Origin of the sequence: Labedella phragmitis (assembly GCF_004078635.1) — a bacterium.
GTDB lineage: Bacteria > Actinomycetota > Actinomycetes > Actinomycetales > Microbacteriaceae > Labedella > Labedella phragmitis.
On record NZ_RZNB01000003.1, the window covers coordinates 229,749 to 451,852 of the forward strand.

Here is a 222,104-nt window from a genome sequence, read left to right on the forward strand (position 1 = left end):
GCACGATCGAAGCGGTCCGCGACCGCCGCGCCGCTCGAGCCGCCACACCTGCTCTAGCCACGGAACCGTCGCGTCCGAACCCGACTCCCGAACCCTGACCGGAAGGCCCCCATGACCAGGGGCCATCGTCGTCGGGCTCCTCGCGCTCGCGATCTGGCAGATCGCGGAGACGTTCCTCGAGCGCGATTCCGACACGAAGAAGAAGTGGGGGCACCGGATCAAGTTCCTCGGCACCGCCGCGGCCTACATCGCGATCGCGATCACGGCCGCGACGTCCGCGTTGGGTCGTCAGTCCCAGTCGTCCGAGTCGTCGCAATCGTTCAGCGCGCAGCTCCTCGCCGCTCCGGCGGGCGTCGCGCTCCTCGTCCTCGTCGGCCTCATCGTCGCGGGCGTCGGCGTCGCCTTCATCGTGCGCGGCATCACGCGCGCGTTCACGAAGCACTTGAGCCTGCCCGGCGGCACCACGAAGAGGGGCATCGTGGCCTTCGGCATCGCTGGGTACATCGCGAAGGGCATCGCCGTGACCGTCACGGGGATCCTCTTCGTCGTCGCTGCGGTCACCCACGACCCCGAGACCGCCGGCGGTCTCGACGGGGGCCTCCGCGCTCTCGCGGGGCTCCCCTACGGAGCGATCATCCTCTGGACGGTCGGACTCGGCCTCGTGCTCTACGGCCTCTTCTGCTTCGCCCGCGCCCGCTACGCGCGGATGTGACATTCGTACGCGCATAACCGTATGTGTCACAGGGATGACGCATGGCGGGTTATGCGCCACTACGGGCTGTCGGCAAGGCTCAGCGAGACCCTGGATTCGTCAATCAGCGCGCAAGAGCTCCAGGAACTTGCGGGCTCCAATTGAGGCATCCTGGCGGAGGGCATCCTCACCTTCATCGTCACCTGCCTGCTGCATCTGCCGAGCGAAATGGCCAGCAGCCAAACCGTCCGGCTGGGACAGCAGGCTCATGGCAGCCTCGACTGCTATGCGCGGCTCGGGCCGATATTCCGCCGACGGCGTGTTCAGCACAGCTCGTGCTGCGGCGGGGACGCCGCCCGGGTTGTAGAGCGCGACGAACATTAGGTCATACGAGTCCTTTGGCTTCCTTCGAGCAAGCATTGCTGCCGCCTTCGCAGCGATGTAGCCTCCAAGCCCTGTAAATCGGATCGTCACCTCCTGCGGAGCTTCCGGAATTTCTCGGCGCACGGAAAGCGGCACTGGAAGAGTTCGATCAATTGTTTGCTGGAGGGCGGCGGCTGGCCCGTCGAGGTTTTGAGCCGCAGCCTCGTGTGCTCCAGGAAGAGCGAGTGGCTGTCCGACGTTGTCCAACACATCGCAAAGCAGGTCGAGGCGCACGAGAGTGTCCCCCAAGACCGCATTCCACTGCCACCCCGAGACGCCCGGTCGCGGAACGAATCCGCCTCGTGCAAGCGCATCATCTAACCAAGCGAAATCGAGCTCGTCTCGGTCGTGAATGAAGCCCAGCTCAAAGAGGATATCGACATCCGTTGTTCCGAGATGCGGGGCTGGCGCGTTGGGGGCGAGGAAGTCCGGATTGAGGCCGCCTATGACGACAAAATCGCTCCAGTGATCAGCGGCCAAGATTACGAATCGTATAAGTGCCTCTTCAGCTCGTTGACGAGCGTCGCGGTTACGCTCCTCAGAACTCAAGAACGGTCTCTCGAATAACGTCAGCGGCTTCAGCTGCGCGAGAACCTGCTCGAAGGAGGTCCCCGTATACCCGGATTGGCGGTGCGACTTTCACGCCTTCATAGTCCCGTGATAGCGCCATGATATGCGACGCTGCCGGTGCGAGTCGGATACGACCACCATGATCAGTCTCGGTCACGTCGGGGCTTTCAAGGAGCGCTTGCCGTGCATCGTCCAATTTATCGCGGTGGACGTAGAGGAGAAGGTCGGGTGTCTGCGTCAGATATGGTGCCAACCGATCTGCGCCAGCGAGCCCCGACACTACCCATTCGGTTTTCTGGGTCTGCCGCACGAGCTCAAGTGACCGCTCCGCAGCGCGCCAAGGCACGTGGAATTGAGCACCTACAGACGGATCTGTCACACGAGCGTATACACCGGCCCAGTCACTAAGCATGCGGCTTGCGTCAAGAAAACCTCGGGCCGCCGTCGGCCCCCTTTGCGCTCCCATTTTCGTGGTGTATTGCTCCTCGTCGAGGAGAGCCAATACCTTAGATGTCTGAGCGTATGAGTAACCCGTTAGGTCAGCCAGGCGGGAAGGACGAGCAACGGGCGTATGTTCTCCGGCATTTTGCTGTTGTCGCAGCGCGAGAACTGCCTCGACGACATCGGTGACGACGGGCGTCCAATTCATTGCGTGTCCGCGAATTCGTTTCGTTTTAGGCAGTCGTGCAACATAGAGCCCCGCGCCGTCGCGGATCACTCCTGCTCCCTCGCTATCCGCCCAGGAGATCAGCTGATCATCGAGTAACGCGCGGGCGCCCCCAGTCACCCTTCGGGCCGTGACAACCGGAATCCCTTCGCGGACGTTAGCGGGGTTTGAAGCAAGCCATCGGCGTACATCGGAAGGAAATCCTTCGCCTATGTACTCAGGCGAGAGTTGCCACCGTTGGGATCCCTGCTCAATCCACAAGCGACCAGCTTCATCGACGAGAGAGAAATCGTCAGGCAACATGTTTTTCACGATGGCTTGCTCGCGTTTTCTTCCGTTTCGCACAGTTTTTATTGTAGTCGGTAAAAACAGAGTTTTAAGGACATAACTAACTATTTACCCGTGGCGATAATAACCATCTGACAATGAGGAAAAGTGGCAAACTCGATAGAGCAGCCACTACTTCGGGACGCGCTCGGCTCCGGCGATGCGCTGGGCGATGTAGATGGGGACGAGCGAGACCACGACGAGCACGACGGCGATCACATTGACGACGGGCGCCTGATTCGGGCGGAACAGATTCTGGAAGATCCAGATGGGCAGCGTCGTCGTCCCGACCCCGGCCGTGAACGTCGTGACGATGATCTCGTCGAAGCTCAACGCGAAGGCCAGCAGTCCTCCGGCGAAGAGGGCGGACCGCAATTGCGGGAACGTCACGAGACGGAACGTCGTCCACAGCCCGGCGCCGAGGTCGGCCGACGCCTCCTCGAGGTTCGTCCCGGTCCTCCTCAATCGCGCCTGCACGTTGTTGAAGACCGTCACGATGCAGAAGGTCGCGTGCGCGACGACGATCGTGAAGAAACCGAGCTGGAGCCCGAGGATCGTGCGGAACGCGTTGTTCAGCGCGATGCCCGTGACGATGCCCGGCAGCGCGATGGGCAGGATCACGAGAAGGCTCACGGACTGACGACCGAAGAAGCTGTGGCGCTGGAGCGCTATCGCCACGAGCGTCCCGAGCACGAGTGAGATGACCGTCGCGAGCGACGCCACCTGCACGCTCGTCCACAGCGCCGACAGGGCGCCGCGGTTCTGGAACGCCGTGCCCCACCACTCGAGGGTGAACCCGGGCGGCGGCCAGACGAGGCTCTGACTCGTGGAGAAGGAATTCACCAGGACAACGAAGAGCGGCACGTACACGACGATCAGCACCGCGATGGTGAGGGCGCCGAGAGTAATGCGGGCCGGTCGGCTGAGTCTCATGATGCGCTCACAGGTTCTCGAGGGCGCCCGTGCGACGCACGAGACCGAGGTAGACGATCATGATCGCGATCGGGATGAGCGCGATCGCGGCGGCGAGCGGCAGATTGTTCGCGGCGCCGACGTTCGTGTAGACGAGGTTGCCGAGCATCTGGCTCGCTCCTCCGACGATGTTGACGGTGATGTAGTCACCGAGGGACAGGGAGAAACTGAAGATGGACCCCGCGATGATCGCCGGCCAGAGGAGCGGCAGGACGACCGATCGGAGCGTCCGCCACGTCTTCGCGCCGAGATCCCCCGACGCCTCGAGCAGACTGTCCGGCACCCGCTCGAGCCCTGCATAGATGGGCATGATGACGTACGGCAGCCAGAGGTACGCGAGCGTGATGACGGTGGCGTGGAGGCCGTAGCCCGGCGTGTTGCCGCCGAACGGGGTCACCATCCAGTCGATCAGGCCCCCCTCGCTCAGCACCGATCGCCACGCGTAGGCCTTCACGAGGTAGCTCGCCCACAGCGGCATGAGTACGAGGATGACGAGCACCCTCTGCATGCGCGGTGAGGCGACCTTCGCCATGTAGAACGCGATCGGGAGGGCGATCACGATGTCGATGATCGTCACGAGGATCGCGACACCCACCGTTCGCAGCGTCACCGCCTGATAGACGGCGCCCGTCAGGACGGTGACGATGTTGTCGAGGTTCCACTCGATGCTCACCGTCCCCGTGAAGCTGTCCACCGTCCAGAACGCCGTCACGAGGAGCGCGGCGAGCGCCGCGATGTAGACGAGGCCCAACCAGAACAGAGGCGCCGTGAGGAGGAGCCCGAGCCTCACGCGCGGGGCGCGACTGAGGAGGACGGACAGCCGGCGGGCCGGGGTCTCCCGTGGAACGGGGACCCCGGCGCGCTGGTGGGGTGGCGCTGCAGCGTCACTCGTCATGTGGCATCAGCCCTTGATCTCCTGCCACGCCGTCGTCCACGCCGCGTAGTCCGTGCACTCCACGTCCGTCCGGCCGTCGAGGCACTCGGCGATGGGCGTCGACCAGTACCAGATCTGCGAGGCGTACTCCTCGTCACCGGCGTGGTACAGCTCGCACTGCCCCTCGGAACGGAACTCACAGGCCGCGTCGTTCGACGGGGCCTCACCGAAGTACTCGGTCGCCTGGGCGTTGGCCTCGGGGCTCGCGATGTAGTCGAGCCACGCGTACGCGCAGTTCGGGCTCGCGGCATCCGACCCGACCATCCAGTTGTCGCTCCAGCCGGTCACGCCCTCCTCCGGAAGGGTGACGTCGACGGGCGTGCCCTCGGGGATCGAGTTCTTGATGACCTGCCAGGTCGTGCCGGCGACGATGTTCCCGGTCTCGAACGACTGGATCGACTTGAGGTAGTCGCTCCAGTACTCTCCGACGTTCGCGCGCTGGCCCTTGAGGAGCTCGACGGCGGCCGCGAGCTGGTCCTCGTCGAGGGCGTACGGGTTCTCGATACCGAGGTCCGGCTCGTGCGCCATGAGGTACATCGCCGCGTCCGCGATGTAGATGGGGCTGTCGTAGGCCGTGATCTTGCCGGCGTTCGCCGCAGCGTCGTCGAACACGACGCTCCACGACGTCGGCGCCTCGGGGAAGACCTCCGTGTTGTACATGAGGAGGTTCGCGCCGTAGCCGTGGGGAACGCCGTAGACCTCGCCGTCGGCGCTGTTCCACGACTGCTCCTTCAGGAAGTCGTAGATCCCGTCGTAGTTCGGGATGAGGTCGGTGTTGAGCGGGGCGACGTCGCCTCCCGCAATCAGGCGGAGGGTCGCATCGCCGGACGCTGCGATGACGTCGTACCCGCCCGACTTCATGAGGCTGAGCGCCTCGTCGGAGGTGCCGTACGTCTGGCTCGTGACCTCGCAGCCCGTGTCCTCCTCGAACGCCGACACCCAATCGACCTCGGGGTCGTTGCTGCCGTCCTCCACGTAGCCCGGCCACGCGAGGATCGAGACGGAGCCCTCGAGCTCGCCGACCTCCTCGGCGACCTCACCGCCGCCCGACGGCGCGGACGTGGTCCCGCACCCCGCGAGGAGTGCGACGGAGGCGATGGCGATGCCGGTCATGGCAGCGGGTCGCCCGATCATTGTGCGTTTCATTTGCGGTTCACCCTTTCCTGGTTGGTGCGGTCGCGGCACCGACGGGCGCAGCGAGGTCGATGACGTCCGATGCCGACCACTCGGCGGTCACGCGGTCGCCTCGCCGGTCGCGGGCGGCGAAGCGGGCGGCGTTCTGCTCGAGGACGACGAGTCGGTACCCCGCGTCGAGGTCGACGAGGACACGTGTGCTCGTTCCGAGGTAGATCTCCTCGGCCACCGTCCCGACCGAGCGCACGACCTCGGCGGTGGCCGCCGCGACGCCCTCATCGGCGCGCAGCCGGATCTTCTCGGGACGGAGAGAGAACGCCCCGGTCCGTCCGAGGACCGCCGCGGCGTCCTCCCCGTCGAACAGGTTGGAGGTGCCCACGAAGTCGGCGACGAATGGAGAGGTCGGTCGCTCGTAGATCTCGGCCGGCGTCCCGAGCTGCGCGATGCGCCCGTCGTTGAAGACGGCGATGCGGTCGGACAGCGTGAGCGCCTCCTCCTGGTCGTGGGTCACGAAGATGAAGGTGATGCCGAGCTCGCGCTGCAGTTCCTTGAGTTCGACCTGCATCTGTTCTCGGAGCTTGAGGTCGAGTGCACCGAGCGGCTCGTCGAGCAGGAGGGCTTTCGGTTGGACGACGGTCGCTCGCGCGAGCGCGACGCGCTGCCGCTGGCCTCCGGAGAGCTGCGCAGGCTTCCGCGATCCGAACGAGCCGAGCCGGACGGAGTCGAGAGCGGCCTGGGCGCGATCGAGGCGTTCGGCCCGACCGACTCCGCGGACGCGCAGTCCGTATGCGATGTTCTCGAGCACGGTCATGTGCGGGAAGAGCGCGTAGTCCTGGAAGACCGTGTTGACGGGCCGGTCGAACGCGGCCCTCGCCGTGACGTCCTCGCCGAAGAGTTCGATGGTGCCGTCGGTCGGCGTCTCGAATCCGGCGATCAGTCGCAGCACCGTGGTCTTGCCCGACCCGGAGGGGCCGAGCATCGAGAAGAACTCCCCTGCGGCGATGTCGAGGTCGAGCGCGTCGACCGCTCGGGTCTCGCCGAACGTCTTCGTCAGTCCGGTGAGGCGGATGGCGGGTGCTGCCGTCACGGGCGTCCCTTCGTCGGGTCGGTCGCTCCCGGGCGACCCGAGAGTTCGTCATGACACTAATCCTATGGAACCAGATGTCAAAGGGATCACGCGGATGTTACGGTCGTGTCACGACACCCACGAGGAGGACGACGTGCCGCGATCGATCGGACCCGTGAGCGCGACGCGAGCCGCGGTCTTCGCCCCGCTCGTGGACGCGGGTCGAGCGGAACTCGTCGAACGCCGCTTGACCGACGCGATCGTGCTCGGGTTGCTGGGTGAGGGCGAACGCCTCCCGAGCGAGACCGAGATGGCACGCCAGTTCGGCGTGGCGACCGTGACGGCGCGCGAGGCTCTCGTCGCCTTGCGCGAGAAAGGCCTCGTCGAGACGCGGCGTGGCCGGGACGGCGGGAGCTTCGTCACAGAGAAGCGCACGCACCCGACGTCCGTCGACGCTCGCGTCCGCGAGCTGTCCAGAGCCGAGCTGCGCGACATGGGCGCCTACTACTCCGCGATCGCCTCCTCGAGCGCCGAGTTCGCCGCGGACAGGGCGACGGGGGACGACGTCGAGCACCTCCGCTCGGTCGTGCTCGCGATCGACCTCGAGAGCGAGACCGCGGCACGGCGGGGCGAACGCACCTTCCGCCTCGAGGTCGCGGCGCTGTCGCAGTCCGCGCGCCTCGTGCGCGAGGAGTTGCGGGTGCAGGGCGAGTTCGCTCCGCTTCTCTGGCTCTGCCTGCGTGATGAGGAGTATCGTGCGCGGAGCAGGGACGCTCACCTCGCCGTCGTCAACGCGATAGCGGAGGTGGACGGCGGACGCGCGAGAACCATCACGAGGGAGCACGTCGAGGAGGCCATCGAATGGCTCCTCGAGAGGAAGACGATACTCGAAGCGACGGGATGAGATGCGAACCACAACCGATGCCGTACAGGAATGCGTGTCAGCCGTCGACGCGATCTTCACCGCGGTGTTCGCCCGCATCGACGAGTGGCGGTCATACGTCGAGCAGCTTGCCGAGCTGACCGACGGACCCATCGCAAGCACCGCGGTGGACGCCCTCGTCGAGTCCGTCGTCGTCCCGGTCCTCGAGCGCTCCGGCGCCCTCGAGATCGGCGGCGGATTCGTGGCGGCGCCCCACGTCCTCGCGGACGCCGACTGGCACCTCGCCTGGTGGCTCGGCGGATCGGTCGGGAGCGCCGGCGGCGCCGACCCCCGCGTCCGACGGCTCCGCGCCGCCGAGGACCCGGGCGACGACGCCTTCCGCGACTACACGACCCTCGAGTGGTGGCGCGTCCCCGCGACGACCCGCGCTCCCCACATCACGGGACCGTACGTCGACTACCTCTGCACGGACGACTACACCCTCACGCTCACCGCGCCCGTCGTGCACGACGCGGCCATGATCGGCGTCGTCGGCGCGGACCTCTACGTCGCGGACGTCGAGCGCTCGCTGCTCCCGTACCTCCGGTCGGTGGCGGAGACGACGACGCTCGTCAACGGCTGGGGCCGCGTGGTCGTGTCGACCGACCCGCACCTCGCCACGGGAACGATCCTCCGCGTCGAGGGCGGCCGATTCTCCGTCACGGGTCCCGCATCGCTGCCGGACGGGCGCCGGGTCATCCCGTGCGGGTCGACGAACCTCGCGTTCGTCGTCGGCTGAGGGCTGGGGTGCCGCGGACGCGATGTCGGACGCGTCGGCTGGGCTCGCAATTCGCAGGATGCCTCGCGGCCTCCAGCACCTCGCCAACGCCCCGCTCGCGCGGGGTGTTGTGATTTTAAGGCGTCCAGACGTACTCGGCCACGATGGAGAACAGGACGAGCACGACGAGCTGGAAGCCGACGATGACGAACTGGAGCTTCTGCGTCGTTGAAGCAGGAGCGCGCGCGAGCCCGTGCCGATCGTGTATCGACCCCGGATCCCGTCGCTCGCGCCGCCGACGATGATCATCGAGCCCTCGAGCTCCTTCGACGTGTCGAGGAGACCGGCCGCGAGGGAGTCGGCGTGCACGATGTGCGTCTTCGCGTCGACGTCCTCGGGCACACGGTTCCGCGCCTTCGCGAGCCGCTGCCCCGCGAGCTCGTGCACGTCGCGGTCAGAGGACGGCCACGCGGGGACGAGGGTCGCCCGGTGCTCGCTCGCGAGCACCGGCACGATGTCGAGGTGGGCGCCGCGAGTTCGAGCGAGACGAGCACCGAGCGCGAGAGCGCCCTTTCCCGCCGGAGTGTCGGTGTAACCCGACGATGAACCGCATGATTCCTGCTCTCGTAGGAGAGCTCAGGAACGGGTGAGGCGGGGCTCAGGCGAGCGTCGCCGCGATCTCGTCGGCGGTCACCCGACCGATGCGGATCGCACCGTCGACGTGCTGGTACCCCTCGGCGGCGAGGTCGCTGCACGACCAGAAGATCGGCCCGACGGGCGTGCGCTGGTCCGCTCCGTACCGGGAGAGTCCGCCGAGGTCGAAGCTCGCGGCGTAGGCGCCGCGCGTCCACTCCTCGGACGCCCAGTCGCTCTCGTAGTAGACGACGGGTTCGAGCGCTTGCGGTCCGTAATACGCGGCGAGCGACTCGAGAATGCGGCGCTTGCGCTCCTCGGCGGGCAGGGCGAACATCGCGTCGGCCTTCTCGTCGGAGACGAAGCCGACGAGGGTTCCGCGCGGGTCGCCGTGGTTCGTGTTGTCGTAGGCCTCGTGCACGAGCTGGTACGGACTGAACGCCGTGCCCGAGAGACCGGCCTCACGCCAGAACGGCGTCTCGTACACGGCGTGCACCTTGATGACGAGCCCGAGCGACAGGTGCTGGTGCATCTGCTGCTGACGCCGCGGCAGCGGCGGCTCGAAGGAGATGCGCGAGTACAGGTTCGGCGGGACGGCGACGACGGCGCGACGCGCGGTGACCGTGATGCCGTCGGCGTGCGCCGTGACCCCCTCGTCGCTCCAGGCGAGCCGTCGCACGGGTGCGCCCAGGTGGACGGCGTCCCCGAGGGCCTCGGCGAGCCGGATGGGGACCTGCTGGAGCCCGCCCGCGACGCGCTTGTCGAGGATGTAGTCGGCGTCGACGAGGTGCGAGAAGCTCCCGGCCGAGGCCGCCATGAGGATCGCCTGCAGCGCGGAGAAGGAGTGCGACGGCTTCGTGAGCATCGCCTCCGCGATGAAGAGCGCGATGTTGTCGCGCGCCTCGACGTCGTCCGTCTGCTGCGTCAGCCACTCGCTCCAGGAGATCCTGTCGAGTTCGACCGCCTTCTCGTGCGCCCACGGCTCGGTCGCGCCGATCTCGGCGGTGAGACCGTCGAGCAGCTCGATGAGACGCTCCATCTCGCGCTGGGTCGCGGCCTCGACGGGGAAGAGCTCCCCCGTGAACCGCGTGAGCGCCCCGGCGGCGTCGACGTAGACGCTGTCGCCCTCGCGGTACCGCGAGTACGTCTCGAGGCCGAGCTCCTCGACCGTCTCGATGAGGGCCGACTGGTCCGGCGACACCCACTGCCCGCCGAGCTCGAGGAGCGCTCCCTCGATGGTCTCCGTCCAGAGCCGACCGCCCACCCGCTCGCGGGCCTCGAGGACCGCGACCGAGTGGCCGGTCTTCCGCAACCGCGTCGCGGCGGTGAGGCCGGACGCACCAGCCCCGATGATGACGACGTCGACGTCGAGCGTCGTGTCGGTCGCGGTGTTCTGGTTGTCCACCAGGTGGCTCCTTGCGTGGTTCGGGCGGGGACTCGGAGGGCGAGGCGTCAGGAGACGGGCGTGAGCGTGTACTTCGTCGAGAGGTACTCGTGGATGCCCTCGAAGCCGCCCTCCCGACCGATCCCCGACTGCTTGACGCCGCCGAACGGGGCCGCGGCGTTCGAGATGACACCGACGTTCAGTCCCATCATGCCGGTCTCGAGCCGGTCGATCATGCGGTGCCCGCGACCGATGTTCTCGGTGAAGACATAGCTGACGAGACCGTACTCGGTGTCGTTCGCGAGGCGGACGGCGTCGTCCTCGGTCTCGAAGGTCGCGATCGCGAGCACGGGACCGAAGATCTCCTCGCGGAGGATCTGCGCGTCACGCGTCACGCCCGTGACGACCGTCGGCTCGAAGAACGTCCCGTCTCCCTCGATCGCGTTGCCGCCGGTCGTGACGGTCGCGCCCTTCGACACGGCGTCGTCGACGAGTTCCTGCGCCTTGCCGACCGCCTTCTCGTCGATGAGCGGACCGATCGTCACGCCCTCCTCGGTGCCGCGACCGATCGAGAAGCCGTTGACCCGCTCGGTGATGCGACGCGCGAACTCCTCCGCGACCGACGAGTGCACGATGAAGCGGTTGGCCGCCGTGCACGCCTGTCCGATGTTGCGGAACTTGGCGGCGATCGCGCCGTCGACCGCCTTGTCGAGATCCGCGTCGTCGAAGACGACGAACGGCGCGTTGCCGCCGAGCTCCATCGACGTGCGCAGCACGCCCTCCGCCGCTTGGGCGATGAGCTTCTTGCCGACACCCGTCGAGCCCGTGAAGCTGAGCTTCCGGAGTCGAGGGTCGGCGATGATGGGCTCCGACACGGCTCCGGAACTCGTCGTCTGGACGACGTTGACGACGCCCTTCGGGAGGCCGGCCTCCTCGAGGATCGCGACGAAGGCGATCGTCGTGAGCGGGGTGAGGGCAGCGGGCTTGACGACGACGGTGCATCCCGCGGCGAGCGCCGGGGCGATCTTGCGGGTCGCCATCGCGAGGGGGAAGTTCCACGGCGTGATGAAGTAGCACGGACCGACGGGCATCTGGCTCACGATCATCTGTCCGGTGCCCTCGGGGTTGAGCCCGTAGCGACCCGTGATGCGCACGGCTTCCTCGCTGAACCAGCGGAGGAACTCGCCGCCGTAGGTGATCTCACCGACGGACTCCGCGAGCGGCTTGCCCATCTCGAGCGTCATGAGGAGGGCGATGTCCTGCTTCCGCTCCTGCAGCAGATCGAAAGCCCTCCGCAGGATGTCGGAGCGCGTGCGGGGAGGCGTCGCCGCCCACTCGCCCTGAGCGGCGACGGCCGCGTCGAGCGCCGCGACACCGTCGGCCGCGCTCGCGTCCGCGATCGTCGCGATGATCTTCCCCGTCGACGGGTCGGTGACGTCGAACGTCTTGCCGCCCTCGGCGTCACGCCATTCGCCGCCGATGTAGAGACCGGTGGGGATGCTCGCGAGGAGTTCCTGCTCTGTCGTCATTGCTGTTCCTTCCGGGATGTTCCGTGGAGTCCGCGCGCCGGTCGTCCGACCGGACGCCGCGCGGTGGGTGTCGGCGGACACGGGGACGAGCGTCACCGCGTCCGCTGGGTGGCGGGTTCAGGAGGCGGCGAGCGCCTGGAGGACGACGTCGATGCCTTCGTCGAGCAGCGCGTCCGGGATGGTGAGCGGGGGGAGGAAGCGGATGATGTTGCCGTAGGTCCCGCAGGTCAGCACGATCACACCCTCGGCGTGGGCGGCCTTCGCGATGCGACCGGTGAGGGCGGCGTCCGGCTCGTTCGTCTCGGGGTCGACGAACTCGACCGCGATCATCGCGCCGCGCCCACGGACGTCGCCGATGCGGGCGTCGGAGGCAGCGGCATCGCGGAACCGCGAGACGATCGTCTCGCCGATGGCGCGTGCGCGCGAGACGAGGTCGTCCGCCTCGTAGGTCTCGATCGCCGCGAGCGCCGCGACGCACGCGAGCGGGTTGCCGCCGTACGTGCCGCCGAGTCCGCCGGCGTGCGGCGCGTCCATGATCTCGGCCCGGCCGGTGACCGCGGAGAGCGGGAGACCGCCGGCGATCCCCTTCGCCGTCACGACGAGGTCCGGAACGATGCCCTCGTGCTCGGAGGCGAACATGTCGCCCGTGCGGGCGAAGCCCGTCTGCACCTCGTCCGCGATGAAGACGACACCGTTCTCGCTCGCCCACTCGACGAGCGCCGGCAGGAAGCCCTCGGCGGGGACGACGAAGCCACCCTCGCCCTGGATGGGCTCGATGATGATCGCGGCGAGGTTGTCGGCGCCGATCTGCTTCTCGATGAGCGAGATCGCGCGCTTCGCCGCCTCCGGTCCCGAGAGTCCGTCGCGGAACGGGTAGGACATCGGGGCCCGGTAGATCTCCGAGGCGAAGGGCCCGAAGCCGCTCTTGTACGGCATCGACTTGGCTGTGAGGGCCATCGTGAGGTTGGTGCGGCCGTGGTAGGCGTGATCGAACGCGACGACGGCCTGCTTCTTCGTGTACGAGCGCGCGATCTTGACGGCGTTCTCGACCGCTTCGGCGCCCGAGTTGAAGAGCGCGCTGCGCTTGTCGTGGTCACCGGGGGTGAGCCGGTTGAGCGCCTCGGCGACGGCGACGTAGGAGTCGTACGGCGTGACCATGAAGCACGTGTGCGTGAAGTCGGCGACTTGCTGCTGGACAGCCGCGACGACGCGCGGTGCGCTGTTGCCGACTCCCGTGACGGCGATGCCGGACCCGAGGTCGATGAGCGAGTTGCCGTCGACGTCGACGACGACGCCCCCGCCGGCGCGGGCCGCGAATACCGGCATCGTGGTGCCAACTGCGGAGGACACGGCCGCGAGCTTGCGGGCCATGAGTTCCCTCGAGACGGGACCGGGGATCTCGGTGACGAGTCGTCGCTCCTGCACGAGTCCGTCCCGATCGAGGGTCGGAGCAGTGGTCGTGGCGGTGTCGATGGACATGGTCCGTGCCTCCCAGAGCGTCGAAGCGGCCGGCCTGTGCGCCGATGCCGCTCCGCCCATGCTAGAAGCCACGGCATCCCGCGTCGATGGACACTCTGTCTCCTCCCCTCATCACACGTCGACACTGTGGAGTCCGCGTTCTAGACTCCTGAGCATGCATCCCACCGCGCGCGCGCTCGTCGGTGAGTCGTCGTTGCGACTGACGGTGTTGGAGGGCGGAGGGGACGGAGCACTCGACGCCGAGGTGTCGTGGGCGCACAGTTCGGATCTCCTCGACCCGACGCCGTTCCTCGACGCCGGGCAGGTCCTCCTCACGACGGGGACTCAGTTCGCGGCGGACGGCGCCGACCACGACGCCTACGTCGAGCGGCTCACCGCTCGCGGCGTCGCCGCCCTCGGATTCGGGACCGAGGTCGTGACGGCGGGCACCCCGGATGCTCTCGTGCGCGCGTGCGCCTCCCACGGCCTCCCCCTCTTCGAGGTGCCGTACCAGGTGCCGTTCATCGCGATCGCCCGGTTCGTCGCCGACCGCGTCGCCGCCGCCGAGCACGCGCGGGACGCGTGGGCGCTCGGGGCCATGCGCTCCATCTCCTTCGCAGCCCTGCGACCGGAGGGCCTCGGCGCGACGCTCGTGGAACTCGCCCGTCAACTCGACCGGTCCGTGCTGTTGTTCGACGAGACCGGCGCCGCGACACACGACGAGAACGGGGAGGGCGCAGCGCTTCCGACCGGACTCCGGGACGACATCCGCGCCGAGGCCGCACGGCTCCTCGATCGCGGCCAACGCTCCAGTTCCACGATGCACCTCGATGGCACGACGGTCACCCTCCAGACGATCGGACGGCGCTCCGAACTCCGCGGGGTGCTCGCCGTCACGGGCGAGCGCGACCTCGACGCCTCCGACCAGACGGTCGTGACGAGCGTCGTCGCCCTCGTCGGCGTCGCCCTCGAGCAGGGGCGCATCCTCTCCCGCGCCCGCTCCTCCGTCCGGAGCGCGGCCGTCCGTGCCCTGCTCGACGGCCGAGCCGACCTCGCCAGCGCGGTTCTCCGGGAACTGGGTGAGAGCGTGCCCGAGGGAGATGTGGTGCTCGCGCGTGTCCGGCCCGACGACGGCGGCACCTCGGAGTCCCGAACCGTCGACACCACGGTCCTCGACGCACTGCTCGACGACGCACGGGTGCTCATCGGCACGCCCGACGCCGTCCACGCCGCTGCCGATGCTCTCGCCGCTCACGGCGCGCGCATCGGAGTATCGACACCCTCCTCCGCCTCCGACCTCCCTCGCTCCTACCGCGAGGCGGGCGCCGCGCTCGACGCCACGACCCCGCAGTCGCGCGTCGTACACGCCGGCGAGCTCGGCTCGCGCGGCGTCGACTGGTTGCTCGAGCGACCGGGATCGCGCGAGATCGCGACCGCGGTCTTGAGGCCGATCACCCACGACGAGGTTCTGCTCGCGAGCCTCGAGGCGTGGCTCGAGGCGAACGGGCAGACAGACCCGGCCGCTCGTCGCCTCCGTGTGCACCGTCACACCCTCCGGGCCCGGATCTCGACGATCGAGCAGCTCATCGGACGCGACCTCTCGTCGTTCGCCGCTCGCACGGAGGCATGGATCGCGCTCCGCGCCGTCGCCGCGGAGTGACCTCCCTCCGCCTCACGTCGACCACCGCTCGGCGGACGCGACGACTCCGCCGAGCCTCTAGCGTGAGGACATGACCGAGTTCACACCGCCCTCGCCGTCACCCGGATCCGCGATGCCGACACCCGCTCCCGCGCCCTCACCGGACTCCGTTCCCTCGGCCGCGCCCGCCTCCGCGCCCGCCTCCCCGACCGCGACCTACGACCACGCCTTGCGCGTCGCGCCGGCGTGGTGGCGTGGCGTGCTCGCGATCGTGCTGCTCGCCGTGGTCTTCCTCGTCCTCTCACTCGCGTTGAGCGTCGCCGCGATCGCCGTCGACCTCCTCACGGGCGCGTACTCGCTCGACGACCTCTCGGCGATGGAGATCACGCTCACCCCGTGGTCGATGCTCGCCAACAACCTCGCCCTGGCGGCGATGTGGCCCGTCGCGGTGCTCCTGCAGTGGTGGCTCTTCGGCGTGCGGCCGCGGTGGATGTCCTCCGTCGAGGGGCGCTTCCGCTGGAACTGGGTCGGTCGGCTCGCGCTCATCATCGTCCCGATCTGGGCGGTCTACGTCGGGATCTCGTTCGCCCTGTCGCCGCTCGACGCCGTCGTCATCGACGGCACCGTCATCGCGATGCTCGCCGTCGTGATCCTCACGACGCCGCTGCAGTCCGCCGGCGAGGAGTTCGGCACACGCGGCCTCATCCAGCGCTCGGCCGGTTCCTGGTTCGCCAATCCGACGGCCGCCTTCGTCGCGGGCACGCTCGTGTCCGGGGCGATCTTCGCCACCGCGCACCTCGCCGCCGACCCGTGGCTCATCGCGTACTACTTCGTCTTCGGCGCGTCGCTCTCGGTGACGGCTCGCGGCACGGGCGGACTCGAGGCCCCTATCCTCATCCACGTCACGAACAACGTCCTGCTCCTCGTACCGACGGCGCTCATGTCCCAGACGGACCAGATCTTCCAGCGCGATGTCGGAACCGGTGGGCCCTTCATGCTGGCCCCGATGGCGGTCTGCATCCTCGCCGCGGTCATCAGCATCTGGTGGGCCCGACGGAACCACATCGTCACGACGGGGCCGCTCCCACCATCGCGGGTCAGCGCTGTGCGTCCCGCGCCGACGGCTCCATGGCCGTCGGTCTGACAGACGGGACCCGCCCGAGTCAGTGCTCGAGGGCGCTCCCCACCCGTTGACGGATCTTCGACTTCGCCCGCTCGCGCACGGGCTTCCGCGACAGCATGACGTCGCGGAGCGCACCCTCGATCCGCTCTCGAGCATGAGCGGAGACCACTGCGGCTGCAGGGTCGAGCGCGCGGAGATGAGGGTCAGTACGGGAGCCGTAATCGACAGCCCGGCTGCGACGGCAGCGTGGCCGACGAGGGGTGGAGGACTCCTCTACTCTGACGGCCGGGATTCGACGCGATCGAGCGAGACGTCCACCATCTCCTCACGCGACACGACCTTCACTCGCTCGCGACCGCGGGCCGCTCCGAGTGCGAGCTCGTGCTGGTCCAACCGGTGCCAGCCGTCGAGCGTCGTGAACTCGACTCCGCGCTCGGCGAGCAGCGCCGGCACGCTCTCCTCGTCGGGGTGCGCCGGGCTCCACCAGTCGCTCTGATCGCCGACGAGGTGCGAGATGGTCTCCATCGCGTCCGATTTGGTGTGGCCGATGAGGCCGACGGGTCCTCGCTTGATCCAGCCCGTGGCGTAGACGCCGGGCACGATCTCGTTGCTCTCGGCGTGGAGGACGCGGCCCTCGTGGTTCGGGATCACGCCGTGCTCCTCGTCGAACGGGACGCCCTCGAGAGGCGAGCCGAAGTAGCCGACCGCGCGATAGAACGCCTGGACGGGCACCTCGCGGATCTCGCCGGTACCGACGACTCCGCCCTCGCCGTCGGGGCGCGTGCGCTCGTACCGGAATGCGGAAACGCGCCCGGTGCCGTCGTCGACGAGGCCGAGGGGCTTCGCGTAGAAGTGCAGGTGCAGTCGTCGGCTCGCCGAGCCGGTCTCGCGCTGGCGCCACTGCTGCAGCACGCGGTCGATGACCATGACCTGCTTGTTGGACGCGACGGCGAGCTTCGAGGCCTCGTCGTAGTCGAAGTCCTCGTCGTAGACGATCATGTCGACGTCGCGCAGCTCGCCGAGCTCGCGGAGCTCGAGGGGCGTGAACTTCACCTGTGCGGGGCCGCGGCGACCGAAGACGTGCACGTCCGTGACGGGCGAGGACTTGAGGCCCTCGTAGACGTTGTCGGGGATCTCCGTCGTGAGCAGGTCGTCGGCGTGCTTCGCGAGGATGCGCGAGATGTCGAGCGCGACGTTGCCGTTGCCGAGGACGGCGACCTCGCGGGCGTCGAGCGGCCAGGTGCGCGGGACGTCCGGATGGCCGTCGAACCAGTTGACGAAGTCGGCGGCGCCGTAGGAGCCCTCGAGATCGATGCCCTCGATGTCGAGCGGGGCGTCGCGGACGGCTCCGGTCGAGAAGATCACGGCGTGGTAGTGCTTCTTCAGGTCGTCGAGGGTGATGTCGGTGCCGAACTCGACATTGCCGAAGATGCGGATGTCGCCGCGGTCGAGCACGTCGCGGAGCGCGTTGATGATGCCCTTGATGCGCGGGTGGTCGGGCGCGACGCCGTAGCGGACGAGGCCGTACGGCGCGGGGAGGCGCTCGAACAGGTCGATCGACACGTCGAACGCCCGCTCGTGCTTGAGCAGGATGTCCGCTGCATAGATGCCGGCGGGACCGGCTCCGACGATCGCGAGTCTCAACTTCACGGGGCGTTCTCCTTGCTGACGGACGGCGCCGGGCGCGTCCGAGGTGCGATGATGCCGCGAGCGGCGATGGTCAGCTGCTGCGTTCGACGATCGAGTCGGCGAACCGCGTGAGCGCGTTCTTGATGGGGCCCTTGGGGAGTACGTCGAGGGCCTCGACCGCTTCGCGGGCCCAGCGGTGGGCCTCGGCGAGGGTGTCGGCCGTGGCGGGGTGGGCGCGCAGTTCCGCGATCGCGAGATCGAAGTCCGCGGTGTCGTCATCGTTCTTCGCGCCGCGCTCGATGCGCTCGAGGAGCACGGCACTCGCCGCGTCGTCCGCGGCGCGCTCGCGCAGGATGAGGAGAGGGAGCGTCACGACGCCGGCCTTGATGTCGGTGCCGGGGACCTTCCCGGTCTGCTCGGGCGCGGTGGAGAGGTCGATGACGTCGTCGACGAGCTGGAAGGCGACGCCGACCTTCTCGCCGTACTCGACGACGGCGGCCTCGTACTCGGCGGGCGCGTTCGAGAAGATGACGCCGGCTTGCGCGGCTGCGGCGATGAGCGAGCCCGTCTTGTCGGCGAGGACCTGGATGTAGTGCGCGCGGGGGTCGTCGCCCTCCTTCGGGCCGACCGTCTCGTGCAGCTGACCGAGGACGAGGCGCTCGAACGTCTCGGCCTGGAGGCGGATCGCCCCTTCGCCGAGGCTCGCCATGAGGTTCGAGGCGCGGGCGAAGAGCAGGTCGCCCGTGAGGATCGCGATGGAGTTCCCCCACACCGTATGCGCGCTCGGAACCCCGCGGCGGCGGTCGGCGTGGTCCATGACGTCGTCGTGGTAGAGCGAGGCGAGGTGGGTGATCTCGATGGCCTTCGCCGCGGTCACGACGTCGTCCGTCGCGCCCTCGCCCAGTTGAGCTGTGAGGAGCAGGAGCATGGGGCGCACGCGCTTGCCGCCCGCTTCGAGCAGGTAACGGCTGGTGGCATCGGCGAGGTCGTCGGTGAAGCTCAGTTCGGCGGCAAGGCTCGCTTCGACGGCGTCCAAACCCTCCTCGATCGCGGAGAGCAAACGCTTCGTCTCGGGGGTGGCGAACATCCGTTCGGCGAGCCCCAACTGCTTGGACAGGCTCGACCCTCGCGTGGGGGCGCTTGGATTCACACCCTCAGCCTATCCGAGCGCCCATGCCGCTCGAACGGGGTAGCGGCGGACTGGCAGTAAGTCAGCGGACGAGCAGCACTTCGGCGAGACCGTCGAGGTGTTCGTCGAGCTTGCGGATGCCTCCCCAGCGGAAGCCGTGCCGCTCGTAGAACCGGCGAGCGCGCGGGTTCTCCTCGGCGACCCAGAGCTGCGCCGGGGCGTCACCGAGCACCGCGTCGAGAAGCGCGTCCCCGATGCCGCGCCCGTGCACCTCCGCGAGCGTGTAGATCATGGCGAGTTCGAGGGGCCGCTGCTGCACGCCGTCACGGCTCGGTCCCGCGGTCGCGAAACCGACGATGCGGCCGTCGAGCGCCGCGACCCGCGTCGTCCACCGGAGCGAGCCCGCTTCGGCCCGCTCGACGATCTCTCCCCACCACGTGCGCCGACGCTCGAGCGCCGCGTCGTCGTACATCTCCTCCGGCACGAGCCCCGCGTAGGTCTCACGCCAGCTCGTGACGTGCACGAGCGCGACGCCCTCGGCGTCGCCGGCACGCAGCGGTCGGATCACGGCATCGGGCACTGCTTCACGCTCCATGCCACCAGGCTAGGACAGCGGGATCGATCGCCTCCCCCCGATCGCGGCGCGCGACGCCTCAGAGCGGCTTCTCCTCGAGGCCCCACGGGGAGTCGTAGCCGAACGGGGCGGGACCGGCGAGGAGGTCGAGGAACGGCTTCGCCGGGAACGCTTCCGGCCCGAGCACTCCCGTGCCCGTCCAGACGCCCGTCGCGAGGAGCTCGAGCGCGATGACGGGGTTGATGGCCGTCTGCCACACGACCGCTTGCGAGCCGTACTCCGCCATCGTCTGCTCGTTGTCGGCCACGTGATAGAGGTAGGTCGAGCGCGGCTGCCCGTCCGTTCCGGTGCCGCGCACCCACACGCCAGCGCAGGTCTTGCCCGACATCGTGTCGCCGAGGGTCGCGGGGTCGGGCAGCGCGGCCGCCACGACGTCGCGCGGTGAGACGGCGACGCCCTTCACCATCACGGGCTCCGTCTTGTCGAGGCCGAGCTTGTGCAGCGTCTTCAGCACGTCGATGAACTCGTCGCCGAGGCCGTACTTGAACGTGACACGCTTGGCCTTCGTCCAGCGCGGCATGAGGAGGACCTCTTCGTGCTCGACGTTGACGCACTCGACGGCACCGATGCCCTCGGGGAAGTCGAAGACCTCCGGCTCGCTGAACGGCGCGGTCGTGTACCAGCCGCGCTCCTCCTCGAACACGACGGGCGGGTTGAGGCACTCCTCGATCGTCGTCCAGATCGAGAACGACGGCGCGAAGTCGTAGCCCGCGACGACGAGGTTCGCGCCGTCGCGCACCCCGAGCTCGTCGATCTCGCTGAAGAGCTCGTCCTCGGCGTACCGGGCGAAGACGTCGGAGAGCCCCGGCTCCACACCGATGCCCACGAGCGCGAGCCGGCCCTCCGCCTCCCACTCGTCGGCCTTCGCGAACTGCTCGTCGCCGAGCTTCACACCCGTCTCGACGTAGGGGTTCTCGGGGTGGGGCTTCGACAGGCTCATGGCCATGTCGAGGTAGGTCGCGCCCGCGGCGAAGGCTCCGTCGAAGATCGGCATGACGAACCGTGGGTCGACGGCGTTGAGCACATGCGTGATGCGGTGCTCGCGGATGAGCGCCACGACGGAGTCGGCGCTCGACCCGTCGACCTGCGCCGCGACGAGGCGGTCGTCGCCGACCTCGGCGACGAGGCGCTCCGGTCGGGCCGGGTCGTAGTCCGCCACGACGAGCGTCTCGAAGAAGGAGCGACGGACGGCGATGCGGACGGCCGCTGAGCCGACGCCGCCGGCGCCGACGATGAGGATCCTGACGGTCATGCTGAGTGCTCCTCGAGAATGGGTGGCGCGGTGAGCGGATGCGTCGGGCGGAACGGATCGAGCGTCAACGCGTCGATGTGGTGGCGGAGCGGGAGGGTCCGTCAATGGGTCGCGCTGCTCGTCATGCGATGCCGCCGACCACGGAGTAGGCGGCCTCAACGCCGCCGGTCTCGTCCCGCACACGGACGACGACGATCGACCCGTACGGCTCCCGCCACCTGCTGTGGAGGTACGCGTGTACCTCGGGCCCCCGCGGGACGGCGACATCGACGACGGTCCGGTGATCGTGCTCGTCGCCCTCCGGATTCACCGGCACCTGCTCGCCGTCGACCGTGACCACGAGGTCGGCGAGCGGGGACGTGCTCTCGACCTCGATGCGGGCCCGCACGACGACGGTGCCGTCCGCGCCCGGCTCGACCGCGGCGTCGAGCACTACGACGGGCGCCGCAGCCGGCCTCGCCGCCGGAGGGACGACCGCTGCACGCGGGAACACGTCGAGGGCGCGCTCCGGCGTCCGCGGCGGTGCCACACGCGCGTCCGCCGCCGCTTCGAAGGCGCCGGCGAGCGCCAGCAGACGCGCATCGTCGTAGGCGCGACCGGCGAACGTGAGCCCGACGGGCATCCCGATGTCGTCGAGGAGCCCCATCGTCACGGTGACGGTCGGGATGCCGAGGTGCCGGGGGATCGAATTGCCGTTCGAGAACGCGACGCCGTTCCGCCAGGCGATCTCACTCGAGGCCGGATCGACGTCCGCATCGGCCGGCGCGACGTCGGCGTTCGCGGGGAACACGATCGCGTCGAGACCCTGCTCGTCCATCCACTGCTCGAGATCGATGCGCCGCGTCTCCTCGAGGCCGCGCACCGCCTCGGCCATGCCGGGGAGATCGTCGAGGCCGATGTCGCGCTGCTTCGCGACCTCCACGAGTCGCTCCAGCTCCTCTGCGAGGTTCTCCGGGTTGGGGATCTCGCCGGGATTCTCGGGGAAGAGCAGCGCCCCGTCGACGTCGCGGAACCGGTTCAGGGCGGGATCGCCGTTGGACCGCAGATACTCGTCCCACGCGTAGATCGAGCCGAGCTCCCACTCCATGGCGCTGAACCCCGCGGGGACGAGCCCGCGTGTCTCGATCGTCCGGGCACCAGGTCGGTCGCCCTCGTAGTTCGTCACGGGCGGGAAGTCCGTCTCGACGACCGTCGCACCGAGCGACTCGAGGAGCGTGCGCGCGCTCCTCCAACGATCCATGATCGACTCGCGCGTCACGATCGGCTCGGCGATCTCCTCGTCGGCGTTGATGTACATGCGCGGCACACCGATACGCGCCCCCGCGAGCGCGCCGTCGTCGGCGAGCGCAGCGTAGGAGGCGGGCCGCACGTCGGCGAGCGGCGGCAACGCGACCCAGGGCTGCGTCCTCCAGAAGTCCCCACGCGGCTCGGGGTCGTCGGCGACGAGGACGTCGAGGAGCTCGAGCAGGTCCGGGACGCTCCGCGTGTGCGGGACGACGACGTCCATCGTCGGATACAACGGCCAGTTGCCACGCACGGAGATGACGCCGCGCGACGGCGTGTACGCGACGAGGCCGTTGTTCGATGCGGGCGACCGGCCGGAGGACCAGGTCTCCTCACCGAGCCCGATGATCGCGAGGCTCGCGGCCGTCCCGGCGCCGGAGCCGTTCGACGATCCGGATCCGAAGGCGGCAGGGAGGAAGTCCGCGTTGTACGGGCTCTCCGCTCGGCCGTAGAGACCTCGCTGCATCCCGCCGTCGGCCATGGGCGGCATGTTCGTGAGCCCGATGAGCACGGCCCCCGCGGCACGCATCCGCTCGATCGCGAACGCGTCGCGCGAGGCGATGAGGTCGGCGAAGGCTGGCGACCCGCTCGCGACCGTCAGACCCTCGACGGCGTAGCTGTCCTTCGCGGTGTAGGGAATGCCGTCGAGCGGACCGAGCGTCCGTCCGGTCCGCCGTCTCTCGTCCGAGGCCCTCGCCTCTTCGACCATCTGCGGGTTCAGCACGGGCACGGCGTTCAGGTGGATGCCGTGGCGGTCGTACCGCGCGATGCGCTCGAGGCACGCGGCCACGAGTTCGACACTCGTCACGACGCCGTCGTCGAGCGCGCGACGGGTGGCCGCGACGGTCGCCTCGGCGACGCTGTACCGCTCGGGACCGGACGCCCGGTCGACGTTTGTGGCCGCTTGATCGCGAGGGGTCATGAGCACCGTCGTCCTGTCGTGTCGGGGAGTGTCGAGGGATACTCTCCCGCATGCATCCCGATCGGTGCGATCACCCGATGCGGCGAGCCGCCCGGTGACCCGGAGCGGCTCGCGCCGTCAGACCGTCTCGAGCGGCTTGCGACCCCGGTGGAGCGCGACGATGCCGCCCGTGAGGTTGCGCCAGGCGACGTCGCGCCAACCGGCCTCGCGCAACCACGCCGCGAGCTTGGGCTGCGCCGGCCAGTCCTTGATGGACTCGTCGAGGTAGTCGTACGCGTCGGAGTTCGAGCTGACCACCTTGACGACCGTCGGCATGACGCGATCGAGGTAGAAGTCGTAGAGCCCGCGGAAGGCGCGGTTCGGAGGAGTCGAGAACTCGCAGATGACGATGCGCCCGCCCGGCTTGGTGACGCGCAGCATCTCGGCGATCGCCTTCTGCGGTCCCTCGACGTTGCGAAGACCGAAGGAGATCGTGACAGCGTCGAATTCGGCGTCGCCGAACGGCAGAGCCGTCGCGTCGGCCTCGACGAACTCCACGTTCGCGAGGTGGCCGTACTTGCGGCGCCCGACCTCGAGCATTCCCGGCGAGAAGTCGGCGGCGACGATGCTCGCGCCCGACGCTGCGAATGCGGCGCTCGACGTACCCGTACCGGCGGCGAGGTCGAGGACGCGCTCGCCCGGCCGCGGGTCGACGGCGCGCGTCGTGGCGATGCGCCAGAGCTTGTCGTTGCCGACGGAGAGCACCGTGTTGGTGCGGTCGTAGTGCGTCGACACCTCGTCGAACATCGCCGAGACCTGACCGGGTTGCTTCGAGAGATCGGCTTTGCTGTTCACCCCGCCAGTCTAGGACCGTGCACCCCTCCGGAGCCTGGGCGCGGACCGGGTGGACGCGCCGTCGCCCGCGGCGGAGACTGGAGGCATGAGGCGGTACGGGAGGCGTCGCGCGGGAACCGTGGTCGCGTCGTGCGCCGCGAGCGCAGCGCTCCTCGTCGGATGCAGCGCCGGACCCCTGGTGGCGCCGAACCCGAACATGCCGGCCGACACGTCGATGCCCTCGCCGTCGGCGACCGACGCCGGCACGGTGACTCCGCTCGACGACGGCTCCTACCGCGCGGCCGTCTACGTCGCCGACGGTCCGGTCACGGGCGACGTCCTCGCGGCCGGCACGCTCGTGGATCTCGGTGGCGGGTGCCTCGGCCTCGAAGCGGAGGACGGGCGACGGAGCCTCGTCGCCTTCCCCGCCGGGACGACCCTCGAGGACGGCGTGGTGTCGCCGATCGGGATGGCGTCGTTCGGACTCGGGCAGCCGCTCCGCTACACCGGGAGCGCAGGCTCCGTCGACCGCCCGCGCTCCGCCCTCGCGCTTCCGGAGGGCTGCCCGGCCGATGTTGCGGACGTCTGGTACTTCGTCGTCCCCGCGAGCGCGGGCGTCGACGGTCCGGGCGACGACTGACCGCTCGCACGATGCGCTGCTCGTCCCCGGCCCCGGACCGGCGCCGCCCACCGGGCTTAGGCTGGAATCCGTGATCAGCACCGGCACCACTCCAGCCCTCGTCGCCTCGACGAAGCGGGCGGACGTCGTCGGCCCCTTGCTCGCCCACGCCGACGCACAGCGTCCGCTCGTCTGGTCGCGGCGGGGCGACGGGCTCGTCGGGATCGGCGAGGTGCTGCGGCTCGAGTTCTCGGGCCCCGAGCGCATGAGGGACGCCGCGGCGGCCTGGCGCGAGGTCGCGTCGGCCGCGACCGTGACGGACGGCGTCCAGGTCTCGGGATCGGGACTCGTCGCCTTCGGGACCTTCGCGTTCTCGGCCGAGTCCGAGGCTCGGAGCGTGCTCATCGTGCCGCGCACGATTGTGGGGCGCCACGGGTCGACGACTTTCGTGACACGCATCCGTCGGGCGGACGAGCCGGATGACGACGCGCGCCTCACGGCCTCCCGCCGCTTCGGCGACGAGTTCCGCATCTCGCTCTCGGCCGGCGAGGAGACCGCCGACGGGTACATCGACCACGTGGGGCAGGCGATCGATCGGATCGCGAGCGGAGCGCTGTCGAAGGTCGTACTCGCGCGCGAGCTGAGCGGTCACGTCCCGGCCGGCGCCGACCTCCGCCGCGTCATCACCGACCTCGCCCTCGGCTACCCCGACTGCTGGACCTTCGCCGTCGACGGACTGATCGGGTCGAGCCCGGAGACGCTCGTCCGTGTCGAGGCCGGCACGGTGGGCGCACGGGTGCTCGCCGGTACGGCGTCACGGGGGGTCAACGCCGAGGCCGACCAGAAGGCGGCCCTCGCTCTCGTGACATCGACGAAGGACCAGGACGAGCACCAGTTCGCGGTGCGGAGCGCCGTCGAGTCCCTCCGACCACACACCCGCCATCTCGCGACGAGCGAGGTGCCCTTCGCCCTCAAGCTGCCGAACCTCTGGCACCTCGCGACCGATCTCGAGGGCGCGATCGACGGCGGTGCCTCCTCCATCGACCTCATCGACGCGATGCACCCGACCGCGGCCGTCGCAGGCTCGCCACGGGAGGAAGCCGTCGCGCTCATCGCCGAGCTGGAACCGTTCGACCGGGGCCGCTACTCGGGACCGGTCGGCTGGGTCGACGCCTCCGGCGACGGCGAGTGGGCGATCGCGCTCCGCTGCGCCCAGGTCGACGAGGACGGCGATGTCACGGCCTATGCGGGCTGCGGCATCGTCGTCGACTCGGATCCGGCGGCGGAGCTCGCCGAGACACGCATGAAGTTCCGCCCCATCGTCGACGCCTTCGGCTGACCCGCTCCCCCTCCTCCTGGGTTGTCACAGATCCGCTGTCCAACGGCCCGAAGACAGCGGATTCGCGTCGACCCGACGGGACGACTCCGGGCCGTCAGCTCCCCGCGAGGCGCTCCTTCTCGTGCTCGACGTCGAAGTCGGCCGCGGGCCACTGCGGATCGATCGACTCGAGCGCCTCGATGAGGAGCTGCTGGACGGCGAGTCGAGCGAACCACTTCTTGTCCGCCGGCACGACGTTCCACGGCACCTCCTCGGTCGAGGTGCGCTCGAGCGCCACCTGGTACGCGGTCTGGTAGTCGTCCCACAGCAACCGCTCGTCGACGTCGCCCGGGTTGTACTTCCAGTGCTTGTCCGGACGCTCGAGCCGTTCGCCGAGTCGCTTCTTCTGCTCGTCCCGACCGACGTGCAGCATGATCTTCACGACGCGGATCCCGCGCTCGACGAGTCCCCGCTCGAAGTCGACGATCGCGCCGTAGCGGCGCTCGAGTTCCTCGTCGGAGGCGAGGGAGCGGACCAGGCCGATGAGGACGTCCTCGTAGTGGGAGCGGTCGAACACGCCGATCAGCCCGGGCGCCGGGACCCGACGCTCGACGCGCCAGAGGAAGTCGTGCGCGAGCTCCTCCTCCGTCGGCTTCTTGAAGGCCGTGATCACGACGCCCTGCGGGTCCACGGCACCGACGACGTGTCGCATGATCCCGCCCTTGCCCGCCGTGTCCATGCCCTGGACGATGAGGAGGACGGCGTCGCGCGCTCCTCCCGTGCTCGCGGCGAAGAGCCGCTCCTGCAGTTCGGCGAGGCGCCCGACGTGGGACTCGAGCTCCGCCGTTCCGTGCTTCTTCGGGCTGCGCCGCCCCTCGGTCGCGAAACCGGGAGTGGAACCGGGATCCGCGTCGGCGAGGCGGAAGCCCGGGCCGACGCGCAGTGTCGAAGCGTCCATGACGCCATCCTCCCGACTCCGTCGCCTCGGCGACACCCCTCCCTCGGCCGCTGCGGGAACCTCAGCGCTCGAGCGGAACCTCGACGAGCGTCGGCCCGGCCGTCGGTGCCGTGAGCGCCTGATCGAGGTCGGCGCGAGTGGCAGCCCGCGTGTAGCTCCATCCGAAGCCCTGCGCGAGCGCCGCGAAGTCGACGGGACGCGGCGTGTAGAGCACGCGATCGATGTCGTCCTCGCGAGCGGAGGAGGCGACCTCGAGGCCGTCGAAGATCGTGCCGCCGCCGTCGTTGCCGACGACGAGCTGCAGTCGCGGGACGCTCTCGCCGACAGCGAGCAGCAGGCTGCCGATGTCGTGCAGGGCCGTCAGATCACCGACGAGGACGCGCGTGACGCCCGCTCCCCCTCCGCGCTGGCTCGCCGTCGCGATCCCGAGGGCCGTCGAGACGGTGCCGTCGATGCCGGCGAGACCGCGATTGGCGTGTACACGGACCTTCTTGCCACCGACCACCGCGTCGGCCTCGCGGATGAGTCGCGACGCTCCGAGGACGAGCCGGTCGTGCGGCCAGGTCGCTCGCCACACGGCCTCGACGAGCAAGCGGCGGTCGACCGGCTGCCGGACGGCGGAGAACTCGGCCTTGACGTAGGCGAGCCGCTCGGCGCGGTCGTGGGAGTGCGCCGCTTCCAGGTCGGGAGCCACGTCGCGGGACTCGGCCTCGGCGATCGCACGCGACGCCGTCACCCAGCCCCCGAGCCACTGCCGGTCGACGGGGCCTTCGACGACGGAGACGGACGACACGACGCGGACGGGTCGCCTGCCCGGGTTGTAGACCTCGCCGCCCGTCGGCGCGACGATCGTGACGTCGAGGCCGTCCCGTGTCAGGAGCGCGGGGATCTCCCGGCTGAGCGTCGGATGTCCGAACACGACGACGCGTTCGATGCGGCCGCCGAGCTCGGGCTCCGCGAGGAGCCGACGGTAGGCGACGACGAGGTTGCGACCGTAACGGGCGTCGCTCGACACCTCGGCGATGAGCGGCCAACCGCCCGCGTGGGCGAGCGCCTCGGCCGCGGGGCCGGCGGCGTGCCCCGCGACGACGACGGTGCGCTTGTCGCGATCGAGGAGGACGGACGGCCGGTACACCGCTGTCGGAGCAGCGGACGGCGGTGTCACGAGCCCCTCGTCGTCGGTGAGCGCGTCGACGAGCTGGTGCGGCACATGCACGAAGCCCGAGGAGAGCGGCTCGCGGAAGGCCAGGTTGAGGTGCACGGGTCCGGCTCCGGCCTCGCCGCGACCGGCGGAAAAGGAGACGGCGTTGTCCGCGAGCTCGTCGGCCGCCCGTGCCTCGCTCCGGAGACCCGAGGGGGCGGCGACGTCGACCGCGAAGCGGACGGCTCCCGCGAAGATCCCGGGCTGCACGGTCGTCTGATTCGACCGGACGCCCCGCAGCTCCTCCGGACGGTCCGCCGTGAGCAGGATGAGGGGAACGAGCGAGTGGTGCGCCTCGAGGACGGCCGGGTGGAGGTTCGCGACGGCTGTCCCCGACGTCACGACGACCGCGACGGGACGGCGCGACTCCACGGCGAGCCCGAGCGCGAAGAAACCGGCCGCCCGCTCGTCGATCCGCACGTGGAGAGCGAGAGCGCCGGCACGCTCGAAGGCCGCCGCGGCGAGCGCGAGCGCTTGAGACCGCGAACCCGGGGACACCACGACGTCGCGCACACCGCGCCGCACGAGCCCCTCCAGGAGGGCGGCGGCGAAGGCGGTAGAGGGGGCGGGCGACTGGTCCTCGGCGGAGAGGGACTGACCGTCAGACATGCAGTGGACTCTATCGGTCCCGCGAATCGCCGTCCTGGCGGTCGGCACCGTGATCGGCCTGGTCGTCCGGGAGGGTATCGGGGTGGCCGGGGGCAGGACCATCGGGGTCGGTCGACTCGGAATCGAGTGCCGCGAGTTCCTCCTCGAGGCGGCGGATCCTGTCGTCCTGCTCCGCGTCGCGGCCGAGACGGCCGAGGAACGCGGGGTCGTCGTCGGGCGCGCGTGGGCCGGCGGCAACGGCGGTGTTCTTGCGTCCACGGCCGATGAGGAACCACAACACGATCCCGATGACGGGGAGGACGATGATGACGACGATCCAGACCGGCTTCGGCAATCCACGGACGCGGTCGCTCGCCATCATGGCGCAATCCACGACCGCATAGATCGTGACCACCACGACGATGACGGCGAGTCCGAGGAGCAGACGGGGCATGCCGTCATGATATCCGCCGAAACTGGACGTCGTCCGTGGTGCCCGCGCTCGCCCGGGCACGTCCGACGGGCTCCCGACCGTCTCCCGACACCCGGCACGTACACTTGACGGGTGAATCGCGTGCCTCCCGTCCTCGTCTACACGGTCCTCCGGCTGCTCGCGTTCCTCGTCCCCCTCGGTGTCCTGCTCGTGCTGCGTATCGAGCCGTGGATCGCGGCCGTGCTCGCGGCCCTCATCGGCATGGCCCTCTCGTTCATCCTCCTGCGCTCACCGCGTGAGCAGATCGCGAAGGACATCTACGCGCGGCGGCACGGCGACCACCGGCCCGACCACACCGACGAGGACGCTGAGGACTCCACACCCGCCTGACCTCCGGCGTCGCACGGACGGCGCGGCGACGAACGACGACGGCCCCGCGGTTCGCACCGCGGGGCCGTCGTCTCGAGGTCGATCGGATCAGAACGCGAGCGCCCAGAACCACGCGAGGCCGTAGAGCAACTGCGTGATCCCCACGAGGCGGAGCGCCACGATCAGTTCGCGCGGCTGCTGCGCCGTCGCGACGATCACGCACGCCGGGAGCGCGGCGAGGAGGGCGAAGAGCGAGAACCACAGCTCCGGGAAGAGGAACGCCACCCACGCCGCGAGCACGAACGGCACGATGAGGAAGACGATGAACAGCACCCGCGAGGCCGTCGATCCGATGATGACGCTGAGCGTGCGCTTGCCGACGAGCCGGTCCTGATCGCGGTCGCGCAAGTTGTTGACGAGGATCGCCGAACACGCGATGAGGCCGGCGCCCGTCGCCCCGAACCATGCTTCCTGGCTGAGCATCCCCACCTGCACGAACATCGTGCCGAGGGTCGCGACGAGGCCGAAGAAGAGGAAGACGAAGACCTCACCGAGGGCGAAATACCCGTACGGCCGCTTCCCGCCCGTGTAGAACCAGGCCGCCGCGATGCTCGCGGCACCGACGATGAGGAGCCACCAGTACTGCGTGATCACGGTGAGCGTGATCCCCGCGACGGCGGCGATGCCGAAGAAGACGAACGCGACGGCGAGCACGGTGCGCGCCTTCGCCCGCCCCGAACCCACGAGCCGCGACGGGCCGACGCGCACGGCGTCGGTGCCGCGGATCCCGTCGGAGTAGTCGTTCGCGAAGTTCACGGCGATCTGCAGCGACACGGCGATCACGAGGCACAGGAGCGCCCTGGCCCAGTGGTACTCGCCGGGACCCGCCGCGAAGATCGCGGCGCCCGTGCCGATGAGCACGGGGGCGACCGCCATCGGAAGGGTGCGCACGCGCGCGCCCTCGACCCAGTCGCCGAAGCGGGCGGGACGCACGTTCTCGAGGCGTCGGGCAGCCGGGTTGCCGCTCTTGCCCTTCGCCTTGGGGCGGTTGCCGCCCCCTCCGCGGGCACCGGCCTCCGCGATGACCTTCGCGGCGCCCGACTTCGCGTCGATCGACTTCTGCTTGGCCGCCCGCTCCTGCTGGGTGCGACTCGGGGTCGCGGCGCCCTTCTTGGAGGACGACTTCTGCGCCGCCCCCCGCGCGGCGCCGGCGGACGCCGCGGTCTCCTCCGTCCCGCTCGCGCCGGATCGCTCCGTCGACGACTTCTTCCCGCCGAGGGCCCCAGCGGGGTCGAGCCTCTGTTCTTTCGCAGCCACGTGCCGACCTTTCGTTCGTGGAGATTCTAGAGCGTGGACGCGTCGGTGCCGTGATCGGCGAGTCCCGGGCCCGATCGCGCGACGAGCCGGGCGATCGCTCGTCGGTCCGGTTTCCCCGTCGCGAGCATCGGGATCTCGTCGAGCCGGACGATGCGCGCGGGACGCGCGGCGACCCCGAGCGACTCCTCGGCGGCGCGGCGGATGCCGGGGAGCATCCCGTCCGGCGCCCGTGAGTCGGCGACGACGACGGGGACGCTCCCCCACCGCGCGTCCTCGGCTCCCACCACGACGGCTTCCCCGAACCCTGCTCGCTCCCTGACGAGCGCCTCGATGCGATCCAGGGAGACGTTGACGCCGCCGGAGACGATGACGTTGTCGATGCGACCGAAGACGTCGACGACGCCGTGCTCGTCGATGCTCCCGGCGTCGCCGGTGCGGTACCACCGGACTCCGTCGTCCTCTCGAAAGGCCGCCGCGGTGCGCTCTGGTTCACCGAGATAGCCGAGAGCGAGGGTCGCGCCGCCGATCTCGATCTCGCCATCGGCGAGACGTACGAGCACGCCGTCGAGCGGACGACCGTCGTAGACGCACCCGCCCGCCGTCTCGCTCGAGCCGTAACTGCGCACGAGACGAACGCCCTCGGTCTCGGCCCGGTCGCGCAACGCCACGGGAACGGCCTGTCCGCCGACGATGACGGCGTCGAATGCGGCGAGCGCTCCTCGCCCCGCGTCGTCGTCGAGCAGACGGGACACTTGAGCCGGAACGAGCGCCGTGTAGGTGCGAGACGCCCCGACGGCCGCTCGCGCGGCCCCGTCCACGAATGCGTCGACGCTGAAGACGCCACCTGGAAGGATTTCGGGCGTCGTCCCGGCGATCACCGAGCGCACGAGCACCTGGATGCCCGCCACGTAGTGCGCCGGCATCGCGAGCACCCACCGGCCGGGGCCGCCCACGGCGTGCTCGGTCGCCGTCGCACTCGCGACGAGGGCCGCGGCGGAGAGCGCGACGCGTTTCGGGTAGCCGCTCGAACCGGAGGTCGCGATGACGACGGCGACGTCGTCGTCGATTTCCTCGGCGGACCCGACCTCGGTCGGCGCCGCTGACAGCACGCGGTCGCCGACCGGGGTGGGCTGGACGGCGGGTTCGTTCCCCTCGATCGCGCGCGCGACCGCCTCCATGAGCCGCACGGGGTCATCGGCTCCGACGCGCCGCAGCTCTCTGCTCACGCGCGGTCCATCGTCAGTAGTGCCAGGGGAACGCCGACCAGTCGGGTTCGCGCTTCTCCAAAAAGGAGTCGCGACCCTCGACGGCCTCGTCGGTGCCGTAGGCGAGTCGCGTCGCCTCACCCGCGAAGACCTGCTGGCCGACGAGCCCGTCGTCGACGGCGTTGAACGCGAACTTGAGCATGCGGATCGCCGTCGGCGACTTGCCCAGGATGGTGCGGGCCCACGCGATCGCGGTCTGCTCGAGTTCGGCGTGCGGCACGGCCGCATTGATCGCTCCCGTCGCGAGCGCGCGCTCGGCAGAGTACTCCTCGGCGAGGAAGAAGACCTCCCTCGCGAACTTCTGTCCCACCTGCCGAGCGAAATACGCGCTGCCGTAACCCGCGTCGAACGACCCGACGTCGGCGTCCGTCTGCTTGAAGCGGCCGTGCTCGACGCTCGCGATCGTGAGGTCGCACACGACGTGCAGCGAGTGACCTCCCCCTGCGGCCCACCCGGGTACGACCGCGATGACGACTTTCGGCATGAACCGGATGAGTCGCTGCACCTCGAGGATGTGCAGGCGCCCGGAGCGCGCGGGCTCGACGGACTCGGCGGTGTCGCCCTCCGCGTACCGGTAGCCGTCACGGCCGCGGATGCGCTGGTCGCCGCCGGAGCAGAACGCCCAGCCGCCGTCCTTCGGACTCGGTCCGTTGCCCGTGAGGAGCACGACGCCGATCCGCGGGTTCTGGCGGGCGTCGTCGAGCACTCGCGCGAGCTCGTCGACCGTGCGGGGCCGGAACGCGTTCCGCACCTCGGGACGGTCGAACGCGACGCGAGCGATCCGCCCGTCGGTCGACTGGTGGTAGGTGATGTCCCCGAGGTCGTCGAAGCCCGGGGCCTCGGTCCACACGGATTCGTCGAACAGCTCGGAGACGCTCATCGCTCCAGCTTAAGCCCGCGACTCGGCGCGACCGCGGCGCGGATCTCGTCGCTCGCCATGCTCCGATTGTGGCAGGTCGAGGGTGCGATCGGGCGGTCGATGCCAGACTGAGCCCATGGATCCGCTCGCCGCACCGGTGCCGAGCGTCGAGGACCTCGTCGCGTCGGCCCACGTCGTCTCTCTGCCGCTCACGACGCGATTCCGCGGGATCACGGTTCGCGAGGCCGTCGTCTTCGACGGCCCGATGCGTGCGACGGAGTTCTCGCCGTTCGTCGAATACGGCGACGTCGAGGCCTCGACCTGGTTGCGCGCCGCGATCGAATTCGGGTGGACCGAACAGCCGCCGATCCGCCGCGACTCCATCCGCGTCAACGCGACGGTCCCGTCCGTCCCCGCTCATGAGGTCGCGGGCATACTCGCGCGGTTCCCGGGCTGCCGCACCGCGAAGGTCAAGGTCGCCGAACCCTCACAGACCCGGGAGGACGATGTCGCCCGCGTGCGCGCCGTCCGAGAGGCCCTCGGCCCGGAAGGGCGTATCCGCGTGGACGCGAACGGGGGCTGGAACGTCGACGAAGCAGAACACGCCGTCCACGACCTCGCCCCGTTCGACCTCGAGTACGTCGAGCAGCCGTGCGCGAACGTCGAGGAACTCGTCGAGCTGCGCACGCGCATCCGCTGGATGGGTGTTCCCATCGCGGCGGACGAGAGCGTCCGGAAGGCGGAGGACCCGCTGGCCGTCGCGCGCGCGGAAGCGGCGGACGTCCTCGTCGTGAAGGCGCAGCCCCTCGGCGGCATCCGTCGCGCCCTCCGCATCCTGGAGCGGACCGGCCTCCCCGTCGTGGTGTCGAGCGCACTCGACACCTCGGTCGGACTCGCAATGGGTGCGAGACTCGCGGCCGCGGTCCCCGAGCTCGAGTTCGATTGCGGGCTCGGCACGGCGGCGTTGCTGGCTGCGGACGTGACCGAGGACCCGCTTCTGCCGGTCGACGGAGCCGTCCCCGTGCGCGACGTCGACCTGTCGCCCGAGCTCCTGGCTCGCTACGCGGCGGATCGCGACCGCACCGCATGGTGGCTCGAGCGCATCGAGCGCTGCCACCGTCTCCTCACCGACTGAGCGGCGACGCCGTTCGCGCCGACACTCGGCGCGTCACAGCCCCGAGTAGGCGTGCAGTCCCTTGAAGAAGACGTTCACGATGCCGAAGTTGAACATGACGGCGGCGAAGCCGATGATGGACAGCCACGCCGACCGGGTGCCGCGCCATCCGCGCGTCGCCCGCGCGTGGATGTAGCCCGCGTAGATGACCCAGATGATGAAGGTCCAGACCTCCTTGGTGTCCCAGCCCCAGTAGCGGCCCCACGCCGACTCGGCCCAGATGGCGCCGGCGATGAGCGTGAAGGTCCAGAAGATGAAGCCGATGATGCTCACGCGGTAGGCGAGGTTCTCGAGGCGGTCAGCGCTCGGCAGTGTCGCGAGGAAACGCATCTTGAGGGCCGAGAGTTCGAGCTGCAGTCGCTCCTGGCGCGCCTGGACGAGCTGCACGACCGAGAGCGCGAAGCCGAGGGCGAGGAACGCGGTTCCGAGGCTCGCGACGAAGACGTGCACGACGAGCCACGCCGACTGGAGTGCCGGGATGAGCGGCGCGACCTCGACGTAGAAGTTCCACGACAGCCCGAGGAGGATGACCACGAGTCCGGTCACGAAGGTGCCGAGGAAGCGCAGGTCCTCGCGCGTGAGCACGACGAGGAAGACGCCGATGATGAGCAATGTGCCGGTCATCGCGAACTCGTACATGTTCGCCCACGGGACACGACCGGCCGCGATGCCGCGCGTCACGTCGGCGGCGAGGTGGACCACGAAGCCGAGAATCGTGAGGGCTACGCCGACGCGCAGTGACGGTGACCGCGAAGCGGTGACGCGCGCCTCTCCCCCGGTGCCTGTCGGACGATCGACCGTGAGGGTGCGAACCGACGACGCTTCGGACCCGGCCGTCGAGGAGCTGCGGGCGACCGCGCTCGGCACGACCGCGTCGGCGGCCTGCCGCACTTCGGTGCTGCGCCGCGCGAGGTCGAAGGTGAAGGCGATGAAGGCCAAGGCGTAGAGCGCAAGCGCCGTCCACAGGGCCATCACCGAGAAGTCGTTGAGATCCACCCCTCCAGACTACCTCGCGAAGCTGAGGCCGAGAGGGGCCGCGATCCGCACCGGGACGCGGAAGGCGGCGGTCAGGGGCGCTCGACTCCGAGGGCCGTTCCGTGCCGGTAGGCGAGGGCCTCGACGGCCTCGGCGAGTCCCGGATCCTCGCCGCGCGCGAGGCCCGCGTACTCCACGCGGACACCGCTCGTCGGCTCGTCGTCGCCGTCGGCCCCCTCGCCGTCGCGAGCGCCGGGAGGACCGTCGGCGGGATGCACCGCGATCCACACGCGCCGACGGGGTACGAAGAGCGAGGTGAGCAGACCGAGCGTCACGAGCACGGCGAAGAGCAGCACCCACACCTGGCTCGGATCGCTGTGGATGTCGAGGGACGCGAAGCGCGGGACCGAGTTCGAGAAGTCGCCCGTCGCGGCGTCCGGGTCGGCGTTCCCGAACTCGATCGAGCCGAGACCGTTCGGCAGCTCCGCCGACTGTCCCGGCAGCAACTGGATGGCCTCGACGTCCGAGTCCCGACCGGCGACCTGGGTCATGTCGTCCGTGTTGAGCGTGTATACCGAACGCGGGACGCCGCCGTCGATGCCGAGGTCGCCCGTGTAGACGTTGAGCGACAGCATCGGGAGGACGAGGTCGGGGAAGGTCGAGGTGAAGGCGCCGTCCTCGAGCGGCTGCGCCGTCGGGTAGAAGAAGCCGAGCAACCCGACTTGCTTCTCGAGTCCGTCGGGGACCTTCACGACGCCGACGGACGTGAGGTTTGCGTCCTGCGGAAGGAACGGAACCGAATCTGTGAAGACGACGGTGCCCTCCGGGTCGCGCACCGTGATGGTCGGCGCGTAGCCGTTGCCGAGCAGGAAGACGTCCGTGCCGGCGAAGCGCAGCGGCTGGTTCACCTTCATGCTGTGGTCCTCGGTGTCGCCGTCCGGTGTGGTCGTCGTGAGATGCGCCGTGAAGTCGATCGGCTGCCCGAAGGCGTCGGCGTTCTGCGTCTCGTACGTCACGTCGAACCGGTCGAGCGTGAGGGCGTACGGCGACAGGCTGTCCTGGTCGAAGAACCGGCCGGGGTTGATCGTGTCGTAGTCGATGACCGAATTGACGAACGACTGGCCCTCGACGACGACGCGCTGACCGGAGTAGCCGAACCCGCCGCCGATCCCCACGGCCACGAGGACGCCGACGAGCGAGGCGTGGAACACGAGGTTTCCGGTCTCCCTCAAGTAGCCGCGCTCCGCCGACACCGACCGGACCCCGCGCTGGTCGTACTCCTCGACGCGATAGCCCGACTTCTTCAGGAGTGTGCGCGCCTCCGCGATCGCGGTGTCCGGGTCGACTCCCGCGTAGGTCTCCTCGATGTGGTCCGCGAGACGCGACAACCGCGCAGGGGTCCGCGGCGGACGGGAGCGCATCGCGTCGAAGTGGTGCTTCGTGCGCGGGATGATGCAGCCGATGAGCGACACGAACAACAGGATGTAGACGGCCGAGAACCACGCCGAGCTGTAGACGTCGAAGAGCTGCAGCTTGTCGAGCACGGGCGCGAGGTCGGGGTTGTCGACGAAGTACTGCGTGACGCCGTTCGGGTCGCTCGAGCGCTGCGGCACGAGCGAGCCGGGGATGGCCGCGATCGCGAGCAGAAGGAGGAGGAGGATCGCCGTGCGCATGCTCGTGAGCTGGCGCCAGAAGAACCGCAGCGAGCCGACGACGCCGAGCTTCGGCGAGACGGGACCGTCAGGGCGCGCGGCGCTCTCGGGCGCCTCGCCGTCGAGCTCGGGTCGCGCGTTCGGATCGTCGATGCGGTCGGAGGGCCCGCGGAGGTCGGCGGATCGGGCGGGACGCTGCGGTTTCGCGCCGCGATCGGAATCAGAGGACGAGGTCAAAGCCGTACATCACCCCCTGGAGCTGGTACATGATGAGCGACCACACGCCGGTGACCATGAGCAGGCCCACGACGATGAGCAGCACGCCGCCGACGATGTTGACGGCGCGGATGTGGCGGCGCAGGAAGCTGACGGAGCGGGTGGCCCAGCCGAGACCGAGGGCGATGAGGATGAACGGGATGCCGAGACCGAGGCAATAGCCGAAGGCGAGGAGCGCGCCCTGCCAGGCCGTTCCGCCGGTGAAGCCGAGCGACAGGACGGCGGAGAGGGTCGGACCGATGCACGGCGTCCAACCGATGGCGAAGACGGCTCCGAGGAGCGGTGCGCCGCCGAGGCCCGTCGCCGGCAGCCAGGCCAGCTTCGCGGTGCGCTGGAAGGCGCCGAAGCGGCCGATGAACACGAGGCCCATGAGGATGACGATGACGCCGAGGACGCGCGTGATGACGCCCTCCCACTGCACGAACCAGGCGCCGATCGCACCGAAGGCCGCTCCGTACAGCACGAAGACGATCGCGAAGCCGAGCACGAAGAGCGACGCTCCGAGCACGAGGCGTCGGCGATCCTGACGCCCCTCCCCCTGGAAGCCGCCGACGTAGCCGAGGTAGCCCGGCACGAGCGGCAGGACGCACGGCGACGCGAACGACACGAGCCCCGCGAGCATCGCGAGCGGCACGGCGACGAGCAGCGAGCCGCTCGTGATGACCTCCCCCGGGTTCACTCCTCGGACTCGGCGATCGTGTCGCGGATGAGGGTGTCGAGGATCGACGCGTCGCGCACCTGGCCGACGATGCGGGCGGCGATGCGGCCCTCGGCGTCGAGCACGAGTGTCGTCGGCACGGCGTTCGGCGGCACGGAACCCGAGAACGCGAGCTTCACGGCTCCGTCGTTCGTATCGATGATCGAGGGGTACTCGATGCCGTAGGTCTCGTCGAACGCGATCGCCGTGTCCGCCTGGTCGCGGACGTTCACGCCGAGGAAGCTCGCGCCCTGACCCTCGTACTGCGCGCTCAATTCGACGAGGTCGGGAGCCTCGGCACGGCACGGTGCACACGCCGCGTACCAGAAGTTCACGACGAGCACCTCGCCGACGTAGTCGTCCGAGGTGACGGTCTCCCCGTTCTGGTCGACGCCGGAGAACTCGACGGGGTCGTCGCGCTCGGCCGGCGGGACCTCCGTCCAGCTGCCGTCTCCCGCGATATAGCCCTTTCCGCTGCCCTCGCGATACTGCTCAGCGAGCGGATCGTTCGTGCACCCGGTGAGCGCGAGGAGCGCGATCGCGGCTGCGGCGGCGAGTCGCGCACCCCGGCGTCGTCGAAGAGCGTTCATGGTCACACCGCCCCCACATCGGTGGCCGCTGTCGCGAGGCCCGCGGCCGGGTCGCGATAGAGGACCTCGACGAAGCCGTCCCCGCGCCGCTCGAGTGTCGTGATGCTCGAGAGCGCGCAGCGCCGCTTGCGCGGGTCGTGCGGCAGCGGGATGCCCGCGACCGTCGAGTGCACCATCCAGATCGGCAGCTGATGGCTCACGATGACGACGTCGCCCTCCGGCGTGCTGTCCCACGCGTCGCGGACGGCGGCGAGCATCCGTGCGGAGATCGACACGTACGGCTCTCCCCACGTGGGGATGCGCGGGTTCCGCAACGCGAACCAGTTGCGCGGGTCACGCACGGCACGCGCCATGACGCGTCCCTCGAAGTGGTTCGCGGGCTCGATCAACCGCTCGTCGAGTTCGACCTCGAGCCCGAACCGCTTCGCGACGGGAGCCGCAGACTCCTGCGTGCGCTGGAGCGGCGAGGCGATGATGCGCGAGACCGGCGCGTGCTCGTCCTGCAGCGCGAGGGCCGCGGCTGCCGCCATGCGTTCTCCGAGGGTCGAGAGCCGGAATCCGGGAAGGCGTCCGTAGAGCACGCGCGAGGGATTGTGGACCTCGCCGTGCCGGACGAGATGGATCCGGGAGGCAGACACCCCTCCAGTCTACGTTCGCGCCGCCTGAGCGTTCGCCCGCGTCCCGCACGCCCCGAGTAGGCTTGACCCCCGTGAGCGAACGCACCCTAGTCAAGAATCTGGCCGCCCTCGAGGACGGCCCCGTCAGTGTGTCCGGATGGGTCGAGACCGTCCGGGATCAGAAGAAGGTGCAGTTCGTCGTCCTCCGCGATGAATCGGGCGCCGTCCAGCTCGTGAACCCCGCCGTCCGCGAGCTCGTCGACGACGACGATCCGGAGAGCGCCACGAAGCTCGCGACGACGGAGGCGATCTCCGCCCTCGCGCACGGCTCGTTCCTCACCGTCACCGGCGCGCTGAAGCACGACGAGCGGGTGAAGCTTGGCGGCCTCGAGGTCAGGATCGGCGCGCTCGAGGTCGTGAGCGAGTCCCTCCCCGAGACCCCGATCGCCGCAGACTCGAGCCTCGACAAGCGTCTCGACTGGCGCTTCCTCGACCTCCGCAACCCGAAGCAGAATCTCATCTTCCGGGTACAGACGACGATCGAGCACGCCTTCCGCCAGTACTGGATCGACAACGACTTCATCGAGATCCACACGCCGAAGCTCATGGCCTCCGCGAGCGAGTCGCGCGCCGAGCTCTTCGAGGTCGGCTACTTCGAGACGACGGCGTACCTCGCCCAGAGCCCGCAGTTCTTCAAGCAGATGGCGCAGCCGGCCGGCTTCGGCAAGGTGTTCGAGATCGGCCCGGCCTTCCGCGCCGACCCCTCGTTCACGAGCCGCCACGCCACCGAGTTCACGAGCGTCGACGCGGAGATCAGTTGGATCGAGTCCCACGAGGACGTCATGGCGCTCCACGAGGAACTCCTCGTCGCGGCGTTCACGGCCGTCAAGGAGAAGCACGGCGAGGCCCTCAAGGAGCACTTCGACCTCGACGTCGTCGTGCCGTCCCGCCCGTTCCCCCGCATCCCGCTCGCCGAGGCGAAGCGCATCGTCGGCGAGCGCGGCTACGAGATTCCGCGCGCGGACGACGACATGGACCCCGAGGGCGAGCGTCGCATCGCGGCGTACGTGAAGGAGGAGTTCGGGCACGACTTCGTGTTCCTCACGGACTACGCCTCGAGCATCCGGCCGTTCTACCACATGCGCCACGAGGGCGACTCGTCGCTCACGAACAGCTACGACCTCATCTTCAACGGCGTCGAGATCTCGACGGGTGCGCAGCGTGAGCACCGTGTCGACGTGCTCATCGAGCAGGCGCGCGAGAAGGGTCTCGAACCGGAGGAGCTCGAGTTCTACCTCGACTTCTTCCGCTACGGCGTTCCGCCCCACGGCGGCTTCGGTATGGGTCTCGCCCGCGTCCTCATGCTGCTGCTCGGCGAGCAGTCGATCCGCGAGACGACGTACCTCTTCCGCGGCCCGACGCGCCTCCTCCCCTAACCCCGCAACATTAATTTGGCGATGGTGCGCGTAACTACACGCACCATCGCCACATTGATGCCCGGTCAGAGGGTGTAGTCGATGGAGGCGCGGTCCGCGACGACGCTGCCGACGTAGGCGGCGGCCTCCTGATGGGCCGGGTGCTTCTGGTACCCGTCCAGCGCGTCGAGATCGTCGAACTCCGACACGAGCACGACGTCCCAGTTCCGGTCGGGATAGGCCTCGTTCGTCGCGACGGAGAGCGACCGGATCTCCTCGACCACGCCGACGAGTGCCGTGAGCCGCTCCGCGATCCCCGCGGCGTGCTCCGCACGCGTCTGCGGATCGGTCGCGGCGAGCTTCCACGTGACGATGTGTCGGATGGTCATCGGTCCTCCAGGATCGCGTTCGTGAGGCGACCGGCGTCCACGCGCCAGTAGCAGTGCTGCCGACCGTCGATCAGCACGACCGGGATCATCTCCCAGTAGCGCTCCCGCAGGGGCTCGTCGTCGGCGATCGAGAGCTCCTCGACCGTGATCTCCGGGCCGTCCGACCGCGAGGCGACCTCCGCCACGACCGATTCGACAACCGATCGGGCGTCGTCGCACAAGTGGCAGTCCGGTTTCCCGATGAGAGTGATGGCGACGGTCACCCGCTCAGCCTACCGACGCCCGGCAGCGGCACGGCCACGTCGCCCGTCAGTCGTCGGGCGTCACCCAGATCGCCCGCGCGGCAAGGACACCGAGCTCGGTCTCGAGGGGCCGCCCCGTCTCCCCGCTCTCACGACCGAGCACGAGCACGCCCGCGACCTCGACCCGGTCGCGGACAGACACGCGCGTGTCGAGGACGATGCCGTGGGTGCCGAGGTAGCGCAGGAGCGCCGGGTCCTCGTCCGAGATGCGCGCGATCGTGCCTCCCGTCCCGACGGCGAGGTCGGCGAGGTTCACGGCGTCCGAGGTGGAGACCCGACCGTCGCGCCGCGGGATGAGGTCGCCGTGCGGATCACGTTCGGGGAACCCGAGCTCCTGATCGATGCGGTCGATGAACGTCTCCGATGCGGCGTGTTCGAGGTGTTCGGCCTCGTCGTGCACCTCGTCCCAGCCGTACCCGAGCCGCTCGACGAGGTACGACTCGAGCAACCGGTGCCGGCGGACCATCTGCACGGCGGCGGCGCGTCCGTCGGACGTGAGGGTCACCGCGCCGTAGCGCTCGTGCTCGACGAGGCCGTCCGCGACGAGCTTCTTGAGATTGCCGGAAACCGTCGACGTCGCGACCCCGAGCCGTGCGGCGATGTCGCCAGCGGCGGCGTGCTCGTCGCTCCACTCCTCGGCCTTCCAGATGGCGCTCACGTAGTCCTGCGCCATACGCGTCAACCGGTCGAGATCCACGGGAGCGAGTCTAGGGGGCGACGGTGTCGGGGCGCGGGGACCTGTGACGCCGCCACCGGCGCCGCACGGCCGCCACGAGGACACCGTGCCGCGGACTCACGAGGAACACGGCGGCGAAGGCGACGCCCTGCGCGAGCACCACCATCCCGCCGGGAGCGGTGTCGAGGAAGTAGCTCGAATAGATGCCGACGACGGCCGACGCCGCGGCGATCGACGGCGCGACGACGAGCATGCGCGGGAACCGGTCGGTGAGGAGGTACGCCGTGGCTCCCGGGATGATGAGCATCGCCACGACGAGGATCACTCCGACGGTCTGAAGCGCGACGACGGCGGTGAGCGCGAGCACGCCGAGGAGCAGGGCCCCGAGCAGCCGCGGTGAGAGGCCGATCGCGTGGGCGTGAGTCGGATCGAACGCGAACAGCGTCAGGTCCCGCCGCGTGACGAGGAGCACGGCGGCCGCGACAGCGCCGAGCACGAGGATCTGGACGAGGTCCCCCGTCCCGATCCCGAGCACATTCCCGAAGATGATGTGGCCGAGGTCGGTCTGACTGGGTGTCACCGAGATGAGCACGAGCCCGAGCGCGAAGAGCGTCGTGAAGACGATGCCGATCGCGGCGTCCTCCTTCACGCGACTCGTGTCGCGCACGACGCCGATGAGGGCGACGGCGAGGAACCCGAATACGAGGGCACCGATCGCGAAGGGCGCGCCGACGATGTAGGCGAGCACGACTCCCGGGAGCACGGCATGCGACACGGCATCCCCCATGAGCGACCAGCCGATGAGCACGAGCCAACAGCTCAGCAGAGCGCACACGACCGCCGCGACGACGGTCGCGACGAGAGCGCGCACCATGAAGTCGAACTGCAGGGGTTCGAGCAGGAGCCCGAGAAGTCCGTCGAATCCGGTCATGTCAGTCCTCCTCCGCGAGCACATCCAGTCCGAACGCCCGAGCGAGCTGCTCCGGGCGCAGCACGTCTCGCGGGTCGCCGTGGGCGAGCACCCGACGGAGCAGGAGCACCGCCTCGTCGCACAGGGCCGGAAGCGCTCGGAGGTCGTGCGTCGACACCACGACAGTCCGCCCGTCGTCCGCGAGTTCGCGGAGCAGACGACTGATCGTCGCCTCTGAGCGCTTGTCGACGCCCGCGAACGGCTCGTCGAGGAGTAGGACGTCCGCTCCCTGCGCGATGCCGCGGGCCACGAAGGCGCGCTTGCGCTGGCCACCGGAGAGCTGTCCGATCTGCCGCTGCGCGAACTCCGTCAACTCGACGCGGTCGAGTGCTTCCGCGACGGCGGCGCGATCGGCCGCGCTCGGGCGACGCAGGAAGCCCATCCGTCCGTACCGCCCCATCATCACGACGTCGGCGACGCTCACGGGGAACTGCGCGTCGATCTCCTCGCTCTGCGGGACGTACCCGACGACGCCGCGCTTCCGGGCGATGCCGGGCGTGAGCCCCGTGACCGCGACGCTCCCCGAGTCGGGAGTCACGAGTCCCATGACCGATTTGAACAGCGTCGACTTCCCGGACCCGTTCATCCCGACGAGCCCGCACACCCGACCGGGCAGGATCGTGACGCTCGCCTCGTCGAGACCGAGGACGTCCCCGTACCGCACGGTGACGCCACGCAGTTCGAGCGCCGGCACCACGCCTGCCCCGGTCACCGGTCGGCTCCCGAACCGGTGAGGCCCGAGACGATCGTGCGGACGTCGTGACGGAGGAGGTCGAGATAGGTCGGCACGGGACCGCCGGGCAAGGACAGCGAGTCGACGTAGAGCACTCCCCCGAAGCGGGCTCCCGTTGCCCCGACCACCTGCCGCATGGCGGAGTCGGAGACCGTCGACTCGCAGAAGACGGCGGCGACGTCGTTCCTCTCCACGAAATCGATCGCTCCGGCGATCTGTCCGGGCGTCGCCTGCTGCTCGGCGTTGACGGGCCAGAGGTACGCCTCCTCGAGCCCACCGTCACGGGCGAGGTAGGAGAACGCGCCCTCGCAGGTGACGAGCGCCCGCTGTGTCGCTGGCAGGGTCGCGAGACCCGCCACGAGTTCGTCGTGCACGTCGGCGATCTCGTCGGAATACGCGTCGCCGTTGGCACGGAAGTCCGCCGCGTTCGCGGGGTCGAGATCGCTGAAAGCGTCGACCATGCTCGCGACGTAGCGCTGCGCCTCGACGGGCGACATCCAGGCGTGCGGGTTCGGGCGACCGGCGTATGCGTCCGAGGCGATCGGAATGGGGTCGACGTCGTCGCTCACGACGGCGTGGGGCACGTCGAGTTCCCCGACGAACCGCTCGAACCAGGCTTCGAGTCCGAGGCCGTTGTCGAGCACGAGGTCGGCGTTCGCCGTGACGCGCACATCCCCGGGAGTCGGCTCGTAGCCGTGGATCTCCGCCCCCACCTTGGTGATCGACTCGATCCGGAGATGGTCGCCCGCGACGTTGCGGGCCATGTCCGCGAGGACCGTGAACGTCGTTGCGACGACCGGACGGTCGTCTGGCGGCGCGGCGGCCTCGCACCCGCTGAGAGCGACCGAGGCTGCGAGCACCGTGGCGAGCGCACCGAGTGACGGCGGTCGGCGGAATCGGCGGCGGGCCGACCGGCGGCGTCTCGGAGTCGCTCGGTCAGAGGCGTCCGGAGCTGTCGCCGTCGACAAGGGCACTGGCATGCGATCAGCCTAATGTTCGACCCGTACGATGACAATGTTCGGGTATCCGAACATTGCTCCGGGTCACCGACCTCCGGTCATCGACCACCGGTGTCTCGCGCCCGCCGCTCGGGAACGCCAAAAAGCGCCAGGCCGATCGGCCTGGCGCTCGTCCGACGCGCGACTCTACTTCTTGTTGCGGCGCTGGTGGCGGGTCTTACGAAGGAGCTTGCGGTGCTTCTTCTTCGCCATACGCTTGCGGCGCTTCTTGATAACAGAACCCACGGATACCTCACTGAAGAATCGGAAAGGGTCACGACGAGCGCGACCTGAGAAAAAATGCCTCGGGACAGTCTAGCCGATCGGCGAGCCTCCGGGCGCACGGGCAGGATACGAGCCCGTCGAGGCCGGAAGATTCACGACGCGTCGGGGTTTGTTGGGTTGTCCCCCAAACATCCGACTACCCCCGTCGAGAGGGACGCGTCAGGATCAGGGGACCAAGGGATCGGGGGATCACCGTGGACGAGACGACTCACGACTGGTGGGTCCTGGGCGCGGATCACGGCCGCGCCCTGCTCCATATGCAGAGCGCGTGGGTCGGGCGGTCCGGACCGAGCGACTTCCGCCTGCCCGACGGCCGCGACGAGGACGAACTCGTCGCGAGCGGCGAGTTCGCGTCGTGCTCCTTCTCGCTCTGGTTCGAGCCCGTGCCCGGCGGAGTCCTCGTCGGCGACATGATCGCCGCGAACGGAGCGGGCTACAAGATCGTCTCGGACCGAATCATCGAGGCATTCGACGAGCTCGACGTCGTGGGATTCCTCTCCACCCCGGCAGACCTGCGCACGCACGACGGCTCGCGGCTCGCCGGCTTCCACTTGCTCCACGCCCTCCCCGAGTCTCCCGGCCACAAAGTCCGACCGTTCTTCGGTGATCTCGCCCACGTGTGGCTCTTCGAAGTGAGCTCTCGCGTGCGCTGGGAGCTCGCGCGTCGCGGCATCGACGACATGCGGATCCGCCCGGCCCGCGTGCTCACAGACGACGCGCACTGGCTCGTGAGCGACCTCTCGGCGCTCGATCCGCCGTGAGTCGCGCTCGGAGCAGCCACACGCTCGGGCGACCGATCGGTCGCGTCAGGCGGAGTGCTCGCCCGCGTCGGCGACGGGCCTGTTGAGCACTGCGAGCACGGCGGACTCGGGCACCCGGAATGACCGACCGAATCGGATGGCGGGGAGGTCGCCCGAGTGCACGTGCCGGTAGACGGTCATCTTCGACACCCGCATCATGTCGGCCACCTCGGCGACCGTGAGGAAACGGGCATCGGACAGTCCGTTGCTCACGGGAACCTCCCCATCGTGTCGAGTGTGCGGCAGTATCGGCCGCGCCCGCGTGAGGCTCCTGTGACCGATGTGATTGACGATCACTTTAGTGACCGCGACTCCGAAAAGCCATGCTCCCGAAGACGGGTCAGAAGGCCGCTCAGGGGCGGAGCTTCTTGCCGACGGCATGCACAGCGCTCGTGACGCGGTGGGTGGTGTCGGCGACGGCGTGGCCGATGGCGTCCGCGACCTGCTTCGCCTGATCCGGGAGGCTCGCGACCATCTGCCTCGCTTGCTCGGCCGGGTCGAAATCAGCGCTCAGGAACGGGATGAGCCAGTCCTCGACGCTCTCGAGCGGCGTGTAGTCGAGGCTGTAGTAACGGTGCTGACCCTCCTCACGGACGGAGACGAGGCCGGCCTCCCTCAACACCTTGAGGTGCTTCGAGACCGTCGGCTGACTGAGCCCGAGGTGCGCGACGATCTCGGACACGCTCGTGCCCGGCTGCTCGTCCTCGGTGTCGGGCACGTGGCCGTCGAGCAGCACCTGGAGGATGTCGCGTCGCGTGGGATCCGCGATCACGGTGAAGATGTCGGCCATGGCCTCAAGGCTAGTGAGTCCGGGGACGGAGTACCATGACATTCGATTCGCTCGGTTCGACACCGAAATCACAGGCACCGGGGGTCTCCATGGCACTCAAGGGCGACCTCCATCGCTCTCCGATCGCGCACCGCTACTTCTGGGAACGGGTCCGCGACGCCGTCAACGACTTCACGGGCAGTTCGCCGTCGCGATTCGCGATCCTCGTGTTCACGTTCCTCATCCTCGTGTTCACGCTCCTCTTCAGCCTCCCGATCGCGACGAACAGCGGCGAGCGCGCCGAACTGGCCGACGCGTTCTTCACGGCTGTGTCCGTCATCTGCGTCACAGGACTCGCGACGGTCGACATGGCGTCGCACTGGTCGCTCGTCGGCCACATCTTCGTCTACATCGGCGTCCAGATCGGCGCTGTCGGGGTTCTGACCCTTGCGTCTATCCTCGGACTCGTCATCTCGCGCCGCCTCGGACTCCGCGCGAAGCTCATCGCAGCGAGCGACTCGAACCCGCTGCGTGCGCACCACGGGCCCGTCTCCGAGAGTCAGGCCGTCCGCCTCGGCGAGGTCGGCAACCTCCTCGTGACCGTCGCACTCAGCCTCGTCGTCATCGAGGCCGGCGTCGCGGCCCTCTTGTTCCCCCGCATGCTGATCGACGGGATCCCCCTCTGGGACGCGATCTGGAACAGCTTCTACTACTCGGCGATGGCTTTCACGAACACGGGCTTCACCCCGAACGCCGAGGGCCTCGCCCGGTTCGAGAACGACTACTGGTTCCTGTCGATCCTCATGATCGGCGTCTTCCTCGGGGCCGTCGGCTTCCCTGTGATCTACGCGCTCCAGAAGCAGCTGCTCAAGCCGCGGCTCTGGTCGCTGCACGTCAAGCTCACGGTCGTGACGACGGTGCTGCTCCTCTTCATGGGCGCGCTCGCGTTCATCATCCTCGAGTACAACAACCCGAAGACCTTCGGCACCTTGAACGCGTCGGACACGATCTTCCAATCGCTGTTCCTGTCGATGATGACGAGGTCCGGCGGATTCGCGACGATCGACATCCCCGACCTCAACGGATCGAGCCTTCTCGTCGCCGACATGCTCATGTTCATCGGCGGCGGCTCGGCGTCCACCGGCGGTGGCATCAAAGTGACGACGCTCGCCGTCCTGTTCCTCTCGGCCGTCGCCGAGGCGAAGGGCAACCCCGACATGGAGGCGTTCGGACGCCGGATCCCCGGCGACGTCTCGCGCGTCGCCGTGAGCGTCGTCCTGTGGGGGGCGACGATCGTCGCCGTCTCGACCGTGACGCTCCTGCACATCACGAAGGCCTCACTCGACTACGTGCTCTTCGACGTCATCTCGGCATTCGGCACGGTGGGCCTCTCCACGGGCCTCACGGGTGATCTCCCGGAATCCGGCAAGTACGTGCTCGGACTCACGATGCTCCTCGGTCGCGTTGGTACAGTGACACTCGCAGCGGCGGTGGCGGCAAGTCAGACGTCGAAGCTCTTCAGACGTCCAGAGGAAAGGCCGATCGTTGGTTGATCGCATCAAGCACGACGCGCCCGTTCTCGTGATCGGGCTGGGTCGGTTCGGCGCGGCGTGCGCCGGGGAACTCGATCGGCTCGACCGCGAAGTGCTCGCGATCGACGAGGACATGGGCCTCGTCCAGAAGTGGTCCGAGCGGATCACGCACACGGTCCAGGCCGACGCCCGCAATCTGGAGGCCCTCAAGCAGATCGGTGCTGCGGACTTCTCGATCGCCGTCGTCGCCGTCGGCTCGTCGATCGAGGCGAGCGTGCTCATCACCGCGAACCTCGTCGACCTCAAGGTGCCGCAGATCTGGGCCAAGGCTGTCTCGCAGTCGCACGGCAAGATCCTCACCCGCGTCGGCGCCAATCACGTCATCTACCCCGAGGCGGAGGCTGGCGAGCGCGTCGCGCACCTCGTGAGCGGCCGGATGCTCGACTTCATCCAGTTCGACGACGATTTCGTCCTCGTGAAGATGTACCCGCCGAAGCCCATCCGCGGCCTCAACCTCACCGAGAGCGGCGTGCGCACGAAGCACCGCATCACCGTCGTGGGTGTCAAGAGCCCCGGAAAGCCGTTCACCTACGCGACCGCGGACACGGTCGTCTCGAACCACGACCTCATCATCGTGTCGGGCACGTCCGCCGACATCGAGCGCTTCGCGGCCCTCGGCTCCTGACCCCCGGGCGCGTTGATTTGGCGATGGTGCGCGTAACGACGTGCACCATCGCCAAATTGATGGTCAGGGGGTGGGGGCCGCGAGCTCGCGAGCGCGCGCGAGGGCGGCGTCCGTCGCCTCGGTGAAGACGCGCTCGAGGCCGGCTGCTCGGAGGACCGCGATCGCGCGCTCCGTCGTGCCCTTGGGGCTCGTGACTTGGATGCGCAGCTCCTCGGCGGTCTTCTCCGATGACACGAGCAGTTCGGCCGCTCCGAGGAAGGTCTGCGACACCAGCAGGTCGGCCTCCTCGGGCGTGAATCCCTTGCCGATGGCCGTGCGAGTGAACTCCTCGACGAGGTAGAACACGTAGGCGGGGCCGGAGCCCGAGATCGTGCTGAGGGCGTCGAGTTTCCCCTCCGGAACCTCGAGCACCTCTCCGACGGTCTCGAACACCGAGCGCACGACCGCGAGGTCGTCGTCGCTCGAACGCGTCCCCGCGGACAGGCCGGTGAGGCCGCGACCCACGATCGACGGCGTGTTCGGCATCGAGCGGATGACGGCGACCCCCTCCTGCAGGATCGATTCGAAGGTCGCGACGGTCACGCCGGCGGCGACGCTCACGACGATCGTGCCCGGCTCGAGGACGTCGGCGATCTCGCGGAGCAGGTCGGGGACCATGGCGGGCTTGACCGCCACGAGCACGACGGCGGCGCCCTCGACGGCCTCGCGGTTCGCGTCCGGTCGCTCCTCGAGGGCGAGGGACGTGACCCCGCGGAGGCGACCGAGCGGCTCAGCCTTCTCGCGCGTCCGGTTCGTCACGGTGATGCCGCCGTCGACCTCGACGTGCGGTTGCACGAGGCCCGAGAGGATCGCACCGCCCATCGAACCGGTGCCGAGGATCGCAATGCGGGGAAGAGTCGTCGGGGTGCTCACGAGCCCATCCTAGGAGGCCGTCGAGGCGCTATCGTGGCTCGGTGGCGGCTCATGCCGGCGAACGCACGAGGAGACGACAGGAACGATGGCGATCACGATCGGGCACGGCACTCGTGTGCTCTTCACCGACGACAGCGTCACCGACACCGGCCGCCGCGAGGTCCTCGACACGGCCATCTGTGATGACGACTCGCGGCACGCCTTCGTCTCGACAGGAGCGGCCTCGTGACCACGCTCAACCGTCTCGCCGTCGACGGAGGCCAGACGGGCACGCGGTTGAGGCTCACCGATGGCACCGGGACCGTGCTCGTCGAGCAGGAGCTGCCCGGCATCCTCACCGACCGGCCGATCCTCCCGCAGGTCGCGGCCTACTCGACGGAGCTCGCCGCGGTCTCCGGACACCGGATCGACGAACTCGCCCTCGGCCTCTCCGGACTCACTCCCGCCGCGTCGCGGCCCGAGGTTCTCCTCGCCGCCGTGGCTCCGCTCGGCGTGCGCCGAGTAGCGCTCGCCCACGACTCGGTGAGCGGGTACCTCGCCGCCAACGGCCTCACGACGGGAGCGATGCTCGCGGTCGGCACGGGGGTCGTGATCCTGGCGGCGTCGGAGACCTCCGTGGCCAAGGTCGACGGCTGGGGCTACCTCGTCGGCGATGTCGGCAGCGGTTTCTGGATCGGCCGGGCCGGCCTCGAAGCGGCGATGCGCGCATTCGACGGTCGCGGCGAGCCGACGGTGCTCGAGGCGGCGGCCCGGGATCGCTTCGGAGCTCTCGACGAGCTGTACATGGTGATCCAGGGCGACGAACGCCGCGTGTCCGTCGTCGCGTCCTTCTGCCGCACGGTCATCGAGGCCGCGACGGCGGGCGACGGCGTGTCGCTCCGCATCGTCTCGGCGGCCGCCCGAGAGCTCGCGCACTCCGCCGCGACGGCACTCCGACGGACGGGTTGGGAGCCGGGCTCCGCGACGCGTGTCGGGGCCGTCGGAGCCCCCGTCACCCGCTCGGAACTCATGCGGAGCGAACTCGCGGCGGGGCTCACGATCGAAGCCCCCGGCGCGCTCCTCGAGCCGCCCCTCGGCGAGCCGATCGACGGCGTCGGAGCCCTTCTCGACGTGCCGCCGACCCACGCGCTGCACGGATCGATCCTCATCGCGTCGGCCTGACGTTCGCCGTCCCCGCGGGATCGTCTCTCGCGGGCGGGCATGGGCCCCGGACCGGTCGGAGATCCGACGGCGTCAGCCCCAGTCGCCGCGGTCCGGCGACGCGCGACGGCTGGATCGCGCCGCCGTCCTCAGAGCTCGGTCGGCTGCTCTCCTCGGAAGAACCGGGTGAGCAGTCTCGAGCAGCGTTCCTCGTCCACGCCTCCGACGACCTCGACGCGGTGGTTGAGTCGTCGGTCGCGCACGAGGTCGAAGACGGATCCCGCAGCCCCGGCCTTGTCGTCCCAGGCTCCGAAAGCGAGCCTGTCGAGCCGAGCGGCGACGATCGCACCCGCGCACATGACGCAGGGCTCGAGCGTCACGACGAGCGTCGCTCCCGGCAACCGCCAGTCCCCCGTCGCGGCAGCGGCGTCGCGGATCGCGATGACCTCGGCGTGGGCGGTGGGGTCGTGGTCGCCCTCTTTGCGGTTCCGACCCCGACCAATCACGCGCCCATCGCGGTCAAGGACGACGGCACCGACGGGCACGTCTCCGGCCTCGAGGGCCGTTTCAGCCTCAGCGTGCGCGTACTCCATCGCCTCGAGGATCATGCGGTCGACGATCACGATGATCCGCATCCTCTCCCGACAGGTGCAACCGGTAGGTTAGAGCCTATGCGAGTGCACGTTGCCGACCACCCCCTCATCACCCACAAGCTCACCGTCTTGCGGGACGAGCGGACGCCGTCGCCCGTGTTCCGAGCGCTGACCGAAGAGCTCGTCACGCTGCTCGCCTACGAGGCGACGCGCAACGTGCGGACGGAGTCCGTCACGATCCAGACTCCCGTGACGGAGACGCTCGGCCTCGAGATCAGCCGCCCCCGGCCACTCGTCGTCCCGATCCTCCGCGCGGGCCTCGGCATGCTCGACGGGATGGTCAAGCTTCTCCCGACCGCCGAGGTCGGCTTCCTCGGCATGGTGCGGAACGAAGAGACGCTCGAGCCGACGACGTACGCGGAACGACTGCCGGACGATCTGTCCGACCGTCAGTGCTTCGTCCTCGATCCCATGCTCGCGACGGGCGGATCGCTCGGTGCCGCCATCGAGTTCCTCTTCGATCGCGGTGCCGTCGACGTCACGGCGATCTGCCTGCTCGCGGCGCCCGAGGGCGTCGCCGCCCTCGAGAAGGCCACGGAAGGCCGCGACGTCACGATCGTGCTCGGGTCGCTCGACGAGCGCCTCAACGAGAACGGTTACATCGTGCCCGGTCTCGGTGACGCGGGCGACCGCCTCTACGGCCTGGTCTGACCCTTCCTCGCTCGTAGGACGCGACGAACGTCCTGCGAACCGGACCAGGACGTCTCCCAACAGCTCGCAGGATCCGCGATGATGAACAACTGCGGCGAAGAACCTGCATTATGACCGCGACTTTCGTCACCTTGTGCAATGAATTGACACACTTCTCCGCGCGTGTGTTTAATCAACCTCATGACTGACAACGCGTACGTCCCGGGCTCCGTCGAGCTTCATCGGACTGCCGGCATGATGATGGCCGGCCGCGTCGCCTCCTGTTGTCGAATGTGCCGCTGATCCTGCGCCGTTCGCCCCGATCCCACCCCACCGTCGCAGCCACAGCCGGTCACGGGATCTCCGCGGGTCCTTCGGACCTCGCGGCCGACTGACGCTCCGCCGGTCGGCGCTCCCGAACCCCACCCGGGTTCCTTCTCGAACAGGACGACGCGGTCGTCGCTCGTTCCGACCTCCGGGTCGCACCGTCTTCATCATCATCAAGGACTCCTCCCATGTCTCTCGCCCACATCGACAGCCACCCGTCCTTCGAGCAGCAGCTCGAGCGCCAGCAGACCCCGTCCGATGCCCCGGGCCGCCGTCTCAGCGCCGTCCCGTCCGGCGCCGAAGCCCGCGGCTTCGTGCTCTACGTCGGCGTCGACGAGGCCAAGGCCGCCGCCGCCGGAACCGATCTCGGGGCGCTCGTCCAGGCGCTCAAGGCCCTCGCGGCCGACCTCGTCCCGGCGTCCGAGACCTACGCGGCCGTCGCCCTCGCACCCGAAGGGGTCGGAGGTCGCGACGTCGACGTCGTCCGCCTCGCCCTCCAGGAGCCGGCCGCCCTCGCCCGGCACCGACACGTCGACGAGGCCGAGGACGCCGACCTCGACCGCGCACACGACGGTGTCGTCATCGACATCTCCCGCAAGCGCGTCGTTCTCGACAACGAGGTCGCGTCGCTCACGTACAAGGAGTTCGAGCTCCTCCAGTTCCTCGTCCTGCGCGAGGGACGCACGGTCGGGCGGACAGAACTCATCGAGTCGCTGTGGAAGGCCGGAGACGAGGACGGTGTGCCGAACGAGCGCACGATCGACGTCCACGTACGCCGTCTCCGCTCGAAGCTCGGACGGTACGAGGACATCGTTCGCACGGTTCGTGGCGTTGGCTACCGGTTCGACCGCCACGCCGACGTCTCGATCCGGCACGCGTCCACGCCGTCGCCCGACCTCTTCTGAGACGAGCCGCGCCGCTCCCCCACCCGAACACGTCCGATGTGCACGAGTTTTCGTGCACATCGGACGTGTTGAGACACCCGCGGGGGGTCAGTTGTGGACGGAGACCTCTGTGCCGACCTGCGCGAAGCGGTAGACGGCCTCGGCCGCGCCGATCGTGAGGTTGACGCACCCGTGGCTCATCATCGCGCCGGCCCCGAAGTTGCTGTGCCAGTACGTTCCGTGCAGACCCTGGTCGCCGTTGAAGTACGTGACCCAGGGCACATCCTTCGTGCAGTAGTCGTAACCGGGAACGCAGCCCATATCCTGCTTCGTCAGCTGGGCGTACACGCGGTAGTTGCCGTTGTCGGTCGGGCTTCCCGGCTTACCGATCGCCATCGAGTACGTAGCCATGAGCTTCTCGTTCTCGTACAGGCGGGTGACGCCGTCGCTCTTGTCCACGTCGATGCGGCGGTACAGCTCGTGCGTCTGCGCCTCCTGGACCTCGACGGCCAGCTCGTAGACGCCGTTGCCCGCTCCGAGCTGCTCGGCGAAGCTCGCGGCGACACCGTCGGTGGTGGGAAGGGCCCAGCCGTCCTGACCCTTCTGGATCGTTCGGAGATGCTTGCCGGCGGAATCGGTGACGACCTTCTCGTCGACGACGGTCCGATTGACCTTCTCGGGCACCGTCGCGACGACCGCGGCGATCGCGGCCTCGTCGGCCGAGACGTGGAAGGTGTCGCCGTCCGTCGTGATCGTGAGCCACGACGCGACCACGGCGGGTTCGACCGCGACGGCCTTCTCGCCGTTGATGTAGAAGCCGGCCTGACCGATCAGGGTGTTGAGCGAGTCGGCCTCCGCCTGTGCCTCGTCCGTCGTGATGACGGCCTCGACCTCGCTCGGCTGCGGCGTGACCGTGATGGCGCCACCGCCGTCGGCGAGCGCTGCCGAGATGCTCGACGCGAGAGCGTCGAGGTCGACGCCCGTGCCGGCCTGTGCCTCGGCAACCGAGTAGGCGGATGCCGCGGTGTCGAAGGCCACTCGGGCGTCGACCGGGTCTGAGAAGAGCGTCGGGGCGGCGCCTCGCAGAGCGGTCGTCGCCGCTTCCTCGTCGATGTCGACGTCGAGATCGAGTGAGCCGGCATTCCAGCTCCCGACGTTCCAGAGCGGGTGGTCGGCGTGGGCGCGCTCGGCGATCGCTTTCGCGTCGACGGAGAGGCCGAGATCGGCCCCCGTGAGCGCCACGTCACCGTTCTCACCCTCGATCGTGATGGTCGTGGACGCGAGCGAGGTCATGATCGACTGCGCGGCGGCATCGCTCGTCCGCCATCCGATCTCGGCACCCGCTGCGCTGACACCGGGAGCCACGAGGAGGAGGGAGCACGCGGTCGCGGCGACGGCGAGTAGACCGCCGGGTACACCGAACCACAGGCCGAGGTGACGCTTCTTGCGGACCGGCTCAGCCGGTGCCCACTCGTACTGAACCACGACTCTCCAGACCCCTTCGCGCCGGACCCCCCGGCAGAACACGTCGTTCCATGGTAAGCGCCGATCCGCGGGATCGGCATACCCGAGTCTCACGAATCGGCTACGATTCGTGCCCGCTTCGGGGGGACACCCGATCGCTCGAGGAGCCCGGGTTCAGCCGGCGGTCTCCGCGGCGGCGCCGTTCCGGTGCTCCTCGTCCCCGTGGCGCGCGAGCGTCCAGACTCCGAAGCCCGCCATCGCACCGGCGAACAGGAAGATCGCGATCGCGTACAGAGGCGCGCTCGCCGCCTCGCCCAGCACGATGATGCCGAGGCCCACGGCGACGATCGGATCGATCACGGTGAGCCCCGCGACGACGAGCGACGCCTTGCCGGTCACGTACGCCTTCTGCACGAAGAAGACGCCGAGCGCGAGCGTCGCGACGAGGGCCACGACGCAGACGACCGTGAGCCACTCGAAATTGCCCGTGATGACCCGGTTGATGACGACCTTCGCGAGAGTGACGACGAAGCCGTAGAGAACGCCGGCCGCCACGATGTAGAAGGGCGCGCGGAGCGAGCCGTGAGCGCGGGCGTACAGCACCACCGCGATCGCGTAGATCACCGCGAGCAGCGAGAGGATGATGAGCAGCTGGACCTCGCCGATGGGCTCCTCGTGGGCGAAGATCGCGGCCGCCGTCACGAAGATCGCGATACCGCCGACGCACATCGCGATCGAGCGGATCTCGACGCCGTCGAGGCGTCGTTTCACCTGCCTCGCACCCAGCAGAGCGGTGATGACGAGCGCGATGGCGCCGAGCGGCTGCACGACGATGAGCGGCGCGAAGCCGAGTGCGACGAGCTGAAGGACGACGGCGGAGCCGAGCAGCACGGTGCCGACGAGCCAGGACGGTCGCCTGAGGAGGAGCGGCAGCTGGCGGATTCCGAAGCCCCCGGCGCTCGCGGCCTTTCCCACGCCGCGCGACTGATAATGCGTCCCGAGGGCGAGGAGCACAGCGGCGATGAGGGCGATCGGGATCCCGATCGCCTGATAGGGCGTCACCGAGATGTTGAGATCATCCTCGAGCATGCGGTGGTCCTCCGGTCGGGGGCGTACGGCGGGCGCGACGTCGGCGTCAGGAGGCGACGACCGGGGCCGGCGCCTTCTTGGCGTCCTGACCCGGGAAGACCACCTTCTGGATGATGATAATGACCGAAGCTGCGATCGGGATGGCGACGAGCGCACCGAGCACCCCGCCGAGCGCACCGCCCGCGACGGCCGCGATCACGACGACGGCGCCCGGGACGGACACGGCGCGGTTCATGATGCGCGGGCTCAGGATGTACGCCTCCACCTGCATGTAGATCAGGTAGTAGATGCCGGCCCACAGCGCCGTCTGCGGGGAGTTGAAGAAGCAGAGCGCGGTGATGATGATCGACGCGGAGAGCGTTCCGACGAGCGGGATGAGCGAGCCGATGAAGGCGAGCAGCGCGAGCAGCGCGGGCAGCGGTGCCTGGATGATCGTGAGGAAGACGAAGCTCAAGACGCCGTTCACGAGCGCGAGGCTCACCTGACCCATGACATACCGCCCGACGGCTCCCGTGACCTGGTCGGTCACATCCGCGAAGGCCTGACGCCGGTAGGCGGGGACGAAGCGGTAGAGCGCGCGCTTCATGCTGCGGAGCGACCCGAGGAAGTAGAGCGTCAGGATCGTGACGATCGTGACGGCCGTGATGCCGGTCGCGACGCCGGCGCCGACCGCGACGATGCCGCCACCGATCGAGAGCAGATTCGCGGGATCCTGGATGAAGGAGAGCGCGCCGTTGACCGCGTCCTGGAATCCGTCGCCGAACATGTTCTCGAGGTTGTTGTACCACTCGCTCGCGAGGATGTCGTCGACATACCCGGGGATGTCCTCCACGAGGTTGGACGTCTGCTTCACGAGAATCGGGACGATCGCGAACAGGATGCCGGCGACGGCCACGAGGGCCCCGAGGACGACGATCGCGATCGCCGCCGGTCGCGGCAGCTTCTTCTCGATGAGCGAGACGAGCGGGTCGAGCCCGAGGGCGAGGAAGAGCGCGAGGCCGACGTAGACGAGCACCGTGGAGAGCTGCGTGACGATACTGCCGACGAGAAGGGCCACGAGGACGCCGAGACCGCCGAGGAGCCCCATGCGGAACGCGTTGATCCGGATGGGGGGCAGGGGACCGTACCCCTCGGCCTCGATCGTCTTCACTTCGAAGTGGTCGGCGCTCGTCGATCGACGGAACGGGTTCTGCAATGTGCGTGTCCTCTCGAGCCGCGGGTCGGGCGACGCCCGCGCTGCGCGTCCGGTCCACCGCCGCCGCTCCCCGCGCTCTCATGATCGCGCACGGCGCGCCCATCCTGGGGGATCTTGCGACGCGGCGCGGCTCGCAGACGGCAGCTGATGAATGTACTACTCGGTGGGAGACGGGGGCCGAAAGCCATCACATCCGCCTCGCGGTGGCCGACGACCGGCTCGGTCCGCTCCGCGACCTCGACGTGAACCTCACGCCCGACGAGAGCTTCGCGATCGACGCCCATCCCTTCCGGGATCACGACGGGCGGTGGTACCTGTTCTTCGCTCGCGACGTGCTCGACGATTTCCGACACGATTCGAGATCGCACTAGCCGTCGTTACCGTTCCGTTATATATTTGGAGAACGGAAGCCGTTTTGCTGTGGCGGCCTTCGTGAATGTGATTGCAGGACACTCTTGGTGCAAAGGGAGAGGGTCGGTCGTATGCCTCTACGACCGGCCCTCTACTGCGTTACACGCCTCCTCCGCGCCGATGCCGACCGAGTCTCACGTAGGTTGGAACGATGACCACGCCGAGCGACGGGCCGGACCAGCAGAACGGCGCCTCCCTCCTCCGCGACGCCGGGGGCGCCATCGCGTTCGGACTCGGGCTGCTCCTGCTCGCCGCCGGTCTCATCCTCGGCGTGCTGGGCCTCACCGGCGCACCGACCGTCGTCGGAAGCGGCATCGCCCCGGCGCTCCTCGGGCTCCTGCTCGTGCTCGGCGGACTCGCGACGGCGATGGCCGGCCTCCTCGCCCTGTATCGGCGACTCACGCGCGGCGGCCCGACCGGCCGGTGAGGCTGCGTCGCGCCGCCCGCCCCGGGCATACCGACATCACGTGTCCACGGCCGCGTCCCACCGATCGCGAGGAGGGCTCGGGTAACCGTAGGCTGGGGCGAGGGAAAGGAACGCACTCATGGCTTCGACGTCCGCGGCGGTGACCGCTTGGGAGTCCCTCTTCCGTGCGCAGGTCGGCGTCATGCGCGCGTTGGCCGCCGAGTTCCCGACGGCCGTCCTCTCGCTCAACGAGTACGACGTGCTGTTCAACCTCTCGATCCAGCCCGATCGCAGCGCCCGGCTCCGCGACATCAACGACCTCGTGCTCATCAGCCAGCCGAGCGTGTCACGACTCGTCGACAAGCTCACGAAGCGTGGACTCGTCGGCAAGTGCCCGGATGCGAACGACGGCCGCGGTACGATCGTCCGCCTCACGGACGAGGGGTACGCGCTCTACCGACAGGTGGCTCTCGAACACGTCAAGGTCATCTCGCGCGTCATGACCGCCGAACTGGGCGATGACGACCTGTCAACCCTCACGGCCCTCACGGACCGCATCAGTTCCGGATTGCGCCACCGCACCTAGGCTGTCCGGATGGCAGCCTCCGAGACCGCGACGGCATCCGCGAACCTCTCCGTCGTGTGGTTCCGCGACGACCTCCGCGTGGCCGACAACGGCGCTCTCACGGCCGCCATCGCGCACGGCGGTACCGTGATCGCGCTCTACGTGCTCGACGACGTGAGCGACGAGGCGCGCGCCCTCGGGGGAGCCGCCCGGTGGTGGCTGCACGGCAGCCTCGAGGTGCTGTCGGCGCGGCTCCGCGAGCTCGGCGTACCACTCGTGCTCCGGGAAGGACCGGCGGAGGCCGTCGTCATGGGGCTCGTCGAGGAGCTCGACGCCGAAGCGGTCTTCTGGAACCGCCGCTACGGCGCCGAACGCCACATCGACGAGTCGATCACGTCGCGCCTCCGCGACGCGGAGATCGAGGCCACGAGCTTCCCGGGCTTCCTGCTCAACGAACCGTGGGATGTCCAGACGGGCGCCGGAACTCCGTACGCCGTCTACTCGCCGTTCTGGAGGGCGAGCCTCGACCGGATCGCCCACCACCCCGTGCCCGAGCCGCTCCCCGTCCCTCCCGCCGCGGGTGCTCCCGCACCGAACGTCCCGGGCGACGATCTCGCCTCGTGGCGCCTGCGGCCCACCTCGCCGGACTGGGCGACGGAGATCGCCGAGCGCTGGACTCCCGGCGAGGACGCCGCCCACGACCGACTCGGCGAGTTCGCCGACGCGGAGCTCGTCGACTACGTACGGTCGCGGGATCACCTCGATGTCGACGAGACGTCGCGGCTCTCCCCGCGGTTGCGCTGGGGAGAGCTCACGCCGCGACAGGTCTGGCACTCCGTCGCCCACCAGCAGTCCGAGGCCGCACGCACCTTCCGCTCGGAGCTCGGCTGGCGGGAGTTCGCGTGGCACTCGCTCTACGCACGCCCAGACCTCCACGAGCGCAATTGGCGCGTCGACTTCGACCTGTTCCCGTGGCCGCCGCTCGATCAGGAGGCACTGAGGGCCTGGCAACGCGGCCTCACGGGCTTCCCCCTCGTCGACGCCGGCATGCGCGAGCTCTGGCGGACGGGCACGATGCACAACCGCGTCCGCATGGTCGTCGCGTCCTTCCTGACGAAGAACCTGCTCATCGACTGGCGCATCGGCGAGCGCTGGTTCTGGGACACCCTCGTCGACGCCGATGCGGCGAACAACCCCTTCAACTGGCAGTGGGTCGCGGGCAGCGGCGCCGACGCCGCGCCGTTCTTCCGCGTCTTCAACCCGGAGCGGCAGCGCGACACGTTCGACGCGAAGGGCGCGTACGTCTCCCGCTGACTCCCGGATCTCGGACAACCCGGATACCCGGAGCCGATCGTGGATCTCGCCGCCTCGCGACGTGCGGCGCTCGACGCGTGGGAGTCGATCCGGAGGTGAGTGCGCCGTGCCGCGCCGGCGCAACCCCCCGGCTCGGGAGTGGACCTCCCCCTACTGTGGGGGACGATCGGGACGCCGTCCGCGCCCGCTCCCTCACCGAAAGGACGCCATCATGAGTATCGGACTGGGAATCTTCTTGTTCGTCGTCGGCGCCATCCTCACCTTCGCCCTCAACGTCACGCTCGACTGGATCGACCTCGATCTCGTCGGTTACCTGCTCATGGGCGCCGGCGCCGTCGTCACGATCATCGGGATCGCGCTGCTCGCGCGTCGTCGCCAGACGGTGACGACGGAGCGCAGCGGCGTCGACCCCGTCGCGAACGAGCGCGTCACGCGTCGTTCGACGGAGTCGGACCCGCTCGCCTGAGCCGGGCATCCCGCACCACCGTGACGACGCTCGACCGAGGTCTCCCTGAGTAGCGGTCGCGGCCTCGACACGAGCGCCATCACCGACGCGGTCCTCTCCCCCTTCACGGGGAGCGGGCCGCGTCGTCGTGCGCTCAAGCGGCGCGCGAAGAAGATCAACGACAATCCCGCCGTGTGGATCGCAGCGCGTGTCGGACTCGCCGCGAACGGGCTCATGCACATCATCATCGGCGGGGTCGCCGTGGGCGTCGCGCTGGGGGCCGGCGGGGACGCCGCTCAGTCCGGTGTGCTCACGGCCATCGCCGTCACTCCCGGCGGGTTCCTCGTGCTCTGGACCACGGCGGTCGGTCTGTGGGGCCTCGCGCTCTGGCAGTTGACGGACGTGGCCTGGGTCGGAACGCGCGACTCGGCGAAGATCGCCTACCGTCGGACGAAGGCACTCGGGAAGGCCGTGGGATTCGCGAGCGTCGGCGTGCTCGCGGCCTTCGTCGCGATGGGCGGGCGCTCCGACGGGGACTCCACCGCCCGCAGCTTCAGCTCGTGGGCGCTGTCGTCGCCCCTCGGCGGCGCCGTCCTGATCCTGACCGCCGGGCTCGTCGGCGCGCTCGGCGTCGGCTTCGCCGTCCGCGGAGTCATGCGCACGTTCCGCGAGGACCTGACGATCCCGCCCGGGACGCTCGGCCCCGTCGTGACGGGGGTCGGCATCATCGGCCACATCGCGAAGGGGATCTCCTTCCTCCTCGTCGCCGGCCTCCTCGTGTCCGCCGCCGTCGTCGCCGATCCGGAGCGGGCCGGCGGGCTCGACGGGGCGCTCTCGGCCGTTCGAGACCGCCCGTACGGACCCGCACTGCTCCTCGCGATCGCGATCGGCCTCATCGCGTTCGGCGTCTACCTCGGAGCGCGCGCCCGCTACTTGCGGCGCTGACGATGTCGCCGTCGTGCGGTGACGGGCTCAGGCGGGGAGCAGCACCACCGGAACCGGTGAGTGACGGACGATCTTCGTGGCGCTCGAGCCCATGAACACGCGAGCGACCGGTCCCCCGGGCTTCGAGCCGACGACGAGGACATCTCCCGGCGCCCAATCCACCTCGTCGACGGCGGCGCGCCAGTCGGCACCCACGGCGATCGTCGTCTCGACGCCTGCGCCGATGAGCCCGCGCCTCCGCAACGAATCGACGGTCGACTGGACGCCCGCCGTCCATGCGGCGAAGACCTCCTCCTCGGCGTCGAGACCGACCTCCGGGGGAAACATCGCCGGTCGACGGAGACCGAAGGTGACGACACGGACCCGAGCATCCAACGGCGCCGCGAGTTCGGCGAGGCGCTCGATCGCGGAGACCTCCGCCTCGTCGCCCGCCCATGCGAACGTGAGCCGGTCGATTCCGTCCTTCGGAGCGCGGTAGGCACGCGGCGCGACGGCGACGGGCACGGGCGACGAGTGGACGAGCCGATCGGCCGTCGAACCGAGCACGACCTGCCCGAGGCTGCCGTCGGCGGCCGATCCGAGCACGATCACGGTCGCGTCCTCGTCCCGGGCAGCCTCGACGAGAGCGGCGGGCACCGATCGTCCCTCGACCCGACGGAACGCGACGTCACGGGTCGGTGCGAGTTCCGTCAGTCGTGCCCGTGCCGCTGCGAGGTCCTCGTCCGCGGTGCGCCTCGACCAGTCGATGAACTCGGCGTCCACACGCGAGATGGAGGGGGTCCCCCAGGAGCGCCGCGCGGCCGTGACGACCGTGAGGGGGACGCCGAGGGCGTCGGCGAGCGCGACCCCGAGCTCGAGCGCGTCGCGCGCGCCCCGACCGTCGGCGTATCCGACCAGGACGGTCACGACCGAGCCCCTCCGCCGGGCCCCGCCGTCGGGCCGACCTCGACCGGGGTGTCGTTGAGCTTGCTGTGGCGCCGTCCCCACAAGAGGTAGAACGCGAGGACGACGAGCAGCCAGCCGAGGAACCACAGGTACGTGCTCCAGTGCAGCCCCGACAGGATGTAGAGGCAGGCAAGGATCGAGAGGATCGGAACGACGGGGTAGCCGGGCACCTTGAATCCGCGCGGCAGGTCCGGCCGCGTCCGACGGAGCACGATGACGCCGAGCGACACGACGATGAACGCCACGAGGGTGCCGATCGAGACGAGGTCCCACAGGCTGTCGAGCGGCACGAATCCGGCGAGCAGGCCGACGGCGATCGCCACGACGATCGTCGTGTTGACGGGCGTCCGGAGCGTCGGGTGCACGCGTGCGAACACCGACGGCAGGAGGCCGTCTCGGCCGATGGCGAAGAGGATGCGCGTCTGGCCGTACATCGTCACGAGCGTGACGGAGAAGATCGAGATGACGGCGCCGATCGCGAGGATGGTCCCGGGCCATGCCGCACCCACGACGTTCTCGAGGATCTTCGCGAGGCCGGCCTCAGCTTGGTCCTCGTCCGAGAACGCCTGCCACGGCTGCGTGCCGAGAGCCGACACCGCGACGAGCAGGTAGATGACGACGACGGTGATGAGAGCGGCGATGAGCGCCCGCGGCAGTGTCTTCTGCGGGTCCTTCACCTCGTCGCCCGCCGTCGAGACCGCGTCGAGCCCGATGAAGGTGAAGAAGATCGTGCCGGCGGCCGCCGTGATGCCCGTGACACCGTTCGGTGCGAAGTCGGCGAAGTTGTCCGCGTTGAAGGCTGTGAACGCGACGGCACTGAAGCCGAGCAGGACCGCGAGCTTGATGATGACCATGACCGCATTGGCGACAGCAGACTCGCTCGTCCCGCGGATGAGCAGGATCGCGCACATCACCACGAGCACGACGGCCGGGAGGTTGATGATCCCGCCCTCGAACGGTCCTCCCTCGAGAGCGTCGGGAATGCCGAAGCCGAACAGGTTCGAGATGAGCAGGTCGACGTAGTCGCTCCAGCCGACGGCGACGGCGGCCGTCGACACTCCGTACTCGAGGAGCAGACACGCCGCGACGCCCATCGCGACGATCTCGCCGAGTGTCGCGTACGCGTAGGAGTACGTCGACCCCGAGACGGGCACGGCCGACGCCATCTCGGCATAGCAGAGGGCGGAGAGACCCGCGGCGAGTCCGGCGAGGAGGAAGGCGACGATGACGGCCGGTCCTGCGTCGGGGACGGCCTCGTGCATCACGAAGAAGACGCCCGTCCCGACGGTCGCGCCGACGCCGAACATCGTGAGCTGGAACGCGCTGAGGTTGCGGGCGAGGCCCCCGGGCGAGGAGACGGGAGCCGAGATGGGCTTGCGACGGAACAGCTGCTGACTCGTACTCACGCGATCCCCGTTCGTCGGCGCGATCGACCGGTCGGCGTCGCGAAGCTGCACGATGTTGACCGATCGTAGAAGCGCCGGGCGCGCGACACAAGCCGCCGGGCGACGCTCCCGGGTCGTGTCAGCGGGGGTCGAGCCGACCGACGAGCGACTCGATCGCCGACACGTCGGGCACGAACCAGACGTGCGCCCCACGATTCGACTCCACCACGAAGGCGGAGAGAGCCGCGCTCCCGGCGATGGTCTCCGAGATGTCGCCGACGATCGCGATCGCGATGCGGTAGGTGACGAACTTCTGCAGGAACTCCCCCGCGAAACCGGTACTCAAGTCGAAGAACAGGGGATCGAATCGACCGACGGGGACCGCGACGACCGTCGCGTGCTCCGAGAACGCCGCTTCGAGGAGCGTGGTCGCGTCGTCCGGTGTGGACAGCGCGCCGCCCAACTCGTCCACCAGGAGCACCGTGTTCTCGCCGTACGTGATCGATTCCATGCCCCGACGCTACACGCCTGATAAGCCCGCGCACCGGGCGGACCGAGCGTCGCGACGACCGCGACGGGCGTCACCGCTGCCGGAGGACCTCGGCGAGCGCGCGCTCGTCGGCAGCGCGCGAGAAGGGGATCTCACGCCCTCCCGCTTCGAGTTCGAGTCGCTCGATCGCTTGGTCGATGGTCGCATCATCGAGGAGATCGGCGAGCGCCACCGTGAGGAAGCCGGGCTGATCGCCCTCCCGGCGGCGCCGTCGCGCCCGCGGGAACGGACGGACGACGTGCGTGAGTCTGGCGTCGATCACGCGCGCTCGCGTGCGCCCCACGTCCGTGACGGCGAGACCGACGGTGACGTCGCGCCCGTGCCGCGTCATGCGGTCGGCGACGCACACGGCCGTGACGACGGACCATTCGAGGAGCGGCAGGTGAGCGAGGTGCACGCCCGCAGACGACAGCCCGATGACGATGCCGCCCTCCGGGGCGGACGAGGCGAGCAGCCGACGCCGGCGTGCGCGCGCGGCCTGGGCGATGGCGCCGGCGGACGCGGCCGCGGCGAGTGCCGCGAGGGACAACGAGAAGCCGAGGGGCGAGCTGCCCGCATCGGTGAGGACGACGACGGCCAGGACGGCGAGCACGAGTGCACCCGCGAGAGCGATGCCCCCGACCCAGAGGCCGAAGCGCGCCCGGCGGTGCACGCGCGCCGCGAGCGCGGCGGAGATCTCGGCCTCCAGCCGATCATCTCCTGCGCGACGTCCGAACACGTCCGACACCACCAGCACCTCCCGTGTCACCCGCGCCACCGTAACCCGTCCGTGAATCCCCCGGATGGGTACGACGACTGCTTGTGGAAACGGAGGGCGCCGACCGACTTGTGCGACGCCGGAATCGGAGGAGTTCAGGCTTCGTCGAGCACGAGACGGTAGCCCCTGCCGGGCTCCGTCAGCAGATGCTGCGGCTCCGACGGGTTCGCCTCGAGCTTCTTCCGCAACTGCCCGACGTACAGGCGCAGGTAGCCGCTGTCACCCGTGTGGTGCGAACCCCAGACCTCGGTGAGCAGGTGCTCGCGCGAGACGAGGCGACCGGCGTTGCGCGCGAGCAGTTCGAGGATCTTCCACTCCGTCGGAGTCAGCCGGATGTGCTCGCTCCCGCCGCCCGTCGGCGCCGCTCGACCGACGGAGCGGGAGGCGAGATCGACCGTGACACCTCCGAACGCGATCACGGGATCGCTCGCGGCGGCGGGGCCGACCCGGCGGCCGAGAGCGCGCACACGCGCGAGCAGTTCGTCGATGACGAACGGCTTGGTGACGTAGTCGTCGGCTCCCGCGTCGAGCGCGTCCACCTTGTCGGACGCATCGGTGCGGCCCGAGACCACGAGGATCGGCATCGTGGACCAGCCCCTGACGGCCTCGATGACCTCGACGCCCGAGAGACCCGGCATGCCGAGGTCGAGCAGCAGGAGGTCGGGGTGCTGCTCGATGACGGCGTTGACCGCCGCCGTGCCGTCTGGAGCGGTCACGACGTCGTACCCGCGCGCTCCGAGGGTCACGCGCAATGCTCGGACGAGTTGCGGATCGTCGTCCGCGATGAGGATCCTCACGAGTCCATCCTCCCGCTGTCGACGGTCGCGAGCGAGACGACCATCGTGAGTCCGCCACCCGGCGTGTCCTCGGCCTCGAGAGCGCCGCCCTTCCCCTCGGCGAGCACGCGGGGCAGCGCGAGTCCCAGATAGACCCCGCGCCACACCGTCCACGCGGATCAGGAGCTCGGGGGGACGGGAGGGCCGATGACGAGGAGCGCGACGAAGACGAGCGTCACGACCACGAGCGCCGACAGGGCAGCGATGACGGGGCGCCGAAGCACCCATGCCTGTACGCGCTCGAGGGGGTTTCCGGGCACCTCGCCGCCCGCCGCGAGCCGCCAGCTCCCGTCGAGCCGGCCGCGCCGATCCATCACGACGTCGAAGGGGATCGTGGCGAACGGCACGACAGCGCTCGCGAGCCCCAGCAGACCCGTTCCGACGGACCACCGCTTGTCGACCCAGACGAACACCGTCACCGCGACGAAGCACAGGAAGACGAACCCGTGGACGCCCCCCGCTGGCGGGACGAGGGCCTCGGTCGTCCGCGTCACGTACTTGAGGAACATCGCCGTGAGCAGGAACGCCCACGTGACGGCTTCGGCGATCGCGACGGCGCGGAACAGGAGTCGGGGGGTCATCGGTTCAACGCTAACGCGTGGAGGTCACGGCTCGCTGGGGAGGACGCCCGCGGCCAGGATGACGGTGATCGCGGAGCGCGACAGACGACGGGGGTTCATGGTGATGCCTTCGGGTATGAGCGCCTCGGGTCGGCGCGCGATTCACGCTGGACCCACGGTCGATCGCGCGATATCACCCGCCCAAAGGACGTACCGTTGGCAGTGCAGGACGACGCTGTCCGAGATCAGGAGATGCGATGACCCACGTGAACGACGCGACGAATGGCGCCGCGAGCACCGACGGCTGGCGACGGGCCGGAGGACAGCGCTCCACGGCCGGCGACGACAAGTCGAACTGGGCGGGCAACTACACCTACACCGGACAGATCGTGGTTCCCGGGTCCCTCGACGAGGTGCGCGCGATCGTGACGTCGGGCCGACGGGTCCGAGCACTCGGCACCCGGCACTCGTTCAACGCCCTTCCCGACAGCGAGGTCCTCGTGCACCTCGGCGGCCTGCCGTCCGACCCCGTCGTCGACGACGAACGACGCACCGTCACGGTGGGGGCGGCGACGCGCTACGGCGACCTGGCCCGGTACCTCCACGGCGAGGGGCTTGCGCTCCACAACCTCGGCTCCCTTCCACACATCTCGGTGGGCGGTGCGACGGCGACGGGCACCCACGGCTCGGGTGACGCCAACGGAACGCTCTCGAGCGCCGTCTCGGCGCTCCAACTCGTCGTCGCGAACGGCGACGTCGTCGAGGTGGACCGCTCCACCGAGGGCTTCGACGGGATGGTGGTCGGGCTCGGGGCCTTCGGCATCGTCACGCGCGTGACCCTCGACGTGCGACCGACCTTCGACATCCGTCAGGACGCGTTCACCGGGGTCGCCTGGGACCGCCTCATCGAGGACTTCGACGCCGTCATGGGCTCCGCCTACAGCGTGAGCGTGTTGACGCGGTGGGCGTCCGACACGATCGACCACATGTGGCTCAAGACCCTCGTCACGGAGTCGACGCCGGACCTCATCGACGCGACCCACCTCGGAGCCGTCGCCGCTCCGACCTCGGAGACCGTCGACGAGCAGCCGTCCAACCTCACGAGCTTCGGCGTCGCCGGCCCCTGGTCGGAGATGCTCCCCCACTTCCGGCTCGACTCGACGCCGAGCGCCGGCGAGGAGATCCAGACCGAATACCTCGTGCCGCGCGACCGCATCCGGGAGGCGCTCCGCGCCCTCCGCGGGATCGGCGACCGCATCGACGCCGCTCTCCTCATCACGGAGCTCCGCACCGTCGCGGCCGACGATCTGTGGCTGAGCGGCGCGTCGGGCCGCGACGCGGTCGGGGTGCACTTCACGTTCGTGCCCGACGCCGACCGGGTCAACGCCGTCGTGCCCGCGATCGAGGAGATCCTGCTCCCGCTCGGCGGTCGGCCGCATTGGGGCAAGCACTTCCTCGCGACGGCGGCCGATCTCGCTCCGCTCTATCCGCGGCGCGACGAGTGGGCGGCGCTCGTGGAGCGCTACGACCCCTCGGGCGTTTTCCGCAACCGCTTCATCGAGGAGCGCGTCCTCGGCGACTGACGAGGCGTCACCCCTCGTCGCCAGCGCCGAACGTCTGCTCGTCGTCGGCCGCAGCGTCCGTCGCGTCGGCGGAGGGCTCCTCCATACGTCCGTCGCGCGGAATGACGAGGCCCTCCTCCGGGGAGGCGCCGTGGCTGCCGCCGGCGATCTGGTCGACCGTCAGCAGACCGTCGGGGTCGCGCGGGTCGCGCTCTCCCGTGAGGCGCTCGCCCACGATGGCGGCGTCGTTCGCGGTCTGCTGGGCACTCTCGTCGCGCTGAGGATCCGACATGGTTCTCCGTTCCCGATCGTCGTGACGGGCGAGACATCGCACCGCCGCGACGCCAGACTTTATGGTTCTCGCGGGGATTGTCAATGCCCTGTGCCTGCTTCTTCCGACGGATAGCGTGGGAACCGGTTCGGATGCAGGACAGGTTCACGAAGCAGCGGCACCCTCGGAGAAGGGGTGATCCGTAGGCTCGGGGCCTCGCGTTCGGCGTGGGGGTGGAGTGTGTCGGGTCATTCCACCCCCACTCTTTTTCTTGTCGCCCCTCCGGGGAGACGCGCCTTCGGCGCGCCCGCGAGCGGCAGGTGGACCGGAACGCCCGACATCGCGACAGCACTGGAGGAACGATGAGCGACAGCACGACGACCGACAGCGGTGCGAGCAGTACGAGCACCGCCGACCCCACCCGCACCGCGATCGTCACGGGATCGGACTCCGGGATCGGCCGCGCGACCGCCGTGGCCCTCGCGCGCGACGGCTTCGACGTCGGAATCACGTGGCACTCGGACGAGGGCGGAGCGAACGAGACCGCCGAGCTCGTCCGGCAGCACGGCGTCCGAGCCGTCGTGGCTCAACTCGACACGACGGACCTCGAGAACTGCGGAGACGTCGTCGACGGCCTCGCCGATGAGCTCGGTGGACTGCACGTCTTCGTCAACAACGCCGGCATGGGTGAGCACACGAAGTTCCTGGACCAGACGATCGAGGACTGGCGCAAGGTCATCGCCGCCGACCTCGACGGGGCCTTCGTCTGCATCCAGCGCGCCGCCAAGCGCATGGTCGCCGCCGGCAACGGCGGACGCATCATCGGCGTCACGAGCGTGCACGAGACCCAGCCTCGCGTCGGGTCGTCGGCCTACGACGCCGCGAAGCACGGCCTCGGCGGGCTCCTCAAGACCGTCGCGCTCGAGCTCGGCCACCTCGGCATCACCGCGAACGCGGTCGCCCCCGGAGAGATCAACACCCCGATGAACTCGACGGAGGACGTCGACGCTCGTGAGATGGAGCGCCCCGGCGTCCCGCTCGGTCGACCGGGCAACCCCGAGGAGATCGCCGACGTCATCGCGTTCCTCGCCTCGCCCCGCTCGTCCTACGTCACGGGCGCCTCGTGGGCCGTCGACGGCGGCATGCTCAACATGGGCCCTCAGGCCGGCTCCCACCTCGAGAGCAACGACTGGCGCGAGAACTGACCACCAGCAGCGGAGCGCGACGCACCCAACGGAGCCGGCTCGACCGGACATCGCAGGACCGAAAGGATCACTCATGAAGGCACTCACCTGGCAGGCCAAGCGGAACGTGAGCGTCGAGGACGTACCGGACCCCCGCATCGAGAAGCCGACCGACGTGGTCATCCGCGTGACCTCTGCGGCCATCTGCGGATCGGACCTCCACCTCTACGAGCTGTTCGGACCGTTCATCGGCAAGGGCGACGTGCTCGGCCACGAGACGATGGGCGTCGTCGAGGAGGTCGGCCCGGAGGTCACGCGCGTCAAGGTGGGCGACCGCGTCGTCATCCCGTTCACGATCGCGTGCGGCGAGTGCTACATGTGCAAGCGCGGCCTGCAGTCGCAGTGCGAGACGACCCAGGTGCACGAGTACGGCACGGGGGCGTCGCTCTACGGCTACACGAAGATGTACGGCGAGATCCCCGGCGGCCAGGCCGAGTACCTGCGCGTGCACCGGGCCGACGCGAACTGCATCGTCGTCGGGACGGAACTGCCGGACGACCGATACCTGTTCTTGAGCGACATCCTGCCGACGGCCTGGCAGGCCGTGCAGTACGCGAACGTCCCGGACGGCGGCAGCCTCGGCGTCTACGGGCTCGGGCCCGTCGGGCAGTTCTCCGCGCGGATCGGCGCCTACCTCGGCTACGAGGTCTATGCGATCGACCCCGTTGCCGAGCGCCGCGCCCTCGCCGAGAAGTACGGTATCCGGACGTTCGATTCCACGAAGACGGTGATCGAGGAGATCCGCGACGCCACCGACGGTCGCGGACCCGACGCCGTCGTCGACGCCGTCGGTATGGAAGCCCACGGGTCGCCCGTCGCGGCCGCCGCCCACGCCGCCATCGGACTCCTCCCCGACGCCGTCGCGCGACCCGCCATGGAAAAGGCCGGCATCGACCGCCTCGCCGCTCTCCACGGGGCACTCGAGCTCGTGCGCCGAGGCGGCACGGTGTCGATCAGCGGCGTCTACGGCGGCGAGGCCGACCCGATGCCGATGAAGTCGATGTTCGACAAGCAGGTCGCGATGCGGATGGGGCAGTGCAACGTCGCGCGCTGGACGCCGACGCTCCTGCCGCTCGCCGAGCGCGACGACGACCCGCTCGGCACCGCCGATCTCGTGACCCACCGCGTCCCCCTCGCGGAGGCCCCCCACATGTACGAGGTCTTCCAGAAGAAGGAGGACGGCTGCATCAAGGTCGTTCTCGACCCCGCGGCGTGAGGGGCGTCGGGCTTCCCGCCTGACCAGGATCCCGATCAGGAGCCGTCGTCGCCTTCCTCCAGCATCGCTGCGAGGAGGGAGACGGCGGCTTCCGTCGTCTCGGAGACGACCTCGGCGGGGTCGCCGTCGAAGTGGAACTCCCGGACCTCGATACGATCACGGAGGGCGACGGCGATGAAGGCCGTGCCTTCCGGCTGGCCCTCCTCCTGCCCCGGGCCGCCGACACCGGTCGCCCCGATCGCCGCGTCGGCTCCGAGCAGCGAAGCGACTCCGCGGGCGAGCTGTTCGGCGCAGGACGCGGTGACCACTGGCCCCCGCTCCACACCGAGCACGCCGAACTTCACCTCGGCGTCATACGCGACGACACCGCCGGAGAACCACTCCGATGCACCGGACCCGGCTCCGAGGCGCGACGCGATCGCACCGCTCGTGAGCGACTCCGCCACCGCGACCCTGATGCCTGCCGCGGGAGCCCGCTCCGCGATCCTGTCGACGGCGTCGCGCGTCGCGCCCGAACCGGTGTCGTCCGTTGAAGAGGTCATCGTGCTGGTCCTGCTCTGCTGTCGTGCTTCGATCCTCGTGACACCGTGACACCGTGACACCGTGACACCGTGGCACGAGCGATCAGCGTCCGCTTACTGCTCCGGCGGCTCGGGGCAGTCGTCGAGGTCGAGTCCGCGGACGGAGAACGACGCCGTCATGAGGCGCTCGAGCCAGACCTGGTTGAGCGTCGGGGGCTTGCTGCCGTTGAAACGGAAGTGCAAGTGGCTGTGCTCGTTGAGCCAGATGGAACTGCGGCCGGAGCCGAGGGCGAGCGAGTACGACCACGACAGCAGGAAGCTCTCCTGACGACGGAGCTTCTGACTGATGACGAACTTGACGTGCGCGAGTTGACGATCTTCGAACTCGAAGGTCTCGGTACCGTAGATGAGGGAGGCCATGCGATGACTATGACACTCGTTGCGACGATTCCCGAAATTCACGTCGCTAGACAGACTAAGTGACAGTCAATCCGCCGTTTCGGAGCGACAATCGAGAGGCGGGCCCACATCGGCCCCGACCTCGCGTCACTCGGCCGCAGTCGGCTCCGCGACCGCATCGACGTCGAGACCTCTCGACGCGTACGACGACTCCATCATCATGGAGAGCCACTGCTGGTTGAGCACGGGCGGTTTCGCCTCGGCGAAGCGGAAGTGCAGATCGCTGGACGCGTTCACCCACACCGAGCTGCGACCCCGCCCGTCGCGATGAGTCCAGGACAGCAGGAAGCTCTCGCTCCGCCGGAGCTTCTGGGTGATGACGATCTTGACGTGCGCAAGCAGTCTCTCGTCGAATTCGAACGTTTCGCTCCCGTAGATCAGAACGGCCATGACGGACATCGTAGAGGAAGCGCGGCACGCTCGCCTCCCGCGATTCTCTCCGGATCCGTGGAGCGAGAGAAGCACACTTCTCCTCATCCCGGCAAGGACTTTCCCGCCGGAGACGCTTCTCGTTACCGTCAGGCCGTCGTCGTTCACCGGAGCGAACACGCGTTCGTCGCGCACGGCGGCAGAAGGAAAGGGAAGTCATGAGGAAATTCACTCGCTCGCTCGTGGCGGTCGGAGCCGTCGCCACGGTCGCCGCCATGAGCGCCTGCAGCTCGGGCAGCGGCGGAACGGGAGGCGGGGACGCCTCGTTCGGAACCGAGGCCACCGGCACGCTCAACGCGTGGGGGTTCGAGAACGCCGACGACGTGGGCACGTCGCGGCTCGACTACGCGGCCGAGCAGCTCGGCGACGTCGAGGTCAAAATCGATCAGACGTCGTTCGACGCTCAGAAGTTCACGACGCGCGTCGCGGGCGGCAACGTGCCCGACGTCGTGCAGATGGACCGCCGCTTCGTCGCGACGTACGCCTCGCAAGGGCTCATCATGCCCCTCGACGAGTGTTTCTCCGCACACGACGTCGACCCCGCGTCGACCTACTACGAGTCGGTGCTCGACGACGTCACCTACGACGACGGCGTCTGGGGAGTGCCGCAGTTCTACCAGCCGCCGGCCATCATCCTGAACAACCGCGTCCTCGAAGCCGCGGGTGTCACACCGGAGGAGATCGACACATCGAAGCCCGACGTCCTCCTCGGCGCGATCGAGAAGATGTACCAGGAGAGCGGCGGCAACCCGACGCTCATCGGCTTCGACCCCGTCGCCGGCGGGCAGGCCGGTCTCTGGATCCTCGGCGCGGGCGGAACCCTCGTGGAGGACGGCAGGCCGACGCTCGACGACGAGTCGAACATCGCGGGTCTCGAGCTGCTCAAGAGCATCACCGACGCGCAGGGCGGCTACGCGAAGGTCAAGAGCTTCACGGACTCGTTCGACACGTTCGGTGAGAACAACCAGTTCGTCGCCGACCAGGTCGGCGCGCAGGTCAACGCCCAGTGGTACGTGAACGTCCTGAGCCCGTATGTCGACTCCCTCGACATCTCGGCCGTGCCGTTCCGCGGGGGCGACGGCGAACCCTTCGCCGTCGCCGGCGGGCAGGCCTTCGTCATCCCGGCGAACGCGAAGAACCCCGACGCCGCGTGCTCGTGGGCTCTCGAGCTCACGAGCCTCGATGCATGGAAGGCGGCGGGCGAAGCCCGTGCGGCGACCCTCGAGGAGACGCCCGGTGCGATCAACGCCGGACTCTTCACGGGGTCGCCCGAGGCCGACACCTTCGTGCGTGAGCAGTACGTGGGCGAGAGCGGCAACGCCGGTTTCGACCAGACCATCTCGACCTACTACGACGCCGTGGAGAACGGCGAGACGTTCGGCGCATCGCCCGCCGGTCAGCAGATCGAAGCGGAGTTGAACAACGCGGTCCAGTCGGTGCTCCTCGGAGACAAGACCCCGGAGGACGCTCTCGCCGACGCCCAGAAGGCCGCGATGCGGGCCTACGACCAGGCCGTCGGCTGACCAGCGGCTTCCGCTCACGACGAGCCCGGCGCGGTGCGCCGGGCTCGTCCGTTGCCGGGTGCGGCCCTCGATCGTTGCGCCATTCGAAGCGCAGGACCCTTCGACGAGTTCAGGACCGAAGCGGGGGCGGACCGGGACAACGGCACCACACTTGCTGAGCTCGGACGCCGGCGGAGACGCGGGAAGGGCCCGGGAGCGATGCTCCCAGGCCCTTCCGTTCGTGGTCGTCTGCTTACTTGAAGGCGTCCTTGACGTTCTCGCCGGCCTGCTTCAGGTCGGCCTTCGACTGGTCCCCACGACCCTCGGCGACCTTCTCGTCGTCGTTCGTCGCGTGGCCGAAAGCCTCCTTGGCCTTGCCGGCAAGCTTCTCGGTGGTGTTCTCCACCTTGTCGTCAGCACCCATGTGATCTCCCTTCGATGGTTCGACCGCCGGTGGGATTCCCGACGTGGCAGCGACGGTACGCCGAAGGGGGCGGGCGGGCGTCCCCTTGCGCAATCGCAGATGAGCGCTTAGAGCCCGCAGCAACCGCACCGCGAGAGAAGCGCTTCTCGAAGAATCATCCCCTTGACAATCGGGAGGAGCAGTCGGCGAAGCACGCTTCTCCTCGGAAAGCAATGTGTTGAACGAGTCGCTTCTCGGGCCCTAACGTCCGATCGGGACCTCGGCGCTGCCGGGGTCGCTTCGAGGAGGGTGCACCATCACGATGACGCAGACGCGATCACAGCACACCCCGGTCTCCGAGATCCGGGTGCGCACGTACAACAAGAGGGAAGCGATCGCCGGCTACCTGTTCATCAGCCCGTGGATCATCGGCTTCCTCGTGTTCACCGCCGGAGCGATGGGCTACAGCCTCGCCATCTCCATGAGCGACTACAACCTCGCGACGGGAGAGATCGCCCCCACCGGCTTCGACAACTACGCCGGCCTCTTCGAGGACCCGAAGGTCGCCCTCTCGCTCGGCAACACCCTCTTCTACGCGATCCTCGCCGTGCCGTTCGAGATCGCCTTCGCGCTCCTGCTCGCTTTCGTGCTCAACCGGGTCGGCCGCGGCGCGGGCTTCTTCCGCACGGTCTTCTACCTGCCGCGGATGACGCCGACCGTCGCGACGGCGGCGATGTTCCTCCTGCTGCTCAACGGCAACACCGGCGCGATCAACCAGTTCCTCCGCATCTTCGGAATCGAGGGCCCGCAGTGGCTCATCGATCCCGACTGGGTGAAGCCGTCCATCGTGCTCATGACGCTGTGGGGCGTCGCCGGTACCATGGTCATCTTCCTCGCCGCTCTCAAGAACGTGCCCGTCGAGCTGTACGAGGTGTCCGCGCTCGACGGGGCCGGCCCGGTCCGCCAGTTCTTCTCGATCACGGTTCCGATGATCTCGGGCGCGATCTTCTTCAACGTCATCGTCCTGACGATCGCGGCGCTGCAGGTGTTCGACCAGGCGTACCTGCTCTTCTGGCGCGACCAGACGAACGCGTCGCCGGAATCGTCGCTCTTCTACGGCGTCTACCTCTTCCAGCAGGCGTTCCGTCAGTTCAACTTCGGCTTCGCGGCCGCGATGGCGTGGCTGCTGTTCGTCATCATCCTGCTCATCACGCTCGTGCAGGTGAAGGTCAGCAACCGATTCGTGTACTACGAGGGGGACAACCGATGAGCGCATCGACCGGAACGACGACCGGGCGCGGACCGGGCGAAATCGACGGTGCTCGCCCGGACGGCGGCGGCGTCTCGCTCGACAGCGGACCCCTCGCGACCCTCCCGCCCGAGTTCGACGCTGAACTCTCGGAGCGACAGGCCGGACCGGCCAGCGCCGAGCGCCGGTTCGCGGGCGACCGCCGGTACCGGACGCGTCGGCGGGTCCTCAAGGGCGTGCTCTGGGTCCTCCTCGCGGGCTTCAGCGCCCTGTTCCTCTACCCGTTCGTGTGGCTCGTCTCGGCGAGCCTCAAGCCGCGCGGGGAGGTCTTCGACAACCGACTCATCCCCAACACGATCCTTCCCGGCAACTACGCCGAGGTCTGGAACCAGCTGCCGCTGTTCTCCTGGATCTTCAACAGCCTCGTCATCGCCCTGCTCGCCGCGGCGTTCGTCGCGATCTCGAGTTCGCTCGTCGCCTTCGGCTTCGCCTACTTCCGCTTCCCGGGGCGCGGGCTGCTCTTCGGCCTCGTCCTCGCGACCATGATGCTGCCGGGAGCCGTGACGATGGTGCCGCAATACCTCATCTGGAAGAACCTCGGGCTCCTCGGCACGTCGCTCCCGCTGTTCGCGGCCAACCTCTTCGGCTCGGCGTTCTACATCTTCCTGCAGCGGCAGTTCTTCCTCGGCCTGCCGAAGGAGCTGTTCGAGGCGGCGCGCCTCGACGGCGCGAGCTACTTCGGGCTGTTCCGGAGGATCGCCCTGCCGCTGTCGATCCCGTCGTTCGTCATCATCTTCCTCTTCGAGTTCCAGGCCAGCTGGAACAACCTGCAGGGCGCGCTCATCTACCTCAACGCGGGAAGCGTCGAGGGCTTCACCGTGCCGCTCGGCATCTCGTACGCGATGACGACGTTCAGTCCCACGAACGGCGGTCACGGCGACTATCAATACGTGATGGTCGCGAGCGTCATCGTCACGATCCCCATGCTGATCCTGTTCGCATTCGGTCAGCGCTACTTCATCGAGGGCGTCGCGACCCAGGCCCGCAAGGGCTGAGCCCCTTCTCTGTGCCGCCGACACTGTCAAGCGCTTGAGGGCGGCGGCACTCCAGAGGAGGCTGCCGACATGAATCAGGACGAGGGGCGCGGCCGGGACGACGGACAGAGCAGGGACGCGGGAGATCGAGAGGTCGTCGGGAGTCGACGGTTCCGCGGCGGCGGCCTCCGCCTGTTCGCCCGTCGAGGCCAACGGGACAGGACCCCCATCGCCGACGGCTCCGTCGCCCTGTTGGCCGAGGGCTACCTCTTCGGGCGGCACCGCTTCCAACGCGCCGGGACGGACGTCTTCGACACCCGGCTCATGCTCCGGCCCGCGACCGTCGTCTACGGCGCCGACGCCGCGCAGATGTTCTACGACGGCGAGCGCTTCGGGCGAGAACGCGCCATGCCCACGTCCGTCATGCACCTCCTCCAGGACGAGGGCAGCGTCCAGTCGCTCACGGGGGCGTCACATCGCCGGCGGAAGTCCCTCTTCGTCGAGCTCCTCATGGACGACGGGGCGATCGAGGATCTGCAGAGCGTCTACCGCAACGAGTGGTCGCGAGCCGTCCGGAGTTGGACGGGCGAGGTCGTGCTCCACGACGAACTCACGATGATCCTCACGCGCACGGCCCTGCGCTGGGTCGGCATCGCTCCGTCGACCGTCGACGTCGAGCGGCTCCGAGCCGACCTGATCGCGATGATCGACAACGCCGGCTCGTTCGGCCCGGCCAACTGGCTTGCGAGGGGCCACCGCCGTCGTGCGGAGCGCTGGGCGCGCGATGTGCTCGCGCTCGAGAGGCGCGAAGCGGCGCGCTTGCGTCGGACGGGGCGGAAGAACTCGCCGGCGGACGCGCGCCAGTCACCGGTCCGGCGTCTGGCGACCGCGACCGGCGACGACGGCGAGCTGCTCCCGGTCGAGGTCGCGGCCGTCGAGCTCCTCAACGTGCTGCGACCGACCGTCGCGGTCGCGCGCTTCATCGTGTTCGGCGCGCACGCGATGAATCGTTGGCCGGGTTGGCGGCGACGCCTCCGCTCGGGGGCCTCACCCGACCGGGACGCGCTCCTCCTCACCCACGAGGTGCGCCGGTGCTATCCCTTCTTCCCCGTCGTCGGCGGTCGCGCATTGCGGGACTTCGAGTGGCGGGACCGCTCCTTCGCGGAGGGTGACTGGGTGCTGCTCGATCTCTACGCGACGAATCACGACGAACGCATCTGGGGCGACTCGACGGTCTTCCGCCCTGACCGCTTCCGCGATTGGGACGGCGACCCGTTCACGCTCGTCCCGCAAGGCGCCGGCGACGTGTCGACGGGACACCGCTGCCCCGGAGAACGTGCGACGGTCGCCCTCATGCAGACGGCCGTGCTCGAACTCGCGCGGCTCGACTACTACCTGCCGGAACAGGACCTGAGCATCGCTCTCAACCACTTCCCCGCTCTGCCGAAGAGCGGCTTCCGGATCGGGCTCCTGCCACCGGCTCGCGCACGGAGCGGATCGCTCCGCCCGACCCGCGCGGGCTCGAGGGGACCGTCGAGACGAGGCGCTCCGGCGCAGCGACCCGGCCACGGCGCGCCGGGAGTATAGGGCCTGCCTTCCGAGCGGGAAACGGCGCACCGGCCGTTTGTCGTTCTCCCCTCCGGCACGGGAGCATGGAACCCGACACCGGATCATCGACGAGAGGACCGACCATGTCCACACGCTCCACCGACGATCGCCAGAGCCTCCGAGACACGTCGCTCGGCTCCCTCATCGGGCGGCTGCCCGAGCTCATCTCGCGACTCATCCGCGGCGAGATCCAACTCGCGAAGCAGGAGATGACGACCAAGCTGAAGTCGGCGGGAGTCGGTGTCGGCCTCCTCATCGGTGCCGCGATCCTCGGCATCATCTTCCTGCAGATCATCCTCGCTGCGGCCATCATGGCCTTGTCACTCGTGCTCCCGGCGTGGGCGTCGGCGCTCATCGTCGGCGGTGTCGTGCTGATCATCGTGATCGTGCTCGCCCTCATCGGCCTCAAGGCCCTCAAGACGGGCGTTCCGCCCGTCCCGACCGAGGCCGTCGAGAACGTCAAGGCAGACGTGCGCGCGTTCAAGGGCGAGGGCGAGTATGACAGCGCCAAACGCTGACGACTCTCCCGACGCCCATGACGGTGCCGAGTCCCTGGCGGACGCGACCGACGCCGTCGAGCAGGCGCGTGAGGAATTCGCCGCGACGCTCGACGCCATCGAGGAGAAGTTCGATCTGACCCACCGCTGGCGGGAGATCTCCGCCCGGGTCCGGACACGCGTGACCGAGCAACCGGCTCCCGTCGTCGCGATCGTGATCGCCTGCACGGCGGTCGCCGCCCTCACCGTCTTCCTCACCGTCCGGTCCCGGGGCCGCTGACGCATCGGCGTGGCCGCACGACCGTCGTCCTACCGGCGTACGCCACCGGCTAGTCGGCTCCCCTCCGGCTGTCAAGGTGCTGACCCCCCAACGGGGTGACCCCTAGCGTTGAAGAGCGGGCGATCGAGGAGGATCCCCCGCGAGAGGTCCTCCGCCGACGCGACGGACCGGACGAACCGGCACCGGCCGCACACCGGCGCCGACGGCGACGCACGCACGCACGACGGCGCGTCTGAAGGGGAACAGCACCATGACACTGGACATCCATTCCACGCGGACCGCCGCCGGGCGAGCACGCGCGGCCGCCGCACGCACGACACCGGAGTCGACGACACGATCGGTCAGCACGCACAGCACGCTCATCCGCGCGGGGGTCGTCGAGACGGTCGCGCACGAGGAACTCGTCCTCGACCGCGTCTCGCCGAGCCTCCTCCGCGTCATGCGCGACGACCGGGTTCTGGGGTTCGTCGAGCACGTCGGCCGCGTCTACGTCGCCCTCTCCGGCGAGCACTACGACCGCGCCGTCGAGGTCGCCCAGTCGCTCGACGTCACGCGAGCCGCCCGCTCGCTCGTCTGACCCGGCACACGCCACCGTCGGCCCGCACGGAGCCCGACGCACGCTCCACTACCCATACGACGACACGAGGAGGACACCGATGAGCGCTCTCATCATCACCACCAACTACGGAGTCGAGCAGGACGAGCTCACGAAGCCGCTCGCGGCTCTCCGTGATGCCGGTATCGATGTGACCGTCGCGGCCGTCTCGACCGACCCCATCCAGACCCTCGTCGGCGACAAGGACCCCGGCGAGTCCGTCTCCCCCGACACGACCATCGCCGCGGTCGACGCCGGCTCCTTCGATCTGCTCGTCGTCCCGGGCGGCACGATCAACGCCGACAACCTCCGCCAGGAGTCCACCGCCGTGGACCTCGCTCGCGCATTCGCGAGCGGCGGAAAGACCATCGCATCGATCTGCCACGGCCCGTGGCTCCTCGTCGAGGCCGGTCTCGCCGAGGGCAAGAACCTGACCTCGTGGGCGAGCCTCCAGACCGACCTGCGGAACGCCGGTGCGACGTGGACCGACCAGGAGCTCGTCACCGACTCCGAGGGCGGCTGGACGCTCATCACGTCGCGTTCGCCCGAGGACCTGCCCGCGTTCACGGGTGCGATCGCCTCGACGGACTGAGCTCGGCCGGGGCGACGACGCGGGCCCGCGACGTCGCCTCCGAACGATGGGAGAGTGAGCGGGATGAAGATCACACGCATGTCCGTCGTCTTCGACACGGACGATCTCGAGGCGGAGAGCTCGTTCTGGGCCGAGATCACCGGCGGCACGGTCGAGCGTGACGACGACTGGCACTCGCTGTCGGTCGACGGCGAGCAGCGTCTCGCGTTCCAACTGGCGCCCGACCACGTCCCGCCGCGCTGGCCGGACGGCGAGCCGCAGCAGATCCACCTCGACCTCGTCGTCGACGACATCCGCTCCGCTCACGACGAGGTCATGGCCGCCGGGGCGCGGCTTCTCAAGCGAGCGGACGATCTCGACGCCGCCGAGGGATTCCAGGTGTACGCGGACCCGTCCGGGCACCCGTTCTGTCTGTGCTGGGAGTGAGAGGGCGCGGCACCGTAGCCCCCGAACCTGGAGATCGACAGGGGCACCGTCGACCGGCCGGTCGTGGTTAGCCTGACATCATGCCCGCCCGTATCCGCTCCATCGAAACCCGGGTGCCGGACACCGTGATCTCCCAGGAATCGGTGCGCGACATCTTCCGAAGCCAGCCCGGCACCTCCCGCCTCGCACAACGACTCATCGGAGCCGCGTTCGACGCGTCCGCGATCGACACGCGCCACACCGTCATCGCCGAACTCGCCGATCCCGGCGCCGCGACAGGGCGATGCGACGATGACGACGGGCCGCCGACCTTCTACTCCCGCGAATCCGGCCTCATCCTCAACCCGGGGACGGGAGTCCGCAATGACGTCTACACGCGCGAGGCGCCTCCCCTGCTCATCGGCGCGGCGCGAGACGCGCTCGACTCCTCCGGGTTCGACCCGTCCGATGTGACCCACGTCGTGACCGTGTCCTGCACGGGTTTCTTCGCTCCAGGCCCGGACTACCGGCTCGTCCGCGCGCTCGGACTCGGCGTCGACACCCAGCGCTACCACCTCGGATTCATGGGCTGCTACGGCGCCTTCCCCGCGCTCCGGTCCGCGGCGCAGTTCTGCGCCGCGGATCCCGACGCCGTGGTCCTCGTCGTGTGCGTCGAGCTCTGCACCCTCCACATCCGATCGTCGGACGACCCCGATGCCATCGTCGCCTCCTCGGTGTTCGCCGACGGGGCGGCCGCCGCGATCATCACGGCCCGCGAGGACGGCGGCGCCGGTCCCTCCCTCGAACTCGACCACTTCTCCACGACGATCACGAGCGACGGAGAGGCCGACATGGCCTGGACGATCTCGGACCACGGTTTCGAGATGGTCCTGAGCAGCTACGTCCCGCAGATCATCGGGCGCTCGATCGAGGCCGCCCTCGCCCCGGTGCTCGGCACCGTCGACGGCGCGGTCGCCGACCCGTCCGGGTCGATCGAGCGGTGGGCCATCCACCCCGGCGGCCGGAGCATCCTCGACCGCGTGCAATCGACACTCCGCCTCGACGACAGCCAACTGGCACCGTCACGAGAGGTGCTCCGATCGGTGGGCAACATGTCGAGCGGGACCGTCCTGTTCATCCTGCGCTCGATCCTCCACGACGAGGGCTCCGCCGCCGACCGCACGGGTGACGCCGAGCGCGTCTGCGCGATGGCGTTCGGGCCTGGCCTCACCGTCGAGTCCGCCATGATGACGCGTCGGAGCTGATGATGGATCCGGCGTCGCGTTCGGCCGGGGCTCGAGGTGGTCCCCGAGACCGGCCGAGCCTGCGCGAGCGCGCCGCCGACCTGACCGAGCTCATGGACGATCCGCAGTGCGACCCCGTCGCCCTCGACCGCACCTACGCCCGGTTCGGACTCGTCAATCGACTCGTCTCGGGCTGGCGCGGCGTCTACCGCACCAGGATCCGCCCGCTCGCCCGGCACGTCCGCTCCTCCACGGGTTCGCCCCTGTCGATCCTCGACATCGGCTTCGGGGGCGGCGACCTCCCCCTCGCGCTCGCGCACTGGGCGCGGAAGGACGGCATCGACCTCACGATCACCGGGATCGATCCCGACGAGCGCGCGTTCGCGTTCGCATCGCGTCGGCGAGTGCCTCCGGGAGTCGCCTTCCGCCGCGAGGGCAGTGCCGACCTCGTGTCGCGCGGCGAGAGGTACGACCTCGTGATCTCGAACCACGTGCTCCACCACCTCGATTCCTCGGCGCTCGACAACGTCCTCCATGACTCGGCGGTACTCGCGCGCCATCTCGTCATCCACAACGACATCGAGCGCGGCCGAATCGCCTACGCCGGGTACCAGGTCGGCATCACCCCGATCGCACCCGGATCCTTCCTCCGCACCGATGGACTGCGCTCCATCCGCCGCAGCTACACGGCACCGGAGCTCGCGCGCGTCGTCCCGACCGGCTGGCGGGTCGAGCAGCACGCGCCGTTCCGCGTCCTCGCCGTGTTCGACGCGCACCCGACGGAGGCGACGCCCTCCTCGCCCGGGAGGACGCCGGCGTGATCGACGTGCTCGTGATCGGTGCCGGAGCGGCGGGCCTGTTCGCCGCCGCCGCATTCGCCCGCGCGGGTCTCGAGGTCGAGGTCTGGGAGAAGCGCAGCGATCGAGCGATGCTCTCGCGCGCGATCGGCGTGCACGCCCCCGCGCTCGCTGCCCTCGACGACGTCGGTGCGGCGGAACCGCTGCTCGCCGAAGCCGTCATGGTCCGCCGCGGGCACGCGCGCATCGCGCCCGTGATCGGCACCGGAGTGCGGCCGCGACACGTCGGCACGGTGTCGTTCGACGGGGTCTCGCGGCGCTTCCCCTTCGTTGCGACGCTCCCGCAGCACCGCACCGAGGCGATCCTCGAGGACACGGCGCGCGGAGCCGGCGCGCCCGCCGTCCGCTACGGCGTCGAGGTCGTCGGTGTCGCACCCGACCCGCGCGGGGTGACGGTCCGCGGCGAGCACTCGGATCGCGCCGGCTCGTCACGGGAGCAGCAGCGGAGCCGGGAGACGACGCAGACCCGTGCGCGATTCGTCGTGGTCGCCGACGGACCCGACAGCCCCGCGCGTCGTCGCCTGGGCATCCGGACGAGCGGGCGCGCGTACCGTGATCGCTACCTCATGGGCGACGTGGCCGACCCCACTCGGGACGGCGACGACGCCGTCGTCACCCTCACCCCCGACGGCGTCGTCGAATCCTTCCCGCTCCCCGGCGACGTCCGTCGCTTCGTGGCGCACACGCCCGTGCTCCTCCCGGATGCCGGGCCGGACGTCCTCGCGCGCCTCGTCGCGACGCGAACGGGCGTCGTCCTCGATCCGGCGACGGCCACGATGGTGAGCGCCTTCGGAGTGCGCCGGTCCATCGCCGAGCGCTTCGCGGTCGGGAGCCGGGTCGCCGTCGTGGGCGACGCGGCGCACGAGATCAGCCCCATCGGCGGCCAGGGCATGAATCTCGGCTGGCTCGACGTCGCGGCCCTCGTGCCCGTCGTCGTCGACCTCCTGCGTGGTGACGGTGACGGTGACGGTCTCGCCAGGTGGAGCCGCGAGCGGCGCACGGCGGCCGTCTCGGCGGCACGGCAGGCGGAGTTCAACATGGCCCTGAGCGCACCCGGTTCCGCAGCGGGCGTCAGGGCGCGCGGGCTCGTGCTCGCGCGCGCCGTCGCGGGGACGAAGGGGGCGCGGCTCGCTCGCGTCTACGCGATGGGCGGCGACTGAGCACCCTCTCGTTGGATTCCGGCTATTCTCCGGCGTTCCGTGCGGTCGACGCCCGCACGAAAGCAAGCACCGCGGCGCCCGCGCTCGCGGCCCCCGCCACGAGGAAGGCCAGCGGGTAGCCGCCGGCGACGACGAGGAGTCCCGCCACGACGGCTCCCACGGCCTGCCCGAGGATGAGGACGACGAAGAGCAGGGCCGTGCCCGTCGGAGCGCGAGCTGCATCGATCTGCGCCGTCCAGCCGATGAGTGCCCCGCTCCCCGCCGTGTAGGCCCAACCGAACGCGACGCACGCGACGAGCACGAGCGCTGATCGCGCCGAGCCGGCGCCGATCGCCGCAGATGCGATCGCGATGAGCGCGGCGGTCATGGCCCACATCCGCGACGGGGGGACGCCGTTCGTCCAGCGCGAGGAGACGATGACGACGGCCCCGCCGGCGCCGAGGGCGATCCACGCGACGACGGAGACGGTCTCGCCGGCCCCCGATTCGATGAGGACCGTACGCGTGTAGGTCCAGACGGCCGCCGATCCGAATCCCATGAGGAGGGCAGCGACGATGACCCGGGCGTGGGCCCGATACCAGGACCGCGGCGGCAGCCCGCCGTGCTCCGACGGCCGGGTCGTGGTCGGGCCGGCCGCGGATCCGCGATCCGCGAGGACCACGACGACGCCGACCACGAGGGTGACGGCGGTCGAGACCCACCACGCGGCTCGCCAGTGCGGCAGCAGCACGAGCGCGAGGATCCCGGCGACGGCGAGCCCCGGCCCCGTTCCCGCGTTGACCACGGCTTGGAACCGCGGCAGGGAGCGGCCCGAGAGATTCCGGCCGAGGAGAGCGACGAGCGCTGGAGACGCGATCCCCGCGCCGGCCGAGCTCACGACGGCGGCGACCCCGAAGAGGGTCGCCGTCGGGGCGATCGCCATTCCCGCCGCTCCGAGCCCGGCCGAGCCGGTCGCGACGAGGACGAGCATCCGGGGGTACTTCGCCGCGGCGAGGAATCCGACGAGCGCACCGACGCAGTAGACGACCGATGCCCCTCCGGAGATGGCGCCCGCGACGTCGAGGCCGAGCGGGAGGTCCCCGCGCACGTCCGGGAGGAGGAGACCGTACGCGAGCCGGATCAGACCGTAGGTCGCGGCGATGAGACCGGTCCCCGCTGCGACGAGGACCATCGGGGCGGCCTCGCCAAACAAAAACGCTCGTTTCACTTTGGTAGTCTAGGGTGCTGTCATGGCGATCCGCGAGAGCACCGAGCAGCGACTCCTCGATGCGGCAGACGACCTCTTCTTCACGCGCGGCATCGCCGCGACCCCGATCGACGCCGTGATCGAGCGCGCGGGCGTCTCCGCGGCGACGCTCTATCGGGGCTTCCCCAGCAAGGAAGCCCTCGTCGCCGCCGCTCTCGAGCGTCGCCACCTCGAATGGATCGAGACGTGGGATGCGGCGATCGCACGCGCGGCCGACGACGAGGAGCGCGCGCTCGCGGTCTTCGACGCCCTCGACGACTTCCGGGACCGCCCGATCGGGTCCCGCTGGTGCGCCTTCCTCGGCACGGCGGCCGAGTACGGTGATGCTCCGCCCGAGGTCGCCGAGGCCGTCCGTCGCGACTCCGACGCATTGCGGTCCCGGCTCCGCAACCTCGCCGCTCCACTCGTGGCCCCGCGATCCCGGGATGATCGCCGGCGACCGGACGACGGTACCGATCACCGAGCGTCACGCCTCGGTGACGAACTGCTCCTCCTCGTCACGGGCGACCTCGCGATGCGACTCCGGGAGCCGGGCCACCGCACGGACACGGCCCGCGGCATCGCCCGCGTCCTCATCGCCTCCGCGCGCTGAGGGGCGGGACCCGAGGATCAGCCGACGAGGCGGACGCCGCCGAGGGTGAGCTGGATCGCGATGAGCAGACCCGCCGCCATCACGAGGCGGAAGAGCACGCGGTGCGCCGGCCTCCGCAGGGCGAGCACGAGACCGACGACGGCGATCCCGATCGTCGCCGCGAAGCCGACGAGTTCCACCACTCCGGGAGGCCTCGTCGCCGCGAAGCCGCCGACCGTGGGTCCGACGAGCACGATGACGGCTCCGGTCGCGAGCGCCGCGAACGCGACGGCGCCGGCGGCACGGCGCCCGAGGCGGTGCGGCAACCCGCGGACACCGGTACGTCGATCGTCCGCGAGATCCGGGAGCGCGTTCGTGAAGTGGATGGAGATGCCGAGGATCGCGCCCGTCGCACTGGCCCAGAGCGCGGCCGCCGCCGGGTCGGGAGCGGACAGCGTCGCGAGGGACGGCACCGTTCCGAAACTCACGATGAACGGCACGACCGAGAGTGCCGTCCGCTTCAGCCACGCGTTGTAGAGCCAGCCGCCCGCGATCACGATCGTGTGGGCCACGAGCATGCCGAGACCGAGGACGGCGGAGAGGGCGAGGGCGATCACGAGGGCCACCGCGGCCGCGATCGCGACGGCGCGGCGACCGATGTCGCCGCGCGCGATGGGCTTGTCGGTGCGTCCGACCTCGGCATCACGGGCCGCGTCGATCGCATCGTTGGAGAACCCGATCGACAACTGACCCGCGAGCACCGCGAGGCCCAGCACCACGAGCCGCCACGGCTCGAGCCCGATGGCGAGACCGAGCACGAGGCACAGGACCGTCACGGCGGCCGTCGGCCCGGGGTGGGAGGACAGCAGCAGGAGACGTGCGGCCCGGAGGGGACGGACCGCGCCGCGGGTCGCCGATGGGGACCCCCTCCCGCCTGCCGGGGTGTCCGATTCGAGGGTCACGGTGCGAGCGCGGGCATGGACGTGATGCCGAACTCGTGACGGAGGGCGCTCCTCGCCGCGTACCACCCGGCGAGTCCGTGCACTCCGGGGCCCGGCGGCGTCGACGACGACGCGAGGTAGACGCCGCGTGCCGGAGTGCGCCACGGGTCGAACGAGAGCACCGGTCGGGCGACGAGCTGACGCATGCTGGCTTCACCGGCGGCGATGTCGCCGAGGACGTAGTTCGGGTTGTCGTCCTCCATGTCCTGCGCCGTCTTGCTCGACGACGCGAGCACCAGGTCGCGGAACCCCGGGGCGAACCGCTCGATCTGACGCGTGATGATCTCCGTCTGATCGATCGACGAGTCGCGCGGCACGTGCGTGTACGTCCACAGCACGTGAGCGCCGGCTGGCGCCCTCCCCTCGTCGAGAATCGAGGGCTGGGCCGCGAGCACGTAGGGCGTCGGGCTGTGCCGCCCTGCGGCGACCTCCGCCTCCGCCGCAGCGATCTCTGCGCGCGTTCCGCCGATGTGCAGAGTGCCCGCGCGCCGGAGCTCCGGGCTCGTCCAGGGCACGGGACCCGAGAGGGCGAAGTCGACCTTCGCCGCGGCGTTGCCGTACCGGAACCGCGCGAGTCGACGGGCGTAGCCGTCGGGGAAGCGCTCGCCGGCGATCCGGAGGAGCGCGCGCGGACTCGTGTCGAAGAGCATCACCCGCGGGTCGCCGAGCTCGGCGATGTCGGCGACCTCGACGTCCGTGACGAGCTCACCGCCGTGTGCGCGGAGATCGTCCGCGAGGGCGTCGATGATCGCCTGGCTACCTCCGACCGGTACCGGCCAGCCGCGCGCGTGCGCGTAGGCTCCGAGCGACAACGCCGCTGCCGCCGTCGAGAGACTCGGCATCGTCCGGATGGAGTGCGCGGCGACCCCGCTCAGCATCGCCGGGGCGACGTCCTCACGGAACCGCGCGTTCCACGTCGGGAGCCCCTGCTCGAGCGCCCGCAGTCCGAAGCGCGTGACCGTGATCGGGTGACGCGGCACCTGCAGGATCGGCGACCCGGTGAACTGGGCGACCTCGTCGGCGTGCGCCGCGAGCGGCCCCATGAGTCGCTTCCAGGCGTCGCCGTCACGACCGAGGGCCTCGGCCGTCCGGTCGATGTCGCGATAGGCGATCCCCGCTCGGCCGCCGTCGAGGGGGTGGGCGTAGGAGATCTCGGGCAGCCGCAGGTCGATGCGGTCCTGCAGACGGAAACGACGGAAGAACCCCGACGCGAGCGCCATCGGGTGCACCGCGGAACACACGTCGTGGTGGAACCCGGGGAGCGTCAACTCGGAAGTGCGCGCGCCTCCGCCGAGGGTCGCATTGCGCTCGAGCACTCGGACCGAGAGTCCGGCGCGCGCGAGCGTGACCGCCGCGGCGAGCCCGTTGGGGCCCGAACCGACGACGACGGCCTCGACGTCGCTCATGCCTTCTCCGGGACGTCGCCGTTCTCAGCCTTGCCCTCGGCGATGAACGCGAGGCGGAGCAGCGTCTCGCGATTGCGGAAGAAGAGCGGGATGTCGAGGAGGGGGGCCGGCACGAGTGAACCGGGCCCCTTGACGGCCTTCTCCGTGATCCGCACGACGCACCCGCGGTGGTGGGGTTTCACGTCGATCGTCACGCGGGCCTCACCGACGGGCCAGCCCGCCGGTTGCACGACGATGCGCCGCGGCGGGTCGTACTCGAGCACCGTCGTCTCGTCGTTGATGAGGAAGGGCCAGACGCCGAACGAGTGGTGCAACTTGTGACCGGTGCGTGGCCACCCGTCGTCGACGTCACGCATGCGCGACGCCCCGACGACCCAGACCGGGAACAACCATCCGTCGTTGAGGACTCCGAAGACGTCTTCCGGTGAGCAGGCCATGACGCGTGTGTTCGTCGACATGGCTCCACGCTAGCGGCGGGCGGCGGCGGGGACCACGGGGTGGACAGCGGCTCGTCCATCCGCGCATGCAACCGCGATCGAACCGACTGAACGGTCCACGCTCAGTGTGCGGGTGACCGCCGCACGATCACGAGCGCGGCGATCGCGGTGCCGACGCCCGCGACGAGAGCGGTGTTCGCGGTCCAGCTCACGCCGAGCAGATGACCGAGCTGCAGATCACCGATGCCGACCGCTCCGAGCTGCGGAATCACATCCCGAACCATCGCGACCCCGAGGACGCCGGACGCGACGAGGACGACGGTGAAGGCCGCGGCACTCACGCAGAACAGGATGCGGACGAGCAGCCTGCCGGCGAGCAGGGGGCGCACGAGCATCGCGGCTCCTCGGGTTGGGAACACCCTGCGCTCGGGGACGTTCCCCGGCAATCGGGCGCTGCCCGTCCATCGTCCCCCGTTCGAGGGCCGCGCGCAATAACTGAGCCCGCCTCGATTTCAACGCCCCGGCCGCGTCGATCGAGTCGTCGTAAGGTGGGCTCGCGCGACGCCTCGGTCGCGCGTTCGACGACGAGGCGGCGACATGACGGACCGACGGACCATCGTGATCACGGGAGCGAGCGACGGCATCGGAGCGGCCGCGGCCCGTCGATTGTCGCGCGATGGCCACGCCGTCGTCATCGTGGGGCGGTCGCCCGAGAAGACGAACACCGTGGCGGACGAGATCGGCGCCGATCGCTTCGTGTGCGACTTCTCCGACCTCGCGCAGGTGCGGGAGCTCGCCTCTGCACTCGCCGACGGCTACCCGCGCATCGACGTCCTCGCCAACAACGCCGGTGGCGTCTTCGGGGACCGCACCCGCACGGTCGACGGGTTCGAGAAGACCTTCCAGGTGAACCACCTCGCGCCGTTCCTCCTCACGAACCTCCTCATCGACACGCTGCTCGCGAGCCGAGCCACCGTGGTCGCGACATCGAGCGCGGCCGCCCGTGTGTTCAGCAAGCTCGACATCGACGATCTCGACACGAAGCGCGGCTTCTCGGCCAATCGCGCCTACGGCAACGCGAAGCTCGAGAACATCCTCTTCACGCGCGAGCTCGAGCGCCGGTACGGCGGGCAGGGGCTTGCGGCGGTCGCCTTCCACCCCGGGACCATCGCGACGGGATTCGCCGCCGAGACCACGAGCCTCATGCGACTGATCTACCGCACGCCGCTGCGGCATCTCCTCCTCCAGGGCCCCGAGACGGGAGCCGAGCAGCTCGTGTGGCTCTCGACGAGCACACCGCGCACGGACTGGGAACCGGGCGAGTACTACGAGAAGCGGTCGATCACGAAGACGAGCATGCAGGCGTACGACGGCATGCTCGCTGAGCGCTTGTGGGAGGAGAGCGCGCGTCGCGTCGGCCTGCCGACGTGACACTGCCGCGCGATCAGCGGCGGCGGGGCGATGACGTCTCGCTGCGAGCCGCGGTGTCTGCTCCGCTCGGGGGATCGTGGGGGTCGACGGCGTCCACCGCGTCGCGCATGCCGTCGAGGAAGCGCACGACCGTCTCGAGTTCGTCGGGACGCAGCGATTCCGCCGCAGCGAGCATCCGCGCGTGCATTCGTCCGAGGGTCTGGCGCACCTCGTCGTCCGTCGCCACGGTCGGCACGAGCAGGAGCGCACGGCGATCGCTCGGGTGCGGCTGGCGCTCGACGTGGCCGGAGCGCACGAGCCGATCGATGAGCACCGTCGTGGAGGCCGAGGAGATCTGCAGGTAGGCGGAGAGGTCGCGCGGTCCGATCGGGACGCCCTCCTTCGCCCGGCGCAGGAGGAATTGGAGCGCGAGGAGATCGGTCTCGCCCATCTTCATCGACTCACGCGTGCGGCGGCGCATGGCGGTCTCGGACTGCCGATAGCGCCGGAGCGCGTTGAGTACATCGACGGCGCCGGTCACGCCGCGTTCTTGTCCGTACCAGTAGCCGGAGGACGGGTCGCTCGGCTCAGTCATCCCCACAGTGTAGACGGAAGGCTAGACGGCCTGTTCTATCACCCGAGGGGTTGCGGAGCCGTCGAGGCCGCAGGAGCACCGACCAGCAGCCCGCCGTTCACGCGGACGTCGGTCCCTCCTGATTCACTGTCGTGCATGACCACTCCCCCGGCCGCGTCCGCCTCGATGCCCACCCCCACCGGGTACGACGAGGACTTCCTCGGTGTCCCCCTCGCCCTGCCGTCACCCCGGTCGAGCGCCGACGTGCGCGTGCTCGCCTACACGCACTTCACCGTCACGCTCGATCCGGGTCGCCGCCTCGCGGCCGTCACGGGCGTGAACATCGACGGTGCCCGCATCATCGACGTGGGCCGCGGCGACGACTGGCACCTCGACGACCGCGTCCCGGTCGAAGAGCAGACGGGACCGGAGGTCTACGCCCGCAACGACCTCGACAGAGGCCACCTCGTTCGCCGCCGCGATCCCGTGTGGGGTGATCCGGCCGAGGCCGCTGCCGCCAACCTCGACACCTTCTGCTACACGAACGCGGCGCCGCAAGCGGCCGACTTCAACCAGGGGAAGGAACTGTGGGTGGGGCTCGAAGACCATGTGCTCGCCTACGCGCAGGCGAACGGCCTGCTGCTCTCGGTCTTCACTGGACCTGTTCTCGGACCGGACGACCCGCTCTACCGCGGCACGCGCATCCCGCTGCGCTTCTGGAAGATCGCGGCCTGGACCACCGGCCCGGCGGGCGATGCCGGGCACGGAACCGCCGCGGCGCCGGCGCTCCGCGCCGCAGCCTTCCTCCTCGACCAGTCGCCGCAATTGTCGGACGTCGACCTCGGGGCGCTCGCGTCCCCTCCGCCACTCGGTCCGTTCCGGACGTTCCAGGTCCCGGTCCGCGATGTGGCCGAGATCGCCGACCTCGAGGTCGGGGCGCTCTCCGACGCCGACGTCCTCGAGCCCGTTCCCGCAGCCGTCCCGCCACGGGAACTTCCGGTCTGGAGGGAGCTGGTCTCCTGGAACGAGATCACGCTCGCCCGGCGAGAGGACCGGAATGTCCCTCCGACGACCGGGTGAGCCGCAGCCATCGGGCCAGGGCGTCGAGTTCCCGCTCCACTCCGTCGGCGACCTCGCGCGTGAATCCCTCGTCCTCGTGCACGGCGTGGACGACGAGACGACCGGCGGCGCGATCGGCCGTCGCGTCGACCTTCCCGACGAGGCGATCACCGTGGAGGATCGGCAGGGCGTAGTACCCCCATCGCCGCTTCGCCGCCGGCTTGTACATCTCGAGGGCGTAGTCGAAGCCGAACAGCGCGGCCATACGCTTCCGATCGCGGATGAGCGCGTCGAACGGCGAGAGGAGCGCCGTGCGACCCCCGAAGGACCGCCCGAGCGCCGCAGGGTCGACGCGCCATTCGCCGGGTGCGCCGTCGATGACGGCGGGCTCACCGGCGTCCCCCACCCTGACCGACTCGATCGGCAGTTCCGGCGTCGCGTTCCGGACGATCCCGAGAGCGCGCAACCTCCGGTCCGCCCGCACCGCGAGCGCTTCCTCGACCGGCAGCGCAGGGATGTCCGAGTGGTAGCGCCGCCCTGCGAGATCCCACAACCGATCACGCCCCGGACGGCCGGCCACCGCGACCTCGCCGCGCGCTGCGAGGCACTCGAGCATCATCATGACGTTGCGGTTCGCGTTCCATCCGCTCGACGTCCAGGGCACGATGCTCGTGTCGGCGATCTCCGAGGCCATGAGCGGGCCGTCGAGCTCGAGTCGGGACACGATGTCCTCGCGGAACTCACGGTTGTCCTGGAGCCACTGTCGCGTCGACTCGTGCTGTGCAGGCTCGGCCATCGCGGCGCGGAAGAGGGCGAGGTCCTCCATGGGCCTCACCAGGAGGGACAGCTCGAACAGGGTGTCTCCTCGTTCCAACTCGTCGAGAAGGTCGCCTTCCTGGTACACGTCGCTGCCCAGCCGACTCCAGAGCACGAGGTCGGCGGTGGGAGCGATCGGCGCGGTCGGCTCGATCTGCACGAACGTGAGATGCCGGACGACCTCGAGGAGGTCGTCCGGACGCTCGCCCGACAGGAGCTGCGCCCGCACGGCGATCCGGCGCGCCTCTGTGATCGTCAACCGGTGAGGAGTCACGCCGCCACCCTAGACCAGCGTCGGCGCGACCGGTGCGTCGGATCCGCGTCAGGAGCGCAGCGCGCGAACCGCGGCGGCGAGGGCGAGGGCGCCGCCCGACACGAGCAGTAAGCGCCGGCGGCGGTGCTTGGCCCATCCACCCGTCTCGCTGTTCGTCGCGCCCCCGGCCTCGAACACGTTGCCGTACCTCTGCGGGGAGTCCGTCCGGCGCATGCCGAGGATGCGCATCGCGGGCCGCACGGTGCGCTTGTAGGTCTCCGGGGCGAGGCCGTTGAACGCGATCAGCGAACCCTGCGCACTTCCCACGACCTTGGCGCGCGGCCCGTGCGGACGGGAGGCGCGCACGATCGCCTTGGCGACACGCTTGGGCGTCACGAGCGGCGGCAGCGGATGCATCTCCACACCGGGTGAATCCGCCGAATGCTGGTAGATCGGGGTATCGATCGTCGCGGGCAGCACGACGCTGACGCGGATCTTCGTCCCCTTCAATTCCTCCTGGAGCACTTGTGCGAGCGCGAACGTCGCGTGCTTGCTCGCCGTGTAGGGGGCGACGTACGGAGCGGTCACCTTGCCGAAGAGCGAACTCGTGATGACGAGGCTCCCCCGACCCTGCGCGCGGAAGAACGGCAGCGCTGCGCGCGCTGAGTAGACGACGCCGAAGAGGTTCGTCTCGATCACCTGCCGGAAGACGTCGGGAGGAGTGTCCTCGAAAGCGCCGTAGCTGAACACCGAGGCGTTCGCGACCCAGACGTCGATGCGTCCGAAGTGTGCGTTCGCGGCGAAGGCGAGCGCGTCGACCTGCCGTTCGTCCGACACGTCGGTCACGACGACGAGCGCCTCCCCGCCGCGGGCGCGGCACTCGGCCGAGACCTCCTCGAGGCTCTCCGCAGAGCGCGCCGCGAGCACGAGTCGGGCGCCCTCACGTGCGAAGCGATGGGCCGTCACGCGGCCGATGCCGCTCGAGGCCCCCGTGATGACGACGACCTGACCGGAGCGCTTCCCCATGTCAGCGCCTCCGTGCACCGAAGATGCGGGCCTGCTCGTCCTCGTCGGCCACGCGGATTCCGAAGTGGTAGGCGAGCTCGCCTCCGAGCGCTCCCGATCCCCCGACGATCGCCATGGCCACGAGGCTCACGATGAACGCCGGAACGGAGATCTCGTCGAGGCCCGTGAACCATCGGACCACGAGACTCACGGCGAAGAGGAGCATCGCGAACAGGTTCGCGACCATGTGCACGGTCGCGACGCCGCGGGCTCGTGTCCCGGCCGGGATCTGGCTGTAGTCGAGGAAGCCGAGGAGCGCGGCGGCCGCGGCCCCGACGAGGCCGATGGCCACGAGCACGGCCGCCCCGAGAGTGAAGGCGCTCGAGTCGTCGACGAAGAACGCGATGATGTCGAAGACGACGCTCGCCGTCCACGCGCCGATCGGCAGAGTGATCACGACGGCGTGCAGCGGGTGGCCGTAGGGACCGGCGAGCGCGATACGAGGCCGCTTCGCCCGCGCCCGGCCCACATACTCCGCCGGTGACTCCGGCGTGTCGATCGTGGCGTCGACTGTTCCGACGGCGCTCGGGACGGCGCGTCCCGTGATCGTCTTCGGGGTCTTCGGGGAGGACTTCTCGTCAGTCGTTCCGGCCATGGGCCTTCTTCTCCTGCTTCTCGTCGTGGTTCGCGGAGGAGTCGTCCTCCGGCGGGGTCTTTCCATGGGAGGTGCGCAGCTTGAGGCCGTCGAGGACGTCCTTCGCGTGCTGGTCCGCCTTCTTGTCACTGAGCTTCGTGTCGCGCGGCGGGAGCTGGATGGTCTCCTCGGCGGCGATGCCCGCCTGCAGCTCGCGACCACGCTCGAGTTCGGCGTCGAACTCCGCGCCGAAGAGCAGCGCGATGTTCGTGATCCACAACCACAGCAGGAAGACGATCACGGCACCGAGGGAGCCGTAGGTCGCGTTGTAGTTGCCGAAGTTGCCGACGTAGAACCCGAAGGCGACGGTCGCGACGGCCCACACGACGAGCGCCAGGACGGAACCGAGGCTCATCCACCGGAATCTCGGCTGCTTGACGTTGGGCGACCAGTAGTAGAGCACCGCGATGACGACGATCGCGATGACGATCAGCACCGGCCACTTCGCGATGTTCCAGACGGCGAGCGCGGCGGGACCGAGCCCGATGACATCGCCGATCGCCTCGGCGACGGGGCCGCTCAGGACGAGGATCAGCGCCCCGACGACGAGCAGGATCACGGTGAAGACCGTCACACCGAGCATGGTCGGGCGGAGCTTCCAGATGGGGCGCCCCTCGTCGACCTGGTAGACGCGGTTCATCGCGCGTCCGAATGCACCGACGTACCCGGAGGCCGACCAGAGCGCGCCGAGCAGACCGGTGACGAAAGCGAGGCCGGCGCCCGGGGCGGAGGTCAGCTGCTCGACCGGGCCGCGGAGGGCCGCGACGGCGTCCTCGCTCGCGAGGTTCGAGACCATCGCGAGGACCGTGTCCGTCGTCTGCTCCGCTGCGCCGAAGAGCCCGAGGATCGAGACGATCGCCAACAGCCCGGGGAAGAGCGCGAGGACGGCGTAGTACGTGAGGGCCGCCGCGAGGTCCGTGCACTGATCGGCGTTGAACTCGCGGAAAGTCTTCTTCAGCACGTACATGAGCGTCGGCTTGTGGATGTCCGTCGGGTCGTCCGGCTTGCGCGGATCGTCCGGATCCGGTGCCGTGCGCTCCTTCGTTGCTGCGGTGTCCTCCGCCATGGCCTCTGCCCCTCTCGCGAGTGTTGTCTGTCCCGGACGCGTCGGCGTGCGTGCCGGACGCGTCAGTGCCGGACGCGTCAGTGCCGGAACGCGTCAGCGTGCGTGCGACCGCACGGCTCCGACGATGCCGATCACGGCCACGACCGCGATCGCCGCTCCTGCGGCGATCGCGGCCGGAAACGCGCGGTCTGCTCCCGTGGCGTCTTCGCGCCAGCGGCGGAAGCGCGCCGCGATGTTCATCCGTTCCTCGATCGCGCCGATCGTCTCGCGGAATTCGAGACGAGCGCGCTCCAGATCCAGATTGAGTTGTGGGATCGACGCGCCGGCCGGTGTTGCCGCAGCGTCTCCCGCGCCGGTCATCGGTCCGTTGCTGCCGAGCCCGGCGTCACGTCACCGCTGTCACTCGACGAGCCGCCACCGACGCTGCTCGTACCACCGGTCGACGAGGAGTCGCTCGACGAGTCATCGCCCGACGAGTCGTCGGAGCCCTTGTTCTTCTTGACCTTGCTCGCGACGGTCGACGCCGCGTCCTGGAGCTTGTGTCCCACGACGGGGGCCTGGGACGAGACGAATTCGCCGGCGGTCTCGAGGCCCTTCTGGACCTTCGGGTCCTCCCACGTCTCGGTGGCCTTCGCCTTGATCTTCTCGTACGCCCCACGGCCCGCCTTGGAACCGAGCACGAATCCTGTGGCGGCACCGGCCAGGAAAATCAACTTCGCCTTCATGCGTTGCTCCTTCTCTCGAGTGTCGTTGTGTTGCCATCGTGGTCGCTCGTGCCGAAGCGTGCATGCCCTTGACGGATCGCGGCCGATCGGTCATTCGCGAGGGCGCGGATGAGCGCGGCGACGTCATCGGGCACGACGAGCTGCACGTGGTGGGCGCCGGAAAGGGTCGCGACGCGAGCGTCGGGGAAGGCTCCCGCGAGGCGGCGAACCCACTCCTCCCCCGCGATCGGGTCGCCAGCTCCGCGCACCACGATCGTCGGGGCGATCACCCCGGCGGCGCGGTCGATCGTCGAGTACCCGAGCATCGCGGGCAGTGTCTTCAGGTACCAGCGCAGCCCGCAGCGGAGATAGTCGCGGAGCACGATGAGGTTCGCGAGCGGTCGTTCACGAGTGCTGTCGATCGCGAGGGCGACGGCCTGATCGATCGCGCGCGAGTGCCGGTCGTCGACGACGGGGCCGATGAGGACGAGGCCGGCGACGAGGTCGGGGCGGGAACGGGCGAGCTCGACGCCCACTTGCGTGCCCATGGACTGGCCGACCACGATGAGGGAGCGCAGATGGAGCCGATCGGCGATCTCCGCCGCCACGGCGGCGTCATCCTCGATGGAGAGCCCGTGGCGGGGCCGCGGCGTGCCGCCGTAGCCCGGTAGCGTGACGCACACGGCCCGGTGGGTCGCGGCGAGCGCCGTGGCGACGGGCTCGAGGCTCGCCGACGTCATACCGATGCCGTGGAGGAGCAGGACGGCAGGCTCGGTCGATGCGAGGAGCCCGGCAGGCGCACCCGTGTCGATGATGTCGGCGACGAGGCCGCTCGAGAGCTCGAGCCTCTCCCTGGCGGAGCGACCCCACCCGCGACGACGTCCTCGTGCGGCGGCGTGCGGCGAGCTGCTACGCGTCGGCATCCGCCTTCCCGTCCCCGTGCGTCGCGCCCGCGGGAGCGGCTTCGCTGGTCGGCCGCGCGCCGCCTCGCCCGGACGCCCTCCGGGCGAGTGCCGTGATCGCGAAGAGGACGGCGCCGATCGCGAGGAGCAGGAGGCCCCGCAACCACACCTCGCCGCTCTGCTGCGTGAGGAGGAAGACGCACGAGAGGGCGCCCAGCACGGGGATGACCGTCCAGGCGCGGTAGTGCTCGTGCTCGACCTTCTCCCGACGGAGCACGAGGGTCGCGACGTTGGTGCTGAGGAACACGAAGAGAAGCAGGAGGACGACGGTCTCGGCGAGCGTCGCGACGTCACCCGTGAAGGCGAGCGCCATGGCGGCGGCCGTCGTCACGACGATCGCGACCCAGGGCGTCCGCCGTTTCGGAAGCACACGGCCGAGCACCGACGGAAGCAGCCGCTGCTGCGCCATCCCGTACGCGAGCCGGCTCGACATGATGAGAGTGAGGAGCGCGCCGTTCGCGACGGCGATGAGCGCGATGAGGCTGAAGAGCCACGCCGGCACACCGACGCCCGAGGCGGCCACGACGTCGAGGAGGGGCCCGGAGGAGTCGGCCAGCTCGTCGGCGGGCAGGGCGATCGACGCCGCCGTGCCGACGAGGACGTACATGACGCCCGCGACGATGAGCGCGCCGAAGAGCGCGCGCGGGTAGACGCGCGACGGGTCTCGCACCTCCTCGATGACGTTCGCCGACGTCTCGAAGCCGACGAAGGAGTAGTAGGCGAGGATCGCCGCACCGAAGACGGCGAAGACGGGATCGACGCCCTCCGCGAAGGTCACCGCTCGTGACAGGTCGCCGCCGCCTCCTCCGAGGAGGATCGCGGCCGTCACGACGACGAGCACGAGTCCGGAGGTCTCGATGAGCGTCATGACGAGGTTCGTGCGCATCGACTCCTTGATCCCCCGGGCGTTGAGGAGGGCGACGGCGACCAGGAACACGACGGCGCCGAGCACGGGAGGCACGTCGATGAACGTGCCGAGGTAGTCGCCGCTGAAGGCGAGGGACAGCCCGGCGGCGCTCACGATCCCCGCGGCCAGCATGCTGAAGCCCACGAGGAACGAGACGAACGACGAGCGGAACGCGCGTTGCGCGAAGACGGCGGATCCGCCGGCCTTCGGATACTTCGTGACGAGCTCAGCGTAGGACGCCGCCGTCAGGAGCGAGAGGAGCAGCGCGACGATCATCGGCGCCCACGTCACCCCGCCCACCTCGGCCGCGATCGTGCCGACGAGCGCGTAGACGCCCGCGCCCAGCACGTCACCGAGGATGAAGAGGAAGAGGAGCTTCCCGGTGATGTCGCGTTTGAGAGCACCGCCCTCCGGGCCAGCGCGGTGGGTGTCTGCAGTGTCGTCGGTCGTACTCACTCGCGAGAGCGTAGGCGAACGTGCAGTCACCGCGCGTGGCATTGCGTTTGGCCACACGGATCGCTATCGCGGCCCCCTCGAGACGTGTAGTCCTCGGAGGACGCCGGCTACTCGGTGGTCCGCAGCCGTCGCGGCCGCAGTGGCGGCACGTCCAAAACGGGAACGGCTCGGAGCATGAAGGTGTCGAAATCGGGCACAGTGAATGCCGCATAGCCGTGCTCGGGCGTGTACAACAGGCCCATCTCGATCAGTTCCGCTCGAGTGGGTCCGATCTGGGTCGAATCGCGTCCCATGAGGCGGGCGACCTCCGACGCCTTCTGAGCCTCGGGCCCGAGCTCTGCCATCGCCCTCATGTAGGCGGTCTGCAGTGGCGTCGCTCGATCGAGACGTACTCGGAAGAACGAGCTGTCCAGTTTCACGTCATACGCTTCCCGCGCGCTGACGACGTCTTCGCGGTGAATGCGATGGGCCGTTGCGACCGTCCACACCTGATATCCGAGCTCCTGGATGAAGTAGGGATACCCCTTCGTGATTTCGATGGCGAGGTCGACGGCATCGTCGTCGAAGACCGCACCCTCGGCCAGGGCGGGTTCGGTGAGCGCTTGGCGCGCTTCGTCGCCGTCGAGCGAATCGATGCGGGGAAACGTGAAGAGCCGTTCGGCATAGGACTTCGCGTCACCGGCCAGTTCGGCGATCTGCGGCAAGCCCGCTCCGACGAAGGTGACCGGCAGCTTCCTCTGAACGGTCTTGTGGATCGCCTGGATCAGGGCCTCCAGTTGACTGGCACGGAGGAACTGGACCTCATCGATCAGGAGAACGAGCCCTCTTTCCTGTTCCCGAGCTGCCTCTCCGATGGCCACGAGGACGTCGGTGAGATCCATTCCCAGGTCACCGTGATCGGCATATCCTTCAGCGGGTGGGATATCCCACGACATCGACCACGTTCCCTGACGGTCGACGGATACGGCGAACGCGCTCAACACCTCAGCCGCCCGTCGGCCGCGGTCGCTCCATCGATCGCGTGGCGAGAGGCGCAACAACGCTGCTTTCAATTGGGAAAACATCGTCTGGCGAAAATGCCGGTCGTCGTGCTTGTTCGCCTCGAATTCGACGATCTCCCAGTTGGCCCGCGAGGCGATATCGACGAATTCATTGAGGAGTACCGTCTTGCCCACGCCTCGCAGACCCGTCACGATCATCGATTGTTCGGACCTTCCCCGGCTCAGGCGCCGCAGCAGGGTATCGAACGCCGACGTCTGATCTTGTCGCCCGACGAGCACCTCAGGAGAGGCGCCCGCGTTGGGTGTGTACGGGTTGTCGATGCTCTCCATAGGTCGAGAGTTTAGAGCATTTAGAACGCTTTTTGAGAAATTAATAAAGTCCCCTAAAACCCCAAAAAGGGGCGGTCGTCCGCCCCCAGACGGCCTCGATGGCCCATGATGTGAGAACGTCAGGGCCTGCTGAGCGGCTCGAGCCCGGACGTCGTTGTCCGGGAGGGAGCATCTCGTTTGCGTAGAGGACACAACCTGCTCGCCGTCGGCGACTACAACCAGGCCGTCGTCCTCGACGTCATCCGGCGAGCGCCGCTCGGGCTGAGCCGCGTCGAGATCGCCTCCGACACGGGGTTGTCGGCGCAGACCGTGTCGAACGTGACGCGGCGACTGCTCGACACAGGGCTCGTGCGCGAGGGCGGCAAACTCATCGTTGGACCGGGCAAGCCGCGGACGCTCCTCCAACTCGTGACCACGAGCCGGTACGCCGTCGGCGTGCACCTCGACCCGACGGTCGTGACGTACGCGCTCCTCGACCTCGCCGGCGACGTCGTCGCCGATCACCGCACCCTCACGCCGTCGGCCGCCGACCCCGATACCGTCATCGCCGTCATGGCCGAGGAGGTGCGGGCTCTGCTCGCCCGCGAGGGCGTGGCGCCGGAGCGCGTCCTCGGCGTCGGCATCGCAGCCCCGGGGCCGCTCGATTCGGCGCAGGGCATCCTGCTCGACCCGCCGCTCCTCGAGGGCTGGCAGCACGTGCCGCTGCGGGAGGCGCTCGCGAGGGCGACGGGATTCCCCGTCGTGCTCGAGAAGGACGTGACCGCCGCCGCCGTCGCGGAACTCTGGGTGGATTCGGACGAGGACCGCGACAACTTCGCCTTCTTCTACTACGGCACGGGCATCGGCATCGGGCTCGTCGTGGACCACGACGTGCTCCGCGGCGCGAGCGACAACGCCGGGGACATGGGACACCTCATGGTGCAGGCGGACGGACCCGTCTGCGGGTGCGGGCGGCGCGGCTGCGTCGGCGATCTCGTCGTTCCCTACCGCCTCGTGCAGCGCGCAGTCACCGCGGGAGTCCTCGGGCCGACGGCCTCGGTCGACACCCCGCTCGACGGGCCCGCCGAGCACATCGACTTCGACGAGACCGACCGGCGCTTCACGGAGTTCGCCGCCGCCGCGGGCCGCGGTGACGCCGGGGCCGTCGCGATCTGCGAGGAGGCCGCGACCCACATCGCCCGCGCCCTCGTCTCGGTCGTGAACCTCCTCGACATCGACCACGTCGTGTGCGGCGGACCCTTCTGGCGACGCATCGCTCCCGTCCTGCGCGAACGGATCGAGGCGCTCGTGGCGGGAGACCCCGCACTCATCCCGCGTCATCCCGTCGCCGTCGAGAGTTCGACGATCGGCGAGGACGTCGCGGCCGTCGGGGCGGGCTGCCTCGTCCTCGATCAGACTCTCTCGCCGCGGCCGTCGGCGCTCCTCATCGCGGGCTGACCCAGAACGGTCCCTGAGGTGTCCATCGACGGGCTGGGGGTCGGACGGTTGCGTTCCCGTCACGGTTCAGCATTTTGTCTTGACATGGGTTACTCCAAACGATTTACATATACGGAGGCCGCGGGTTGTGGCGATGACGCCAGACAGCCGGGAACGGTCGTGGAGCAAAGGAGCACCATGAAACAGCGCTATCTCGGAGTCGTCGCCGTCGCAGCGGCCTCCGCACTCGCCCTCTCCGGATGTGCCGGTGGCGACTCGGGCGGGGACTCGAACACCCTCAAGGTCGCCTACCAGAAGTTCGGGCAGTTCACGCAGATGGACGCCCACATGAAGAAGGTCAAAGAGGAGTTCGAGAAGGCCAACGACGGCATGACCGTCGAGCTCGTCCCGATCGAGGCGCAAGAGGCCGACTACTTCGCGAAGCTCGCCCTCATGAACCGCTCCCCCTCCACCGCGCCCGACGTCATGTACGAGGACACGTTCATGGTGAAGACCGACGTCGAGGCCGGGTACCTCGCGCCTCTCGACGATTACATCGCCGAGTGGGAGGACTGGGACCAGTTCCCCGAGAACGCCCGCCAGGCCGGCGCGGGAGACGACGGCAAGATCTACGGCATCCCCATGGGGACCGATACGCGCGCCATCTGGTACAACCAGGACGTCCTGAGCGCCGCGGGCGTCGAGGTCCCGTGGGCACCCGAGACGTGGGACGACATCCTCGCGACGGCGGAGGCCGTCAAGGCGTACGACCCCGAGATCATCCCCTTCAACATCTACTCCGGAAAGGGCCAGTCGGAGGGCGCCTCGATGCAGGGCTTCCAGATGCTCCTCTCGGGCACCGACGACGAGCTCTTCGACTCCGAGGAGCAGAAGTGGATCCTCGGCTCGCAGGGCTTCGAGGACTCGCTCGGTTTCATCGAGGACATCTACCAGGGCGGACTCGGACCGACACCGCAGCAGGCACTCGACAAGAACATCGGCACGACCATCAACAGCGAGTGGATCCCGGGCGGGACCCTCGCGATGAGCCTCGACGGCTCCTGGGCGAGCGGCACCTGGATCGAGACCGGGTCGGCACCGTGGCCCGAATGGTCCGAGGTCATGCAGGTCGCCGCGATGCCGACGCAGGAGGGCCAGGAACCCGGACGCACGAGCATGTCGGGCGGCTGGACGCTCGCCATGGGCGCCGGATCGGAGAACAAGGACGCCGCGTGGGACTTCATCAGCACCGCCCTCAACCAGGAGAACTCGCTGAGCTACGACGTCGCCGCGAGCCAGGTCGCCGTGCGCACCGACGTGGCCGAGGACCCCGAGTACACCGACGCGAACCCGACCTTCGGGTTCTTCTCCGAGCTCGTCGCCGACACGCACTTCCGCCCGGCGAACTCGGACTACTCGAAGATCTCCGCCGAGATCACCGTCGCGATGGAGTCGGTCATGACGGGACAGCAGACGCCGGAGGAGGCCGCTGCCACGTACGACAGGGCGGTCATCGGCATCGTCGGCGAGGAGAACACCATGGCGGCGTCGAGCTGATGACGACCACCGCTCCGACGGCCCTGGGCGCGCCGAGCGCACCCAGGGCCGGGCGGCCGGTGCAGCGGAAGCGGCGCCCCGGGCGCACGATCCTGCGGAGCGCCCCCCTCCTGCCCGCGATCGTCCTACTCGGCGTCTTCCTGCTCGGCCCCGTGATCTCGTCGCTCTATGGATCGCTCACCGACTCGTCCTTGAGCGGTGCGTCGGCCTCCAACGCCGAGTTCGTGGGTCTCGAGAACTACACGAGCCTCTTCGCCGACCCCGACTTCCCGAAGTCCGTGCTGCTCACCCTCGTCTTCCTCGTCGCCTCCGCGCTCATCGGGCAGAACGTGCTGGGTCTCGGACTCGCCGTGCTCATGCAGTCGTCGCACAAACCCGTGCGCGTCATCGTCTCGACGATCGTCGTCACGGCGTGGGTGCTCCCCGAGATCGTCGCGTCGTTCGCGGCGTACGCGTTCTTCAACGACGGCGGAACGCTCAACACGATGCTCACGGGGCTCGGCATCCCCGGCGTCAACTGGCTCTACGTGTTCCCGATGCTGTGCGTGATCCTCGCGAACATCTGGCGCGGGACGGCCTTCTCGATGCTCGTGTACACGGCGGCGCTCAACGACGTGCCGCCCGAGATCACCGAGGCGGCCGAGGTCGACGGCGCTCGCGGCTGGCAGCGCTTCACGCTCGTCACCGTTCCGATGATCCGGCGCAGCATCTCGACGAACCTCATGCTCACGACGCTTCAGACGCTCTCGGTCTTCGCCCTCATCTTCGTCATGACGGGCGGCGGTCCCGGCACGGACAGCACGACGCTGCCGCTCCTCGCCTACCAGGAGGCGTTCCGCTTCGGCGAGCTCGGCTTCGGCACCGCGATCGCGACGATCCTGCTGCTCGTCGGCGCCGTCTTCGGCGTCCTCTACATCCGCGCTCTCAAGCCGGAGGTGGACTGACCATGGCGAGCAACACGACCGTGGACGGCGCTCTCGCCGCGGCGCCGACGACGACGCGCTCGATCACGACGGCCGACGCGAAGCGGGAGTTCAGCATCGCCGCTCCCCGCGGCCGGGCGATGCGGTGGTTCTCGAGCATCGTGCTCGTGGTCATCGGGATCGTCTTCCTGCTCCCTCTCGTCTGGCTCGTCCTCGCCTCGCTCGACGCGAGCGCGAGCCTGTCCGTGAAGTGGCCGGAGGCCCCGTCCTTCGACAACTTCCTGACGGTGCTGACTCCGGAGACCTCGCTCATCCCGCTCACGAACAGCTTCATCCTCTCCGCGGGCTGCGCCGTCGTGACGGTGTTCGCGGCGATCCTCGCGGCGTACCCGCTCTCGCGGTACTCCATGCGGATCAACAAGCCGTTCCTGTACGGGGTGCTGTTCGGGACGTGCCTGCCCATCACCGCCATGATGGTGCCGGTCTACGCGCTCTTCGTGGCGTTCAACCTCATCGACAACATGACCGGCACGATCCTGTTCCTCGCGGCGACATCGCTTCCGATGGCGATCTGGATGATGAAGAACTTCATGGACTCCGTACCGATCTCCCTCGAGGAGGCGGCGTGGACCGACGGCGCCTCGGCGATGCGCACGCTCCGCGCGATCGTCGTTCCGCTCATGCGGCCCGGCATCGCGGTTGTGTTCATCTTCGTCTTCATCCAGACGTGGGGGAACTTCTTCATCCCGTTCGTCCTTCTGCTGAGCCCCGAGAAGCTGCCCGCCGCGGTGAGCATCTTCTCGTTCTTCGGACAGTACGGATCGGTCGCGTACGGGCAGCTCGCCGCGTTCTCGCTCCTCTACTCGGTGCCGGTACTCGCTCTGTACGTCCTCGTGACACGACTCGGCGGCGGCTCGTTCGCTCTCGCCGGCGCCGTGAAGGGCTGACGCTCGGCTCGATCTCCTCCGACGAACCATGACCCCGGCATCGCCGGATCCCGCACCACCCAACCGCACCACCGCAACCGCACCGCCCGCACGCCCGCCCGCCTCGGCGCGCCGACCACAGGTCGACGTCCCCCACAGAAGGAAACCTCTTCATGCCAGATCCCGTCAGCTTCGTCGACCTCCGCATCCGCCGCTTCGTGTCGGAGCGCGTGACCCCGGCCCTCTACCGTGAGCGGGAGCCGCTCACCGTCACCGCGTGGGACGTGCCGGGAGAACCCGTGCCGTTCGCGGAAGCGGTCGGTCAGGAGTTCCGACCCGTCACGGTCGGCGAGGAGTGGAGCCGGCCGTGGGGCACGACGTGGTTCCACCTCACGGGCACGGTCCCGGCCGACTGGAGCACGGACGGCACCGCGGTCGAACTCGTGCTCGACCTCGGCTTCGTGAAGGGGCACCCGGGCTTCCAGGCCGAGGGACTCGTGTGGGACGCCGACGGGAACATCGTCAAGGCCGTCGAGCCGATGAATAACGCCGTGCCACTCCGCGTCGGCCCGGGCGACTCGATCGACGTCTACGTCGAGGCCGCGTCGAACCCCGACGTGCAGGGCGAGTCGGTGTACGCGCCGACCCCCCTCGGCGACCTCGCGACGTCGGGTGACGAGCCGCTCTACCGAACGCGCATCATGGACGTCGCCTTGCGCGACGTCACGGTGTGGGAGCTCGCCCAGGACATCTGGACGCTCGACGGCCTGTGGCGCGAGCTCGGCGAGGAGCTGCCCCGGCGAGCGGAGATCCTCCGCGGACTCGAGCGTGCGATCGACGCCGTCGACCCGGACGACGTCGCGGGCACCGCGCAGGCCGGGCGCGACGCCCTCGCGCCCCTCCTCGCCTCCCCCGCGTACGCGTCGGCCCATCGGCTCGTCGCCGTCGGGCACGCCCACATCGACTCGGCGTGGCTCTGGCCCGTCCGCGAGACGATCCGGAAGTGCGCGCGCACCTTCTCGAACGTCCTCGCGCTCATGGACGAGAACGACGAGTTCCTGTTCGCGTGTTCCTCCGCCCAGCAGTTCGCGTGGATGAAGGAGTTCTACCCCGACCTCTTCGCGCGCATCACGGAACGCGTGCTCGAGGGCCGCTTCGTCCCCGTCGGTGGCATGTGGGTCGAGTCGGACACGAACCTGCCGGGAGGCGAGGCCATGGCGCGCCAGTTCGTCGCGGGCAAGGGCTTCTTCCTGCGTGAGTTCGGCATCGACACCCCCGAGGTGTGGCTGCCCGACTCCTTCGGCTACTCCGCCGCCATGCCGCAGATCGTGCGGGCGTCCGGCTCCCGGTACTTCCTCACGCAGAAGCCGTCGTGGAACGAGACCAACGTCATGCCGCACCACACGTTCGCGTGGGAGGGCATCGACGGCAGCCGCGTGTTCACGCACTTCCCGCCCGTCGACACGTACAACGCGGTCCTCTCGGCCGAGGACCTGCACCGTGCTCAGCGGCAGTACAAGGAGAAGGGCGACGCGAACACGTCGCTCGTGCCCTTCGGCTACGGCGACGGCGGCGGCGGACCGACGCGCGAGATGGTCGCGGCGGCCGAGCGCACGAAGAACCTCGAGGGCTCCCCCACTGTGGAGATGGCGAGCCCGCTGTCGTTCTTCGAGCGTGCAGAGGCCGAGCTCCCGAAGCCGCCCGTGTGGTCGGGCGAGCTCTACCTCGAGTTCCACCGCGGCACCTACACGTCGCAGGCCCGCACGAAGCGCGGCAACCGTCGGAGCGAGCACCTCTTGCGCGAGGCCGAGCTCTGGGCGACAGCCGCCTCGATCCGCGCGGGGCTCGAGTACCCGTGGGCCGAACTCGACGAGGCGTGGCACACGGTGCTCCTGAACCAGTTCCACGACATCCTTCCCGGCTCCTCGATCGCGTGGGTCTACCAGGTGGCCGAGGAGCACTACGAGCGCGTCGCCGGAGTGCTCGAGGGCATCATCGAGCGGTCGCTCGCGGCTCTCGCGGGCACCGGCGAGAACGTCCTGCTCGCGAACGCCGGTCCCTACGGCGTCGACGGCGTCCCCGCCCTCGGCGGCCGTGCGGCGTCGGAGGCGACCGACGCCGACGGCGTGCGCGTCGAGCACTCGGGCGATTCGATCACCCTCGACAACGGTCTCCTCCGCGTCGTCATCGACGGCGACGGGCTCGTCTCCTCGCTGTTCGACGTCGTCGCCGAGCGCGAGCTCGTGGCCCCCGGTGAGCGTGCCGGCCAGCTCTGGATCTACCGCGACACCCCCGCTCAGTGGGACGCGTGGGACATCGATGTGCACTACCAGCGGCACGGCGCCGCGATCACGGGAGTCGACTCGATGGAGATCGTCTCGGACGACCCCCGACGCGCGGTCGTCCGCGTGACACGCTCGCGCGGCGAGAGCACCTTCGTGCAGGAGTTCGCGCTCGCGGCGGATCGTCCGACGCTCGACCTGACCACGGACGTCGACTGGCACGAGCGGCAGAAGCTCCTGAAGCTCGCGTTCCCCCTCGACGTGCACGCCGAACGCGCCTCGAGCGAGATCCAGTTCGGTCACATCAACCGCCCGACTCATGCGAACACGTCGTGGGACGCCGCGCGGTTCGAGACGAGCGCACACCGCTGGGTGCACGTGGGAGAGCCGGGCTACGGTGTCGCGGTCGCGAACGACTCGACGTACGGCCACGACATCACGCGGACGACGCGCGAGGTCGATCGCGGCGGGGACGGCGGCACGACGACGCTCGTGCGCGAGTCGCTCCTCCGAGCGCCGACGTTCCCGGACCCGCACGCCGACCAGGGCCGGCACGTGCTCCGCACGTCCATCCGCGTCGGCGCCGACGTCCTCGACGCCGCGGCGGAGGGCTACCGCTTGAACGTGCCGCCGCGCGAGGTCACGGGCGCCGAGGAGATCGCGCCCGTGCTCACGGTGGACGACCCCGCCGTCGTCGTGGAGGCCGTGAAGCTCGCGGAGGACCGCAGCGGCGACGTCGTCGTGCGCCTGTACGAGGCACGCGGCTCGAAGGCGCGCGCTCGCGTGACGGCGGGCTTCGCGTTCGAGTCCGTCACGGAGACGGACCTGCTCGAGCGCGACGTCGAGCCGTCGGCGCTCGTCGCCTCGGACGACGCGCTCGCCCTCTCCCTCCGCCCCTTCCAGCTCGTCACGCTCCGCTTCCACGGCGTCACCCCCTCCTGAGTGCATTGATTTGGGGATGGTGCACGTAGTTGCGCGCACCATCCCCGAATCACTGGGGGAAGGGTTCGAGCGGGTGGCGCGTTAGGGGCGGCGTGGAGTTCTTACTGTGGCTGTTCGACGCGCACCTGCGCATCGGTGATCAGACGATCCTGTGGCGCGAGGTCCTCGGCAACGTCTTCGGACTGCTGAGCGCGCTCGGCGGGATGCGCCGCAAGGTCTGGGCGTGGCCTGTCGGCATCGTCGGCAACGTCCTCCTCCTCACCGTGTTCCTCGGCGCCGTCTTCAACACGCCGAATCCCGTCAATCTGCTCGGCCAGGCCGGCCGGCAGATCATGTTCATCGCCGTGTCCGTCTACGGCTGGTACCGCTGGCGCACCGCGAGCCGCGACGGCGGCACCGCCGTCGAACCGCGATGGGCGGGTTGGCGGAACCGCGTGTTCCTGCTCGTCGCACTCGTGGGCGGAACGGCGATCCTCACGCCGGTGTTCCGCGCGCTCGGTTCGTACGAGCCCGTCTGGGCGGACGCCTGGATCTTCGTCGGCTCGCTGCTCGCGACCTACGGGATGGCGAAGGGCTGGGTCGAGTTCTGGCTCATCTGGGTCGCCGTCGACCTCGTCGGCGTCCCCCTGCTGTTCGGCGCCGGCTACTACGCGTCCGGCTTCATGTACGTGTTCTACGGCGCCTTCACGCTCTTCGGCTTCGTCGTCTGGGCCCGATCGCGCCGCCGGAAGCCGAGCGTCGAGACGCTCTTCCCGGACCCGACACTCCAGAACTGACCGCACCCTCCGATCCGAGTCGCGGAGTCGCTCAGTTCTCGGGTGCCGGTTGCAACGTCGACAGCCAGAACTCGGTGCGTGCGACGTGCGAGGCGGCCGCAGCCGTCGCTGCCGCGGGGTCGCGCCGAGCGATCGCCTCGACGATCGCGCGGTGACCCTCGTCGCTCGTGCGTTTGACGGGCGCCGACGGGTCGGAGTCGAAGATCTTGTAGTGCCGGCCCCGCGACCGGAAGACCGCGATGAGGGAGGTCACGGTCGGGTTCCCGGCAGCCTCGGAGATCGCCTCGTGGAACTCGTCGTCGAGTTCGGCGACGTCCGAGACGTCGCCGCTCGCCTCCATCCGGTCGCACAGCGCGGTGAGGCGTTCGACGAGACCCTCCGGCGCGCGCGCCGCGGCCTGGGCCGCCGCATTCCCCTCCAGCACGCGACGGATCTCGAAGAGCTGCAGGAGCCCGTCGAGCGGGAGCAGGTCCACCGTGAGGGAGAAACCGCGCACGACGTCGGCCGGATCGAGGCGCGAGACGTAGGTGCCGGAGCCGTGCCTCACCTCGATGACCCCGAGTGTGTCGAGCACGCGCACGGCCTCACGGAGCGAACTCCGCGACACGTCGAGACGACTGCAGAGGTCCGCTTCCGGAGGGAATCGTTGCCCCGGTCCGAGCTCGCCGGAGGAGATCATCTGGCGGAGCCCGTCGAGGGCCGTCTTCATCACCGTCATGGGCGACCTTTCGTGTGACTCACATCGTAAAGGCAGTCGAGTCCACACGACTCATCTGATGACTCGCCGCCCGCTCCAACGACCCGGGACGTGAGCATTCGAGAAATCCATTGTTTACAACACCGGCCGTCCTCACTACCGTATCCGTAAGCTCAATCGGGCCCAAGACATCTGATGACTTTCCGGGAAGGCTCATCCATGCCCCTCGCGCTCGACCACCCACCTGCCCCCGCCGCCGTCCTGTCCCATGACGGTCGACCGGCCCGCGACTCGTGGAGCCTGACGCGCGACGTGATCCACCTGAACCACGGCTCCTACGGCGCCGTGCCGACGGCGACGATCGAGCACCACCTCTCGCTCCTGACGCTCATGAACTCCGGACCGGGCGCATGGTTCTCCACGGCTCCGATCCGCGTCGGCGAGGCGCGCGAACGCATCGCCGCCTTCCTCGCCACCCCCGCCGAGCTGACTGCCGTCGTGCCGAACGCAAGCGCGGGAGTGACCGTCGTCCTCCAATCCCTCGCGCTCGAGCCCGGCGCCGAGATCGTGCTCACCGATCACATCTACGGCGCCGTGCGCATGGCGGCCGAGCGTGCCGTCCGTCGCGTCGGCGGAACGATCGCAACCGTACCGATCGACCTCGACGCGAGCGACGACGACGTCGTGGGCGCGATCGCCGACGCCACCACCGACCGCACGGCGCTCGTCATCGTCGACCAGATCGCTTCGGCGACGGCCCGTGTCTTCCCCGTCGCCGCGATCGCCGCGCGGCTCGACCGCCTCGGCGTCCCCCTCCTCGTCGACGCCGCTCACGCCCCCGCCCTCTACGAGCGCCCGGCCGACGGTATCGACGCCGACTACTGGGTCGGCAACCTGCACAAGTGGGCGTGCGCCCCGTCGGGGACGGCCGCACTCGTCGTCTCGCCCCGCGTCGCCGATACGGACGCGCTCTTCCCCCTCATCGATTCGTGGGGAGCGCCCGACCCGTTCCCGCGGCGCTTCGACACGCAAGGCACGGTCGACCTGACCGCGATCCTCGCGGCGCCGCACGCACTGCGGACGATCGAGGACCTCTTCGGCTGGGACACGATGCGCGCGTACGTCTCCGCGCTGTCGTCGCACGCCGAGGCCGCCGTCGTCTCGGCCCTGGAGGAGGCGACCGGCCTCGCCGCCCACGTCGAGGTGCCCGTGCACGCTCCAGCGCTCCGGCTCGTCGAACTCCCGCCGGGTCTCGTGCGCACTCCCGACGACGCCCACGTGCTGCACCGCGCTCTCGCCCGCCTCGGCTTCCAGACGGCGACGACGTCATGGCGCGGCCGCGGCTTCCTCCGGTTGTCCGCCCACCTCTACAACACGGCGGACGATTACGCGCGCTTCGTCGAGTCGGGCGTCCCCGCACTCGCCGCTCTGCACGCCGCGCGTTCCGCCGATCCCGACGCCGCGTTCGTCGGCGTCGCCGCCCGCGTCGTCCCCGACGCGTCGCCCCTCACGGCCTGACCCCGCACCTCTCTCCCGCGCAGCACCCCTGATCGCACCACTCCCACCGCACTCTCGACAGCACGGAGGAAACACATGAAACACCGCACCCCGGCGTTCGTGGCCATGATCGCGGCCGGCGCCCTCGCCCTCACCGGGTGTTCGGGCTCGAGCGGCGACGACGGCTCCGACGTCTCGCTGCAGATGGTCGAAACACTCACCAACCCCGCCCGGCAGAAGATCCTCAAGGAACTCATCGCGGGCTTCGAGGAGGAGAACCCGGGCGTCACCGTCGAACTCGTGTCCCCTCCCAACGAGCAGGCCCTCTCGACGCTCCAGCAGATGCTGCAGGCGGGGAACGGCGTCGACGTGCTCGAGGTCCAGGACTCGACGGTCGGTCCCTTCACCGCGAACGACTGGCTCTACGACATGAACTCCGACCTCGCCGATTGGGACGGCTGGGACGCCCTCACCGAGAATGCCAAGTCGTTCGCGAACGAGGAAGGGCCGACCTACCTCGTCCCCTACGGCTTCTACGGGTTGAGCCTCTTCTACCGGACCGACCTCATCGAGGAGGCAGGATTCGATGAACCTCCGCACAGCTGGGAGGACATGATCGAGATGGCGGAAGCCATCAACGACCCGTCCGCCAACCAGTACGGCTACGCATTCCGCGGCGGCACCAACGGCGCTTCGAACGCAGCGGCCATCATCACCGCGTACGCCGCCGACGAGATCGACCCGGAGAACGCCTTCCTCCTGCCCGACGGTTCCACCGTCTTCGCGACGCCCGAGGCGGAAGAGGCGATGACCGACTACCTCGACCTCTTCACCAACGGCTCGCCGCCCTCGTCCATCGCGTGGGGCTACCCCGAGATGGTCCAGGGCTTCGCGTCCGGATCGACCGCGTTCCTGCTCCAGGACCCCGAGGTCATCGCGACGATCCGAGACGACTCGACGCTCGAGGAGGACCAGTGGAGCACGACCCCGCTCCTCGTCGGTCCCTCCGGCAAGGCCGCCCAGCCGCTCGCCTCGGCGGGTTGGGGTGTCGCGGAGAGCAGCGAGCACAAGGAGGAGGCCGTCGCGCTCGTCGAGTACCTCTCGTCGGGAGACGCGCCCCTCACCTTCGCGAAGGGTAACTCGCTCGTTCCGATCGTGACGGCCGCGCAGGACGACCCCTACTTCGCCGAGGGTCCCTGGGCCACGTACGTCTCGATGAACACCGACCCGGACACCTACATGAACGTCGTGCAGCCGCGCGCGGTCGAGTGGTGGACCGAGTGGGAGAAGAAGGCCGACCGCGAGCTGCAGTCGATGCTGCTCGGCGAGTCCACCCCGGAGGACGTCCTCGCCGGGTGGGACGAGTACTGGTCGGAGAAGTACGCGTCGGAGAAGTGACGCCGTGACGACCACCCTTCCGGAGCGGCAGGCCACACCGCCCGCCGCTCCGGCGGGCGGGCCCTCGCGGCCCCCCGCCTCCCGCCGCCGCGCGTTCACCCGGCGTCGCGCCCTCACGATCGCGGCGTTCCTCGCGCCCGCCTTCGTCGTCGTCGCCGTCTTCACCTACTACCCGATGCTCTCGGGCAGCCTCGGCGCTTTCCGCACGTGGACGATCTACAACGTCGCCGAGCAGCCGTGGACGGGACTCGACAACTTCCGGGGCGTCCTCACCGACCCCCTCTTCTACGGCACGGTCGGGAACACCATCGTGTGGGTGATCGGGTCGATCGTTCCCCAGTTCGTCATCGGTTTCGCGCTCGCTCTCTGGATGCGCAGGAAGTTCCGCTTCCGCGGCATCTACCAGGCGCTCGTGTTCTTCCCGTGGGCCGTGTCGGGCTTCCTCATCGGCGTCCTGTTCCGCTGGATGTTCAACAGCGAGTTCGGCGTCATCAACGACCTCCTCATGCGGAGCGGCATCGTCGACTCGCCGCTCCCCTGGCTCGCGACCCCGGCGCTCGCGATGCCCGCGGTCATCATCGCGAACGTCTGGTACGGCGTGACGTTCTTCGCGATCATGATCCTCGCCGCCCTGCAATCGGTGCCCGACGAGCTCTACGAGGCCTCGGCGCTCGACGGCGCCGGGAAGCTGCGTTCCTTCTGGCATGTCACCGTTCCGTACATCCGCACGACCCTCGCCCTCACGGTGCTGCTGCGGACCATCTGGATCTTCAACTTCCCCGACCTCATTTTCGGGATGACCGGTGGCGGCCCGGGAGGCCGCACCCACATCGTCACGAGCTACATGATCTCGATCACCCAGCAGGGCGAATACGGGCGCGCGAGCGCGCTCGGGCTCATCGTCATGCTCGTGCTCGCGATCTTCGCCGTGTTCTACCTGCTCGCGACGCGAGAGAAGAAGGAGGCGTACCGATGATCACGACGCAATCGCGCGTGGGCAAGACGGTCCGGATCGTCGCCCTCGGCATCTGGCTCATCATCACGCTGTTCCCCCTCTACTGGATCGTCGTCACGGCCGTGAAGCCGCGTCGCGACATCTACGCGTTCCCGGTCGAGTACTGGCCGCAGACGTTCTCGCTCGAGAACTTCGTCAACCTCTTCGCGGTGTCGAACTTCGGCACGTACCTGACGAACAGCATCATCGTCTCGGTCGTCGCCGCGACGCTCGTGACGCTCATCTCGCTGTTGTCCGGGTACGTCATCGCGCGCTTCGAGTTCCACGCGAAGAGCGCCGTGCTCATGGCGTTCCTCGTCACCCAGATGATCCCGGGCTTCATCGCGCTCGGTCCGCTCTACCAGCTCATGGTCGACCTCGGTCTCGTGAACGACCGCACCGGACTCGTGCTCGTCTACATCGCGATGTGCATCCCCTTCTCGACGATCATGCTGCGGGGGTTCTTCGAGAACGTCCCCGACGCGCTCGAGGAGGCCGCGATGATCGACGGCTGCAGCCGTCTGGGCGCGCTCTTCCGCGTGCTCGTGCCGATCATGACCCCCGGGATCGTGGCCGCGTTCATCTTCAACTTCGTGAGCTGCTGGAACGAACTGTTCCTGTCCGTGACGCTCATGACGTCCGACGCCAACAAGACGGTGCCCACGGCGCTCAACGGCTTCATCACGAGTTACAACATCGACTGGGGATCGATGTCGGCTGCCGCGGTCCTCACGATCATCCCGACCATGGTGCTGTTCGCCTTCGCGAGCAAGTACATCGTGCAGGGCCTGACCTCGGGAGCGGTCAAGGGCTGACGCCGACCGGATTCCGCCTCGGGGACGATGCCGTCGGTACGCGCGACCGAGGCGGGACGATCGTCTCCGCTCGTAGCGTCGGAGGGTGAGCAAAAGACGCAGGCCGTGGGAAGCCGATAAGACCGGGGGACGGCGCCGGGCGCGGCGGGCGACGGCCGTGGTGGCAGGACTCGCCGTCCTCGCCGGAGCGGGAGTGAGCGCCGCCGCCGCGACGGGCTGGACGCCGTTCGGTCGGGGATCCGGGTCCGTCACGGCCGCCCCGTTGGAACTCTTCGGGATGCCGGCGGAGGACTGCCGCATCGATGCGGCTCTCGACGGCTGGGCGTCCGGGACGCTGCACCTCGACGCCCGTGACGTCGAGGACGGCGAGCAGCTCATCGGCATCCGGAGCGACGACGCCGCGGCCACGGGCAGCACGATGAAGCTCCTCACGGCGGCTGCCGCCGTGACGACGCTCGGTCCCGGCGCGACGATCGAGACGCACGTCGTCGAGGGCGAGAGCGCCGACACCGTCGTGCTCGTGGGAGGCGGGGACCCGACGCTCAGTCGGCTTCCGAGCGGGCAGGAATCCGTCTACCCTGGCGCGCCCCACCTCGACGACCTCGCGCGGCAGGTGCTCGACGCACGGTCTCGCGATCCACGACTCGCGGACACGCCGATCCGGCACCTCGAGGTCGACGCGAGTCTCTTCTCGGGGCCGGCGTGGGAGCCGGGCTGGCCGGAGTCTGCGCGCACATCGGGATCGGTGTCGAATATCACGGCCGTCATGGTCGACGGCGATCGGGACGATCCCACCGTGGCGTACTCACCGCGGAGCGGTTCGGCGGTTCAGAGGGCGGCGACGGCGTTCGCCGCGGAGCTCGGGGCCGAGGTCGTCGTCGGCGACCTCGTCGCAGCCCCGCCGGACGCCGAGGAGTTGGGCGCCGTGCGCTCGGCCCCCGTGCGTGATCTGGTCCGGCACCTGCTGACGAACTCGGACAACACCCTCGCGGAGGCGCTCGCGAGACTCGTCGCGATCGAGCGGGGAGTCGGGAGCGACTTCGCCGCCGTGCAGACCGGGACGACGGGGGCGCTCGCCGAGCTCGGTCTCGACGTCGAGGGGCTGCGGCTCGCGGACGGCTCGGGGCTGAGCCGTGACGACGCCGTCCCCGCGGCGTTCCTCACGCGGCTCCTCGTCGAAGTGGCCCGCCACACCGATGGTCTCGCCGTCGTCGACGACGGGCTCGCCGTCGCCGGGCGATCCGGCACCCTCGCGGAGGACGGCCGCTTCTCGGCGCAGAACGCGGATGCCGCCGGCCGGATCCGGGCGAAGTCGGGAACCCTGAGCGACATGTCGGGACTCGCGGGCCTCACGAACGCCGCGGACGGCACGACCGTCGCCTTCACGATCTGGGCAGAGGACACTCCCCCGGGAGCCGCGGCGACCGACGCGCGCGCCGCCGTCGACGCGCTCGCCGCTGAGGTCTCCCGCTGCGGCGCCGCCCTCTGACCCGGCCGCCGCTCTTCGATCCTCGGGCCCTCGAAGGAACGCGACCCGTCACTCCGCGCCCGGCCTCCCCACCGTCCCTGAGCCCGTCGACGGGGACCACGACCCGAGGCTCCGGCACCCCGTTTCGACAGCTCGGTGACCAGCGGGGGGCGGGCGGCGCAGCCGACGCTCAGTCGACGAGGCGGTGGTCGTGCGCGAACACGACGATCTGCACGCGGTCGCGGAGCGCGAGCTTCGCGAGGATGCTGCTGACCTGCGTCTTCACCGTCGACTCGCTCACGAACTCGCGTTCGGCGATCTCCGCGTTCGACAACCCGCGGGCGACGAGACGGAACACCGCTTGCTCCCGCGCGCTGAGCTCCCGGAAGGCTGGAGGAGGCGGAGCGGGCGGCGCCGCGAGGACATCGCTCGCGAACAGCTCACCGAGCTCGTCGGCCGCGAGAACCGTGCTCCCGGCGTGCACCGCGCGGATCGCCGCGGCCAGGAACGCGGGCGTCGCATCCTTGAGGACGAAGCCGCTCGCCCCGTGCCTGATCGCCGTCGCCGCCGCGCGATCGAGCGCGAACGTCGTGAGCACGATGACGCGCGGAAGCGCCGAGCGGGAGCCGTCGAAGAGGGCGCGCACCGTCTCCACGCCGTCCATGACCGGCATGCGGATGTCCAACAGGACCACGTCCGGCCGCACCTCGTCGATGAGCGCGATGGCCTCGCGGCCGTCGCCGGCCTCGCCGACGACCTCCATGTCCGCCTGAGCGTCGAGCGCCACACGGACGCCGCCCCGGAAGAGCTCCTGGTCGTCGACGAGAACGATGCGGATCACGGGATCACCGTCCCCACCGGTCGGAGCGGAACGCGCGCCCGCGCCGTGAAGACGCCGTCGACCGCTTCCGCCTCGACGCCGCCGCCGACGGCGGACACACGGAGCCGCATGCCCGCGATCCCCGATCCGGCGCCGCTCGAGGAGCGATCGCCGGGGCCGGCCGTCGCGGCGTTCTCGACTTCCACGACGACGTCGTTCGAGCGCCACACCTCCCGCAGCACGATGGATGCGCCGGGGTCGCCGTGCCGCAAGGCGTTCGTGAGCATCTCCTGCGCCACACGGCGCACGACGACGGAGTGGCTCGCGTCGAGCGGGCGCTGCTCCCCTCGGATCGACCGTTCGACGATCACCCCGGCGGCGCGGATCTGGTCCACGAGGGTGTCGAGGTCCGGCGGCTCATCCTCGGCTCCGTCCGGACCCGTCCCGCTCAACACTTCCCGGACCTCGTGAAGCGACCGGCGTGCGGTGTCGGCGATCGTCGCCGACACCGCACGAACGCGACCGACGTCGTCGAGGAACTGGACCGAATCCGCCTGCGCGATGATGACGGCGAGCGAATGACCGACGATGTCGTGCACGTCGCGCGCCATGTCGGCGCGCACCTTCTCGGCCTCCGCGGCGCTCAACGCCCGCTCGGTGCGGTCCTCGGCGATGACGCGCCGCTCCGACTCCCGCCGCTGGCCGCGGAACGAACGCACGGCGAAGCCCGCGAGCCATGCGGCTGCGAGCACGACGGTCGGGGCGACGAGGGCGAGAGCGCTCCACCCGGGCCCGCTGAAGGCGACGATCGCGTAGCGCGTCCCGGCCATGAGGTAGTTGGTGGCGATGACCCCGCCGACCACGACGGACGCGACCGACGCGGCGAGCTCCACCCGCGTGCCGAGTCGCGCCGCCGAGTAGAGCACGAGGATGATCGCGATGGCGGCGAAGCCCGGCCGCTCGTTGACGAACATCTGCGAGCCCGCCATGAACCATGCGGAGACGAGGGCGACCGAGGGGCTCACGCTGCGCGACGCGATCGCGACGGCGGCGAGGAGCGCGACGATCGGGCTCGCCCTGTCCACCTCGACGGGCGGCTCGACGGCGAGGATCACGACGAGTGTCGCGACGACGATGTCGACGCGGAAGCGCCAGCTCCGCAGCCGTTCCCACAGCAGAGCCGTGTCCATGTCGTCCTCCTCAGCGCGCGGTGAGCTCAGCCCTCCGGGCGTTCGCACCCCAGCCTAGGAGGATGCATGGCTCCACGGCCTCCTCCGCGAGTACCGTTCCTCTCCCTCCTTCGGGCGAACGTCGCGGCGAGGCGGCTCAGCGGTCGCGCAGGAGGCGCGCACGCCAACGACGCACGGACGACGCATCCCGTCCCGCGACGCGCAGGGTGTGGAAGGCGCGCCTGTAGCGTTTCCACATCGAGCGGACGTCGCCGAACGGGCGGGCCGAGATCGGGATCGCGAGGTCGCGGTCGAGTCGGATGGTGTGCGAGCGGCCGAGGAAGACGCTCAGGTCCATATCGTCGTGCACCTCGGGGTCGTCGCGGTGTACCGAGCACCGGACGGTGCGCCAGGCGTCGCTGCGCATCGCGAAGTTCGAGCCGAAGACGGGCCAATTGGCGAGGGCGGCGCCGACGAGGACGAAGTAGGCGTCCATGTAGAAGGTGCGGGCGAGGACGCGCGAGGCCCCACCGAGTTCGGGGAAGACGCCGGGGCCGGTCACGGCGCCGAGGTGGGGATCGGCCGCGAAATGTCCGGTGATGCGTTCGATCCAGTCGCGCGGCGGCACCGAGTCCGCGTCGAGTCGCGCGATCACGTCGCCGAGCGCGGAGTCGTACCCGGCGCTCGCGGCGGCGGGGATTCCCGGGTTCGGCTCGGCGACGACGCTCGCGCCGCCCGCGACCGCGACGAGGGCGCTGCCGTCGGAACTGCCGTTGTCGACGACGATGACCTCGAACGGCGGGACGGTCTGCTCGGCGAGAGCGGCCAGGCAGGCGCGCACGTGATCGGCGTCGTCCTTCACGGGGATGACGACCGACACGAGCGGCTGGTGCCGCTCGTGTCGGTCGTCATCGGCGCTCACGGGGCCCCGCCGCTGTGATCAGGAGGGGACCGGGAGCCGTGGTGCTCGTGCTCGAGGTCACGGGGTGGGGCTGCCGCCGTTCACGTTCAGGGTCTCGCCCACGACGTAGCTCGATTCCGGCGACGCGAGGAACACGAAGGCTGGGGCGAGTTCGGCCGGCTGGCCCGCGCGGCCGAGCGGGACGCTCTTGCCGAAGTCGGGGAGGTCCTCCTTCGGCTGCCCGTCGGACACCTGCAGGGGCGTCCAGATGGGGCCGGGCGCGACGGCGTTGACGCGGATGCCCTTGGGGGCGAGCTGCTGTCCGAGGCCCTTCGTGAAGTTGTTGATCGCGGCCTTCGTCGAGGCGTAGTCGACGAGCGTCGGCGACGGGTTGTACGCCTGGATCGAGGTCGTGTTGATGATCGTCGAACCGGCGGGCAGGTGCTTGAGCGCCGCGCGTGTCACCCGGAACATCGCGAGGATGTTGGTCTCGTAGGTGTCCTCGAGCTGGATGTCGTCGATGTCCTCGAGAGACTCCTGCTCGATCTGCTTGCCCGCGTTGTTGACGAGGATGTCGAGCCCGCCGAACTCCTCGACGGCGCGCGTCACCATCGCCTCGCAGTACTCGGGGTCCTTGAGATCGCCCGGGAAGGCGACGGCCTTGCGGCCCGCCTCCTCGATGAGACCGACGATGCGCTGCGCGTCCTCCTCCTCCTCGGGCAAGTAGGAGAGGAGGACGTCGGCGCCCTCACGGGCGAAGGCGATCGCGGTCGCGGCGCCGATGCCCGAGTCGCCGCCCGTCACGATCGCCTTGCGCCCCTCGAGGCGACCGGTCCCGCGGTACGTCAGTTCACCGAGGTCGGCCTTGGTCTCGAGCGCGGCGTCGAGGCCGGGCTCCGGCTGATCCTCGCCCGAGGAGGGGCTGATCGACGGGTAGCGCGTCGTGGGGTCGTCGAAGGTGTACTGGTCTGTCGTCATGGTCGTCCTCCGTCATCGCGTGCGGTGGTGTGTCCTCCAGCGGGCGGCGCACGCGCCGCCCGGGTGTCCTCAACGCTACGGATTCCCGAGAACGGCACGCTCCCCATTGTCGTGCGCCCTCCGCTCGTGTTATCCGCGCGTCCGGCTGTGCCGATACACACGCGCGACTGGCGCTGCCAACAGGCATGCGACGTCACCACGGTCCCTGTCCGCTCTCGCGGCCGGACCGGAAGCATCGCGTCAGGGGGGTCGGTATCGGCTCGACGGGCGAGTCCTGCTCGGCGGGATCGGCGGGCTAGGCGGGTTCGCCGGCCTCGCCGTCGTCGTCGCCCGGCTGGGCGCCATCGTCCGGATCGAGCATCTGGAGTTGGCCGTCGATGTCCTCGCCGAGGTCGCTGCCGGGCTCCTCCGGAGGCGCCGACGCGGGGTCGGGTCGGACGTCGTCCGCTGCGTCGCCGGGAACGCTGCCGGTGGTGTCGGTCATGAAGTCCTCCTCGGTCGAGATGACTGGTGACACGAGCGTAGGGCGCGCCTCCGACACACGGCGAGACCTACCGCCATCGGCCAGACGCTGCTAACGCAGACCCACCCGGACGACGACGGGACCAAGAGTCCTGTGTCCCGCCTCCTGGAGAGACGAGACTGCCACGGATCGGCGTCGAGGCGCGCTCGGCGGACACCACGTCGATCACACGGAGTCTTCGAACGGGCTCCGTCAGGCCCATGGTGCACCTCGCCTGACGTCCACGACCGAGAGGTACGAGGCGGCTAGACCGAGCGGGTCTCCCCCGCGCGATCACGGTAGGCCGCGTCGACATCGCCCGAGAGCGCCGTCTCCACGCGTCGACCGAGATCGAGAACGGCTTCCCTGTCCGCGGCGAGGAGGTCCGACGACATGCCGTCAACGATCAAACGGGACTGACGTCGGATCTCCTCCCGCTGGGTCTCGTCGCGAGCCGTCGCGGCGGCATCGCGGAGGAGACGGAGGAGCGCCGACAACACGATCGGTTCGCTCCGCCCGAAGCGACGCACCGGTCCGCACACGAGGTCGAGGTAGTAGCGCACATCACGATCGGGGGCGACGAGCCGCACCGTCCCCTCCGTGTCCTCGTACCGGCGCGGGCCGAGGCGTCGCCCCTGCAGCCGCCGGACGAGGTCCGCGCAGTAGCCGATGGCGTGCGCGGCCGTGACGGGGTCGTTGATGCCCGGCGAGATCGCCTTGACCGCGATGTCGGTCAATTGCCGGAACCCGAGGGCGACGTCCTGCTCGATCGTGCGCTCGAAGCCGAACTCCATCGCCGCGTCCGCCGCTCGCTCGAGCGCCTCGAGGTCCACCGACGTCGCCTCCCCCACCGGCCACGCCGAGAGGACGGGTGACCCCTCTGTGACGTGGTCACCCGGACGCACCCCCATACGGATCAGCACATCCTCACGGCGGGCGGCATCGACGAGGGCCTCCCAGTGGACGGTTCGGATGAAGCCGCTGCGCAGCGACCCGACGATGGAACCGCCTGCGGGGCCGGGGACGCCGGGACCGACGTCGCGCGAGCGATCCTCGAAGCGAGGGTATGACGCACCCAGCGTCGCGACGGCCTCGGCGTGCACGGCGAGCATCATCGTGTCCACGCGCAGCACGCGCACGATGTGTCCGAGGAAGAGCATCAGGGCGACCGTCGATGCCAACGCGAGGACCTGGACGAATACGAGCAGCAGAACGGGCAGGGGATCGTCGGCGTTCACCTCTCGAAGGCCGACCAGGGCCGCGACGAACGAGGACACGAGGACCGCGAGGACCGATTGGGTGACGCGGTCCCTCGCAAACTCGCGGAGCAGTCTCGGGGAGAACTGCTGCGACGCGAGCTGCAGGGCCACGACCGTGAGCGAGAAGGTGAGCGTCGCCGCGGCCATCGTGGCGGTCGCGACCGTCTGGAGGAAACCGACGGCGGACGAGGCGTCACCCGGCCAAAAGAGCTCCACCCAGACCGAGGGACCCGCCGGTCGCGCGATCGACAGAAGGAGTGCGAGCACGAGCGTCACGAAGGCGGCCGCAGCGGGCAAGACCCACAACGACGCTCGAACACCTTCGAGCGCGCGTGACACTCGCGACGACGACGGGGCGGGCCCACGAGACGGTCGGAACAGGGTCATTCGGCGTCACTCCTCGGCTGACAGCGGCTCCCGATCGGGAGCGCGGGTCACGACGTTAGGCGACAGGAGGACGCGGAGCCAGCCCTCGACAGGTCGGAGCCAGCCGGGCGCGAGTTCCGTGCGCGTCCGTGACCGCGTCATCGTCAGCCGAAGAGACGCTCCGTCGCGATACGGGCGCCCTCGCCGAGCGACGCGAGCTTCGCGACGGCGATCTGCGGGTGGATCCGCCCACCGAGACCGCAATCGGTCGAGGCCACGACGTTCTCGGCACCCACGACGGACGCGAACGCCTCGATGCGGTCGGCGACGAGTTCCGGGTGCTCGACGACGTTCGTCGCGTGACTCACGACGCCCGGCAGGATCTTCTTGCCGCCGGGCAGCTCGAGGTTCTTCCAGACCTTCCATTCGTGCGCGTGACGCACGTTCGCGGCCTCGAACGAGTACTGACCGGCGTTGATCGCGAGCATGAGATCCGCGATGTGGCGGAACTCGATGTCCGTCGTGTGCGGTCCGTGCCACGATCCCCAACAGAGATGGAAGCGGATGCGGTCCTCCGGCAGGTCGCGCAGCGCGTAGTTGAGGGCCTCGACGCGGATGCGCGTGAACTCGCGGTAGTCCTCGACGCTCGGCTCCGGGTTGATCTGGTCCCAGTTCTCGGCGATCGACGGGTCGTCGATCTGAAGGGTGAGGCCCGAGTCGATGATCGCCGTGTACTCCTCGCGCAGCACGTCGGCCCACGCCCAGATGTGCTCCTCGTCCGTCGCGTAGTAGTCGTTCGCGATGCGTGCGCCGCTGCCCGGGGACAGGGAGGTGATGAAGCCCTGCTCGGCGCCGGTCTCGGCGAGCGCCGCCTTCAGGTTGGCGATGTCGGAGGCGATGGCGTCCTGGCCGCGATACGCGAGCGGACCGGTCGTGCTCGGGAAGGCCGTAGCGGTGCTGCCCGTCGAGATCCCCGAGCTCGGGTCCTGGTAGGCCTCGGCGAAGATCGTCCAGTCACGGCGGTCGGGGAAGCTCGTGAGGCGCACGTCGCCCGGCGCAGAGCGGACGGGCTGCTGCGAGAAGATGTCGGACCCCGTGACCGAGAGCCCGCTCACACGCTGGAACGAGTACGACCACCAGGCGCCGTAGTCGACGGCGCTCGTCATCGCCTTGCCGAACTCGCCGTCGCCCACGATCGTGATGCCGAGGTCGAGTTGCCGGCGCACGAGGTCGGCGACGGCCTCTGTCAGAAGTGACTCGAACTCGGGCGTGCGCTCGAGGGTGAAGCCGTCGTCGGCGAGACGACGGGCGTCGTTCGCGGCGATGAGCTCGGGGGTGCGCGGCAGGCTGCCGGCGTGGGTCGTGTCGATTCTGCGGGTGGTCATCACGGGTCTCCGTCGATCGGGCGCCGTGTCCGGCGCGTCGGTGGGGAGCCTCGTCGATCCGCGGCTCCACCGGGGACCGCAGGCGGTGCTCCGGTGTCCGGCGACGGACGGCGGAGCGGCGAGGCTTCGCGTGATGCGCTGCGATGCCTCCATCCTGCCGCGTGGGGAGGGCGACGGGAACCCCGCAGAGTCACCCGCCGTCACACGGCGGGTAAAATGGAAGGCGTCTTCCGCAGCGTCGCGGCGTCCTCACCCCACCGCCGACGGAAGGTCGTCATGCCCACCCTCACCGCTCCCGACACCGCGCTCGCGCGCCGCGTGGACCACACGCTCCTCAAGCCCGAGACGACGACAGCGGACATCGAGGCCCACATCGCGGAGGCCGTCGAACTCGGTGCCTTCTCCGTGTGCGTCTCGCCGTCGTTCCTGCCCCTCTCGATCCCGGCCGACGCCGACCTCGCGGTCGCGGTCGTCGTCGGCTTCCCCTCCGGGAAGCACACGACGGCCGTCAAGACCGCCGAGGCGCTCGAGGCCGTCGGTCGCGGCGCCGACGAGATCGACATGGTCATCGACATCGGAGCGGCGAAGGCGGGTCGCTTCGACCTCGTCGAGGCGGACATCGCGTCCGTGCGCCGGGCGATCCCCGCGCCGGGCGTCCTCAAGGTCATCATCGAGTCGGCCGCGCTCGCGGACGACGAGATCGTCGGCGCGTGCCGCGCGGCCGTCGCCGCGGGAGCCGACTTCGTGAAGACGTCGACGGGATTCCACCCAGCGGGTGGCGCGACGGTGCACGCCGTGCGCCTCATGAAGCAGACCGTCGGCGACGCCGCCGAGGTCAAGGCGAGCGGCGGCATCCGCACGCTCGCCGACGCCCTCGCCATGATCGACGCCGGAGCGACCCGGCTCGGCCTCTCGGGCACACGAGCGATCCTCGCCGAGGCGGCCGGCGCCTCCCCCGCGCCCTCCACCCCCGACTCCTACTGACCCCCTCCCCAGCCCGACCGGGACGGTCGATCCACGTCGGTGCCGTCCGCGGCGATTCGCCCTGGCGGTCGCCCGGCGGACGAGCGTCGGACCACGAGAGGTGACCCGGACGGCTGAGGTGAACGGCACTCTGTCGTTCCCGACGGCGATCGACTCGAGATCGACCCGGGCGATCGGTGAGCTCATCACGAACGCACAGAAGGTCCTGGAGACGCAGGGGCCGACTGCGCAACCGCCTCGCTCAGGACGGTCTCGCGTCTACGCTGAGCCGATGACGACCTCCCAGGACGTGACCGCGCGAGACGGCAGGACGGTGCGCGTGCATGACACTGCCGACGACCTCGCGGGACCGGCCCGGCTCACGGTCCTCTGGCATCACGGCTCCCCGCAGACGGGCTCGATCCTCGCACCACTGCTCGCGTCCGCGCTCCCACGCGGCATCCGCCTCCTCTCCTACGGCCGCCCCGACTACGGCGGATCGACCGCGCGTCCCGGGCGCACTGTCGGGTCAGCGGCGGATGACGTCCGCGACATCACCGACGCCCTCGGGGTCGACGAGCTCGCCATGATGGGAGCGTCCGGGGGCGGTCCACACGCCCTCGCCTGCGCCGCCCTCCTCCCCGATCGTGTCCGCGCCGCCGTCACGATCGCGGGGATCGCCCCATTCGATGCTGCGGGCCTCGACTGGTACGCGGGCATGGCCGACGCCGCAGCGGTGCGCGCCGCGGCGTCCGGGGGCCGTGAGGCCCGAGCGCGGTTCGAGGAGACCGCAGAGTTCGAGCCGGCGAGCTTCAACGACGGGGACTACGCCGCGCTCGCGGGCCCGTGGGCAGCGCTCGGGGCCGACGTCGGGATCGCGTCCGCCGACGGCGCCGCTGGGACTCGACGGCCTCGTCGACGACGACGTCGCTTTCACCAGGCCGTGGGGCTTCGGCGTCGCCGCAGTGCACGTCCCGACGCTCGTCGTGCACGGCGGTGACGACCGCGTGGTCCCGCCCGCGCAAGGAGAGTGGTTCCTCCGGGCCCTCCCCCTCGGCGAGTCGTGGCTCCGCCCGCGGGACGGCCACATCGGTGTGCTCGACTCCATCCCGCTCGCCCTCGACTGGCTGCTCCGCCACGGGTCGGTCCCGCACGCGGACTCCTCGTCCCGGGGAGGCTCCCCCTCGCTCTGACGGGAACCAGCCGTCGCCCTCAGCGTCGTACCCTGGTCCCGTGGCCGACGCTCCCCCCTTCCTCGACGTCCCGGGTCTCGACCCGCTCAGCGAGCGTGTGTATCTCGACCTGCTCCGTGACGGGCGATCGAATGCGGCACACGTCTCCGCAACGTTCGGCGTCGGCGTCCCCGCCGCGTCCGTGATCCTCGAGAGCCTCCGGGAGATGGGTCTCGCCTCACGACTCGACGGCGAGGAACGCGACTACACCGCGGTCGATCCGGGTTACTCCCTGCGTGTCATCGCGGACCGGATGGGCGATCAGGTCCAACGGATCCGGCAGACCCTCCCCCGCCTCGTCGACCTCTTCGAGCGCGTGCCTGTGACCGAGGGAGATCTCACTCAGACTCAGGTCCTCGGGGACGCGGACGCCGTCGCCGCCTGGTACACACGCCTGCAGCACGAGGCACGGCGTGAGTTCCTCGCGTTCGATCGTCCGCCGTACGTATCGGCGTCGCTCGATCCCGTCGAGTCGACGGCGCTCGACCGCGGCGTGGAGTGGCGGGCGATCTACACGATCGAGAGCTTCGACACCGGCACGACGTGGGACGAGGTCGCGGGCCTCGCCGAACACGGCGAGCAGGCCCGCATCGCGCCGGACCTCCCCGTGAAGCTCGCGATCGTCGATAGGCGGTCAGCTCTCGTCTCACTCACGCTCGACTCAGGTCGCGTGACCGCGCTCGTCACATCGTCTGCTCCCCTCGTCGACGCCCTCCGTCAGCTCTTCGAGTTCCATTGGGCGCGGTCCCTCCCCCTCGGCGACGCACGCGCCGACGCTGAACGCGGTGAGGGCCCGCCCCGGGGCCCCGTTGCGGGAGCCGGACGGACCCGGGATGCGACGGCCGAGGAGAGGACGCTGCTCGCTCTCATGGCCGTCGGCATGAAGGACGACGCGATCGCCCGCCAGCTCGGGATCTCGCCTCGGACCCTGCGCCGCCGAACCCAGGACCTCATGGTCGCTCTCGAGGCCGACACGCGTTTCCAGGCGGGTATCGAGGCCGCACGTCGCGGGTGGTTGTGACTCCCTCCGGGCACCGACTGTAAGGCGGGAATGTCCGCCGTGTAACGATCGCGTTTCCGCGAGTGGCCGCGTGCGGCCAGCGGCCTCTTCCGGCCAACTGCGTACGCCGCCCGCTCTCCAGAATGGGACGACCGGCGACCGGACGACCCGTGAGGGGCTCGGCTCGGCCGCGTTCCTGCATCCGACCGAAGGCCTCCGTGACCACTTCAGCCACAACCCCCGTTCCCCGGCGAGCGAGGACGTTCCGCCTCCTCGCCGCAGTGTCCGCCGCCATCGCCGTCACCGCGGCGGGGATGATGACGACGACATCGGCGATCGCCGCCGGCTCTCCGGCCACGATCGGCACGGCCCCCGCCGCAACGCCTCTCTCACCGGAACCCACCGACCTCCCGGACGGCCGCTACATCGTGACGCTGCGCGACGAGGCCGTCGCGACGTACGGCGGCGGTCTCGCGAAGCTGCCGGGGACGGCGCCGACGCGGGGAGGGGACCTCGACATCGACTCCCGACGCGTCGTGGACTACTCCGCATACCTGGAGCGCACGCATGAGAGCGTGGCCGACTCCGTCGATGCGATCATCACGACCTCGTACACGATCACCACCAACGGCTTCTCGAGCGCACTCACCGGTGCGCAGGCCGCTGCTCTCACGGCCGACCCGCGCGTGGCCTCCGTCGTCCCCGACGAGCTGCTTCACCTGACGGCGACGTCGTCGACCGACTTCCTCGGGCTCGGCGGCGACGGCGGCGTCTGGGAGGAGACCGGCGGAGTCGCGTCCGCGGGCGAGGGCATCGTCATCGGCGTGATCGACAGCGGCATCGCACCCGAGAACCCTTCCTTCGACGGTGACGCGCTCGGGAGCGCACCAGGCGCGGCCCCCTATCTCGACGGCGACGCGATCGTCTTCGAGAAGTCGGACGGCGGGGTGTTCCGGGGCGCGTGCGAAAGCGGCGACGGCTTCGACGCGAACGACTGCAACACGAAGCTCGTGACGGCCCGCTACTTCGTCGACAACTACGGCGGCGACTACATCGGACATGACCGCGGCGAGTACCTCTCGCCGCGAGACGGCAGCGGACACGGCTCGCACACGTCGAGCACCGCCGCCGGAGACGCCGACGTCACGGCGACGGTCGCTGGGCGGGAGCTCGGTGCGTTCTCGGGAGTCGTCCCGGGTGCGAAGATCGCGATGTACAAGGCGTGCTGGACGGGCCCGACCGTCGGAGACGACGGCTGCGCCACGGGCGATCTGCTCGAGGCCATCGATGCCGCGGTCGCCGACGGCGTCGACGTGATCAACTACTCGATCGGCGGCGGTGCCGCCCAATCGACGCTCTCGATCACGGACCAGGCGTTCCTCCGGGCCGCCTCCGTCGGAGTCTTCGTCGCCGCGTCCGCCGGCAACGACGGACCCGGCGCTTCCACCGCCGACAACGCTGCTCCGTGGATCACGACCGCCGCCGCGTCGACAATCCCCTCCTACGAGGCGACCGTGCGCCTCGGCGACGGCACCGCCCACCTCGGCGGTTCGATCACCGTGCCGACGGACGCTCCGGTGACCGGTCCCGTCGTCGAGGCCGCAGCCGTCGCCATGCCCGGTGCCGAGGACGCGGCCCTCTGTGCTCCCGACACGTTGGATCCGTCGAAGACGGCCGGCACGATCGTGCTGTGCGATCGCGGCATCTACGACCGCGTCGCGAAGTCGGCCGAGGTCGAGCGCGCCGGCGGTATCGGCGTCGTACTCGTCAACCCGCAGGCCGACTCGCTCGACCTCGACACCCACTCGGTCCCCACCGTCCACGTCGACGCGGGCTCGGCCGCTGCCCTGCATGCCTACGCCCGGAACTCGGGCGCAACGGCGACGCTCGAGGACGGCAACACCGCCGGACTGCCGTCTCCCGCGACCCCGCAGGTCGCCGGGTTCTCCTCCCGTGGGCCGATCCTCGCGGACGGGGGTGACGTCCTGAAGCCCGACGTCACCGCTCCGGGCGTCGCGATCCTCGCGGCTTACGCCAACGCCGACGACGCGGACCCCGCATTCGCACTCCTCTCCGGCACGTCGATGGCCTCTCCGCACGTCGCGGGCCTCGCGGCGCTCTACCTCGGCGAGCACCCGGCGGCGTCACCGGCCGAGATCAAGTCCGCCCTCATGACCACGGCGTACGACACCGTCGGCTCCGACGGCGCTACCACGAGCGACCCCTTCGCGCAGGGTGCCGGCCACGTCGACCCGACGCGGTACGTCGACCCGGGCATGCTCTACCTCAACGACACGGACGACTGGTACGGCTACGCGCAAGCGGTGAGCGGCGTGGACCTCGGCTTCGAGACGATCGAGCCCTCCTCCCTCAACCTCCCGTCGATCAGCGTCGGCGACCTCGCCGGCACGGAGACGGTCACGAGAACGGTCACCTCGACGGGGGCCGCAACGTATACGGCGTCGCCCGTCGAGGTCCCGGGCATCACCGTCTCCGTCTCGCCCACAACGCTCACCTTCGACGAAGCAGGCCAGGAACTCCAGTACACCGTGACCTTCACACGCACCGACGCGCCGCTCGACGCCTTCGCGACGGGGAACCTGCGTTGGACGAACGGTGACGAAACCGTCACGACTCCCCTCGCGGTCCGCCCGGTCTCGATCGGTGTGCCCGCCGAGGCGTCCGGCGAAGGAGTCGACGGCTCCGTCGAAATCCCGGTCTCCGTCGGCACGACCGCGAGTCTCGACATCACCGAGACCGGTCTCGTGAAGGGTGATGTGCTCTACGGCGCGGGTCGCGCCGGAGTGAACGGCGCACCGTCGACGCGGGACCGGCACGTGATCCAGGTCCCGGAGGGCACGACCTTCGCGCGCTTCGCACTCGACGCTTCCGATGACACGGCCGACCTCGACCTGCACCTGTTCATGTACGACGAGTATGAGCAGATCATCCCGCTGCAGCAAGGCACGACGCCGAACGCCGATGAGACCCTCGACGTCCCGGGCCTCTCGGCCGGGCGTTACCTCCTCGAGGTGGACTTCTACGCCGGTGACGGCGACCTCGATTACTCCCTCACGAGCTATCTCCTCGGCAAGGGGACGACGGAGGGAGCACTCACTGCCACTCCCGAGAAACTCGAGATGACGCTGGGCGAGCCGGCATCCGTCACGGCCACGTGGGCCGGACTCGAACCGGGTTCGCACTACTTCGGTCGCATCGGCTTCGGCAACACGGGGCACAGTACGAACCTGACCGTGACGACACCGGGGTCCCCGGTTGCCCCGACGGACGAGCTCGCGTTGATGCTGGACCGACCATGGGCCCGCGCCGGCACCGACGTCGCGGCGCACGCGAGCGGCCTCATCCCAGGCGGAGTGTTCACGCTCGCGCTCGACGGTACGACCGTCGTGACGGGCTTCGGAAGCGCGGGGGGAACCGCGGATCGCGCTATCCTCCTACCCGCCGACCTCGCCGAGGGGGAGCACGTCGTCACGGTGACGACCGCCGATGGTTCCGTCGACGCGGCGCTCAACGTGTCGGAGCTCCTCGTCTTCACGATGATCGAGAACACGCAGTACGCCGCAGACGGCGCAGCGACGACGGGATTCGAGGTCCTCGTCGCGGGCTCCGGCGACGTGCACGTGACCCTCACCGGCTCGGCGGGCGTCCTGCTCGACGAGGACATCGCGGTCGCGTCCGACCCGATGTTCTACGTGGATTCCGTGCGTTCGAGCCGTGTCGCCGTGAGCCCGGGCGTGTACACGGCCGAGGCGTGGGCGACCGCGAGCGACGGCTCACTCACCCAGCGGACGACCTACGTCTTCACGGTCGAGCTCAGCAAGCCGAGCGACATCACCATCGCGGCGAATCCCGACGACGCCGATTTCGCCGACCTGACGTTCACCAACCGCTCCGGCGACGTTCTCGAGACGCGGCTCCGCTACAAGCTCTGCTCGGGACCCGTCGTGTTCACGACGATGTGGATCGACGAGACGGTCTATACGGAGACGTTCGACATGACCGGAGCGACGTCCGTCGAACTCCTGGCCGCCGATGACAGCGTGCTCGCGTTCTACGAGAACGAAGGACCGGCGCGGTGCGCTGCCGACCCGGCGATCTCGCAGGACTTCTGGGTGACGTTCGCGGACGGGCGGGACACGACCGAGGCGGCCGATGAAGAAGGGCTGGCCGCAGACGAACCGATCGAGATGACGTTCAGCAATCGCTACCCGGCCTGGAGCGGCGGCTTCGATTTCACGGCCGGCACCGGGAACTCGTTCTACGACGGCCGCATCTACGAGGAGCAGGTGAGTCATGACGTCGTCACCGAGGCGGGACCCGTCGTCGAGGTTCCGCTCGCCGTCTCCGAGGGTGATGACTACTGGGTCCGCGCCAAGTACGAGGTACTCTCCCCCGACATCCACATCTCCGCCCACCGCGTGATCTACGCGATGCCGGTCACCCTCGCGATGCTCGCCCCCGTCGCCGACGGCGAACCGGGTGACGGTGGCCCGGGTGACGGTGGCCCGGGTGACGGTGGCCCGGGTGACGGAGAACCCGGCGACGGCGAGACCGGGCCCGGAGAACCCGGCGACGGCGAGTCCGGCGGCGACGCCGGTGTCGGCGAAACCGACCCCGACGACGGCCTCGCCACCACAGGCGGTGAGCTCCTGGGCGGCCTTTTCGCCGCGACCCTCCTCCTCGGCATCGGCTTCGCGGCGATGACGACCGGACGCCGCAGCCGGGACGACCTCCGCGACTGACCGCGGAGAACCGCGACCTTCGGGGGGGGGGGTCGCGGCGGAAGACGCGAGCGGGGCGAGCCATCGGGTGGCGCGCTCCGCTCCGTCGTGCACCGGGCGCGAGAGCCTCGTCGCGAGCGCACAGCTCGATCTCGTCATCGCACCCCCCTGAACCAGCGGCGTGAGATGACGAGCGGTCGGCGGTCGGTCAGTGACCGGCGCGCTCGGCCTTATTGACCTTCTGGGCCTTCTTCTCGGCCGCACGGGCGGCGTCGTCGCGCACAGCTGCATGAGTCGCGCGCTCCGCGACGAGCCACTCCGGCATCTCCTCGAGGAGACTCTTGATCTCGGCGGTCGTCAGCACGTCGTCGACGCCCGCGCGAGCGAGACCCGAGTTCGAGACGCCGAGCTTGCGCGCCACCTCCGAGCGCGGGTGGGGGCCCGTGCGGCGCAGCTCGGACAGCCACTCGGGCGGATCGGACTGCAGCGCGAGGAAGTCGTCGCGCGTCAGCTCGCCTTCCTGGAACTCCGCTGGGGTGGCGGGGAGATAGATCCCGAGCTTCTTCGCCGCCGTCTCCGGCTTCATCGACTGGGTCTTCTTCTGCGCACTCACGTGCCCAGGCTATCGCCTCGGTCAGCGAGTGACGTCGTGGAGGTGGTGCACCGGATCGTGGATGAAGTACCGGCCGAGCGATTCGACCGTGAAACGGGAGCCGTCGCTCCGGAACGCCGTGCGCTCGAGCGCGGTCTCCGGCACGGACTCGAGCGTCCGGGCGAGCGCCTCGGCCGCGTCCCGCAATTCGCGGGCCACGACGACGGGGTCCTGCTCGGCGTAGCGGTCCTCGACGGCGGTCGCGTCCTGGTCCCAGTTCGCGAAGGTCGGGTCGTCCTCGGTCAGCGTAAGCCGGAACCGCTCATCGAAGATCCGGAAGACGTCCCGCACGTGCGCGGCGTATTCGAGCGGCGACCACGTGTCCTCGTCGGGACGCTCGCGCACGCCGGCCCGTTCGAGCACGGCGGGCCAGGCGTCCGCGTTCTCTCGCACCAGGGCCGGAATCTCGGTGAACGCCACGGCGCGGGTGTCGAGGCCGCAATCGGTACACGACTCCTCGAGCACCCAGGTCCAGTTCTTCGTATCGGGGATGATCGGCATAGGCCGACGCTAGCGCCGAGAGACCGCCCGTGCCCGTCGAGATCCGGTCACCCTGCCACGCGATCCCGCCAACGATTCATGACTCGGCGACGTGCAACCCGATGACACCGATCAGCATTCGATGACGTTGACGGCGAGGCCCCCGCGCGAGGTCTCCTTGTACTTCACCTTCATGTCTGCGCCCGTCTCCCGCATGGTCTTGATGGCCTTGTCGAGAGAGACCGTGTGCACGCCGTCGCCCCGCAGAGCCATGCGCGCCGCGTTGACCGCCGTATTGCTCGCGATGGCGTTCCGTTCGATGCAGGGGATCTGCACGAGGCCGCCCACCGGGTCGCACGTGAGGCCCAGGTTGTGCTCGATGCCGATCTCCGCGGCGTTCTCGACCTGACCGGGCGTCCCGCCGAGCACCTCGCACAGTCCACCGGCCGCCATGGAGCACGCCGACCCCACCTCCCCCTGGCACCCGACCTCCGCTCCCGAGATCGACGCGTTCTCCTTGAAGAGGATGCCGACGGCCGCGGCGGCGAGGAGGAACCGCACGACGCCGTCGTGGTCCGCTCCCGGCACGAAGCGCTCGTAGTAGTGGAGCACCGCCGGCACGATTCCCGCCGCCCCGTTCGTCGGCGCCGTGACGATTCGACCGCCCGACGCGTTCTCCTCGTTGACGGCGAGGGCGAAGAGGTTGACCCACTCCATCGGGTTGCTCTCGCCCGCTCCGTGCTCCGCCTCGAGCTCGGCGAACAGGCGCGGAGCCCGACGTGGCACGCGCAGCCCTCCCGGCAGCGTCGTCTCCGTGGTGGTGCACCCCGAGCGGACGCACTCCTGCATCGTCGCCCAGATCGAGAGCAGGCCGGAACGGATCTCCTCCTCGCTCCGCCATACGCGCTCGTTGGCGAGCATGACGTCGCTGATGGAGAGCCCGGACGCTCCGCAGTGCGCGAGCAGCTGCGCACCCGTCGTGAAGGGGAAGGGCACGGCGCTCTCCCGCACCACGACGCGGTCGGCGCCGACGGCCTCTTCATCCACGACGAAGCCGCCGCCGACCGAGTAGTAGACGCGTTCGCGCAGGAGGCGACCGTCGCCGTCCCACGCGGCGAACGTCATGCCGTTGGGGTGGGCCGGCAGTGAGCGACGCCGGTGCATCACGAGGTCATCCGCCGAGAACGCGATGCGGTGACGTCCCAGCAGGGCGATCGAGGCGTCGGCGCGCACGCGGGCAGCCCGGTCATCGGCCGTGCGCGTGTCGACGGTCTCGGGCTCGTCGCCCTCGAGCCCGAGGATGACGGCCTTCTCGGACCCGTGGCCGTGACCCGTCGCGCCGAGCGAACCGAACAGCTCGACGCACACCCGCCCGACCGCGGGGAGGAGCCCGTCGTGGTCCAGTCCGTCGACGAAACGTCGCGCCGCCCGCATCGGACCCACCGTGTGGGACGAGGACGGACCGATCCCGACGCTGAACAGATCGAAGACACTCAACACCATCGTCGTCGCCTCGGCCGGTCCGTTATTGGCAGACGGCCACGTCGGCGGATTCCGCCTGCATCTGCTCCGGGGACCACGGCAGCGTCGTCTCCGGAGCCTTGCCGTCGCCGGTGGCGGGCGCGGCGACGGCATAGGAGGCGAGCTCGAGAGCGAGGGCCCGGACGAGCTTCGACCGCGCGGACGAGGAGTTCAGCATGACCACGACGGTGAGCCCGCTCTCGGGGTCGCTGAACGCGGCGGTGGAGAACCCGGGGATACTGCCCACCTGACCGCGGAGCGGCCCGATCTGGAACGCGCCGAAACCGTACGCCTGCCACGTCGGCACCTCGGCACCGAGCGGGATCGTCGTCCACAGCTTCTCCGTCGACTTCTCGGAGAACATCGCGCCCGTCGCGTAGGCCTGCGTGAACCGCTTGAGATCGTCGGCCGTCGTGACCGCCCCGCCGGCCGTTCCGAGCATCGACGGCGACAGCTCCGAGAGGTCCTTCGGTGAGGCGCAGTCGTCGTTCAGCACTTGGTACCCGTGCGGGGCCGGGTCCGGCAACGTCGTGGTCCGGGCACCGGGCAACGAGGACTGCGACATCCCGATCGGGTCGAACACGTAGCGATCGAAGAGTTCGGCGAGCGATTCGCCGCCGATGCGCTCGAGCGCCATCCCGAGGAGGACGTAGGCCGTGTCATCCTCGGCATAAGCAGCCCCCGGCTCGGCGCCGCCGGATCGCGCGATACCGTCGGAGACGAGTTCCGACGCGACCCACGGCCGCGTCGGGTTCGTGACGAACTCGTCCTGGAAGGACGACCGGAAGTTGGCAAGTCCCGCGGTGCTCCGGCAGAGCTGGCCGAGAGTGACTCCCTCGATTCCCACGACGTTGACGAAGTCGCCCGCTGAGTCGTCGAGGGCGACCTTGCCCTCGTCGACGAGGCCGAAGAGGACGGCGCAGGTCATCGCCTTCGTGGTCGCCGCCGCGCGGAAGTGCATGTCGGGCGTCATCGGCCGGTCGCCGCCGAACTCGCTCGTGCCGTAACCCTCGAGGTGGAAGCCCGCCCAGGGCGCCCAGACCCCGACGATCGCGCCGGACGCGGCCGAGAGCGACATGCCACGCTCGACGGCGTCGTCGATCCGCGTGCGGATGTCATCGGGGAGGGGAGCGTCGGCTTGGGCGGGCAGGTCGATCGATGCGGATCCGTTGCTCGAACAACCGGCGAGGACGAGAAGGGTCGCAGCAGCCGTCACCGCGACGAGGCGGCGGCCGATGCCCGAACGGAAGCGCACGTGAACCTTCCCCCTCTTTCTTCCTCCCGATCCTATCGCCGCGATCGCTCCTCGACCCGGGTCGTGACCGCACTGTTAGAGAGGCGCTATCATCGCCGCCCCGGATCACTCGGCGACGGGCCGTACCCGTCGGAGCACCGCCCCCGGGCCGCCGGATGGTACAACACGGTCGCCGTTGTTTCCTAGGGGGCGAGCAACCTGAGCGTCTGCTGCGAAGGTGGGACCAAACCAGCGCGCCCGCTCCTCCGAATGCTCAGAAGACACGGCGGAGTCGGCCGTGCACCAAGGAGGAAGAAAAAATGCGCAATTCCGTGAATCGCCTCGTCGCCACCATCTTCGGCGCCGTCTACCTGCTCGTCGGTCTTCTCGGCTTCGCCGTGACCGGTGGAGTGGACTTCATCGCGAACGAGGGCGGCCTGCTGCTCGGGATCTTCGAGGTGAACCCGCTCCACAACATCGCCCACCTCTTGATCGGTGCCGCGCTGCTCATCGCAGGGCTCTCGAGCATCTCGGCCGCCCGCACCGTCAACACGGTCGTCGGATTCGTCTACCTGCTCCTCGGCATCGTCGGATTCTTCATCGTCGACTCGGCGCTGAACATCCTCGCGCTCAACACGGCCGACCACTTCCTGCACCTCGCGAGCGCCATCGTTCTGCTCGGTGCCGGCCTGGGCGCCGACAAGCGCTCGCGCACCGCGACGGTCTGAGGCGACCGTCCCGGTCGGCGTCGAGCCGATCACCCGCACCACCACACCGGTCGGCTCAGCGCCGGCCGCACTGAGAGAGGAGAGCCCGTGTCGAGGAACATCAGCACGATGGTCGCCGTGTCCGGTCTGGGGACCGGACTCGTGCACCTGGCCGTCGGCGCGGGCTCTCCCCCTCCCTTCTTCATCGTCTTCGTGCTCGCCGGGATCGTCGGGATGGTGTGGGCGATGCTCACGCTCGTCCGTGGACGCGTCCTCGCCCCCCGCACGTTCGCGATCGTCACTCTCCTGCCCGTCGCGTTCTGGGCCGCGAGTATCGCGCTCGGGGTCGGCGGCCTGCTTCCGCTCGGACCGCTCGCGGCCGCATCGGCGCTCGGCGTGATCTCCGCGGGTGTCGTGCTCTTCTCGCTCCGCCGCCCTGCGGAGCCGGAGCGCTCGACGACGGCGGCCGGTACCACGTCGGGCGAGGAACACCCCTGGCGTTTCATCGGATCGCTCGCGGCATCGGCCGCCATCGTCGCGGCCCTCGTCACTCCCGCGCTCTCCGGCACCTGGGCCGGCCAGTTCGCCGTTCCCCACGGCAGCCACGACATCCCCGGCCCGGCCATCGAGGACGAGCACGGCGGTCACTGACCGCTGACGCGCTCCCGTCGCCGCACCGGGGCTACGGCGTTCGCCTGCCTCTGTCCGGGCTCAGCCCGCTGCCGGCGGGTGGCGGACATCCGCCATGAACCGCTGCACGTCCGGATCGACGATGATGTCGGACGGTCGCAGGGCTCGTGTCAGGTACAAGCCGTCGAGCGACGTCAACCGCGACAGCGCGACGTAGGTCTGACCCGGGCTGAAAGCGCGTTGACCGAGGTCGACGACGGCTCGGTCGTAGGTCTTCCCCTGGCTCTTGTGGATCGTCACGGCCCACGCGAGGCGGAGGGGGAACTGGGTGAACTCGGCGACGATGTCGCGTTTCAACTGCTTCGTCGTGGCCGAATAGCTGTAGCGATACCGCTCCCACGTGGCGGGTTCGACGTCGAACTCCTCGCCGTCGACCTCGACGCGGACGTTCCCCTGGATCCGCGTGACCGTCCCGATCGTGCCGTTCACCCAACGCATGCCGCGCTCGCCCGCCGTGTCGTTGCGGAGGAACATCACCTGCGCGCCGACCTTGAGGGCGAGCGCCTCCTCCGCGGGGAAGTTGCGACCGCCGAAGTCGCCGCTCACCTCGGCGTTCGCCGTGAGTGCTCGACCCGGGAGCCGTTCGAGCGCGACGCGGTTGATGCGCGTGACGGCGTCGTTGCGCGACGCGAGGGTGATGACGCCGTCCTCCGGCGGGGTGCGCGCTCCCGTCGTGTTGAGGACGCCGGCGATCTCCGCGGTCACCTGGCCGTGGCGCACGGCGTTCAGCATGAAGCGGAAGTCCTCGTCCTGCTGCCGGTGCACCTGACGGAGCTCGACGATCCGGAGGTCGGCGTCGCGCCACACCTTCGCATCGAAGAACCACATCGAGCGGTAGGTGTCGGCGAAGTACGCCCGCTCGTCGCCGTCACCCGGAACGGGGGCGAGCTGGTACGGATCGCCGAACATCACGACCTGGACGCCGCCGAACGACTCGTGCGGCCGCTGCCGCGCCTGGCGCAGGCTGCGGTCCATCGCGTCCATGAGGTCGGCGTTCACCATGGACACCTCGTCGATGACGAGCGTCTCGATCGCGTTCAGGAGCTTGCGGAGCTGGTCGTTCTGGTCGATCGGGTGATCCGCGATGACCCCGATGGGGAGCCGGAAGAGGGAGTGGATCGTCTGGCCGCCGACGTTGAGCGCCGCGACGCCCGTGGGCGCTGCGATGACGATCGACTTCGACGTGTTCCAGGAGAGGTGGTTGAGGAGTGTCGACTTCCCGGTGCCCGCGCGCCCGGTGACGAAGACGTGCTCCATCGTCGTCTCGATGAGGTCGAAGACCTCCTGCTGCTCGGCCGAGAGGGGTACAGCCTGCACGTGCGCCCCTCCTGTCCGCGAGCCGCGCTCCGCAGCCCTTCCCATCTTAATCGACGGCCCTCGTCCCGTTCCCCTGGGCGCGCGAGCCGTGCGGGACGGTCGTCAGCGACTCGGCGTGGCGTCGCGGTCGGCGAGCTTGGCGAGCCTCGCGTTGTACTCCTTGAGCTCCGCGTCGTCGTCGCGATCCGCCGCCCGATCGACGCGCTTCTGCTCCTTCGTGTCGTTGCGCCCCCACTGGATCGCCACGACGATCGCGAGGATGACGGTCGGGATCTCGCCGATGCTCCACGCGATGCCGCCTCCGACGATCTGATCCTCCATGGGCGTCGCGCCCCACGTGCGGCCCATCGCGCCGAACCAGTCGGCGAGGAAGAGCCCGTGCGACGACATGATCGTGAGGCCGAAGAACGCGTGCGACGCCATCGTGGCGAGCAGGAGGAACAGCCGGAGCGGGTAGGACAACCGGTGCGGGATCGGATCGATGCCGATGAGTGACTGCACGAACAGGTAGCCCGTCGCGAGGAAGTGCGCGATCATCCACTGGTGCCCGATGTGGTCGGTCATCGCCCAGCGGAAGACGGGTGTGAAGTAGAAGACCCACAGCGACCCCGCGAAGAGCACGGCGGCCACGATGGGGTGGGAGAGGACCGTCGCATAGCGCGAGTGCACCGCGAGCAGGATCCACTCCCGAGCACCGCGGGAGTCGTCCTGCCGCTTCCGGATGGCGCGCATCGCGAGCGTCACGGGGGCGCCCGGCACGAGCAGGATCGGTACCGCCATGGCGAGCAGCATGTGACCGAGCATGTGGATGCTGAAGAGGTACTGCTGGTAGACGTTGACGACGCCGCTCGTCACCCAGAACAGCAGGACGATGCCCGCCATCCACGACAGCGTGCGGAGCACGGGCCACGAGTCCCCGCGGCTACGCAGCCGGACCACGCCCGCGAGGTAGAAGAAGACCGCGAAGGCACAGAACAGCCCCCACAGGATGTCGATGTTCCACGACGTGATGTAGCCCATGGGCGTGAGCTCCGGTGGGAGCGGCTCGTCCGTGAGCACTTGCGCCGGTGTCTGCACCGTCGGGGCGGTCTCCGCCTCCGCGACGGGCGTCGCCGTGCGTGCGAGAGCCGACGCGACGCCGGATGCCACTCCCATGAAGCCCAGTTCGGCGACCGCGATCCACCAGAACCGTGCGCGCTCCCGCCCGGAATCCACCATGCGGCGCAAGAGGATCGACCGGTAGGAGGCACCGAACAGTCCGAGGACGACGAGCGCCGCGACCTTGACGACGACGAGAAGCCCGTACGGCGTCGCGAGGCGGTCGAGGCTGCCGACCCGCAGCTCCGCACTCGCGTAGCCGGACACCGCGACGACGACGAAGCACACGAGCGCGAGCGTCGAGTAGCGGGCGAGGACCTCGGGGAGGCGACCGGCCGCGAGAGTCGGCCGGATGAGGACGAGGGCGAGGAGACCGCCGAGCCACACCGCGGCGAAGAGCAGGTGGAGGCCGAGCGCCGTGATGGCTGCGTCATGACCGGCGCTTCCCGCCGCATGACCCTGTTGAGCCATGGGCAGGAGGCTCACGGCTGCGAGGACGCCGACGAAGAAGAGCGCCGTGAGATTGCGGACGGCGAAGCACAGCACCGTGACGGTCGCGGCGAGCAGCGTCGTCGTGAGCCAGGCCTGACCGGCCTCGACCTCGGTGAGGAAGAAGCCGAGCCTCACGCCGAAGTCGTCGTCGATCGCGAAGGGCGTGTTCGTCACGACGAGGAACGTGAAGAACCCGGTGAGTCCGGAGGCGACGGTGAGGACGGCCGCGCTCGCCGAGGCGACGTCGAGCGTCTTCGCGAATTCGTCCCGACCCGGGCCGAGAGCGAAGAGCGCGAGCACGATCGCCCCGAGGACGCCGGCAGCGCCGAGGTTGACGAACATCTTCGCGAGAGGAAGTCCCCATCGCGCCACGGGACCCGGGTCACCGATCGAGATGGGGGCGGCTCCCCCGCCGAAGGCGAGGGCCGCGACGAGCGCGAGGATCCCGACGAGCACGAGCACGGCAGGCCCGAGGATGCGCGTCGTTCGATTCACTCCTCAAGCGTACGCGCTGCCGCCTGACGGTCCGCCCGACACGGGCCGCCGCCACCCATCGCCGTCTCCCGGACGCCTCGATGGGGCGGCCGGCGCGACGCGCCGACCGCCCCATCGAGGCGTCTGTGGAGCCGAGACTACTTGACGGCGGCCTTGAGCTTGGAGCCCGCCGAGACCTTGACCGAGTGGCCGGCCGCGATCTGGATCGTCTCACCCGTCTGCGGGTTGCGACCCGTGCGAGCGGCACGCGACGTGCGCTCGACGGCGAGCCAGCCGGGGATGCTGACCTTCACGTCGTTGCTGACCGAGTCAGCGAGAACCGAGAACAGAGCGTCGAGGACGCCGCTCACCGCAGCCTGGCTCTGGCCCGACTCCGAAGCGATCTTTGCAACGAGCTCGGTCTTGTTAAGCGACTTATCAGCCATGAAGTGTCCTCCTAAGGACCTTGTTACGAAGTACAGTCGTTTTCTCCTGTAGCGGCCACCGACCGTTTCAGCGCGGCGACCGGTCTCTCGACCGCCTCGAATGTAACAGAAATCCCCGTGATTACGCGGAACTACGCGCTCTACGACGAGATAGCCCTCGGCGTGTCGGCTCTCGGCGCGCCCATCCGGAGCCGCCGGAGCGGTCCCCGACCCGATCGTCGAGGGGTATCGGCGCACCGAGCGACGCGACCGCCCGTCAGGGCGGTCGCATCCGGCGGACTCGGTCAGTCGCCGCTCGAGACGGCGCCGACGAGGTACTGTCCGCCGGAGTCGAGCACGCGCACCTGGACGGAGAACTCCCGGTCACCGGTCGTGAATGCGCATGCGAACTCGGCGCCGGCAGCGGCGCTCGGTTCCTCGGGGCACGAGACGTCACCGACGTCGGGCAGACCGAACTCGTCCTCGAGAACGCCCTGGACGCCGTCCTCGACGGATGCTCCGGTGAAGACGGGTCGCACGAACTGACCCGTCGCGGCGAGCGTGATGAGGGCACCGACGGCCGCCCCGGCGAGAAGACCGATCGTGGCGGCTCCCCACGAGAATCGGCGCTTCCTCGACGTGTCAGCGGGCGATCCGGGAGACGTGGCGGAACCCGGCTGTTGGCTGTAGTGCCCGAATCCCGGCGTCGCGGAGTGCTGCTGCCCGGGTCCTGCGGCGTACTGGACCGGGTATCCCTGGCCCGGCGCACCCGCCTGCCCGGGCTGAGAGGCCGAGTCCTGCAGGGCACCCGGGGTCGACGGCACCGGCTGACCGCCGGGGGCGCCGAAGCGCTCGGTCGGAGCGGTGGAAGCGGGATACCGCGCGGTCGGCACGTCGGTCGGGGGCGCCGAGCGGTTCGGTTGATGCGCCGACGGCGGGGCGTAGGGACCGGGCTGCTGGTACGGCGCCGCTCCCGTCGGGTGCTGCGTCGGAGCACCGTTCTGCTGACGGGGAGCCGTCGGGGCCGGCGCGTTCGCACCGCCCGACGGCTGCTGATTCCACCACGGCTGCTGTCCCGGAGCCTGACCACCCGATTGCTGCGAGTGCGGCTGCTGCTGGCTCGGCTGCTGCGGGTGCGGCTGCTGAGAGGGCGGCTGCTGAGGGGTCGGCTGCTGCGCGTTCGGTTGCTCGGCACCCCGGTAGTGCGATCCGGCGGTGGGCTGCTGCCACATCGGCTGCTGCCCCGGCGCCTGCACCGGCGGCTGAGGCTGCTGCGGGTGTCCCGGCGACGCCGCCGGTGCTCCCTGAGCGTCATCACGTTCGGTCACCGGCTGAACGGGCACGTGCCCGGGCAGTCCCGGCTGCTGACCTTCCGCGCCCGTCGGCGTGCGGTCGTCACTCATCTCTCAACCTCTGGATCTCTTCGTAGAAGGTGTCGACGTCGGCCTCGGCGATCGTCGTGACGTCGAAGGGGGATGGCGCCTCTGGGATCTCGTCGGGGTCGACGGCTCCCGTGGACGTGAACCCGACGAGAAGGCGGCCGGCATCGCCGCCGAGCGCGGCGGAGAGCTCGAGCGCGGAGAATCCGCCCTCCGCATCGCTCTCGATCGTGATGGTCGCCGTGGCTCCCTCGTCGACGTCGTCGGGATCGACGAGGCCGGCCGGAAGCGCGAGGACCTCCGATTGGGCGACGATGTTCGCGAGCGACGTCGTGACGCTCGCACGAGACGTGCCGTCGTCCTCTGTCGTGAGGTCGTAGATCGCCGCGGTCTCGCCGTCTCCGGCCTCGAGCGCGGCGGTCGCGCCGCAGAACACCCGTTGGGCGGGGAGGGCGCACGGGTCGTCGCTCGCGCCGATGACGGTCGGGACCTCCGTCCACAGCGTGGGGCTCAACTCCGAGAACAGCGAGCCGAGCAGGAGGAAGTCGGTGTCGGAGCCGCCCTCGTGGTAGACGTCGATCGTGTCGCCCTCACGACTCGAGCTCTCGCGCACGACCACGGTCGCCGGGTCTCCCACCAGCACGATGTCGCGTGTCAGGTCGAACTCGTCCGAACCGCCGACCGTGGAGACGTACTCGAGTCCCGCGACGTCCGATCCGGCGGTGAACTGATCCGATGCTGCCGTGAAGCGCTCGTCGAAGACCGACTCGAGGAAGGTCTGCCGCGCAGCGGTGTCGGCGTGCGCCTCACCGTCGACCTCACGCGTGGCGCACCCGCTCGCGCCCAGGACGACGGCACTGAGGGCGATGCACCCGACGATCGCGCGCCGACGGGAGCGGCTCACGCGCCCCCTCCGGCCTGGTTGTACAGGGCGAGCGCGACCTCGCCGAGAGCGGCGCTCAGCATCTGGCCGCCGCCACCGCGGGAGTTCGAGCCGATGAGGTACCCGGCTCCCGTCGTGGAATCGAACTTCGTGAGCCACGCGCCGCCGGAGCAACCACCCGTCATGTCGCAGTTCAGGACGTAGTCGTTGGTGTACCGGTCCGCGACGTTGCTCGCCGAGCAGTAGCGCTGAGACAGCCCGTCGAAGGGCGGCGCCGCGGGGTAGCCGATCGAGAGCACGCCGTCGAGTTCACCGCCGAACGAGATGCCCTGGCCGCCCGTGACGTCCTGGATCTGCTGCCCGTCCTCGCCCGGATCCATGCTGAGGAACGCGAAATCGTAGTACCAGCCGTTCCCTGCTGTGCGGCCGGTCGCGTCGGCCTCGGCCTGTTCGATGAACTGGGTGGGCGCGAAGATCTTGTTGGCGTACCAGATGCCGTACGGCGTCTCCTCCATCTGGTTGCGATCGGCCGGCACGAACTGCAGCTTCTGCGCATAGCGCTTGCCGAACGCGTCGTAGACGCAGTGTGCGGCGGTCGCGACCATGTTCTTTCCGGCGGACGTGACGACCGTCGCGGAGCACACGTACGCCGTCCGGTCGTCGAAGGCGCCGTAGAGTCGGCCGTGGACCTGCCCGGAGAGCCCCGGCGCTGCGAAGGGGTTGCCGGCCGAGGAGTCCTGGAGGCTCTCGGGATCGACAGCCTCAACGGGACCCGTCGTGGGATCGACGAACACGCCCGTCGGGTTGTCCGTGAGCGCTTCCTCGCCCTCGGGCGGAGGCTCGTACTCCGGAGCGCTCGCGTTCGAGGCGTTGTCGTCCCAGAACTCGTTGGTGGCACCCGGGTCGCTGTCGATGTCGACGGATTCCCCGGCCGCGAGGATGTCGACGTTGATGCCCGGAGGCCGGTCGGCGGGCACCGCTTCTCCGTCGACGGTCACCGTGCACGCGGTGAGGCCGGCCGCCGTGAGCAGCATGGCCGCGAGCACCGCGAACCCCCTGAATCTCCGAGTGCTGGGCATGCTGCGATGCTAACAGCCGGGTGCGACACCCCCCAGGGGGAGAAGTCCCCCGTGCCGGGATGCCACGGGGTCGGCATCGGCCGGCACCCCGCCGGAACGACGACGGCCGGCCCCCGAGGGGACCGGCCGTCGTGTCACGCCCGATGGGGCGGGTGGTGCGATGCTTACCAGCTCGACTTGGTGATACCGGGCAGCTCGCCTCGGTGCGCCATGTCGCGGAAACGCACACGCGAGATGCCGAACTTCGAGAGGTGTCCACGGGGACGACCGTCGATCGCGTCGCGGTTGCGGAGGCGGATCGGCGACGCGTCGCGCGGCAGCTTCTGCAGGCCGAGACGAGCGGCCTCGCGGGCCTCGTCGGTGGCGTTGGGGTCGACGAGCGTCTTCTTGAGCTCGAGGCGCTTCGCGGCGTAGCGCTCCACGATGACCTTACGCTGGTCGTTCTTGGCGATCTTGCTCTTCTTGGCCATGGTTTAGCGCTCCTCTCGGAAATCGACGTGCTTGCGGATGACGGGGTCGTACTTCTTGAGCACGAGACGGTCGGGGTCGTTGCGACGGTTCTTCTTCGTCACGTAGGTGTACCCCGTGCCGGCCGTCGAACGGAGCTTGATGATGGGACGGACGTCCTGCTGCTTGGCCATGGTTAGATCTTCTCCCCACGTGCGAGCAGGTCCTTCACGACGGACTCGATGCCACGGGCGTCGATGACCTTGATGCCCTTGGCGGACAACGTGAGGGTGACGTTACGGCGAAGGGACGGCACGTAGTAGGTCTTCTTCTGAACGTTCGGGTCGAAACGACGCTTGGTGCGCCGGTGCGAGTGCGAAATGTTGTGTCCGAAGCCGGGAACGGCTCCGGTCACCTGGCACACTGCTGCCATTGGTAATCTCCTGTCGATACCGCGGAACGAGTGTTCCGCCCAAGATCTCTTGTCGGCGTGACTCAACCCCCTGATCGTGCTGGTGGGATGATGCTGAAGAGGGTTGTCACACGTGCATGGGCGAAAGGAGTCCGCCCAGCCAAAGAGCCATCCTACACGAGGGACCGGCTCGCGGCGAACCCCGCTACGACTCCGGCTTCGCCGCGATCGCCGCCCCCGAAAGCGTGGCACTCCAAGAGGGACACGCGGGACCGGCTCGAGGTGGGCCAGGATCGTGTGGTGCCCGATACAGCCCCCGTGACCGTCGTGCCCGCCCCCACCTCGCCGTACGCGCCGATCGCCTACCCGCCCGCCGCCGCGAGGCCCGCGGCCGCCGACGGCTCCGTGTCGGCACGCGCTCTCGGCATCGGCTCGCTCGTGCTCGGTGTGCTCGCGGTCGTCGGCGCGGCGGTCCCCATCGTCAACCTCGCGAGCGCCGGACTCGCGGTCGCGGGAACGGGCCTCGGCATCGCCGCGCTGTTCCTCCTCTCGCGGGGGCGCGGCGTGGCGCTCGCCGGGACGATCACGAGCGTCGTCGCGCTCGTCGTCTCGGTCGCGCTCGCGCTCGTGTACTCGGGTTTGATCGCGGCCGCGACATCGGCCGCGCTCTTCAGCGGCGGCTACGTCGACGAGTCCGTGAAGGAGACGATCGCACCGATCGACGACGCCGCCGGGGCCGGAACCTTCGATGCGCCCGTCGCGCTCGGCGAGACCGTCGTGGTGACGCGTGACGGCGAGGCGCGGTGGGAGATCACCCTCACGAGTGCGACCTACGACGCTCTCGGTGAGGTGGAGGAGGCCAACGCGGGCGTCGACGTCGAGGGCGACCTCGACGGCGGGCTCGAGCAGTACGCCTACCTCTCCGCCGAGATCACCTACCTCGGCGAGGGGTCCACGCCCCTCTCCAGCGAGCTGTACGTCGCCTTCGCGCCCACGGCCCACGTCTTCTATTACACCGGCGAGGTGCCGGCGCGCGCTCCGGGGACGGACCTCGCCCTCACGGACGACATCGCGTCGGGCGAGACGGTGAGCGGGAACTTCCTCGTCGCCCTGCCGCCCGCTGCGGAGGCGACCGGCCGGTGGACCGTGAGCGGGGAATGGACGGACTCCGTCTACATCGCCGCAGAGTGAGGGCGACGCGGATCTCCCCCGCCGGGGAATGCGCGGGGCGCCGCAGAGCGTTGCCCCCCTTCGTGCCCATCTCCATCGGAATGCTCTCGTGACCTCGACCGACGAGGAGGTCGGCTTCCGATCGGCTCGAGGCCCCGTCCTCATCGCCCTCATGCTCGCGACGGGACTCATCGCGATCGAGTCGACGATCATCGCCACGGCGGTGCCGTCGATCGTGTCCGACCTCGGCGGCTTCGCGCAGTTCCCGTGGCTCTTCTCGGTCTATCTGCTCGCGCAGGCCGTCTCCGTACCGGTGTACGCGAAACTCGCCGACACCGTCGGGCGCACGCCGATCATCCTCACGGGCATCGGCCTCTTCCTCCTCGGCTCGATCCTCTGCGGGTTCGCCTGGGACATGACGTCCCTCATCGTCTTCCGCGCCGTCCAGGGCCTCGGCGCCGGTGCCGTCCTGCCCGTCTCCGTCACGATCGCGGGGGACATCTACACCGTGCGGGAGCGCGCGAAGGCACAGGGATACCTCGCGAGCGTCTGGGCGATCTCGTCGGTCGCCGGTCCGACGCTCGGCGGCCTGTTCTCGCAATACCTCGACTGGCGCTGGATCTTCTTCGTCAACATCCCGCTGTGCCTCGTGGCCGCGTACATGCTGCGTCGGCACCACAAGGAGACGATCGAGCGGACCCATCACCGCGTCGACGTGGCCGGGGCGAGCGTCCTCACCGTCGGGCTGACACTCGTGATCCTCGCGGTCCTCGAGGGCGGGAACGCCTGGGACTGGTTTTCCTGGCAGAGCCTCACGGCCTTCGGAGCCGGTGCCGTGCTGCTCGTGATCTTCGGGTTCATCGAGCAGCGCGCCGCCGAACCGATCCTCCCGCTCTCGATCTTCCGCCGTCGCCTCATCACGACGACGTCGCTCATCTCGCTCGGCGTCGGCGCGATCCTCGTGGGACTCACGTCGTTCGTCCCGACCTTCCTCGAGGTCTCGGCGGGCGCGACACCCCTCATCGGCGGCCTCGCCGTCGCGGCGCTCACGATCGGCTGGCCCATCACGGCGTCGCAGTCCGGGCGGATCTACCTGCGCGTGGGATTCCGGCCGACGGCCCTCATCGGGCTCGTGACGTCGGTCGTCGGCGCCGCGCTCCTCTGGTCGACGGCCGGTTCACCCGACGCGATCCTCGTCGCCGTGTCGTGCTTCGTCGTGGGCCTCGGGCTCGGTCTCGTCGCGACCCCGACGCTCATCGCCGCGCAATCGTCCGTCGAGTGGGAGGAGCGCGGCGTCGTGACGGGAGCGAACATGTTCATGCGCTCCATCGGGAGCGCCGTCGGCGTCGCCGTCTTCGGAGCGATCGCGAACTCGGTGATCGCTCGGTCGGGTGGCCCGGAGTCCGCGGCGGCCGTGCAGTCCGGCTCGAGCGCGGTGTTCCTCGCTGTCATCGTCGCCGCAACGCTCACGATCGCAGCGGGCATCGTGATGCCCGCTGTTCGGGCGCCCTCCGCCTAGACGCCGCTCACATCCCGGCGGACTCGGACACAGCCGGAGCCGCGGGCGTACCGCCGACCGTGCAGGAGAAGATGCCGTCGTACTGGTTGCCGTCCGGGTCCGTCACCGTGCCGATGAGATCGACGAGCCACTCGGAACCGCTCTGCCGCACGACCTCCGGGCTGTACGGATTCCACGTCGCCGAGTCCGGGTCGAGGCCGTCCGCCGCCGTCTTGTCGCGGTGGAAGTCGATGCAGGCCGCATAGGCACGCTCGGGCGTCCACGCGACGGCCGGAGTGGTCGGGGTCGGCGTCGCGGACGGCGACGTCGAGGGTGGGGCGGACTCCGACGGGTCGGCGCTCGACGGCGTCGGCGTTCGCGTCGTCCCGCCCGCGGTCGCCGACCGTGTCGGTTCAGGCGACCCGCCCGTGCACCCGGCGAGCGCGAGCCCCGCGACGAGCACGATCGACACCATCAACGGACGCTTCGACATCTGACCCCTGCACTTCCCCCGGCGGGACTGCCACCGCCGTCTCGCCAGGCTAACCGCGAGCCCGCTCAGTCCGTCGGCGGACGCGCGCACCACGGAAGGTCGAAGCCGGGAATCGTCGCCTCGACCTCGGCGGACTCCCGATCGATCACGAGCGTGGAGACGCCGCGCGGCATCGGCAGGATCGGGTACAGGTCGGAGCCGAGCTCCGCGCGATCGCGCGCCTCGACGACGGCGATGTACTGTCCGTTCGGCGACGCGCAGACCTGCAGGATCGACGTGCCCCCGTCGTCGACGCCGTAGAGCTGTCGCGAGGTGCCGTTCCCGACGACCTCGACCGATTGGCTCAGGGAGTTCGTGGCGGGGTCGTACTGCGAGTAGATGCGTGCGTAGCCCGTCGCCGAGAGGGAGGCGAGCTCGCCGGGGTTGCCCGTGAGGTCCGGGGGCACCGGGAAGGGGCTCTCCTCGCCCGTCAGCAGGTCGACCTCGACGATCGCATCCGTCCGTTCGATGATCGCGGTCTGCTCGTCGACGACGAAGCCGTGGATGAAGAGGGCGTCGCCGAGCAGTACCGGATCACCGGGGGTGAGCGCGTCGGCGACGACGAGCTCGTCGGCGAAGGTGCGCACGAGGACCGACGTGGTCGACGGGACGAAGGACCACTGCGTGACGTTCGTCTCCTCGGAACCCGTGGCCTCCACGCGTTTCGGCGGCTCGTCCGTCTTGATCTGGAGCACGAAGAGGCCGCTCTCGATGCTCGTCTCGGTCCCCGCGTCCTGGGAGTAGAGGAAGCCGACGAGGAACTGGCGGGCCGACGACTGCAACTGCTCGACGCGACCGTCGCCCGGGAGCGGGATCTCCGTCGGCTCCCCACCGGACAGGGGGACGGAGAGCAGTCGGGAGTGGTCCTCGTCGGTGATCGTCGCGACCACGAGCTCCTCCCCCACGACCTCGAACTGCTGGATGCGCGGCGCGGAGAAGACGGACTCGCCCTCGTCGCCCGAGATGTCCGTGCGGCGGATGTGGTCGTCCCCCGTGTCGTCGCGCTCGAGGATGTAGAGGGGCGGCTCTCCCGTCGTGAACGTGTAGGCGAAGTCGGAGACGGGAGCCGATCCGGGCGACCGCACACCGGCGATCGCCACCTCATAGGTGGTGTCGTACGCGAGCACCGCGTCGAAGCGGATGAGGATCGCCGTGCCCTCCGTCTGCACCGTGACCGGCACGTCGGGCGTGATCGCCACGTCGTCCGGGGAGACCTCGCGAACCGGTCGGTCCGCGTAGAGGATGAGGCGCGCGCCCGAGTCCGCGACGGTCGACGACACGTCGATGTCGGCTCTCGCGAGCTGGGGTCCCTGCAGCAGACCGACGGCCCCGGCCCCGACGGCGATCACGAGGAGCGCGCCGAGGGTCGCAGCGAGCGTGCGCCGGAACGCGGACCGCCGCCGAGCCGCCGAGCGTTGGGCACGTCCGCCAGCGGGCGGCCCCGCCGCGCGCTCAGTACTCATACGGGACGTCCGGCTCGGCCATGGGATCGACGGAGGCGGGAGCCACCGAGACGGGGCTCCCCGCCGACGCATCGGGAGCGACCGCGAAGGCGCCGTCGACCGCGACCCACGACCCGACCTCGAAGCGCTCGTCCCACCCGGGTGAGTAGACCGTGACGCCGACGGGCTGCGCGTCGATCGCGCAATGGCTCACGACGAAGCGCGTGAGGACGAAGGAGTCCTCGGACTCCTCACTCGGGGTGACGAACCCGATCGCCTCGAACGGCGTCGCGATGAGGCTCTCGGGGTGGGTGCTCTGTCGCAGGAGTGCGGCCCACTCCCGCAATCCGTAGGTGGAGTAGTCGGCGTCCGCGGTGAGCACGACGGTCTGATCGACCGGATCCGTGAGCAGGGTGCTCGCGTTCACGTCGCGGATCTCGGCGACCGCCGCGCTGATCGCGCGGGGCGGCAGGACGAGGAACGCGAGGGCGAAGGCCGCGCAGAACACCGCGGTCACGGCACCGAGAACGCCCGACAGCGCCCGCCGACGGGGGCGCGGGTCGCCCGACAGCGCGGACGTCGTGCCGTCGGCCTCGTGCAGCAGCGCCTCGAGATGCGGGTGGTCGTGGTCGTGCGCGTTGTCGTGGTCGCCTGTCGTCCGCGGTCGTGCGAGTACGGCGAGGCTCAGAACGATCGCGATGCCCGACATCGCGACGATGAAGGGCGTGTTCCCCGGGTTCACGTAGATCGCGAGCTGACCGGTGACGGCGAGCCAGACCGCGCAGACGCTCATCACGAGGATGAGCCCGGCGCCGAGCCACCGGGATCCCCGCTCCGTCGTGGCGTCCGTCCGGTCGTGGATGTGGTCAGCCGACAAGGTTCACCACCAGACCGAGTGCTCCCGTGAACAGGATCGCGACGAGCGTGATCTGAGCGAGGGTCTTCGTCGTGAAGGTCGTCCGCATGAGGGCGAGGAGCTTCACGTCGACGACGGGACCGAGCACGAGGAACGCGACGATCGCACCGGGGAGGAACGTCGAGCCGAAGCTCAGGACGAAGAAGGCGTCGACGTTCGAGCAGATCGAGATGACGAGCGCGAGCAGCATGAGCGCTGCCACCGACAGGACGGGGTTCGTGCCGAGCGCCACGAGGGCGGCCCGGGGGACGAGCACTTGGACGGCACCCGCGATCGAGCAGCCGATGATGAGGGCCGGCATGACCGCGCGCGCCTCGGTCTGGAACTGCTCGACGCTCTGGCCGAGGCGGGTCCCGTGCGAGTGCTCCTCGCGGCGGCACGCCTCCTCGAAGGCCGGAGTGAGGAGGGAGCCGGGGCGCGGGTGCCGGCTGTAGATCCAGCCGATGAGGTTGGCGAGCACGAATCCGCCGAGGATGCGCCACACGAGGATGCCGCTGTCCCAGCCGAAGGCCGCATGCGTCGTGACGATGACGATCGGGTTGAGGATCGGCGCCGCGATGAGGAAGGTGATCGACTCGGGCACGGTGAACCCGCGCATGATGAGGCCGCGCGCGAGCGGCACGTTGCCGCACTCGCACACGGGCAGGAACATGCCGAGGAGCGAGATGCACGCACGCCGGAGGAACGGCTGACTCGGGAGGAAGCGCTCGATCACGCCGGCCGGCAACCACACCTGCACGAGGATCGAGAGGAGCACGCCGAGGACGACGAAGGGCAGCGACTCGATGAGCACGCTCAGCGTGAGCGTGAAGAAGTCGCTGAAGGCCTGGGGGACGTCGAGCCGCTCGGGGCTCAGGAGCCGGATCGCGACGAGGACGACGAGGACGATTCCCGCGCCGATCGCGGGAGCGCGCCAGGAACCGGCCGGATTCCGCGGCGAAGCGGCGACGTGCCCCGACGGCGGCGCCGTCGCGGTCGATCTCGTGGGTTCGGCTGGCACCAGTCCAGGGTAACCGCCGTGACAACGATGCTCCCCGTGAGCGGAGATCGATCGCTCGGTCGCCGCACGCCGTGACGTTCGTCCGCTGCGAGGTCGGCACCCGACGATGTGTCGAACGGCCGGAGTACCGACTAGACAAATTGACATTTGTCAGGACAAATGGACGGAACTAACGTGGTCACCGACGCGACCAGTGTCCACGACCGCCCCTGTGAGAGAGATCATGACGACCGACACCCCCACCGACCTCCCCGTCGTCCCGCACTGGATCGACGGAGCCGAGTCCCCCTCCACGAGCGGTCGCACCGCTCCCGTCTTCGACCCCGCCATCGGCGTCGCGACGAAGCGCGTCGCCCTCGCCGACCAGGCGGAGATCGAGAAGGCCATCGCGTCGGCGAACGCCGCCTTCCCCGCGTGGCGCGACATGTCGCTCGCGAAGCGCCAGAACATCCTCTTCGCCTTCCGTGAGCTCCTCAACGAGCGCAAGGGCGAGCTCGCCGAGATCATCACGAGCGAGCACGGCAAGGTCGTCTCCGACGCGCTCGGCGAGATCGCTCGCGGCCAGGAGGTCGTCGAGTTCGCGACGGGACTCGCCCACCACCTCAAGGGCGAGTACTCGGAGCAGGTCTCGACGGGCATCGACGTCTACTCGACGAAGCAGCCACTCGGCGTCGTCGGCATCATCAGCCCCTTCAACTTCCCCGCGATGGTCCCGGCCTGGTTCTTCCCGATCGCGATCGCGGCCGGCAACACGGTCGTGCTGAAGCCGAGCGAGAAGGACCCGTCCGCCGCCATCTGGATGGCGAAGCTGTGGAAGGAGGCCGGGCTGCCCGACGGCGTCTTCACGGTCCTCAACGGCGACAAGGAAGCCGTCGACGGCCTGCTCACGCACCCCGACGTCCGCGCGATCTCCTTCGTCGGTTCGACACCGATCGCCAAGTACGTGTACGAGACGGGAACGGCGCACGGCAAGCGCGTGCAGGCGCTCGGCGGGGCGAAGAACCACATGCTCGTCCTCCCCGACGCCGACCTCGATCTCGTGGCGGACAGCGCCATCAATGCGGGCTTCGGCTCGGCGGGCGAGCGGTGCATGGCGATCTCGGTCGTGGTCGCCGTCGAACCGGTCGCCGACGATCTCATCGCGAAGATCGGCGAGCGCATGGCGACGCTCACGGTCGGCGACGGTCGCCGCTCGTGCGACATGGGCCCGCTCGTGACCGAGGTGCACCGCGACAAGGTCGCCTCCTACATCGGGATCGCGGAGGAGGACGGCGCGACGGTCGTCGTCGACGGCCGCGGCATCGAGGTCGACGGCGACCCGAACGGATTCTGGCTCGGACCGACGCTGCTCGACAACGTCCCGACCACCTCGCGTGCCTACACCGAGGAGATCTTCGGACCGGTGCTCTCCGTCGTGCGCGTCCAGTCGTACGAGGAGGGCGTCGCGCTCATCAACGGCGGCGCGTTCGGCAACGGCACGGCGATCTTCACGAACGACGGCGGAGCGGCCCGCCGCTTCCAGAACGAGGTCCAGGTCGGCATGATCGGCATCAACGTACCGATCCCCGTGCCCGTCGCGACGTTCTCGTTCGGCGGCTGGAAGGACTCGCTGTTCGGCGACACGAAGGCGCACGGCGCGGAGGGCGTCAAGTTCTTCACGCAGCAGAAGGCGATCACCTCCCGCTGGCTCGACCCGAGCCACGGCGGCATCAACCTGGGCTTCCCCCAGAACTGACCCCATTGATTTGGCGATGGTGCGCGTCGTTACGCGCACCATCGCCGAATCAATGTTCCGGGGGGAGGAGGTGGAGCGAGGTCCAGAGTTCGGAGCGTGACGGGAACGCACCGAGATCGACGCCGAGCAGCGACTCGAGGGACGCGATGCGGTTGCGCAGCGTCTGACGGTGGATTCCGAGCTCCTTCGCCGACGGGTCCCATGCGCCGTTGTGGCCGAGCCACACGGTCGCCGTCCGCACTGCGGCTTCCCGTTCCGCCTCCGGCAGGGCCAGCAACGGCGCGAGGAAGCGGCGCGCGAGCGTCTCCGCTCCGCTCGCCTGCAGCAGCCCGAGCATGCCCTCCTCCGCGAGTCCCTCGAACCGCACGACGAGCCGGTCGGCACTCGCGCGGGCGGCGGCCTGACGGGCCTCGGCGAGCCCGCGTGGCAAGTCGTCCCACTCGATCGGCGCGGACAGACCGACCGGCGCACCGTGGCGGGCGAGGACGCGCTCGAACGCGGACCCGCTCGACTCGGCGGCAGCGCTCACGACGGCGACGACCTCGTCGTCCCGCTGCGCCACGAAGACGCGACCGGCGTCCTCGCCCGCGAGGAGGTCCAGCTCGTCGAGCAGCGACCGCCCCTCATCGATTCCCGTGAGCACCGCGACCCGCACGGGCGCTTCGGGCAACCGACCCCCTAATCGTTGCGCCGTGCGGCTCGCGACGTCGATGACGCCGGACAGCAGCAGTTCGAGGAGCCCCGAACGCAACTGCCGCCGCGCGGTCTCGACGGTTCGGCTCTGCTCGAGGGCGATGCTCGCGAGCGCGATCACGCTCGCGACGAGATCCGTCTCGGCGGCGTCGAGCGGCGCGGCGGTCCCGACGACGAGCGCGCCTCGGATGCGTCCGCGTTGCCCCACCGTCTGTACCGTGACCGCCTCAGCGCCGACGATGACGCGAGCGCTCGACCGGTTCCCGCGCGCGAGCGCCGCGTGAACGGCCTCCTCGACGACGGGAGCCGCCTCGGCCGGCATGGGAATGCGCGTCCGGACGTCGATGCGGTTCCCGAGCGGGTCGAAGAGGGCGACCCAGCATCCGAGCCGCCGCTCGAGCTCCTCGAGGATCGCTCCGAGGGCGTCGGGGCGGAGGGCCGCGCGTGCGATCGCGCGCTGCGCCGCGAGTGACCACTCGAGCCGTTCGCGCTGGTCGGCCGCGAGCACATCGGACACCGACCGGATGATGCTCATGAAGGGCGTCCGGTCGGCGACCTCGAGGAGCGGCAGAGCCCCGCGGGCGCACGCGTCGATGAGGACTCCGGGGATCTCGTCGTGCACGATGCCCGTCGCGAACCCAAGGGCGCGCGTGCCGCTCCCGACGAGTCGCGTCACGTACGCGTCGACGTCGTCGCGCCGGGAGTCCGCACCGAAGTGGGTCCCGTCGGTCAGCAGGAAACCGCCGGGTTCGAGCCACGGCGTCGGATCCACGAGGTCGGAGTTGTGCGCCCACAGCAGCGGCTCGTCGAGGACGGAGGACGCGTCGTCCGCGCCGGCGACGAGACGCAACCGGAACGCGGGCGTCGCGAGGAGGGCTCGGAGCGTCGTCGGCATGGCACCTCCGATGCTCGCTTTGTCGATTCTGAACCGATGGTATCGACAAATCCGCCACGCGTCCCGCGTGCCGACACGCTTACATGGAGATACCCATCGCACCGAAGGACAGGTTCACCATGACCACCACCGCCTCGCCGACCGCAGCGACGAACGCCTCCGTCTCGGCGAGCGACCGCTCCTCCGTCTTCCACTCCTGGTCGGCGCAGGGCTCGCTCGCTCCCCTGCCCATCGCCGGTGGTCTCGGATCGACCGTCTGGGACGTCGACGGGCGCGAGTACCTCGACTTCTCGAGTCAACTCGTCAACGTCAACATCGGCCACCAGCACCCCCGGGTGGTCGCCGCGATCCAGGAGCAGGCCGCCCGCCTCACGACGGTCGCGCCCGCTCACGCGAACGAGACGCGGGCGGAGGCCGCTCGCCTCGTCCTCGACCGTGCTCCCGAGGGATTCTCGAAGGTCTTCTTCACGAACGGCGGCGCCGACGCCAACGAGAACGCCATCCGCATGGCGCGCCTCGTCACGGGCCGCGACAAGGTCGTCTCCCACTACCGCTCGTACCACGGCAACACCGGAGCGGCGATCGTCGCGACGGGCGACTGGCGGCGCATGCCGAACGAATTCGCCCGCGGCCACGTGCACGTCTTCGGCCCCTACCTGTACCGCTCCGAGTTCTGGGCGGACTCCCCAGAGCAGGAATCGGAACGCGCGCTCCGCCACCTCGAGCGCGTCATCCAGTCCGAGGGGCCCGACACGATCGCCGCGATCCTCCTCGAGACCATCCCCGGCACCGCCGGCATCCTCGTCCCACCGCCCGGGTACCTGTCCGGGGCGCGTGCGCTCGCAGACCGCTACGGCATCCTGCTCATCCTCGACGAGGTCATGGCGGGCTTCGCCCGGACGGGCGAGTGGTTCGCGTTCGACGCCTTCGACGTGCGTCCCGACCTCATCACGTTCGCGAAGGGGGTGAACTCCGGCTACGTGCCCGTCGGCGGCGTCGTGATCTCCGACCCGATCGCCCACCACTTCGACGAGCGTGTCTTCCCGGGCGGACTGACCTACTCGGGCCACCCCCTCGCGGCCGCGAGCGTCGTCGCGACGATCAACGCCATGGCGGAGGAGGGCGTCGTCGAGAACGCGAAGCGCATCGGGGCGGACGTGCTGGGACCGGCGCTCCGCGAGCTGTCCCGCCACGAGGTCGTCGGAGAGGTCCGCGGCACCGGTGTCTTCTGGGCCGTCGAGCTCGTCGCCGACCGTGACGCGCGCACTCCGCTCGAGGCCGCCCGGATGGGGTCGCTCAAATCCGACCTGCTCGCGCGAGGTCTGCTTCCCTTCACCGCCGAGAACCGGCTGCACGTCGTGCCGCCGGCCGTCGTCACGGACGAGGAGGCCCGGCGGGGGGTCGCGATCATCGACGAGGCGCTCGCGGCGCTCTGATCCGAGCCGACGCAGACGACGGAAACGGCCCGGGCTCCGGCGAGTCCGCCGCGGAACCGCCGGAGCCCGGCGCAGGGTGGCGCACGAGGCGCGTTCGCCCCCCGGAGCGACTGTCACGACGTGGCACGCATCGTGTCGACCCGACCCGGGGGATCCGAGGCGTAGGATCGTCGGCGTGAATCCCTTCCCGTCCCCCACGATGCCCGTCGGGTGTTCGGAGGTCGTCGGCGTCTCGTTCGCCGACATCAGGTAACGCTGTCTCCCGGTGAACGCGAGCGCTCCGCGCCGCGCCCGGGTCGCTCCGCCCACCCGTCGGGTGCGTGTCGGCGCGGCCCGCCCTCCCCGATCCACCGGTCTCGCCGCCCGTCGGGCGCGAGTCCAGACAGCAAAGGCACTCTCATGCTCCCCCTCACGGAGAAAGACATCCGCTCCTCGTTCGTCAACGCCTCGCAGCGCGAACGTAAGGAGCTCATCCTCCCGCCCCAGCTCGACGAGCTCGACTGGGACCGTCGCGACTTCCTCGGTTGGCGCGACCCGAAGGTCCCGGCCCTCGGTTACGTCGTCGCCCACGTCGACGACACGCCCGTCGGCGTGATCCTCCGCCAGAGCGGCGACCGGCCCGGTGCTCGAGCGCAGTGCTCGTGGTGCGAGGACGTGACGCTCCCCAACGAGGTCGTCCTCTTCAGCGCTCGACGCTCGGGTGCCGCCGGCCGGAACGGCGACACCGTCGCGACCCTCGCGTGCGCTCACTTCGAGTGCTCGAGGAACGTGCGCGTCCTGCCGCCGTCCGCGTATCTCGGTTTCGATCGCGAGGCGGCGCGATCGCACCGCATCGACGTGCTCCGCGAACGGGTGCGGAGCTTCGTCACCGATATCGCGAGGGACGCGACCGACCGCTGATCTCGGCGGCCGGTCGGCCTCTAGGCCCTCGCGCCCCTCGCTCGCGGCGGGCGCGAGGGCCGAGCCCCTTTCGGGCGCGCGCGGAAGCGCAGTCAGCGCAGCGCGGCGGCCTTCGCCGTGCACTCCGCGCACAGACCGAAGATGTCGACGACGTGCTGGGCCTCGGTGAAGCCGTTCTTCGATGCGACGGAGACGGCCCACCGCTCGACCTCGTTCGCCTCGATCTCGACAGTCAATCCGCACGAACGGCAGATGAGGTGGTGGTGGTGGCCCGACGTCTCGCATGCACGGTAGAGGCTCTCGCCCTCGGGCGATTGGAGGGAATCGGCGGCGCCGTCCACGGCGAGGTCCGCGAGCGCGCGGTACACGGTCGCAAGGCCGATCGGGGAACCCCCGCCCTTCAGGTGGGAGTGCAGCGCCTGCGCACTGATGAAGCCGTTGGTCTCATCGAGCGCCTCACGCACCGCTTCGCGCTGCCACGTGTTCCGCTTCGCCATGCCCATCACTCCTCGGCCGTCTGCCCGTCCCTCCCAGGATAGTCGCGCGGCGCGCCGTCGGTCCCGGCTCCCGGCGGAGAGCGCCGCGCGAACGCCGGGGCGCGCTCGGGACGGACGCCCACACCGACGATGGCGGCCGGGACGACCGCGAGGGCAGGCGCGATCCGGAGCAGGGCGAGCAGCGGCGCCGGCGCCCGCAGCGCCGACCCGGTGCGCAGCATCCGTCCGAGCGGGACGTGCATCGCCCGCTGCAGGGCCTGCGTGAGGACCGTGGGCAGCCTCCGTCGCCTCTCGACCGCGGCCACGCGACGATCGCTGAGCGTGCGCGAGAGGAGGGGTCCGGCGAGCAGACGGGCCGTCGCGACACCGTCCTGCACCGCCAGGTTGATGCCCACCCCGCCCATCGGCGACATCGCGTGGGCCGCATCGCCGATGCAGAGGAAACCGCTCGTGTACCAGCGGCGCACCCGGCTCAACCGCACGTCGAGCATCTTCACGTCATCGAACGAGACCGCTCCGACCGCGTCGGCGAGTTCGGGGACGGCGAGCGCGAGATCGGCACGGAGCGCCTCGATGCCCCGCGCGCGCAACGACGCATCGGCTCCCTTGGGGATGAGGTGCGCGACCTGGGCGTAGCCGTTCCGAGGGATCACGATGAACGGCCGGCCGCCAGCGCTGCGGGGCAGGAGGGCGGCCCCGATCCCGCGGGCCGTGGGGATCCGGAACCACCACACGTCGATGTTCATGGGGAACTCGCGAACGGCGAGCCCGGCCGCCGCACGGGCGACGGACCAGCGCCCGTCCGCTGCGATCGTGACATCGGCTCGCAACTCGTGCTCCCCCACCGGCGTCGAATACCGCACACCCGTGACGCGGGTCCCGTCACGTCCGCCGCGGAGCAGGCCCGTCACCTCCGCGTTCATCTCGAGCCGGAATGCAGGCTCCCGCGCCCCGGCCTCCGCGAGGAGAGACAGCAGATCCCACTGCGGCGCCATCGCGACGTATGGGTGCGCCAGCGGCAGTCGAGTGAAATCCGCCACGGTCACCTGCTCACCGCTCGCCGTCGGCAGCCGGACGCGTTCGATGCGGCTGTGCGCGACGGCGTCGAAGGCGGGGAACAGCCCGAGTTCGTCGAGCAGGCGCAGAGTGGAGGGGTGCACCGTGTCGCCGCGGAAGTCGCGCAGGAAGTCGCCGTGCTTCTCGAGCACCGTGACCTCGACTCCGGCCCGGGCGAGCAGCAACGCCGTCACGATCCCGGCGGGACCCCCGCCGACCACGACGCATGTCGTCCGTTCGTGTCGATCGTGCTGTTCGCCGGCCATCATCGCATCCGCCCGAGAGGCCGTTCGGCCGGCCCCGTCGGAACAAGAATGGCGCAGCTTCAGGACGCCGACAAGAGTCGGTCCCGGGTTCCGATGAGCCGCCGGGGCGCCCGGACGGGCCCCCGTTGCCACGCGCTGCGCACGGCGTCCTCGGCGTCGGTGCGCCGCGAGAACGAACCGAGCCGACCTCCGATGCCGTCGAACGCGAGGTACGCGTCTCCGATGCGCTCGACGATTCCCGCGTGCGATTCCCCCTCGTGCGTCGACCCGATCGCAACCCAGAGCCGTGCATCGGGGTGGGCCCAGACGAGCGACGGAACTGCAGACATCGAGAGGTCCTTCCGGGATTGCGCTGGACGAATTCGTCAGCTTTACTTAGATAACCATATAGCTAGGACGTCTAGCTAATCACAGCTCAAGGAGAATGATGCAGAACCCGAGTGCATCGACTACAGTGCGACGCTTCCCGCGCGGCCCGATGATCTGGTCGGGCGTCGATCGCGTCATCGCGTGCGACCGCGACGGCGACGTCGTCGGGACGTTCGATTCGATCAGCGACGCCCGGCGCGCGCTCGCCGGCGCCGCCCGTCGCCGCCTCCCCCTCTTCGCGCCGCGGCCCCGCTACGCCCGCAGCGCCACGTGACGGCACGCCCATGACGTCGGACGACCACCAGCGCAGGGAGACCGCGGCCGCCGGTCGCGGTGAGGACGCCTCCTCGGGTTACTGGTATCCGCAGCACGCCGGCGCGACGAGCGTGGACGTCCTCAATCTGCTCCGCCGCTACCGCGAAGCGGAGTCCGAGATGCGGTCGCGGACGCGCTCGTCGATGAGCATGAACGAGACCGACCTGATCGCCCTCCGCTACCTGCTCAAGGCGCAGATGGAGGGTCGCGTGGTCCTGCAGCGCGATCTCGTCCGCATCCTCGGCGTCACCTCCGCCTCCGTCACGGCACTCGTCGACCGATTGACCAAGAGCGGACACGTCACACGCGAACCGCATCCCAATGATCGCCGCGCCGTCATCGTCGTCCCCACGGTGGACAGCGACAACGAGGTGCGGGAGACCCTCGGGGGGATGCACCAGCGGATGATCGCCCTCGTCGACGACCTCGACGAGAACGAGCTCGCCGCCGTCGCGAAGTTCTTGAGCGGCATGGTCACGGCCGTGAAGGCGTCGCAATCCCTCGACGAGGAGTTCCGTGAGGTCGTTCGCGAGCACCAGGCGGGCGGTCGTGACGGCGCCGTCGACGGCACGGACGCCTGAGCGCCCGGGCGACGACAGGGCTCAGATCGCGACGCGGACGCCGCGGCGGGACGCCCGACCGATGAGACGGCACGCCACATAGATCGCGAACGAGATCGTCGTGATGTACGGGCTGATCGGGAGCGAGCCCGCGATGGCGAGGAGGATCCCCGCCACGGCGGAGAACAGGCCGAAGACGCTCGCGAGGACCGGCACGAGCACGGGAGACGCCGAGACACGCAGGGCCGCAGCCGCGGGCGTGACGAGCAGAGCCATCACGAGGAGGGCCCCGATGATCTGCACCGAGACCGCGACGATGAGTCCGAGCAGGACCATGAAGGCGAGCGCCACGAACCGGCTCGGTACACCGCGCGCCGCCGCAACGTCGGGGTCGAGGGAGTCGAACGTCAGGGGGCGCCAGAGCAGCAGGAGCGCCACGAGGACGACGACCGAGATACCGACGAGCCACGCCAGTTGCGGTGAATCGACCGCGATGATCTGGCCCGTCAGCAGGCTGAACTTGTTCGCGCTGCGCCCGGGATAGAGCGCAAGGAAGAGGATCCCCAGGCCGAGGCCCGCGGGCATGAGGACGCCGATGATGGAGTTCCGGTCACGCGCCCGCGCGCCGAGCAGCCCGATGAGCACCGCCGCGATGAGCGACCCGACGAGCGAGCCCGCGACGACGTTGACGCCGAGCAGGAGCGCGGCCGCGGCACCCGCGAACGAGAGCTCGCTGATGCCGTGCACGGCGAAGGCCATGTCGCGCTGCATGACGAAGACGCCGACGAGGCCGCCGACGAGGCCGAGGACGGCTCCCGCGATGATGGAGTTCTGGACGAGGCCGAGCAGCTGGACGTAGGTGTCGAGATCGATCACGCGTGGATCCCCGGGTGTTCGTCCGGATGGTGGTGGTCGTGCGCGTGTGTCTCGGCCTCGGGCACTCCCACGACGACGACGCGTCCGTGCGAGCGGAACACGTCGACGGGGGATCCGTAGAGCCCGCTCAGGACGTCGCCGTGAAGCACCTCGTCCGGCGTCCCCTCGCGGAAACGCCCGCCCGCGAGGTAGAGGATGCGATCGACCTTGTCGAGGATCGGGTTGATGTCGTGGGTCACGAACAGCACGGCCGTGTCATGCTCGCGCCGACGCCGATCGATGAGCTCCGACACACCGCGCTGGTGCGCGAGGTCGAGGCTCAGGAGGGGCTCATCGCACAAGAGAAGCACGGGGTCGTCGGCGAGCGCCTGACCGACGCGCAGCCGCTGCTGCTCGCCGCCGGAAAGACTCCCGACCGGGCGATCCGCGTATGACGTGGCCCCCACCGAGGCGAGGAGTTCGTCGACGCGCTCACGTTCTCCGCGACGCGGAAGCGGAAGGCCGAAGCGGTGACCGTTGACGCCGAGCGCCACGAGATCGCGCGCGCGGAGCGGTGTTCCGGGCGGTACGAGCTTCTGCTGGGGGATGTACCCGCTCCGGCGATCACCGCGGCGGACCGGAGCGCCTTCCAGGAGGACGCGGCCTGAATCGAGCGGCTGCTGACCGAGGACGGTCTTGAGGAGACTCGTCTTGCCCGACCCGTTGGGACCGAGGACTGCGACGAACTCCCCCGGCTTCACCGCGAGGTCGAGTCCGCTCCACAGCGTCCGTTCGCCGAATCCGAGCGAGGCCCGCTCGAGCCGAAGGACGTCGGTCCCGTCCCGTCGCTCGTCGTCCACTCGTCCATCCAACACCCTCACGGGGTGCTCGTGTGCACGGGGTCCCGCCGGGGCGGTCATCCGATGGCGTCGGTGACGGCCTCGAGGTTCGCGGTCATCCAGCCGACGTAGTCGTCGCCCTCGGGAAGCGTCTCGGTGAAGTCGACGACAGGAACGGACGCACCCTCGGCCGCCTCGAGCACACGCTCCGTCTCGGGACCGGTGGTCTGGGCGTTGTAGGCGAGGAGGGCGACCTCGCCGGACTCGAAGAGATCGAGCGTCTCGGCGAGAACCGCGGGCGACACATCCGTGCCCTCTTCGATCGCCTCGCTGAAGGCGTCGGGGGTCACGTTGACGAAACCGGCCGACTCGAGGAGGTAGAGCGGGACGGGCTCCGTGATGGCGACGCCGTCGCCGTCGTGCTCGGCGGCGACGGCGTCGGCCGCAGCTGTCACGGTGCCGAGATCCTCGGCGAAGGCCTCGTAATTCGCCTCGAACGTCTCCGCGTTGCCGGGGTCGATCTCGCCGAGCTCGTGCGCGATCTCGTGGGCGAGCGCGTCCATCGCGTCGATGCTGTACCAGACGTGTTCGTTGAAGCCCTCGATGTGGTCGTGCTCGGCGTGCTCCTCACCCTCGGCGTGCTCGTCCTCGGCATGCCCCTCGCCCTCCGCGTGCTCGTCGTCGGCGTGGGCGGTGCTCTCCTCGCCGGGGATGAGGCCGGACAGCTCCGAGGCGTTGAGGACGACCAGATCCTCGGCGCCGGCCGCGTCGACGAGCGTGTCGACGAACGGGTCGTACCCGCCGCCGTTCTCGATCACGAGAGCGGCGTTCGAGACGGCCAGCTGATCCTGCGCGGTCGCCTCGTACGAGTGCGGGTCCTTCGCGCCGGAGTCGATGATGCTCGTCACCTCGACGACGTCGCCGCCGATCGTCGCGGCGATGTCGCCGTACACGTTCGTGGACGCGACGATCGACACGCCCGTGGCGCCGCCCTCATCTCCTCCAGTCGACGGACCGCTCGCAGCACAGCCCGAAAGGACGAGCGCGGTGGCGGGAACGGTGAGGAGGAGAGCGGAGAGACGTCGGGTCATGCCGACGAGTCTACCTGCTATTGACATTCATTATCAAAATACCTCGAGGACCGGCGGGGGCATTCAACTCGCATCGGTCCTCGTGGGCGCCACGTAGGTCAAGGATTCAGTCGCGTACCGCCGCGGCGAGCTTCGCCGGGATCTCCCCTGCCGTCATCCGTGCGCCGTAGGCGGGCTGGTCGCGCTCGAAACGCCAGCTGTCGGCGAGCGGCCCGGCGTCCACGGTGTCGAAGCCGAATTCATCGAGCAGGTGCGACACGAGGTCCTTCGCCTCGGCGTCGTCTCCCGCGATCGGCAGAGCCCTGCGGTCAGGCGAGCCCGCGGGCAGTCCGGCGGTCGTGAGGTCCTTGGCCATGATGTTGTTGACGGCTTTCACGACGCGCGAACCGGGCAGGTGCGCCTGCAGCATCTCCGAGACCGTCGTGGACGCCTCATCGAGCTCGGTGATGTGCCCGTCCCGCTCGAAGTAGTAGTTGTTCGTGTCGATGACGACCTTGCCGTCGAGCGGCTCGACCGGCACGGCCCTGTATGCCTTGAGGGGCACCGTCACGACGACGAGGTCGCCCGCCGCGCCCGCTTCGGCCGGCGTCGCGGCTCGCGCCTGCGGCCCCAGCTCCTCGACGAGGGCCGCGAGCGTCTCGGGACCGCGCGAGTTGCTCATGACGACCGAGTACCCGTGGGCGACCGCTAGTCGAGCGAGCTGTCCGCCGATGTTCCCGGAACCGATGAAGCCGATGGTGGAGAGTCCTGTGTTCGTCATACCGCCAGTGAACGCGATCGTGCGGGAACGCATTCCCTGCCGCACCGTGTTCCGTCGCCACCCGACCCCGGGCAGGAACAAGACTGATCGCATCATCCTCCGAGGCGAAAGCGGCACCATGACATCGACCCTCACGACGCCGCGCGGCGACCGCGTCGCCGACGACTTGTACGGCGAGAGGCCCGAAATCCTCGACATCGAGCGGGAGCTCGAGGCGATCACCGCGCTCATCGACCTCGTCGGGGGCTCGGCCGTCCTCCGCGGCCACTCCTCCGGCGGGTCCATCGCTCTCGCCGCGGTGGCGCGCGGGCTGTCCGTCGCAGGCCTCGCCCTGTGGGAGACGCCCATCGCGGGAGACCCCGTGGCCGCGCGGGCGTTCGAGTTCGTGCACCGAGATCACCGTCCCCGTGCAAGCGATGCACGGGGACGGAGACCTTCGACGAGATAATCGCCGCTTCCGCCGACATCGTGGAGCCGGTACCCGCCGCGGTGAAGAAGATCGTGCCCGGAGCCCGTCATTCGTGGGGGCCCGCTCCCATGGCGGAGGAGCTCGCACGGTTCACATCGCGTCCTTCGCCGCCTTGCGCGAACCCAACCCCGCGAACGACGAAACGGGCGGCCCTGGTGGGGGCCGCCCGTTTCGTCGTCGGTCGAGGTCAGCTCGTGAGACCGTCGACGTAGTCCTGGTTGTCCTCGATCCACTGCTGCACGATGGGGCCGTAGTCGTCACCGTCGTAGTCGACGAACATGGCCTGCTCGAGCGAGTAGAGCGTCTCGAGATCCATCTCGAAGCCACCCATCCAGTCGGCGACCTCGGGGAACTCGTCGGCGAAGTCGGCCTTGCCGTAGCTGTGGAGCGATTCCGTGCCGCCGAGGGCACCCTCGGGGTCCTCGAGCTCCTTCACCGGGTAGGCGGTGTTCGCCCAGTGCGGGTCCCACAGCGTCGCGACGATGTTCTCGCCCGACTCGGTCGCGGTCTGCAGCTCGGTGAGCATCGCGGCGGTCGAGGAGGTCACGAAGCTCATGTCCTCGAGGCCGTAACCCGGGATGACCTCGTTCTCCATGGCCATCGTCAGGCCCGCACCCGGCTCGATGCCGACGATCGTGTTGCCGAAGAGGTCGGCGTTCTCCGCGAGCTCGGCGAGCGAGTCGATCGGCGCGTCCTCGTTCACCACGACGGTGAGCTTCGACTCGTCGTTCCACGCGCCGAGATCCGTGATGTCGTCGCCGAACTCCTCCAAGTAGGAGGCGTGCGTTCCGGGCAACCACACGTCCGTCGTCATGTCGTAGTCGCCGCTCGAGAGGCCGGCGAAGACCGGTGCGACATCGGCGTACTCGAGCTCGACGTTGTAGCCCTGCTCCTCGAGCACGGCCTTCCAGAGCTCGCTCGTCGCGACGGCTTCGTCCCAGCCGTTGAAGACGGCGATGGTGATGTCCTTCGATTCCTCGGCCGAGCCTCCGCCCGCCGAGTCGGTTCCGCCGGCGCAGCCGGCGAGTCCGAGAAGTCCTGCGGTGGCGACCGCCGCGATGGCGATCCTGCTGTTCTTCTTCATTGTTTCCTTTCGTCCCCGCGGGTTCCGGGGGTTGGGGGTTCGGGGGCGGTCTCAGCCGCCGACGGTCGGCGCCCGGCGGGGGCCGCCCGAGACGACCCCGTCCGCTTCGGTCCGCGCGTCGTCAGGGGCGGCTGGCTTCTCGTCGACCGAGGTCCTCTTCGCCGAACGCCGCGCTCCACGGGCACCAAACGATGCCGTGACACGGTCGAGGAAGATCGCGAGGATCACCACGGAGAGCCCGGCTTCGAAACCGAGGCCGATGTCGATGCGGTTGAGGCTCGCGACGACGTCGCCGCCGAGTCCGCCCGCTCCGACCATGCCCGCGATGACGACCATCGACAGAGCGAGCATGATGACCTGGTTGATGCCGGCCATGATCGTGGGCAGAGCGAGCGGAAGCTGGATCTGGCGCAGGATGCGACCTGGCGATGCACCGAAGGCCTGGCCTGCCTCGACAACCTCGCTGTCCACGCCACGGATGCCCAGCTCTGTCAACCGGACACCGGGCGCCATCGCGAAGATGATCGTCGCCACGATCCCGGGCACCACTCCCACGCGGAAGAGGATGAGCGCCGGGATCAGGTAGACGAACGCCGGCATGGTCTGCATGAAGTCGAGGATCGGCTTGATGATCGTCGACGCCGTCTGGGAACGCGCCGCGAGGATGCCGAGCGGGACGCTGAGGATCACCGCGATGAGACTCGCCACGAGGACGAGGGCGAGAGAGTCCATCGCATTCGCCCACTGGCCGACGAGCTGGATCACGAGGAGCCCGAGCACGGATCCGACGGCGAGCCGCCACCCCTTCACGAAGAAGGCGAGGACCGCCGCCACGATGATGATCGCCCAGAACGGCGGAGCCGAGAGGACGGAGTCGACGCCGTCGTACAGGCCGAGGAAGATCGTGCGGAGCACGTCGAAGAGGGGCTGGAAGATCTCGGTGAGGACGTCGACGGCGTCCTCGGCCCAGTCTCCGATCGGCAGACGGAGGTCGTTCATGCTTGGCTCCCCTCGATGGTCGCTTCCGCCTCGTCGGCGAACGAGGCCGTCTGGCGGAGCGTCTCCGTCATGACGGCGACGGGGACCGTCGGCGCCGGACCGACCACGGAGAGCTCCGAGGTGATCGCGCTGCTCGTCACGTTGCCGAGGGCGGCGAGGAGCGTCACGCGCGGGATCGCTCCAATGAGACGACCCGCGTCGTCGACGACCGCGACCGGAAGAGGGCTCTCGGCGGACGGCTCGAACAGATCCACGAGATGCTGCTCCCCCGTGACCGTGGCTGCATCCTGCCGGACGATCGGCATGAGGTCCTTCTCGCCGCGTTTCACGAGCTTGAGCGCGTCCGTGTCGTGAACGACGCCGAGCAGCTTCCGGCCGTTGCCGACGACGAACACCGCGGAGGTCTGGAGATCGCGCATCGTGCGCAGTGCCGCCCGGGGGCCGGCCGTGGCCGACAGGACGGAGCGAGCCGGTTCCATGACACCGGCCGCGGTCAGGACACGGGCGCGATCGACGTCCTGCACGAACTGGGCGACGTAGTCGTTCGCCGGGTCCGTGAGGATGTCGTCAGGTGTACCGAGCTGCACGATGCGACCGTCACGCATCACGGCGATGCGATCTCCGAGGAACATCGCCTCGTTCAGGTCGTGGGTGATGAAGACGATCGTCTTCCCGAGCTCGCGCTGGAGCTCCACGAGCTGCTCCTGCATCTCGCGCCGGATGAGGGGGTCGAGCGCGGAGAACGCCTCGTCCATGAGGAGGATGTCGGTGTCGGCCACGAGAGCGCGCGCCAGACCGACGCGCTGCTGCATGCCTCCGGACAATTGCCCGGGGAGCTTGTCCTCCCAGCCGGACAGGCCGACGCGCTCGATCACGCGCTGGGCTCGCTCGTGCCGCTCGGCGGCGGGGATGCCCTGGACCTCGAGGCCGTATGCCGCGTTGTCGATCACGGTGCGGTGCGGAAGAAGCGCGAAGTGCTGGAAGACCATCGAGACTTTGGTGCGGCGCACGTCGCGCAGCACCGCCTCCGACACCCCGGTGATCTCGGTTCCGAGCACATTGACCGAGCCGGACGTGGGTTCGAGGAGGCCGTTCAGCATGCGGATGAGCGTCGATTTCCCGGAGCCCGACAGTCCCATGACGACGAAGATCTCACCGACCTTCACGTCGAAGCTCGCGTCGATGACGGCCGCCGTTCCGAAGCCGGTGACCGATGAGCGTTCGGCGCCGTTCGCGAGCCGTTTGACCGCTTCCCTCGGGCGACGCCCGAACACCTTGTAGATCCTGTCCGCCCTGATGGCGACGTCGTTCGTCACTGATTCTCCGAAACGCGCACGGCGACTCGCCCCGCGGTTCTCCTGGTCTCGCCCGGGCCGAGGCACGTATGCGTTCGCCACTCCCATCGAGCCGTGACGGCGCGCAAACTCCTCAAACGGATGTTCCGGCGCTCCGATCACGGCGAATCGGGACGATCGCTGGTTCGGTCATGGGACCGAACCGACGCCCTCGCCATACGATCGCGGGATCCCGTCGATAGGGCGTCCCGTGCTCTCGCGGACTCAGCTTCCGACCCTCACGGGCCTCGCCAACGCTAACGCGGCTTCGCGACGAGCGCGAACCGGAGGCCGGTCATGATCCCTCGAATGAGGCCTCCACGGCGACTCAGGGGGCCTGACGGATTCTCCGGAATGACCGCCTCACCAGGCCATTGATCGATCGTTGCGGATTCGTTACGAGAATTCCTCACCGGGTATGGGTTTGCGGGTCCCCGACCGCCCCCAGCCACACGCGCGGAAACGATCGAGGAGCACCCGTCACTCGAGGAGGAGCGCCGGTTCCTCGATGATCGAGGCGACGTCGGCGAGGAAGCGGCTCGCCACGTCACCGTCGACGACGCGGTGGTCGAACGATGCGCCGAGCGTCGTCACGAAGCGCGGACGGACCTCGCCGTCGACGACCCACGGCTTCTGCTTGATGGTCCCGAGCGCGACGATCCCGACCTCGCCAGGGTTGAGGATCGGCGTTCCCGTGTCCATCCCGAAGACACCGATGTTGGTGATCGTGATGGTGCCGTGCTGCATGTCCGACGGGGGCGTCTTGCCGTCGCGCGCCTCGAGGGTCTTCTGCTCGAGCGCCTTCGCGAGTTCCAGGAGGCTCATCGCTTGCGCGTCCTTGACGTTCGGAACGAGCAGTCCGCGCGGCGTGGCGGCCGCGAAGCCGAGGTTGACGAAGTGGTGGACGATGATCTCTTCGTCCGTCCAGGTGGCGTTGACCATCGGGTTGCGCCGGACCGCCCAGATCATGGCCTTCGCCATGACGAGCAACGGCGAGACCTTCACGCCCGCGAAGTCGGGCGAGGCCTTGAGGCGCCGCGTGAACTCCATCGTGCGTGTCGCGTCGACGTCGACGAAGAGCGACACGTGCGGTGCGCTGAACGCACTCGACACCATCGCGTTCGCGATCGCCTTGCGGACGCCACGAACCGGGATGCGTTCCTCGCGACTGTCGCCCCACTCGGGCGTCTCGATGTTGCGGAAGACGCTCGCCTGGCTGGCCTTGCGTACGACGTCGTCACGCGTGATCTCGCCTGCGAGGCCGGTGCCCTCGACCTCGGCGAGGTCGACGCCGAGGTCGCGCGCGAGCTTGCGGATCGGCGGTTTGGCGATGACGGGTCCAGCGGCCGCGGCGGGCACGGAGGCCGGCGGGGTCGGTCGCCGAGCGGCGATCCCCTTCTTACGGCGCGACGTGGCGTGTCCGCCGGTCCCGTAACCGACGAGGACCGAGCCCTCGCCGTCTTCGGCGGGAGAGACCGAGGAGGCGGCGTCCGTCGCGGCCTGCTCGACGTCGTTCGACGGAGCGGCCGGGACCGTCTCGGGAGCGACGGCTCCTGTAGTGGCCGCGGACGCCGACGCGGCGGACTCCGGCGTGCTCGCTCCGGAGGCCGTCTCGACCGTGAGGATCGGCGAGCCGACCTCGACGGTCTGGCCCTCCTCCGCGAGCACCGAGCCGATGACGCCCTCGAACGGCGACGGCAGCTCGACGAGCGATTTCGCGGTCTCGATCTCGACGATCACCTGGTTGACCTCGACGCGGTCGCCCGGAGAGACGTGCCACGACACGATCTCGGCCTCCGTGAGGCCCTCGCCGACGTCCGGGAGGGTGATGTTCTGCTCGCTCATGCTGTTGCTCCTGAGGTCGGGACTAGTAGGCGAGGGCGCGATCGACGGCCTCGAGGATGCGGTCGGCGTCGGGCAGGAAGACGCCCTCGAGCTTCGCGGGCGGGAAGGGCACGTCGAAACCGGAGACGCGCAGGACGGGCGCCTCGAGCGAGTAGAAGGCGCGCTCGGCGACCGTCGCGGCGATCTCGGACCCCACCGAGACGTTGCCGGGCGCCTCCTGCGCGACGATCAGTCGGCCGGTCTTCCGCACGCTCTCGAGGATCGGCGCGTAGTCGATGGGCGCGATCGAGCGGAGGTCGACGACCTCGAGGCTGATGCCCTCTGATGCGGCGAGTTCCGCCGCCTGGAGCAGCACGCTCACCATGGCGCCGTGCGCGAGCACGGTGACGTCGCTGCCCGTTCGGACGACGCGGCTCGAGTGCAGCGGCACCGCCGGCGCGGCGAGGTCCACGGCGCCCTTCTGCCAGTAGCGACTCTTGGGCTCGAAGAACATGACGGGATCGTTCGCCGCGATCGCCTCCTGGATCATCCAGTAGGCGTCGTGCGGAGTGGACGGGCTCACCGAGCGGAGGCCGGCGGTGTGGGCGAAGTACGCCTCGGGGCTCTCCTGGTGGTGCTCGACCGCGCCGATGTGCCCGCCGTACGGAACGCGGATCACGATGGGGAACGCCTGGGCGCCCTCGTGCCGGTTCGTGAGCTTCGCGAGCTGCGTCGTGATCTGGTCGAATCCGGGGAAGATGAAGCCGTCGAACTGGATCTCGCACACGGGACGGTACCCGCGCATCGCGAGCCCGATCGCCGTTCCGACGATGCCGGACTCGGCGAGCGGCGTGTCGAGCACGCGGTGCTCGCCGTACGTGTTCTTGAGTCCTTCGGTGACGCGGAAGACGCCACCGAGCGTGCCGATGTCCTCACCCATGAGCAGAACGCGCTCGTCCGCGGCCATGGCGGCGGCGAGCCCGGCGTTGAGCGCCTTCGCCATCGGCATGGTCTGGAGTTCGCTCGTCGTCGGTGTCGTGACGGTGCCGACCTCGGTCATCGTGCGTCGCCCCCTTCGAGGCTCTCCTCGTAGCGTCCGAGCCACTCGAACTGCTCGGCAGTGAGCGGGTGCTCATCGGTGTAGACGTTCTCGAACATGAGCTCGGCCGGCGGCGATTCGAGGGCGAGCGTGCGTCTCCGCGTATCGGCCGCGAAGTCCTTCGCCTCAGCGGCGACGCCGTCGAAGAACGCGTCGGCCGCGCCGCGACCACGCAAGTACGCCTGGAAGCGCGCGATCGGATCGCGAGCGACCCACGAGGCCAGTTCGTCGTCCGTGCGGTACTTCGTGGGGTCGTCGCTCGTGGTGTGCGCGCCGATCCGGTAAGTGAGCGCCTCGACGAGTCGCGGGCCGCCGCCTGCGCGGGCCTCGTCGAGGTTCTTCGCCGTGACGGCGTAGCTCGCGAGGACGTCGTTGCCGTCGATCTGAACGCTCGGGATGCCGAAGCCCTCGCCGCGTCGGTAAAGGGGGGTACGCGACTGTCGCGACACGGGCACGGAGATCGCCCAGTGGTTGTTCTGCAGGAAGAAGACCTGCGGCGTCTGGTAGCTGGCCGCGAAGACGAACGCCTCGCTCACGTCGCCCTGGCTCGTCGCGCCGTCACCGAAGTACACGACGACGGCCTGGTCGTTCTCCGGGTCGCCCGTGCCGAACGCTCCGTCGAACTGGATCCCCATGGCGTAACCGGTCGCGTGGAGCGCTTGCGAGCCGATGACGAGGGTGTAGAGGTGGAAGTTGCCGTTCCTCGGGTCCTTCGGGTCCCAGCCTCCGTGCGTCAACCCGCGCAGCATGCGGATGACGTTCATGAGGTCGATACCGCGGACCATGCCGACGGCGTGCTCGCGATAGGACGGGAAGATGTGGTCCTGGGGGCGCATCGCGCAGGCGGAGCCGACCTGAGCGGCCTCCTGGCCGTGGCTCGGGACCCAGAGCGCGAGTTGACCCTGCCTCTGCAGGTTGCCGGCCTCGACGTCGAACGCGCGGACCATGGCCATGTCACGGAACATGCGCTGCAACGCCGCGTCGTCGAGTCGCTCGACGAACGGTGCGTACTCCTCGGCGCCGACGTTCGGGGCGAACGTCCCGTCGGGTGCGAGGAACTGCACGGGGGAATCCGCCACCATGCGGGTCACGTCAGTCAACTCGATCCTCCGTACGTCTTGCGGGGTGGTCGGTGGGAAGGACCTCGACGATCTGCCTCGCCGCGGCGACGATACGCCCGACGGCGTCCTCCTCGCCAACGGACACGCGAACCCCGTCGCCGGGGAACACGCGCGCGACGACGCCGTTCTCGACGAGGATCTCGCCGGCCCTGGTCGCTTCGTCGCCCGCCGGGATCCAGAGGAAGTTGCCGTGGGCCTCGGGCACGGCGATGCCCACGGCGCGGACGTCGTGCGCGAGGGCGTCGCGGAGGCTCGCGAGGGAACGGACACGCTCGAGCAGCTCCTGCTCGAGACCGAGCGACGCGATGGCCGCACGTTGCGCCGGCTCGGTGACGGAGAGCGGGATGGCGGCCGCCCTGGCGGCGTCGAGCACGACCGCCGGACCGACGGCCCAGCCGATGCGCAGCCCGGCGAGTCCGTAGGCCTTCGAGAAGGTCCGCAGCACCACGAGGTTCGGGCGGGACCCGACGAGCGCGAGCCCGTCGACAGCGCCGGGGGCCGTCACGAATTCCGCGTAGGCCTCGTCGAGCAGGACGAGCACGTCGGACGGGATCCGGTCGAGGAAGGCGTCGAAGTCGTCGGCCGGGACGACCGTTCCCGTGGGGTTGTTGGGTGAGCAGACGATCACGACGCGGGTCCGGTCCGTGACGGCGGCCGCGATGGCGTCGAGATCGTGGGAGTGGTCCGGCCGATTCGGCACCTGTACGCTCGTCGCGCCGGCGACCGTGACGAGACCGGGGTAGGCCTCGAACGACCGCCACGCGTAGACGACCTCGTCGCCGACCCCCGCCGCCGCGGTGATCAGCTGGCTGAGGAGGGCGACGGATCCTGCTCCCACGTGGACCTCGTCGACGCTCACGCCGAGCCGGGCAGCGAGTACTTCTCGCAACTCGAGCGCCGAGGCGTCGGGGTACCGGTTCACGGCCGCGGCCGCGACGACCGCTTCGAGGACGCCCGGAAGAGGTGGGAAGGGGTTCTCGTTGCTCGACAGCTTGAACGCGTCGGCGCCGGCGGGCTTCCCCTGCCGGTAGGGGGGAGTCGCCAGGATCTCCGGACGGAGCTTGACCATCGGCTGCTCGGGGGATGTCACCTTTCGAGTGTAGACGCGCGGCCCATAACCGGTCCGGAATACCCGCCGCGTCGCTTCCCCGGCACCACGAGGACGCGGGCGCGTGCACCACCCGGACGCGGAACGCGAGTGGCGCGCGCTCCCGGCCCCGTGGGATAGTGGCCGCATGGGCGGACTACTCCTTCGCATCGTGATCAACGCCGTCGCGATCTGGCTCACCACACTCATCGTGGCGGGGGTCTCCGTCACCCCGTGGACCGGCGGCGACTGGGTCGCCACGGTGGTCACCTATCTCATCGTCGCGGTGGTGTTCGCGCTCGTGAACAGCATCGTCGGCACGGTCATCCGCATCGTGGCCTTTCCGCTCTACATCCTCACCCTCGGCCTCATCTCGTTCATCGTGAACGGCCTCCTGCTCATGCTCGTAGCCGCGATCACGTCGCTCTTCGGTTTCGGCCTCCAGGTGGACGGCTTCTGGTGGGGAGTGCTCGGAGCCCTCGTCTTCGCCATCATCAACGGGATCTTCAACCTCATCCTGCGGCCGCAGCTGCGTTCACGGGACTGACGGAGGATCACGGAGGGCCGCGCCCACGCGTCGTCCGTTCCGACCGCGTGGCACGGTGACCGCGAGGGCTCATCGCAGTTCACGGTCGGCTCGGTAGTCGGTCGCCGCCCCCGACGCGCCGGTGGCCACCGAACGCATGAACGATTCACGGAATTCGACGAGCCGCTGGTCGCCGGACCTGTCTATGAGGTCGGCCGTGCGGGCGTACTCCTCGATCGAGTGCGCGCTCAGGAGAGAGTCGCCCTCCTGCTCTCGCGACAGCGTGTCGCGCGAGACGACGGTGCGTGAGTCGTCGGCGGGAGCCTGACCCGCGAGCGCGGGCACGAGATCATCGGAATGCTCGACGACGACCGTGGGCACGCCGTCCGCGGCGGGAATCTGCGCGGACGGCGCCCCGAAGGTCACGAGCGAGTCGACGGCGTAGTCGCCGCTCTCCGCCAGAGCGGCCGCGACGAGCCCGCCTTGCGAGTGCCCCGCCAGGGTGACGGGCTCGTCGGCTCCCACGCCGGCGTCCGTCATCGCCTGTTCGACCGCACGGTAGGCGGCGCCGTCCTCCCCTGCCATGGTGCCGATCGCGGATTCGAGATCGAACGGCTCCTCCGATTCACCGACACCGAACTCGACGGTACTGCCGACGTAGACCGCCCACGCGCGGTCTCCCTCGGGACCCTCGTACTTCTCGATGCGGATCTGCGGTTGGCCGGGAGCGTTCGCCGGGATCCGGGCGGCGATGTCGGCGACCGTGCTCGGCGCCGTGATGGGCCGGGTGCCTCCGACCGGGGCGACGGAGACCGGGGTGTCGACGACTCGCGTCGTCGCCGCGACGAGCGGAGAGGAGACCACTCCGACGAGACCGGTGTCGACCGCTCGACGAGGAAGGCGGAGCGCGCCGGCGACGACGTCGTCGGATGCCGAGACCGCCGCACGGACGAGGCCCACTGCGGCGGGGTTGGCGACGTAACGCGAATTCGCCCCGATCCATGAGCCGAGGTCGGCACCGAGCGTCACCACCGCTCTCCTCGAGACGGGGTGGGCCCACACGACACCGGCGGCGACGAGGGCGGGGATGACGACGGGCAGTGCCGAGCTGGCGAGAGGCGCGATGAGCGCCGGCAGCGCGCGCGTCGCGAGGAAGCCCACCGCCCGACCGGCGAGACCACCCACCCAATCGACGAGCGAGTTCGCCACCCGGTCCGCTGTGCCGTAGGCGGTGGCCGCGACCGCGGCGGCGGCTCCCACCCTGGCGGCCTGATCGGACGCTCGCTCGAGCGCCGCCCCCGCCGCCAGGAGGTCGCTGCGCGCGAAGTCGTACGCCGCCGCCTGGGGCACGGCCTCGACGACGGCCATGGCCTCGCGCACGTCGAACCGCCAGGCCGACACGGTGGCCGCGAGCATGTCGAGGTACATGGCGCGTTCGCGGATCTGGTCGGTGTCGACGCTCGAGCGGGCTCCGGAGGAGACCTCGATGCCGGTCAACGCGCGGCCCCCACCGGCTGCTCGACGGGCACGACGGCGGCGAGCGCGAGGAGTGCGCGGTCGATCGCGTCGATCGCTCGGGCGAAAGCCCGCCGGGCCGACGTGAGTTCCTCGGAGATCTCGGTGAGACGGGCGCGGAAGAGGTCGGCGGCGATCGAGTCCCAGTCGTCCGGATCGGCCCGGGCCGTCACCTCGCGTGCCGATGCACTGGCGAGAGCGTGCAACCGGGCGACGGCCCAGCGCTCCGCCCTCAACGACTCGCGAACCCTTTCGAGCCCTTCTCGGGTGAACTCGGACATGTTCCTCCTTCTCGCCGGACCGCCCGGCCGCTCCACTCTCCGCGGAACGGCGCGGATGACGCGCGCCCGTTCGTTGCACCGGGGACGAGAGAGCGGGGCTTCACCCTTTGGACGACGAGTAGAGGCGTCCTCAACGCGGCTCACTCTGTGCACGGCGCGCGGCGTGGTCCACAATGAGCGGATGGACTTCGACGGCCCGACGACGAAGACGGTGCAACCCTTCCGGATCTGCTTCGTGTGCGCAGGGAACATCTGCCGATCACCCATGGCGGAGATCGTGTTCGCGAGCCTCGCCGAGCGTGCCGGACTCTCCGCACACGTGAGCGTCGCCTCAGCCGGGACCGGCGACTGGCACGTCGGCGAGCAGGCCGACCGCCGCACCATCGCGGCCCTCCGCCGGCGCGGCTACGACGGCACAGCTCATCGAGCCCGGCAGTTCGAGGCGGAGTGGTTCGGCGGCTTGGACCTCGTCGTGGCCCTCGACCGCAGCCATGAACGCATCCTGCGATCGTGGGTGACGGCCGAGGAGGACCGCGGCAAGATCGGGCTCCTGCTCGGGTTCGACTCCGCGCAGGAGCGCATCGGGGACGTCCCGGACCCCTACTACTCCGACGATCGGACCTTCGACGAGGTTCTTGGGATGATAGAGCGAGCGTGCGTCGCACTCTTCCGCCAACTCCAACCCGCCGTCCGTCAGGGAGCAACACAATGACCGCACTTCCCCCTCAGCCACTCAGCCCCCTCGACGGTCGGTACCGCGCCGCCGTCACGGAACTCGGCGAGCACCTCAGCGAAGCGGGGTTGAACCGGGCGCGAGTGCACGTCGAGGTCGAGTGGCTCATCTTCCTGACCGACCGGTCGATGTTCGGGTCAGCTCCGCTCGACGGTGCACAGCGCGATGCGCTCCGCGCGCTCGTCCGCGACTTCGGGCAAGCGGAGATCGACGAACTCGCCGCCCTCGAAGCGACGACACGCCATGACGTGAAGGCCGTGGAGTACCTCGTCCGCTCGCGGTTGTCGGCGCTCGGACTCGACAGCATCGCCGAGCTCACCCACTTCGCCTGCACGAGCGAGGACATCAACAACCTCTCCTACGCCCTCACGGTCTCCGCCGCCGTCCGCGACGTGTGGCTTCCGAAATACCGCGGAGTCATCGAGAAGATCTCGGCGCGCGCCGTCGAGTTCCGCGACGACGCGATGCTGTCGCGGACCCACGGCCAGCCGGCCACGCCGACGACGATGGGCCGCGAGCTCGCCGTCACCGCCCACCGCCTCACCCGCATCGCCGCTCAGGTCGAGTCGACGGAGTACCTCGGCAAGTTCTCGGGCGCGACCGGCACGTTCTCGGCCCACGTCGTCGCCGATCCCTCCGCAGACTGGCCCGCCCTCTCGAAGGAGTTCGTCGAGGGTCTCGGGCTCACGTGGAACCCGCTCACGACGCAGATCGAGTCGCACGACTGGCAGGCGGAGCTCTACGCGCGGGTCTCGCACGCGAACCGCGTGCTGCACAACCTCGCGACGGACATCTGGACCTATATCTCCATGGGGTACTTCCGCCAGATCCCGCAGGCCGGCGCCACGGGGTCCTCGACGATGCCGCACAAGATCAACCCGATCCGCTTCGAGAACGCCGAAGCGAACCTCGAGCTCTCGTCGGCCCTGCTCGACTCGCTCGCGGCGACGCTCGTGACCTCGCGACTGCAGCGTGACCTGACCGACTCGACGACCCAGCGGAACATCGGTGTCGCCCTCGGACACTCGCTCCTGGCCCTCGACAACCTGACCCGCGGCCTCGGCGAGATCGACCTCGATCGCGCGGCTCTCGCCGCCGACCTCGACGTCAACTGGGAGGTGCTCGGCGAGGCCATCCAGACGGTCATCCGCGCCGAGGTCGTCGCGGGTCGATCCTCGATTTCCGACCCCTACGCGATGCTCAAGGAGCTCACGCGCGGCAAGCGCATCGGGCACGACGACCTCGCGGCCTTCGTTGAGCGGCTCGACATCGGCGACGAGGCGAAGGCCCGGCTGATGGCGCTCACCCCCGCGACGTACATCGGCGTCGCGTCCGATCTCGTCGACTACCTGCCGTAACGGCTCTCTCGCACGCCGAGATCACGGAAGGCCGCCGGGACCCCGACCATTCGAGGTTCCGGCGGCCTTCCGTCGTTCGTGTCATCGATGAGAGCGGTCGGCGGCGCTCCGACCAGCACCGACTCAGTGCGGAGAAGAGGGCCCGTCCTGCTCCGCGATGTCGCGCTTCTCCTCGTCCGTCGGCGCGATCGACAGAGCGAACATCGCGAGGAGCACGAGGGCGACGATGAACGCGATCCCGAAACCGATGAGGGCGATGACGATGTCACGCGTCGACATGAGGGCGATGACCCCCGTGAACAGACCCATCCCGGCCGCGAGGGCGAGGAGTTCGAGGGGCTTCAGCACGTCGCGCATGCTGGGACGGCTGGAGCGGCTCACGGCGTGACCTTTCCGGTCGGACGGGAACCGCCTTCGGCGGCTCCGCGGTGGCGCTCGCCGCGCAGCGTGAACGCGCCGATCGCGAGGTAGGCGGCGACGATGGCCGTGTAGGCGCCGAAGAGTCCAACCGCCATGATCGAGGTCGTCATGGTGCCGGAGACGCCCTGAGCACCCGAGTAGTTCGTCGTGAAGTCCGGCGGGACCGCGAGGAACACGATCGCGAGGAGGACGGTGAGTCCTCCGACCGTGCTCCAGTCGCGCGCGAGCGGAGTGCGGGAGCGACCGAGGACCCCGGCGACGAGCTCGAGCAGCCCGGACAGCAGCGCCCACGCGACGACGAGGTACACGTACGCGGGGGGCGTCGGAGCGAGGATGGCGAAGCCGAGGGCGGCGATGGCGGCGAGCCCGGAGACGGCGGCCTGCCCGAGGAAGAGTCGGCGTGACGCCGCGTCGTCACCGAGGCGGGCCGCTCCGAAGACGCCGCCGAGCACACCTGCGCCGAGGACGAAGACGCCGAAGACGAGGAGCCCGAGCATGCTGGAGTGGTCGAGCGAGAATGTCGTCACGAGAGCCACGACGGCCGCCACGACCGCGCGCACGAGCGGGACCGGCCAGTAGGCCTGGGCGATTCGACTCGGAGAACCGAGGGGCGCGCCGTGATCGACGTCGGCGGGGTGAGCCACGGTCAAGGCCTCTTTCGGTGGGTTCTGCGGAGCCCCTCCAGTCTACGCGGTCGCCCAGAGAGGCGAGACCGGCGCCCGCCGCCGCTCCGGCTCAGACCCCGTAGAGCTCGCCGACCGGCACCGGGACGGCGAGGACGTTGCCGGGTTGCGCGAGCGGGCACGCCCAGGCCGGGTCATACGCGCACGACGGGTTGTAGGCGAAATTGAGGTCGATCACAAGGGTCTGCCGCTCGGCGTCCAGCCCGAGATCGGCTCCCTTGATCGTGTCGAGGAGGTAACGACCGCCGCCGTAGGTCCCGCCGGGTTTCCCGGCGAGCGCGTCGCGCACCGGCACGAAGAGCCCGCCGCCGTACGTCATGAGCCGCCACACGTCGAGGGAGCCGACGTCGGGGATCTCGACACGTCCGAGGCGCTCGAACGGGACGACCCCGTCCGTTCCCGTCGGGAACTCGAAGCCGGCGGGCTCGGCCGGAACGATGGGCAGATCGAAACGCCAGGTCGGATCGTACGGAGCGATCGGGAGGCCGTTGAAGCGCTCCCGCTCGTCGCCCTGCAGCGGACTCGCGGGGTGGCCGCCCATGAGCTCATCGCGTCCGCGGCGCCACAACTCGTGCGCGCTCGCCGGGTCGTCCTCGTTCCGAATGGTGTCATAGAGGGCGAACACTCGACGTCGCCAGTCGGCGACCTCGAGGGCGGTACGAGCACGCGAATCGGTCATAGGGCTCAGGCTACGCCGCCCTCCGGCTCGTCGGTCCCGGCCGATTAGACTCGTCCCGGATCGACGAGCCGAACGTGAGGAGCACCACCGCGATGAGTCGGCGTGAACGGAGCATCCTGACCTGGCTGCCCGGTTTCGATCGGCAGGAACGGCGGGTCGAAGCGCTCACCGACATGCTGCCGATCGTCGACGACCGGCTCGCCGTCCAGATCCTCGACCTGGCCGTGCGAATCGGCGAGACGATGCTCGTGGCGGGAGCGAATGCGAGTGCCGTCACGACGACGATCGTGCGCGCCGCGGGCGCGTACGGCCTCCATCCCGTGCACGTCGACGTGACCTACAACTCGATCACCGTCGCGCATCACCGCACCGGCGCCGCGCAACCGATCACCCTGCTGCGCGTCGTTCGGGGCTCAGCCCCCGACCATGCGCGGCTCCAGCGCCTCCAGGCGCTGCTCGTCGAGGTGGGTGAGGGGCTCGACCTGGCGACGGCACGAACGCGGTACCACGAGATCCGCCGCGCGCCGTTCCGCTATCCGCCCGCCGTCGTCATCGCTTCGCAAGCGCTGCTCGCCGTCGGTGTCGCGGTCATGTTCGGCGGCAACGGGCTCGTCATCGTCCTCGCGTTCATCGCGGCTGGCCTCGCAGCGCTCACCCAATACGCCCTCGCTCGAGCCCAGGTGCCCTTCTTCTTCAGTCAGGTGGCCGGTGCGTTCGTGCTGACGGTGGTCGCGGCCGTCGCGCCGCTGCTGCGCGAAACAGGCTGGGACATCGCCGCCGATCTGCGGCCGTCGGTCATCGTCGCGTCCGGCGTGGTCCTCATGCTCGCGGGGCTCACGGTCGTCGGCGCGGCGCAGGACGCCATCGACGGCTTCGCCCTCACGGCGACGGGCCGGATCCTCGAGCTCATGACCCACACCCTCGGTGTCGTCCTGGGCATCCTCGCCGGTCTCGAGACCGCGAGCGCGATGGGACTGGCGATGGTCCCGCCGACGGCGGCCCTCCCCCTCGGTCCTGTCCCGCTCCAGTTCGCCGGTGCTGCCCTCATCGCGATCGCCGTCGCGGTGTTCAACGGCGCCGGCGGGAGGATCATCGGGATCAGCGCGGCGCTCAGTCTCGTCGCGTGGCTCGTCTACCTCACCGCGTCGCAACTCGGATTGGAGGGAGCCGCCGCGAGCGGACTCGGCGCCTTCGCCGGCAGCTTCGTCGGCACCCTCGTCGCCTACCGACTCCACGTCCCGAGCGTCGCCATCACGACGGCGGCGATACTCCCCCTCGTGCCGGGAGCAGCCGTGTTCCGCGGCCTGCTCAGCATCGTGGAGTCCGGCGACAGCGCGGCCATCCTCCTCGCCGGTTTCACGACCCTCGCGGGTGCCGCGATCGTCGGCGTGAGCCTCGCCGTCGGTGCGTCGCTCGGCATCTACCTCGGCCAACCCGTCGGAGCCTCCCTGGGCGGGGTCGCCCGCACCAGGGCGCGGCTGCGGCGCTGAGCCCGCCTCGGGAGCGAGCCGGAGTCTGGCATCGACGCCGGATCCCGAGAACCGAACCACTCCCAAGCGGGTCGCTCCTGGTGCCGCGGAGCTCGGCTCGCGTCTCCATCTGCGGTCGCGGGTCGGCTCCCGGCTCTCGGCTCTCGGCTCTCGACTCTCGACTCTCGACTCTCGACTCTCGGCTCTCGACTCTCGACTCTCGACTCTCGACTCTCGACGTGGCGAGAGTAATCACGAACGAGCTCGGGCCACCGCCATCGGCGCCTAGATCGGTGCCATGTCCGTGAAGCGCGAGAAGTGGCCCTGGAACGCGACCGTGACCGTGTCGGTGGGGCCGTTACGGTGCTTGGCGACGATGAGGTCGGCCTCCCCCGCCCGAGGGTTCTCCTTCTCGTACGCGCTCTCGCGGTGCAGCAGGATGACCATGTCGGCGTCCTGCTCGATCGACCCGGACTCGCGGAGGTCGGAGATCGCGGGCTTCTTGTCCGCGCGCTGCTCCGGTCCACGGTTCAGCTGCGAGAGGGCGATGACGGGGACCTGGAGCTCCTTCGCGAGCAGCTTGAGAGCACGCGAGAACTCCGAGACCTCCTGCTGACGGCTCTCGACGCGCTTGCCCGACGTCATGAGCTGGAGGTAGTCGATGACGACGAGGCGGAGACCCACCTTCTGCTTGAGCCGGCGGCACTTCGCGCGGATCTCGACGAGAGTCATGTTGGGGCTGTCGTCGATGTAGAGCGGCGCGTCGTTGATCCGGCCGCGGACGGACGCGATCGTGGTCCAGTCGCGCTGGTCGAGCGTGCCCTTGCGCATGCTCTGGAGCGGCACGGACGCCTCGGCGGACATGAGACGCATCGCGATCTCCGACCGCCCCATCTCGAGCGAGAAGAAGATCGCGGGCATGTTGTGCTTGATGGCGGCCGCTCGCGCGAGGTCGAGAGCGAGTGTCGACTTACCGAGCGCCGGTCGCGCGGCGATGATGATCATCTGCCCGGGGTGCAGGCCGTTCGTGAGCTGATCGAGTCCCGAGAAGCCGGTGGGGACACCCGTGAACTGGCCGTCACGGCCCTTCGCGGCCTCGATGTCCTCGATCGCGGCGTCGACCGCGATGTTGAGCGGGACGTAGTCCTCGGTGTTGTCGTTCGCTGCGACCGAATAAATCTCGGCCTGGGCGTTGTTGACGAGGTCGAGGACCTCGCCCTCCCCCGCATAGCCCATCTGCACGATGCGCGTGCCGGCCTCGACGAGGCGACGGAGCAGCGCGCGCTCGGCGACGATCGAGGCGTAGAAGCCGGCATTCGCGGCCGTCGGGACGAGCGAGGTGAGCGTGTGCAGGTAGTCCGCGCCGCCGGCCCGCTGCAGGTCTCCGGTCTTGATGAGCTCGTCGGTGACGGCGATGACGTCGGTCGGCTCGCCGTGGGAGTAGAGCGACAGGAGCGCATCGAAGATGATCTCGTGCTTCGGGACGTAGAAGTCGCCGCCGCGTACGGTCTCGACGACATCGGCGACGGCGTCCTTCGAGAGCATCATGCCGCCGAGCGCCGATTGCTCCGCGAGCATGTCGTGCGGAGGGGTCCGCTCGTGCTGGCGGGTCTCCTCACCGGGGAACTGGTCGGAGAGCCCCAGATGAGCGATCGACATTCGTACTCCCTCATTTCGTGGCGGACCCGCATGGTCGGGACGACGTGCTTCGTGACGACCCACGACGACCGACTCGGACTCGACCGAGGCGTCGTCCATGACGGCGCAGCATCGGGCGTCGGCCCGCGTCATGGTCCCAGTGAATCGGGTACCTCCGACATCCGGGGGAAGCGAGTACGGCGGTTCCGTTCGGCGTTGCCCCACCCTACGAATGAGGCTCCCTCGGCGACAAATGGGGCCTGTGGATAACCCTGTGGGAAAAGTGCGCGAAACGCCGCGAAGCTTGTGAACAAAACCTGTGGACAACTGTCGAGTTCATGGTGGAGTTCTCAGCTTTTCTACGCACTGACCGGGCAATTAGAGTTTCCACCGGCTGTGGGTAAAATCAGCCTCAAGTACTGCTTGAGAGTTTCGATTTGACAAGCAGCCTGTGTACAAGTGCGGATCCCGAGCCCCGGTGAAATGCCTGATCGGCGTCGACGAGAGCGAGTGACGCTCACCTTTTACTCGGGCTCGATCCTGCTCGGTCGCACGGTGTTCCGCCTCGTGACGGGCTGCCGGGAACGCACAAAGGCGGCGACCGGACCAGAGCCCGATCGCCGCCTTGAGACGACGTGAAGCGGCGCTGTGAACGCCGCTCGACGACTTACTTGCTCGCGACCACCTGAAGGGTGATCGTCGCCGAGATGTCCTCACGGAGGCGCACAGTGGCCTCGTGGGTTCCGACCGACTTGATGGGGGTCGGGATCTCGATCTTGCGACGGTCGATCTCGCCGAGCCCGGCGGCCTTCACGGCCTCCGCGACATCGACGGTCTTGACCGAGCCGAAGAGGCGCCCCTCGGCACCGGCCTTGACGGCCAGCTTGACGGTGTTCGACTCGAGGCTCGCCTTGAGCGACTGTGCCTCTTCGAGCGTGGCGAGCTCACGAGCGGCACGAGCCGCCTTGATCTGCTCGACCTGCTTCGCTCCACCACGGCTCCACGCCACGGCGAAGCCCTGCGGGATGAGGTAGTTACGGGCGTACCCGTTCTTCACCTCGACGACATCGCCGGGCGTGCCGAGGCCGGTGACCTCGTGCGTCAGAATCAGTTTCGACATGGGGGTGCTCCTTAGCGGCCAGATCCGGCGTAGGGAAGCAGTGCCATCTCGCGCGCGTTCTTGACGGCACGTGCGATGAGGCGCTGCTCCTGAACGGAGACACCGGTGATACGGCGAGCGCGGATCTTCCCGCGCTCGGAGATGAACTTGCGGAGCGTGGCGACGTCTTTGTAGTCGATGACGCCGACACGGATCGCCTTCGCGGGGGCTGCGTTCTTCGCGCCCTTCCCGCGGGCGGGCTTGCGGCTCGGGCCGCCAGACTTTCCAGCCATGTGGGTTTCCTTTACGTATGAAGAGGGTTCTCACCGCTCGAGACGCACAGCGTCGCTGCGGTCAGGAGGATCAGAAGGGAGTGTCGTCCGAGTAGGAGCCGGGCGTGTTCCAGCCGTCCGCCGCCCCGGAGGTCGACGTGGCGGGAGCGCTCGCGGCCCACGGCTCGTCGGTCACGGCGGGAGCCCCGCCACGACCGCCACCGCCGGACGACTGCGCGCGGCTCACCTGTGCGGTGGCGTAGCGCAGCGACGGACCGATCTCGTCGATCTCGAGTTCGATCGACGTGCGCTTCTCGCCTTCCTTCGTCTCGTAGGAACGCTGCTTGAGGCGACCGGTCGCGATGACGCGGCTGCCCTTCGTGAGCGATCCGGCGACGTGCTCGGCGAATTCGCGCCACACGCTCGCCCGGAGGAAGAGCGCCTCACCGTCCTTCCATTCGCCGGAGGCCCGGTCGAAGGAACGAGGGGTGGAAGCGATCGTGAAGTTGGCAACCGCGAGCCCGTTCTGCGTGTACCGCAGCTCGGGGTCGGCCGTGAGGTTGCCCACGACGGTGATGATCGTCTCGCCGGCCATCGGACTAGGCGTCCTTCGCGGCAGCCTTGGCGGGGGCCTTGCTGGCGCGAGCGGCCTTGGCCTCTGCGCGCTTCGCCTCGGCGGCGACGAGAGCGAAGCCCTCTTCCGCACGCAGCACCTTGGTGCGCATGACGGCTTCCGAGAGCTTCAGCTGGCGGTCGAGCTCGTCGGTCGCTGCGGAGTTCGCCGTGAAGTTGACGACGGCGTAGATGCCCTCGGTCTTCTTGTTGATCTCGTAGGCGAGGCGACGACGGCCCCAGATGTCGATGTTGTCGATCGTTCCACCATCGTTGCGGATGACATTGAGGAACTTGTCGAGACTCGGAGCGACGGTGCGCTCGTCGATCTCGGGGTCGAGGATGACCATGAGTTCGTACTGATGCGTCACTAACCCACCTCCTTCGGACTTGAACGGCTGCAGACGGTCTGCAACAGGAGGGTAATCAGCATCGTTGCGACGCGGGAAACGGATCGGATCCACGCGGGCAACCTGCCCATCGTACCGGACATCGGGCGGAACCGCCATGTCGAGGGCGGGAGGTGCGGGGCGTGACGCCCGGGCCGTCGCGGCCCGTGAGGCGGAAAGTCCGACGGCCGTCGGCGCGGCAGGGCTGATGGAGTCGATCATGGCTGTCCCTTCGTGATCGCCGGATGGAGGCGAGAGGTCCATGATCGGTGCGCCGACGGGGCGGCACAGCCCCGGATCGGTACGCGTGCGACCCCGCGCCGGTCCGATCCTGTGGACGACGGGTGGACGGCGCAGCGACATGCCCGACGGGAGAGGAACCGTCAGCCGGTGATCGCGGTGTTCGCGGCGTCCTCGGCCTGTCTCAACCCGGTTTCGACCGGGAGGACACCGAGGAAGACGTCGCGGAGGATCGGGTCGTACTGCTCGAACGCCTTCGCGAAGTCGGGTCCCGTCGGGGCCGGGATCGTGTCCTCGCCGACCTCGAAGAACGGGTCGATGTCGACGCCCTGCTCGTCCCAGTAGTCGAAGAAGGTGCTCTGCGCGTCGGTCACACCGGGGACCACCGCACCCGAGCGGCCGAGGGGCTCGGCGCCGTCCTCGGAACCGAGCCACTCGAGGACCTCGGCGATCGCGTCCTGCTTCTCGGATGCCGCGTTCCCCGCCACGACCACACCGTTCGTCACCGAGACGCGCCCGGCCGGGCCGGCCGGCATCGGGACGACGCCCCACTCGAAGTCGGCGCCCTCCTCGATGTTCTTGAGGTTGTAGACGCCCGACTGGAACATCGCCATCCGACCCTCGATGAACGCGTCGCGGCTGAAGTCGCCGTTCTCGTTGGTCTCCTCGGGCTTCGGAGCGACATTGTCGTTCCGGATCTTCGAGACCACATAGGTGATCGCTTCGGCCGACTCCGTGTCGTCGAAGGTGAACTGGTCGCCATCCTGGAAGGTTCCGCCGTTCGACCCGATGTAGGGCAGGAGGACGGCCTGGAGGTCGTAGGCGAGATTGGTGCCGAATTGGCTGACCGCGTTCGGGTCGAACCCCTCGCTCCCCGCCGCTCGACCGGACGAGTCGCGCGTGAGGGTCCGCGCCGCTTGCGTGAAGGTGTCCTGCTCCGGATCGGGTGACCACGTGAGGTCCTCGATGTCCGTCGGTGTGAGTCCCGCCGCCTCGAGCAGGGTTGCGTTGTAGTAGACGGCCACTCCGCCGTCGTACAGCTGCGGGACGCCCCAGAGCGTCTCGTCGCGCGTGAACTGGTCGACGACGCTCCGCTCCCACGCGTCCTTCGCGGTCTCGCCCAGGACCGAGTCGATGTCGACGAGGCTGCCGGAGTCCGCGTACGCGCCGTAGTAGGAGTTGTTGACCCAGAAGAGGTCGTCCATCGTCTGTTCCGCGACGTCGGTGCGGAGGCTCGTCCAGTAGTCGCTCCACTCGACGACGTTCACCTGGACGTCGATGTCCGGGTGCTCCTCCTCGAACGCGTCGAACGAGTCCTCGTACGCGTCGGCGACCGTTTGATCCCACAGCCGGAAGGTCACGGTCGTCGGGTCGGCGGAGTCCGACTGCGGTTCCGGCGCGCACCCCGCGAGCGCGAGGGAAGCGACGGCGGAGAGGGCGACGAGGCGGGCGATGCGGTGCTTCATGGGTGTGTCCTTCGGCTTCTCGGTCCGATGTCGCCGCGGGCTCCGCGACGGGATCGGGCGGCACCGGCCCCTGAATCGACCGGTTCCGACGGGCGGAGTGCCACGGCTGTCGTGGTCTCGGGTTCCGCCTCACACGGCCGTCCGCTCTCCGCTGCGGTGGGACGGCCACAGGAAAGGATACGCCCGCGAGCCGATTCGGCCCAGTGAGAGCCCCTCACCTCCGACGGGGTTGCGACCGCCGCGCCACGTCGGGCAGTGGCGCTCATCAGGTCAGAAGCGGTCGACGGCGCTCCTCACACGTTCCCGGAACGCTCCGCCCACCATGCGGTGAGGCGTCGCTCCGCTTCCTCCGATCCGAGGGGCCCCTCGTCGAGCCGCAGCTCGAGCAGGAAGCGGTACGCCTCTCCGACGACGCGACCGGGCGGCACCCCGAGGACCTCCTGGATGCGGTTGCCGTCGAGCTCCGGCCGCACGGCGTCGATCTCCTCCTGCTCTCGGAGCACCGCGATCCGCTCCTCGAGGTCGTCGTAGGCGAAGCCCAGCCGATCGGCCTTCCGGCGATTGCGCGTCGTGACGTCGGCGCGCGTCAGCATGTGCAGGCGTTCGAGCAGGGGTCCCGCGTCGCGGACGTACCGACGGACGGCCGAGTCACTCCACGCCGCCTCCGTGTACCCGAAGAATCGCAAGTGCAGTTCGACGAGGCGAGCGACGTCGCGGATGGTGTCGCTGTCGTAGCGGAGCGCCGTGAGCCGCTTCTTCGCGAGCTTCGCCCCCACGACGTCGTGGTGGTAGAAGGTCACTCCCCCGGCCTCCGTCCGCTTCGTCGCGGGCTTGCCGATGTCGTGGAGGAGCGCCGCGAGGCGCAGGACGACATCGGGGGCCTCCCCGGGGTGGCGCTGCTTCTCGTATCCGATCGCCTGATCGAGCACCGTGAGGGAGTGCTCGTAGACGTCCTTGTGATGGTGATGCTCGTCGATCTCGAGCCGCAACGCCGGGATCTCGGGCAGGAAGCGCTCCGCGAGCCCCGTGTCGACGAGGAGGCGCAGTCCCTCGCGAGGAGCGTCGGTGGAGAGCAGCTTCGTGAGCTCCGCCTGAATGCGTTCGGCGCTCACGATGTCGAGGGTGGAGGCGCGGTCCCGCATGGCTTCGCGCACGTCCGGGTGCACGGAGAAGTCGAGTTGTCCGGCGAACCGCGCTGCCCTGAGCATGCGGAGGGGGTCGTCGCCGAAGCTGACCTCCGGCTCGATCGGCGTGCGAAGGACGCGGGCGACGAGGTCCTCGACGCCGCCGGAGGGATCCACGAGGGCGACGTCGGGCACGCGCAGCGCCATGGCGTTGACGGTGAAGTCGCGGCGCACCAGATCGCCCTCGAGCGAGTCGCCGAAGGCGACGACGGGCTTGCGCGTCGTGCCGTCGTACTCGTCGGCCCGGTAGGTCGTGATCTCCACGGTGTCGTCGCCGACGCGGGCACCGATCGTGCCGAACTCGCGGCCGATGTCCCACTGAGCGGCGGAGATCGGTGTGACGATCCGCAGGATCTCGTCGGGGCGGGCGTCCGTCGTGAAGTCGAGGTCGTTCGTGCCCCGATCGAGCATGGCGTCGCGGACGGGACCACCCACGAGAGCGAGTTCATGACCGGCGGCGCGGAAGGCCTCGGCCACCGCCACGACCGTCGGGAGTTCGGCGAGGGTCTGCAGGCGCACGAGGGCCTCGGCCATTTTCACCATGCGGACCATCGTATCGGTGGCCGCCGTCGCGCCGATGCGAGCCGTTCGCCGCTGTCGCTGGCCGACTGTCGCCTACTGCTCGCGACCGTCCTCACCGTTCGCGGACCTGGCGTAGCGGTCGGCGAAGTCGGCGACGTCGTCGTTGTACTCGGTGTTCGGGTTGTAGGAGCGGACGGCCGCGACCCAGTCGGTCGCGGTCGAGAGGTCGCGTTCGTGAGCGCACAGGTAGCGCCCCGCGGTGAGCACGGCGTCGTCGATCTGCTGCGCGTCCGCGACACCGTCGGCGTTGCCGTCCGCTCCGACGAGCGCCCACGTCGACGGGATGAACTGCATCGGACCGACGGCGCGGTCCCAGCGGGTGTCGCCGTCGAGAGCGCCGCCGTCCGTGTCGTCGACCGCGAGCACACCGTCGCCGTCGAGGGCGATGCCCACGATGGCCGGCGACGAGCGCCCGTCGTCGTCGAGCACGGAGTCGAAGATGGTCGCGTGCACTGTTTCGACACGCCCCACCGCCGCGAGCGTCGTCCATTCGAGGTGACAGCCCGGCTGCTCGTCGGCGAGCCGCAGGGCGGCCCCGGCGTACGCGGAGAGCGGACGGATCGGGATGCCGGTCCTCCCCGCGATCACGGCGACCCAGTCGGGATCGGCGAGCGACGAGATCGAGCGGTCGGCCGGCATGGGCACGGCGTCGATGCGACTCGACTCGACGATCGGGTCGGTCATACCGGGGACGGCGTCCGCCCTCGGTGGAGTGGAACCCGCACCGAGCGCGAGGGCGACGAGCGATCCGACGACACCGATGGCGAGCACCGCGGCGACGACGGTGGTGACGATGAGTCCGCCGGATCCCGACCGACGCCGTCCCGACCGACGCCGTCCCGATCGACGACGGCGCGGCCCGCGCCGGACGTTCGGACGAGGAGCGCTCACGTCGCCACTCCGAGACGGCGGTCGGCGGGGGAAGACGAGAACGCGGTCATGACGTCCCGAGTGTAGACGGCGCCCCTGGCCACGTTCTCACCGCCCTCCGCGCCCGGAGGAGCCCGACGACGTGGTCAGCGCGAGCCGGTCGTGTCGCTCGCGTTGACGGTGCGGTCGCCGTCGTCGCTCGGAGCCGGCGCCAACCGGAAGAGGCTCAGGATGCCGCTCGAGAGGAACAGGGCGACGAGGAGCACGAGGGCCACGAGGAACATGACCGCGCGACGGCGGCGGTACGACGGGAGGCGCGTGGGGCCGTCATCGTCGTCATCGTCGTCATCGTCGTCATCGTCGAGGAGTTCGGGGCGCGGCGCGTCCGTCGATCGCGGCTCCTGCCGTCGGACGGCGGGCGCCGCTGGCGCCGTCGGAGCCGTCGGCGCGGCCAACTGGCGTTGAAGGTCGCTCGGGATCTCGAAGTCGAGGTGATCGATGTCGTCGGAACGATCGGAGGCCATGCCCGCCATGGTACGTGACCCGAAGACCCGTGGTGCGCCGGATCGGGCTGCGAGGCGGCGCCCGATCAGGTGGCGCCGAGCAGCACCGACACGTCGATCACGAGCACGGGCAGCCGCACGACGAGCACGACGATCGAGGCGAGGAAACCGAAGGCCGACAACCCGGCCCCGCCCAGCGTCGCGTCGGCCTGCAGCCGTTTCCTCGACCGGAGCCCGAGCACGAGCCCGGCGACGGCGAGGCCGATCGCGACGTAGATGGCCCACAGCCATGGAGCGAAGAAGCACGCGACCGCGAGGCCGCCCGCGACCGCCGAGAGGATCGCGACGACGTCCGTCCGCGTGTGGACGACGTCGGGTGCGGGGATGAACCGCTTGTCGGCTGCCATGGCGTCCAGCCTACGACGGGCCGCGCGTCCCCCATCGACCGCGCCGCGCCTCGCCTCGCCCCTGCCTCACGTGAGCACGCGGGCGGGCGGAGGTCAGTCGGCGTAGGTCCGCATGACGATCGGTGGATCCTCGGTCGTCACATCGAACGGCGCTGTCGTGGACAAGGAGATCATGAGCGTCGCGGAGACCACCGCGAGGGCGAAGGCGAGGATGCCGGTCAACGCCGTCAGGGCGTACGGGAGGCCGTCGGCCACCGCCTCGGTTTCGCTCGACGCGACCGGGTGCGAGCGGATGAGCGTCATGGGGTCGCCCTTCTGTCGAGGGAGCGCGACATCGGACTCTCGATGCCGTACGGCCATCATCGCGCGACATAGCTAGACGATCTAGCTATGTACAGGCATGCTCGGTCGTGCTAGACGCGTTCGCCGTCACCGCGTGACGGCGAACGCGAGCGTCGAGGCCACGACCGTGAGCGGCGCGACGATGAGGCCGAGGCCGGCGAAGCGCCACCAGGAGATCTCGACCCCGAGCGCGGCCAGACGTCCGTGCCAGAGGAGCGTCGCGAGCGATGCCCACGGCGTGACGAGCGGGCCGGCGTTGACCCCGATGAGCACGGCGACGAGGCGCTCCCGGCTCCCGGCCGCGGGCTCGGCGGCGAGGTAGGCGGGCAGGTTGTCGAGCACGTTCGCACCTGCAGCCGAGACGGAGGCCAGTCGGAGCAGGTCCGCCGGAGCGTTCCCCGTGCCCGCCAGTGCGGCCACGATCGACGTCAGCCCGGCGTTCTGCGCCGCATCGACGGTGAGGAAGAGGCCAGCGGCGAAGAGCACGAGCTGCCAGGGCAGGAGCGAGAATCGCAACGAGGTGCGTCTCCGCACGGCGAAGACGGCCGCGAGCGCGACCGCGGCGGCGAGCGCCGGGATCCACACCTCGAGTCCGGAGACGAGCGCGGGGACGAGCACGACGAGGACGACGACGGACGAGCGGAACAGCACGACGTCGCCGACCGGTACCGTGATCGTCGGCTCGTAAGGCCGCGCAAGCTCACGGCGGTACACGACCGCCAGGACGATGACGGGGACGAGCACCGCGACGAGCGCGGGCACGATCGTGAGCGACAGGAATCCGACGGCGCCGATCCCGTCGAGCTCGTGCTCCGCGAGCAGGTTCGTGAGGTTCGAGACCGGCAGGAACAGCGAGCCCGTGTTCGCGAGCCACACGGTCGTGAGCGCGAACGGCAGGGGGCTCACCCCGATGTGACGGGCGAGGATCACGACCACCGGAGTGAGGAGCACCGCGGCGGTGTCGAGGGAGAGGAAGGCCGTGCTCGCGACGGCGAAGACGATGACGAGGGCCCACAACGCGACGGTCCGGCCGCGGCCGATGCGCGCGAGACGTTCAGCGACGACGCGGAAGACCTCGGCCTCCGCTGCGAGCTCGGCGACGACCGTGATCGAGACGACGAAGAGCAGGACCGGCCAGATGCGCTCCGCGAGAACCAGGAGGTCGTCGACGTGAGTTCCGGTCGCAACGGCGAGGACGGCGCCGATCACGAGCAGCGCAGCACCGACGAGCCCCGTGCGCATCCCACCTCCGCCGCCGTTCGTCGACGCCCGATGCTCGACCCGGAACACCGTACCGCGACCGGGGGCAATCTCCCGGGACAGCACCCGCCGGCTCGACCACGGCGAGACCGCCGATCAGGCCGGCGCGACAGCCACCGCGACGGCGACGAACGCGAGGACGACGGCCGCTCCCGTCATCGCGACGAGCCATGACACCGGTCGGAGGCGGACGGCATCGGCCAGGTGACGGTGGTCACGCTGCGCGAGCTCGTGGACGAGCGTGGCGAGGCGCTGATCCACGAGGCGACGGGTACCGGCTGGGGTCTCGGTCTGATGCGTCTCCGTCGTTTCGTCGGGTGTGGTCAAGAGGCTGGCGTTGGGCATGGAACTCCTCGGATTCGATCGGGCGGGTGCATTCGCCCATCGGAGAGAGTCACGCAGCGCCGGATCATGACGCGGGTTCGCGGACGCAACCCCGCCCGTGCCGGAACCCGTGGGCGCAGACTGGAGGCATGGCCCATCGACCGCGCGCGAGCACTCCTGATCACGCCGACAAGACCTGTGCGTCGTGCGGTCGCCGTATCGAGTGGAGGGCGCGCTGGGCCGGCGATCGGGACGACGTGCGGTACTGCTCGGTTGCCTGCCGCCGTCATGGGGTGACGGCGACAGACCGACGCCTCGAGGCGACGATCCTCGAACTCCTCGACAAGCGCGCAGCAACCGCGACGATCTGCCCGTCGGACGCCGCGCGCGCCGTGGGCGACGACGACTGGCGGGACCTCATGGAACCGGCACGATGCGCCGCGCGCCGGCTCGTCGCGGACGGCGTCGTCGACATCACTCAGGGCGGGAACGTCGTGGACCCGTCGACCGCGAAAGGGCCCATCCGCATCCGGCGGCACCTCCCCTGACGAACGGACGCGCCGAGCGGCGGGCGACGGCGGCCGCTCGTGGCGGACAACCGGCGTCTCTCGCGATCAGAACGCGTAGCGGATGCGGCACCACGGGGCGAAGCGCTCGACGAGCTGCCGGAAGTCGCTGAGGTACTGCTGCTTGTCGTCGAAGCGGTACCGGACGTTGGCCTGCCCGTTCTGCGACACCTTCGCCTCTTGCAGATCCGGTCGCCAGAGCACCTGCTCGGCCTTCGGGTTCCACCCGGTATTGACCTCGTGGAGCGTCCGATTGTGGGTGAGGAAGATGATCTCGCACGCGAGCTGCGCCTTGGCCGCCGGCGAGATCGATGCGTCGAGTTGCTGCAGGAGCTCCGCCCACTTCTGTTGCCAGCCGTCTTCGATGATGACGGGGCTGAAGTTCACGTGGACCTCGTAGCCCGCCTCGACGAAGTCGTCGATGGCGGCGAGGCGCTCCGGCACGGGTGAGGTGCGGATGTCGACGAGCTTCGCGGTCTCGGCCGGCATGAGCGAGAACCGCACGCGCGTTTTGCCCTGTGGATTCCAGTCGAGCATCTCGCGGTTGACGTACTTCGTGGCGAAGGACGCCTTGGCGTTCGGGAGGGCGCTGAACAGGTCGACGAGGTCACGCACGTTGTCGCTGATCATCGCATCGACGCTGCAATCACTGTTCTCACCCAGGTCGTAGACCCAGAGGTCCGGGTCGCACTGGTTCGGTTCGAGCTTCATGCCCTGCTTGCCCGCGTGCTTCGCGATGGCGGCCGAGATCTGCTCGATGTTCGTGAAGGTCGTGACGGGATTGCTGAAGCCCTTCCGCCGCGGCACGTAGCAGTAGACGCACGCCATGGCGCAGCCGTTCGCGTGCGATGGTGCGATGAAGTCGGCGGAGCGGCCGTTCGGCCGAACCGTGAGCGTCTTCTTCGTGCCGAGCACGAGCGCTTCCGTCTTGATACGCACCCAGCGGCGCACGTTGCGCTCGTCGCCGTGCAGTTCGGGGATCTGCCAGTGGCTCGGCACCTCGACGACCTCGGCTTCGGGCCAGCGCGCGAGGATCTGCCGGCCGCGCGCCGACTCCGCGGCGGCCGGTTCCGCGTAGATGCGCGTGATCTCGAGCAGCGGCCGCGCCGCGCGCGGGGCACCCTCGGCGGGCGGGGAGGACGGAACGGTCACGATATCCATGTGCCTTCAGTCTCCCCGCGACCACCGACATTCGGAGCAGGGCCGATCACCCGGTGGCGCGCTGTTCTCCCGGGTTGTCACGAATCCGCGGTGTTCGAGTGGAAACACCGCGGATATGTGACAACCCGAAGGGGGAGGGGCCTACTCGTCGACGACGATCGTCGTGACGACCGGGTTGCGGCGGTGACGACGCGAGAGCCACCGCCCGATCGTGCGCGTCATGAGGGCCTCGAGCTCATCGGCCGAGGTCTTCGAGCGAGGTCCGGCGCCCGCGAGAGCCTCGGTGATCGCCTTGTTGGCGTTCTCCTCCCAGCCCTCCTCCTCGACGAAGCCGCGAGCGAAGAACTCGAGCGGCTCGAGGAGCGCGTTCGTGGTCGAGTCGACGATGGCGAGGATCGTGATCGTGCCCTCCTCGGCGAGAACGCGGCGATCGTTCATCGCGGTCTCGGTCGCGAGACCCATCGTCTGCCCGTCGACGAAGACGTACGGAGCGGGGATGCGACCGCTGATGCTCGACCGGCCGTCGACGAGGTCGACGGACACACCGTTCTCGATGACGAAGACCTGGTCATCGGCGACGCCCGTCTTGCGCGCGAGAGCGGCGTTCGCCGTGAGGTGGCGCCACTCGCCGTGGTACGGCAGCACGGCAGACGGCTTGACGATGTTGTAGCAGTAGGTGAGCTCGCCGGCGCTCGCGTGCCCGGAGACGTGCACCTTCGCGTTGCCCTTGTGCACGACCTGCGCCCCCCAGCGCGTGAACGCGTTGATGATGCGGTAGATCGCGTTCTCGTTGCCGGGGATGAGGGAGCTCGCGAGGAGGATCGTGTCGCCCTCCCCGATCTCGATGATGTGCTCGCGATTGGCCATGCGCGACAGCGCCGCCATGGGCTCGCCCTGCGACCCGGTGCAGATGAGGACGGTGTTCTCGTCCGGCATCTTCTCGATCGCCTTCATGTCGACGAGCATGCCCTTGGGGATGCGCAGGAAGCCGAGCTCCGCCGCGATGCCCATGTTGCGCACCATGGAGCGCCCGACGAAGGCGATCTTGCGGCCGTGGCGCTCCGCCGCGTCGATGACCTGCTGGATGCGGTGCACGTGGCTCGCGAAGCTCGACACGACGATGCGACGGGGAGCGGTGCGGAACACCTGGTCGATCGCCGGGGCGAGGTCCTCCTCGGAGGTCGTGAAGCCGGGGACGTCGGCGTTCGTCGAGTCGGTGAGGAACAGGTCGACGCCCTCGTCGGCGAGGCGCGCGAACCCGCCGAGGTCCGTGATGCGGCGGTCGAGCGGGAACTGATCCATCTTGAAGTCACCCGTGCAGAGGACCGTGCCGGCGCTCGTGCGGAGGGCGACGGCGAGACCGTCGGGGATGGAGTGGTTGACGGCGAAGTACTCGGTGCCGAACGGACCGAACTGGACCTCGTCGCCCTCCTTGACCTGGACGGTCTTCGGGGTGATCTTGTGCTCCTCGAGCTTCGCCGTGACGAGGGCGAGGGTGAGGCGCGACCCGACGATGGGGATCGTCGGTCGCTCCTTGAGGAGGTAGGGGACGCCACCGATGTGGTCTTCGTGACCGTGCGTCAGCACGACGGCGACGACGTCCTTGAGGCGCGAACGGATCGCGGCGAAGTCGGGGAGGATGACGTCGATGCCGGGCTGGTTCTCTTCGGGGAACAGCACGCCGCAGTCGACGATGAGCAGCTTGCCCTTGTGCTCGAACACGGTCATGTTGCGACCGACCTCGCCGACGCCGCCGAGGGGCGTCACGCGCAATCCGCCGTCGACGAGACGGCGGGGCGTGGGGAGGTCGAGTTCGTGTCGAGGGGTCTTCTTGAGAGTCACGTATGTGTGCTTTCGGAACGGGCGCCGCACAGTGCGACGCAGAGGGGTGGCACCACCTGGGGTGCCGGAGTCGATGGGCCCGATGCGCTCCCGAGGTGCTCGGGTTGCGATCCGGCGGTGCTGACGCACGCGCCGCGAGGGCGGGGATCCGCGGCTGATCGCCTCGAGAGGAGGCCTGCCGCTGTCGGAGCGAACCTCCCGTGGAGAGATCCGCAGACCCTCTACCTTCCCACACGAAACCGGACGCCGCTCGGGAGACCGGCGCTCGCGTCGCTCGCCGTGTCAGACGGCGAGTGTTCCGGAACGTCGGGGAAGCACCCCCGCGATGGCCCTGGCGATGGACAGGAGCCGCGAATCCTGCCGCAGTCCGACGGTCGACTGGATCCCGATCGGGAGCCCGGACCGCGAGAAGCGGACGGCTCCCGCGGTGCGGATCCGGGCGACGTGGAGATCGTCGTGATCGGCGACATCGTGGGCGTGACGACGCGATCCGTGCGCTCACCAGTCGTGCGATCGGACGATCGGACTCAGCGGCGCGTGCCTTCGTCATCTGCTTCAACAACTTCACGATCCAGGTATTCGTCGCGCCCATCGGCGTGCAGACACTCCCCGTCACCATCTACGCACAGACCCGCGTCGGGATCTCGCCCGACATGAACGCCGTGGCGAGCATCATCATCGTCGCGATGATCGCACTCGTCGCGCTGCTACACATCATCACCGGGAGCGGGATCAACGTGGTGGCCGGCGCACAGAAGGAATCCAACGATGGCTGATCTCAGCCTCTCGAACATCCACACGTCCTTCGGTCGGACGGAGGTCATCACCGGGCTGGACCTGGAGGTGAACGCCGGGGTGGTCTTCCAGAAGAAGACCCTGTTCCCGCGCCTGTCAGCGGCCGACAACATCGCCTAGGGTCTCGTGACCCGAATGAGGCGATATGAGGCCCTAGGCTGAATCTCGCACCACTAAATCGGTCGGCAGCGTGATCTTTGCAGGAATTCCCCCCGCGATGACTTCGAGCAGCAGTCGCACCATCTCCTGACTGATGCGGTCGAACGGCTGCCGCATCGTCGTGAGCGTCGGCGTTGTTTCCGCCGCCACGGCTGCGTCGTCGAAGCCTCCGACAGCGATCTGTCCCGGGACGGCGATGCCGCGCTCGGCGAGTTCAGCGAGGGCTCCAGCCGCCATCAGATCGTTGGCGGCGAAGACGGCGTCGATCCCCGGCTCGCGTTCGAGCAGGGCCGCCATCGCGGCGCGACCGCTGCGACGGCTGTAGTCGCCGTGCTCCACGAGGTCCGGGTCGAATGCCTCGCCGAGTTCCTCGCGGAAGCCCGTGAGCCGCTGGATCCCGCCGGAGGTGTCGCGCGGACCAGCGATCGTTGCGATGCGAGCGCGTCCGAGCGATCGCAGGTGCGCGGTCATCTCGCGCGCCCCCGTCGCGTCGTCGGCGGCGACCCACCCGAGCTTCCGCTCGAAGCCGAGCGGGATGCCGCATGCGATGATCGGCACTCCGGCGCGGTGAATCTCCTCGATGAGTCCCGGCTCCCCCGCGTGGCTCGACACGAGCAGGACGCCGTCGACGTGTCCTTGCGTGATGAAGTCGCGCGCGCGGCGCCGTTCGACGTCCGACCCCGCGAGGATGAAAACGAGCGACACGTCCCGCTCCGCGAGGGCCGCGGAGGTCCCGCGCATGAGGCGGGCGAAGTTTGGGTCCTCGAAGAGGCGCTCGAATGACTCGGTCAGGAGGAACGCGACTGAGTTCGTGCGCTGCGTCGCGAGGCTGCGGGCGTGGGGGTTGATGCGGTACCCGGTCTTCCGGATCGCCGCGGCCACCGCAGCCTCCGCCTCGGGGCTCACCCAGTGGCCGCCGTTGAGGTAGCGCGACACGGTGCCCCGGGAGACACCGGCCTCGGCGGCGACGTCGCTGACCGTGGGCCGCCGCGGCCGGTCCCCTGAGCTCATGGTCAGAGCCTATTGGAGGGGAGGCGCCTGGATCGGTGACGGCGCGGCCACGCGAGCACTGACCCCGACGTCCGTCACGCCTTCACGGCCCCCGCCGCGAGGTCCACCCGCCAGAACCGTTGCAGCAGGAGGAACAGGAGAACGAGTGGCAGCACCGAGACGAGCGCCCCCGCGATCACGAGCGTGTACATGGATGGGGCCGAGGCACCCTGGTTGAGCAATCCGCTCAGCCCCACGGTCACCGGGAAAAGTGTGTCGTTGCCGAGCATGATGTACGGCAGCATGAAGTTGTTCCACACGGCGACGAATTGGAACAGCAGGATCGTGACGAGTCCCGGCAGCATCATCGGGAGGGCGATGCGGTTGAAGATCGTGAACTCCTTCGCCCCCTCAGTGCGCGCCGCCTCGACCACGTCGGTCGGGACGGCTGCGGCCGCGTAGATGCGGGCGAGGTAGATGGCATATGGCGAGATGATCTGCGGGAGCAGGACGGCCAAGTAGCTGTTGGTGAGCCCGAGCTGCGCGAGCAGGAGGTACTGCGGAATCGCGAGAATGACGCCCGGGACGAGTACGCCCGTGAGCAGGATCGAGAACACCGCGGCCTTTCCGGGGAAGGTGAACTTCGCGAGCACGTATCCCGCCAGAGCGGAGACCCACGTCGACGCGATCGCCCCGACGCCCGCATAGATCGCCGAGTTGAGCATCCATCGCCAGAAGATGCCGTCACGGTACGCGCTCAACTGCGCGAGGTTGTCAAACAGGTGCGTACTCGGCAGCAGCGTGAATGAGGAGAACAGCTCCCCGGCGCTCTTCGTCGATGCGGCGACGACCCAGACGACCGGGATGAGGCAGTAGAGCGCGCCGATGATGAGGATGCCCGTGGCGATGGGCGAGGGCCGAAGCGTCGTCGCGGACGAGCCGGCAGATGAACGCCGCGGCGCGGTCACGCGGGTGCGCGTGGATGCGGTAGTGGTCATGATCAGTCCTCCTGACCGAACGCGCGCTTCTGGACGATGCGCAGGAACACGAAGGACATCGTGAGTGTCACGATGGCGATGATGACGCTCGTCGCGGCGGCTGCGCCGAGGTCGTCGCGGGTGAACGCGTCGCGGTACACCTTCATGAGCGGACTCCATGTCGTGGAGAGGGCGTTCGTGAGCGGGCGGAGCGTCGTCGGCTCCGCGAACACCTGGAGCGTCGCGATGAGGGAGAAGAGACCCGTCATGACGAGCGCTGGGAACACGATCGGCACCTTGATCCGGAGCGCGATCTGGATCTCGGAGCAGCCGTCGAGCCGCGCGGCCTCGTAGATGTCGCTCGGCACGGCCTTCAGCGAGGTGTAGATGACGACCATGTTGAAGCCGACGCCGCCCCAGAGACCGATGTTGGCGAGACCGAACACGATGAGGTCCGACGAGAGGATCGTCGGCGCGTCCAGTCCGAGGGCGTCCGTCACGAAGTAGAAGGGGCTCACCGCAGGGAGGTAGAGGAATCCCCAGAGGAGCGAGGCGATGACGCCCGGGACCGCGTACGGAAGGAAGATGACGAGGCGCGAGAACCGCGTGGCCCGCGACCGCTTGGAGTCGAGCAGCAGCGCGAACAGGAGGGCGAGGCCGAGCATCGTGGGTACGAGGATGAGCCCGTAGAGGAGGACGCGCCCGACGCTCGCGAGGAACTCGGCGTCGAGGGCGGCGACGTAGTTCGAGAAGCCCGCGAAGACGGTCTTCCGGGCGCCGGACCCGAGGCCGAGGCCCTGCACCTGGACGCGCTGGAAACTGAGGACGACCGTGTAGACGATCGGCGCCGCCATGAAGGCGAGGAAGAGCAGGATCGCGGGGGCGAGCATCGCGTACGGGGTGAGGACGCGCGTGCGGAACCGGTGCCCGGCGGGACGCCGCCGAGCCGAGCCGAGTTCTGCCCGCTCGAGCGAGGCGTCCGGCGTCCGGGGGACGCCCGTCCGGGAACTCGCGCTCCCGGACGGGCGGGCGGTGGCGGTCATTCGACCGTGAACCCGGTGTTCTCGAGGTCGTCGACGGTGATCTGCTGCATCGCCGCGACGGCGTCGAGGAAGGCGCTCGTCGTCTTCGCCTCGGCGGCCTTGGAGAATTCGTCGTTGTAGGCGCTGAAGGTGACGTTGACGTTCGGGCCGTAGGTGAACGGCGCGATCGAGTCGGCGGCCTCGGCAGCCACGTCGTAGAAGTCCTCCTGGCTCGAGAAGAACTCCGGCGAGGTCGTGAGGGCCTCGGCGGCGGCATCGGTCGCCGCCGGGTAGATGCCCATGACGTCGGCCATGGCGGCGACGGCCTCGGGATCGGTGTTGAGCCAGGTGGCGAACTCCGCGGCGGCGGCCTGGTGCTCGGTCTGCGTCGTCACGGCCGTCGACGATCCGCCCCATGCACCCGTCGCGGGGGCGTCGGCGTCCCACTGGGGCATCGGCGCCGCGCGCCAGAGGCCGGCGGTGTCGGCGGCGTTGCCCGACAGGACGCCCGGCGCCCAGACGGCGCTCAGCCAGCCCACCTGAGATCCGTCGTTGAGTCCCGCGTTCCACTCGGGCGTGTACATCGGCTTGTTGTCGATCACGCCCTGCTCCACGAGACCGCCCCAGTACTCGGCGACCTGCTGAGTGGGCGACTCGTCGATGTCGACACCCCAGGCGTCACCGTCGATCGACCACCACGAGGCGCCGGCCTGCTGGGCGAGGCCCGCGAACCACCCGGCGTCGTTCGCCGAGAAGGTGCCGAGGTAGCGCGACGGGTCCGACGCGTGAACGGCTGCGGCTACCTCCGCGTACTCGTCCCACGTGGTCGGGACCTCGAGACCGAGCTCTTCGAAGACGTCCTCGCGGTAGTAGAACATCATCGGACCGGAGTCCTGCGGCACGGCGTAGACGGCGTCGCTCCCGAGCGTGACGCTCGACCACAGACCATCGGCGAACTCGTCGGCGACATCGGAATCGAGGTCGCCCGAGATGTCGGCGAGAGCGTCGGACGACACGAGCGTTGGGATCTTCTGGTACTCGGCCTGGATGAGGTCCGGGGCTCCGCTCCCGGCCTTGAGCGCTGTCAGGAGCTTCGTGATGACGGGGTCGCCGCCGTCCTGCTTCTGGACCGTGACCTGGATGTCGGGGTTCTGTTCGTTCCAGATTTCGACGACCTTGTCGACGTTGGGCGCCCATGCCCAGAAGTCGAGTTCGACGGGTCCGTCGCTCCCGCCGCCGCCGGCCGAGCAGCCTGTGAGGGCCAGGGCTGCGACCGCGACGGTCGCCGCGATTCCGCGCTTGATGCTGTGCATTCGTCCTCCTTGTCGAAAGCAGTGCGTGACGCCAATGTCCCGTCGTGACGCGCTGGTGCTGTGAGCGGTTCAAGTAATCCACATCGTTCTTTGGCTGTCAACAAGTGGCTTTCAGCCCTTGGCCTGCGCACCGGGCTGTGTTAGAACTGGGACCGAGCACAGCCTAGGAGAACGATGACGACTCACGCCCCCACCCGACCGACCGACACGACGGCCGAGGCGTCGACCGACGACGGCCCCGCAGCGGAGATCGCCCCGATTCGTTCCGGGTGGATCCCCGGAACGAACCGGATCGCTTTCGGTGGTGACTACAACCCGGAGCAGTGGGACCGGTCCGTCTGGCTCGAGGACATCGCCCTCATGAAGGACGCCGGCGTCTCGCTCGTGAGCATCGGGATCTTCTCGTGGGCACTCCTCGAGCCGCGCGAGGGCGAGTACGACTTCTCGTTCCTCGACGAGGTCATGGACCTCCTGCACGAGGCGGGCGTCGCCGTCGACCTCGGCACGCCGACCGCCGCTCCCCCAGCCTGGTTCTGGAAGGCGCACCCCGAGGCACGCCCCGTGACCCGCGACGGGCTCACGCTCTGGCACGGCTCCCGCGGCATGGCGAGCCCGAGTTCGAGCGCCTATCGCGCTGCCGTCACCCGGATCGCCGACGCCCTCGCTGCCCGCTACGCCGATCACCCAGCCCTCGTGCTCTGGCACGTCCACAACGAGTACGGCGCTCCCGTGAGCGAGTGCTACTCCGACGCGTCCTCCGCTGCCTTCCGTCGCTGGTTGCGGTCCCGCTACGGCACCCTCGACGCGCTCAACACCGCGTGGGGCACCGCCTTCTGGGGGCAGCGCTACGGCGAGTGGGACGAGATCGACGCCCCCCGGACGTCGGCGAGCGTCGTGAATCCGGCGCACCGCCTCGACTTCGCCCGGTACACCTCGAACGCCCTGCTCGAGTGCTTCGTCGCCGAGCGAGACGCGATCAAACGGCACACGCCGCACCTTCCCGTCACGACGAACTTCATGTCGAGCAACTGCCCGTCGATCGACTACTGGAAGTGGAGCCGCGAGGTCGACATCGTGGCCAACGACTACTACCTCGTGGCGGAACGCGCCGACAACCACGTCCTCCTCGCCCTCGACGCCGATCTGACGCGATCCTTCGCCGGTGGCCGCCCGTGGATCCTCATGGAGCACTCGACGGGCGCCGTCAACTGGCAGCCCCGCAACATCGCCAAGCGCCCGGGCGAACTCGCGCGCAACTCGCTCGTGAGTGTCGCCCGCGGCGCCGACGCGGTGCTCTTCTTCCAGTTCAGGGCGTCGCGATCGGGTGCGGAGAAGTTCCACTCCGCAATGCTCCCGCACGGCGGGAGGACGACCCGGATCTGGCGCGAAGTCGAGGCTCTCGGTACGACGCTCGGGGGACTCGCCGACATCATGGGTGGGACGGTGCCCGCTCGCGTCGCGATCCTCTGGGACGTCGAGTCCTTCTGGGCGCAGGATCTCGAGTGGCGTCCATCGGTCGACCTCGATCACCGCGAGCGTGTCGTCGCTTTCTACACGGAACTGTGGCGCCGCGACGTCCCCGTCGACTTCGCCCACCCGCACGCCGACCTCTCGGACTATGACGTCGTGCTCGCGCCGGCGTCCTATCTCCTCGACGATGTGTCCGCCGCGAACCTCCGCGGAGTCGTCGAGGGGGGCGGCCGACTCGTCGCATCGTACTTCTCGGGGATCGTCGATGAGTACGACGCCGTACCCGACGGCCCGTACCCCGGCGGCCTGCGCGAGGTCCTCGGACTGCGCATCGACGAGTTCCTCCCCCTGCACGCCGAGGAGCGGCCGGCGCTCGACGACGGCTCCGTCGGATCCGTGTGGGCCGACGACGTCGTGCTCGAGGGTGCCGAAGCGATCGCGACGTTCCGAGACGGGCCCGCCGCCGGCCGCGCCGGCGTCACGCGCAACACCTACGGCGCCGGCTCGGCCTGGTACGTCTCGACGGCGCTCGACGCCGACGCCCTCGGCGCTGTCCTCGAGCGGGTGCTGGCCGAGGCCGGCGTCCCCTCGAGGCCCGCGCACGACGTGGCCGGAGTCGAACGCGTCGAACGTCGAACCGACGACGAGGTCTTCGTGTTCCTCGCCAACCACGGCGACGCCGACGTCGCGGTCGACGACGTCACGGGCGTCGACGCGGTCACCGGTGAGGCAGTCTCGGGCGTCGTCGTCCCGGGGGCCGGCGTCCGCGTCGTGCGCTCCCCGATCGCGTCGTAACGCTGCGCACCCCTCACCACCCGGCAGCACCCGGCAGCACCCCGCAGCACCCCGCACCACCGTTCACCACCCCGCACCACCGCTCATCGTCAAGGAGGACGAGGACATGACCGCACCCATCCATCGCACGCCGCCGCAGCCGAAGACGGCGGGCGTGAGAAACATGGCGCTCGCCCTCGCGGCGGCATCGCTCATCGCGATCACCCCAATGACCATCACTCCGGCCTCTGCAGCGGACGGCGGGCTCGTGAACGCCGACTTCGAGGACGGTCTCGACGGCTGGTCCGTCTCCGGGGCCGAGGGGGGCGCGAAGACCGAGAGCGGCGGAACGTCGGGAACACGCCTTACCCACTGGCTCGAGGCCGACGGGGCCGTGGCGACGACGCAGACCGTCACCGGTCTCTCGGACGGCTGGTGGACGTTCGCGGTCGACGCGGTCTCGGGCGGAGGTCTCGCCGCGAGCGCCCTCACGACGACCGGCTGCGGACTGGACGGCGAGACGACGGTCCCGTCTACGGAGGCGGATGGCGCGTGGCTGCGACTCGAGGTCTCCGCCTACGTCTCCGGCGGGTCGTGCACGGTCGGGCTGCGGACGACGGGATCGGCCGGATCCTGGGCGAGCATCGACGGCGCGTCGTTCACGGCGGGCCGCAGCGAGCGCGTCGTGCGCGGCGCCGACCTCTCCGGCGTGGCGAAGAACGAGGATCTCGGGGGGAGCTACGCGGACGCCATCGGAGCGCCCGTCGATCCGATCGACGCCCTCGCGGAGTCGGGGGCGAACGTCGGCCGGTTGAAGGTGTGGGTGGATCCCGCCGACGGATACAACGACGTGGACGACGTCGTGGCATCGGCCCGGCGCATCGTGGACGCCGGGATGGAATTGCTCGTCGACTTCCACTACTCCGACCGGTGGACCGACCCGGGAGCGCAGGGGATGCCCGCCGCGTGGTTGGGTCTCGACGCCGCCGCCGTCACCGAGCGCGTCACGGCGCACACGACCGAAGTGCTACTCGCTCTCGAAGCGGACGGCATGACGGCGGACTACGTCCAGGTAGGCAACGAGATCAACCCGGGCATGCTGTGGCCGCTCGGCCAGACGTGGGACGTCGATCCGACGGACGACGTGTCGGGCGCCCAATGGGATGCGCTCGCCGGTTTCCTGACCGCCGGCGCGGAGGCCGTGAAGGCTGTCGACACCGACACGCGCGTGATCCTCCACCTCACGAACATCAACAACGGCATCGGCGGGCTCACGTGGTGGTTCGACGAGGTCGTGGCGCGCGCCGTGCCGTTCGACCTCATCGGCCTGTCGTACTACGGCTACTGGCACGGGTCGCTCGCCGACCTGCAGAATGCCGTCTCGACGCTATCGGACCGCTACGACCGCGACGTGCTCGTCGTCGAGACCGCCTACCCGTGGACGCTCGAGGATCACCCGGAGCTCGCGTGGGAGGACGTCATCGATCTCCCCTCCGAGCTCGTAGCGGGGTACCCGGCCACAGCCGAGGGCCAGTCCGCCGCCTTCCGCGCCGTCCAGGACGTCGTCGCCTCCGCTCCCGGAGGACGAGGCCTCGGCGCCGTGTACTGGGAGCCGGCGTGGACAGCCGTCGAGGGCGCCGGGTGGGACCCCGAGGACCCCGCGTCGGGCAACGCGTGGGAGAACCAGGCGGTGTTCGACCACGAGGGACGCTTGCTACCCGCGGCCGCGCAATTCGGCGAGACCACCTATACCCTGTCCGCCGACCCGACCGTGGCACTCGCCGGCGACGCGGGCGTGGCCGGCTGGTTCCGCGGCGACGTCTCCGTCTCCGCCACGGTCGACCTCACGGGGCTCACTGTCGACGCGCCCCTCGACCTCCGGATCGACGACGCCGACTGGACACGGACGACCGAGGCGCTCATCGAGGCCGAGGGCGAACACAGCGTCGAGGCACGCGTCGCTCCCCCGGCACTCGTGGCGGTGAGCGGGACGGTCGCCGTCGCGGACGCGCCGCTCGCGCTGGCACCGTCGCTCCTCGAGGCGGCGCCGGACGCGGACGCCCGGCTCGCGATCGCCGAAGTCGACACGGCCACAACCTTCGGGATCGACCGCACCGCCCCCGTGATCGCGGCGACCCTCGACGCGGGAACGGTGACGATCGACGCCGGCGATGCGCTCTCCGGTCTCCTGTCCCTCGACGTGGCGGTGGGCGGGGCCGCCGCCGAGCCGTACACGGGTCCGGTCGACGTCCGGGGACTCGCGGCGGCGGGCGGCGGCGAGGTCGGCGCGACCGCGACCGACCGTGCGGGCAACACGACGCGCGCCGTCGTAATCGTGCCTACCGCCGACGCGGCGTCCGGCCCCACCCCTCCTGCACGGCCGAACGGCCCCGGCGCCGGGGCCGACGCTCCGGCACCGGGCGACCTCGCCGCCACCGGGGTGGGCGGGACGTCGGGTCTCGCCGCCACCGCGGCGGCGCTCGTCGCCCTCGGTCTCGCCCTCGCGGTCCTGGCCGGCCGCTCTCGTCAGCACGGGCGCCGACACCCCTGACGCACGTCGATCGATCACCCCGCGGCGTCCGTGGTGCGGATCCCCGGGCCGGATCACGGCGCGTCGTCGGTGTCAGGCCGCGGCGCCCGTGATGTTGAGAAGCAACATGACGCCGAAGCGGTCCGTGCACTCGGTTCCGCACGACGCGAGCTTCTCCCAGGGGCCGCACTGCTGGCGAGGCGTCGACCGCGCGGCCGGGCAGCATCACTCGGAGGCCGGTGACCCCTCGACGGGTTCGCGCTGGACGTCGAGATCGAGCCCCCGAGTGGAGTGAGTCGCAGTGACCATCGATTCGAGCCACGCGTGGTTGAGGGCGGCGGTCCGCGATCCGGAGAAGCGGAAGCTCACGATGGCGGCCGGACTGATCCACACGGAGACCCGGCCGTACGCCTCCTCGTAGGACGGCGAGGTCCAGGAGAGGAGGAAGCTCTCGCGACGCCGCATCTTTTGAGCGAGGACGACCTGCACGTGCGCGAGGAACCGGTCCTCGAAGTCGTAGGTCTGTCCGTCGACGTTCATGGAACCCATGCGATCCATGATGCACCCGCGACTCGGAGCGGGATGGGGCGGTTGCACGATCGCTCGTCATCCAGGAGTGCGAGGATCGACCAGTCCGACCCGGCCGCCGGGGCACGACCGCCGACTGCGGACACCACAGCACCCCCAGTTCGGGACGATCGCTCGCGGGCGGAGGACGCCGCTGGACAGGGGGACGGCGGAATACCGCCTGCCTGCACGGAGCGACGAGCGGCACCAGAGCGCCGGGCACACTGCCAGGAACCACTCGCGCTCTTGCGGAGGACCACCCCCGGGTGTAGTCAGAGGTCAACGGGGAACACACAGGCGCTCGGGTGCGTCCATTCTGGTGCCTCCTCTTCTCAGTCAGGTGCCACCATGGCCCGCTCCATCCGTCCCCCCGCTCTCCGCCGCTCGACGGCCACTCTCGGTCTCGGTCTCGGCGTCGGTCTCGTGACCGTCCTCGCGCTGTCCTTCGGCTCCGCAGCCAGCGCCGATGTCGTCATCGACGGCCCCGTCGATCTCGGCTCCGCCGGTACGTACGGTGTACTCGCCGACGAGACGGTGACGAACACCGGACCGACTGTCGTCAACGGCGACGTCGGTCTCAGCCCGGGCACCTCGGTGACGGGCTTCACGGAAGGCCCGGGCACCATCGTCGGTGGCGAGCTCCACATCAACGATGAGCCGGCGGCTCTGGCGCAAGGGGACGCGAACACGGCGTACAACGTCGCGGCGTCGCTCACTCCGCTGGAGAGCGGAGTCACTCAGCTCAACGGTCGGTCGCTGTCACCGGGCGTCTATTCCGGTGGCGCGATCGATCTCGCGGACACGGGCGCGCTCGCCTTCGCGGGCTCGGCCGAATCCGTGTGGGTCATCCAGGCGGCGAGCTCGCTGACGATCGGTTCCGCGACGATCATGACCTTCTCCGGCGGTGCGAGCGCGTGCAACGTGTTCTGGCAGGTCGGCAGCTCCGCGACGATCGGTGGCGCCGCTCAGTTCGCCGGCACGATCCTGGCCCAGCAGTCCATCTCGGCGACGACGAGTGCGACCATCACGGGTCGCCTCCTCGCGCTGGAGGGCGCTGTGACGCTCGACACCAACGTGATCACCGTGCCGGAGGCGTGCCCCACCGTCGGTACGCCGGTCGTGGTGGAGCCGACCCCCACTCCCACGCCTCCCACGCCGGGACCCTCGGAGACCCCGGGCCCGTCGGAGACACCGGCGCCGACGGACGGCCCTTCTCCGTCGGAGAGCCCCGCTCCGACCGACAATCCGGTACCGACCCCTTCCAGCCCGACCGACTCCGATGACGGCACCGACGGTTCCGGCGGCTCCGGCGGCTCCGGCGGGTCCGGCGACGGCGACTCGGGGGCATCCGGTTCCGGTGAGACCGGCGGATCAGGGGAGCCTCTCGCCGTGACCGGTTCCGAGACTTCGGCACCCGCTGTCCTCGGCGCTCTCACCCTGCTCGCGGGGGTCGCGCTCACGGTGGCCGCCGGCCGGCAGCGCCGGGCGACCCGCTCCACCCGCTGATCGACCACTGAACGCCCCGTCGCTCCGGTCGCACACCGGAGCGACGGGGCGTTCAGCGTGCCCCGGCGCCCTGCCGCAAGCCGGCGACGTCCTGCAACGGGGAAGCCCCGAAGCGGCGCCGGTACTCGCGACTGAACTGCGACGCGCTCTCGTACCCGACGGCATGGGCAGCACCCGCGACGTCGCGCGGATCGGCGAGGAGCCGGACGCGGGCCTCCTGCAAACGGAGCTGCTTCTGGAACTGGATCGGGCTCATCGCTGTGACCGCCTGGAAGCTCCGGTGGAACGCCGACGGACTCATCATCGCGACCTCCGCGAGCTCCTCGATGCTGAGGGGTTCGGCGTAGCGGTCGCGGATCCACTGGACGGCATGGCCGACGCGGTTCACGGTGCTCTCGGCGAGACCGAGTTGCCGCACGGCCGTGCCGAGCGGACCGCGCACGAGGAGCCAGAGGATCTCCCGCTCGACGAGAGGTGCGAGCACGGCCAGATCGTCCGGCCGCTCGATGAGTCGGACCATCCGCAGCACGGCGTCGACGAGCTCGACCGACGGGTCTCCGACAGTGATCCCGGGAGCAGGCGCACCGCGGGAGAGCCGAGGCAGCCGACCGGCCGCGGGATGGAGCAGGAGCTCGGCCACGAGCGCCGGACGCAGCGTGAGCGCGAAGCCGAGCGCCGGCTCCCTGCGACTCGCTCGCGTGAAGTGCCCCGTGATGGGGAGGTCGACGGAGGCGATCATGCTCTGCTCGGCACCGTAGACGTGGACCAGTTCCCCGACCGCCAGTCGCTTCTCGCCCTGGGCCATGAGGACGAAGACCGTGCCCGTCGTCGAGAAGGCGGGAGGCCCGGTCTCCTCGACGCGGGAGATCACCGCCGCCTCTCCGATGGCGACGGGCGTCGCCGTACCGTGGCGCGCGATGAGGGTTCGGAGTTCGTCGAAGCCGCTGCTCGTGTCCGTCATGCGGACAGTCAATCATCACCGCGCCGCTTCAGAACACGATTCTCCTTTCCCGAGCAGGATCGTGCAATAGGGCGGTCGGATCGGGCTGGGACGCCCTCGCTGCCGCTGCTTACCTGGACATGGCGAAGACATCGCGATTCGGACGACAGGAGAAGACGATGAATGTGGCAATCGTGATCGGTGGGAGTGCGGGGATCGGGCAAGCGGCCTCGACCGAGTTGGCGCGGCGCGGATTCGGCGTGATCCTCACCTACAACCGCCACCGGGAGGGAGCGGACGAGACGATCGAGGCGATCCGGGGGCTCGGCGGGACGGCCGTCGCTCTCCCCCTCGACATCGGCGAGTCGGCGACCTTCGGGGCCTTTCGTGACGCCGTGACGACGGAACTCGCCCGGTCGTTCGGCACGACGACGATCCGGGCCCTGGTCAACAACGCCGGTTTCGGACACATGGCGCTCTTCGAGGAGACGACGGAGGAGGTCTACGACCGGCTGCACCGCGTGCTGCTCAAGGGCCCGTTCTTCCTGGCACAGACACTCCTCCCCCTGCTCGAGGACGGCGGCGCGATCGTCAACACGACGAGCAGTTCCACCACGACGAAGGGGCTCACGCCGGGCTATTCCGCGTACGGCTCGATGAAGGGAGGGCTCGTCGTGCTCACGCGGTACCTCGCGAAGGAACTGAGCCCGCGCGGCATCCGGGTCAACTCGGTCTCACCGGGCGTGACGCGCACGCGCCTCGGGGACGACGCATTCGCCCGCTTCCCGGAGCTCATCGAACCGCAAGCGCAACGCACGGCCCTCGGACGCATCGGAGAGCCGGACGACGTCGGGTCGGTCATCGCGTTCCTCGCCTCGGACGAGGCGCGCTGGGTCACGGCGCAAGACCTCGAGGTCTCGGGCGGCTACGACCTGTGATCTCCGCACCGCTTCACGTTCCTGCCATGCGCACGCCATCTCCCACCGTCCCGCATCACCACCTCCCCGATTCCCTCATCTCTCGAAAGGACCATTCATCATGACGACGCCCCCCGCTCGCACCCCTGACCCCACTCCCACGCCCGCCACGGCACCGAAGCCCGCCACGGTCGGTTACGGTTTCTCATCCACCATGACCGCACTGCCGGGACGAGGAGATGAGCTCGTCGAGTTGCTCCTGTCCGGGCTGGAGCCGGGCAATCCCGGCTCCACCGAGTACTGCGTCGTGTACCTCGTGAGCCGGTCCACCTCCGACCCCGACGTCGCGCACATCATCGAAGGATGGACCTCGGTCGAGGACCACCATCGGATCTTCGCTGGCGAGGCCGCGCAGGCGATCGTCGCTCGCTTCCAGGGACTGCTCGTCGGAGAAGCGACGTACACGGACCTCACGCCCGTTCGCGGGAAGGCGGCGTTCTGATGAGCGCATCCGATCCGCTCCCGCCCGCCGACGTCGTGCTGCCGTCTGCCGCGATCCCGCGTCCGCCCGTCGATCCCGGCCTCGCCGCGCTCCTCGTCGCGCTTCCGCCGATGGCCGTTCTCGACGCCGAGACCCTTCCCCTCGTGCGCCCATACTCCTCGGCTCCCGTCGAACCCCTCCTCGCGAACCGGGACGTCAGCCGCCGCGAGATCACCGTGTCCGCCGACGATGGTCATGAACTCGCGCTCACCGTCATCTCCCGTCGTGATGACGACGCGCAATCGTCGTCTCGGACACCGAACCGGTGCGTGTACTGGTTGCATGGCGGCGGCATGGTTATGGGCGACCGGTTCGCCCAACTCGATGTCCCACTCGAGTGGCAGGACGACCTCGGCGTCGTCGTCGCGACGATCGAATACCGGCTCGCTCCCGAGGTGAGAGGCTCGACCATCGTCGAGGACGCGTATGCCGGGCTGCGATGGCTTTCGGGGCACGCGGCCGAGCTGGGCATCGACCCGTCGGGCATCGTGGTCGCCGGGATGAGTGCGGGCGGGGGGATCGCCGCCGGAGTGACGCTGCTGGCACGTGACCGCGACGAGGTGCATGTGGCCGCGCAAGTGCTCGCGTGCCCCATGCTCGACCATCGCAACGCGTCGCTCTCGAGCCGCCAGTTCTCTGGGCCGGGGATCTGGTCGCGCGAAGCGAACACGTTCGCCTGGTCGAGCCTGCTCGACGGCATCCCCACTGACGAGATCACCGAGTACGTCTCCCCTGCTCTTGCACGCGACCTCTCCAACCTTCCGCCGACCTACATCGATGCGGGCAGCGCTGAGGTCTTCCGGGACGAGGACGTGGCGTACGCCGCCGGTATCTGGGCATCCGGGGGCCGAGCGGATCTCCACGTGTGGGACGGCGGCGTGCACGGCTTCGACGCGCTCTTCGCCGATGCGACCATCTCCCGCGAGGCACGGCGGTCGCGCATCGCCTGGTTGCGTCGCGTGCTCGACATCTGACGATCGCACTCGATGGCGGCGCCCGGGCGGGCCCGAGGCAGCGTTCTTCTCCCGTTCACCTGTGGTTCGCCCGGCGCAGCCAGACTCGACGAGGCCTCACCTCCGCTCCGCCTCGAAGGGCACCCCCATGCGCAGAACCCCCCGACGATCCGAGCGCGCGCTCACCGCGCTCGCGGTCTCCGTCCCGCTCCTCGCCGCTCTCGCGGTCGCTCCCTCCGCCCCCGCCGCGACGGCCGCTGAGGCCTCCCCTATCCGCATCAACGAGATCGCGCAGAGCAACGGCGTCCCGGGCGACTGGATCGAATTCACGAACACGGGCACGACGTCCGTCGACGTGTCGGGGTGGATCGTGAAGGACGACAAGGACGAGCGCACGGACGCCCTCCCGGTGGGTTCCGTGATCGAGCCGGGCGGCTTCCTCGTCTTCGGCGAGCCCGAGATGACCTTCGGCCTCGGTCGTGCAGACACCGCGCGCCTCTACCTCGCCGACGGCACGACCCTCGTCGACAGCTACGCCTGGACCGACCACGCCGCGACGAGCTACGGTCGCTGCGCCGACGGCACCGGTGACTTCGTCCTCACCGTCGCCCAGACCCGCGGTGAGGCCAACGCCTGCTCGCTCGACGCGGCCGACGCCGTCGTCATCAACGAGATCGAGTCGAGCGGAGGCGAGCCGGGTGACTGGATCGAGCTCACGAACACCGGACGCGTCGCCGTCGACGCGACCGGCCTCGTCATCCGCGACGCCGACGACACCCACACGTTCGTGATCCCCGCGGGGTCGCCGATCGCGCCCGGCGGATACCTCGTCGTGGGCGAGCCGGAGATGACCTTCGGTCTCGGGGGCGCGGACTCCGTCCGTCTCTTCGACACCGACGGCACGACGATCGTCGACGAGTACTCCTGGACGGCGCACGCCTCCACGAGTTACGGCCGTTTCCCCAACGGCACGGGAGATTTCACAGAGACCCTGGAGCCGACGAAGGGTGCGGCCAATGTCGTGCCGACGCCCGAGGGCACCGACGTGCGCATCAACGAGATCGAGTCGAACGGCGGGACACCGGGCGACTGGGTCGAGCTCATCAATCCGACGACCGCGGCGATCGACCTGAGCGGGTGGATCGTGAAGGACAGCGACGACACCCATGTGAGCGTGCTGCCCCAGGGGACGAGCATCGCGGCCGGTGGCTTCTTCATCGTGGAGGAGGCGCAGCTCGGCTACGGCCTCGGCGCCTCCGACGCCGTGCGCCTCTTCGCCCCGGACGGCGTGACGCTCGTCGACGAGCACGCATGGGAAGGCCACGCCGCGACCTCGTACGGGCGCTGCCCCGACGCGACCGGCGAGTTCGTCCTCATGACCTCCGTGACCAAGGCGTCCGTGAATGACTGCGGCTCGCCTGTGCGTATCAACGAGGTCGAGTCGAGCGGTGGGGACCCCGTCGACTGGATCGAGATCGTCAACAACGGCGCCACCCCCGTCGATGTCTCGGGCATGATCCTCAAGGACGACAACGACGCACGCACGTTCGCGATCCCGGCCGGGACGACGCTCGACGCCGGCGCCCACCTCGCGATCGACGTGGACGTCGACGGAGGCTTCGGCCTCGGCGGTGCCGACTCCGCCCGGCTCTTCGCCGCGGACGGGGTCACGCTCGTCGACGCGTACTCGTGGACCGAGCACGCCGCGACGACGTACGGACGCTGCCCCGACGGCACGGGCGAGTTCGCTCTCACCACGGCCCCGACGAAGGGCGAGCCGAACGCGTGCGAGGGCGACCTCGTCACGGGACCGTGGCCGGGCGGCGAGTCCGTCTCGGTGGTCGACGAGGCCGGCTACTTCGGCAGCAACATGAGCGGCCTCGTGTTCGAGGACACCGACGCCGGAACAGGCGCCGATACGCTCTGGGCCGTGAAGAACGGGCCCGGCACGCTCTACCGTCTCGAGAACACGGCCGGACAGTGGGCGCCGTCGACCGAGCCCGGCTGGGAGTCCGGCAAGCCGCTCCACTACGCCGACGGCACGGGCGACGTCGACGCGGAGGGCGTCGCGCTGACCGACGCCGGTTCGGCCGGAGGCATCTTCGTCTCGACCGAGCGGAACAACGACGTCTCCGGCACGAGCCGGCCGTCCATCATCCGCTACGACGTCTCCGCGACGGGTACCGAGTTCTCGGCCGACCGCGAGTGGAACCTCGCCGCCGACCTCGCCACCGACGTCCCGACGATCGGCGCGAACGCCGGTCTCGAGGGCATCACGTGGATCCCCGACGCCGACCTCGTCGCGAAGGGCTTCGTCGACGAGAGCACCGGTGCGCTCTACGACCCGGCCGACTACCCGGGTCACGGCGGCGGGCTGTTCGTCGTGGGACTCGAGGCGACCGGTTCGCTCTACGTGTACGCGCTCGACCAGGACTCCTCGGACCTCCGGCGCATCGCGACGATCGCGAGCGGATTCCCGAGCATCATGGACCTCGAGTACGACCCGGCGACGGACCTGCTCTGGGCCGTGTGCGACGACACGTGCGACGGCCGCTCGGCGATCCTCGACGTGGAGCCGGCCGCACCAGCGGCTCCTGCCGCCGACGTGAGCGTTGCCGCCGCCCCCGGCGCCTTCGGTGTCGTCCTCGTGGTCGAGCGCCCGGCCGAGATGCCGAACGTCAACAACGAGGGTTTCGCGATCGCTCCGAACGATCAGTGCGCCGATGGCGTGAAGCCCGTCGTCTGGTCGGATGACAACGGGACGGACGGGTTCTCGCTGCGCGAGGGCACGATCGTCTGCACGCTCGCGGAGGTCCCCGGCGAGCCCACGCCGACCCCGGACCCGACGGACCCGACGGACCCGACGGACCCGACCGACCCGACGGACCCGAGTGACGACGGCTCGGCACCGTCGGGGCCCGACTCCGGTGCGGACGCGGGAGACGGCCTCGCGGTCACGGGAACCGAACCGGCCGCAGCGCTCCTCGTGGCCCTCGCGCTCCTTCTCGTCGGTCTCGCGGCGGCCCTGCTGCACGGGCGCCGGAGCAGCGTCCGCTGAGGTCGATCCACACACGACGACGCCGAATCTCCCGCCAGATCGACGGCCCGGGCCTCACTCCCCCAGGTACCGCCGGAGAATGATCTCCACCGTGCGGAGGCGCCAACGCACCCGCACCGCCGTGAAGCCGCGGCGTAGCAACTGGCGGGCTGTCGAAGCGTCGAGGCGCATGCCCGGTTCGGAGCTGTCGCGCCACCCGGACGTCGAGTCGTAGACCTCGCGGATGCGGGGGCGGGCGCGCCCGGATCCGAACTTGCGCTCGCCGTACGGCGTGACTGTGAGAGACACGAGAACTCCACTACCGGGTCGGGGCGGCACAGGGGGGTTCGATCTCGGCACCGATGCAGAGCTCGTGAGAGGGCGACGCCCTCGAGGACCGGTCGCCACGCTACTCCTGCCGGGCACCTGCGGTCGCCCCCATTCCAGGGACATCGCGTGACGCGGGGGTGACTCTCACCCGCGCGACGGCTGGGCGAAGACGTCGGGGTCGACGGGCCGCCGACTCCTCGGCAGCTTCTCGACGACGAGGAGGTACGACTCGGTGACGAGCTCGTCGACGAAGGACGGCTCGAGATCGCCGCCGGGGTGGAGCGTGATCCAGTGCCGCTTGTTCATGTGGTAGCCCGGGGTGATGTCCTCCCGCGCCTCCCTCAGACTGCGCGAGTCCTCCGGCGTTGCCTTGAGGATGACGATCGCTTCGCCGGCGACGACCGTCTGCAGCATGAAGACGCGGTCCCTGACCTTGAAGACGTCCCAATCGGGTCCGAAGGGATGCGTGAGCTCGGCGCCCGGCAGTTCCCGGGTGCGTTCGGCCGCCCGCTCCTGCACCGTTCTGTCGAGAGGCTGGTCGTCGTGATCGCTCACTCGGGCGCCGGTGGTTCGGTCCGGAAGTTGACGAGCTTGTGGGTGCCGTCGCACCACGGCTTGATGGTCGAGACGCCGCAGCGGCACAACGCGACGGTGCGGCGCGTCGGCACGATGTCCTCGCCGTCCGGTCCCGTGATGACGACGTCACCCCGCACGATGAGGGGGCCGTCGGGGTAGGGCGAGATCCTCACGGGATCGGCGTCACGCGACACGGTGGACCTCCGACTCCTGAGCGATCCGCGCGCGCACGCTGCGGACCGAGTGGGCCGCCGTCGGCAGCCGCCTCCCACGATAGGGGACGCCGCCGCGGAGCCGGGCGCCGACGGCGAGCCAGCTCGTGACGGCGCGCTCGAGCAGCCAGACCGGCGCCCACAGCGCTGACGACGGCGGGTAGACCGCCCGGCCGCCGTCCCTCCTCCGCCCGACCTCGGCGATCGCGACGACGACGACCGCCGCGACGACGAACCGCGACGGCGACCGGAGCGAGGAGACGAGGAGCGGGGCGAGCGCGAGCTCGACGGCGAGGTGACCGGGCCGCGCCCATTCGTCGTAGGCCTGGCGGACGCGCTGCTCGAGGAAGCGACGCGTCGTGGGCGGGCGGCGCTCGATGAAGACGTCGTCGGCTCGCGCCTCGACACCGCCGATGGCTCGCACGGTGCGAAGCATCTCGAGGTTCTCGAAGAGGACGTCGCCGTCGTAGCCGCCCGCACGGAGGATCGTCGAGCGGCGCAGCGCGAATGTCCCGGGGAAGTCACCGCCCGTCGCGCGTGCCAGCAGTGAGCGCGCGGTGTCCCAGCGCGCGTGCCACGGCAGCGGCTGGAACACGTTCTGCGGGCGCACGACGTCGGCGTCCCGCAGCCTCGAGAGCACGCGCGCGAGGGAGTCGCGGTCGTAGCGCACGTCGTCGTCCGCGATCACGACGCGCTCGTGGCGTGATCGGCGGATCCCGGTCATGACACCGGCGACCTTGCCGTTGCGCCCCGGCCACGGTTCGACGGGGAGGAGCCGCAGCCCCGTCGGTCGCGCCTCGTCGACCCAGCGCTTCCGGTGGGCGTCGCGGACGATGGGATCGGAGCCGTCGACGACGGTCACATCGATCCACGCGTCGAGTCGGCGCAGATAGGCCGCGAACTCGAGCGAGCCGTCCTCCGTCTCCTCGTCCTCGCTCCAGCGCAGCGGCAGGACGTACTCCGCGTCGAACCGACGGCCGACGCGGGCGGACCGTCCGCCCTCCGGGACACCCGCGCTCCTCATGCGGCCCGCAGTGACGATCGACCGCCCTCGAACGCCTCGAGGATGTGATCGGCGAGGAGGCCGTCGACGTAGAGCCCGGCGCTCGCGCCGAAGAGGATGTCCGCGAGGAGGTCCGGCTCGTCCTCGGCGAGGGAACCCGCGAGGTCGTGCGCCGCGATCTGCTCGTGGACGGCGTCGGCCTCGACGTGCTCGTCGAAGTACTCGGTGACGTCCTCGCCGAAACCGAGCCGCTTGAAGGCGTCCCCGTACGACGTGTTCGGGATGGAGGAGGTCATCTCGAATGCCGCGAGGTGCCCGGCGGTCGCGCCGCGGAGCCGGCGGTTGAGTCCGAACATCGACATGAGGTTGAGCGACGCGAACGTGATCGCCGGGATCTCGTCGAGGTAGGCGCCGTACGTGGCGTCGAGACCGACGCCCTCGATCGTGCGCGCGAAGATCGCGGCGTGCTGACGATCGGGCCGCCCCGCTCCGTACTCGTCGGACTGGATCTCGACGAGCGCGACCTTACTGCGTCCGTGGAGCCGCGGGATCGCCCACGAGTGGGGGTCCGCCTCGCGGAGCGTGTAGACCGTGCGCTGCTTGAGGAACTCGACGGCCTGCTCGAGCGTGGCCTTCCGCGCGAGGTAGCGCGACAGGCTCGGACCCGGAGTCGGCTTCGTGAGCTCGAAGAGCGTCGCGGCCACCGCTCCGCTCTCCGCTGGAGGCAGGTCGGGCATCGGGACGACCTCGCGCAACCGCGCCTCGAAGGCGGCCTCGAGCCGGGCACGACCCGCGAGCAGGTCGCCGTTCCACTCCCAGACACCGCCGGGGTCGACGAGCCCGCCGGTGTGGAGCGAGTAGAGCAGGAAGAGCGTGAACTGCACGTCGTCGTCGACGATGACGTCGCTCGTGGCCGCGATCGCCTCGTCGACGGCGTCGTGCCACGACGTGACGGGACCGACGTCGTCCGGTCGGCCATCGAGGATGTGAAGGAGGGAGGCGCTGAGCGGTCCACGCGCACTGAGGTGCGTCGACGACGCCTGCATACCGGTGTCAGTCATGGTTCCAGTCTCGGGACACGCTCGCGACTCCGCAGCCCCTTGCGGGTCGCTCCCCTTTCGAGGAAGCGAGACGGTCCCCGTCCGGAAGCCGCTCGGCGCTACGCCCTCAGCACAGCGGTTCCCGCTCCGCGCTGACCAGCCACGCAGAGCTGCATCACGCGCGCGCCTCTGTTTTCCCGAAAACGGCCGCCACGGCGGGTTGCGGCTGTAAACCTGCGAGACTGAACCATGACGTATCCCACTGTGTTCCGCACCACCCGGAAGAGCGAGCGCGCTTTTCTCGCCGATTACCAGCCGGAACAAGCGGGATGGTCCGACAGTACGGGCACGACGGTCCTCATGTACGCGCTCAAGAACGCCGACCCCGTTGCACGCGTCGCGATCGCGAATCGGCTCATCGACGACGGGGCCGACACTGCGGCAGAGACGGGCGACCACGTCAACGCCCTGCACACGCTCCTCTCGGCGATGCAGCACGATTTCGCGACCGAGCCGGCTCTCCTTCAGCGCCTCATCGACGGCGGAGCGGACGTCAATCTGTGCTCCGGTCAGCGCTACGGCACGCCCATGCAGGCCCTCAGTCGCATGACCACCTTCTCGGACACGACCCTCGCACCGTTCTACGACGTGATGTTCGCGTGCCCGCAGCTCGACGTCACGACCCAGAGCCGCACCGGCCGCAGCGTCATGGACAGCGCGCGCGCTGCGGGCGCCCGTCGGGGTGATCTGCTCGCACGGTGCGAGGCGCACCTGGCCCACGCCACCGCCTGAGCGCCTCCGCCGAGGCGGCGCGGCACGGCGGCGACTTCCGGATCAGGCCGCGGCACGGACCCGGAAGACCGCGGCCGACGCCGCCAGCACCACGACGCACGCACCGTAGATCGTGGCCATGACCGCGAGCGTGATGACGGGCGTCAGCACTCCGGCGATCACGGCAGGAATCCCGAAGGCCAGGTACGACACGGTGTAGAGGGACGCAAACATCTCGGCGCGCTCGTGCACGGCGACCGCCGGGATGACGGTACCGACGACGCCCATGAACGCCGGCCCGAATCCCGACCCCGCGATGACGACGGCCAGCAGGTAGAACGTGTACGAGCCCGACGCGAGCGCGACGATGCTGAGAAGCGTGCCGACAGCGAGCGCCACCGCCCCGTAGATCGTCGTCACACGCGACGGACGATTGCGGAGGGCGAGCACGGCGATCGCGCCGGCCGCTGGCAGCACGCCGATCGTGAGCCCCTGCAGAGCATGGCCGTCCACATGCAGGACCACACGCACGATGCTCGCTCCGAGCGAGAGGAAGAGCCCGCCGGTCGCCCATCCGGCGAGGATGACGGGCACGCTCATCGCGAAGAGCCGGCGCGCCGGCGCGGGCACGGCGACCCGCGGACGGAGCGCCCGCAGCCACCCCCGCTCACGGGCGGACGTCTCGGGCACGACCCAGACGACGACGGCGAGGGCCGCGTAGATCAGCGTGAGCGCACCGAACACGACGGCGAGCGCGTGAGTCTCGTCGGCCTCGAGAACGAGACCCGATACGATCGCCCCGCTCGCGAGCCCCGCCATGGGAGTGACGGAGTTGAGGACGGCCGCCGATGAGGGACGACCGGGATCGGCGAGGTCCGCGATCATGGCCGAGAGGGCGGCGAGCAGCACGCCGCTCGCGAGACCCTGCAGAGTGCGGGCCACCAGCAGCACTGCAGCCGAGTCGGCCGACCAGAGCAGGGCGACGCTGACGGCGAGGAGCACGAGACCACCGCTCACGACGGGACGCCGACCGACGTGGTCGGACAGCGACCCCGCGGTGAGGAGGGCGACGAGGAGCGCGACCGCGTACACGGCGAAGACGAGGGTGATGATCGACGGCGCGAGCCCGAGTGATTCCTGGAGGAGCGGGTAGAACGGCGACGGCGCACTCGCGCCCGCCATCATGAGCATCACGGCTCCTCCCGCGAGCGCGAAGCCCGTCCGATGTCGAGCGGTGCGACGCAGCGATGGCGTGGTCATGGGTCTCCTACCGTTCCAGAATCTTCGAACGATGAGACGGTACTCCCCTGGTGCCGTGAGTTCAACTATTGTCGAACTGTGCCCGCAGCGATCGACCTCCCCCACCCGGATCGGGACGACATCACGCTCGAGGGCGTCCTCTTCGCGCTGAGCGACTCGGAGCGACTCGCGATCGCGCGGGAGTTGCGCGTCGGGCCGCTCGACGCTGTCAACTGCGTGCCGTGGGATCCGAGCATGCCGAAGTCGACGAAATCCCACCTCATGAAGGTCCTCCGCGAGGGCGGCGTCATCCGCAGCGTGCCGAACGGCCGCAACCGCACGCTGTCGCTCCGCCGCGACGACCTCGACGCGCGCTTCCCCGGCTTGCTCGACGCGATCCTCGACGCCGACCACTGATCGGGAGACCGCGGAGTCGTCCGTGAACGCTCACGAGGAAGACGCGAGAAGGGCAGTGAGACTGCCATCGTGGTGGCGCCGTTTCGGCGTCGCGCCGATCGCGATGCGCCGCCGGACCCCCGGCGGCCACGTCAGCAGGACGGCGGCGGTGAGGATCGGGACGACCGCGAGCATCCACAGTCCTCGTCAGCGGCGTCCTCCACTCCGTCCAGGAGCGGCTACCGACCGGCCCCTTCCCCGTCCGCTCGCATGTTCCCGGCGGAGCAGGAAGAGGCGGCTGGCTGGACGCGGCGGTTCAGAGGCCGTCGGCGAGGCGGTGGTAGACGGCGTTCCAGCGCACCTCCTGCTCGAAGGCGCGGAGCGTCGTCGACTCGTCGATCACGAGGAGCTCGACGCCCGCGATGCGGGCGAAGTCCTCGAAGGCCTCGATGCCCACGGCCGTGGACATCACCGTGTGGTGGGCGGCCCCCGCCGTCAACCAGGCCGCGGCCGACGTCGCGAAGTCCGGTCGCGGCCGCCAGACCGCGCGTCCGACGGGCAGGTTCGGGAGCGGAGCACGCGGCTCGACGACGTCCACGACGTTCGCCGTCAGACGGAACCTGTCTCGCACGTCCGAGAGCGCCACGACGACGGCGCTCCCGGGGTCGGCCGTGAAGACGAGCCGAACCGGGTCGTCCTTGCCCCCGATCCCGAGCGGATGCACCTCGAGACTCGGTCGGGCCGTCGTGAGGGTCGGGCTCACCTCGAGCATGTGGGCGCCGAGGATCGTCTCGGACCCGTCGACGAGGTCGTACGTGTAGTCCTCCATGAGGCTCGCGCCTCCCGGGAGCCCAGCGCCCATGACGTTCGCGACGCGCACGAGCACCGCGGTCTTCCAGTCGCCCTCGGCTCCGAAGCCGTAGCCGTCGGCCATGAGCCGCTGAACGGCGAGACCCGGGAGCTGCCGGAGGGAGCCGAGGTCCTCGAAGCTCGTGGTGAAGGCGGAGAACCCTCGCTCCTCGAGGAACCCGCGCAGGCCGAGCTCGATCGCCGCTCCGTCGCGCAGCGACGTGTGCCGCTCCCCGTCGCGCCGGAGCTCGGGGGCGACGTCGTAGAGCTCCTCGTACTCGGCCACGAGGGCGTCGACGGCGTCGGACGGCACCGCGTCCACCGCCGCCGCGAGCTCGTTGACCGACCACGTGTTGACCTGCACCCCGAAGCGGTGCTCGGCCTCGGTCTTGTCGCCCTCCGTGACGGCGACGTAGCGCATGTTGTCGCCGAAGCGCGCGAGCTTCATGTTCTGCGACGCGTTCCAGCCTGCGGCGGCCCGGCTCCACGTCGCGATCTCGGTTGTGACGCGCGGGTTCGTGGCGTGCCCGACGACGGTCTTCCGCGCCACGCCCAGTCGCGTCTGGATGTACCCGAACTCCCGGTCGCCGTGGGCGGCCTGATTGAGGTTCATGAAGTCGAAGTCGATGTCCGCGTACGGCAGCTCGACGTTCGCCTGCGTGTGGAGGTGCAGCAACGGCTTCCGGAGAGCGTCGAGTCCCGCGATCCACATCTTCGCGGGGCTGAACGTGTGCATCCACGCGATGAGACCGATGACGTTGTCATCGCTGTTCGCGTCGAGCATCGCTCGACGGATCGACGCCGAGTCGGTCAGGACCGGCTTCCACACGATCCGGACCGGGATGTCCCCGTCGTCGAGCGTCGCGGCGATCCGCCGCGACTGCTCCGCGACCTGCCGGAGGGTGTCCTCGCCGTAGAGGCCCTGGCTCCCGGTGAGGAACCAGATCTCGAGCGCCTCGAACGAGGTCGTGCGTGCGGGCATGATGGGTTCTTCTTCCTGTCGTTCCGACGTTTCTGCGGGGGGGGGGGGGGGGAGAGAGGCGGAGGGGATGCCTCGACGGTGCGCGACTCAGAGAGCGCCGACGGCCGACCGTTCGATCGCGAGCCCGGCCTCGTACCGTTCGAGGTAAGCGGCGAAGCCGGCGACGTCGTCCGCCTCGGGCTTCGCGGTGTCGATCGCCGCCCCGGCGAAGACGCGATCGCGCAAGTAGTCGCCGAGCGACTGCCCGCCCTCCGCCGCCGTGAGGTACGACGCGAGGACGGCGATGCCCCACGCCCCGCCCTCCGATGCGGTCCGCATGACGGCGACCGGGGCATCGATCGAGGCGGCGAGGAAGCGCTGCGCGACACCGGCCGTGCGGAAGACCCCGCCGTGCGCGAACATCGTGTCGAGGACGACGCCTTCGTCGGCGAGGACACGCATGCCGAGGCTCAAGGTCCCGAACACGCCGTAGACCTGCGCGCGCATGAAGTTCGCGAGCGTGAACCGGCTATCGGGGGCGCGCACGACGAGGGGGCGCCCCTCGTCGAGGCCGGCGATCGGCTCGCCCGCGAGGTGGTTGTAGGCGAGCAGCCCGCCGGCGTCCGCCTCTCCGCCGAGCGCCTCACGGAAGAGCGCTTCGAACGCCGTGTCGGCGTCGACGGGCGTGCCCGTCACCTCCGAGAAGCGACGGAAGAGCCCGACCCACGCGGCCAGTTCGCTCGCCCCGTTGTTGCAGTGCACCATCGCGACGGGATCCCCGGCGGGCGTCGTCACCACGTCGAGTTCCGCGTGCGCGTGTTGCAGCGGTCGCTCGAGGACGACCATCGCGAAGATGCTCGTCCCGGCGCTCACGTTGCCCGTGCGCGGCGAGACGGCTCCCGTCGCGACCATGCCCGTGCCCGCGTCGCCCTCGGGAGGGCAGAACGGGACGCCCGGCCGGAGGGAACCGCTCGGGTCGAGGAGGGCTGCCCCGTCGGCGGTCAACTGGCCGGCGGGGCGTCCGGCGGCGAGCACGGTCGGCAGCACCTCCGCGAGCCGCAGTCCCGGAGCGAGCGGCTCGACGATCCGGTCGTAGCGGGCGACGAAGTCCGCGTCGTACGCGACCGTGGTCGAGTCGATGGGGAACATCCCGGAGGCGTCGCCGACGCCGATGACCTTCTCCCCCGTGAGTCGCCAGTGCACGTAGCCGGCGAGCGTCGACACGAAGCGGACGTCGGGCACGTGGGGCTCGGCGTCGAGCACGGCTTGATGCAGGTGCGCGACGGACCAGCGCAAGGGGATGTTGACTCCGAACAACGCGGACAGCTCCTCGGAGGCCCGACCCGTCGTCGTGTTGCGCCACGTGCGGAACGGGACGAGCAACTCGTCCTCGTCGTCGAACGCGAGGTAGCCGTGCATCATCGCCGAGATACCGATCGCGCCGAAGGTCTCGGGCCGCACGCCGAAACGACCCTCGACATCGGCGACGAGACCGGCGTATGCCGACTGGAGTGCGCTCCAGACGTCGTCGAGGGAGTAGGTCCACATCCTGTCGACGAAACGGTTCTCCCAATCGTGACTGCCCGTCGCGAGTACGTCGGTCGGGTCCTCGCCCACGAGACACGCCTTGATGCGGGTCGACCCGAGCTCGATGCCGAGGGACGTGCGCCCGGAGAGGATCGCCTCCCGCGCCGCCGTGACGTCGATCTCTCGAGTCGCGTTCATCGCTGCTCCTCCGATGTCCGGCCGTGCTCGTTTCGGCCGTGCTCGTTTCGGCCGTGCTCGTTTCGGCCGTGCTCGTTCCGGCCGGGCTCGTTCCGGCCGGGCTCGTCCGGGCCGGGCTCGTCCGGGCCGGACTCGTTCCGGCCGGATTCGTTCTGGCCGGGCTCGTTCTGGCCGTACACGTTCTGGTAGCGCGCGAAGAGCGTGTCGATGCGGTCCTGCGGGATCGGGATGAGCGGACCGGCCTCGCGCGCGATGTGCACTGTGCGGGCGGCGTCTTCGCACATCACCGCGGCCTTGACGGCGTCGGCGGCGTCGGATCCGATGGTGAACGGACCGTGGTTCTGCATGAGCACCGCGCGGGAACGGTGACCCGAGAGGGTCTCGACGATGCCGCGACCGATCGAGTCGTCGCCGATGATCGCGAACGGCCCGACCGGGATGGGCCCCCCGAACTCGTCTGCCATTCCCGTGATGACGCACGGGATCTCCTCACCACGAGCAGCCCACGCGACGGCGTACGTCGAGTGCGTGTGCACGACCCCGCCGACCTCGGGCATGTTGCGGTAGACGTAGGCGTGGGCGGCCGTGTCGCTCGACGGGCTGCGGTCGCTCCCCGGCGTACCCGGCACGACGGTGCCGTCGAGGTCGCACAGGATCATGGTGTCCGGCGTGAGGTCGTCGTATGAGACGCCTGACGGCTTGATCACGAAGAGGTCGGCGCCCGGCACACGACCGGAGATGTTTCCGCCCGTCCAGACCACGAGCCCGTAGCGGACGAGTTCTCCGTGGAGGCGGGCGACGTCGGCCCTGACGGCATCGATCGCCGCTGCGATGCCGGGATCCGAGAGGTGCGGGGGCGACATCCCCGGCGTCGTCGCCGGTGCAGGGCTCGTCATGCGTTCTCCATCGAAAGGTCGAGCGTCGGCCGTCGCCGACTGCGCCCGATGTTACCGGTAACATCGGGCGGGCGCCAGAGCGGAATCGGAGATCCCGCATCGCCGCCGACTCAGGCGAGCGGCGCCGCCGTCGACGCGCGCACGACGAGGCGGGGCGCGGCCGGTTCGGAGCCGGTCGCACCGAGGACCCCGTCGAGGGCACGGCCGGCCTCGCCCGCCACGTCGACGCGCACCGTCGTGAGCGCCGGCGTGTAGAACGCCGCGTCGGGATTGTCGTCGAAGCCCACGATGGAGAGCACG

At 69.6% G+C, this 222,104-nt stretch carries 226 protein-coding genes and 5 pseudogenes (2 of these 231 cut by a window edge); 85 read left to right on the forward strand and 146 right to left on the reverse strand.

What is annotated here, in order from left to right; translation table 11 throughout:
- Both ELQ90_RS09130 and ELQ90_RS09135 read left to right on the forward strand, forming a co-directional pair.
- On the forward strand, positions 1–98 hold the 3' portion of the coding sequence (locus tag ELQ90_RS09130; protein WP_128494963.1) for a phosphatase PAP2 family protein. Its footprint begins 631 nt before the window's first position; the window shows 98 of its 729 coding nt (coding positions 632–729); the start codon falls outside the window, past its left edge; its stop codon occupies positions 96–98.
- Positions 99–217: 119 nt separating this feature from the next.
- Entirely contained in the window at positions 218–712 is a 495-nt protein-coding gene (locus ELQ90_RS09135; RefSeq protein ID WP_279432133.1) for a DUF1206 domain-containing protein, read from the forward strand.
- 99 nt (positions 713–811) lie between these two features.
- Here the strand turns inward: ELQ90_RS09135 and ELQ90_RS09140 are convergent, their stop codons facing one another.
- The 6 genes from ELQ90_RS09140 to ELQ90_RS09165 all read right to left on the reverse strand — a co-directional run bounded on the left by ELQ90_RS09140 (position 812) and on the right by ELQ90_RS09165 (position 6,805).
- Positions 812–1,594 carry a hypothetical protein gene (locus ELQ90_RS09140; RefSeq protein WP_128494965.1) on the reverse strand — a complete coding sequence of 261 codons (783 nt, stop codon included), beginning with the start codon at positions 1,592–1,594 and terminating at the stop codon, positions 812–814.
- A 58-nt stretch (positions 1,595–1,652) separates the two neighbouring features.
- A complete protein-coding gene (locus ELQ90_RS09145) occupies positions 1,653–2,696 on the reverse strand; it encodes a type IV toxin-antitoxin system AbiEi family antitoxin (RefSeq protein WP_128494966.1) in 1,044 nt (347 codons plus the stop codon).
- A gap of 114 nt (positions 2,697–2,810) precedes the next feature.
- Positions 2,811–3,611: an ABC transporter permease gene (locus ELQ90_RS09150; RefSeq protein WP_128494967.1), complete on the reverse strand. Its 801-nt coding sequence runs from the start codon at positions 3,609–3,611 to the stop codon at positions 2,811–2,813.
- Positions 3,612–3,618: 7 nt separating this feature from the next.
- Complete coding sequence (locus ELQ90_RS09155; RefSeq protein WP_128494968.1) at positions 3,619–4,545, reverse strand: ABC transporter permease; 927 nt, start codon at positions 4,543–4,545, stop codon at positions 3,619–3,621.
- A gap of 6 nt (positions 4,546–4,551) precedes the next feature.
- Positions 4,552–5,718, reverse strand: a complete 1,167-nt coding sequence (locus tag ELQ90_RS09160) for an ABC transporter substrate-binding protein (RefSeq protein WP_128495203.1) — start codon at positions 5,716–5,718, stop codon at positions 4,552–4,554.
- A gap of 19 nt (positions 5,719–5,737) precedes the next feature.
- Positions 5,738–6,805: an ABC transporter ATP-binding protein gene (locus ELQ90_RS09165; protein WP_128494969.1), complete on the reverse strand. Its 1,068-nt coding sequence runs from the start codon at positions 6,803–6,805 to the stop codon at positions 5,738–5,740.
- Positions 6,806–6,938: 133 nt separating this feature from the next.
- On the opposite strand from ELQ90_RS09165, the gene ELQ90_RS09170 reads away from it, so the two are divergent.
- Positions 6,939–7,688 (forward strand): FadR/GntR family transcriptional regulator, encoded by a 750-nt coding sequence (locus tag ELQ90_RS09170; protein WP_243696093.1) that lies wholly within the window; start codon positions 6,939–6,941, stop codon positions 7,686–7,688.
- A gap of 34 nt (positions 7,689–7,722) precedes the next feature.
- On the forward strand, positions 7,723–8,445 hold the full coding sequence (locus tag ELQ90_RS16985; RefSeq protein WP_243696094.1) for a cache domain-containing protein: 723 nt from the start codon (positions 7,723–7,725) through the stop codon (positions 8,443–8,445).
- 246 nt (positions 8,446–8,691) lie between these two features.
- Here the strand turns inward: ELQ90_RS16985 and ELQ90_RS17190 are convergent.
- From ELQ90_RS17190 to gabT, 4 genes and pseudogenes are all read right to left on the reverse strand, one after another.
- Positions 8,692–9,000: pseudogene (locus ELQ90_RS17190) on the reverse strand (universal stress protein); the annotation flags it as partial.
- A gap of 82 nt (positions 9,001–9,082) precedes the next feature.
- Entirely contained in the window at positions 9,083–10,462 is a 1,380-nt protein-coding gene (locus ELQ90_RS09180) for a flavin monoamine oxidase family protein (protein ID WP_128494970.1), read from the reverse strand.
- A 47-nt stretch (positions 10,463–10,509) separates the two neighbouring features.
- Complete coding sequence (locus tag ELQ90_RS09185) at positions 10,510–11,970, reverse strand: NAD-dependent succinate-semialdehyde dehydrogenase (RefSeq protein WP_128494971.1); 1,461 nt, start codon at positions 11,968–11,970, stop codon at positions 10,510–10,512.
- Between the two features lie 117 nt (positions 11,971–12,087).
- Positions 12,088–13,449 carry a 4-aminobutyrate--2-oxoglutarate transaminase gene (gabT, locus tag ELQ90_RS09190; RefSeq protein ID WP_128494972.1) on the reverse strand — a complete coding sequence of 454 codons (1,362 nt, stop codon included), beginning with the start codon at positions 13,447–13,449 and terminating at the stop codon, positions 12,088–12,090.
- 154 nt (positions 13,450–13,603) lie between these two features.
- On the opposite strand from gabT, the gene ELQ90_RS09195 reads away from it, so the two are divergent.
- Positions 13,604–15,088, forward strand: coding sequence for a PucR family transcriptional regulator (locus tag ELQ90_RS09195; RefSeq protein WP_166408953.1), 1,485 nt, complete (start codon positions 13,604–13,606; stop codon positions 15,086–15,088).
- A 70-nt stretch (positions 15,089–15,158) separates the two neighbouring features.
- Positions 15,159–16,211, forward strand: coding sequence for a CPBP family intramembrane glutamic endopeptidase (locus tag ELQ90_RS09200; protein WP_128494974.1), 1,053 nt, complete (start codon positions 15,159–15,161; stop codon positions 16,209–16,211).
- A gap of 19 nt (positions 16,212–16,230) precedes the next feature.
- Here ELQ90_RS09200 and ELQ90_RS17100 read toward each other — a convergent pair whose 3' ends face one another.
- The 7 genes and pseudogenes from ELQ90_RS17100 to ELQ90_RS09230 all read right to left on the reverse strand — a co-directional run bounded on the left by ELQ90_RS17100 (position 16,231) and on the right by ELQ90_RS09230 (position 23,874).
- Positions 16,231–16,359, reverse strand: coding sequence for a hypothetical protein (locus ELQ90_RS17100; protein ID WP_279432131.1), 129 nt, complete (start codon positions 16,357–16,359; stop codon positions 16,231–16,233).
- Positions 16,360–16,463: 104 nt separating this feature from the next.
- Positions 16,464–17,840, reverse strand: coding sequence for an FAD-dependent oxidoreductase (locus ELQ90_RS09205; RefSeq protein ID WP_128494975.1), 1,377 nt, complete (start codon positions 17,838–17,840; stop codon positions 16,464–16,466).
- A 70-nt stretch (positions 17,841–17,910) separates the two neighbouring features.
- Positions 17,911–18,969 carry a polyprenyl synthetase family protein gene (locus ELQ90_RS09210; protein WP_128494976.1) on the reverse strand — a complete coding sequence of 353 codons (1,059 nt, stop codon included), beginning with the start codon at positions 18,967–18,969 and terminating at the stop codon, positions 17,911–17,913.
- Positions 18,970–19,030: 61 nt separating this feature from the next.
- A complete protein-coding gene (locus ELQ90_RS09215; protein WP_128494977.1) occupies positions 19,031–19,543 on the reverse strand; it encodes a GNAT family N-acetyltransferase in 513 nt (170 codons plus the stop codon).
- A 58-nt stretch (positions 19,544–19,601) separates the two neighbouring features.
- Entirely contained in the window at positions 19,602–20,834 is a 1,233-nt protein-coding gene (locus ELQ90_RS09220) for a saccharopine dehydrogenase family protein (protein ID WP_128494978.1), read from the reverse strand.
- A 508-nt stretch (positions 20,835–21,342) separates the two neighbouring features.
- Positions 21,343–23,040: pseudogene (locus ELQ90_RS09225) on the reverse strand (amidase); the annotation flags it as partial.
- A gap of 117 nt (positions 23,041–23,157) precedes the next feature.
- Positions 23,158–23,874 carry a demethylmenaquinone methyltransferase gene (locus ELQ90_RS09230; RefSeq protein ID WP_341810313.1) on the reverse strand — a complete coding sequence of 239 codons (717 nt, stop codon included), beginning with the start codon at positions 23,872–23,874 and terminating at the stop codon, positions 23,158–23,160.
- 85 nt (positions 23,875–23,959) lie between these two features.
- Here ELQ90_RS09230 and ELQ90_RS09235 point away from each other — a divergent pair, with 85 nt between their 5' ends.
- Both ELQ90_RS09235 and ELQ90_RS09240 read left to right on the forward strand, forming a co-directional pair.
- Positions 23,960–24,493, forward strand: a complete 534-nt coding sequence (locus tag ELQ90_RS09235) for a hypothetical protein (protein ID WP_128494980.1) — start codon at positions 23,960–23,962, stop codon at positions 24,491–24,493.
- Positions 24,494–24,566: 73 nt separating this feature from the next.
- Entirely contained in the window at positions 24,567–25,811 is a 1,245-nt protein-coding gene (locus tag ELQ90_RS09240) for an isochorismate synthase (protein WP_424980811.1), read from the forward strand.
- A gap of 94 nt (positions 25,812–25,905) precedes the next feature.
- On the opposite strand, the gene ELQ90_RS09245 is transcribed toward ELQ90_RS09240, so the two are convergent.
- The 3 genes from ELQ90_RS09245 to ELQ90_RS09255 form a co-directional block, all read right to left on the reverse strand.
- The gene (locus tag ELQ90_RS09245; RefSeq protein ID WP_128494982.1) at positions 25,906–26,748 is read right to left on the reverse strand and encodes a PPK2 family polyphosphate kinase; all 843 of its coding nucleotides are present in this window, start codon (positions 26,746–26,748) and stop codon (positions 25,906–25,908) included.
- Between the two features lie 61 nt (positions 26,749–26,809).
- Complete coding sequence (gene menD, locus ELQ90_RS09250; RefSeq protein WP_128494983.1) at positions 26,810–28,558, reverse strand: 2-succinyl-5-enolpyruvyl-6-hydroxy-3-cyclohexene-1-carboxylic-acid synthase; 1,749 nt, start codon at positions 28,556–28,558, stop codon at positions 26,810–26,812.
- Positions 28,559–28,568: 10 nt separating this feature from the next.
- Complete coding sequence (locus ELQ90_RS09255) at positions 28,569–28,991, reverse strand: PLDc N-terminal domain-containing protein (RefSeq protein ID WP_128494984.1); 423 nt, start codon at positions 28,989–28,991, stop codon at positions 28,569–28,571.
- Positions 28,992–29,102: 111 nt separating this feature from the next.
- Here ELQ90_RS09255 and ELQ90_RS09260 point away from each other — a divergent pair, with 111 nt between their 5' ends.
- On the forward strand, positions 29,103–29,360 hold the full coding sequence (locus ELQ90_RS09260) for a DUF4229 domain-containing protein (protein ID WP_243696096.1): 258 nt from the start codon (positions 29,103–29,105) through the stop codon (positions 29,358–29,360).
- An 87-nt stretch (positions 29,361–29,447) separates the two neighbouring features.
- Here the strand turns inward: ELQ90_RS09260 and ELQ90_RS09265 are convergent, their stop codons facing one another.
- From ELQ90_RS09265 to ELQ90_RS09275, 3 genes are all read right to left on the reverse strand, one after another.
- A complete protein-coding gene (locus tag ELQ90_RS09265; RefSeq protein WP_128495207.1) occupies positions 29,448–30,422 on the reverse strand; it encodes a 1,4-dihydroxy-2-naphthoate polyprenyltransferase in 975 nt (324 codons plus the stop codon).
- Positions 30,423–30,682: 260 nt separating this feature from the next.
- Complete coding sequence (locus ELQ90_RS09270; protein ID WP_243696098.1) at positions 30,683–31,882, reverse strand: AMP-binding protein; 1,200 nt, start codon at positions 31,880–31,882, stop codon at positions 30,683–30,685.
- A 13-nt stretch (positions 31,883–31,895) separates the two neighbouring features.
- Positions 31,896–32,801, reverse strand: coding sequence for a 1,4-dihydroxy-2-naphthoyl-CoA synthase (locus ELQ90_RS09275; protein ID WP_128494985.1), 906 nt, complete (start codon positions 32,799–32,801; stop codon positions 31,896–31,898).
- Between the two features lie 115 nt (positions 32,802–32,916).
- Here ELQ90_RS09275 and ELQ90_RS09280 point away from each other — a divergent pair, with 115 nt between their 5' ends.
- Positions 32,917–33,915 carry an o-succinylbenzoate synthase gene (locus ELQ90_RS09280; protein ID WP_128494986.1) on the forward strand — a complete coding sequence of 333 codons (999 nt, stop codon included), beginning with the start codon at positions 32,917–32,919 and terminating at the stop codon, positions 33,913–33,915.
- A 33-nt stretch (positions 33,916–33,948) separates the two neighbouring features.
- Here ELQ90_RS09280 and ccsB read toward each other — a convergent pair whose 3' ends face one another.
- The 5 genes from ccsB to ELQ90_RS09305 form a co-directional block, all read right to left on the reverse strand.
- On the reverse strand, positions 33,949–34,926 hold the full coding sequence (gene ccsB / locus ELQ90_RS09285) for a c-type cytochrome biogenesis protein CcsB (protein ID WP_128495209.1): 978 nt from the start codon (positions 34,924–34,926) through the stop codon (positions 33,949–33,951).
- A gap of 95 nt (positions 34,927–35,021) precedes the next feature.
- The gene (gene resB, locus ELQ90_RS09290; protein ID WP_424980812.1) at positions 35,022–36,734 is read right to left on the reverse strand and encodes a cytochrome c biogenesis protein ResB; all 1,713 of its coding nucleotides are present in this window, start codon (positions 36,732–36,734) and stop codon (positions 35,022–35,024) included.
- Positions 36,735–36,801: 67 nt separating this feature from the next.
- Entirely contained in the window at positions 36,802–37,536 is a 735-nt protein-coding gene (locus ELQ90_RS09295) for a cytochrome c biogenesis CcdA family protein (protein WP_243696100.1), read from the reverse strand.
- Positions 37,533–38,144 carry a TlpA family protein disulfide reductase gene (locus ELQ90_RS09300; protein ID WP_128494987.1) on the reverse strand — a complete coding sequence of 204 codons (612 nt, stop codon included), beginning with the start codon at positions 38,142–38,144 and terminating at the stop codon, positions 37,533–37,535. Before ELQ90_RS09300 ends, ELQ90_RS09295 begins: the two co-directional genes overlap by 4 nt.
- A gap of 2 nt (positions 38,145–38,146) precedes the next feature.
- The gene (locus ELQ90_RS09305) at positions 38,147–38,782 is read right to left on the reverse strand and encodes a histidine phosphatase family protein (RefSeq protein ID WP_128494988.1); all 636 of its coding nucleotides are present in this window, start codon (positions 38,780–38,782) and stop codon (positions 38,147–38,149) included.
- Between the two features lie 71 nt (positions 38,783–38,853).
- Here ELQ90_RS09305 and aspS point away from each other — a divergent pair, with 71 nt between their 5' ends.
- Positions 38,854–40,197 (forward strand): aspartate--tRNA(Asn) ligase, encoded by a 1,344-nt coding sequence (gene aspS, locus ELQ90_RS09310; protein ID WP_128494989.1) that lies wholly within the window; start codon positions 38,854–38,856, stop codon positions 40,195–40,197.
- Between the two features lie 65 nt (positions 40,198–40,262).
- On the opposite strand, the gene ELQ90_RS09315 is transcribed toward aspS, so the two are convergent.
- The 7 genes from ELQ90_RS09315 to ELQ90_RS09345 all read right to left on the reverse strand — a co-directional run bounded on the left by ELQ90_RS09315 (position 40,263) and on the right by ELQ90_RS09345 (position 44,490).
- Positions 40,263–40,565 (reverse strand): Dabb family protein, encoded by a 303-nt coding sequence (locus ELQ90_RS09315; protein ID WP_128494990.1) that lies wholly within the window; start codon positions 40,563–40,565, stop codon positions 40,263–40,265.
- Positions 40,562–40,828 carry a glutaredoxin family protein gene (locus ELQ90_RS09320; protein ID WP_128494991.1) on the reverse strand — a complete coding sequence of 89 codons (267 nt, stop codon included), beginning with the start codon at positions 40,826–40,828 and terminating at the stop codon, positions 40,562–40,564. Before ELQ90_RS09320 ends, ELQ90_RS09315 begins: the two co-directional genes overlap by 4 nt.
- A 46-nt stretch (positions 40,829–40,874) precedes the next feature.
- A complete protein-coding gene (locus tag ELQ90_RS09325; RefSeq protein ID WP_243696101.1) occupies positions 40,875–41,564 on the reverse strand; it encodes a metal-dependent transcriptional regulator in 690 nt (229 codons plus the stop codon).
- A gap of 10 nt (positions 41,565–41,574) precedes the next feature.
- Complete coding sequence (locus ELQ90_RS09330) at positions 41,575–42,474, reverse strand: metal ABC transporter permease (RefSeq protein WP_128494992.1); 900 nt, start codon at positions 42,472–42,474, stop codon at positions 41,575–41,577.
- Between the two features lies 1 nt (position 42,475).
- Positions 42,476–43,225 carry a metal ABC transporter ATP-binding protein gene (locus ELQ90_RS09335; protein ID WP_243696102.1) on the reverse strand — a complete coding sequence of 250 codons (750 nt, stop codon included), beginning with the start codon at positions 43,223–43,225 and terminating at the stop codon, positions 42,476–42,478.
- On the reverse strand, positions 43,222–44,226 hold the full coding sequence (locus ELQ90_RS09340; RefSeq protein WP_128494993.1) for a metal ABC transporter substrate-binding protein: 1,005 nt from the start codon (positions 44,224–44,226) through the stop codon (positions 43,222–43,224). Before ELQ90_RS09340 ends, ELQ90_RS09335 begins: the two co-directional genes overlap by 4 nt.
- A gap of 165 nt (positions 44,227–44,391) precedes the next feature.
- Complete coding sequence (locus ELQ90_RS09345) at positions 44,392–44,490, reverse strand: 30S ribosomal protein bS22 (RefSeq protein ID WP_003792170.1); 99 nt, start codon at positions 44,488–44,490, stop codon at positions 44,392–44,394.
- A gap of 233 nt (positions 44,491–44,723) precedes the next feature.
- On the opposite strand from ELQ90_RS09345, the gene ELQ90_RS09350 reads away from it, so the two are divergent.
- On the forward strand, positions 44,724–45,290 hold the full coding sequence (locus ELQ90_RS09350; protein WP_128494994.1) for an imm11 family protein: 567 nt from the start codon (positions 44,724–44,726) through the stop codon (positions 45,288–45,290).
- A gap of 45 nt (positions 45,291–45,335) precedes the next feature.
- On the opposite strand, the gene ELQ90_RS09355 is transcribed toward ELQ90_RS09350, so the two are convergent.
- Together ELQ90_RS09355 and ELQ90_RS09360 are read right to left on the reverse strand one after the other, a co-directional pair.
- Entirely contained in the window at positions 45,336–45,542 is a 207-nt protein-coding gene (locus tag ELQ90_RS09355; RefSeq protein WP_128494995.1) for a helix-turn-helix domain-containing protein, read from the reverse strand.
- A gap of 139 nt (positions 45,543–45,681) precedes the next feature.
- A complete protein-coding gene (locus ELQ90_RS09360; RefSeq protein WP_128494996.1) occupies positions 45,682–46,119 on the reverse strand; it encodes an ArsR/SmtB family transcription factor in 438 nt (145 codons plus the stop codon).
- Between the two features lie 89 nt (positions 46,120–46,208).
- Between ELQ90_RS09360 and ELQ90_RS09365 the strand changes: the two genes are divergently transcribed.
- Positions 46,209–47,651 carry a TrkH family potassium uptake protein gene (locus ELQ90_RS09365; RefSeq protein ID WP_128495214.1) on the forward strand — a complete coding sequence of 481 codons (1,443 nt, stop codon included), beginning with the start codon at positions 46,209–46,211 and terminating at the stop codon, positions 47,649–47,651.
- Entirely contained in the window at positions 47,644–48,315 is a 672-nt protein-coding gene (locus ELQ90_RS09370; RefSeq protein ID WP_128494997.1) for a potassium channel family protein, read from the forward strand. Before ELQ90_RS09365 ends, ELQ90_RS09370 begins: the two co-directional genes overlap by 8 nt.
- 63 nt (positions 48,316–48,378) lie before the next feature.
- On the opposite strand, the gene proC is transcribed toward ELQ90_RS09370, so the two are convergent.
- Positions 48,379–49,227 carry a pyrroline-5-carboxylate reductase gene (gene proC / locus ELQ90_RS09375; protein ID WP_279432132.1) on the reverse strand — a complete coding sequence of 283 codons (849 nt, stop codon included), beginning with the start codon at positions 49,225–49,227 and terminating at the stop codon, positions 48,379–48,381.
- 85 nt (positions 49,228–49,312) lie between these two features.
- Here proC and ELQ90_RS16595 point away from each other — a divergent pair, with 85 nt between their 5' ends.
- Together ELQ90_RS16595 and ELQ90_RS09380 are read left to right on the forward strand one after the other, a co-directional pair.
- Positions 49,313–49,456 carry a hypothetical protein gene (locus ELQ90_RS16595; protein ID WP_166408955.1) on the forward strand — a complete coding sequence of 48 codons (144 nt, stop codon included), beginning with the start codon at positions 49,313–49,315 and terminating at the stop codon, positions 49,454–49,456.
- Complete coding sequence (locus ELQ90_RS09380; RefSeq protein WP_128494998.1) at positions 49,453–50,388, forward strand: N-acetylglucosamine kinase; 936 nt, start codon at positions 49,453–49,455, stop codon at positions 50,386–50,388. Before ELQ90_RS16595 ends, ELQ90_RS09380 begins: the two co-directional genes overlap by 4 nt.
- 128 nt (positions 50,389–50,516) lie before the next feature.
- Here the strand turns inward: ELQ90_RS09380 and tadA are convergent, their stop codons facing one another.
- Positions 50,517–50,960, reverse strand: a complete 444-nt coding sequence (gene tadA / locus ELQ90_RS09385; protein ID WP_128495216.1) for a tRNA adenosine(34) deaminase TadA — start codon at positions 50,958–50,960, stop codon at positions 50,517–50,519.
- A 78-nt stretch (positions 50,961–51,038) separates the two neighbouring features.
- Here tadA and upp point away from each other — a divergent pair, with 78 nt between their 5' ends.
- Both upp and ELQ90_RS09395 read left to right on the forward strand, forming a co-directional pair.
- Positions 51,039–51,671, forward strand: a complete 633-nt coding sequence (gene upp, locus ELQ90_RS09390; RefSeq protein WP_128494999.1) for a uracil phosphoribosyltransferase — start codon at positions 51,039–51,041, stop codon at positions 51,669–51,671.
- A 494-nt stretch (positions 51,672–52,165) separates the two neighbouring features.
- Positions 52,166–52,882 carry a winged helix-turn-helix domain-containing protein gene (locus ELQ90_RS09395; RefSeq protein WP_128495000.1) on the forward strand — a complete coding sequence of 239 codons (717 nt, stop codon included), beginning with the start codon at positions 52,166–52,168 and terminating at the stop codon, positions 52,880–52,882.
- A gap of 87 nt (positions 52,883–52,969) precedes the next feature.
- On the opposite strand, the gene ELQ90_RS09400 is transcribed toward ELQ90_RS09395, so the two are convergent.
- The 3 genes from ELQ90_RS09400 to ELQ90_RS09410 all read right to left on the reverse strand — a co-directional run bounded on the left by ELQ90_RS09400 (position 52,970) and on the right by ELQ90_RS09410 (position 56,609).
- Positions 52,970–54,346: a L,D-transpeptidase family protein gene (locus tag ELQ90_RS09400; protein WP_128495001.1), complete on the reverse strand. Its 1,377-nt coding sequence runs from the start codon at positions 54,344–54,346 to the stop codon at positions 52,970–52,972.
- Between the two features lie 153 nt (positions 54,347–54,499).
- On the reverse strand, positions 54,500–55,414 hold the full coding sequence (locus ELQ90_RS09405) for a DMT family transporter (RefSeq protein ID WP_128495002.1): 915 nt from the start codon (positions 55,412–55,414) through the stop codon (positions 54,500–54,502).
- Positions 55,415–55,460: 46 nt separating this feature from the next.
- Positions 55,461–56,609, reverse strand: a complete 1,149-nt coding sequence (locus ELQ90_RS09410; protein ID WP_341810314.1) for an AI-2E family transporter — start codon at positions 56,607–56,609, stop codon at positions 55,461–55,463.
- Between the two features lie 5 nt (positions 56,610–56,614).
- On the opposite strand from ELQ90_RS09410, the gene ELQ90_RS16805 reads away from it, so the two are divergent.
- The 6 genes and pseudogenes from ELQ90_RS16805 to ELQ90_RS09440 all read left to right on the forward strand — a co-directional run bounded on the left by ELQ90_RS16805 (position 56,615) and on the right by ELQ90_RS09440 (position 60,695).
- Positions 56,615–56,980 carry a glycoside hydrolase family protein gene (locus ELQ90_RS16805; RefSeq protein ID WP_208020614.1) on the forward strand — a complete coding sequence of 122 codons (366 nt, stop codon included), beginning with the start codon at positions 56,615–56,617 and terminating at the stop codon, positions 56,978–56,980.
- A gap of 191 nt (positions 56,981–57,171) precedes the next feature.
- Positions 57,172–57,447: a hypothetical protein gene (locus ELQ90_RS09420; protein WP_128495003.1), complete on the forward strand. Its 276-nt coding sequence runs from the start codon at positions 57,172–57,174 to the stop codon at positions 57,445–57,447.
- Positions 57,448–57,565: 118 nt separating this feature from the next.
- Entirely contained in the window at positions 57,566–58,012 is a 447-nt protein-coding gene (locus ELQ90_RS09425; RefSeq protein ID WP_128495004.1) for a MarR family winged helix-turn-helix transcriptional regulator, read from the forward strand.
- Between the two features lie 9 nt (positions 58,013–58,021).
- Positions 58,022–59,404, forward strand: a pseudogene (locus ELQ90_RS09430) (cryptochrome/photolyase family protein).
- Between the two features lie 112 nt (positions 59,405–59,516).
- The gene (locus tag ELQ90_RS09435) at positions 59,517–59,771 is read left to right on the forward strand and encodes a DUF6458 family protein (protein WP_128495005.1); all 255 of its coding nucleotides are present in this window, start codon (positions 59,517–59,519) and stop codon (positions 59,769–59,771) included.
- A 171-nt stretch (positions 59,772–59,942) separates the two neighbouring features.
- Positions 59,943–60,695, forward strand: coding sequence for a DUF1206 domain-containing protein (locus ELQ90_RS09440; protein ID WP_128495006.1), 753 nt, complete (start codon positions 59,943–59,945; stop codon positions 60,693–60,695).
- 27 nt (positions 60,696–60,722) lie between these two features.
- Here the strand turns inward: ELQ90_RS09440 and ELQ90_RS09445 are convergent, their stop codons facing one another.
- From ELQ90_RS09445 to ELQ90_RS09470, 7 genes are all read right to left on the reverse strand, one after another.
- Complete coding sequence (locus ELQ90_RS09445) at positions 60,723–61,601, reverse strand: universal stress protein (protein ID WP_166408957.1); 879 nt, start codon at positions 61,599–61,601, stop codon at positions 60,723–60,725.
- Positions 61,598–63,046, reverse strand: coding sequence for an amino acid permease (locus ELQ90_RS09450; RefSeq protein WP_128495218.1), 1,449 nt, complete (start codon positions 63,044–63,046; stop codon positions 61,598–61,600). The genes ELQ90_RS09445 and ELQ90_RS09450 overlap by 4 nt, the downstream gene beginning before the upstream one ends.
- 118 nt (positions 63,047–63,164) lie before the next feature.
- Positions 63,165–63,536: a DUF4180 domain-containing protein gene (locus ELQ90_RS09455; RefSeq protein ID WP_128495008.1), complete on the reverse strand. Its 372-nt coding sequence runs from the start codon at positions 63,534–63,536 to the stop codon at positions 63,165–63,167.
- A 70-nt stretch (positions 63,537–63,606) separates the two neighbouring features.
- On the reverse strand, positions 63,607–64,302 hold the full coding sequence (locus ELQ90_RS09460) for a hypothetical protein (RefSeq protein ID WP_166408959.1): 696 nt from the start codon (positions 64,300–64,302) through the stop codon (positions 63,607–63,609).
- A 125-nt stretch (positions 64,303–64,427) separates the two neighbouring features.
- Positions 64,428–65,129: a response regulator transcription factor gene (locus ELQ90_RS09465; RefSeq protein WP_128495010.1), complete on the reverse strand. Its 702-nt coding sequence runs from the start codon at positions 65,127–65,129 to the stop codon at positions 64,428–64,430.
- Positions 65,126–65,275, reverse strand: coding sequence for a hypothetical protein (locus ELQ90_RS16600; protein WP_166408925.1), 150 nt, complete (start codon positions 65,273–65,275; stop codon positions 65,126–65,128). Before ELQ90_RS16600 ends, ELQ90_RS09465 begins: the two co-directional genes overlap by 4 nt.
- A 12-nt stretch (positions 65,276–65,287) precedes the next feature.
- Complete coding sequence (locus ELQ90_RS09470; RefSeq protein ID WP_128495011.1) at positions 65,288–65,749, reverse strand: DUF3817 domain-containing protein; 462 nt, start codon at positions 65,747–65,749, stop codon at positions 65,288–65,290.
- A gap of 236 nt (positions 65,750–65,985) precedes the next feature.
- Between ELQ90_RS09470 and ELQ90_RS09475 the strand changes: the two genes are divergently transcribed.
- Positions 65,986–67,311: a D-arabinono-1,4-lactone oxidase gene (locus tag ELQ90_RS09475; protein ID WP_128495012.1), complete on the forward strand. Its 1,326-nt coding sequence runs from the start codon at positions 65,986–65,988 to the stop codon at positions 67,309–67,311.
- 7 nt (positions 67,312–67,318) lie between these two features.
- On the opposite strand, the gene ELQ90_RS09480 is transcribed toward ELQ90_RS09475, so the two are convergent.
- Positions 67,319–67,582, reverse strand: coding sequence for a hypothetical protein (locus ELQ90_RS09480; RefSeq protein WP_128495013.1), 264 nt, complete (start codon positions 67,580–67,582; stop codon positions 67,319–67,321).
- Positions 67,583–67,923: 341 nt separating this feature from the next.
- Between ELQ90_RS09480 and ELQ90_RS09485 the strand changes: the two genes are divergently transcribed.
- Both ELQ90_RS09485 and ELQ90_RS09490 read left to right on the forward strand, forming a co-directional pair.
- Positions 67,924–68,766, forward strand: a complete 843-nt coding sequence (locus ELQ90_RS09485; protein ID WP_128495014.1) for an SDR family oxidoreductase — start codon at positions 67,924–67,926, stop codon at positions 68,764–68,766.
- Positions 68,767–68,839: 73 nt separating this feature from the next.
- Entirely contained in the window at positions 68,840–70,021 is a 1,182-nt protein-coding gene (locus ELQ90_RS09490; RefSeq protein WP_128495015.1) for an alcohol dehydrogenase catalytic domain-containing protein, read from the forward strand.
- Positions 70,022–70,056: 35 nt separating this feature from the next.
- Here ELQ90_RS09490 and ELQ90_RS09495 read toward each other — a convergent pair whose 3' ends face one another.
- The 3 genes from ELQ90_RS09495 to ELQ90_RS09505 all read right to left on the reverse strand — a co-directional run bounded on the left by ELQ90_RS09495 (position 70,057) and on the right by ELQ90_RS09505 (position 71,391).
- Positions 70,057–70,563 carry a CinA family protein gene (locus ELQ90_RS09495; protein WP_128495016.1) on the reverse strand — a complete coding sequence of 169 codons (507 nt, stop codon included), beginning with the start codon at positions 70,561–70,563 and terminating at the stop codon, positions 70,057–70,059.
- 93 nt (positions 70,564–70,656) lie between these two features.
- Positions 70,657–70,962, reverse strand: coding sequence for a DUF7882 family protein (locus ELQ90_RS09500; protein ID WP_128495017.1), 306 nt, complete (start codon positions 70,960–70,962; stop codon positions 70,657–70,659).
- A 126-nt stretch (positions 70,963–71,088) separates the two neighbouring features.
- Positions 71,089–71,391 carry a DUF7882 family protein gene (locus ELQ90_RS09505; protein WP_128495018.1) on the reverse strand — a complete coding sequence of 101 codons (303 nt, stop codon included), beginning with the start codon at positions 71,389–71,391 and terminating at the stop codon, positions 71,089–71,091.
- Positions 71,392–71,588: 197 nt separating this feature from the next.
- On the opposite strand from ELQ90_RS09505, the gene ELQ90_RS09510 reads away from it, so the two are divergent.
- Positions 71,589–72,953: an extracellular solute-binding protein gene (locus tag ELQ90_RS09510; RefSeq protein WP_128495019.1), complete on the forward strand. Its 1,365-nt coding sequence runs from the start codon at positions 71,589–71,591 to the stop codon at positions 72,951–72,953.
- Positions 72,954–73,185: 232 nt separating this feature from the next.
- Here the strand turns inward: ELQ90_RS09510 and ELQ90_RS09515 are convergent, their stop codons facing one another.
- Positions 73,186–73,356 carry a CsbD family protein gene (locus ELQ90_RS09515; RefSeq protein ID WP_128495020.1) on the reverse strand — a complete coding sequence of 57 codons (171 nt, stop codon included), beginning with the start codon at positions 73,354–73,356 and terminating at the stop codon, positions 73,186–73,188.
- A gap of 301 nt (positions 73,357–73,657) precedes the next feature.
- Here ELQ90_RS09515 and ELQ90_RS09520 point away from each other — a divergent pair, with 301 nt between their 5' ends.
- From ELQ90_RS09520 to ELQ90_RS09570, 11 genes are all read left to right on the forward strand, one after another.
- The gene (locus ELQ90_RS09520) at positions 73,658–74,605 is read left to right on the forward strand and encodes a carbohydrate ABC transporter permease (protein WP_128495021.1); all 948 of its coding nucleotides are present in this window, start codon (positions 73,658–73,660) and stop codon (positions 74,603–74,605) included.
- The gene (locus tag ELQ90_RS09525; RefSeq protein ID WP_128495022.1) at positions 74,602–75,639 is read left to right on the forward strand and encodes a carbohydrate ABC transporter permease; all 1,038 of its coding nucleotides are present in this window, start codon (positions 74,602–74,604) and stop codon (positions 75,637–75,639) included. The genes ELQ90_RS09520 and ELQ90_RS09525 overlap by 4 nt, the downstream gene beginning before the upstream one ends.
- A 69-nt stretch (positions 75,640–75,708) precedes the next feature.
- Complete coding sequence (locus ELQ90_RS09530; protein WP_128495023.1) at positions 75,709–77,205, forward strand: cytochrome P450; 1,497 nt, start codon at positions 75,709–75,711, stop codon at positions 77,203–77,205.
- Positions 77,206–77,309: 104 nt separating this feature from the next.
- Positions 77,310–77,744 (forward strand): phage holin family protein, encoded by a 435-nt coding sequence (locus ELQ90_RS09535; RefSeq protein WP_128495024.1) that lies wholly within the window; start codon positions 77,310–77,312, stop codon positions 77,742–77,744.
- Positions 77,725–78,003: a hypothetical protein gene (locus ELQ90_RS09540; RefSeq protein ID WP_128495025.1), complete on the forward strand. Its 279-nt coding sequence runs from the start codon at positions 77,725–77,727 to the stop codon at positions 78,001–78,003. Before ELQ90_RS09535 ends, ELQ90_RS09540 begins: the two co-directional genes overlap by 20 nt.
- A 250-nt stretch (positions 78,004–78,253) precedes the next feature.
- Positions 78,254–78,580 (forward strand): hypothetical protein, encoded by a 327-nt coding sequence (locus tag ELQ90_RS09545; RefSeq protein ID WP_128495026.1) that lies wholly within the window; start codon positions 78,254–78,256, stop codon positions 78,578–78,580.
- Between the two features lie 79 nt (positions 78,581–78,659).
- A complete protein-coding gene (locus tag ELQ90_RS09550) occupies positions 78,660–79,190 on the forward strand; it encodes a type 1 glutamine amidotransferase domain-containing protein (protein WP_128495027.1) in 531 nt (176 codons plus the stop codon).
- Between the two features lie 63 nt (positions 79,191–79,253).
- Positions 79,254–79,616, forward strand: a complete 363-nt coding sequence (locus tag ELQ90_RS09555) for a VOC family protein (RefSeq protein WP_128495028.1) — start codon at positions 79,254–79,256, stop codon at positions 79,614–79,616.
- Between the two features lie 80 nt (positions 79,617–79,696).
- A complete protein-coding gene (locus ELQ90_RS09560; protein WP_128495029.1) occupies positions 79,697–80,860 on the forward strand; it encodes a type III polyketide synthase in 1,164 nt (387 codons plus the stop codon).
- Positions 80,860–81,660, forward strand: coding sequence for a class I SAM-dependent methyltransferase (locus ELQ90_RS09565; RefSeq protein WP_243696104.1), 801 nt, complete (start codon positions 80,860–80,862; stop codon positions 81,658–81,660). Before ELQ90_RS09560 ends, ELQ90_RS09565 begins: the two co-directional genes overlap by 1 nt.
- Positions 81,657–82,856: an FAD-dependent oxidoreductase gene (locus tag ELQ90_RS09570; RefSeq protein WP_128495030.1), complete on the forward strand. Its 1,200-nt coding sequence runs from the start codon at positions 81,657–81,659 to the stop codon at positions 82,854–82,856. The genes ELQ90_RS09565 and ELQ90_RS09570 overlap by 4 nt, the downstream gene beginning before the upstream one ends.
- 22 nt (positions 82,857–82,878) lie before the next feature.
- On the opposite strand, the gene ELQ90_RS09575 is transcribed toward ELQ90_RS09570, so the two are convergent.
- Positions 82,879–84,063, reverse strand: coding sequence for an MFS transporter (locus ELQ90_RS09575; RefSeq protein ID WP_128495031.1), 1,185 nt, complete (start codon positions 84,061–84,063; stop codon positions 82,879–82,881).
- A gap of 22 nt (positions 84,064–84,085) precedes the next feature.
- Between ELQ90_RS09575 and ELQ90_RS09580 the strand changes: the two genes are divergently transcribed.
- On the forward strand, positions 84,086–84,694 hold the full coding sequence (locus ELQ90_RS09580) for a TetR/AcrR family transcriptional regulator (RefSeq protein ID WP_128495032.1): 609 nt from the start codon (positions 84,086–84,088) through the stop codon (positions 84,692–84,694).
- A gap of 17 nt (positions 84,695–84,711) precedes the next feature.
- Here ELQ90_RS09580 and ELQ90_RS09585 read toward each other — a convergent pair whose 3' ends face one another.
- From ELQ90_RS09585 to ELQ90_RS09600, 4 genes are all read right to left on the reverse strand, one after another.
- Positions 84,712–85,545: a UbiA family prenyltransferase gene (locus ELQ90_RS09585; protein ID WP_128495220.1), complete on the reverse strand. Its 834-nt coding sequence runs from the start codon at positions 85,543–85,545 to the stop codon at positions 84,712–84,714.
- An 86-nt stretch (positions 85,546–85,631) separates the two neighbouring features.
- On the reverse strand, positions 85,632–87,080 hold the full coding sequence (locus ELQ90_RS09590) for a phytoene desaturase family protein (protein ID WP_128495033.1): 1,449 nt from the start codon (positions 87,078–87,080) through the stop codon (positions 85,632–85,634).
- Complete coding sequence (locus tag ELQ90_RS09595) at positions 87,077–87,538, reverse strand: SRPBCC family protein (RefSeq protein WP_128495034.1); 462 nt, start codon at positions 87,536–87,538, stop codon at positions 87,077–87,079. Before ELQ90_RS09595 ends, ELQ90_RS09590 begins: the two co-directional genes overlap by 4 nt.
- 101 nt (positions 87,539–87,639) lie before the next feature.
- Positions 87,640–87,912 carry a hypothetical protein gene (locus ELQ90_RS09600; RefSeq protein ID WP_128495035.1) on the reverse strand — a complete coding sequence of 91 codons (273 nt, stop codon included), beginning with the start codon at positions 87,910–87,912 and terminating at the stop codon, positions 87,640–87,642.
- Between the two features lie 202 nt (positions 87,913–88,114).
- On the opposite strand from ELQ90_RS09600, the gene ELQ90_RS09605 reads away from it, so the two are divergent.
- The gene (locus ELQ90_RS09605; RefSeq protein WP_128495036.1) at positions 88,115–88,948 is read left to right on the forward strand and encodes an SDR family NAD(P)-dependent oxidoreductase; all 834 of its coding nucleotides are present in this window, start codon (positions 88,115–88,117) and stop codon (positions 88,946–88,948) included.
- A 13-nt stretch (positions 88,949–88,961) separates the two neighbouring features.
- Here the strand turns inward: ELQ90_RS09605 and ELQ90_RS09610 are convergent, their stop codons facing one another.
- A complete protein-coding gene (locus tag ELQ90_RS09610; protein WP_128495037.1) occupies positions 88,962–89,522 on the reverse strand; it encodes a MarR family winged helix-turn-helix transcriptional regulator in 561 nt (186 codons plus the stop codon).
- Positions 89,523–89,657: 135 nt separating this feature from the next.
- On the opposite strand from ELQ90_RS09610, the gene ELQ90_RS09615 reads away from it, so the two are divergent.
- Positions 89,658–90,581, forward strand: a complete 924-nt coding sequence (locus tag ELQ90_RS09615; RefSeq protein WP_243696105.1) for a DNA/RNA non-specific endonuclease — start codon at positions 89,658–89,660, stop codon at positions 90,579–90,581.
- Here the strand turns inward: ELQ90_RS09615 and ELQ90_RS09620 are convergent.
- The 9 genes from ELQ90_RS09620 to ELQ90_RS09660 all read right to left on the reverse strand — a co-directional run bounded on the left by ELQ90_RS09620 (position 90,532) and on the right by ELQ90_RS09660 (position 98,754).
- Positions 90,532–91,650 carry a DNA glycosylase AlkZ-like family protein gene (locus ELQ90_RS09620; protein WP_128495038.1) on the reverse strand — a complete coding sequence of 373 codons (1,119 nt, stop codon included), beginning with the start codon at positions 91,648–91,650 and terminating at the stop codon, positions 90,532–90,534. The genes ELQ90_RS09615 and ELQ90_RS09620 overlap by 50 nt on opposite strands.
- Positions 91,651–91,698: 48 nt before the next feature.
- On the reverse strand, positions 91,699–92,655 hold the full coding sequence (locus ELQ90_RS09625) for an SDR family NAD(P)-dependent oxidoreductase (protein ID WP_128495039.1): 957 nt from the start codon (positions 92,653–92,655) through the stop codon (positions 91,699–91,701).
- 1 nt (position 92,656) lies between these two features.
- The gene (locus tag ELQ90_RS09630; protein ID WP_128495040.1) at positions 92,657–93,289 is read right to left on the reverse strand and encodes a DUF2231 domain-containing protein; all 633 of its coding nucleotides are present in this window, start codon (positions 93,287–93,289) and stop codon (positions 92,657–92,659) included.
- The gene (locus ELQ90_RS09635; RefSeq protein ID WP_128495041.1) at positions 93,273–94,394 is read right to left on the reverse strand and encodes a YihY/virulence factor BrkB family protein; all 1,122 of its coding nucleotides are present in this window, start codon (positions 94,392–94,394) and stop codon (positions 93,273–93,275) included. Before ELQ90_RS09635 ends, ELQ90_RS09630 begins: the two co-directional genes overlap by 17 nt.
- Before the next feature lie 93 nt (positions 94,395–94,487).
- A complete protein-coding gene (locus tag ELQ90_RS09640) occupies positions 94,488–94,754 on the reverse strand; it encodes a hypothetical protein (protein ID WP_128495042.1) in 267 nt (88 codons plus the stop codon).
- Positions 94,751–95,119, reverse strand: coding sequence for a YtxH domain-containing protein (locus tag ELQ90_RS09645; protein ID WP_128495043.1), 369 nt, complete (start codon positions 95,117–95,119; stop codon positions 94,751–94,753). The genes ELQ90_RS09640 and ELQ90_RS09645 overlap by 4 nt, the downstream gene beginning before the upstream one ends.
- Positions 95,116–96,021 carry an alpha/beta fold hydrolase gene (locus ELQ90_RS09650; RefSeq protein WP_128495044.1) on the reverse strand — a complete coding sequence of 302 codons (906 nt, stop codon included), beginning with the start codon at positions 96,019–96,021 and terminating at the stop codon, positions 95,116–95,118. Before ELQ90_RS09650 ends, ELQ90_RS09645 begins: the two co-directional genes overlap by 4 nt.
- Entirely contained in the window at positions 96,008–97,465 is a 1,458-nt protein-coding gene (locus ELQ90_RS09655) for an APC family permease (RefSeq protein WP_128495045.1), read from the reverse strand. Before ELQ90_RS09655 ends, ELQ90_RS09650 begins: the two co-directional genes overlap by 14 nt.
- Before the next feature lie 65 nt (positions 97,466–97,530).
- On the reverse strand, positions 97,531–98,754 hold the full coding sequence (locus ELQ90_RS09660; protein WP_128495046.1) for an ATP-binding protein: 1,224 nt from the start codon (positions 98,752–98,754) through the stop codon (positions 97,531–97,533).
- A 177-nt stretch (positions 98,755–98,931) separates the two neighbouring features.
- Between ELQ90_RS09660 and ELQ90_RS09665 the strand changes: the two genes are divergently transcribed.
- From ELQ90_RS09665 to pnuC, 6 genes are all read left to right on the forward strand, one after another.
- On the forward strand, positions 98,932–100,191 hold the full coding sequence (locus tag ELQ90_RS09665; protein ID WP_128495047.1) for an ROK family transcriptional regulator: 1,260 nt from the start codon (positions 98,932–98,934) through the stop codon (positions 100,189–100,191).
- Between the two features lie 177 nt (positions 100,192–100,368).
- Positions 100,369–101,727 carry an extracellular solute-binding protein gene (locus ELQ90_RS09670; protein ID WP_128495048.1) on the forward strand — a complete coding sequence of 453 codons (1,359 nt, stop codon included), beginning with the start codon at positions 100,369–100,371 and terminating at the stop codon, positions 101,725–101,727.
- On the forward strand, positions 101,727–102,671 hold the full coding sequence (locus ELQ90_RS09675; protein WP_128495049.1) for a carbohydrate ABC transporter permease: 945 nt from the start codon (positions 101,727–101,729) through the stop codon (positions 102,669–102,671). The genes ELQ90_RS09670 and ELQ90_RS09675 overlap by 1 nt, the downstream gene beginning before the upstream one ends.
- A gap of 119 nt (positions 102,672–102,790) precedes the next feature.
- The gene (locus ELQ90_RS09680) at positions 102,791–103,597 is read left to right on the forward strand and encodes a carbohydrate ABC transporter permease (RefSeq protein ID WP_243696128.1); all 807 of its coding nucleotides are present in this window, start codon (positions 102,791–102,793) and stop codon (positions 103,595–103,597) included.
- A gap of 152 nt (positions 103,598–103,749) precedes the next feature.
- Complete coding sequence (locus ELQ90_RS09685; protein WP_128495051.1) at positions 103,750–106,800, forward strand: alpha-mannosidase; 3,051 nt, start codon at positions 103,750–103,752, stop codon at positions 106,798–106,800.
- Positions 106,801–106,892: 92 nt separating this feature from the next.
- Positions 106,893–107,576, forward strand: coding sequence for a nicotinamide riboside transporter PnuC (gene pnuC, locus ELQ90_RS09690; protein ID WP_128495052.1), 684 nt, complete (start codon positions 106,893–106,895; stop codon positions 107,574–107,576).
- A gap of 31 nt (positions 107,577–107,607) precedes the next feature.
- On the opposite strand, the gene ELQ90_RS09695 is transcribed toward pnuC, so the two are convergent.
- On the reverse strand, positions 107,608–108,294 hold the full coding sequence (locus tag ELQ90_RS09695) for a FadR/GntR family transcriptional regulator (RefSeq protein ID WP_128495053.1): 687 nt from the start codon (positions 108,292–108,294) through the stop codon (positions 107,608–107,610).
- A 198-nt stretch (positions 108,295–108,492) separates the two neighbouring features.
- Here ELQ90_RS09695 and ELQ90_RS09700 point away from each other — a divergent pair, with 198 nt between their 5' ends.
- The 5 genes from ELQ90_RS09700 to dacB all read left to right on the forward strand — a co-directional run bounded on the left by ELQ90_RS09700 (position 108,493) and on the right by dacB (position 114,466).
- The gene (locus ELQ90_RS09700) at positions 108,493–109,791 is read left to right on the forward strand and encodes an aminotransferase class V-fold PLP-dependent enzyme (protein WP_128495054.1); all 1,299 of its coding nucleotides are present in this window, start codon (positions 108,493–108,495) and stop codon (positions 109,789–109,791) included.
- Positions 109,792–109,866: 75 nt separating this feature from the next.
- Entirely contained in the window at positions 109,867–111,168 is a 1,302-nt protein-coding gene (locus tag ELQ90_RS09705) for an ABC transporter substrate-binding protein (RefSeq protein WP_128495055.1), read from the forward strand.
- Between the two features lie 4 nt (positions 111,169–111,172).
- The gene (locus tag ELQ90_RS09710) at positions 111,173–112,144 is read left to right on the forward strand and encodes a carbohydrate ABC transporter permease (RefSeq protein WP_128495056.1); all 972 of its coding nucleotides are present in this window, start codon (positions 111,173–111,175) and stop codon (positions 112,142–112,144) included.
- Complete coding sequence (locus tag ELQ90_RS09715) at positions 112,141–112,977, forward strand: carbohydrate ABC transporter permease (RefSeq protein ID WP_128495057.1); 837 nt, start codon at positions 112,141–112,143, stop codon at positions 112,975–112,977. Before ELQ90_RS09710 ends, ELQ90_RS09715 begins: the two co-directional genes overlap by 4 nt.
- Before the next feature lie 85 nt (positions 112,978–113,062).
- A complete protein-coding gene (dacB, locus tag ELQ90_RS09720) occupies positions 113,063–114,466 on the forward strand; it encodes a D-alanyl-D-alanine carboxypeptidase/D-alanyl-D-alanine endopeptidase (RefSeq protein WP_128495058.1) in 1,404 nt (467 codons plus the stop codon).
- Between the two features lie 169 nt (positions 114,467–114,635).
- Here dacB and ELQ90_RS09725 read toward each other — a convergent pair whose 3' ends face one another.
- The 7 genes from ELQ90_RS09725 to ELQ90_RS09755 all read right to left on the reverse strand — a co-directional run bounded on the left by ELQ90_RS09725 (position 114,636) and on the right by ELQ90_RS09755 (position 121,825).
- Positions 114,636–115,286, reverse strand: coding sequence for a response regulator (locus ELQ90_RS09725; protein WP_128495059.1), 651 nt, complete (start codon positions 115,284–115,286; stop codon positions 114,636–114,638).
- Positions 115,283–116,455 carry a sensor histidine kinase gene (locus ELQ90_RS09730; RefSeq protein ID WP_128495060.1) on the reverse strand — a complete coding sequence of 391 codons (1,173 nt, stop codon included), beginning with the start codon at positions 116,453–116,455 and terminating at the stop codon, positions 115,283–115,285. The genes ELQ90_RS09725 and ELQ90_RS09730 overlap by 4 nt, the downstream gene beginning before the upstream one ends.
- Before the next feature lie 136 nt (positions 116,456–116,591).
- Complete coding sequence (locus tag ELQ90_RS09735) at positions 116,592–117,356, reverse strand: glycosyltransferase family A protein (protein ID WP_208020615.1); 765 nt, start codon at positions 117,354–117,356, stop codon at positions 116,592–116,594.
- Positions 117,357–117,413: 57 nt separating this feature from the next.
- Positions 117,414–118,313: a glucose 1-dehydrogenase gene (locus tag ELQ90_RS09740; RefSeq protein ID WP_128495061.1), complete on the reverse strand. Its 900-nt coding sequence runs from the start codon at positions 118,311–118,313 to the stop codon at positions 117,414–117,416.
- Between the two features lie 295 nt (positions 118,314–118,608).
- Positions 118,609–118,797: a hypothetical protein gene (locus tag ELQ90_RS09745; RefSeq protein WP_128495062.1), complete on the reverse strand. Its 189-nt coding sequence runs from the start codon at positions 118,795–118,797 to the stop codon at positions 118,609–118,611.
- A gap of 284 nt (positions 118,798–119,081) precedes the next feature.
- Entirely contained in the window at positions 119,082–120,461 is a 1,380-nt protein-coding gene (locus ELQ90_RS09750) for a DUF2254 domain-containing protein (RefSeq protein ID WP_128495063.1), read from the reverse strand.
- 143 nt (positions 120,462–120,604) lie between these two features.
- Complete coding sequence (locus ELQ90_RS09755; protein ID WP_128495064.1) at positions 120,605–121,825, reverse strand: cobalamin-independent methionine synthase II family protein; 1,221 nt, start codon at positions 121,823–121,825, stop codon at positions 120,605–120,607.
- A gap of 276 nt (positions 121,826–122,101) precedes the next feature.
- Between ELQ90_RS09755 and deoC the strand changes: the two genes are divergently transcribed.
- The 5 genes from deoC (at position 122,102) to ELQ90_RS09775 (ending at position 129,783) form a co-directional block, all read left to right on the forward strand.
- Complete coding sequence (deoC, locus tag ELQ90_RS09760) at positions 122,102–122,809, forward strand: deoxyribose-phosphate aldolase (RefSeq protein WP_128495065.1); 708 nt, start codon at positions 122,102–122,104, stop codon at positions 122,807–122,809.
- A 271-nt stretch (positions 122,810–123,080) separates the two neighbouring features.
- A complete protein-coding gene (locus ELQ90_RS09765) occupies positions 123,081–123,788 on the forward strand; it encodes an alpha/beta fold hydrolase (RefSeq protein WP_243696107.1) in 708 nt (235 codons plus the stop codon).
- The gene (locus ELQ90_RS16990) at positions 123,754–123,981 is read left to right on the forward strand and encodes an alpha/beta fold hydrolase (protein WP_243696108.1); all 228 of its coding nucleotides are present in this window, start codon (positions 123,754–123,756) and stop codon (positions 123,979–123,981) included. Before ELQ90_RS09765 ends, ELQ90_RS16990 begins: the two co-directional genes overlap by 35 nt.
- Before the next feature lie 40 nt (positions 123,982–124,021).
- Positions 124,022–125,041: a helix-turn-helix domain-containing protein gene (locus ELQ90_RS09770; protein WP_166408963.1), complete on the forward strand. Its 1,020-nt coding sequence runs from the start codon at positions 124,022–124,024 to the stop codon at positions 125,039–125,041.
- A 197-nt stretch (positions 125,042–125,238) separates the two neighbouring features.
- Positions 125,239–129,783, forward strand: a complete 4,545-nt coding sequence (locus tag ELQ90_RS09775; protein ID WP_166408965.1) for a S8 family serine peptidase — start codon at positions 125,239–125,241, stop codon at positions 129,781–129,783.
- Between the two features lie 187 nt (positions 129,784–129,970).
- On the opposite strand, the gene ELQ90_RS09780 is transcribed toward ELQ90_RS09775, so the two are convergent.
- The 4 genes from ELQ90_RS09780 to ELQ90_RS09795 all read right to left on the reverse strand — a co-directional run bounded on the left by ELQ90_RS09780 (position 129,971) and on the right by ELQ90_RS09795 (position 133,670).
- Entirely contained in the window at positions 129,971–130,348 is a 378-nt protein-coding gene (locus ELQ90_RS09780) for a DUF5997 family protein (RefSeq protein WP_128495223.1), read from the reverse strand.
- Positions 130,349–130,396: 48 nt separating this feature from the next.
- A complete protein-coding gene (locus ELQ90_RS09785; protein ID WP_128495068.1) occupies positions 130,397–130,915 on the reverse strand; it encodes a DinB family protein in 519 nt (172 codons plus the stop codon).
- A gap of 111 nt (positions 130,916–131,026) precedes the next feature.
- Positions 131,027–132,397 carry an L-serine ammonia-lyase gene (locus ELQ90_RS09790; protein ID WP_128495069.1) on the reverse strand — a complete coding sequence of 457 codons (1,371 nt, stop codon included), beginning with the start codon at positions 132,395–132,397 and terminating at the stop codon, positions 131,027–131,029.
- Positions 132,398–132,419: 22 nt separating this feature from the next.
- On the reverse strand, positions 132,420–133,670 hold the full coding sequence (locus ELQ90_RS09795; protein ID WP_128495070.1) for a serine hydrolase domain-containing protein: 1,251 nt from the start codon (positions 133,668–133,670) through the stop codon (positions 132,420–132,422).
- A 299-nt stretch (positions 133,671–133,969) separates the two neighbouring features.
- Between ELQ90_RS09795 and ELQ90_RS09800 the strand changes: the two genes are divergently transcribed.
- Together ELQ90_RS09800 and ELQ90_RS09805 are read left to right on the forward strand one after the other, a co-directional pair.
- On the forward strand, positions 133,970–134,377 hold the full coding sequence (locus ELQ90_RS09800) for a DUF4383 domain-containing protein (protein ID WP_128495071.1): 408 nt from the start codon (positions 133,970–133,972) through the stop codon (positions 134,375–134,377).
- 87 nt (positions 134,378–134,464) lie between these two features.
- A complete protein-coding gene (locus tag ELQ90_RS09805) occupies positions 134,465–135,007 on the forward strand; it encodes a hypothetical protein (protein ID WP_128495072.1) in 543 nt (180 codons plus the stop codon).
- 60 nt (positions 135,008–135,067) lie between these two features.
- Here the strand turns inward: ELQ90_RS09805 and ELQ90_RS09810 are convergent, their stop codons facing one another.
- The 9 genes from ELQ90_RS09810 to rpmB form a co-directional block, all read right to left on the reverse strand.
- Positions 135,068–136,363 (reverse strand): ATP-dependent DNA helicase, encoded by a 1,296-nt coding sequence (locus tag ELQ90_RS09810; protein ID WP_128495073.1) that lies wholly within the window; start codon positions 136,361–136,363, stop codon positions 135,068–135,070.
- A gap of 102 nt (positions 136,364–136,465) precedes the next feature.
- Positions 136,466–138,448 (reverse strand): bifunctional copper resistance protein CopD/cytochrome c oxidase assembly protein, encoded by a 1,983-nt coding sequence (locus ELQ90_RS09815; protein WP_208020617.1) that lies wholly within the window; start codon positions 138,446–138,448, stop codon positions 136,466–136,468.
- Between the two features lie 137 nt (positions 138,449–138,585).
- Positions 138,586–138,873, reverse strand: coding sequence for an HU family DNA-binding protein (locus ELQ90_RS09820; protein ID WP_106562368.1), 288 nt, complete (start codon positions 138,871–138,873; stop codon positions 138,586–138,588).
- Between the two features lie 284 nt (positions 138,874–139,157).
- A complete protein-coding gene (locus ELQ90_RS09825) occupies positions 139,158–140,255 on the reverse strand; it encodes a DUF4333 domain-containing protein (RefSeq protein WP_128495074.1) in 1,098 nt (365 codons plus the stop codon).
- Positions 140,248–141,135 (reverse strand): hypothetical protein, encoded by an 888-nt coding sequence (locus ELQ90_RS09830; protein WP_128495075.1) that lies wholly within the window; start codon positions 141,133–141,135, stop codon positions 140,248–140,250. The genes ELQ90_RS09825 and ELQ90_RS09830 overlap by 8 nt, the downstream gene beginning before the upstream one ends.
- Positions 141,132–142,193: a trypsin-like serine peptidase gene (locus ELQ90_RS09835; protein WP_128495076.1), complete on the reverse strand. Its 1,062-nt coding sequence runs from the start codon at positions 142,191–142,193 to the stop codon at positions 141,132–141,134. Before ELQ90_RS09835 ends, ELQ90_RS09830 begins: the two co-directional genes overlap by 4 nt.
- Before the next feature lie 164 nt (positions 142,194–142,357).
- Positions 142,358–142,663: a 30S ribosomal protein S14 gene (rpsN, locus tag ELQ90_RS09840; protein ID WP_128495077.1), complete on the reverse strand. Its 306-nt coding sequence runs from the start codon at positions 142,661–142,663 to the stop codon at positions 142,358–142,360.
- A gap of 3 nt (positions 142,664–142,666) precedes the next feature.
- Positions 142,667–142,834, reverse strand: coding sequence for a 50S ribosomal protein L33 (gene rpmG / locus ELQ90_RS09845; RefSeq protein WP_022897487.1), 168 nt, complete (start codon positions 142,832–142,834; stop codon positions 142,667–142,669).
- Between the two features lie 2 nt (positions 142,835–142,836).
- A complete protein-coding gene (rpmB, locus tag ELQ90_RS09850; protein ID WP_027464952.1) occupies positions 142,837–143,073 on the reverse strand; it encodes a 50S ribosomal protein L28 in 237 nt (78 codons plus the stop codon).
- 279 nt (positions 143,074–143,352) lie between these two features.
- Here rpmB and ELQ90_RS09855 point away from each other — a divergent pair, with 279 nt between their 5' ends.
- Both ELQ90_RS09855 and ELQ90_RS09860 read left to right on the forward strand, forming a co-directional pair.
- A complete protein-coding gene (locus ELQ90_RS09855) occupies positions 143,353–144,243 on the forward strand; it encodes a hypothetical protein (RefSeq protein ID WP_128495078.1) in 891 nt (296 codons plus the stop codon).
- Positions 144,244–144,331: 88 nt separating this feature from the next.
- On the forward strand, positions 144,332–145,741 hold the full coding sequence (locus ELQ90_RS09860) for an MFS transporter (protein WP_243696109.1): 1,410 nt from the start codon (positions 144,332–144,334) through the stop codon (positions 145,739–145,741).
- Between the two features lie 7 nt (positions 145,742–145,748).
- Here ELQ90_RS09860 and ELQ90_RS09865 read toward each other — a convergent pair whose 3' ends face one another.
- The 4 genes from ELQ90_RS09865 to ELQ90_RS09880 all read right to left on the reverse strand — a co-directional run bounded on the left by ELQ90_RS09865 (position 145,749) and on the right by ELQ90_RS09880 (position 149,610).
- A complete protein-coding gene (locus ELQ90_RS09865; RefSeq protein WP_128495080.1) occupies positions 145,749–146,195 on the reverse strand; it encodes a hypothetical protein in 447 nt (148 codons plus the stop codon).
- An 83-nt stretch (positions 146,196–146,278) separates the two neighbouring features.
- Positions 146,279–147,715 (reverse strand): hypothetical protein, encoded by a 1,437-nt coding sequence (locus ELQ90_RS09870; protein WP_128495081.1) that lies wholly within the window; start codon positions 147,713–147,715, stop codon positions 146,279–146,281.
- Positions 147,705–148,571: a TIGR03943 family putative permease subunit gene (locus ELQ90_RS09875; protein ID WP_128495082.1), complete on the reverse strand. Its 867-nt coding sequence runs from the start codon at positions 148,569–148,571 to the stop codon at positions 147,705–147,707. Before ELQ90_RS09875 ends, ELQ90_RS09870 begins: the two co-directional genes overlap by 11 nt.
- The gene (locus ELQ90_RS09880) at positions 148,561–149,610 is read right to left on the reverse strand and encodes a permease (protein WP_424980808.1); all 1,050 of its coding nucleotides are present in this window, start codon (positions 149,608–149,610) and stop codon (positions 148,561–148,563) included. Before ELQ90_RS09880 ends, ELQ90_RS09875 begins: the two co-directional genes overlap by 11 nt.
- Positions 149,611–149,833: 223 nt before the next feature.
- Here ELQ90_RS09880 and ELQ90_RS09885 point away from each other — a divergent pair, with 223 nt between their 5' ends.
- On the forward strand, positions 149,834–151,345 hold the full coding sequence (locus ELQ90_RS09885; RefSeq protein WP_128495084.1) for a CoA-acylating methylmalonate-semialdehyde dehydrogenase: 1,512 nt from the start codon (positions 149,834–149,836) through the stop codon (positions 151,343–151,345).
- A 49-nt stretch (positions 151,346–151,394) separates the two neighbouring features.
- Here ELQ90_RS09885 and ELQ90_RS09890 read toward each other — a convergent pair whose 3' ends face one another.
- The gene (locus ELQ90_RS09890; RefSeq protein WP_128495085.1) at positions 151,395–152,933 is read right to left on the reverse strand and encodes a PucR family transcriptional regulator; all 1,539 of its coding nucleotides are present in this window, start codon (positions 152,931–152,933) and stop codon (positions 151,395–151,397) included.
- A 119-nt stretch (positions 152,934–153,052) separates the two neighbouring features.
- Between ELQ90_RS09890 and ELQ90_RS09895 the strand changes: the two genes are divergently transcribed.
- Positions 153,053–154,369, forward strand: a complete 1,317-nt coding sequence (locus ELQ90_RS09895) for an aspartate aminotransferase family protein (protein WP_128495086.1) — start codon at positions 153,053–153,055, stop codon at positions 154,367–154,369.
- Positions 154,370–154,768: 399 nt separating this feature from the next.
- The gene (locus ELQ90_RS09900; protein WP_128495087.1) at positions 154,769–155,269 is read left to right on the forward strand and encodes an FBP domain-containing protein; all 501 of its coding nucleotides are present in this window, start codon (positions 154,769–154,771) and stop codon (positions 155,267–155,269) included.
- A gap of 92 nt (positions 155,270–155,361) precedes the next feature.
- On the opposite strand, the gene ELQ90_RS09905 is transcribed toward ELQ90_RS09900, so the two are convergent.
- Genes ELQ90_RS09905 through ELQ90_RS16605 form a run of 3 tightly spaced genes read right to left on the reverse strand, consistent with a single transcriptional unit; the run spans position 155,362 to position 157,417 of the window.
- On the reverse strand, positions 155,362–155,766 hold the full coding sequence (locus ELQ90_RS09905) for a Fur family transcriptional regulator (RefSeq protein ID WP_128495088.1): 405 nt from the start codon (positions 155,764–155,766) through the stop codon (positions 155,362–155,364).
- 5 nt (positions 155,767–155,771) lie between these two features.
- A complete protein-coding gene (locus ELQ90_RS09910) occupies positions 155,772–157,220 on the reverse strand; it encodes an FAD-dependent oxidoreductase (RefSeq protein WP_208020618.1) in 1,449 nt (482 codons plus the stop codon).
- Positions 157,148–157,417 (reverse strand): hypothetical protein, encoded by a 270-nt coding sequence (locus ELQ90_RS16605; protein ID WP_166408969.1) that lies wholly within the window; start codon positions 157,415–157,417, stop codon positions 157,148–157,150. The genes ELQ90_RS09910 and ELQ90_RS16605 overlap by 73 nt, the downstream gene beginning before the upstream one ends.
- Positions 157,418–157,515: 98 nt before the next feature.
- On the opposite strand from ELQ90_RS16605, the gene ELQ90_RS09915 reads away from it, so the two are divergent.
- Positions 157,516–157,731: a hypothetical protein gene (locus tag ELQ90_RS09915; RefSeq protein WP_128495090.1), complete on the forward strand. Its 216-nt coding sequence runs from the start codon at positions 157,516–157,518 to the stop codon at positions 157,729–157,731.
- A 10-nt stretch (positions 157,732–157,741) separates the two neighbouring features.
- Positions 157,742–158,353 carry a MarR family winged helix-turn-helix transcriptional regulator gene (locus tag ELQ90_RS09920; RefSeq protein ID WP_128495091.1) on the forward strand — a complete coding sequence of 204 codons (612 nt, stop codon included), beginning with the start codon at positions 157,742–157,744 and terminating at the stop codon, positions 158,351–158,353.
- Between the two features lie 21 nt (positions 158,354–158,374).
- On the opposite strand, the gene ELQ90_RS09925 is transcribed toward ELQ90_RS09920, so the two are convergent.
- The 4 genes from ELQ90_RS09925 to ELQ90_RS09940 form a co-directional block, all read right to left on the reverse strand.
- Positions 158,375–159,208, reverse strand: a complete 834-nt coding sequence (locus ELQ90_RS09925; protein ID WP_128495092.1) for a metal ABC transporter permease — start codon at positions 159,206–159,208, stop codon at positions 158,375–158,377.
- Positions 159,205–160,047: a metal ABC transporter ATP-binding protein gene (locus ELQ90_RS09930; protein ID WP_243696110.1), complete on the reverse strand. Its 843-nt coding sequence runs from the start codon at positions 160,045–160,047 to the stop codon at positions 159,205–159,207. Before ELQ90_RS09930 ends, ELQ90_RS09925 begins: the two co-directional genes overlap by 4 nt.
- 56 nt (positions 160,048–160,103) lie before the next feature.
- On the reverse strand, positions 160,104–161,117 hold the full coding sequence (locus ELQ90_RS09935; RefSeq protein ID WP_128495094.1) for a metal ABC transporter solute-binding protein, Zn/Mn family: 1,014 nt from the start codon (positions 161,115–161,117) through the stop codon (positions 160,104–160,106).
- A gap of 106 nt (positions 161,118–161,223) precedes the next feature.
- On the reverse strand, positions 161,224–161,877 hold the full coding sequence (locus ELQ90_RS09940) for an NADPH-dependent F420 reductase (RefSeq protein ID WP_128495095.1): 654 nt from the start codon (positions 161,875–161,877) through the stop codon (positions 161,224–161,226).
- A 118-nt stretch (positions 161,878–161,995) separates the two neighbouring features.
- On the opposite strand from ELQ90_RS09940, the gene ELQ90_RS09945 reads away from it, so the two are divergent.
- Positions 161,996–162,325: an alpha/beta hydrolase family protein gene (locus tag ELQ90_RS09945; protein WP_128495096.1), complete on the forward strand. Its 330-nt coding sequence runs from the start codon at positions 161,996–161,998 to the stop codon at positions 162,323–162,325.
- A gap of 208 nt (positions 162,326–162,533) precedes the next feature.
- Here the strand turns inward: ELQ90_RS09945 and ELQ90_RS09950 are convergent, their stop codons facing one another.
- The 7 genes from ELQ90_RS09950 to ELQ90_RS09980 form a co-directional block, all read right to left on the reverse strand.
- Entirely contained in the window at positions 162,534–163,430 is an 897-nt protein-coding gene (locus ELQ90_RS09950) for a glycine betaine ABC transporter substrate-binding protein (protein WP_128495097.1), read from the reverse strand.
- 51 nt (positions 163,431–163,481) lie between these two features.
- Entirely contained in the window at positions 163,482–164,429 is a 948-nt protein-coding gene (locus tag ELQ90_RS09955; protein ID WP_128495098.1) for an ABC transporter permease, read from the reverse strand.
- Positions 164,426–165,745, reverse strand: coding sequence for a quaternary amine ABC transporter ATP-binding protein (locus ELQ90_RS09960; RefSeq protein WP_243696111.1), 1,320 nt, complete (start codon positions 165,743–165,745; stop codon positions 164,426–164,428). The genes ELQ90_RS09955 and ELQ90_RS09960 overlap by 4 nt, the downstream gene beginning before the upstream one ends.
- 498 nt (positions 165,746–166,243) lie before the next feature.
- Positions 166,244–167,608 (reverse strand): dihydrolipoamide acetyltransferase family protein, encoded by a 1,365-nt coding sequence (locus ELQ90_RS09965; RefSeq protein ID WP_128495100.1) that lies wholly within the window; start codon positions 167,606–167,608, stop codon positions 166,244–166,246.
- A 22-nt stretch (positions 167,609–167,630) separates the two neighbouring features.
- Entirely contained in the window at positions 167,631–168,647 is a 1,017-nt protein-coding gene (locus ELQ90_RS09970) for an alpha-ketoacid dehydrogenase subunit beta (protein WP_243696112.1), read from the reverse strand.
- The gene (locus ELQ90_RS09975) at positions 168,644–169,768 is read right to left on the reverse strand and encodes a thiamine pyrophosphate-dependent dehydrogenase E1 component subunit alpha (protein WP_128495226.1); all 1,125 of its coding nucleotides are present in this window, start codon (positions 169,766–169,768) and stop codon (positions 168,644–168,646) included. The genes ELQ90_RS09970 and ELQ90_RS09975 overlap by 4 nt, the downstream gene beginning before the upstream one ends.
- Before the next feature lie 10 nt (positions 169,769–169,778).
- Entirely contained in the window at positions 169,779–170,876 is a 1,098-nt protein-coding gene (locus tag ELQ90_RS09980; protein ID WP_128495227.1) for a histidinol-phosphate transaminase, read from the reverse strand.
- A gap of 166 nt (positions 170,877–171,042) precedes the next feature.
- Here ELQ90_RS09980 and ELQ90_RS09985 point away from each other — a divergent pair, with 166 nt between their 5' ends.
- Positions 171,043–171,441 (forward strand): phage holin family protein, encoded by a 399-nt coding sequence (locus ELQ90_RS09985; RefSeq protein ID WP_128495101.1) that lies wholly within the window; start codon positions 171,043–171,045, stop codon positions 171,439–171,441.
- Between the two features lie 69 nt (positions 171,442–171,510).
- Here ELQ90_RS09985 and ELQ90_RS09990 read toward each other — a convergent pair whose 3' ends face one another.
- Together ELQ90_RS09990 and ELQ90_RS09995 are read right to left on the reverse strand one after the other, a co-directional pair.
- Positions 171,511–172,917 (reverse strand): lipase family protein, encoded by a 1,407-nt coding sequence (locus tag ELQ90_RS09990; RefSeq protein ID WP_128495102.1) that lies wholly within the window; start codon positions 172,915–172,917, stop codon positions 171,511–171,513.
- Entirely contained in the window at positions 172,914–173,216 is a 303-nt protein-coding gene (locus ELQ90_RS09995) for a hypothetical protein (protein ID WP_128495103.1), read from the reverse strand. Before ELQ90_RS09995 ends, ELQ90_RS09990 begins: the two co-directional genes overlap by 4 nt.
- Before the next feature lie 181 nt (positions 173,217–173,397).
- On the opposite strand from ELQ90_RS09995, the gene ELQ90_RS10000 reads away from it, so the two are divergent.
- Positions 173,398–173,928 (forward strand): low molecular weight protein-tyrosine-phosphatase, encoded by a 531-nt coding sequence (locus ELQ90_RS10000; RefSeq protein WP_208020619.1) that lies wholly within the window; start codon positions 173,398–173,400, stop codon positions 173,926–173,928.
- Complete coding sequence (gene purB, locus ELQ90_RS10005) at positions 173,925–175,307, forward strand: adenylosuccinate lyase (RefSeq protein WP_128495104.1); 1,383 nt, start codon at positions 173,925–173,927, stop codon at positions 175,305–175,307. Before ELQ90_RS10000 ends, purB begins: the two co-directional genes overlap by 4 nt.
- A 123-nt stretch (positions 175,308–175,430) precedes the next feature.
- Here the strand turns inward: purB and ELQ90_RS10010 are convergent, their stop codons facing one another.
- The 3 genes from ELQ90_RS10010 to ELQ90_RS10020 form a co-directional block, all read right to left on the reverse strand.
- Positions 175,431–175,688: a hypothetical protein gene (locus ELQ90_RS10010; protein ID WP_128495105.1), complete on the reverse strand. Its 258-nt coding sequence runs from the start codon at positions 175,686–175,688 to the stop codon at positions 175,431–175,433.
- Positions 175,685–176,371 carry a hypothetical protein gene (locus ELQ90_RS10015; protein ID WP_128495106.1) on the reverse strand — a complete coding sequence of 229 codons (687 nt, stop codon included), beginning with the start codon at positions 176,369–176,371 and terminating at the stop codon, positions 175,685–175,687. Before ELQ90_RS10015 ends, ELQ90_RS10010 begins: the two co-directional genes overlap by 4 nt.
- A gap of 91 nt (positions 176,372–176,462) precedes the next feature.
- Positions 176,463–177,089, reverse strand: coding sequence for a DUF1684 domain-containing protein (locus ELQ90_RS10020; RefSeq protein ID WP_128495107.1), 627 nt, complete (start codon positions 177,087–177,089; stop codon positions 176,463–176,465).
- Positions 177,090–177,163: 74 nt separating this feature from the next.
- Between ELQ90_RS10020 and ELQ90_RS10025 the strand changes: the two genes are divergently transcribed.
- Entirely contained in the window at positions 177,164–178,579 is a 1,416-nt protein-coding gene (locus ELQ90_RS10025) for a threonine/serine exporter family protein (RefSeq protein WP_243696113.1), read from the forward strand.
- A gap of 264 nt (positions 178,580–178,843) precedes the next feature.
- Here ELQ90_RS10025 and dnaB read toward each other — a convergent pair whose 3' ends face one another.
- From dnaB to ELQ90_RS10085, 13 genes are all read right to left on the reverse strand, one after another.
- On the reverse strand, positions 178,844–180,217 hold the full coding sequence (gene dnaB, locus ELQ90_RS10030; RefSeq protein WP_128495108.1) for a replicative DNA helicase: 1,374 nt from the start codon (positions 180,215–180,217) through the stop codon (positions 178,844–178,846).
- A gap of 646 nt (positions 180,218–180,863) precedes the next feature.
- Positions 180,864–181,316, reverse strand: coding sequence for a 50S ribosomal protein L9 (gene rplI / locus ELQ90_RS10035; RefSeq protein WP_128495109.1), 453 nt, complete (start codon positions 181,314–181,316; stop codon positions 180,864–180,866).
- Between the two features lie 11 nt (positions 181,317–181,327).
- A complete protein-coding gene (gene rpsR, locus ELQ90_RS10040; RefSeq protein ID WP_128495110.1) occupies positions 181,328–181,588 on the reverse strand; it encodes a 30S ribosomal protein S18 in 261 nt (86 codons plus the stop codon).
- 70 nt (positions 181,589–181,658) lie between these two features.
- Positions 181,659–182,162 carry a single-stranded DNA-binding protein gene (locus ELQ90_RS10045; protein WP_128495111.1) on the reverse strand — a complete coding sequence of 168 codons (504 nt, stop codon included), beginning with the start codon at positions 182,160–182,162 and terminating at the stop codon, positions 181,659–181,661.
- A 4-nt stretch (positions 182,163–182,166) separates the two neighbouring features.
- Positions 182,167–182,550: a 30S ribosomal protein S6 gene (rpsF, locus tag ELQ90_RS10050; RefSeq protein ID WP_128495112.1), complete on the reverse strand. Its 384-nt coding sequence runs from the start codon at positions 182,548–182,550 to the stop codon at positions 182,167–182,169.
- A gap of 401 nt (positions 182,551–182,951) precedes the next feature.
- Positions 182,952–184,274 (reverse strand): ABC transporter substrate-binding protein, encoded by a 1,323-nt coding sequence (locus tag ELQ90_RS10055; RefSeq protein ID WP_128495113.1) that lies wholly within the window; start codon positions 184,272–184,274, stop codon positions 182,952–182,954.
- A gap of 293 nt (positions 184,275–184,567) precedes the next feature.
- The gene (locus ELQ90_RS10060) at positions 184,568–186,001 is read right to left on the reverse strand and encodes a CCA tRNA nucleotidyltransferase (RefSeq protein ID WP_128495114.1); all 1,434 of its coding nucleotides are present in this window, start codon (positions 185,999–186,001) and stop codon (positions 184,568–184,570) included.
- Positions 186,002–186,073: 72 nt separating this feature from the next.
- Positions 186,074–186,931: a lytic transglycosylase domain-containing protein gene (locus tag ELQ90_RS10065; protein WP_243696114.1), complete on the reverse strand. Its 858-nt coding sequence runs from the start codon at positions 186,929–186,931 to the stop codon at positions 186,074–186,076.
- A gap of 125 nt (positions 186,932–187,056) precedes the next feature.
- A complete protein-coding gene (locus ELQ90_RS16610) occupies positions 187,057–187,434 on the reverse strand; it encodes a hypothetical protein (RefSeq protein WP_166408971.1) in 378 nt (125 codons plus the stop codon).
- Positions 187,435–187,499: 65 nt separating this feature from the next.
- Complete coding sequence (locus ELQ90_RS16615; protein WP_166408973.1) at positions 187,500–187,820, reverse strand: hypothetical protein; 321 nt, start codon at positions 187,818–187,820, stop codon at positions 187,500–187,502.
- 93 nt (positions 187,821–187,913) lie between these two features.
- Entirely contained in the window at positions 187,914–188,123 is a 210-nt protein-coding gene (locus tag ELQ90_RS10075) for a hypothetical protein (protein WP_128495116.1), read from the reverse strand.
- A gap of 126 nt (positions 188,124–188,249) precedes the next feature.
- Positions 188,250–189,404 (reverse strand): SLC13 family permease, encoded by a 1,155-nt coding sequence (locus tag ELQ90_RS10080; protein WP_128495117.1) that lies wholly within the window; start codon positions 189,402–189,404, stop codon positions 188,250–188,252.
- Between the two features lie 114 nt (positions 189,405–189,518).
- Positions 189,519–189,767, reverse strand: a complete 249-nt coding sequence (locus ELQ90_RS10085) for a hypothetical protein (RefSeq protein ID WP_128495118.1) — start codon at positions 189,765–189,767, stop codon at positions 189,519–189,521.
- A gap of 128 nt (positions 189,768–189,895) precedes the next feature.
- Here ELQ90_RS10085 and ELQ90_RS17195 point away from each other — a divergent pair.
- Positions 189,896–190,024: pseudogene (locus ELQ90_RS17195) on the forward strand (DUF2256 domain-containing protein); the annotation flags it as partial.
- Between the two features lie 15 nt (positions 190,025–190,039).
- On the forward strand, positions 190,040–190,294 hold the full coding sequence (locus tag ELQ90_RS17200) for a DUF3253 domain-containing protein (RefSeq protein ID WP_243696130.1): 255 nt from the start codon (positions 190,040–190,042) through the stop codon (positions 190,292–190,294).
- A 66-nt stretch (positions 190,295–190,360) separates the two neighbouring features.
- On the opposite strand, the gene ELQ90_RS10095 is transcribed toward ELQ90_RS17200, so the two are convergent.
- Both ELQ90_RS10095 and ELQ90_RS10100 read right to left on the reverse strand, forming a co-directional pair.
- Positions 190,361–191,473, reverse strand: a complete 1,113-nt coding sequence (locus ELQ90_RS10095) for a spore photoproduct lyase family protein (RefSeq protein WP_128495120.1) — start codon at positions 191,471–191,473, stop codon at positions 190,361–190,363.
- A 141-nt stretch (positions 191,474–191,614) separates the two neighbouring features.
- Complete coding sequence (locus ELQ90_RS10100) at positions 191,615–193,315, reverse strand: ribonuclease J (protein WP_424980809.1); 1,701 nt, start codon at positions 193,313–193,315, stop codon at positions 191,615–191,617.
- Between the two features lie 596 nt (positions 193,316–193,911).
- Here ELQ90_RS10100 and ELQ90_RS10105 point away from each other — a divergent pair.
- Both ELQ90_RS10105 and ELQ90_RS16620 read left to right on the forward strand, forming a co-directional pair.
- The gene (locus tag ELQ90_RS10105; protein WP_128495121.1) at positions 193,912–194,091 is read left to right on the forward strand and encodes a hypothetical protein; all 180 of its coding nucleotides are present in this window, start codon (positions 193,912–193,914) and stop codon (positions 194,089–194,091) included.
- Positions 194,084–194,230 (forward strand): hypothetical protein, encoded by a 147-nt coding sequence (locus tag ELQ90_RS16620; protein WP_166408975.1) that lies wholly within the window; start codon positions 194,084–194,086, stop codon positions 194,228–194,230. The genes ELQ90_RS10105 and ELQ90_RS16620 overlap by 8 nt, the downstream gene beginning before the upstream one ends.
- A gap of 33 nt (positions 194,231–194,263) precedes the next feature.
- Here ELQ90_RS16620 and ELQ90_RS10110 read toward each other — a convergent pair whose 3' ends face one another.
- The 4 genes from ELQ90_RS10110 to ELQ90_RS10125 all read right to left on the reverse strand — a co-directional run bounded on the left by ELQ90_RS10110 (position 194,264) and on the right by ELQ90_RS10125 (position 198,571).
- Positions 194,264–195,280, reverse strand: coding sequence for a LacI family DNA-binding transcriptional regulator (locus ELQ90_RS10110; RefSeq protein ID WP_208020620.1), 1,017 nt, complete (start codon positions 195,278–195,280; stop codon positions 194,264–194,266).
- A 74-nt stretch (positions 195,281–195,354) separates the two neighbouring features.
- Positions 195,355–196,257, reverse strand: a complete 903-nt coding sequence (locus ELQ90_RS10115) for a carbohydrate ABC transporter permease (protein WP_128495123.1) — start codon at positions 196,255–196,257, stop codon at positions 195,355–195,357.
- A 2-nt stretch (positions 196,258–196,259) separates the two neighbouring features.
- Positions 196,260–197,279 (reverse strand): carbohydrate ABC transporter permease, encoded by a 1,020-nt coding sequence (locus tag ELQ90_RS10120; protein ID WP_128495124.1) that lies wholly within the window; start codon positions 197,277–197,279, stop codon positions 196,260–196,262.
- The gene (locus tag ELQ90_RS10125; RefSeq protein ID WP_128495125.1) at positions 197,276–198,571 is read right to left on the reverse strand and encodes an ABC transporter substrate-binding protein; all 1,296 of its coding nucleotides are present in this window, start codon (positions 198,569–198,571) and stop codon (positions 197,276–197,278) included. Before ELQ90_RS10125 ends, ELQ90_RS10120 begins: the two co-directional genes overlap by 4 nt.
- Before the next feature lie 174 nt (positions 198,572–198,745).
- On the opposite strand from ELQ90_RS10125, the gene ELQ90_RS10130 reads away from it, so the two are divergent.
- Together ELQ90_RS10130 and ELQ90_RS16810 are read left to right on the forward strand one after the other, a co-directional pair.
- Positions 198,746–200,836, forward strand: a complete 2,091-nt coding sequence (locus ELQ90_RS10130; RefSeq protein WP_128495126.1) for a beta-galactosidase — start codon at positions 198,746–198,748, stop codon at positions 200,834–200,836.
- A gap of 106 nt (positions 200,837–200,942) precedes the next feature.
- Entirely contained in the window at positions 200,943–203,366 is a 2,424-nt protein-coding gene (locus tag ELQ90_RS16810) for a glycoside hydrolase family 53 protein (RefSeq protein WP_208020621.1), read from the forward strand.
- A 204-nt stretch (positions 203,367–203,570) separates the two neighbouring features.
- On the opposite strand, the gene ELQ90_RS10140 is transcribed toward ELQ90_RS16810, so the two are convergent.
- Positions 203,571–203,894, reverse strand: a complete 324-nt coding sequence (locus tag ELQ90_RS10140) for a DUF7882 family protein (protein ID WP_128495127.1) — start codon at positions 203,892–203,894, stop codon at positions 203,571–203,573.
- 366 nt (positions 203,895–204,260) lie between these two features.
- On the opposite strand from ELQ90_RS10140, the gene ELQ90_RS10145 reads away from it, so the two are divergent.
- Positions 204,261–205,418, forward strand: a complete 1,158-nt coding sequence (locus ELQ90_RS10145; RefSeq protein WP_166408977.1) for an ice-binding family protein — start codon at positions 204,261–204,263, stop codon at positions 205,416–205,418.
- A gap of 52 nt (positions 205,419–205,470) precedes the next feature.
- On the opposite strand, the gene ELQ90_RS10150 is transcribed toward ELQ90_RS10145, so the two are convergent.
- On the reverse strand, positions 205,471–206,379 hold the full coding sequence (locus ELQ90_RS10150) for an AraC family transcriptional regulator (protein ID WP_128495129.1): 909 nt from the start codon (positions 206,377–206,379) through the stop codon (positions 205,471–205,473).
- Between the two features lie 158 nt (positions 206,380–206,537).
- Here ELQ90_RS10150 and ELQ90_RS10155 point away from each other — a divergent pair, with 158 nt between their 5' ends.
- From ELQ90_RS10155 to ELQ90_RS10170, 4 genes are all read left to right on the forward strand, one after another.
- Positions 206,538–207,296, forward strand: coding sequence for an SDR family NAD(P)-dependent oxidoreductase (locus ELQ90_RS10155; protein WP_128495130.1), 759 nt, complete (start codon positions 206,538–206,540; stop codon positions 207,294–207,296).
- A gap of 100 nt (positions 207,297–207,396) precedes the next feature.
- A complete protein-coding gene (locus tag ELQ90_RS10160) occupies positions 207,397–207,777 on the forward strand; it encodes a putative quinol monooxygenase (RefSeq protein ID WP_208020622.1) in 381 nt (126 codons plus the stop codon).
- The gene (locus ELQ90_RS10165; RefSeq protein WP_128495131.1) at positions 207,777–208,790 is read left to right on the forward strand and encodes an alpha/beta hydrolase; all 1,014 of its coding nucleotides are present in this window, start codon (positions 207,777–207,779) and stop codon (positions 208,788–208,790) included. Before ELQ90_RS10160 ends, ELQ90_RS10165 begins: the two co-directional genes overlap by 1 nt.
- Positions 208,791–208,917: 127 nt before the next feature.
- The gene (locus ELQ90_RS10170) at positions 208,918–211,827 is read left to right on the forward strand and encodes a lamin tail domain-containing protein (RefSeq protein ID WP_166408979.1); all 2,910 of its coding nucleotides are present in this window, start codon (positions 208,918–208,920) and stop codon (positions 211,825–211,827) included.
- Between the two features lie 54 nt (positions 211,828–211,881).
- Here ELQ90_RS10170 and ELQ90_RS10175 read toward each other — a convergent pair whose 3' ends face one another.
- From ELQ90_RS10175 to ELQ90_RS10195, 5 genes are all read right to left on the reverse strand, one after another.
- A complete protein-coding gene (locus tag ELQ90_RS10175; RefSeq protein WP_128495133.1) occupies positions 211,882–212,115 on the reverse strand; it encodes a hypothetical protein in 234 nt (77 codons plus the stop codon).
- Positions 212,116–212,280: 165 nt separating this feature from the next.
- Positions 212,281–212,691, reverse strand: coding sequence for an MmcQ/YjbR family DNA-binding protein (locus ELQ90_RS10180; protein WP_128495134.1), 411 nt, complete (start codon positions 212,689–212,691; stop codon positions 212,281–212,283).
- Positions 212,688–212,906, reverse strand: coding sequence for a CDGSH iron-sulfur domain-containing protein (locus tag ELQ90_RS10185; RefSeq protein WP_128495135.1), 219 nt, complete (start codon positions 212,904–212,906; stop codon positions 212,688–212,690). The genes ELQ90_RS10180 and ELQ90_RS10185 overlap by 4 nt, the downstream gene beginning before the upstream one ends.
- Positions 212,896–213,948 carry a glycosyltransferase family 2 protein gene (locus ELQ90_RS10190; RefSeq protein WP_128495136.1) on the reverse strand — a complete coding sequence of 351 codons (1,053 nt, stop codon included), beginning with the start codon at positions 213,946–213,948 and terminating at the stop codon, positions 212,896–212,898. Before ELQ90_RS10190 ends, ELQ90_RS10185 begins: the two co-directional genes overlap by 11 nt.
- Positions 213,945–214,988, reverse strand: coding sequence for an iron-containing redox enzyme family protein (locus ELQ90_RS10195; RefSeq protein WP_128495137.1), 1,044 nt, complete (start codon positions 214,986–214,988; stop codon positions 213,945–213,947). The genes ELQ90_RS10190 and ELQ90_RS10195 overlap by 4 nt, the downstream gene beginning before the upstream one ends.
- Before the next feature lie 228 nt (positions 214,989–215,216).
- On the opposite strand from ELQ90_RS10195, the gene ELQ90_RS10200 reads away from it, so the two are divergent.
- Complete coding sequence (locus ELQ90_RS10200; RefSeq protein WP_128495138.1) at positions 215,217–215,759, forward strand: ankyrin repeat domain-containing protein; 543 nt, start codon at positions 215,217–215,219, stop codon at positions 215,757–215,759.
- 42 nt (positions 215,760–215,801) lie between these two features.
- On the opposite strand, the gene ELQ90_RS10205 is transcribed toward ELQ90_RS10200, so the two are convergent.
- Positions 215,802–216,998 carry an MFS transporter gene (locus tag ELQ90_RS10205; RefSeq protein WP_128495139.1) on the reverse strand — a complete coding sequence of 399 codons (1,197 nt, stop codon included), beginning with the start codon at positions 216,996–216,998 and terminating at the stop codon, positions 215,802–215,804.
- Positions 216,999–217,076: 78 nt separating this feature from the next.
- Between ELQ90_RS10205 and ELQ90_RS10210 the strand changes: the two genes are divergently transcribed.
- A complete protein-coding gene (locus ELQ90_RS10210) occupies positions 217,077–217,394 on the forward strand; it encodes an ArsR/SmtB family transcription factor (protein WP_128495140.1) in 318 nt (105 codons plus the stop codon).
- A 30-nt stretch (positions 217,395–217,424) separates the two neighbouring features.
- On the opposite strand, the gene ELQ90_RS16625 is transcribed toward ELQ90_RS10210, so the two are convergent.
- From ELQ90_RS16625 to ELQ90_RS10230, 5 genes and pseudogenes are all read right to left on the reverse strand, one after another.
- A complete protein-coding gene (locus tag ELQ90_RS16625; RefSeq protein ID WP_166408981.1) occupies positions 217,425–217,568 on the reverse strand; it encodes a hypothetical protein in 144 nt (47 codons plus the stop codon).
- Positions 217,569–217,689: 121 nt separating this feature from the next.
- Entirely contained in the window at positions 217,690–219,204 is a 1,515-nt protein-coding gene (gene araA, locus ELQ90_RS10215; protein WP_128495141.1) for an L-arabinose isomerase, read from the reverse strand.
- A gap of 87 nt (positions 219,205–219,291) precedes the next feature.
- Positions 219,292–220,908, reverse strand: a complete 1,617-nt coding sequence (locus ELQ90_RS10220) for a xylulokinase (RefSeq protein WP_128495142.1) — start codon at positions 220,906–220,908, stop codon at positions 219,292–219,294.
- A 161-nt stretch (positions 220,909–221,069) separates the two neighbouring features.
- A pseudogene (locus tag ELQ90_RS10225) lies at positions 221,070–221,771 on the reverse strand (L-ribulose-5-phosphate 4-epimerase); the annotation flags it as partial.
- A 143-nt stretch (positions 221,772–221,914) separates the two neighbouring features.
- Positions 221,915–222,104 carry the end of a LacI family DNA-binding transcriptional regulator gene (locus tag ELQ90_RS10230; protein ID WP_128495143.1) on the reverse strand. The gene runs 800 nt beyond the window's last position, so 190 of the gene's 990 nt are visible here — the last part of the coding sequence; its start codon lies off the right edge, out of view; it ends in the stop codon at positions 221,915–221,917.

What these genes read in the sequence shown, in the direction of transcription:
- ELQ90_RS10140 (WP_128495127.1), bottom strand. Translation starts at nt 203,894, where the DNA reads ATGGGTTCCATGAACGTCGACGGACAGACCTACGACTTCGAGGACCGG.
- ELQ90_RS09615 (WP_243696105.1), top strand. Translation starts at nt 89,658, where the DNA reads ATGACCACTCCCCCGGCCGCGTCCGCCTCGATGCCCACCCCCACCGGG.
- rpsR (WP_128495110.1), bottom strand. Translation starts at nt 181,588, where the DNA reads ATGGCTGGAAAGTCTGGCGGCCCGAGCCGCAAGCCCGCCCGCGGGAAG.
- ELQ90_RS09730 (WP_128495060.1), bottom strand. Translation starts at nt 116,455, where the DNA reads ATGGACACGGCTCTGCTGTGGGAACGGCTGCGGAGCTGGCGCTTCCGC.
- ELQ90_RS09670 (WP_128495048.1), top strand. Translation starts at nt 100,369, where the DNA reads ATGAAACAGCGCTATCTCGGAGTCGTCGCCGTCGCAGCGGCCTCCGCA.
- ELQ90_RS09785 (WP_128495068.1), bottom strand. Translation starts at nt 130,915, where the DNA reads ATGCCGATCATCCCCGATACGAAGAACTGGACCTGGGTGCTCGAGGAG.
- ELQ90_RS09645 (WP_128495043.1), bottom strand. Translation starts at nt 95,119, where the DNA reads ATGAAGGCGAAGTTGATTTTCCTGGCCGGTGCCGCCACAGGATTCGTG.
- ELQ90_RS09215 (WP_128494977.1), bottom strand. Translation starts at nt 19,543, where the DNA reads ATGGAGCGTGAAGCAGTGCCCGATGCCGTGATCCGACCGCTGCGTGCC.
- ELQ90_RS10075 (WP_128495116.1), bottom strand. Translation starts at nt 188,123, where the DNA reads ATGACGCTCATCCGCTCGCACCCGGTCGCGTCGAGCGAAACCGAGGCG.
- ELQ90_RS09660 (WP_128495046.1), bottom strand. Translation starts at nt 98,754, where the DNA reads ATGGAGAGCATCGACAACCCGTACACACCCAACGCGGGCGCCTCTCCT.
- ELQ90_RS09935 (WP_128495094.1), bottom strand. Translation starts at nt 161,117, where the DNA reads ATGACCCGACGTCTCTCCGCTCTCCTCCTCACCGTTCCCGCCACCGCG.
- ELQ90_RS10045 (WP_128495111.1), bottom strand. Translation starts at nt 182,162, where the DNA reads ATGGCCGGCGAGACGATCATCACCGTCGTGGGCAACCTCACGGCCGAC.
- ELQ90_RS09155 (WP_128494968.1), bottom strand. Translation starts at nt 4,545, where the DNA reads ATGACGAGTGACGCTGCAGCGCCACCCCACCAGCGCGCCGGGGTCCCC.
- ELQ90_RS10160 (WP_208020622.1), top strand. Translation starts at nt 207,397, where the DNA reads ATGACGACGCCCCCCGCTCGCACCCCTGACCCCACTCCCACGCCCGCC.
- ELQ90_RS09890 (WP_128495085.1), bottom strand. Translation starts at nt 152,933, where the DNA reads ATGCCGACGACGCTCCGAGCCCTCCTCGCGACGCCCGCGTTCCGGTTG.
- ELQ90_RS10060 (WP_128495114.1), bottom strand. Translation starts at nt 186,001, where the DNA reads ATGGTGAAAATGGCCGAGGCCCTCGTGCGCCTGCAGACCCTCGCCGAA.
- tadA (WP_128495216.1), bottom strand. Translation starts at nt 50,960, where the DNA reads ATGGAGTACGCGCACGCTGAGGCTGAAACGGCCCTCGAGGCCGGAGAC.
- ELQ90_RS09905 (WP_128495088.1), bottom strand. Translation starts at nt 155,766, where the DNA reads ATGGCGAAGCGGAACACGTGGCAGCGCGAAGCGGTGCGTGAGGCGCTC.
- ELQ90_RS09765 (WP_243696107.1), top strand. Translation starts at nt 123,081, where the DNA reads ATGACGACCTCCCAGGACGTGACCGCGCGAGACGGCAGGACGGTGCGC.
- ELQ90_RS09545 (WP_128495026.1), top strand. Translation starts at nt 78,254, where the DNA reads ATGACACTGGACATCCATTCCACGCGGACCGCCGCCGGGCGAGCACGC.
- ELQ90_RS10020 (WP_128495107.1), bottom strand. Translation starts at nt 177,089, where the DNA reads ATGACCGATTCGCGTGCTCGTACCGCCCTCGAGGTCGCCGACTGGCGA.
- rpmB (WP_027464952.1), bottom strand. Translation starts at nt 143,073, where the DNA reads ATGGCAGCAGTGTGCCAGGTGACCGGAGCCGTTCCCGGCTTCGGACAC.
- ELQ90_RS09185 (WP_128494971.1), bottom strand. Translation starts at nt 11,970, where the DNA reads ATGACGACAGAGCAGGAACTCCTCGCGAGCATCCCCACCGGTCTCTAC.
- ELQ90_RS09750 (WP_128495063.1), bottom strand. Translation starts at nt 120,461, where the DNA reads ATGACCCTGTTCCGACCGTCTCGTGGGCCCGCCCCGTCGTCGTCGCGA.
- ELQ90_RS09685 (WP_128495051.1), top strand. Translation starts at nt 103,750, where the DNA reads ATGCCAGATCCCGTCAGCTTCGTCGACCTCCGCATCCGCCGCTTCGTG.
- ELQ90_RS09245 (WP_128494982.1), bottom strand. Translation starts at nt 26,748, where the DNA reads ATGGACGCTTCGACACTGCGCGTCGGCCCGGGCTTCCGCCTCGCCGAC.
- ELQ90_RS09510 (WP_128495019.1), top strand. Translation starts at nt 71,589, where the DNA reads ATGAGGAAATTCACTCGCTCGCTCGTGGCGGTCGGAGCCGTCGCCACG.
- ELQ90_RS09495 (WP_128495016.1), bottom strand. Translation starts at nt 70,563, where the DNA reads ATGACCTCTTCAACGGACGACACCGGTTCGGGCGCGACGCGCGACGCC.
- ELQ90_RS09625 (WP_128495039.1), bottom strand. Translation starts at nt 92,655, where the DNA reads ATGGGGAAGCGCTCCGGTCAGGTCGTCGTCATCACGGGGGCCTCGAGC.
- ELQ90_RS09600 (WP_128495035.1), bottom strand. Translation starts at nt 87,912, where the DNA reads ATGCTCGTGCGCCCCCTGCTCGCCGGCAGGCTGCTCGTCCGCATCCTG.
- ELQ90_RS09780 (WP_128495223.1), bottom strand. Translation starts at nt 130,348, where the DNA reads ATGAAGCCGGAGACGGCGGCGAAGAAGCTCGGGATCTATCTCCCCGCC.
- ELQ90_RS09220 (WP_128494978.1), bottom strand. Translation starts at nt 20,834, where the DNA reads ATGACCGTCAGGATCCTCATCGTCGGCGCCGGCGGCGTCGGCTCAGCG.
- ELQ90_RS09740 (WP_128495061.1), bottom strand. Translation starts at nt 118,313, where the DNA reads ATGACGACAGACCAGTACACCTTCGACGACCCCACGACGCGCTACCCG.
- ELQ90_RS09515 (WP_128495020.1), bottom strand. Translation starts at nt 73,356, where the DNA reads ATGGGTGCTGACGACAAGGTGGAGAACACCACCGAGAAGCTTGCCGGC.
- ELQ90_RS09505 (WP_128495018.1), bottom strand. Translation starts at nt 71,391, where the DNA reads ATGGCCGTTCTGATCTACGGGAGCGAAACGTTCGAATTCGACGAGAGA.
- ELQ90_RS09950 (WP_128495097.1), bottom strand. Translation starts at nt 163,430, where the DNA reads ATGAAGAAGAACAGCAGGATCGCCATCGCGGCGGTCGCCACCGCAGGA.
- purB (WP_128495104.1), top strand. Translation starts at nt 173,925, where the DNA reads ATGACCGCACTTCCCCCTCAGCCACTCAGCCCCCTCGACGGTCGGTAC.
- ELQ90_RS10080 (WP_128495117.1), bottom strand. Translation starts at nt 189,404, where the DNA reads ATGCGCACGGGGCTCGTCGGTGCTGCGCTGCTCGTGATCGGCGCCGTC.
- ELQ90_RS10155 (WP_128495130.1), top strand. Translation starts at nt 206,538, where the DNA reads ATGAATGTGGCAATCGTGATCGGTGGGAGTGCGGGGATCGGGCAAGCG.
- ELQ90_RS09945 (WP_128495096.1), top strand. Translation starts at nt 161,996, where the DNA reads ATGACATCGACCCTCACGACGCCGCGCGGCGACCGCGTCGCCGACGAC.
- ELQ90_RS09315 (WP_128494990.1), bottom strand. Translation starts at nt 40,565, where the DNA reads ATGACCATCCGACACATCGTCACGTGGAAGCTCGCCGCGACCGATCCG.
- ELQ90_RS09695 (WP_128495053.1), bottom strand. Translation starts at nt 108,294, where the DNA reads ATGACGGTGATGAAGACGGCCCTCGACGGGCTCCGCCAGATGATCTCC.
- ELQ90_RS10095 (WP_128495120.1), bottom strand. Translation starts at nt 191,473, where the DNA reads ATGGATATCGTGACCGTTCCGTCCTCCCCGCCCGCCGAGGGTGCCCCG.
- ELQ90_RS09485 (WP_128495014.1), top strand. Translation starts at nt 67,924, where the DNA reads ATGAGCGACAGCACGACGACCGACAGCGGTGCGAGCAGTACGAGCACC.
- ELQ90_RS09965 (WP_128495100.1), bottom strand. Translation starts at nt 167,608, where the DNA reads ATGAGCGAGCAGAACATCACCCTCCCGGACGTCGGCGAGGGCCTCACG.
- ELQ90_RS09360 (WP_128494996.1), bottom strand. Translation starts at nt 46,119, where the DNA reads ATGGCCGACATCTTCACCGTGATCGCGGATCCCACGCGACGCGACATC.
- ELQ90_RS09255 (WP_128494984.1), bottom strand. Translation starts at nt 28,991, where the DNA reads ATGCCCCGTCTGCTCCTCGGACTCGCCGTCATCGTCGTGGTGGTCACG.
- menD (WP_128494983.1), bottom strand. Translation starts at nt 28,558, where the DNA reads ATGTCTGACGGTCAGTCCCTCTCCGCCGAGGACCAGTCGCCCGCCCCC.
- ELQ90_RS16620 (WP_166408975.1), top strand. Translation starts at nt 194,084, where the DNA reads ATGGCTGATCTCAGCCTCTCGAACATCCACACGTCCTTCGGTCGGACG.
- ELQ90_RS09640 (WP_128495042.1), bottom strand. Translation starts at nt 94,754, where the DNA reads ATGACCGGCGCGGGAGACGCTGCGGCAACACCGGCCGGCGCGTCGATC.
- ELQ90_RS09970 (WP_243696112.1), bottom strand. Translation starts at nt 168,647, where the DNA reads ATGACCGAGGTCGGCACCGTCACGACACCGACGACGAGCGAACTCCAG.
- ELQ90_RS09405 (WP_128495002.1), bottom strand. Translation starts at nt 55,414, where the DNA reads ATGCTCGAGGATGATCTCAACATCTCGGTGACGCCCTATCAGGCGATC.
- ELQ90_RS10110 (WP_208020620.1), bottom strand. Translation starts at nt 195,280, where the DNA reads ATGAGCTCAGGGGACCGGCCGCGGCGGCCCACGGTCAGCGACGTCGCC.
- ELQ90_RS10000 (WP_208020619.1), top strand. Translation starts at nt 173,398, where the DNA reads ATGGACTTCGACGGCCCGACGACGAAGACGGTGCAACCCTTCCGGATC.
- ELQ90_RS09435 (WP_128495005.1), top strand. Translation starts at nt 59,517, where the DNA reads ATGAGTATCGGACTGGGAATCTTCTTGTTCGTCGTCGGCGCCATCCTC.
- ELQ90_RS09605 (WP_128495036.1), top strand. Translation starts at nt 88,115, where the DNA reads ATGACGGACCGACGGACCATCGTGATCACGGGAGCGAGCGACGGCATC.
- ELQ90_RS10205 (WP_128495139.1), bottom strand. Translation starts at nt 216,998, where the DNA reads ATGACCACGCCATCGCTGCGTCGCACCGCTCGACATCGGACGGGCTTC.
- ELQ90_RS09955 (WP_128495098.1), bottom strand. Translation starts at nt 164,429, where the DNA reads ATGAACGACCTCCGTCTGCCGATCGGAGACTGGGCCGAGGACGCCGTC.
- ELQ90_RS09300 (WP_128494987.1), bottom strand. Translation starts at nt 38,144, where the DNA reads ATGAACGCTCTTCGACGACGCCGGGGTGCGCGACTCGCCGCCGCAGCC.
- ELQ90_RS09900 (WP_128495087.1), top strand. Translation starts at nt 154,769, where the DNA reads ATGCTCCCCCTCACGGAGAAAGACATCCGCTCCTCGTTCGTCAACGCC.
- ELQ90_RS09520 (WP_128495021.1), top strand. Translation starts at nt 73,658, where the DNA reads ATGACGCAGACGCGATCACAGCACACCCCGGTCTCCGAGATCCGGGTG.
- ELQ90_RS16810 (WP_208020621.1), top strand. Translation starts at nt 200,943, where the DNA reads ATGACCGCACCCATCCATCGCACGCCGCCGCAGCCGAAGACGGCGGGC.
- ELQ90_RS10190 (WP_128495136.1), bottom strand. Translation starts at nt 213,948, where the DNA reads ATGAGGAGCGCGGGTGTCCCGGAGGGCGGACGGTCCGCCCGCGTCGGC.
- ELQ90_RS09825 (WP_128495074.1), bottom strand. Translation starts at nt 140,255, where the DNA reads ATGAGTGACGACCGCACGCCGACGGGCGCGGAAGGTCAGCAGCCGGGA.
- ELQ90_RS09680 (WP_243696128.1), top strand. Translation starts at nt 102,791, where the DNA reads ATGCGGTGGTTCTCGAGCATCGTGCTCGTGGTCATCGGGATCGTCTTC.
- rplI (WP_128495109.1), bottom strand. Translation starts at nt 181,316, where the DNA reads ATGTCGAAACTGATTCTGACGCACGAGGTCACCGGCCTCGGCACGCCC.
- ELQ90_RS16610 (WP_166408971.1), bottom strand. Translation starts at nt 187,434, where the DNA reads ATGGCCTCCGATCGTTCCGACGACATCGATCACCTCGACTTCGAGATC.
- ELQ90_RS09790 (WP_128495069.1), bottom strand. Translation starts at nt 132,397, where the DNA reads ATGGTGTTGAGTGTCTTCGATCTGTTCAGCGTCGGGATCGGTCCGTCC.
- ccsB (WP_128495209.1), bottom strand. Translation starts at nt 34,926, where the DNA reads ATGGCCCTGTGGACGGCGCTTGCGCTCTACGCCTTGGCCTTCATCGCC.
- ELQ90_RS16595 (WP_166408955.1), top strand. Translation starts at nt 49,313, where the DNA reads ATGGCGATCACGATCGGGCACGGCACTCGTGTGCTCTTCACCGACGAC.
- ELQ90_RS16615 (WP_166408973.1), bottom strand. Translation starts at nt 187,820, where the DNA reads ATGGCAGCCGACAAGCGGTTCATCCCCGCACCCGACGTCGTCCACACG.
- upp (WP_128494999.1), top strand. Translation starts at nt 51,039, where the DNA reads ATGCGAGTGCACGTTGCCGACCACCCCCTCATCACCCACAAGCTCACC.
- ELQ90_RS09330 (WP_128494992.1), bottom strand. Translation starts at nt 42,474, where the DNA reads ATGACCGGATTCGACGGACTTCTCGGGCTCCTGCTCGAACCCCTGCAG.
- ELQ90_RS09280 (WP_128494986.1), top strand. Translation starts at nt 32,917, where the DNA reads ATGGATCCGCTCGCCGCACCGGTGCCGAGCGTCGAGGACCTCGTCGCG.
- ELQ90_RS09160 (WP_128495203.1), bottom strand. Translation starts at nt 5,718, where the DNA reads ATGATCGGGCGACCCGCTGCCATGACCGGCATCGCCATCGCCTCCGTC.
- ELQ90_RS09150 (WP_128494967.1), bottom strand. Translation starts at nt 3,611, where the DNA reads ATGAGACTCAGCCGACCGGCCCGCATTACTCTCGGCGCCCTCACCATC.
- ELQ90_RS09655 (WP_128495045.1), bottom strand. Translation starts at nt 97,465, where the DNA reads ATGCCACGCGCGGTGACTGCACGTTCGCCTACGCTCTCGCGAGTGAGT.
- ELQ90_RS09455 (WP_128495008.1), bottom strand. Translation starts at nt 63,536, where the DNA reads ATGGAATCGATCACGTACGGCGAGAACACGGTGCTCCTGGTGGACGAG.
- ELQ90_RS10055 (WP_128495113.1), bottom strand. Translation starts at nt 184,274, where the DNA reads ATGAAGCACCGCATCGCCCGCCTCGTCGCCCTCTCCGCCGTCGCTTCC.
- ELQ90_RS09700 (WP_128495054.1), top strand. Translation starts at nt 108,493, where the DNA reads ATGCCCCTCGCGCTCGACCACCCACCTGCCCCCGCCGCCGTCCTGTCC.
- ELQ90_RS09755 (WP_128495064.1), bottom strand. Translation starts at nt 121,825, where the DNA reads ATGACCACCCGCAGAATCGACACGACCCACGCCGGCAGCCTGCCGCGC.
- deoC (WP_128495065.1), top strand. Translation starts at nt 122,102, where the DNA reads ATGCCCACCCTCACCGCTCCCGACACCGCGCTCGCGCGCCGCGTGGAC.
- ELQ90_RS10165 (WP_128495131.1), top strand. Translation starts at nt 207,777, where the DNA reads ATGAGCGCATCCGATCCGCTCCCGCCCGCCGACGTCGTGCTGCCGTCT.
- ELQ90_RS10150 (WP_128495129.1), bottom strand. Translation starts at nt 206,379, where the DNA reads ATGACGGACACGAGCAGCGGCTTCGACGAACTCCGAACCCTCATCGCG.
- ELQ90_RS09980 (WP_128495227.1), bottom strand. Translation starts at nt 170,876, where the DNA reads ATGGTCAAGCTCCGTCCGGAGATCCTGGCGACTCCCCCCTACCGGCAG.
- ELQ90_RS09500 (WP_128495017.1), bottom strand. Translation starts at nt 70,962, where the DNA reads ATGGCCTCCCTCATCTACGGTACCGAGACCTTCGAGTTCGAAGATCGT.
- ELQ90_RS09555 (WP_128495028.1), top strand. Translation starts at nt 79,254, where the DNA reads ATGAAGATCACACGCATGTCCGTCGTCTTCGACACGGACGATCTCGAG.
- ELQ90_RS09820 (WP_106562368.1), bottom strand. Translation starts at nt 138,873, where the DNA reads ATGGCTGATAAGTCGCTTAACAAGACCGAGCTCGTTGCAAAGATCGCT.
- ELQ90_RS09200 (WP_128494974.1), top strand. Translation starts at nt 15,159, where the DNA reads ATGACCGAGTTCACACCGCCCTCGCCGTCACCCGGATCCGCGATGCCG.
- ELQ90_RS09675 (WP_128495049.1), top strand. Translation starts at nt 101,727, where the DNA reads ATGACGACCACCGCTCCGACGGCCCTGGGCGCGCCGAGCGCACCCAGG.
- ELQ90_RS10170 (WP_166408979.1), top strand. Translation starts at nt 208,918, where the DNA reads ATGCGCAGAACCCCCCGACGATCCGAGCGCGCGCTCACCGCGCTCGCG.
- ELQ90_RS09580 (WP_128495032.1), top strand. Translation starts at nt 84,086, where the DNA reads ATGGCGATCCGCGAGAGCACCGAGCAGCGACTCCTCGATGCGGCAGAC.
- ELQ90_RS09590 (WP_128495033.1), bottom strand. Translation starts at nt 87,080, where the DNA reads ATGAGCGACGTCGAGGCCGTCGTCGTCGGTTCGGGCCCCAACGGGCTC.
- gabT (WP_128494972.1), bottom strand. Translation starts at nt 13,449, where the DNA reads ATGTCCATCGACACCGCCACGACCACTGCTCCGACCCTCGATCGGGAC.
- ELQ90_RS09920 (WP_128495091.1), top strand. Translation starts at nt 157,742, where the DNA reads ATGACGTCGGACGACCACCAGCGCAGGGAGACCGCGGCCGCCGGTCGC.
- ELQ90_RS09985 (WP_128495101.1), top strand. Translation starts at nt 171,043, where the DNA reads ATGGGCGGACTACTCCTTCGCATCGTGATCAACGCCGTCGCGATCTGG.
- ELQ90_RS09745 (WP_128495062.1), bottom strand. Translation starts at nt 118,797, where the DNA reads ATGACCGACACCACCGGCAGCGTTCCCGGCGACGCAGCGGACGACGTC.
- ELQ90_RS09715 (WP_128495057.1), top strand. Translation starts at nt 112,141, where the DNA reads ATGATCACGACGCAATCGCGCGTGGGCAAGACGGTCCGGATCGTCGCC.
- ELQ90_RS16605 (WP_166408969.1), bottom strand. Translation starts at nt 157,417, where the DNA reads ATGTCTGCAGTTCCGTCGCTCGTCTGGGCCCACCCCGATGCACGGCTC.
- ELQ90_RS09915 (WP_128495090.1), top strand. Translation starts at nt 157,516, where the DNA reads ATGCAGAACCCGAGTGCATCGACTACAGTGCGACGCTTCCCGCGCGGC.
- ELQ90_RS09395 (WP_128495000.1), top strand. Translation starts at nt 52,166, where the DNA reads ATGTCTCTCGCCCACATCGACAGCCACCCGTCCTTCGAGCAGCAGCTC.
- ELQ90_RS09365 (WP_128495214.1), top strand. Translation starts at nt 46,209, where the DNA reads ATGGCACTCAAGGGCGACCTCCATCGCTCTCCGATCGCGCACCGCTAC.
- ELQ90_RS09480 (WP_128495013.1), bottom strand. Translation starts at nt 67,582, where the DNA reads ATGTCGGATCCTCAGCGCGACGAGAGTGCCCAGCAGACCGCGAACGAC.
- ELQ90_RS09630 (WP_128495040.1), bottom strand. Translation starts at nt 93,289, where the DNA reads ATGGCCGGAACGACTGACGAGAAGTCCTCCCCGAAGACCCCGAAGACG.
- ELQ90_RS09420 (WP_128495003.1), top strand. Translation starts at nt 57,172, where the DNA reads ATGACCACGCCGAGCGACGGGCCGGACCAGCAGAACGGCGCCTCCCTC.
- ELQ90_RS09870 (WP_128495081.1), bottom strand. Translation starts at nt 147,715, where the DNA reads ATGAGTACTGAGCGCGCGGCGGGGCCGCCCGCTGGCGGACGTGCCCAA.
- ELQ90_RS09885 (WP_128495084.1), top strand. Translation starts at nt 149,834, where the DNA reads ATGACGACCGACACCCCCACCGACCTCCCCGTCGTCCCGCACTGGATC.
- ELQ90_RS09865 (WP_128495080.1), bottom strand. Translation starts at nt 146,195, where the DNA reads ATGGTGTCGATCGTGCTCGTCGCGGGGCTCGCGCTCGCCGGGTGCACG.
- ELQ90_RS09595 (WP_128495034.1), bottom strand. Translation starts at nt 87,538, where the DNA reads ATGTCGACGAACACACGCGTCATGGCCTGCTCACCGGAAGACGTCTTC.
- ELQ90_RS09565 (WP_243696104.1), top strand. Translation starts at nt 80,860, where the DNA reads ATGATGGATCCGGCGTCGCGTTCGGCCGGGGCTCGAGGTGGTCCCCGA.
- ELQ90_RS09835 (WP_128495076.1), bottom strand. Translation starts at nt 142,193, where the DNA reads ATGCCCAGCACTCGGAGATTCAGGGGGTTCGCGGTGCTCGCGGCCATG.
- ELQ90_RS09995 (WP_128495103.1), bottom strand. Translation starts at nt 173,216, where the DNA reads ATGTCCGAGTTCACCCGAGAAGGGCTCGAAAGGGTTCGCGAGTCGTTG.
- ELQ90_RS09470 (WP_128495011.1), bottom strand. Translation starts at nt 65,749, where the DNA reads ATGACCCCCCGACTCCTGTTCCGCGCCGTCGCGATCGCCGAAGCCGTC.
- rpsN (WP_128495077.1), bottom strand. Translation starts at nt 142,663, where the DNA reads ATGGCCAAGAAGAGCAAGATCGCCAAGAACGACCAGCGTAAGGTCATC.
- ELQ90_RS09650 (WP_128495044.1), bottom strand. Translation starts at nt 96,021, where the DNA reads ATGCCGACGCGTAGCAGCTCGCCGCACGCCGCCGCACGAGGACGTCGT.
- ELQ90_RS09895 (WP_128495086.1), top strand. Translation starts at nt 153,053, where the DNA reads ATGACCACCACCGCCTCGCCGACCGCAGCGACGAACGCCTCCGTCTCG.
- ELQ90_RS09425 (WP_128495004.1), top strand. Translation starts at nt 57,566, where the DNA reads ATGGCTTCGACGTCCGCGGCGGTGACCGCTTGGGAGTCCCTCTTCCGT.
- ELQ90_RS09535 (WP_128495024.1), top strand. Translation starts at nt 77,310, where the DNA reads ATGTCCACACGCTCCACCGACGATCGCCAGAGCCTCCGAGACACGTCG.
- ELQ90_RS09800 (WP_128495071.1), top strand. Translation starts at nt 133,970, where the DNA reads ATGCGCAATTCCGTGAATCGCCTCGTCGCCACCATCTTCGGCGCCGTC.
- ELQ90_RS10145 (WP_166408977.1), top strand. Translation starts at nt 204,261, where the DNA reads ATGGCCCGCTCCATCCGTCCCCCCGCTCTCCGCCGCTCGACGGCCACT.
- ELQ90_RS09975 (WP_128495226.1), bottom strand. Translation starts at nt 169,768, where the DNA reads ATGGTGGCGGATTCCCCCGTGCAGTTCCTCGCACCCGACGGGACGTTC.
- ELQ90_RS09195 (WP_166408953.1), top strand. Translation starts at nt 13,604, where the DNA reads ATGCATCCCACCGCGCGCGCGCTCGTCGGTGAGTCGTCGTTGCGACTG.
- ELQ90_RS09340 (WP_128494993.1), bottom strand. Translation starts at nt 44,226, where the DNA reads ATGCCAGTGCCCTTGTCGACGGCGACAGCTCCGGACGCCTCTGACCGA.
- ELQ90_RS09635 (WP_128495041.1), bottom strand. Translation starts at nt 94,394, where the DNA reads ATGGCGGAGGACACCGCAGCAACGAAGGAGCGCACGGCACCGGATCCG.
- ELQ90_RS09705 (WP_128495055.1), top strand. Translation starts at nt 109,867, where the DNA reads ATGAAACACCGCACCCCGGCGTTCGTGGCCATGATCGCGGCCGGCGCC.
- araA (WP_128495141.1), bottom strand. Translation starts at nt 219,204, where the DNA reads ATGCCCGCACGCACGACCTCGTTCGAGGCGCTCGAGATCTGGTTCCTC.
- ELQ90_RS10220 (WP_128495142.1), bottom strand. Translation starts at nt 220,908, where the DNA reads ATGAACGCGACTCGAGAGATCGACGTCACGGCGGCGCGGGAGGCGATC.
- ELQ90_RS09560 (WP_128495029.1), top strand. Translation starts at nt 79,697, where the DNA reads ATGCCCGCCCGTATCCGCTCCATCGAAACCCGGGTGCCGGACACCGTG.
- ELQ90_RS09940 (WP_128495095.1), bottom strand. Translation starts at nt 161,877, where the DNA reads ATGACGAACACAGGACTCTCCACCATCGGCTTCATCGGTTCCGGGAAC.
- dnaB (WP_128495108.1), bottom strand. Translation starts at nt 180,217, where the DNA reads ATGTCGATCGCTCATCTGGGGCTCTCCGACCAGTTCCCCGGTGAGGAG.
- ELQ90_RS09610 (WP_128495037.1), bottom strand. Translation starts at nt 89,522, where the DNA reads ATGACTGAGCCGAGCGACCCGTCCTCCGGCTACTGGTACGGACAAGAA.
- ELQ90_RS09275 (WP_128494985.1), bottom strand. Translation starts at nt 32,801, where the DNA reads ATGAGCGTCTCCGAGCTGTTCGACGAATCCGTGTGGACCGAGGCCCCG.
- ELQ90_RS10130 (WP_128495126.1), top strand. Translation starts at nt 198,746, where the DNA reads ATGACGACTCACGCCCCCACCCGACCGACCGACACGACGGCCGAGGCG.
- ELQ90_RS10085 (WP_128495118.1), bottom strand. Translation starts at nt 189,767, where the DNA reads ATGCCCAACGCCAGCCTCTTGACCACACCCGACGAAACGACGGAGACG.
- ELQ90_RS16625 (WP_166408981.1), bottom strand. Translation starts at nt 217,568, where the DNA reads ATGCTCGCGGTCGTCCCGATCCTCACCGCCGCCGTCCTGCTGACGTGG.
- ELQ90_RS09540 (WP_128495025.1), top strand. Translation starts at nt 77,725, where the DNA reads ATGACAGCGCCAAACGCTGACGACTCTCCCGACGCCCATGACGGTGCC.
- ELQ90_RS09530 (WP_128495023.1), top strand. Translation starts at nt 75,709, where the DNA reads ATGAATCAGGACGAGGGGCGCGGCCGGGACGACGGACAGAGCAGGGAC.
- ELQ90_RS09475 (WP_128495012.1), top strand. Translation starts at nt 65,986, where the DNA reads ATGACCCACGTGAACGACGCGACGAATGGCGCCGCGAGCACCGACGGC.
- ELQ90_RS10115 (WP_128495123.1), bottom strand. Translation starts at nt 196,257, where the DNA reads ATGACCACTACCGCATCCACGCGCACCCGCGTGACCGCGCCGCGGCGT.
- ELQ90_RS09490 (WP_128495015.1), top strand. Translation starts at nt 68,840, where the DNA reads ATGAAGGCACTCACCTGGCAGGCCAAGCGGAACGTGAGCGTCGAGGAC.
- ELQ90_RS10120 (WP_128495124.1), bottom strand. Translation starts at nt 197,279, where the DNA reads ATGACCGCCACCGCCCGCCCGTCCGGGAGCGCGAGTTCCCGGACGGGC.
- ELQ90_RS09550 (WP_128495027.1), top strand. Translation starts at nt 78,660, where the DNA reads ATGAGCGCTCTCATCATCACCACCAACTACGGAGTCGAGCAGGACGAG.
- ELQ90_RS09235 (WP_128494980.1), top strand. Translation starts at nt 23,960, where the DNA reads ATGAGGCGGTACGGGAGGCGTCGCGCGGGAACCGTGGTCGCGTCGTGC.
- rpmG (WP_022897487.1), bottom strand. Translation starts at nt 142,834, where the DNA reads ATGGCCAAGCAGCAGGACGTCCGTCCCATCATCAAGCTCCGTTCGACG.
- ELQ90_RS10125 (WP_128495125.1), bottom strand. Translation starts at nt 198,571, where the DNA reads ATGCACAGCATCAAGCGCGGAATCGCGGCGACCGTCGCGGTCGCAGCC.
- ELQ90_RS09525 (WP_128495022.1), top strand. Translation starts at nt 74,602, where the DNA reads ATGAGCGCATCGACCGGAACGACGACCGGGCGCGGACCGGGCGAAATC.
- ELQ90_RS10200 (WP_128495138.1), top strand. Translation starts at nt 215,217, where the DNA reads ATGACGTATCCCACTGTGTTCCGCACCACCCGGAAGAGCGAGCGCGCT.
- ELQ90_RS10195 (WP_128495137.1), bottom strand. Translation starts at nt 214,988, where the DNA reads ATGACTGACACCGGTATGCAGGCGTCGTCGACGCACCTCAGTGCGCGT.